General features: G+C 65.7%; 203 protein-coding genes and 1 riboswitch (2 of these 204 running past the window's edge). Of the genes, 112 read left to right on the top strand and 91 right to left on the bottom strand.

Annotated elements, in window-relative coordinates; all coding sequences use genetic code 11:
• Positions 1 to 214, top strand: the end of a protein-coding gene (locus tag QTN24_RS07585) for an HAD domain-containing protein (RefSeq protein ID WP_313836120.1). Its footprint begins 437 nt before the window's first position; 214 of the gene's 651 nt are visible here — the last part of the coding sequence; its start codon lies beyond the left edge, outside the window; its stop codon occupies positions 212 to 214.
• 95 nt (positions 215 to 309) lie between these two features.
• Here the strand turns inward: QTN24_RS07585 and QTN24_RS07580 are convergent, their stop codons facing one another.
• Complete coding sequence (locus QTN24_RS07580; protein ID WP_124686487.1) at positions 310 to 855, bottom strand: carboxymuconolactone decarboxylase family protein; 546 nt, start codon at positions 853 to 855, stop codon at positions 310 to 312.
• 129 nt (positions 856 to 984) lie between these two features.
• Between QTN24_RS07580 and QTN24_RS07575 the strand changes: the two genes are divergently transcribed.
• The gene (locus QTN24_RS07575; RefSeq protein WP_313836118.1) at positions 985 to 1,878 is read left to right on the top strand and encodes an AraC family transcriptional regulator; all 894 of its coding nucleotides are present in this window, start codon (positions 985 to 987) and stop codon (positions 1,876 to 1,878) included.
• Here QTN24_RS07575 and QTN24_RS07570 read toward each other — a convergent pair.
• The 4 genes from QTN24_RS07570 to QTN24_RS07555 form a co-directional block, all read right to left on the bottom strand.
• Positions 1,872 to 3,971, bottom strand: a complete 2,100-nt coding sequence (locus tag QTN24_RS07570) for a TonB-dependent siderophore receptor (protein WP_313836116.1) — start codon at positions 3,969 to 3,971, stop codon at positions 1,872 to 1,874. The genes QTN24_RS07575 and QTN24_RS07570 overlap by 7 nt on opposite strands.
• Before the next feature lie 220 nt (positions 3,972 to 4,191).
• Complete coding sequence (locus QTN24_RS07565) at positions 4,192 to 4,575, bottom strand: DUF3325 domain-containing protein (RefSeq protein WP_124686485.1); 384 nt, start codon at positions 4,573 to 4,575, stop codon at positions 4,192 to 4,194.
• Complete coding sequence (locus QTN24_RS07560) at positions 4,572 to 6,254, bottom strand: PepSY-associated TM helix domain-containing protein (protein ID WP_313836113.1); 1,683 nt, start codon at positions 6,252 to 6,254, stop codon at positions 4,572 to 4,574. Before QTN24_RS07560 ends, QTN24_RS07565 begins: the two co-directional genes overlap by 4 nt.
• On the bottom strand, positions 6,254 to 6,523 hold the full coding sequence (locus QTN24_RS07555; protein ID WP_313836112.1) for a DUF3649 domain-containing protein: 270 nt from the start codon (positions 6,521 to 6,523) through the stop codon (positions 6,254 to 6,256). The genes QTN24_RS07560 and QTN24_RS07555 overlap by 1 nt, the downstream gene beginning before the upstream one ends.
• Before the next feature lie 321 nt (positions 6,524 to 6,844).
• Between QTN24_RS07555 and QTN24_RS07550 the strand changes: the two genes are divergently transcribed.
• Positions 6,845 to 8,422 (top strand): class I adenylate-forming enzyme family protein, encoded by a 1,578-nt coding sequence (locus QTN24_RS07550; protein WP_313836111.1) that lies wholly within the window; start codon positions 6,845 to 6,847, stop codon positions 8,420 to 8,422.
• An 11-nt stretch (positions 8,423 to 8,433) separates the two neighbouring features.
• Positions 8,434 to 9,291 (top strand): IclR family transcriptional regulator, encoded by an 858-nt coding sequence (locus QTN24_RS07545; RefSeq protein WP_313836110.1) that lies wholly within the window; start codon positions 8,434 to 8,436, stop codon positions 9,289 to 9,291.
• Between the two features lie 18 nt (positions 9,292 to 9,309).
• Here the strand turns inward: QTN24_RS07545 and QTN24_RS07540 are convergent, their stop codons facing one another.
• Positions 9,310 to 9,849, bottom strand: coding sequence for an MgtC/SapB family protein (locus QTN24_RS07540; protein ID WP_313836108.1), 540 nt, complete (start codon positions 9,847 to 9,849; stop codon positions 9,310 to 9,312).
• 90 nt (positions 9,850 to 9,939) lie between these two features.
• Between QTN24_RS07540 and QTN24_RS07535 the strand changes: the two genes are divergently transcribed.
• The 3 genes from QTN24_RS07535 to QTN24_RS07525 all read left to right on the top strand — a co-directional run bounded on the left by QTN24_RS07535 (position 9,940) and on the right by QTN24_RS07525 (position 11,128).
• Entirely contained in the window at positions 9,940 to 10,308 is a 369-nt protein-coding gene (locus QTN24_RS07535) for a 5-carboxymethyl-2-hydroxymuconate Delta-isomerase (protein WP_313836106.1), read from the top strand.
• 86 nt (positions 10,309 to 10,394) lie between these two features.
• Positions 10,395 to 10,634, top strand: coding sequence for a DUF2789 domain-containing protein (locus QTN24_RS07530; RefSeq protein ID WP_124686479.1), 240 nt, complete (start codon positions 10,395 to 10,397; stop codon positions 10,632 to 10,634).
• Between the two features lie 125 nt (positions 10,635 to 10,759).
• Entirely contained in the window at positions 10,760 to 11,128 is a 369-nt protein-coding gene (locus QTN24_RS07525) for a hypothetical protein (protein ID WP_313836104.1), read from the top strand.
• Positions 11,129 to 11,258: 130 nt separating this feature from the next.
• Here the strand turns inward: QTN24_RS07525 and garD are convergent, their stop codons facing one another.
• Together garD and QTN24_RS07515 are read right to left on the bottom strand one after the other, a co-directional pair.
• Positions 11,259 to 12,848 (bottom strand): galactarate dehydratase, encoded by a 1,590-nt coding sequence (garD, locus tag QTN24_RS07520; protein ID WP_124686477.1) that lies wholly within the window; start codon positions 12,846 to 12,848, stop codon positions 11,259 to 11,261.
• Between the two features lie 14 nt (positions 12,849 to 12,862).
• Entirely contained in the window at positions 12,863 to 14,227 is a 1,365-nt protein-coding gene (locus QTN24_RS07515; protein WP_313836101.1) for an MFS transporter, read from the bottom strand.
• Between the two features lie 434 nt (positions 14,228 to 14,661).
• Between QTN24_RS07515 and kdgD the strand changes: the two genes are divergently transcribed.
• Positions 14,662 to 15,576, top strand: coding sequence for a 5-dehydro-4-deoxyglucarate dehydratase (gene kdgD / locus QTN24_RS07510; RefSeq protein WP_313836099.1), 915 nt, complete (start codon positions 14,662 to 14,664; stop codon positions 15,574 to 15,576).
• Between the two features lie 314 nt (positions 15,577 to 15,890).
• A complete protein-coding gene (locus QTN24_RS07505) occupies positions 15,891 to 16,883 on the top strand; it encodes an isopenicillin N synthase family dioxygenase (RefSeq protein WP_313836097.1) in 993 nt (330 codons plus the stop codon).
• 108 nt (positions 16,884 to 16,991) lie between these two features.
• On the opposite strand, the gene QTN24_RS07500 is transcribed toward QTN24_RS07505, so the two are convergent.
• Together QTN24_RS07500 and QTN24_RS07495 are read right to left on the bottom strand one after the other, a co-directional pair.
• A complete protein-coding gene (locus tag QTN24_RS07500; protein WP_124686473.1) occupies positions 16,992 to 17,453 on the bottom strand; it encodes an HU family DNA-binding protein in 462 nt (153 codons plus the stop codon).
• A gap of 271 nt (positions 17,454 to 17,724) precedes the next feature.
• Positions 17,725 to 18,222, bottom strand: coding sequence for a DUF962 domain-containing protein (locus QTN24_RS07495; RefSeq protein ID WP_313836094.1), 498 nt, complete (start codon positions 18,220 to 18,222; stop codon positions 17,725 to 17,727).
• A 189-nt stretch (positions 18,223 to 18,411) separates the two neighbouring features.
• Here QTN24_RS07495 and QTN24_RS07490 point away from each other — a divergent pair, with 189 nt between their 5' ends.
• From QTN24_RS07490 to QTN24_RS07480, 3 genes are all read left to right on the top strand, one after another.
• Positions 18,412 to 19,317, top strand: coding sequence for an arylamine N-acetyltransferase family protein (locus QTN24_RS07490; RefSeq protein WP_313836092.1), 906 nt, complete (start codon positions 18,412 to 18,414; stop codon positions 19,315 to 19,317).
• Between the two features lie 191 nt (positions 19,318 to 19,508).
• Positions 19,509 to 20,273 carry an SDR family oxidoreductase gene (locus QTN24_RS07485; protein WP_124686470.1) on the top strand — a complete coding sequence of 255 codons (765 nt, stop codon included), beginning with the start codon at positions 19,509 to 19,511 and terminating at the stop codon, positions 20,271 to 20,273.
• 24 nt (positions 20,274 to 20,297) lie between these two features.
• Complete coding sequence (locus tag QTN24_RS07480) at positions 20,298 to 22,070, top strand: class I adenylate-forming enzyme family protein (RefSeq protein ID WP_313836089.1); 1,773 nt, start codon at positions 20,298 to 20,300, stop codon at positions 22,068 to 22,070.
• A 20-nt stretch (positions 22,071 to 22,090) separates the two neighbouring features.
• On the opposite strand, the gene QTN24_RS07475 is transcribed toward QTN24_RS07480, so the two are convergent.
• The 3 genes from QTN24_RS07475 to QTN24_RS07465 all read right to left on the bottom strand — a co-directional run bounded on the left by QTN24_RS07475 (position 22,091) and on the right by QTN24_RS07465 (position 23,513).
• Positions 22,091 to 22,567: a CreA family protein gene (locus QTN24_RS07475; protein WP_313836087.1), complete on the bottom strand. Its 477-nt coding sequence runs from the start codon at positions 22,565 to 22,567 to the stop codon at positions 22,091 to 22,093.
• Positions 22,564 to 23,052 (bottom strand): acyl-CoA thioesterase, encoded by a 489-nt coding sequence (locus QTN24_RS07470; RefSeq protein WP_124686467.1) that lies wholly within the window; start codon positions 23,050 to 23,052, stop codon positions 22,564 to 22,566. The genes QTN24_RS07475 and QTN24_RS07470 overlap by 4 nt, the downstream gene beginning before the upstream one ends.
• A 179-nt stretch (positions 23,053 to 23,231) precedes the next feature.
• Entirely contained in the window at positions 23,232 to 23,513 is a 282-nt protein-coding gene (locus tag QTN24_RS07465; protein ID WP_008651272.1) for an HU family DNA-binding protein, read from the bottom strand.
• Between the two features lie 552 nt (positions 23,514 to 24,065).
• Here QTN24_RS07465 and QTN24_RS07460 point away from each other — a divergent pair.
• Complete coding sequence (locus tag QTN24_RS07460; protein ID WP_313836084.1) at positions 24,066 to 25,268, top strand: ammonium transporter; 1,203 nt, start codon at positions 24,066 to 24,068, stop codon at positions 25,266 to 25,268.
• 14 nt (positions 25,269 to 25,282) lie between these two features.
• Here the strand turns inward: QTN24_RS07460 and QTN24_RS07455 are convergent, their stop codons facing one another.
• Positions 25,283 to 25,495 (bottom strand): hypothetical protein, encoded by a 213-nt coding sequence (locus QTN24_RS07455; RefSeq protein WP_124686465.1) that lies wholly within the window; start codon positions 25,493 to 25,495, stop codon positions 25,283 to 25,285.
• On the opposite strand from QTN24_RS07455, the gene QTN24_RS07450 reads away from it, so the two are divergent.
• The gene (locus tag QTN24_RS07450) at positions 25,494 to 26,354 is read left to right on the top strand and encodes a mechanosensitive ion channel family protein (protein ID WP_313836081.1); all 861 of its coding nucleotides are present in this window, start codon (positions 25,494 to 25,496) and stop codon (positions 26,352 to 26,354) included. The genes QTN24_RS07455 and QTN24_RS07450 overlap by 2 nt on opposite strands.
• A gap of 9 nt (positions 26,355 to 26,363) precedes the next feature.
• Here QTN24_RS07450 and QTN24_RS07445 read toward each other — a convergent pair whose 3' ends face one another.
• Positions 26,364 to 27,578 carry a Bcr/CflA family multidrug efflux MFS transporter gene (locus QTN24_RS07445; protein ID WP_313836079.1) on the bottom strand — a complete coding sequence of 405 codons (1,215 nt, stop codon included), beginning with the start codon at positions 27,576 to 27,578 and terminating at the stop codon, positions 26,364 to 26,366.
• A 261-nt stretch (positions 27,579 to 27,839) separates the two neighbouring features.
• Between QTN24_RS07445 and QTN24_RS07440 the strand changes: the two genes are divergently transcribed.
• Positions 27,840 to 28,421 carry a hypothetical protein gene (locus tag QTN24_RS07440; protein WP_124686462.1) on the top strand — a complete coding sequence of 194 codons (582 nt, stop codon included), beginning with the start codon at positions 27,840 to 27,842 and terminating at the stop codon, positions 28,419 to 28,421.
• 97 nt (positions 28,422 to 28,518) lie between these two features.
• Here QTN24_RS07440 and mdoH read toward each other — a convergent pair whose 3' ends face one another.
• Together mdoH and QTN24_RS07430 are read right to left on the bottom strand one after the other, a co-directional pair.
• Positions 28,519 to 31,125 carry a glucans biosynthesis glucosyltransferase MdoH gene (mdoH, locus tag QTN24_RS07435; protein WP_313836075.1) on the bottom strand — a complete coding sequence of 869 codons (2,607 nt, stop codon included), beginning with the start codon at positions 31,123 to 31,125 and terminating at the stop codon, positions 28,519 to 28,521.
• Complete coding sequence (locus QTN24_RS07430; RefSeq protein ID WP_124686460.1) at positions 31,098 to 32,612, bottom strand: glucan biosynthesis protein G; 1,515 nt, start codon at positions 32,610 to 32,612, stop codon at positions 31,098 to 31,100. The genes mdoH and QTN24_RS07430 overlap by 28 nt, the downstream gene beginning before the upstream one ends.
• A gap of 562 nt (positions 32,613 to 33,174) precedes the next feature.
• On the opposite strand from QTN24_RS07430, the gene QTN24_RS07425 reads away from it, so the two are divergent.
• Positions 33,175 to 33,576: an RT0821/Lpp0805 family surface protein gene (locus tag QTN24_RS07425; RefSeq protein WP_313836072.1), complete on the top strand. Its 402-nt coding sequence runs from the start codon at positions 33,175 to 33,177 to the stop codon at positions 33,574 to 33,576.
• A 45-nt stretch (positions 33,577 to 33,621) separates the two neighbouring features.
• On the opposite strand, the gene QTN24_RS07420 is transcribed toward QTN24_RS07425, so the two are convergent.
• From QTN24_RS07420 to QTN24_RS07410, 3 genes are all read right to left on the bottom strand, one after another.
• Complete coding sequence (locus QTN24_RS07420) at positions 33,622 to 34,191, bottom strand: surface-adhesin E family protein (protein ID WP_313836070.1); 570 nt, start codon at positions 34,189 to 34,191, stop codon at positions 33,622 to 33,624.
• Positions 34,192 to 34,338: 147 nt separating this feature from the next.
• On the bottom strand, positions 34,339 to 35,025 hold the full coding sequence (gene ribB, locus QTN24_RS07415; RefSeq protein WP_313836069.1) for a 3,4-dihydroxy-2-butanone-4-phosphate synthase: 687 nt from the start codon (positions 35,023 to 35,025) through the stop codon (positions 34,339 to 34,341).
• Positions 35,026 to 35,150: 125 nt separating this feature from the next.
• Positions 35,151 to 35,310: riboswitch (FMN riboswitch) on the bottom strand.
• A 70-nt stretch (positions 35,311 to 35,380) separates the two neighbouring features.
• Positions 35,381 to 36,268, bottom strand: a complete 888-nt coding sequence (locus QTN24_RS07410; RefSeq protein WP_313836068.1) for a helix-turn-helix domain-containing protein — start codon at positions 36,266 to 36,268, stop codon at positions 35,381 to 35,383.
• Between the two features lie 173 nt (positions 36,269 to 36,441).
• Between QTN24_RS07410 and QTN24_RS07405 the strand changes: the two genes are divergently transcribed.
• The 4 genes from QTN24_RS07405 to QTN24_RS07390 all read left to right on the top strand — a co-directional run bounded on the left by QTN24_RS07405 (position 36,442) and on the right by QTN24_RS07390 (position 40,253).
• Positions 36,442 to 36,834, top strand: coding sequence for a HigA family addiction module antitoxin (locus tag QTN24_RS07405; RefSeq protein ID WP_313836067.1), 393 nt, complete (start codon positions 36,442 to 36,444; stop codon positions 36,832 to 36,834).
• Positions 36,835 to 36,922: 88 nt separating this feature from the next.
• On the top strand, positions 36,923 to 38,236 hold the full coding sequence (locus QTN24_RS07400; RefSeq protein WP_124686455.1) for a hemolysin family protein: 1,314 nt from the start codon (positions 36,923 to 36,925) through the stop codon (positions 38,234 to 38,236).
• 403 nt (positions 38,237 to 38,639) lie between these two features.
• On the top strand, positions 38,640 to 39,977 hold the full coding sequence (locus QTN24_RS07395) for a GGDEF domain-containing phosphodiesterase (RefSeq protein WP_313836066.1): 1,338 nt from the start codon (positions 38,640 to 38,642) through the stop codon (positions 39,975 to 39,977).
• Positions 39,978 to 40,121: 144 nt separating this feature from the next.
• Positions 40,122 to 40,253 carry an entericidin A/B family lipoprotein gene (locus QTN24_RS07390; RefSeq protein ID WP_124686453.1) on the top strand — a complete coding sequence of 44 codons (132 nt, stop codon included), beginning with the start codon at positions 40,122 to 40,124 and terminating at the stop codon, positions 40,251 to 40,253.
• A gap of 164 nt (positions 40,254 to 40,417) precedes the next feature.
• Here the strand turns inward: QTN24_RS07390 and QTN24_RS07385 are convergent, their stop codons facing one another.
• From QTN24_RS07385 to QTN24_RS07375, 3 genes are read right to left on the bottom strand one after another with little or no spacing between them, the layout of a single operon-like run.
• A complete protein-coding gene (locus QTN24_RS07385; RefSeq protein ID WP_124686452.1) occupies positions 40,418 to 41,059 on the bottom strand; it encodes a bifunctional 4-hydroxy-2-oxoglutarate aldolase/2-dehydro-3-deoxy-phosphogluconate aldolase in 642 nt (213 codons plus the stop codon).
• Between the two features lie 42 nt (positions 41,060 to 41,101).
• Positions 41,102 to 42,037 (bottom strand): sugar kinase, encoded by a 936-nt coding sequence (locus tag QTN24_RS07380; protein WP_313836063.1) that lies wholly within the window; start codon positions 42,035 to 42,037, stop codon positions 41,102 to 41,104.
• 21 nt (positions 42,038 to 42,058) lie between these two features.
• Entirely contained in the window at positions 42,059 to 43,327 is a 1,269-nt protein-coding gene (locus QTN24_RS07375; RefSeq protein WP_313836062.1) for an amino acid deaminase, read from the bottom strand.
• Between the two features lie 134 nt (positions 43,328 to 43,461).
• On the opposite strand from QTN24_RS07375, the gene QTN24_RS07370 reads away from it, so the two are divergent.
• The 7 genes from QTN24_RS07370 to QTN24_RS07340 all read left to right on the top strand — a co-directional run bounded on the left by QTN24_RS07370 (position 43,462) and on the right by QTN24_RS07340 (position 50,939).
• The gene (locus QTN24_RS07370; protein ID WP_313836383.1) at positions 43,462 to 44,367 is read left to right on the top strand and encodes a MurR/RpiR family transcriptional regulator; all 906 of its coding nucleotides are present in this window, start codon (positions 43,462 to 43,464) and stop codon (positions 44,365 to 44,367) included.
• 2 nt (positions 44,368 to 44,369) lie between these two features.
• On the top strand, positions 44,370 to 45,839 hold the full coding sequence (locus QTN24_RS07365; RefSeq protein ID WP_313836061.1) for a D-aminoacylase: 1,470 nt from the start codon (positions 44,370 to 44,372) through the stop codon (positions 45,837 to 45,839).
• 30 nt (positions 45,840 to 45,869) lie between these two features.
• The gene (locus QTN24_RS07360) at positions 45,870 to 46,256 is read left to right on the top strand and encodes a RidA family protein (RefSeq protein ID WP_124686447.1); all 387 of its coding nucleotides are present in this window, start codon (positions 45,870 to 45,872) and stop codon (positions 46,254 to 46,256) included.
• A gap of 156 nt (positions 46,257 to 46,412) precedes the next feature.
• Positions 46,413 to 47,771 (top strand): GntP family permease, encoded by a 1,359-nt coding sequence (locus QTN24_RS07355; RefSeq protein ID WP_124686446.1) that lies wholly within the window; start codon positions 46,413 to 46,415, stop codon positions 47,769 to 47,771.
• Between the two features lie 272 nt (positions 47,772 to 48,043).
• Complete coding sequence (locus QTN24_RS07350) at positions 48,044 to 49,225, top strand: ABC transporter substrate-binding protein (RefSeq protein WP_313836058.1); 1,182 nt, start codon at positions 48,044 to 48,046, stop codon at positions 49,223 to 49,225.
• Between the two features lie 149 nt (positions 49,226 to 49,374).
• Positions 49,375 to 50,613: a PQQ-dependent sugar dehydrogenase gene (locus tag QTN24_RS07345; RefSeq protein WP_253700375.1), complete on the top strand. Its 1,239-nt coding sequence runs from the start codon at positions 49,375 to 49,377 to the stop codon at positions 50,611 to 50,613.
• A complete protein-coding gene (locus tag QTN24_RS07340; protein WP_124686443.1) occupies positions 50,610 to 50,939 on the top strand; it encodes a c-type cytochrome in 330 nt (109 codons plus the stop codon). The genes QTN24_RS07345 and QTN24_RS07340 overlap by 4 nt, the downstream gene beginning before the upstream one ends.
• 12 nt (positions 50,940 to 50,951) lie before the next feature.
• Here the strand turns inward: QTN24_RS07340 and QTN24_RS07335 are convergent, their stop codons facing one another.
• From QTN24_RS07335 to QTN24_RS07320, 4 genes are read right to left on the bottom strand one after another with little or no spacing between them, the layout of a single operon-like run.
• Positions 50,952 to 51,659, bottom strand: coding sequence for an ABC transporter ATP-binding protein (locus QTN24_RS07335; protein ID WP_313836056.1), 708 nt, complete (start codon positions 51,657 to 51,659; stop codon positions 50,952 to 50,954).
• Entirely contained in the window at positions 51,652 to 52,404 is a 753-nt protein-coding gene (locus tag QTN24_RS07330; RefSeq protein WP_313836054.1) for an ABC transporter ATP-binding protein, read from the bottom strand. The genes QTN24_RS07335 and QTN24_RS07330 overlap by 8 nt, the downstream gene beginning before the upstream one ends.
• Positions 52,401 to 53,402, bottom strand: coding sequence for a branched-chain amino acid ABC transporter permease (locus QTN24_RS07325; RefSeq protein WP_124686440.1), 1,002 nt, complete (start codon positions 53,400 to 53,402; stop codon positions 52,401 to 52,403). Before QTN24_RS07325 ends, QTN24_RS07330 begins: the two co-directional genes overlap by 4 nt.
• Entirely contained in the window at positions 53,399 to 54,265 is an 867-nt protein-coding gene (locus QTN24_RS07320) for a branched-chain amino acid ABC transporter permease (RefSeq protein ID WP_409558990.1), read from the bottom strand. The genes QTN24_RS07325 and QTN24_RS07320 overlap by 4 nt, the downstream gene beginning before the upstream one ends.
• A 181-nt stretch (positions 54,266 to 54,446) precedes the next feature.
• On the opposite strand from QTN24_RS07320, the gene QTN24_RS07315 reads away from it, so the two are divergent.
• The 4 genes from QTN24_RS07315 (at position 54,447) to fghA (ending at position 58,808) form a co-directional block, all read left to right on the top strand.
• Positions 54,447 to 55,370, top strand: coding sequence for an aldo/keto reductase (locus tag QTN24_RS07315; protein WP_313836050.1), 924 nt, complete (start codon positions 54,447 to 54,449; stop codon positions 55,368 to 55,370).
• Between the two features lie 10 nt (positions 55,371 to 55,380).
• On the top strand, positions 55,381 to 56,745 hold the full coding sequence (locus QTN24_RS07310; RefSeq protein ID WP_313836048.1) for an NTP/NDP exchange transporter: 1,365 nt from the start codon (positions 55,381 to 55,383) through the stop codon (positions 56,743 to 56,745).
• 97 nt (positions 56,746 to 56,842) lie between these two features.
• Positions 56,843 to 57,949 (top strand): S-(hydroxymethyl)glutathione dehydrogenase/class III alcohol dehydrogenase, encoded by a 1,107-nt coding sequence (locus QTN24_RS07305; RefSeq protein ID WP_124686436.1) that lies wholly within the window; start codon positions 56,843 to 56,845, stop codon positions 57,947 to 57,949.
• Positions 57,950 to 57,959: 10 nt separating this feature from the next.
• On the top strand, positions 57,960 to 58,808 hold the full coding sequence (fghA, locus tag QTN24_RS07300; protein ID WP_313836044.1) for an S-formylglutathione hydrolase: 849 nt from the start codon (positions 57,960 to 57,962) through the stop codon (positions 58,806 to 58,808).
• Positions 58,809 to 58,823: 15 nt separating this feature from the next.
• Here the strand turns inward: fghA and QTN24_RS07295 are convergent, their stop codons facing one another.
• Positions 58,824 to 59,492, bottom strand: coding sequence for a nucleotidyl transferase AbiEii/AbiGii toxin family protein (locus QTN24_RS07295; protein ID WP_313836042.1), 669 nt, complete (start codon positions 59,490 to 59,492; stop codon positions 58,824 to 58,826).
• Positions 59,489 to 59,992, bottom strand: a complete 504-nt coding sequence (locus tag QTN24_RS07290) for a helix-turn-helix transcriptional regulator (RefSeq protein ID WP_313836040.1) — start codon at positions 59,990 to 59,992, stop codon at positions 59,489 to 59,491. The genes QTN24_RS07295 and QTN24_RS07290 overlap by 4 nt, the downstream gene beginning before the upstream one ends.
• Before the next feature lie 94 nt (positions 59,993 to 60,086).
• Between QTN24_RS07290 and QTN24_RS07285 the strand changes: the two genes are divergently transcribed.
• Positions 60,087 to 61,601 carry an amidase gene (locus QTN24_RS07285; RefSeq protein WP_409558988.1) on the top strand — a complete coding sequence of 505 codons (1,515 nt, stop codon included), beginning with the start codon at positions 60,087 to 60,089 and terminating at the stop codon, positions 61,599 to 61,601.
• 31 nt (positions 61,602 to 61,632) lie between these two features.
• Here QTN24_RS07285 and msuE read toward each other — a convergent pair whose 3' ends face one another.
• Both msuE and QTN24_RS07275 read right to left on the bottom strand, forming a co-directional pair.
• Positions 61,633 to 62,196: an FMN reductase gene (gene msuE / locus QTN24_RS07280; RefSeq protein ID WP_313836036.1), complete on the bottom strand. Its 564-nt coding sequence runs from the start codon at positions 62,194 to 62,196 to the stop codon at positions 61,633 to 61,635.
• A gap of 153 nt (positions 62,197 to 62,349) precedes the next feature.
• Entirely contained in the window at positions 62,350 to 63,162 is an 813-nt protein-coding gene (locus tag QTN24_RS07275; protein ID WP_313836034.1) for a MetQ/NlpA family ABC transporter substrate-binding protein, read from the bottom strand.
• 146 nt (positions 63,163 to 63,308) lie between these two features.
• Here QTN24_RS07275 and QTN24_RS07270 point away from each other — a divergent pair, with 146 nt between their 5' ends.
• From QTN24_RS07270 to QTN24_RS07255, 4 genes are read left to right on the top strand one after another with little or no spacing between them, the layout of a single operon-like run.
• Entirely contained in the window at positions 63,309 to 63,992 is a 684-nt protein-coding gene (locus tag QTN24_RS07270) for a DUF3348 domain-containing protein (protein WP_313836032.1), read from the top strand.
• Between the two features lie 9 nt (positions 63,993 to 64,001).
• Positions 64,002 to 66,395 carry a DUF802 domain-containing protein gene (locus tag QTN24_RS07265; protein WP_313836030.1) on the top strand — a complete coding sequence of 798 codons (2,394 nt, stop codon included), beginning with the start codon at positions 64,002 to 64,004 and terminating at the stop codon, positions 66,393 to 66,395.
• A complete protein-coding gene (locus QTN24_RS07260) occupies positions 66,392 to 67,039 on the top strand; it encodes an OmpA family protein (RefSeq protein WP_313836028.1) in 648 nt (215 codons plus the stop codon). Before QTN24_RS07265 ends, QTN24_RS07260 begins: the two co-directional genes overlap by 4 nt.
• Positions 67,032 to 67,700 carry a DUF2894 domain-containing protein gene (locus QTN24_RS07255; RefSeq protein WP_313836026.1) on the top strand — a complete coding sequence of 223 codons (669 nt, stop codon included), beginning with the start codon at positions 67,032 to 67,034 and terminating at the stop codon, positions 67,698 to 67,700. Before QTN24_RS07260 ends, QTN24_RS07255 begins: the two co-directional genes overlap by 8 nt.
• A 30-nt stretch (positions 67,701 to 67,730) precedes the next feature.
• Here QTN24_RS07255 and QTN24_RS07250 read toward each other — a convergent pair whose 3' ends face one another.
• The 4 genes from QTN24_RS07250 to QTN24_RS07235 all read right to left on the bottom strand — a co-directional run bounded on the left by QTN24_RS07250 (position 67,731) and on the right by QTN24_RS07235 (position 72,556).
• Positions 67,731 to 69,011: a cytochrome c gene (locus QTN24_RS07250; RefSeq protein ID WP_313836024.1), complete on the bottom strand. Its 1,281-nt coding sequence runs from the start codon at positions 69,009 to 69,011 to the stop codon at positions 67,731 to 67,733.
• 11 nt (positions 69,012 to 69,022) lie between these two features.
• Complete coding sequence (locus QTN24_RS07245) at positions 69,023 to 70,792, bottom strand: GMC family oxidoreductase (RefSeq protein WP_313836022.1); 1,770 nt, start codon at positions 70,790 to 70,792, stop codon at positions 69,023 to 69,025.
• Positions 70,793 to 70,917: 125 nt separating this feature from the next.
• Positions 70,918 to 71,625 carry a gluconate 2-dehydrogenase subunit 3 family protein gene (locus QTN24_RS07240; protein ID WP_313836020.1) on the bottom strand — a complete coding sequence of 236 codons (708 nt, stop codon included), beginning with the start codon at positions 71,623 to 71,625 and terminating at the stop codon, positions 70,918 to 70,920.
• Positions 71,626 to 71,824: 199 nt separating this feature from the next.
• Entirely contained in the window at positions 71,825 to 72,556 is a 732-nt protein-coding gene (locus tag QTN24_RS07235; RefSeq protein WP_313836018.1) for a GntR family transcriptional regulator, read from the bottom strand.
• Between the two features lie 192 nt (positions 72,557 to 72,748).
• Here QTN24_RS07235 and QTN24_RS07230 point away from each other — a divergent pair, with 192 nt between their 5' ends.
• From QTN24_RS07230 to QTN24_RS07215, 4 genes are all read left to right on the top strand, one after another.
• Positions 72,749 to 74,047: an MFS transporter gene (locus QTN24_RS07230; protein ID WP_313836016.1), complete on the top strand. Its 1,299-nt coding sequence runs from the start codon at positions 72,749 to 72,751 to the stop codon at positions 74,045 to 74,047.
• An 85-nt stretch (positions 74,048 to 74,132) separates the two neighbouring features.
• Positions 74,133 to 74,861 (top strand): aspartate/glutamate racemase family protein, encoded by a 729-nt coding sequence (locus QTN24_RS07225; protein ID WP_313836014.1) that lies wholly within the window; start codon positions 74,133 to 74,135, stop codon positions 74,859 to 74,861.
• Positions 74,862 to 74,887: 26 nt separating this feature from the next.
• Positions 74,888 to 76,306, top strand: a complete 1,419-nt coding sequence (gene hydA / locus QTN24_RS07220) for a dihydropyrimidinase (protein WP_313836382.1) — start codon at positions 74,888 to 74,890, stop codon at positions 76,304 to 76,306.
• Positions 76,307 to 76,324: 18 nt separating this feature from the next.
• The gene (locus QTN24_RS07215) at positions 76,325 to 77,062 is read left to right on the top strand and encodes an aspartate/glutamate racemase family protein (protein ID WP_313836012.1); all 738 of its coding nucleotides are present in this window, start codon (positions 76,325 to 76,327) and stop codon (positions 77,060 to 77,062) included.
• 23 nt (positions 77,063 to 77,085) lie between these two features.
• On the opposite strand, the gene QTN24_RS07210 is transcribed toward QTN24_RS07215, so the two are convergent.
• From QTN24_RS07210 to QTN24_RS07165, 10 genes are all read right to left on the bottom strand, one after another.
• The gene (locus tag QTN24_RS07210; protein WP_124686421.1) at positions 77,086 to 77,340 is read right to left on the bottom strand and encodes a translation initiation factor 1; all 255 of its coding nucleotides are present in this window, start codon (positions 77,338 to 77,340) and stop codon (positions 77,086 to 77,088) included.
• A gap of 28 nt (positions 77,341 to 77,368) precedes the next feature.
• Complete coding sequence (locus tag QTN24_RS07205) at positions 77,369 to 77,623, bottom strand: isochorismatase (RefSeq protein ID WP_253700211.1); 255 nt, start codon at positions 77,621 to 77,623, stop codon at positions 77,369 to 77,371.
• 421 nt (positions 77,624 to 78,044) lie between these two features.
• Positions 78,045 to 78,329 carry a hypothetical protein gene (locus tag QTN24_RS07200; protein ID WP_124686419.1) on the bottom strand — a complete coding sequence of 95 codons (285 nt, stop codon included), beginning with the start codon at positions 78,327 to 78,329 and terminating at the stop codon, positions 78,045 to 78,047.
• A 334-nt stretch (positions 78,330 to 78,663) separates the two neighbouring features.
• On the bottom strand, positions 78,664 to 81,102 hold the full coding sequence (locus QTN24_RS07195) for a transposase family protein (RefSeq protein ID WP_144198220.1): 2,439 nt from the start codon (positions 81,100 to 81,102) through the stop codon (positions 78,664 to 78,666).
• Complete coding sequence (locus tag QTN24_RS07190) at positions 81,092 to 81,829, bottom strand: hypothetical protein (protein WP_144198219.1); 738 nt, start codon at positions 81,827 to 81,829, stop codon at positions 81,092 to 81,094. The genes QTN24_RS07195 and QTN24_RS07190 overlap by 11 nt, the downstream gene beginning before the upstream one ends.
• A gap of 67 nt (positions 81,830 to 81,896) precedes the next feature.
• Positions 81,897 to 83,408: a TnsD family Tn7-like transposition protein gene (locus QTN24_RS07185; RefSeq protein WP_144198218.1), complete on the bottom strand. Its 1,512-nt coding sequence runs from the start codon at positions 83,406 to 83,408 to the stop codon at positions 81,897 to 81,899.
• Between the two features lie 39 nt (positions 83,409 to 83,447).
• Positions 83,448 to 84,950, bottom strand: coding sequence for a hypothetical protein (locus QTN24_RS07180; protein WP_144198217.1), 1,503 nt, complete (start codon positions 84,948 to 84,950; stop codon positions 83,448 to 83,450).
• A gap of 130 nt (positions 84,951 to 85,080) precedes the next feature.
• Positions 85,081 to 86,361, bottom strand: a complete 1,281-nt coding sequence (locus tag QTN24_RS07175; RefSeq protein ID WP_313836011.1) for a hypothetical protein — start codon at positions 86,359 to 86,361, stop codon at positions 85,081 to 85,083.
• Positions 86,362 to 86,473: 112 nt separating this feature from the next.
• A complete protein-coding gene (locus QTN24_RS07170; RefSeq protein WP_144198215.1) occupies positions 86,474 to 87,757 on the bottom strand; it encodes a hypothetical protein in 1,284 nt (427 codons plus the stop codon).
• A 668-nt stretch (positions 87,758 to 88,425) separates the two neighbouring features.
• Positions 88,426 to 90,549, bottom strand: coding sequence for a phage integrase family protein (locus QTN24_RS07165; RefSeq protein ID WP_160473960.1), 2,124 nt, complete (start codon positions 90,547 to 90,549; stop codon positions 88,426 to 88,428).
• Between the two features lie 564 nt (positions 90,550 to 91,113).
• On the opposite strand from QTN24_RS07165, the gene QTN24_RS07160 reads away from it, so the two are divergent.
• The 4 genes from QTN24_RS07160 to QTN24_RS07145 are packed head-to-tail and all read left to right on the top strand — an operon-like array spanning position 91,114 to position 95,693.
• Positions 91,114 to 92,289 (top strand): DNA adenine methylase, encoded by a 1,176-nt coding sequence (locus QTN24_RS07160; RefSeq protein WP_160473961.1) that lies wholly within the window; start codon positions 91,114 to 91,116, stop codon positions 92,287 to 92,289.
• On the top strand, positions 92,286 to 93,047 hold the full coding sequence (locus QTN24_RS07155) for a hypothetical protein (RefSeq protein WP_160473962.1): 762 nt from the start codon (positions 92,286 to 92,288) through the stop codon (positions 93,045 to 93,047). Before QTN24_RS07160 ends, QTN24_RS07155 begins: the two co-directional genes overlap by 4 nt.
• Positions 93,044 to 94,021: a beta-ribofuranosylaminobenzene 5'-phosphate synthase family protein gene (locus tag QTN24_RS07150; RefSeq protein ID WP_186296845.1), complete on the top strand. Its 978-nt coding sequence runs from the start codon at positions 93,044 to 93,046 to the stop codon at positions 94,019 to 94,021. Before QTN24_RS07155 ends, QTN24_RS07150 begins: the two co-directional genes overlap by 4 nt.
• Positions 94,014 to 95,693, top strand: coding sequence for a non-canonical purine NTP pyrophosphatase (locus QTN24_RS07145; RefSeq protein WP_160473964.1), 1,680 nt, complete (start codon positions 94,014 to 94,016; stop codon positions 95,691 to 95,693). The genes QTN24_RS07150 and QTN24_RS07145 overlap by 8 nt, the downstream gene beginning before the upstream one ends.
• A gap of 60 nt (positions 95,694 to 95,753) precedes the next feature.
• Here QTN24_RS07145 and QTN24_RS07140 read toward each other — a convergent pair whose 3' ends face one another.
• From QTN24_RS07140 to QTN24_RS07130, 3 genes are all read right to left on the bottom strand, one after another.
• Positions 95,754 to 97,175, bottom strand: a complete 1,422-nt coding sequence (locus QTN24_RS07140) for a hypothetical protein (RefSeq protein WP_144198210.1) — start codon at positions 97,173 to 97,175, stop codon at positions 95,754 to 95,756.
• Positions 97,172 to 97,879: a hypothetical protein gene (locus QTN24_RS07135; RefSeq protein WP_144198209.1), complete on the bottom strand. Its 708-nt coding sequence runs from the start codon at positions 97,877 to 97,879 to the stop codon at positions 97,172 to 97,174. Before QTN24_RS07135 ends, QTN24_RS07140 begins: the two co-directional genes overlap by 4 nt.
• 182 nt (positions 97,880 to 98,061) lie before the next feature.
• Positions 98,062 to 98,355 (bottom strand): helix-turn-helix domain-containing protein, encoded by a 294-nt coding sequence (locus tag QTN24_RS07130; protein WP_144198208.1) that lies wholly within the window; start codon positions 98,353 to 98,355, stop codon positions 98,062 to 98,064.
• A 207-nt stretch (positions 98,356 to 98,562) separates the two neighbouring features.
• Here QTN24_RS07130 and QTN24_RS07125 point away from each other — a divergent pair, with 207 nt between their 5' ends.
• The 7 genes from QTN24_RS07125 (at position 98,563) to QTN24_RS07100 (ending at position 102,753) form a co-directional block, all read left to right on the top strand.
• Complete coding sequence (locus QTN24_RS07125) at positions 98,563 to 99,057, top strand: hypothetical protein (protein WP_144198207.1); 495 nt, start codon at positions 98,563 to 98,565, stop codon at positions 99,055 to 99,057.
• A 36-nt stretch (positions 99,058 to 99,093) separates the two neighbouring features.
• Positions 99,094 to 100,038, top strand: a complete 945-nt coding sequence (locus QTN24_RS07120) for a hypothetical protein (protein WP_144198206.1) — start codon at positions 99,094 to 99,096, stop codon at positions 100,036 to 100,038.
• Positions 100,031 to 100,369: a hypothetical protein gene (locus QTN24_RS07115; RefSeq protein ID WP_144198205.1), complete on the top strand. Its 339-nt coding sequence runs from the start codon at positions 100,031 to 100,033 to the stop codon at positions 100,367 to 100,369. The genes QTN24_RS07120 and QTN24_RS07115 overlap by 8 nt, the downstream gene beginning before the upstream one ends.
• Positions 100,353 to 100,589, top strand: coding sequence for a DUF1778 domain-containing protein (locus QTN24_RS24895; RefSeq protein WP_144198204.1), 237 nt, complete (start codon positions 100,353 to 100,355; stop codon positions 100,587 to 100,589). Before QTN24_RS07115 ends, QTN24_RS24895 begins: the two co-directional genes overlap by 17 nt.
• Before the next feature lie 186 nt (positions 100,590 to 100,775).
• Positions 100,776 to 101,165 carry a putative phosphothreonine lyase domain-containg protein gene (locus tag QTN24_RS07110; RefSeq protein ID WP_186296844.1) on the top strand — a complete coding sequence of 130 codons (390 nt, stop codon included), beginning with the start codon at positions 100,776 to 100,778 and terminating at the stop codon, positions 101,163 to 101,165.
• A gap of 77 nt (positions 101,166 to 101,242) precedes the next feature.
• On the top strand, positions 101,243 to 101,926 hold the full coding sequence (locus QTN24_RS07105) for a DUF433 domain-containing protein (protein ID WP_144198202.1): 684 nt from the start codon (positions 101,243 to 101,245) through the stop codon (positions 101,924 to 101,926).
• Positions 101,927 to 102,471: 545 nt separating this feature from the next.
• Positions 102,472 to 102,753 carry an H-NS family nucleoid-associated regulatory protein gene (locus QTN24_RS07100; RefSeq protein ID WP_144198201.1) on the top strand — a complete coding sequence of 94 codons (282 nt, stop codon included), beginning with the start codon at positions 102,472 to 102,474 and terminating at the stop codon, positions 102,751 to 102,753.
• Positions 102,754 to 102,802: 49 nt separating this feature from the next.
• Here the strand turns inward: QTN24_RS07100 and QTN24_RS07095 are convergent, their stop codons facing one another.
• A complete protein-coding gene (locus QTN24_RS07095) occupies positions 102,803 to 104,050 on the bottom strand; it encodes an MFS transporter (protein WP_144198200.1) in 1,248 nt (415 codons plus the stop codon).
• A 314-nt stretch (positions 104,051 to 104,364) separates the two neighbouring features.
• On the opposite strand from QTN24_RS07095, the gene QTN24_RS07090 reads away from it, so the two are divergent.
• Together QTN24_RS07090 and QTN24_RS07085 are read left to right on the top strand one after the other, a co-directional pair.
• Positions 104,365 to 105,552, top strand: a complete 1,188-nt coding sequence (locus tag QTN24_RS07090; protein WP_144198199.1) for a M20 aminoacylase family protein — start codon at positions 104,365 to 104,367, stop codon at positions 105,550 to 105,552.
• Between the two features lie 103 nt (positions 105,553 to 105,655).
• Positions 105,656 to 105,964 carry an EthD family reductase gene (locus QTN24_RS07085; RefSeq protein WP_144198198.1) on the top strand — a complete coding sequence of 103 codons (309 nt, stop codon included), beginning with the start codon at positions 105,656 to 105,658 and terminating at the stop codon, positions 105,962 to 105,964.
• 69 nt (positions 105,965 to 106,033) lie between these two features.
• Here QTN24_RS07085 and QTN24_RS07080 read toward each other — a convergent pair whose 3' ends face one another.
• From QTN24_RS07080 to QTN24_RS07060, 5 genes are all read right to left on the bottom strand, one after another.
• Positions 106,034 to 106,396 carry a DUF779 domain-containing protein gene (locus QTN24_RS07080; protein ID WP_144198197.1) on the bottom strand — a complete coding sequence of 121 codons (363 nt, stop codon included), beginning with the start codon at positions 106,394 to 106,396 and terminating at the stop codon, positions 106,034 to 106,036.
• Positions 106,397 to 106,492: 96 nt separating this feature from the next.
• A complete protein-coding gene (locus QTN24_RS07075; protein ID WP_144198196.1) occupies positions 106,493 to 107,092 on the bottom strand; it encodes a thiamine pyrophosphate-dependent enzyme in 600 nt (199 codons plus the stop codon).
• An 18-nt stretch (positions 107,093 to 107,110) separates the two neighbouring features.
• On the bottom strand, positions 107,111 to 107,671 hold the full coding sequence (locus QTN24_RS07070; RefSeq protein WP_144198195.1) for a thiamine pyrophosphate-binding protein: 561 nt from the start codon (positions 107,669 to 107,671) through the stop codon (positions 107,111 to 107,113).
• Positions 107,672 to 107,688: 17 nt separating this feature from the next.
• Positions 107,689 to 109,038, bottom strand: coding sequence for an MFS transporter (locus QTN24_RS07065; protein ID WP_144198194.1), 1,350 nt, complete (start codon positions 109,036 to 109,038; stop codon positions 107,689 to 107,691).
• A gap of 80 nt (positions 109,039 to 109,118) precedes the next feature.
• A complete protein-coding gene (locus QTN24_RS07060; RefSeq protein WP_144198193.1) occupies positions 109,119 to 110,816 on the bottom strand; it encodes a GMC family oxidoreductase in 1,698 nt (565 codons plus the stop codon).
• A gap of 180 nt (positions 110,817 to 110,996) precedes the next feature.
• Here QTN24_RS07060 and QTN24_RS07055 point away from each other — a divergent pair, with 180 nt between their 5' ends.
• Positions 110,997 to 111,785, top strand: a complete 789-nt coding sequence (locus QTN24_RS07055) for an IclR family transcriptional regulator (RefSeq protein ID WP_144198192.1) — start codon at positions 110,997 to 110,999, stop codon at positions 111,783 to 111,785.
• Here QTN24_RS07055 and QTN24_RS07050 read toward each other — a convergent pair.
• Positions 111,758 to 113,581, bottom strand: a complete 1,824-nt coding sequence (locus QTN24_RS07050) for a SulP family inorganic anion transporter (protein ID WP_186296860.1) — start codon at positions 113,579 to 113,581, stop codon at positions 111,758 to 111,760. The two genes, QTN24_RS07055 and QTN24_RS07050, sit on opposite strands and share 28 nt — an antisense overlap.
• Before the next feature lie 270 nt (positions 113,582 to 113,851).
• Here QTN24_RS07050 and QTN24_RS07045 point away from each other — a divergent pair, with 270 nt between their 5' ends.
• The 14 genes from QTN24_RS07045 to QTN24_RS06980 all read left to right on the top strand — a co-directional run bounded on the left by QTN24_RS07045 (position 113,852) and on the right by QTN24_RS06980 (position 128,383).
• Complete coding sequence (locus tag QTN24_RS07045) at positions 113,852 to 114,637, top strand: GntR family transcriptional regulator (protein WP_144198191.1); 786 nt, start codon at positions 113,852 to 113,854, stop codon at positions 114,635 to 114,637.
• A gap of 66 nt (positions 114,638 to 114,703) precedes the next feature.
• The gene (locus QTN24_RS07040; RefSeq protein ID WP_144198190.1) at positions 114,704 to 115,687 is read left to right on the top strand and encodes a Bug family tripartite tricarboxylate transporter substrate binding protein; all 984 of its coding nucleotides are present in this window, start codon (positions 114,704 to 114,706) and stop codon (positions 115,685 to 115,687) included.
• Positions 115,688 to 115,691: 4 nt separating this feature from the next.
• Positions 115,692 to 116,921 (top strand): aconitase X catalytic domain-containing protein, encoded by a 1,230-nt coding sequence (locus tag QTN24_RS07035; RefSeq protein ID WP_144198189.1) that lies wholly within the window; start codon positions 115,692 to 115,694, stop codon positions 116,919 to 116,921.
• On the top strand, positions 116,918 to 117,391 hold the full coding sequence (locus QTN24_RS07030) for an aconitase X swivel domain-containing protein (protein WP_227460936.1): 474 nt from the start codon (positions 116,918 to 116,920) through the stop codon (positions 117,389 to 117,391). Before QTN24_RS07035 ends, QTN24_RS07030 begins: the two co-directional genes overlap by 4 nt.
• Before the next feature lie 184 nt (positions 117,392 to 117,575).
• Positions 117,576 to 119,045 (top strand): NAD-dependent succinate-semialdehyde dehydrogenase, encoded by a 1,470-nt coding sequence (locus QTN24_RS07025; RefSeq protein ID WP_144198187.1) that lies wholly within the window; start codon positions 117,576 to 117,578, stop codon positions 119,043 to 119,045.
• A 333-nt stretch (positions 119,046 to 119,378) separates the two neighbouring features.
• Positions 119,379 to 120,587, top strand: a complete 1,209-nt coding sequence (locus tag QTN24_RS07020) for a MalY/PatB family protein (RefSeq protein ID WP_144198186.1) — start codon at positions 119,379 to 119,381, stop codon at positions 120,585 to 120,587.
• A 2-nt stretch (positions 120,588 to 120,589) separates the two neighbouring features.
• Positions 120,590 to 121,777, top strand: coding sequence for an MFS transporter (locus tag QTN24_RS07015; RefSeq protein WP_144198185.1), 1,188 nt, complete (start codon positions 120,590 to 120,592; stop codon positions 121,775 to 121,777).
• Positions 121,778 to 122,035: 258 nt separating this feature from the next.
• Positions 122,036 to 122,380 (top strand): carboxymuconolactone decarboxylase family protein, encoded by a 345-nt coding sequence (locus QTN24_RS07010; protein ID WP_144198184.1) that lies wholly within the window; start codon positions 122,036 to 122,038, stop codon positions 122,378 to 122,380.
• Between the two features lie 597 nt (positions 122,381 to 122,977).
• Entirely contained in the window at positions 122,978 to 123,961 is a 984-nt protein-coding gene (locus QTN24_RS07005) for a LysR family transcriptional regulator (protein ID WP_144198183.1), read from the top strand.
• A 222-nt stretch (positions 123,962 to 124,183) separates the two neighbouring features.
• On the top strand, positions 124,184 to 125,071 hold the full coding sequence (locus QTN24_RS07000) for an amino acid ABC transporter substrate-binding protein (protein WP_144198182.1): 888 nt from the start codon (positions 124,184 to 124,186) through the stop codon (positions 125,069 to 125,071).
• 126 nt (positions 125,072 to 125,197) lie between these two features.
• A complete protein-coding gene (locus QTN24_RS06995) occupies positions 125,198 to 125,941 on the top strand; it encodes an amino acid ABC transporter permease (protein WP_144198181.1) in 744 nt (247 codons plus the stop codon).
• On the top strand, positions 125,938 to 126,606 hold the full coding sequence (locus QTN24_RS06990) for an amino acid ABC transporter permease (protein ID WP_144198180.1): 669 nt from the start codon (positions 125,938 to 125,940) through the stop codon (positions 126,604 to 126,606). Before QTN24_RS06995 ends, QTN24_RS06990 begins: the two co-directional genes overlap by 4 nt.
• A 12-nt stretch (positions 126,607 to 126,618) precedes the next feature.
• Entirely contained in the window at positions 126,619 to 127,353 is a 735-nt protein-coding gene (locus QTN24_RS06985; protein ID WP_144198179.1) for an amino acid ABC transporter ATP-binding protein, read from the top strand.
• 16 nt (positions 127,354 to 127,369) lie between these two features.
• Complete coding sequence (locus QTN24_RS06980) at positions 127,370 to 128,383, top strand: D-cysteine desulfhydrase (RefSeq protein WP_144198178.1); 1,014 nt, start codon at positions 127,370 to 127,372, stop codon at positions 128,381 to 128,383.
• A gap of 174 nt (positions 128,384 to 128,557) precedes the next feature.
• Here QTN24_RS06980 and dsbG (QTN24_RS06975) read toward each other — a convergent pair whose 3' ends face one another.
• Complete coding sequence (dsbG, locus tag QTN24_RS06975; protein WP_144198177.1) at positions 128,558 to 129,346, bottom strand: thiol:disulfide interchange protein DsbG; 789 nt, start codon at positions 129,344 to 129,346, stop codon at positions 128,558 to 128,560.
• 170 nt (positions 129,347 to 129,516) lie between these two features.
• On the opposite strand from dsbG (QTN24_RS06975), the gene QTN24_RS06970 reads away from it, so the two are divergent.
• The 4 genes from QTN24_RS06970 (at position 129,517) to dsbD (ending at position 134,568) form a co-directional block, all read left to right on the top strand.
• The gene (locus tag QTN24_RS06970; RefSeq protein ID WP_144198176.1) at positions 129,517 to 130,188 is read left to right on the top strand and encodes a response regulator transcription factor; all 672 of its coding nucleotides are present in this window, start codon (positions 129,517 to 129,519) and stop codon (positions 130,186 to 130,188) included.
• 14 nt (positions 130,189 to 130,202) lie between these two features.
• On the top strand, positions 130,203 to 131,543 hold the full coding sequence (locus QTN24_RS06965; protein WP_160473967.1) for an ATP-binding protein: 1,341 nt from the start codon (positions 130,203 to 130,205) through the stop codon (positions 131,541 to 131,543).
• A gap of 155 nt (positions 131,544 to 131,698) precedes the next feature.
• Positions 131,699 to 132,625 (top strand): thiol:disulfide interchange protein DsbG, encoded by a 927-nt coding sequence (gene dsbG / locus QTN24_RS06960; RefSeq protein WP_144198174.1) that lies wholly within the window; start codon positions 131,699 to 131,701, stop codon positions 132,623 to 132,625.
• On the top strand, positions 132,625 to 134,568 hold the full coding sequence (gene dsbD / locus QTN24_RS06955) for a protein-disulfide reductase DsbD (protein WP_144198173.1): 1,944 nt from the start codon (positions 132,625 to 132,627) through the stop codon (positions 134,566 to 134,568). Before dsbG (QTN24_RS06960) ends, dsbD begins: the two co-directional genes overlap by 1 nt.
• A gap of 86 nt (positions 134,569 to 134,654) precedes the next feature.
• On the opposite strand, the gene QTN24_RS06950 is transcribed toward dsbD, so the two are convergent.
• Complete coding sequence (locus QTN24_RS06950; protein WP_144198172.1) at positions 134,655 to 135,626, bottom strand: tripartite tricarboxylate transporter substrate binding protein; 972 nt, start codon at positions 135,624 to 135,626, stop codon at positions 134,655 to 134,657.
• A 400-nt stretch (positions 135,627 to 136,026) separates the two neighbouring features.
• On the opposite strand from QTN24_RS06950, the gene xsc reads away from it, so the two are divergent.
• The 5 genes from xsc (at position 136,027) to QTN24_RS06925 (ending at position 141,670) form a co-directional block, all read left to right on the top strand.
• Positions 136,027 to 137,871, top strand: coding sequence for a sulfoacetaldehyde acetyltransferase (gene xsc, locus QTN24_RS06945; RefSeq protein WP_186296843.1), 1,845 nt, complete (start codon positions 136,027 to 136,029; stop codon positions 137,869 to 137,871).
• Between the two features lie 21 nt (positions 137,872 to 137,892).
• The gene (gene pta, locus QTN24_RS06940) at positions 137,893 to 138,921 is read left to right on the top strand and encodes a phosphate acetyltransferase (protein ID WP_144198171.1); all 1,029 of its coding nucleotides are present in this window, start codon (positions 137,893 to 137,895) and stop codon (positions 138,919 to 138,921) included.
• Between the two features lie 67 nt (positions 138,922 to 138,988).
• Positions 138,989 to 140,056, top strand: coding sequence for a 2-aminoethylphosphonate aminotransferase (locus QTN24_RS06935; protein WP_144198170.1), 1,068 nt, complete (start codon positions 138,989 to 138,991; stop codon positions 140,054 to 140,056).
• A 14-nt stretch (positions 140,057 to 140,070) separates the two neighbouring features.
• Positions 140,071 to 140,904 carry an IclR family transcriptional regulator gene (locus QTN24_RS06930; protein WP_144198169.1) on the top strand — a complete coding sequence of 278 codons (834 nt, stop codon included), beginning with the start codon at positions 140,071 to 140,073 and terminating at the stop codon, positions 140,902 to 140,904.
• A 4-nt stretch (positions 140,905 to 140,908) separates the two neighbouring features.
• Positions 140,909 to 141,670 (top strand): sulfite exporter TauE/SafE family protein, encoded by a 762-nt coding sequence (locus QTN24_RS06925; protein WP_144198168.1) that lies wholly within the window; start codon positions 140,909 to 140,911, stop codon positions 141,668 to 141,670.
• A 108-nt stretch (positions 141,671 to 141,778) separates the two neighbouring features.
• Here the strand turns inward: QTN24_RS06925 and QTN24_RS06920 are convergent, their stop codons facing one another.
• The 9 genes from QTN24_RS06920 to QTN24_RS06885 form a co-directional block, all read right to left on the bottom strand.
• Positions 141,779 to 143,503 (bottom strand): cobaltochelatase CobT-related protein, encoded by a 1,725-nt coding sequence (locus QTN24_RS06920; RefSeq protein ID WP_144198167.1) that lies wholly within the window; start codon positions 143,501 to 143,503, stop codon positions 141,779 to 141,781.
• Positions 143,504 to 143,517: 14 nt separating this feature from the next.
• The gene (locus QTN24_RS06915) at positions 143,518 to 144,471 is read right to left on the bottom strand and encodes a MoxR family ATPase (RefSeq protein ID WP_144198166.1); all 954 of its coding nucleotides are present in this window, start codon (positions 144,469 to 144,471) and stop codon (positions 143,518 to 143,520) included.
• A gap of 33 nt (positions 144,472 to 144,504) precedes the next feature.
• Positions 144,505 to 144,822, bottom strand: coding sequence for a DUF202 domain-containing protein (locus tag QTN24_RS24890; protein ID WP_144198165.1), 318 nt, complete (start codon positions 144,820 to 144,822; stop codon positions 144,505 to 144,507).
• Entirely contained in the window at positions 144,819 to 145,181 is a 363-nt protein-coding gene (locus QTN24_RS06910) for a YidH family protein (RefSeq protein WP_144198164.1), read from the bottom strand. Before QTN24_RS06910 ends, QTN24_RS24890 begins: the two co-directional genes overlap by 4 nt.
• Positions 145,182 to 145,307: 126 nt before the next feature.
• Positions 145,308 to 145,652 carry a carboxymuconolactone decarboxylase family protein gene (locus QTN24_RS06905; protein ID WP_144198163.1) on the bottom strand — a complete coding sequence of 115 codons (345 nt, stop codon included), beginning with the start codon at positions 145,650 to 145,652 and terminating at the stop codon, positions 145,308 to 145,310.
• An 85-nt stretch (positions 145,653 to 145,737) separates the two neighbouring features.
• Positions 145,738 to 146,706 (bottom strand): Bug family tripartite tricarboxylate transporter substrate binding protein, encoded by a 969-nt coding sequence (locus QTN24_RS06900; RefSeq protein ID WP_144198162.1) that lies wholly within the window; start codon positions 146,704 to 146,706, stop codon positions 145,738 to 145,740.
• Positions 146,707 to 146,922: 216 nt separating this feature from the next.
• Positions 146,923 to 148,209 carry a tetratricopeptide repeat protein gene (locus QTN24_RS06895; RefSeq protein ID WP_144198161.1) on the bottom strand — a complete coding sequence of 429 codons (1,287 nt, stop codon included), beginning with the start codon at positions 148,207 to 148,209 and terminating at the stop codon, positions 146,923 to 146,925.
• Positions 148,210 to 148,281: 72 nt separating this feature from the next.
• Entirely contained in the window at positions 148,282 to 149,880 is a 1,599-nt protein-coding gene (betC, locus tag QTN24_RS06890) for a choline-sulfatase (protein ID WP_160473968.1), read from the bottom strand.
• A gap of 81 nt (positions 149,881 to 149,961) precedes the next feature.
• Positions 149,962 to 151,638 (bottom strand): GMC family oxidoreductase, encoded by a 1,677-nt coding sequence (locus QTN24_RS06885; protein WP_144198159.1) that lies wholly within the window; start codon positions 151,636 to 151,638, stop codon positions 149,962 to 149,964.
• Positions 151,639 to 152,123: 485 nt separating this feature from the next.
• Between QTN24_RS06885 and QTN24_RS06880 the strand changes: the two genes are divergently transcribed.
• Complete coding sequence (locus QTN24_RS06880; protein ID WP_144198158.1) at positions 152,124 to 152,552, top strand: nuclear transport factor 2 family protein; 429 nt, start codon at positions 152,124 to 152,126, stop codon at positions 152,550 to 152,552.
• Between the two features lie 237 nt (positions 152,553 to 152,789).
• Here QTN24_RS06880 and QTN24_RS06875 read toward each other — a convergent pair whose 3' ends face one another.
• Positions 152,790 to 153,881: a YeiH family protein gene (locus QTN24_RS06875; protein ID WP_144198157.1), complete on the bottom strand. Its 1,092-nt coding sequence runs from the start codon at positions 153,879 to 153,881 to the stop codon at positions 152,790 to 152,792.
• A gap of 263 nt (positions 153,882 to 154,144) precedes the next feature.
• On the opposite strand from QTN24_RS06875, the gene QTN24_RS06870 reads away from it, so the two are divergent.
• Positions 154,145 to 155,119 carry a Bug family tripartite tricarboxylate transporter substrate binding protein gene (locus tag QTN24_RS06870; RefSeq protein WP_160473969.1) on the top strand — a complete coding sequence of 325 codons (975 nt, stop codon included), beginning with the start codon at positions 154,145 to 154,147 and terminating at the stop codon, positions 155,117 to 155,119.
• Between the two features lie 57 nt (positions 155,120 to 155,176).
• Here the strand turns inward: QTN24_RS06870 and QTN24_RS06865 are convergent, their stop codons facing one another.
• Together QTN24_RS06865 and QTN24_RS06860 are read right to left on the bottom strand one after the other, a co-directional pair.
• The gene (locus tag QTN24_RS06865; protein WP_144198155.1) at positions 155,177 to 156,034 is read right to left on the bottom strand and encodes an IclR family transcriptional regulator; all 858 of its coding nucleotides are present in this window, start codon (positions 156,032 to 156,034) and stop codon (positions 155,177 to 155,179) included.
• 160 nt (positions 156,035 to 156,194) lie between these two features.
• Positions 156,195 to 156,995: an IclR family transcriptional regulator gene (locus QTN24_RS06860; protein WP_144198154.1), complete on the bottom strand. Its 801-nt coding sequence runs from the start codon at positions 156,993 to 156,995 to the stop codon at positions 156,195 to 156,197.
• Positions 156,996 to 157,585: 590 nt separating this feature from the next.
• Here QTN24_RS06860 and QTN24_RS06855 point away from each other — a divergent pair.
• From QTN24_RS06855 to lpdA, 3 genes are all read left to right on the top strand, one after another.
• Positions 157,586 to 158,839: an MFS transporter gene (locus tag QTN24_RS06855; RefSeq protein WP_144198375.1), complete on the top strand. Its 1,254-nt coding sequence runs from the start codon at positions 157,586 to 157,588 to the stop codon at positions 158,837 to 158,839.
• An 88-nt stretch (positions 158,840 to 158,927) separates the two neighbouring features.
• Positions 158,928 to 160,466, top strand: a complete 1,539-nt coding sequence (gene mmsA / locus QTN24_RS06850) for a CoA-acylating methylmalonate-semialdehyde dehydrogenase (RefSeq protein WP_144198153.1) — start codon at positions 158,928 to 158,930, stop codon at positions 160,464 to 160,466.
• 180 nt (positions 160,467 to 160,646) lie between these two features.
• Positions 160,647 to 162,440, top strand: coding sequence for a dihydrolipoyl dehydrogenase (gene lpdA / locus QTN24_RS06845; protein ID WP_144198152.1), 1,794 nt, complete (start codon positions 160,647 to 160,649; stop codon positions 162,438 to 162,440).
• Between the two features lie 314 nt (positions 162,441 to 162,754).
• Here the strand turns inward: lpdA and QTN24_RS06840 are convergent, their stop codons facing one another.
• The gene (locus tag QTN24_RS06840; protein WP_144198151.1) at positions 162,755 to 163,102 is read right to left on the bottom strand and encodes a hypothetical protein; all 348 of its coding nucleotides are present in this window, start codon (positions 163,100 to 163,102) and stop codon (positions 162,755 to 162,757) included.
• A gap of 559 nt (positions 163,103 to 163,661) precedes the next feature.
• Between QTN24_RS06840 and QTN24_RS06835 the strand changes: the two genes are divergently transcribed.
• The gene (locus QTN24_RS06835) at positions 163,662 to 165,440 is read left to right on the top strand and encodes an AAA family ATPase (protein ID WP_144198150.1); all 1,779 of its coding nucleotides are present in this window, start codon (positions 163,662 to 163,664) and stop codon (positions 165,438 to 165,440) included.
• A gap of 136 nt (positions 165,441 to 165,576) precedes the next feature.
• Here QTN24_RS06835 and QTN24_RS06830 read toward each other — a convergent pair whose 3' ends face one another.
• The 9 genes from QTN24_RS06830 to kbl all read right to left on the bottom strand — a co-directional run bounded on the left by QTN24_RS06830 (position 165,577) and on the right by kbl (position 174,396).
• A complete protein-coding gene (locus QTN24_RS06830) occupies positions 165,577 to 166,269 on the bottom strand; it encodes a helix-turn-helix transcriptional regulator (RefSeq protein ID WP_144198149.1) in 693 nt (230 codons plus the stop codon).
• Between the two features lie 220 nt (positions 166,270 to 166,489).
• Positions 166,490 to 166,696: a type II toxin-antitoxin system Phd/YefM family antitoxin gene (locus QTN24_RS06825; protein WP_144198148.1), complete on the bottom strand. Its 207-nt coding sequence runs from the start codon at positions 166,694 to 166,696 to the stop codon at positions 166,490 to 166,492.
• A gap of 357 nt (positions 166,697 to 167,053) precedes the next feature.
• Positions 167,054 to 168,502: a TolC family protein gene (locus QTN24_RS06820; protein ID WP_313836008.1), complete on the bottom strand. Its 1,449-nt coding sequence runs from the start codon at positions 168,500 to 168,502 to the stop codon at positions 167,054 to 167,056.
• Positions 168,499 to 169,470, bottom strand: coding sequence for an HlyD family secretion protein (locus QTN24_RS06815; protein ID WP_313836006.1), 972 nt, complete (start codon positions 169,468 to 169,470; stop codon positions 168,499 to 168,501). Before QTN24_RS06815 ends, QTN24_RS06820 begins: the two co-directional genes overlap by 4 nt.
• Positions 169,467 to 169,676: a DUF1656 domain-containing protein gene (locus QTN24_RS06810; protein WP_124686769.1), complete on the bottom strand. Its 210-nt coding sequence runs from the start codon at positions 169,674 to 169,676 to the stop codon at positions 169,467 to 169,469. Before QTN24_RS06810 ends, QTN24_RS06815 begins: the two co-directional genes overlap by 4 nt.
• The gene (locus tag QTN24_RS06805) at positions 169,676 to 171,652 is read right to left on the bottom strand and encodes an FUSC family protein (RefSeq protein ID WP_313836004.1); all 1,977 of its coding nucleotides are present in this window, start codon (positions 171,650 to 171,652) and stop codon (positions 169,676 to 169,678) included. The genes QTN24_RS06810 and QTN24_RS06805 overlap by 1 nt, the downstream gene beginning before the upstream one ends.
• 5 nt (positions 171,653 to 171,657) lie before the next feature.
• Positions 171,658 to 172,116 (bottom strand): MarR family winged helix-turn-helix transcriptional regulator, encoded by a 459-nt coding sequence (locus QTN24_RS06800; RefSeq protein ID WP_124686416.1) that lies wholly within the window; start codon positions 172,114 to 172,116, stop codon positions 171,658 to 171,660.
• Between the two features lie 91 nt (positions 172,117 to 172,207).
• Positions 172,208 to 173,197 carry an L-threonine 3-dehydrogenase gene (locus QTN24_RS06795; RefSeq protein ID WP_313836002.1) on the bottom strand — a complete coding sequence of 330 codons (990 nt, stop codon included), beginning with the start codon at positions 173,195 to 173,197 and terminating at the stop codon, positions 172,208 to 172,210.
• Entirely contained in the window at positions 173,194 to 174,396 is a 1,203-nt protein-coding gene (gene kbl, locus QTN24_RS06790; protein ID WP_124686414.1) for a glycine C-acetyltransferase, read from the bottom strand. Before kbl ends, QTN24_RS06795 begins: the two co-directional genes overlap by 4 nt.
• A 92-nt stretch (positions 174,397 to 174,488) precedes the next feature.
• On the opposite strand from kbl, the gene QTN24_RS06785 reads away from it, so the two are divergent.
• Positions 174,489 to 175,097 (top strand): XRE family transcriptional regulator, encoded by a 609-nt coding sequence (locus QTN24_RS06785; RefSeq protein WP_313835999.1) that lies wholly within the window; start codon positions 174,489 to 174,491, stop codon positions 175,095 to 175,097.
• A 3-nt stretch (positions 175,098 to 175,100) separates the two neighbouring features.
• Here QTN24_RS06785 and QTN24_RS06780 read toward each other — a convergent pair whose 3' ends face one another.
• The 3 genes from QTN24_RS06780 to QTN24_RS06770 are packed head-to-tail and all read right to left on the bottom strand — an operon-like array spanning position 175,101 to position 177,504.
• The gene (locus QTN24_RS06780) at positions 175,101 to 175,736 is read right to left on the bottom strand and encodes a flavin reductase family protein (protein WP_124686412.1); all 636 of its coding nucleotides are present in this window, start codon (positions 175,734 to 175,736) and stop codon (positions 175,101 to 175,103) included.
• Positions 175,737 to 175,745: 9 nt separating this feature from the next.
• Positions 175,746 to 176,492, bottom strand: coding sequence for a GntR family transcriptional regulator (locus tag QTN24_RS06775; RefSeq protein ID WP_313836381.1), 747 nt, complete (start codon positions 176,490 to 176,492; stop codon positions 175,746 to 175,748).
• Positions 176,493 to 176,523: 31 nt separating this feature from the next.
• A complete protein-coding gene (locus tag QTN24_RS06770) occupies positions 176,524 to 177,504 on the bottom strand; it encodes a polysaccharide deacetylase family protein (protein WP_313835998.1) in 981 nt (326 codons plus the stop codon).
• 236 nt (positions 177,505 to 177,740) lie between these two features.
• On the opposite strand from QTN24_RS06770, the gene QTN24_RS06765 reads away from it, so the two are divergent.
• From QTN24_RS06765 to QTN24_RS06730, 8 genes are all read left to right on the top strand, one after another.
• Positions 177,741 to 178,916, top strand: a complete 1,176-nt coding sequence (locus QTN24_RS06765; protein WP_313835997.1) for an ABC transporter substrate-binding protein — start codon at positions 177,741 to 177,743, stop codon at positions 178,914 to 178,916.
• A gap of 55 nt (positions 178,917 to 178,971) precedes the next feature.
• On the top strand, positions 178,972 to 179,850 hold the full coding sequence (locus tag QTN24_RS06760) for a branched-chain amino acid ABC transporter permease (protein WP_124686409.1): 879 nt from the start codon (positions 178,972 to 178,974) through the stop codon (positions 179,848 to 179,850).
• Positions 179,851 to 179,858: 8 nt separating this feature from the next.
• Positions 179,859 to 182,435, top strand: coding sequence for an ATP-binding cassette domain-containing protein (locus tag QTN24_RS06755; RefSeq protein ID WP_313835995.1), 2,577 nt, complete (start codon positions 179,859 to 179,861; stop codon positions 182,433 to 182,435).
• The gene (gene ggt / locus QTN24_RS06750; RefSeq protein WP_313835994.1) at positions 182,432 to 184,012 is read left to right on the top strand and encodes a gamma-glutamyltransferase; all 1,581 of its coding nucleotides are present in this window, start codon (positions 182,432 to 182,434) and stop codon (positions 184,010 to 184,012) included. The genes QTN24_RS06755 and ggt overlap by 4 nt, the downstream gene beginning before the upstream one ends.
• Before the next feature lie 294 nt (positions 184,013 to 184,306).
• Entirely contained in the window at positions 184,307 to 184,531 is a 225-nt protein-coding gene (locus QTN24_RS06745) for a hypothetical protein (RefSeq protein WP_313835993.1), read from the top strand.
• A gap of 275 nt (positions 184,532 to 184,806) precedes the next feature.
• Positions 184,807 to 186,237, top strand: a complete 1,431-nt coding sequence (locus tag QTN24_RS06740) for an MFS transporter (protein WP_313836379.1) — start codon at positions 184,807 to 184,809, stop codon at positions 186,235 to 186,237.
• 75 nt (positions 186,238 to 186,312) lie between these two features.
• The gene (locus QTN24_RS06735; protein WP_313835992.1) at positions 186,313 to 186,606 is read left to right on the top strand and encodes a helix-turn-helix transcriptional regulator; all 294 of its coding nucleotides are present in this window, start codon (positions 186,313 to 186,315) and stop codon (positions 186,604 to 186,606) included.
• Positions 186,603 to 187,910, top strand: coding sequence for a HipA domain-containing protein (locus QTN24_RS06730; RefSeq protein ID WP_313835990.1), 1,308 nt, complete (start codon positions 186,603 to 186,605; stop codon positions 187,908 to 187,910). The genes QTN24_RS06735 and QTN24_RS06730 overlap by 4 nt, the downstream gene beginning before the upstream one ends.
• 15 nt (positions 187,911 to 187,925) lie before the next feature.
• Here the strand turns inward: QTN24_RS06730 and QTN24_RS06725 are convergent, their stop codons facing one another.
• Positions 187,926 to 188,645 carry an SDR family oxidoreductase gene (locus tag QTN24_RS06725; RefSeq protein ID WP_313835989.1) on the bottom strand — a complete coding sequence of 240 codons (720 nt, stop codon included), beginning with the start codon at positions 188,643 to 188,645 and terminating at the stop codon, positions 187,926 to 187,928.
• Between the two features lie 178 nt (positions 188,646 to 188,823).
• Between QTN24_RS06725 and QTN24_RS06720 the strand changes: the two genes are divergently transcribed.
• Positions 188,824 to 189,690 carry an EamA family transporter gene (locus tag QTN24_RS06720; RefSeq protein ID WP_124686401.1) on the top strand — a complete coding sequence of 289 codons (867 nt, stop codon included), beginning with the start codon at positions 188,824 to 188,826 and terminating at the stop codon, positions 189,688 to 189,690.
• On the opposite strand, the gene QTN24_RS06715 is transcribed toward QTN24_RS06720, so the two are convergent.
• Positions 189,687 to 190,256, bottom strand: a complete 570-nt coding sequence (locus QTN24_RS06715; protein WP_313835985.1) for a GNAT family N-acetyltransferase — start codon at positions 190,254 to 190,256, stop codon at positions 189,687 to 189,689. The genes QTN24_RS06720 and QTN24_RS06715 overlap by 4 nt on opposite strands.
• A gap of 69 nt (positions 190,257 to 190,325) precedes the next feature.
• Between QTN24_RS06715 and QTN24_RS06710 the strand changes: the two genes are divergently transcribed.
• The 9 genes from QTN24_RS06710 to QTN24_RS06670 all read left to right on the top strand — a co-directional run bounded on the left by QTN24_RS06710 (position 190,326) and on the right by QTN24_RS06670 (position 202,271).
• Positions 190,326 to 190,808, top strand: coding sequence for a helix-turn-helix domain-containing protein (locus tag QTN24_RS06710; RefSeq protein WP_313835983.1), 483 nt, complete (start codon positions 190,326 to 190,328; stop codon positions 190,806 to 190,808).
• Between the two features lie 323 nt (positions 190,809 to 191,131).
• Complete coding sequence (locus tag QTN24_RS06705; protein WP_124686398.1) at positions 191,132 to 192,445, top strand: MFS transporter; 1,314 nt, start codon at positions 191,132 to 191,134, stop codon at positions 192,443 to 192,445.
• A 37-nt stretch (positions 192,446 to 192,482) separates the two neighbouring features.
• Entirely contained in the window at positions 192,483 to 195,044 is a 2,562-nt protein-coding gene (gene nirB / locus QTN24_RS06700) for a nitrite reductase large subunit NirB (protein WP_313835980.1), read from the top strand.
• Positions 195,045 to 195,059: 15 nt separating this feature from the next.
• Positions 195,060 to 195,458 (top strand): nitrite reductase small subunit NirD, encoded by a 399-nt coding sequence (nirD, locus tag QTN24_RS06695; RefSeq protein WP_124686396.1) that lies wholly within the window; start codon positions 195,060 to 195,062, stop codon positions 195,456 to 195,458.
• Between the two features lie 31 nt (positions 195,459 to 195,489).
• Positions 195,490 to 196,746, top strand: coding sequence for an NAD(P)/FAD-dependent oxidoreductase (locus tag QTN24_RS06690; RefSeq protein WP_313835979.1), 1,257 nt, complete (start codon positions 195,490 to 195,492; stop codon positions 196,744 to 196,746).
• Positions 196,747 to 196,779: 33 nt separating this feature from the next.
• Positions 196,780 to 199,527 (top strand): molybdopterin-dependent oxidoreductase, encoded by a 2,748-nt coding sequence (locus tag QTN24_RS06685; RefSeq protein ID WP_313835977.1) that lies wholly within the window; start codon positions 196,780 to 196,782, stop codon positions 199,525 to 199,527.
• 130 nt (positions 199,528 to 199,657) lie between these two features.
• Positions 199,658 to 200,284, top strand: coding sequence for a transcriptional regulator (locus QTN24_RS06680; RefSeq protein ID WP_124686393.1), 627 nt, complete (start codon positions 199,658 to 199,660; stop codon positions 200,282 to 200,284).
• Positions 200,274 to 201,266, top strand: a complete 993-nt coding sequence (locus QTN24_RS06675) for an ornithine cyclodeaminase family protein (RefSeq protein WP_313835975.1) — start codon at positions 200,274 to 200,276, stop codon at positions 201,264 to 201,266. The genes QTN24_RS06680 and QTN24_RS06675 overlap by 11 nt, the downstream gene beginning before the upstream one ends.
• A 36-nt stretch (positions 201,267 to 201,302) precedes the next feature.
• The gene (locus QTN24_RS06670; protein ID WP_313835973.1) at positions 201,303 to 202,271 is read left to right on the top strand and encodes a threo-3-hydroxy-L-aspartate ammonia-lyase; all 969 of its coding nucleotides are present in this window, start codon (positions 201,303 to 201,305) and stop codon (positions 202,269 to 202,271) included.
• A gap of 31 nt (positions 202,272 to 202,302) precedes the next feature.
• Here the strand turns inward: QTN24_RS06670 and mdtD are convergent, their stop codons facing one another.
• Positions 202,303 to 203,748, bottom strand: coding sequence for a multidrug transporter subunit MdtD (mdtD, locus tag QTN24_RS06665; RefSeq protein WP_124686390.1), 1,446 nt, complete (start codon positions 203,746 to 203,748; stop codon positions 202,303 to 202,305).
• A 101-nt stretch (positions 203,749 to 203,849) separates the two neighbouring features.
• Complete coding sequence (locus QTN24_RS06660; protein WP_313836378.1) at positions 203,850 to 205,898, bottom strand: TonB-dependent receptor; 2,049 nt, start codon at positions 205,896 to 205,898, stop codon at positions 203,850 to 203,852.
• Between the two features lie 308 nt (positions 205,899 to 206,206).
• On the opposite strand from QTN24_RS06660, the gene QTN24_RS06655 reads away from it, so the two are divergent.
• Genes QTN24_RS06655 through QTN24_RS06640 form a run of 4 tightly spaced genes read left to right on the top strand, consistent with a single transcriptional unit; the run spans position 206,207 to position 210,198 of the window.
• Positions 206,207 to 206,953, top strand: a complete 747-nt coding sequence (locus QTN24_RS06655; protein WP_124686388.1) for a response regulator — start codon at positions 206,207 to 206,209, stop codon at positions 206,951 to 206,953.
• Entirely contained in the window at positions 206,950 to 208,332 is a 1,383-nt protein-coding gene (locus QTN24_RS06650) for an ATP-binding protein (RefSeq protein ID WP_313835970.1), read from the top strand. Before QTN24_RS06655 ends, QTN24_RS06650 begins: the two co-directional genes overlap by 4 nt.
• Positions 208,329 to 209,519: a chromate efflux transporter gene (gene chrA / locus QTN24_RS06645; protein ID WP_313835968.1), complete on the top strand. Its 1,191-nt coding sequence runs from the start codon at positions 208,329 to 208,331 to the stop codon at positions 209,517 to 209,519. The genes QTN24_RS06650 and chrA overlap by 4 nt, the downstream gene beginning before the upstream one ends.
• Positions 209,520 to 209,532: 13 nt before the next feature.
• Entirely contained in the window at positions 209,533 to 210,198 is a 666-nt protein-coding gene (locus QTN24_RS06640; protein WP_313835967.1) for a DUF2459 domain-containing protein, read from the top strand.
• 54 nt (positions 210,199 to 210,252) lie between these two features.
• Here QTN24_RS06640 and katG read toward each other — a convergent pair whose 3' ends face one another.
• A complete protein-coding gene (gene katG / locus QTN24_RS06635) occupies positions 210,253 to 212,406 on the bottom strand; it encodes a catalase/peroxidase HPI (protein ID WP_313836376.1) in 2,154 nt (717 codons plus the stop codon).
• Positions 212,407 to 213,432: 1,026 nt separating this feature from the next.
• Between katG and QTN24_RS06630 the strand changes: the two genes are divergently transcribed.
• Complete coding sequence (locus QTN24_RS06630) at positions 213,433 to 213,747, top strand: hypothetical protein (protein WP_313835966.1); 315 nt, start codon at positions 213,433 to 213,435, stop codon at positions 213,745 to 213,747.
• A 120-nt stretch (positions 213,748 to 213,867) separates the two neighbouring features.
• Here QTN24_RS06630 and QTN24_RS06625 read toward each other — a convergent pair whose 3' ends face one another.
• Positions 213,868 to 214,944: a porin gene (locus QTN24_RS06625; protein WP_313835965.1), complete on the bottom strand. Its 1,077-nt coding sequence runs from the start codon at positions 214,942 to 214,944 to the stop codon at positions 213,868 to 213,870.
• A gap of 307 nt (positions 214,945 to 215,251) precedes the next feature.
• On the opposite strand from QTN24_RS06625, the gene QTN24_RS06620 reads away from it, so the two are divergent.
• Positions 215,252 to 217,783: a penicillin-binding protein 1A gene (locus tag QTN24_RS06620; protein WP_409558987.1), complete on the top strand. Its 2,532-nt coding sequence runs from the start codon at positions 215,252 to 215,254 to the stop codon at positions 217,781 to 217,783.
• 628 nt (positions 217,784 to 218,411) lie between these two features.
• Here the strand turns inward: QTN24_RS06620 and QTN24_RS06615 are convergent.
• The 3 genes from QTN24_RS06615 to QTN24_RS06605 all read right to left on the bottom strand — a co-directional run bounded on the left by QTN24_RS06615 (position 218,412) and on the right by QTN24_RS06605 (position 222,259).
• Positions 218,412 to 219,203, bottom strand: a complete 792-nt coding sequence (locus QTN24_RS06615; RefSeq protein WP_313835964.1) for an EAL domain-containing protein — start codon at positions 219,201 to 219,203, stop codon at positions 218,412 to 218,414.
• Positions 219,204 to 219,362: 159 nt separating this feature from the next.
• Positions 219,363 to 220,652: a DUF1501 domain-containing protein gene (locus QTN24_RS06610; protein WP_313835963.1), complete on the bottom strand. Its 1,290-nt coding sequence runs from the start codon at positions 220,650 to 220,652 to the stop codon at positions 219,363 to 219,365.
• Between the two features lie 26 nt (positions 220,653 to 220,678).
• Entirely contained in the window at positions 220,679 to 222,259 is a 1,581-nt protein-coding gene (locus QTN24_RS06605; protein ID WP_313835962.1) for a DUF1800 domain-containing protein, read from the bottom strand.
• A gap of 357 nt (positions 222,260 to 222,616) precedes the next feature.
• Between QTN24_RS06605 and QTN24_RS06600 the strand changes: the two genes are divergently transcribed.
• The 4 genes in view from QTN24_RS06600 to QTN24_RS06585 are tightly spaced (at most 46 nt apart) and all read left to right on the top strand, a layout consistent with a single transcriptional unit that may run on beyond the window.
• On the top strand, positions 222,617 to 223,705 hold the full coding sequence (locus QTN24_RS06600) for a substrate-binding domain-containing protein (protein WP_124686379.1): 1,089 nt from the start codon (positions 222,617 to 222,619) through the stop codon (positions 223,703 to 223,705).
• A gap of 46 nt (positions 223,706 to 223,751) precedes the next feature.
• Positions 223,752 to 224,774 (top strand): ABC transporter substrate-binding protein, encoded by a 1,023-nt coding sequence (locus QTN24_RS06595; RefSeq protein ID WP_313835959.1) that lies wholly within the window; start codon positions 223,752 to 223,754, stop codon positions 224,772 to 224,774.
• A gap of 14 nt (positions 224,775 to 224,788) precedes the next feature.
• A complete protein-coding gene (locus tag QTN24_RS06590; protein ID WP_124686377.1) occupies positions 224,789 to 225,607 on the top strand; it encodes an ABC transporter permease in 819 nt (272 codons plus the stop codon).
• Positions 225,608 to 225,617: 10 nt separating this feature from the next.
• Positions 225,618 to 226,428: the 5' portion of an ABC transporter permease subunit gene (locus QTN24_RS06585; RefSeq protein ID WP_313835956.1), read on the top strand. The gene runs 74 nt beyond the window's last position; 811 of the gene's 885 nt are visible here — the first part of the coding sequence; its start codon is at positions 225,618 to 225,620; the stop codon falls past the right edge of the window.

The raw sequence follows: 226,428 nt of genomic DNA, 5'->3' as shown, positions 1-226,428 counted from the left end.
CCTGGGCGTGGCCTGCCCGTCCACCGTCACGCCCGATTCGCGCGTCGAGCCGGGCCTGAAGGCCAAGCTGCGCCACCTGCAGCGGCTGGCCCGCGACGAGCCGGAGCGCTTCATGCCCGCCCCCGCCGCCGCCGAGGCGCGCGAGCAGGCCATGGCGGTGGCCGTGGCCAGCCTGACCGGCAAGCAGTTCGCGCCCGCCGCCATCCACGCCTGACCGGCGCCCGGCCTGCCGCCGGGTACCCATCACGGCATGATGCAATGCAAAAAGGCCGCCCATGTGGGCGGCCTTTGTCATGGCAAGGCGGCGAATCAGCGGGCGGTCAGCTTGACGGCCGGGAAGTCGACCGGCACGTTGAAAGCCACGTTCACGTAGTTCGTGAACAGGTTCAGCGCCACGTGTGCCAGGATTTCCACGATCTCGCCATCGTTGAAACCCACTTCGCGCAGGCGTGCCACGTCGGCATCGGATACCTGGCCGCGGCCTTCCACCAGTTGCAGCGCGAAAGCCAGCGCCGCAGCGGTTTTCGGATCGTCGGACTGGCCGGCTTGTGCGGATGCCATTTCCGCAGCCGACGCACCAGCCTTGCGGCCCAGCGCGGTGTGCGCGGCCAGGCAGTATTCGCAACGGTTGCGGTCGGCCACGGCGACGGCAATCTGCTCGCCCAGCCGAGCCGGGATGGCGCCACCGCCCAGCGCGCCGAACGCGCCCCACATCGACTGCAGCGCGGCCGGCGAATTCGAGACGGCGCGGAACATCTGTGGCACACCGCCAAAGGCGGCCTGGATCTGGTCGAGCGCGGGCTGGCTGGCAGCGGGAGCATGCGCGGGCTCCGGCACGGGGATACGTGCGGTCATGGTGGATCTCCTGTACGGTAGGTTCGTTTGGGTCAAGTCAGGACGTTGCCGTCCCTGGGTTCCACTATGGATGCCGACGACATACGATAGGATGCTGTTCGTCCACGAAAGCTACCCATTCGTCCAGCCGTGTCCAGCCACCCCGTTCCGTCCGGCATCGATCGCCTGTCCGCGCTGCTTGAGCGCTTTCGCATCCACGCCCACCTGTTCCACACCGGGCCGCTGTGCGGCATCTCGCGCTTTCACGAGCCCGAGCGCGGCTTCCTGCACGTCATGCGCGAAGGCGAGATGAGCGTGACCCATCACGCCAAGGGCCTGCCGCGCCGGCTGGACATCCGCGAGCCGTCGCTGCTGCTGTATCCACGCCCGGCGCTCCACACGTTCCACAACCCGCCCGAGGAAGGCTCGCAGTTCTCGTGCGCGACGCTGGAGTTCGCCGGCGGCGCGCGTAATCCGCTGGCGCGGGCGCTGCCGCCGCTGATCGTGCTGCCGCTGGCCGAGGTGCCCGGGCTGTCCCCGGCCCTGTCGCTGCTGTTCGCGGAGACCGAGCAGGTGCGCTGCGGCCAGCGGCTGCTGGCCGACCGGCTGTTCGAGGTGGTGGTGATCCAGCTGCTGCGCTGGATGCTCGACAATCCCGCGCGCGTCGGCGTCCAGCCGGGGCTGATCACCGGGCTGTCAGACCCACGGCTCGCGCGGGCGCTGGTGGCCATGCACGAGGCACCGGGTGAAAACTGGAATCTGGAAAGGCTGGCGGCCTGCGCGGGCATGTCGCGCAGCGCGTTCGCGTCGGCGTTCCGCGAGGTGGTGGGGCAGCCGCCGGCGGACTACCTGACCGACTGGCGCATCAGCCTGGCGCAGACGCGCCTGCGCGACGGCAAGCCGCTCAAGCTGCTGGCCGACGAACTGGGCTATGCCAATCCGTCGGCGCTGTCACGAGTGTTCCTGGCCCGGGTGGGCCAGTCTCCGCGCGACTGGCTGCGCGCGGAGCAGCGGCATCTGGCGATGCCGGCGCACGATCAGTAGTCGACCGTCATCGACACCTTGAAGGTGCGCGGATTGCCGATGGCCAGCGTGTTGGCCGACGTCGACACGGTTGCCCAGTAGTCCTTGTTGGCGACGTTCTCCACGGCGGCGCGCAGCGTGTAGCGCATCTGCGACGCCTTGAACGTGTAGCGGGCCCCCAGGTCGAAGCGGTTCCACGACGGCAGCGCAATGGTGTTGGTCGGGTTGGCGTACTGGCGGCCAGTCTGGATGAAGCGGCCCGACACCGTGGCGCCAGCCAGGAACGGCAGGTCGTACTCGCCGCTCAGCGTCAGCGTGTAGTTCGGCACGCCCACGCCCTTCTTGCCCTCGGTGGCCGCGTTGCCCGTGTCCTGGTACTGCGAGTCGATGTACGACACGCCGCCCAGCAGGCGCACGCCGCGCACCGGTTCGCCGAACACGCTCAGTTCCACGCCCCGGTTACGCAGTTCCTGCAGGCCGAACACGTTGTTGCTCTGCGTGGTGCCAATGGGCTGCTCGATCTGGAAGAACGCCAGCGTCGTGCCGACCGAGCCGGCGTCGTACTTCACGCCCGCCTCGTGCTGCTTGGTCTTGGTCGGCGGGAACACCTCGCCGCGGTTCACGGCCGTGTTGCCGGCCGTCGGCCCCTGCGCCAGGCCCTGGATGTAGTTGTAGTACACCGACAGGTTCTGCAGCGGCTTGACCACCAGGCCGAACATCGGCGACGTGGCCGAGTCGCTGTAGGTGGACGTTTGCGCGCCGGTACCCGTGGCATAGCCGCGCACGTTGATCACCTGCTGGCGCACGCCGGCCGTCAGCAGCACGCGGTCGTTCAGGAAGCCCAGCGTATCGGCCACCGACACGCCGTTCAGGTTCACGCGCTGCGTGACGTACGGATCGGCCATGTTGCCCGTGGCCGGCGCGGCCGGATACGGCACCACCGGCGCGTTGTACAGGTTCGTGGGGAAGGTGCCGGAGAACTCGAACGCCGTGGCCTTCTTCTGCTCCAGGCCCGACCAGCTCACGTTGACCGTGTGGTTGACGGGGCCGGTCACGAACCGGCCGCGCACGCCCACTTCACCGCTGAAGGTGTCCTGCTGGAACGGCACCGTCAGCCGCGTGGCGTTACCCACGCCGTTGTTGCCGACGCTGGCGCCGCTGTAGCTGCCGTATTCATCGGTGTGATGGCCGCCGAACGCCGCGTAGGCCGTCCAGTCCTTGGTGATGTCGTACTCGGCGCGGATCGTCCCGTAGATGTCTTCCAGCGACGAATTGGTCCACGGCTGCGCGAAGTTGGTGGTGGCCGACGGCACCGGCGGCAGCGCCGTGCCGGTCAGCGTCACCGTGCTGCGGCCCTGGTAGATGCGCTGCTTCTGGTAGCCGAAGTCGGCATTGACGCGGAAGGCGTCACCCTGGTAGTCCAGGCCCAGCGTGAACAGGCGCTGCTGGCGGCTTTCGTTGTCGATGGCCGTGTCGCCACCGCGCGCCATCGCGTTCACGCGGACGCCGAATTCCTTCTTGCTGCCGAAGCGGCGGCCCACGTCCACGTGGCCGCCGGCCTGGCCGTCGCTGGTGTAGTCGAGCGTGCCCTGCGTGATCGGCGCGGCCGTGGCGTACTTGGGCACCAGGTTGATCGAGCCGCCCACGGCGGTCCCGGCGGCGGACACGCCGGTCAGGAACGCGTTGGCGCCGCGGAACACTTCCACGCGCTCCAGGCCCTCGGTCGACGACAACTGGCGCGGCGCGATGCCGTAGAGGCCGTTGTAGCTCAGGTCATCGGACGCAAGCTGGAAGCCGCGCACCACGAACGTCTCGGCAAAGTTGCCAAAGCCGGAGCTGACGCGGATGGCCGGATCGTCGGCCAGCACCTGGCCCACGGTGCGGGCCTGCTGGTTCTGGATCTGCTCGGCCGTGTACGACGTGACGCTGAACGGCACGTCCATGAAATCCTGGTTGCCCAGCACGCCCACGCGGGCGCCGCGCGCCACCTGGCCGCCGGCATACGGGGCCGGCAACTGGTCGGCCGAGGCATCGGCCTTGACCGTCACGGTGGGCAGCGTCTGCTGCGGCGATGCCGGCGCGGCCTCCTGGGCCATGGCCAGCGACGGCAGCACGCCGGCCGCAGTCAGGGCCGTAACGAGGTGACGCAGTGGAATACGCGAGAAACGGACAGCGCGCGAGCGCGCGCGAGGTACGGCAAAAGACAAGATGACACTCCCAAAAGTAGAACGATTTCCCCAGCACCGCGTCCCGAACGCGGCGGACAGGCAACACCCGTGTCCGTGAATGTCGGCATCGCTCTGCTGGCGATGCTCGTGTTGCCCGATGGCCCGGCTAGTGCGCGAGCCAGGGCGAAAGCAGTGCGGCGGCGGCGCCTACCGTCACCGAAGCCTTGGCCAGGCGCGGCGTGGCCAGCGGCGCCCAAGAGAACGCCGCCACCACGGCCCATGCGCCGACGGTGAGCAGCCCGGCCCAGTAGACGACGCCATAGGCCCAGCCTTCCGCCACGACGCAGGCGGCCAGCGCCAGCGTCAGCGCGATCGTGCCCTGCCAGCGCAGGCGTTGCACGCGCGCGGGCGGGGGCACGCTGCCCCGGCCGAACAGGTCGGCATGATGGCGGTGCATCGCCTGGCCAAGCCAGGTAAAGCCGCCAATCGCAAAGCCCAGGCCGGCCACGCAGGCCGCCCAGACCGACACCAGCGCCACGCCGTCGCTCATTGCGTCACCTCGTGGGACACATTGCGCGACACGGCCTGCGGCGCGTGATGGGCCACGTGGTGCGCCTTGCCCGGCGATGCCTCGGCCGCCTGCCGGCGCGGTGCCTTGCCCCGCTTGCCAAGCATCCAGGCCGCCGCGCCCAGGCCGATGCCCAGCGCCAGCACGGTCAGGTCGAAGCCGGCGACCACGGCAGGGCCGTGGAACAGCGTCACGCCCAGGTGCGTCGGCGTGGTCAGCGCGTTGAGCAGCGGCAGTCCGGCAAACAGCGCCGCGCCGGCCCAAAGCTGCGCCCGCCACATCGCGCGGGTCGGGCGCCATTGCGCCAGCAATGCCGACAATGCCCAGGCCGCGAAGAATGCCTGAATCTCCGTGGCCTGACGTTGCGCCAGATCGACTGGCAGCAGCCGGTTGGCCCAGAAGTACACGGCGATGGCGATCGGCAGCCCGGCGATCGCACCAAGGTTCAGCGCGTCCACCAGCCGCAGGCCGAACGGCGTGCGGCCCGTGGCGGCAATCCGCTTGGCATGGTGCTGGCGCGTCTTCACCGCCCACAGCAGCGCACCCGTGGCCACCATCAGGCAGCCGGCCAGCCCGGACGCAAAGAACAGCGCGCGCAGCAGCCCCGGCGCGAAGTGGGCCACGTGCAGGCCGACCATCGTGAAGCGGGTGCTGCTGGCGGGCGCCATGTCGTCGCCGAGCTTGGTCTGCAGCGCGCCGGTGGCGCCGGCGAACACCACGGAAGGCGCCACCGTGCGGATGTTGCGGCCGTCCTCGCGCGTGACCGACACCGTGGCGTTGGCCCTGTTCGGCGCGTCCACGACGATCCGGCGCGGCGCGGCGCCGTTCCACTGCGCGGTGGCCTGGACGATCATCGGCGCGATCGGTGCCAGCGGCGCGGCGTCCTTCGACCCCTTGATGCGCGGCGCACGGGCCGCCACCTCGGCGTTGAACGCCTGCTCGTTGCCGTTGTAGACGGCCTGGATGCCCCACGGCATGTACATGAACAGCAGCGTCACCAAGCCCGTGTACGTGATCATCAGGTGGAACGGCAGCGCCAGCACGGCCATGGCGTTGTGCGCGTCCAGCCAGGAGCGCTGGCCCTTCTTCGCGCGGAAGGTGAAGAAATCGGCAAAGATGCGCCGGTGCGTGATCACGCCGCTGACGATGGCCACGAGCATGAACATCGTGCAGAAGCCGATGATCCAGCGCGCCCAGATGGCGGGCATGTAGTGCAGGTCGAAGTGCAGGCGGTAGAGGAAGTCGCCGCCGCGCGTGTCGCGGGCGCCGGGCACGGGCTCGCCGGTCATGGCGTCGAGCGTGCGGATCTCCAGGCGGGCACGCGCGGGCTTGCCGGCGTCGGCCGGCGTGGCCTTGCGCGTCCAGAACATCGAGATGGCCGGATTGCGTTCGTCCGGCAGCGAAATGAACCAGCGCTCGGCATCGGGCGCCTCGCGCTGCAGGTAGGCGTAGGCGCGCTGGGCGGCGTCCTCGGGCGATACCTTCTGGCCCAGCAGCCCGTGCAGTTCGGGCTTCATCCACACCGAAATCTCGTCCCGGTAGTAGCTGGCGGTGCCGCCCACGAAGACCAGGAACAGCACCCAGCAGACCGCCAGCCCGGACCACGTATGCAGCCAGGCCATCGACTGGCGCAGCCCCTGCCCTTTCTTGAGTTCAGTCATCACGCCCCCCGCAGGGCAAGCCAGCCCAGCCCCAGCACGGCGGCCGGCACGATCAGCCCGATCCACGCCCGCCAGGCGGAATCGGCCGCGAACACCCAGACCACGGCCAGCGCGAACCAGAGGAACGACAGCAGCGTCGACGTCACCACGGCCTCGGGCCGACTCATGCCGACCCACTGCGACAGCACGAGCGACAAGCATCCCGTCGCCAGCGCGGCCACGGCGTAGCCGCCCAGGATGGCGGCCATCGCGCGCGAGGCAATTGCCATGCGGTATCCGAGCGAAACGCCCTGCTTCATGTTCTTGTGTGGCATCAAAAAAATCCAATCGCCATGATAATCGTTCTCATCCGCATTGTCTGCAAAGATGTACAACCCGGCGAGGGTGTGTCGCGGTGGGTACAACGGAGGGACGGGGAAGCAAGTCGAGCCAAGTCGGCGTCCGATATTCGCACAGAGATTGAGGAGACGTTCCGCACGGCAGAATTCTCATTCCGCCGTGCGGTTGACACATTTCCGGCAACGATGGGACGATGCCTCACATCGAATACCGGCGAGTCCCAACGCCGGACAGCCTGACCCGGAGACAACATGAGCAGTACCCGCCAGACGTCGGCCCAGCCCGGGACCGCCGCTTCCGCTTCTTCCAGCCCGTCTTTCCAGCCCGCCTTCAGCCGCCTGCACCAGACCATGGGGCCTTGGGTGGCTGCCACGCCCGACCGCATCGCCATCCGCGATGCCCACCGCGCGCTCAGCTACGCCGAACTCGACACCGCCGTGCGCGACACGGCCCGCACGCTGGCCGATCTGGGCGTGCGCGGCGGCGACCGCGTGGTGCTGGTGACCGAGAACAGCGTCGGCTGCGCGGTGGTGCTGCTGGCGCTGAGCGCCATCGATGCGTGGTCGGTGCCGGTCAATGCGCGGCTGTCGCCGCGCGAGATTGCCAACATCGTCGAGCACGCCGGCGCCCGCGTGACGCTCTACCTCGACAACGATTTCCCCGAGGCCCGCGAGCACGGCGAGGCCCGTGGCGCGCAGTGGGCCGAGTGGCCGCACGTCGGCAAGCTGCTGGTCAGCGCCGTCGATGACAGCGTGGCCCAGGAGCCGGTCGAGGCGGACCCGCGCCAGCAGGTGGCGGCGATGATCTACACCACCGGCACCACGGGCGCGTCCAAGGCCGTGATGCTGACGCACGCCAACCTGATGTTCATCGGCCATTCCAACCGGCTGCAGTCGCGCGTGCAGCCGGGCGACCGCGTCTACGGCGTGCTGCCGATCTCGCACGTCTATGGGTTGTCGGTGCTGCTGGTGGGGCCGGTTTCCAACGGCGCGACGGTGTTCTACGAGCCGCGCTTCCGCCCGGACAAGCTGGTCCGCACGCTGGTCGACGACCAGTTGACCGTGCTGCACGGCGTGCCGGCCATGTACGCCAAGGTGATCGAATGGGGCCGCGCCAACGGCCAGTCGCTGCGCACGCCGTCGCTGCGCATCGCGCAGTCGGGCGGCGCGCCGCTGACGGCGTCGCTGAAGGCCGCCTTCGAGGAAGCGTTCGGCATCGTGCTGCACAACGGCTACGGCATGACCGAGACGTCGCCCACCGTGTCCCAGACCCGCGTGGAAAGCCCGCGCAGCGACTGCTCGGTGGGACTGGCCGTGCCCGACGTCGAGATCCGGCTTGGCAATCCGCTGCCCGATGGCAGCGGCGAGCTGCTGGTGCGCGGCCCGAACGTGATGAAGGGATACTACAGGCGCCCGGACCTGACCGCGCAGACCATCGACGCCGATGGCTGGCTGCACACCGGCGACCTTGCGCGCATCGACGACGACGGCGCCGTGTCCATCGTCGGCCGCTCGAAGGAAATCATCATCCATTCGGGCTTCAACGTGTATCCCGAGGAAGTCGAGCAGTCGCTCAATGCGTTCCCGGCCGTGCTGCAGTCGGCCGTGGTGGGCCGCGCCGTGGAAGGCAACGAGGAAGTCATCGCCTTCGTGGAGGTGCGCGGCGGCATGACGCTCGACGAGGCAGCGCTGCGCGCGTTCCTGCGCGAGCGCCTGTCGCCCTACAAGATCCCGGCCGAAATCCGCACGGTGGCGCAGTTGCCCGCCGCGCCGTCGGGCAAGATCCTCAAGGCCCGGTTGCGCGAGCAGCTGGCCGCCGGCAACGTTTGAGCAGCCGCCTCATGGAAACGACCTTCACCGAACACCCCGACGCGACCAACGCGGATATCCCGTTGGCCGCCGACGCGCCGCCCGTCCGCAAGGACAACCGCAAGGAAGACCGTCATTTCGTCACCGCGCTGGCGCGCGGGCTCGACGTGCTGGCCTGCTTCCGCGCCTTCGACGCCGAGCTTGGCAATGCCGAACTGGCGCAGCGCTGCGGCCTGCCCAAGTCGACGATTTCCCGCCTGACCCACACGCTGACCGAGCTGGGCTACCTGCAGGCGCTGACCGATCCGGTGCGCTACCGGCTGGGCAGTTCCGCGCTGGCGCTGGCGCCGGCCGGGCAGCAAGGCGCCGACGTGCTGGCCGTGGCCAAGCCGTTCATGCAGGAGCTGGCCGAGCTGTCGCAGGGCGTGGCGTCGCTGATCGTGCGCGACCGCGGCCGCATGCTGATCTACGAGAACTGCCAGTCGGAGAGCTACCTGACGCTGCGCGTGCCGGTGGGCAGCCGGGTCTCGGGCCTGTCCACGGCGGCCGGCCGCGCCTATCTGCTGGCGCTGCCGCCGGCCGAGCAGCGCCAGGCGCTGACGGCCTTCCGCGCCGACGACAAGCTCAGCGCCGCGCAGGCCGAGGGCATCCTGTCGAGCTGCCGCGACGAACAGCGCCGGCTGGGCTGCACCACGTCGTTCGGCGAATGGCTGCCGGACATCAACTCGATTGCGCTGGCGTTCCGCCCCGGCTCGGCGCTGCCGCCGATGACGCTCAGTTGCAGCGGGCCCAACGCGCTGGTGCCGCCGGCCCATCTGCTGGAAAAGGTGCGGCCGCAGTTGCAGCACCATATCCGCCGGATCGAGGCGGCGCTCGGCGTCGGCGCCTGACGGCGTCGGCCGCCGCCTTCAGCGCTGCGGCGGGTCCTGGTCCCCGGCCTTGTCGTCAGGCGGGGTCTTTTCCTTGTGGCCGGGCGCCGCGTCGTCATGATCCTTCGGCAACGGCTTGCTCAGCGTGCCGTCGAAGCGGGCGTGGAGCCTGTTTTCCAGATGGCCGCCCAGGCGCAGCAGCACAAGGCCCAGCCCCAGCGAGATCACCACGATGGCGTAGTAGCCGGCGCCGGCTGCCGCCCCGAGGATGGCCGCCATCCAGATGCCGGCCGCCGTGGTCAGCCCTTGCGGACGGTCGTGCACGCCATGCCGGGCGATCACCCCCACTCCCAGGAAGCCCACCCCGGTCAGCAGCCCCTGCAGCACGCGCGACATGGCGTCGGGCGGATGCCCGTTCAGCGTCACCACGCACACCGCCGCAGCCGCGCCCAGCGACACCAGCCCCAGCGTGCGCATGCCGGCCGCCTTGCCATGCAGGTTGCGGTCGAGCCCGATGATGGCGCCGGCGGCCAGCCCGCCCAGCAGGCGCCAGAACAGTTCCAGCGAGAATTGGTCCATGCCGGCAAGCTTAGCGCGACTCACGTCGACATGACAGCCGGGATTGCCGTACGATTCGGGTTCCCCCCGCTCTCCAACGGAAGCCGTTTCATGCCCCACCTCGTCATCGAAATCACCGAGAACACGCGCCTGACCTGCTCGCAGGAAGAACTGCTGGACGAAGCCAACGCGGCGCTGCTGTCGAGCGGCCAGTTCCAGGAGCCCGACATCAAGTCGCGCTGCGTGACGCTCGGCACGTTCCGCCAGGGCACCGAGCAGGCCGACCGCGCGTTCGTGCACGCCACGCTGCAGATCCTGGACGGCCGCGACCCGGCCGTGCGCAAGCAGCTAGGCGAACTGGTGGCGGGCGCAATTGCGGAAATGGTGCGGCCCGGCGCGGCTGGCCAGACCGTGCAGGTGACGGTCAACGTGGTCGAGATGGAACGCGCGACGTTCGCCAAGCAGATCGTCGGCGGCTGAAATCGGCCGCCCCTGGGCGCCGGATGACCTAAGCTGGAAGCCTGGGCCCCGCCGCCCCATCCCCCGACAACCACAAGACCCACGCCATGGACACCCCATTCCACCCGTTCTCGGACCTGTTCGCCCAGCTTGGCCTGCCCAACGACGAGGCCAGCATCCGCGCGTTCATCGCCAAGCACTCCCCGCTGCCGCAGGACAAGCAACTGTGGGAAGCGCCGTTCTGGACGCCGGCGCAGGCCGCGCTGCTGCGCGACGAATTCATCGAGGACGCCGACTGGGCCGAGGTGGTCGACCAGCTCAACCTGGCGCTGCGCGCGCCGGCCTGATCGTCGACGCCCGCGATGGACGCCCCGTCGGTACCGGGGCTACCATCGCTTCACTCGCCCGCCGGAGATAGCGGCCGCCACGCGCCGCGCCGCGCCGGGCATGCCGGTACGCTTTGGAGATAGCCATGCTGCTGCGCCGTCCCGTCGTCCAACTTGCCATCCTTGCCGCACTGCTGCCCGGCATCACGCCGCTGTTTCACGGGCACGCCCAGACACCCCAGCCATCGCCGGCCGACGCCGCGATCAACGATGCGATCTCCGACGCCGTGCGCCAGGGATCGATCCGCTTCCAGCCCACGCCGGCCCAGCCGCGCACGCTGGAGGAACAGTGCGACCAGCTGGCCCTGCAGATCGGCGAAACGCCGCGCCGCAGCTACCGCCCGTCAGGCGGCCCGCCGGTCGAGAACAGCCAGGGCACGGAAATCTCCACGGTCGAACGCGACCGCACGCGCCGGCAACTGCAGAAGGTGTATCAGGAGAAATGCATGCAGTAGACGACGGCCCGCTTTGCACGGGACCGGCTCCCCTCTCCCACCTGTGGGAGAGGGGTTGGGGGAGAGGGCGTTGAGCGTCTGCTTGCCGACTGGCCGCAATTTGCAGCTGTCGGCCCTCTTTCCCGCCCCCTCAGGTCACCGGCGCCGGGTTGAACAGGGCCAGCGAGTTGTGCAGGCCATGGTGTTCGGCCCAGGTCTTCTTGCGGCCGCTGGCCACGTCGATCATCAGGCGGAACAGCTCCCAGCCCACGTCCTCGATGGTTGCCTCGCCGGTGGCGATGCGGCCGGCGTTGACGTCCATCAGGTCATGCCAGCGGCGGGCCAGGTCGCTGCGGGTGGCCACCTTGATCACAGGCACCTCGGCCAGGCCGTACGGCGTGCCGCGGCCCGTGGTGAACACGTGCAGGTTCATGCCGGCGGCCAGTTGCAGCGTGCCGCAGATGAAGTCGCTGGCCGGCGTGGCGGCGTAGATCAGGCCCTTGGTCTTGACGCGCTCGCCCGGCGACACCACACCCGTGATCGGCGCGCTGCCCGACTTGACGATCGAGCCCATGGCCTTCTCGACGATGTTCGACAGCCCGCCCTTCTTGTTGCCCGGCGTGGTGTTGGCGCTGCGGTCCACGCGGCCGCGGTCCAGGTAGCGGTCGTACCAGTCCATCTCGCGGATCATCGCCTCGGCCACCTCGGGGGTGGCGGCGCGCGAGGTCAACTGGTCGATGCCGTCGCGCACCTCGGTCACCTCGGAGAACATCACCGTGGCGCCGGCGCGCACCAGCAGGTCGGTGGCAAAGCCGACGGCCGGGTTGGCCGTCACGCCCGAGAACGCATCGCTGCCGCCGCACTGCACGCCCACGACCAGCTCGGACACCGGCACGGTCTCGCGCTGGCGCGCGTTCAGCGCCTCCAGGTGCGGGATCGCCATCTCCACGATCGAGTCGATCATCGACCCGAAGCCCACGTGCTTGTCGTCCTGCAGGCAGACCACGCCCACCTGCACCTCCCCGGCGCCGGTCTGGATCGGGATCGTGCCGGGGGGCATCAGGCGGTCCGGCTGCAGCTTCTCGCAGCCCAGGCTCACCATCATGGCGGTGCCGCCGAAGTTCGGGTTCAGCGCGATGTTGCGCAGCGTGCGGATCGGCACCACGGCATCGGGCGCGTCGATGGCCACGCCGCAGCCGTAGGTGTGCTCCAGCCCGATCACGTCGTCCACGTTCGGGTACTTCGGCAGCAGTTCGGCCTTGATGCGCCGGACCGCGTGGTCCACCACGCCGGCCACGCACTGCACGGTCTGCGTGATCGCCAGGATGTTGCGGGTGCCCACCGAGCCGTCCGGGTTGCGGAAGCCCTCGAACGTATAGCCCTCCAGCGGCGGCAGCGGCGCGGGCAGGCGGGTGCCAACCGGCAGGTCGGTCAGGCCGGGCGCCACCGGCATCTCGATGGTGCGCTCGTTGACCCAGCTGCCGCGCGGCAGGTCCTGCAGCGCGTAGCCGATGGTCACGTCGTAGCGCGTCACCGCGTCGCCCTTCTTCAGGTCGACCAGCGCCACCTTGTGGCCCTGCGGCACGCGCTCCACGAGCGTCAGCCCGCACGGGAACACGGTGCCGGCCGGCAGGCCGCCGTCGTTGGCCACGATGGCGACGTTGTCGTTGGGATGGATGCGGATGTACAGCGGCGGACGCTGCTCCGCGGCCTGGGCGTTCTGTACCGACAGGTCCGACATGATGGGGATTCCTTTTATTGGGGGTGCTTCAGTTCGACGCGGCGGATGTCCTTGACGATCACCAGGTAGCTCAGCACGGTAACCAGGGCGTTGATGCCCACGAAGACCAGCGCGCCGTTGAACGAGCCCGTGGCGCTCAGGATATAGCCGATCACGATCGGCGTCACGATGCCGGCGATGTTGCCGAAGGTGTTGAAGATGCTGCCGGCCAGGCCGATCACTTCCTTGGGCGCCGTATCGGCCACCACGGCCCAGCCCAGCGCGCCGATGCCCTTGCCGAAGAACGCCAGCGCCATGATGCCGACCACCAGCCACTCGGCGTCCACGTAGTTGCAGGCCACCATCGACACCGACAGCAGCATGCCGGCCACGATCGGCACCTTGCGGGCCACGGTCAGCGAATGGCCGCGGCGCAGCAGCGTGTCCGAGATCACGCCGCCCAGCACGCCGCCCAGGAACCCGCAGATGGCCGGCAGCGACGCCACGAAGCCGGCCTTCAGGATCGACATGCCGCGCGCCTGCACCAGGTACACCGGGAACCACGTGAGGAAGAAGTACGTCAGCACGTTGATGCAGTACTGGCCCAGGTACACGCCGGCCAGCATGCGGTTGGTCAGCAGCTGCCGCGCGTAGAACCAGCCGGCCGGGTTGGCGGCCTTGCCGGCCTTGCTGGCCTCGTCGCCCTCGCCCATGTGAATCAGGCCGCCGCCCTGCGTGATGTGGTCGAGTTCGGCCTGGTTCACACCGGGGTGCGTGGCCGGGCTGCGCATGACCTTGAGCCAGACCAGCGCCAGCAGCATGCCCATGATGCCCATCCACAGGTAGACGTGGTGCCAGCCCCAGCTATGGACGATCCAGGCCATCAGCGGCGTAAAGACCACGGCGGCAAAGTACTGCGCGGCGTTGAAGATGGCCGATGCCGTGCCGCGCTCGGCGGTCGGGAACCAGCTTGCCACCACCTTGGCGTTGGCCGGGAACGCCGGCGATTCGGCCAGCCCCACGGCAAAGCGCAGCGCGAACAGCACGCTGATGGCCTGCCCGATGCTGGCAAACACGCCAATCCAGCCCTGCAGCAGCGTGAAGAACGACCACAGGAAGATGCTGAACGCGTAGATGCGGCGCGCGCCGAAGCGGTCGAGCAGCCAGCCGCCCGGGATCTGCGCCATCACATAGGCCCAGCTGAAGGCCGAGAAGATATAGCCCATCTGCACGGCCGAAAAGCCGAACTCCTCGCGCATGGCGGGGCCGGTGATGGACAGCGTGGCACGATCCGCGTAGTTGATCGTCGTCACGATGAAGATCAGGGCGAGAATCCAGTAGCGGACGTTGGTGCGGCGGGCGCCCGAGGCGGCGGCGCTGGTGGTGGGTGTTACGTTCATCTGGGTCTCCGCACAGCCGGCGGACCAGGATGCGGGAATGCGTCGGGACCGGCGTGTGATATGTCGTCGTACGACCAGAATTATAGAGACGCGGTTCCTTCCACCACAGTGCGCGTTTACCCTGACGTGGTGCACGGCGCCGTCTTCCGGTGCATCGGCCGAAGTGCCGACCTTTCAATCAGCTTGCGGGTTTGCGGGGATTTGATGCACACCACCGTCGCCCTGCCCGCCCGCGCCCAGACACCCGAAACGCCACCCGAATGTCTGCCAGGTACCGGGGTTTTCCCTTGGTTGGCGCCGTACCGCTTGCACGCCCCCAGGGTTAGTTGTACGATGACTTATCTCGAAACATCACAACGATGGAACGAGTACAGGCACCGGCCTTGTTCCACACCCAACCCACCATTCGCCATGTGGCGACCAGGAAGAGCGACATGACTACACCGCAAGAACTGAAGCAGATTATCTCGGAAGGCCTGCTCTCGTTTCCCATCACCGACTTTGACGCGCAAGGCAACTTCCGCGCCGACACCTACGCCGCCCGCCTGGAATGGCTGGCCCCGTACGGCGCCTCGGCCCTGTTCGCCGCTGGCGGCACCGGTGAATTCTTCTCGCTGACGCAGCAGGACTATTCGAACGTGATCCGCACTGCGGTGGAAACCTGCCGTGGCAAGGTGCCCATCCTGGCCGGCGCCGGCGGCCCGACCCGCGTGGCCATCGAGTACGCCAAGGAAGCCGAGCGCCTGGGCGCCCACGGCATCCTGCTGATGCCGCACTACCTGACCGAGGCCAGCGAAGACGGCATCGCCAACCACATCGAAGAGGTCTGCAAGGCCACCAAGTGCGGCGTGATCGTCTACAACCGTGCCAACTCGCGCATCGGCGCCGACCTGCTGGCCAAGGTTGTCGACAAGTGCCCGAACCTGATCGGCTTCAAGGACGGCGTGGGTGACATCGAGGCCATGGTCCGCGTGCGCCGCAAGCTCGGCGACCGCCTGGCCTACCTGGGCGGCCTGCCCACCGCCGAAGTCTACGCCGCTGCCTACAAGGCGCTGGGCGTGCCGGTGTACTCGTCGGCCGTGTTCAACTTCATCCCGAAGACCGCGATGGAGTTCTACCGTGCCGTGGCCGCCAACGACGAAGCCACGATCGGCCGCCTGATCGACGACTTCTTCCTGCCTTACCTGGACATCCGCAACCGCAAGCATGGCTACGCCGTGTCGATCGTCAAGGCCGGCGCCAAGCTGGTGGGCCACGATGCCGGCCCCGTGCGCGCGCCGCTGACCGACCTGACCGAGGAAGAAATGGGCAAGCTGGACGTCCTGATCAAGAAGCTCGGTTCGCAATAAGCCGGACTGCGCTACCGCCAAAAGCCGACCTTCGGGTCGGCTTTTTCATGCCCCGCCGCTGCGCGACCTGCCCCGCCAGCGGGCGCGCGTGCGCCATTCTGGCGCTTTGACGATACGTGCGGGCGTGTCCGGGCTGGCCCGAAACCTGCTGTACCCCGCACCGAAGAGTAGAAGCGTTCAACCGCCCCCTCCCTGGCCGGGCGGCAGGAAATTGCTCTTGATTGTCCGCGCCGAGTGCCGGAGATCGAGAGCCCTGCCGGGCCCTGCCTCCGCCGTCGGCCGGCCCGTTCACCTTTCCTGAACCCCGGAACGACATGATCGACACCACCCTCCCCCTCCACGAACTGGACCGCGAAGCGCGCATGGGCGCGCACGGCCACGAGACCGACGCGCGCGAGATCCGCCGCATCGACCTGTCCGACTTCGCGCGCCGCAAGGCGGTGATCGCCGACCAGCTCTGGCAGGCGGCCACCGACATCGGCTTCTTCCAGCTCGACAACCACGGCATCGACCTGGCCGCCGTGCGCGAGGCGTTTGCGATGACCGAGCGCTTCTTCGCGCTGCCGGAGCCCGTCAAGGCCAGGTATCCGCTGCAGAAGGCCAACAACGCCGGCTGGGAATCGCGCGCGCAGGTGCGGCCGTCCACGGGCACGCCGGACCAGAAGGAGTCGTACCAGGTCACGCGCCCGCACATGGCGGCGCTGTGGCCGTCTGAGGATGAACTGGCCGGCTTCCGGGCGACGATGCTGGCCTTCGAGCGACAGTGTTGGCACGTCGGCATGAAGGTGCTGTCCTGCTTTGCCGACCGGCTCGGCTTCGACAGCGAATTCTTCACGCGCGCCCACGACCCGGCCGCGCCCGACTACCAGAGCACGCTGCGGCTGCTGCACTACTACGCGATCCCGGCCGAAGCCCAGGACAAGCTCGACCTGTGGCGGGCGGGCGCCCATACCGATTTCGACTGCCTGACGCTGCTGTTCCAGCGCCAGGGCCAGGGCGGCCTGCAGGTGTGTCCGGGCAAGGAGATGGACGCGCAGGCGTGGACGCCGATCCCGCCCGACGAGGACGTGATCACCTGCAACATCGGCGACATGCTGATGCGCTGGAGCGACGACCAGCTACCGTCGAACTTCCACCGTGTGCGCAACCCAGCCCCGGGCGAGTACATGGGGCCGCGCTACAGCCTCGCGTTCTTCTGCCAGGCCAACCGCGACGCGCGGATCGAGGGGCCGGCGAAGCGGTATCCGCCCATCACGGCCGGCGATTTCCTGCGCCAGCGCGTGGCGGCCAACTTCAAGACGTACTGAGCCGCCCGGCCCAACAAAAAACCCCACGCTCTCGCGAACGTGGGGTTTCAAGCCACCCGGTACCGGCGGGCCGGTATCGGGCAGGCGACTTCCAAAGGGATCGGGCTATCAGGCCGCGGCGTCCTTCAGCTTCTTCAGCGGACGGACCTTGACCTTGACGCTGGCCGGCTTGGCCGGGAACCAACGCTCTTCACCGGTGAACGGGTCCTTGCCGAAGCGCTTCTTCTTGGCCGGCACTTGCTGGGCGGTCACCTTCAGCAGGCCCGGCAGCGTGAATTCGCCGGCGCCCTTCTTGTTCAGCGCGCTGACGATGGTGTTTTCGAGATGGGCCAGCACCGACTTCACGGCCTTGGCTTCGAGCTGGGTTTGCGCTACCAGGTGAGCGACCAGGCTCGACTTGTTGAAGGTGTCCTTCAGCGGCTTCATGGTCGGCGTGGCAGCCGGCGCAGCCTTCTTGGCCGGAGCGGCGGCCTTCTTAGCGGCAGCCTTCACGGGTGCCTTGGTTGCTGCGGCCTTCTTGGCAGCAGGCTTGGTTGCAGTCTTCGCGGTCGGTTTCGCTTTGGTCGCCATATCTGGATGTACGAGAGTTGAAGATTGAAGTCCCGGCCGATTCGCCCGCACGCTGCAAGCATCGCTGCATGGCGATTCGTGCTGGCCGGCACGCACTGAATCATAGCGGAAACCGCCAGAAGTAAAGGGGTTTTCTCACATGCGGCAGGTCAAACCAAGTGAAAACCCCGGGTTTTGTCGCTGGTTTGCGTCAGCACCAACGCTGCGAAGCGCCACGTCCCCCCACTTTCGCGCTTCGCCCACGCGCCGCACGCGTCCGGAACGGGCGTGTTCAGTGCGCGTGCGCGGCCACCGCATCGCGCGTGCCACGCGCCAGGCCCAGCGCGAAAGCGGTCTCCGCCACCAGGAAAAGCGGGCCCACGAGCAGGCCCATGATGTCGTCGACAAAGGCCGGCTTGCGTCCTTCGAAGTAGTGGCCGACGAACTGGATGACCCATCCGGCCACGAACAGGCCGATGCCCGTGGCCAGCCAGGGCGGCGTGGAAAACGCGGCAATGCAGGCCCCGGCCCAGACGAACACGGCCAGGATCGCGGCCATCGCCACGCCAAAGCCGAACGACAGCCGCAGGTAGAACAGGCACGCCAGCACGTACACGACGATGGCCGGCGTCACGAACAGCGCGCCGTCGCCCAACGGCATGACCGGCCGCCCGAGCAGCGCGGTAACCGCCAGCACGATCATCGGGATACCGATGAAATGGGTGAATACGTTGCGCGCATCGCGGTGGTACGCGGCGTACTGGGCAAGATGATCGATCAGGGTTTTCACGGGGACGTCTCCGGTGGATGGCCGGTGTTCCGGCCTGTTTTCCCAGGGCCGCCGCGCGATGCCGCGATGCCGCGAAACCACGCCGCCGACCCGGTTTTGATGTGGATTTATATTAGTGAGACACCGCGCGCTCGGGAAGAGGACTTCCCCGCCATTCGAGCCGCCCCACTAAATCACCCCAAAGCCGCCATGCGTGCCATCGACGAAATTCCCGCCCTCTCCGCCGACCAGCGCGATGCCTGGCTGCGGCGCATCGGCATCCACGCCGTGCCGCCGCCGACGCTGGCCACGCTGGACGCACTGATCGCCGCCCACCTGGCGCACCTGCCCTTCGAGAACCTGACGCCGCTGGTGGGCTGGCGCGTCGACATCGAGCCGCCCGCCGTGTTCGACAAGCTCGTGCGCCAAGGCCGCGGCGGCTACTGTTTCGAACTGAACACGCTGTTCTGCGCCGGGCTGAAGTCGCTGGGCTACACGGCCGTGCCGCTGGCGGCGCGCGTGCGCTGGAACGTGCCCGACGAACGGCCGACCGGGCTCTCGCACATGCTGCTGCGGGTGGAGGTGGCGCACGAGAGCTACGTGGCGGACGTCGGCTTTGGCGGGCCCACGCCGGACCGCGCACTGCCGCTGTCGCTGCCGATCCCGCCCGCGGCCGGCGTTGCGTCGCCGTACCGGCTGCGCCCGCCCCCGGCCGATGCCGCTGGCACCGGCTTTCATTGCTACGACCTTGCGGTGCGCGATCCGGACGCCGGAGACGCTGACGATGCAGACACGTGGCGTGTGCTGTACCGCTTCGACCTGACCCCGCAGCCCCGGATCGACTACGTGGCGCGCAACTGGTTCGTGTCGACGCATCCGGACAGCCACTTCACGCGCACGCTGATCGCCGCCCGCACGGAGGCGGACGGTACGCGGCTGGCCCTTGGCAACGCCACGCTGACCGAGCGCCCGCCCGGCGGCACGGTGCGCCGCACGGTGCTGGCCAGTGCCGGCGACGCCATCGACGTGCTGGCCGGCCGCTTCGGCATCCACCTGGACGACGCGCTGCGTGCCGCGCTGGCCGCCCGGCTGCCGGCGGTGCTGGCGGCACCCTGACGCCCGCCCGATTCCGCGCTGCGGCACGCGCCATGCATCGCGTGAATTGCCGGCAGAAAGTTTGCTGATACCGGCCCCGGCGGGCCGGCCCGGCTGTGGACTGAGGGGGTGCGGCTGCCCATAATGTCCCGGCCAATCCACGATTCCGGCCGGCGGCACGTACCGCCGGCCATCCTTTCAGGAGACATCCCATGTCGTTGTTCGATCTGTCGGGCAAGGTTGCCGTCATCACCGGATCCTCGCGCGGTATCGGCCGCGCCATCGCCGAGCAAATGGCCGTCCAGGGCGCCAAGGTCGTCATCTCGTCGCGCAAGATCGAGGCGTGCCAGGAAGTGGCCGATGCCATCAACGCGCAGCACGGCGCCGGCACCGCGCTGGCCGTGGCGGCCAACATCTCGTCGAAAGAGGCGCTCCAGCACCTGGTGGACGAGGCCAACCGCACCTTCGGCAAGGTGGACGTGCTGGTCTGCAATGCCGCGTCCAACCCCTACTACGGGCCGATGAGCGGCGTGTCGGACGAGCAGTTCCGCAAGGTGCTGGACAACAACGTGATCTCGAACCACTGGCTGATCCAGATGGTGGCGCCGCAGATGATCGAGCGCAAGGAGGGTTCGATCATCATCGTGTCGTCGATCGGCGGCCTGCGCGGGTCGCCCACGATTGGCGTCTACAACGTCTCCAAGGCCGCCGATTTCCAGCTGGCGCGCAACCTGGCCGTGGAGTTCGGGCCGCACAACGTGCGCGTGAACTGCATCGCCCCGGGGCTGATCAAGACCGACTTTGCCAAGGCGCTGTGGGACGACCCGGTGCGCTACAAGCAGTCCACCGAGAACGCGCCGCTGCGCCGCATCGGCGAGCCGGTGGAGATTGCCGGCGCGGCGTGCTTCCTGGCGTCTGCGGCCAGCACGTTCATGACCGGCCAGGCCATGGTGGTGGACGGCGGCGTCACGATCTAGTCCAATCTGCGCGGGAGGCCCTGCATGTCCCAGCAACCGCAGCATCCGCAGCAACCCTCGCCGGCCGGCCCGCAGTGGCCGGCCATGTCCCTGGCCGACGCGCACGCCCGGCTGACCGCCCCCGGCGCGCCGTTCGAGACCGAGACGCGCGTGATCCGCGGCATTCCCACCACGGTCTGGAAGAACGCGCCGCCCACGCTGCGCGACCTGTTCCTGGTGGCCGCGGCGTGGGGCGAGCGCACCTTCGTCGTCTACGAGGACGAGCGCGTGAGCTACCGCGCGTTCGCGCTGGCCGCCACCGAGCTGGCGCACCAGTTGGTGCGCGACGGCGTGCGCAAGGGCGACCGCGTGGCCGTGGCAATGCGCAACCTGCCCGAATGGCCCGTGGCGTTCTACGCGGGGCTGCTGACCGGCGCCATCGTCACCCCGCTCAATGCGTGGTGGACCGGCCCGGAACTGGAGTACGGGCTGACCGATTCGGGCAGCCGCGTCGCCATCGTCGACCATGAGCGGCTGGACCGCATCCTGCCGCACCTGCGCGACTGCCCGGCGCTGGCGCGCGTGTACGTGTCGCGCGCACCGGACGGCGCCACGTTCGACGACCCGCGCATCGTGGCGCTGTCCAGCGTAATCGGCGCGTCGCCGGACTGGACCGCGCTGCCGTCGCAATCGCTGCCGCAGGTGCCGCTGGACCCCGAGGACGACGCGACGATCTTCTACACGTCCGGCACCACGGGCAAGCCCAAGGGCGCCGTCGGCACCCATCGCAACGCCTGCACGGTGGCGGTCTGCGCCCAGTTCAGCCCGCTGCGCAACCTGCTGCGGCGCGGCGAGCCGGTGCCGGAGCCCAACCCCGACGCGCCGCAGAAGGCCGCGCTGCTGGCCGTGCCGTTCTTCCACGTCACCGGCTGCATGTCCGTGCTAAACGGCGCGCTGGCCAACGGCGGCAAGATCGTGCTGCAGTACCGCTGGGACACGCTGCGCGCCATGGCGCTGATCGAACGCGAACGCTGCACGTCGGCCGGCGGCGTGCCGACCATCGCGTGGCAGATCATCGAGCATCCACAGCGGGCCGAATTCGACCTGTCGTCGCTGGAAAACATGCATTACGGCGGCGCGCCCGCATCGCCGGAACTGGTCCGCCGCATCCACGAGACGTTCCCGCACGCGGCGCCCGGCATTGGCTGGGGCATGACCGAGACGTCGGCCACGTTCACGAGCCACAGCGCCGAGGAATACATCCACCGGCCCGACAGCAGCGGCCCGGCCCTGCCCATCGGCGAGATGAAGATCGACGATGGCTTTGGCAACGCGCTGCCGCCGGGCGAGATTGGCGAGCTGATGGTGCGCGGCGCCAACGTCGTGCACAGCTACTGGAACAAGCCGGAGGCCACGGCCAGGACATTCGTCGACGGCTGGCTGCACACGGGCGACGTGGCGCGGCTGGACGCGGAAGGCTTTCTCTACATCGTCGACCGCATGAAGGACATGCTGATCCGCGGCGGCGAGAACATCTATTGCATCGAGGTGGAAAGCGCGCTGTACGCGCACCCGGCCGTCATGGACGCGGCCGTGGTCGGCATTGCGCACCGCACGCTGGGCGAAGAGCCCGGCGCGGTGGTCAGCCTGAAGCCCGGCGCCACGGCCACCGAGGCCGAGCTGCAGGACTTCGTGCGCCAGCAGCTTGCCGCGTTCAAGGTGCCCGTGCGGATCATCGTCATGCAGGACATGCTGCCGCGCAATCCGAACGGCAAGATCCTGAAGTCGAACCTGCGCAAGCTGTTCGAGGCGGCCTGAGGGCCAGCAGACGCCGGCGCCTACTTGACCGGGATGGGCGTGGCGGCCGGCACCGGCACGGCGGTCACGGCGTTCTGGGGGCTGCCGCTGACGATCCGGTCCGAGTAGGTCAGGTAGACCAGCGTGTTGCGCTTGCGATCCACGGCACGCACCACGTGCAGCGTCTTGAAGAGCACCGACATGCGCTCGGAGAACACGTCCTCCTGCTGCTTCACCGGCCCCTTGAACGCGATGGGACCCACCTGGCGGCACGCAATCGACGCCTCGGCCGGGTCCTCGGCCATGCCGAGCGAGCCCTTGATGCCGCCGGTGCGCGCCCGCGACACGTAGCACGTCACGCCGTCCACGGCCGGGTCGTCGTAGGCTTCGATGACGACCTTGTCGGACCCCGTGACGCGGAAATGGGTCGACACGCTGCCGATTTCCTCGGCTGCGGCGGCCGTGGCCAGCGCGGCCAGGCCCAGGGCCAGCGCGAATCGCGATGCAGTGGACGTCATTCGGCCGTCGCCCCCTTGATCTCGTCGTGGCGGCGCTCCATTTCCTGGCGCAGCGCGCGGCGCTGACGGGCGGCCTCAAAGCGCTGGCGCTCCACCTCGTCGCGCGGCTGCAGCGGCGGCACCTCGGCCGGCGTGCCGTTGTCGTCCACCGCCACCATCGTGAAATAGCAGCTATTGGTATGGCGCACCACCTTGCTGCGGATGTTCTCGGTCACCACCTTGATGCCGATTTCCATCGAGCTGCGGCCGGTGAAGTTCACGGCCGCCAGGAACGTCACGAGTTCGCCCACGTGGATGGGCTGGCGGAAGACCACCTGGTCCACCGACAGCGTGACGACATACCGGCCGGCATAGCGGCTGGCGCAGGCGTACGCCACCATGTCGAGGTACTTGAGGATGGTGCCGCCGTGGACATTGCCGGAGAAATTGGCCATGTCCGGCGTCATCAGCACGGTCATGGACAGCTGGTGGGACAGATCATTCATCGCAAAAAATCCAGAATCGAGCCTGAGGCGCGGGCAGTGTAACCCGGTGGGCCGGGCAATGGCATACCCGCGCGCGGCGATTTCGGCGGTGCGACGAGAAAGGCGGGGAAAATGGTGGCCAACAAATAGAAAAGCGGCCGCGCAGGCCGCTTTCTGTGCTTCTCAGGAACGAGATGCGCTTACTTCTTCTTGTTCACGGCGTCCTTGAAGCCTTGGCCGGCGGAGAACTTTACCGTCTTGGCGGCCGGGATCTTGATCGTTTCGCCGGTGCGCGGGTTGCGACCGGTACGGGCTGCGCGCTTGCCCGAGCTGAAGCTGCCAAAACCCACCAGCGTGACGGAGTCACCCTTGGCCACTGCCTTCTTGATACTGTCCAGCGCAGCGTTCAGCGCGCGCTCGGCGGCGGCATTGCTGAGTTCTGCTTCCGCGGCGATGGCCGATACCAGTTCACCTTTATTCATGGCTGATTTCCCTTGTTTGGTCGTCGTCACCGGACTTATGCCAGTCGGCAAAAGTCCGATCGGCGCAGTCTAATCTGCCCTTTACGGCTTGAGCAATCCCCAGTGGCACCGATGCAACGGAAACTGCCGCAAATCGTTCTGCGACAAGACTTAGCGGGCGTTTTACCCCTCTGTTTCACGAATCGGCACGTCACTTTTCCGGAACAGGACGTATCGGACGGCGCACTTTGCGGACCGGACAGAATATTGCGCCCAAAGCGACGGCGGCGGCAATTTTCCTGCATTATCCCGACACGAATCACGCCCGCTTATTCATGCCCGATCCGGGTGCAAAACCCGCCGATGCACCACTTCGGAACCTGCGCTGCCAATCCGGCGCGTCGATATGGCGCATGCCGCCCCGTTAACGTGCACCACTCAATTTTGGCTGGCTGGCAGATAAACGCCGCGCCGGTGCGTTGCGCCCTGATTTGGCGCGGGATTCACCGTTCTGCGCCCTGAACTGGAACGCTAATTGCTTACTCGTGCTCCCATTTTGAGCATGGGGTAACGATGGACAACCTGAAGACAGGCACGGATGCCTTGTTCATCCTGCTGGGCGCGATCATGGTGCTGGCGATGCATGCAGGCTTCGCTTTCCTGGAATTGGGCACCGTCCGCAAGAAAAACCAGGTCAATGCGCTGGTGAAAATCCTCGTGGATTTCGCGGTTTCCACGCTGGCCTATTTTTTCATCGGTTATACGATCGCCTACGGGGTCCAGTTTTTCTCCGGCGCCGAGACGCTGGCCGAAAAGAACGGCCACGAACTCGTGAAATTCTTTTTTCTCGCCACCTTTGCCGCGGCCATCCCGGCGATTATCTCGGGCGGTATTGCCGAGCGGTCGCGTTTCAATCCGCAACTGATTGCCACGTTCGTGCTGGTGGGTTTCGTCTACCCGTTCTTCGAGGGCATCGTCTGGAACAACCGGCTGGGCGTGCAGGACTGGCTCACCGCCGTGGCCGGCGCGCCGTTCCACGACTTTGCCGGCTCGGTGGTCGTGCACGCCGTGGGCGGCTGGATTGCGCTGCCCGCCGTGCTGTTGCTGGGCGCCCGGCGCGGCCGCTATCAGAAGGACGGCCGCATCAGCGCCCATCCGCCGTCGAACATTCCGTTCCTGGCGCTGGGCGCCTGGGTGCTGGCGGTGGGCTGGTTCGGCTTCAACGTGATGAGCGCCCAGACCATCGACAAGATCAGCGGCCTCGTGGCGATCAACTCGCTGATGGCGATGGTCGGCGGCACGCTGGCCGCGTGGGCGGCCGGGCGCAACGATCCGGGCTTCTCGTACAACGGCCCGCTGGCCGGCCTGGTGGCGGTCTGCGCCGGCTCGGACATCATGCATCCGCTCGGCGCGCTGGTGACCGGCGCGGTGGCTGGCCTGCTGTTCGTCCATCTGTTTACGCTGGCACAGAACAAGTGGCACATCGACGACGTGCTGGGCGTCTGGCCGCTGCACGGCCTGTGCGGCGCCTGGGGCGGCATTGCCGCGGGCATCTTCGGCACGCGGATGCTGGGCGGCATGGGCGGCGTATCGCTGGGGGCGCAGGTGGCCGGCACGCTGCTGGGCATCGTGGTGGCGCTGGTCGGCGGCACGGTGGTCTACGGCGCGCTCAAGAAGCTGGTGGGCATCCGGCTGGATGCTGAAGAAGAGTTCAACGGCGCCGATCTGACGCTGCATCGTATTTCCGCCACGCCGGAACGCGAGACGAACTGGTAATCGACACATTCCCGTCATTTACCCGCAAGAAAGGCCGGAAAATCTCCGGCCTTTTTTACTTGGCGCCCAAAAAAGATTGTCTTGAACTTTCGAAGTGGCGCGCCCAATAATGCCCTTGGCTTTTTGCCGTTCGCCGACACCGGCAGGTGGTGCTGACTTGACCGACAGCGCGCGCCATATTGCTGTCCCTGGTTTTTCCTGCCCCGATCACCAAGGAGTGTGTCCATGGATACCACCTCGCTCGAAAGCATCCGCGACGTCATTTACGGCTACGCCACCATTTTCGGCGTGAAGGTCCTGGCCGCGCTGGCCTTCTGGGTGGTCGGCCGATGGCTGATCCACTTCGTGGTGCGCATGGTGCAGGGGTCGCTGGCCAAGCAGAGCGTGGACCCGACGCTGCTGCGCTACGTCGGCTCGATTGTCACCGTCACGCTGAACGTGGTGCTGGTCATCGGCATCCTCGGCTATTTCGGCATCCAGACCACCACGTTTGCCGCGCTGATTGCCGCGGCCGGCGTCGCCATCGGCATGGCGTGGTCCGGGCTGATGGCCAACTTTGCGGCCGGAGCCTTCCTGGTGGTACTGCGGCCGTTCAAGGTGGGCGATTTCGTGACCGTGGGCGGCGTGACCGGCACCGTGCGCGAGATCGGCCTGTTTGCCACCACGCTCGACACGCCGGACAACGTGCTGACCGTCATTGGCAACAACAAGATATTTGGCGACACCATCCAGAACTTCACCGCGAACCCGTTCCGGCGCGTGGAGCTGAAGGCCCAGCTGGCCGGCACCACCGATACGGCCGCCGCCGTGGCGCTGCTCAAGGAAAAAGTGGCCGCGATCCCGAACGTGCTGGCCGACCCGCCCGTCGACGTCGAGATCCTGGAATTCACGCTGGTGGGCCCGGTGCTGGCCGTCCGCCCGTACTGCCACAACGACCATTACTGGCAGGTCTACTTCGACACCAACCGCACGATCCGCGACAGCTTCGGCGCCGCCGGTTTTGCCGCGCCCATGCCGGCGCAGATGGTGGTCATGCAGAACGCGCCGGCCATGCCGCTGGCCCAGCCGGCCAACCAGGCCGCGTGACGCGGGCCGTCAGCCCGGCTGGCGCATGCCCGCGTGGCCGTACAGCCGCAGCAGCACCGCGCCGCTGCCGCAGATCGCCATCACCACGGCCAGCGGCAGCGCCGTGCCGTCGTGCCAGACGCTGACGGCGGCGCCGGCCAGCGTGCCAAAGCCGAACTGGAGCGTGCCCATCAGCGCGGACGCCGTGCCGGCGCGATGGCTCTGATGCGCCAGCGCCAGCGCCGACGCGTTGGGCGTGATGCAGCCCAGCCCGGCCAGGAACACGAAAAAGCAGCACAGCAGCACCGGTAGCGTGGCCACGCCCAGCAGCGTGGCCGCCGCCAGCGTCAGCCCGGCCACGCAGGGCGCCAGCAGCGCCACGCGCAGCACGTCGTCCAGCGCCCGGGCGCGCACCAGCCGCGCGTTGACCTGCGACATCGCGATCAGGCCAAAGGCGTTGGCACCGAACACAAAGCCGTAGTGGGAGGGATCGATGCCATGCAGTTCGATCAGCACGAACGGCGAGCCCGCGATGTAGGCGAACATGCCGCCCTGCACGCAACCCGCTGCCAGCGAATAGCCCAGGAACTCGCGGTCGCGCAGCAGTTCCCAGTAGCCGCGCAGCACGGTGCCCGGATGGAGCGTGCGGCGGCGCTGCGGGTCCAGCGATTCCTCCATGCGCGCGTGGATCAGCCACAGCAGCAACACGGCCGCGCCGCAGTGGATCCAGAAGATCGCGCGCCAGCCCGTGGCGGCCAGCACCGCGCCGCCGATCAGCGGCGCCAGGATCGGCGCCAGCCCCATCACCAGCATCAGCGAAGAGAACGCCCGCGCGGACTCGCGCGCCTCCAGCCGGTCGCGGATCACCGCGCGCGACACCACCAGCCCGGTGCACCCGCCAAGCGCCTGCAGGAAGCGCCAGAACATCAGCGACTCCACCGTCGACGCCAGCGCGCAACCCGCGGCCGCCACGCCATAGATCGTCAGGCCCGCATAGAGCGGCGCCTTGCGGCCGTACCGGTCGCTCACCGGGCCGTAGAACGCCTGCCCGATCGCCAGGCCCACCAGGAACGTGCCCAGCGTGAGCTGCACGCGCCCGATATCGGTATGGAGATCGGCCGCCAGCGCAGGAAAGCTGGGCAGGTACATGTCGATGGACAGCGGGGCGATGGCGGTCAGCGATGCGCAGATCAGCAGCCACAGCGGAAAGCGCGCATTGGCTTGCGCGCTGGCGGAGGACGTCATGAAGGGGTTCCGGTTGGCCAAGGCGCAATTGTTGCATAGCGCGCAAGCGCGTGGCGGCGCGCGCGTCAAGTCGCCGGAAGTAGCGTGGAAAATCCGCCGCAGACCGGCGCCCGGTGCGGCATTGCAGGTGGCGCGGCTTTCACGTGCACCAAGGTGGAGGGTACAATGCCTGCCTGTCGGGACAGATGTATTGCCGACCACGCAGTCAGACGCATCGCGGGAGACGGATCACGGGACCCGTCCCCGGCAACGTTATCCTGCATGACCATACGACAAACGCCGTTTATTGTTTCGCTGAGCCTGGCTGCACTGGCAGCCTTGCCGCCGCTGCCCGCAGGAGCCGCGCCCGGCAGGCCGTCCGCCATGGCTTCGGCACCGTCCTCCGCGCCCGTGGCGGTCGACGAAGCCGATGCCCTGTCACGCATGCTCAAGGGCGCCGCCACCGGCCAGAACACCGGCGGGGCCGGCGTGCCCGAGCTGCTGCGCAGCACCAACCGTCCGGACAGCGTACTGGCGCGCGCCTGCCGCCAGTTGAACGACGCCCTGCCCATCGAGATCGACGGCGAGACGCGCCTGCGCCGCTGCCAGTCCATCCCCGGCAAGCATGTCCTCTTCCAGCTCGAACTGACCAACTACCGCGGCCCGATGCTCGACCTCGCCAGCTTCGAGGTGAACTACGCCGCGCCGCTCCAGCGCAACATCTGCGCCAACCGCGACGTGGAAATCCTGACCAAGATCGGCGTCAGCATGATGTTCCGCTACATGACCCGCAACGACCGCGGCGAACGCCGCGTGGGCGACGTGTACATCAACGCCCCAATCTGCGTCTCGGCCCTGCGGTAGCGTTTAAAACGGGGCGATGACCGCCACGTGCGCCCCAGAACGAAGACAAAAAAAACGGCAGGCCCAAGGCCTGCCGTTTCTCATCCCGCCAACCGCTTCAAGCCGTCCGTGGCCGCAGCGGCAACACGTTGGGCGCGCGGCGCATCAGCACACGGGTTTCCTTCCAGGCCGCGTCCGCCAGCGGCGAGCCCCAGACTAGCTCGTGCAGCTTGGACAGCGCCAGCGGGTCGCCCAGCAGAATGTGCTTCTGCGCCGGCGACAGCGAGCCCGGGCCGTGGGTCAGCGCGTGCTGCACCAGCGAGGCGTGCTGCAGCCGCGCCGGCTCGGGCATGACCGTGCGGGCCGTGCCGGTGGCGCACATCAGCGCGTTGGTTACCGGGTCCACCACCGCGTCGACAAAGCGCGGCGTCTCCGGTGCGCTTTCCACGTGCTGCTGGGTCTCGACGATCTCGCGCGGCACCATCGTTTCCTCGGGGATCATGAACAGGCCGGCGCGACGCGCGGCGCGGCCCAGCGACACGCGCGACAGCATCACCGACAGCGGGATCGACAACGCCAGCGAGCCGACGATCGGCAGCAGCCACCAGATGAAGCCCGGGCTCAGCCAATACACGCCCGCGCCCCACACCAGCCCCAGCACCGTGTGCCAGCCGTGGCGGGCAAACGCCTCGCCCCAGGTGGTCTCGGCGTCCTCGCGCGGCGGCGATTTCCACGAGATGCCCCAGCCGCTGTAGGCCGCCAGCACGAACTTGGTATGGAACAGCATGCGCGTGGGCGCCAGCAGCGCCGACAGCGTCATCTCGATCAGCATGCTGAGGAACAGCCGCACCACGCCGCCATACTGCCTGGCGTCCTTGAGCAGCAGGATCACGCTGGCCAGCTTGGGCAGGAACAGCAGCGTGGCCGTGGCCGAGAACAGCGCCAGCGCCTTCTCCGGATGCCATTCGGGCCAGGTCGGGAACAACTGGTACGGCTTGGTGAAGTACTCGGGCGGCACCAGCGCATGCTTGGCCAGCGCGGCCGTGGACAGCAGCAGGAACAGGAACCAGAGCGGCGCCGACACGTAGGCCATGATGCCGGTCAGGAACACCGCGCGATGCACCGCGTGAAAGCCCTGCTTCATCCACAGCCGGAAGTTCATCAGGTTGCCCTGGCACCAGCGGCGGTCGCGCTTCACCTCGTCCAGCAGGTTCGGCGGCAGTTCCTCGAACGAGCCCGGCAGGTCATAGGCAATCCACACGCCCCACCCCGCCCGGCGCATCATCGCGGCCTCGACAAAGTCGTGCGACAGGATTTCGCCCGACAGCGGCCCCTTGCCCGGCAGCGGCGCCAGCCCGCAATGCTCCATGAACGGCTTGATGCGGATGATGGCGTTGTGGCCCCAGTAGTGCGACTCGCCAAGCTGCCAGTAGTGCAGCCCTGCCGTGAACAGCGGCCCGTAGACGCGCGTGGAAAACTGCTGCACGCGGGCGTAGAGCGTGTCGCGCCCCACGGCCAGCGGCGCGGTCTGGATGATGCCGGCGCCCGGGTTGGCTTCCATCAGCCGCGTCAGCGTGGCCAGGCAGTCGCCGCTCATCACGCTGTCGGCGTCCAGCACGATCATGTAGCGGTACTTGCTGCCCCAGCGGCGGCAGAAGTCGGCCACGTTGCCGGTCTTGCGCTTCACGCGGTGGCGGCGCCAGCGGTAGAAGATGCGGCCGAAGCCGCCCACGGCCCGGCACAGCTCGATCCAGGCGTCGTGCTCGGCCGTGCGCAGGTCGGGGTTGCCGCTGTCCGACAGCACGAAGAAGTCGAAATGCTGCAGTTCGCCGGCGCGCTCCAGCGATTCGTACGTGGCGCGCAGCCCGGCAAAGACGCGCGTCACGTCCTCGTTGCAGATCGGCATGATGATCGCGGTGCGCGCCGACGGATCGATCGGCGCGTCGGTGGCCGCGCTGCGCGAGATCAGGTGCTTGTCGCCGCCCTTGAACAGGACGAGGAAGCCCATCATGGCCGTCCAGAAGCCGGCCGACACCCACGAGAACAGGATCGCGAACAGCGACAGGATGGCCACTTCCAGCGGATCGGCGCCATGGTACGGCAGCACCTTGGCCATGAAATAGGTGGCCATGATGGTCTGCACGACCACCAGGAACAGCAGAAACCAGCGGCGGTGCGAGCCCGCCGGGTGCCACTTGCCCTCGGCGTCGGGGCCGTCGTGCACGGTGTCCCACGTCTCGGGCACGGGCGGGCGGCCCAGCATGCGGCGCCAGGCGTTGCGGATGCCGCCCCAGATGATGTGCGGCGGCCACTGGCGCGGCACCATCGACGCACGCTCGGGTTCCGGCCCCGTATGCACGCGCACCGTGCCGTCCTCGTGCCGCTTCAGCAACGGCTCGCCGTCCACCTGCGGATTGCCATAGGCCATCGCGAAGCGACGACCCACCGATGCGTAGGTTGCCCCGCCCGGGGCGTTGACGGCATTCAAATCGGTGGCTTCCTTGTCCTTCGGGTCGCGGCCAGCCAGGCGCGCCTGCAATTCGATCATGGCCGATGGCACCTCGATACCGTCGGCGGGCACGCTGGACATCAGCGGCTTCGGCGTATCGGCCAGCAGTTCGCTACGCAGTTCGGGCGAAGCCGGCAGGCGATCGACATAGCGCTGGCATGCTGCCGCCGCCTGGGCCGGGCGCTGCTTCAGCCTGGGGGTAAGATGTAGCTCCATGTCTCGGATAGGGTTGTATTGCCGTTGCGAAGATAGCCGCGCAACTCAACCGGCTTGTTCTCGTCCTTGCGCCGCATGAACATCGTCATGCGCCAGCCACCGGTGGCCTCGTTGCGCTGGACCGTCGTCTTGAGCAGTTCGCCGTTGGCGTCTGCCGATACCACCGGGTCCAGGCGCGCCTCCTCGGGCAGCTTCTTGAACACCGGCCCTTCGAAATCCACTACCAGCGAGAAGCTGGTGTCGTCGGGCTTGCGCGTCAGGCCCTGGCCGCGGCGCGTCTGCGTGATCCACGACAGCGGCGGCAGGTTCTCGCCGTCCTTCTGCCATTTCAGCCGGTACTCGTAGTCGAACGCCTGCCTGGGCTTGGGCGGGCTGTCCGGCACCCAGTACGCCACCACGTTGTCGTTGGTCTCGTCCGGCGTGGGAATCTGCACCAGTTCCACGCGGCCCGAGCCCCAGTTGCCCTTGGGCTCCACCCAGCCGCTCGGCCGGCGCTCGTACCAGCTACCGATTTCCTGGTAGTTGTCGAAGCTGCGGTCGCGCTGCATCAGGCCAAAGCCCTGCGGGTTGGTCGCCGCGAACGACGTGACCAGCAGCCGCTTGGGATTGACCAGCGGGCGCCAGATCCATTCGCCGGTGCCAAGCTGGACCGACAGGCCGTCGGAATCGTGAATCTCGGGGCGGAAGTCCGGGCTGCCCGACGGCTGGTTCTCGCCGAACAGGTACATGCTGGTCAGCGGCGCCAGGCCCAGCTTGGTCACGTGCTCGCGCAGGAACAGGCGCGACTTCACTTCCATCACCGTCTCGTTGCCGGGCTTGATGACGAAGCGGTAGGCGCCGCTCATGCGGCGCGAATCCATCAGCGCGTAGATCGTCAGTTGCTTGTCGTTGGCGGCCGGGCGCTCGATCCAGAATTCGGTGAAGCGCGGGAATTCCTCGCCCGAGTTCAGCGCCGTGTCCACGGCCAGGCCGCGCGCGGACAGGCCGTACCACTGGTCCTTGCCCACCGCGCGGAAGTAGCTGGCGCCCAGGAACGACGCCAGTTCGTCCTTGCGCTTGCCCTGGTTCAGCGGGTACATCAGCCGGAAGCCGGCGAATCCCAGCCCCTTGAGCTTGGCCGGATCCACGCGGTGCGAGCCGTAGTTGAACGCGGCGGGATCGAAGCGGAACTCGCGCACGCTGTTGTTGACCACCTCGTTGATCTTCACCGGCTGGTCGAACACCATGCCCTCGTGGAAGAACGAGATCTCGAACGGCAGCCGCGCGCCGCGCCAGGCAAAGCGCTCGGGCTTGTATTCGATCTCGCGGTAGCGTTCGTACGTCAGTTCCTTCAGCTCGCGCGGCAGTTCCTGCGCCTTGGGCGGCTTGTACGGCGACGCCGACAATTGCCGCGCGCGGGCGGCCACGGTCTCGAAATCGAACGCGTGGGCCGTCAGCGCCAGCACGGCCAGCATGCCGCCGCCGATCCATCGTCCCAGCCCGGACATCCTGCCGGATAAGCGACGCGGGGGCGCGGCGGTCGGGCATGGGAGCGGGCGGAACGACGTCGGATGTGCGGTCATGAAGGCCGTGAGAAGGGTTATTGGGGATGCAGGCGGCCGGACGAGGCAGCCGCCGCGGGATTCGTCAGGAAACTTCAACGGGTGAATACAGCAAAAGACGGACCAGCGTGCGGTGCATCAGACGCGGCGACCGGGTAGCGACCCCGGCGCATCGGCGCGTCGGCGCCGGACGTTAGTCAGGATTGTTGCAATGCGATGCGAAACCTTAACAATTCGAGACTTAAAAGTCACGTTTCGGCGCCGCAACGTTTGCAACAAAATGTCTCGCCAGTGGGCTGAAAGCCGCTCACCGTGTGCCCTGTACGGCTGAAGACAAGAATAGATCATGCCGGCGGACCAGCGAGACGATGGTGAACGTCGAGGGCCAGCCCAGTTGGAACGCGCGCCGGGCCGCCCCGTCCGCAGACGCACTCCGATGCACCGGAACGCACACCGCGCGCTTACAATCGCTCCCGTGTTCGACGTTTCCCACCCGAGAGGATCTGACATGCGCACTTCGCGACAAACCCGCATGACGGTAGCGGCCGGCCTTGGCTGCGCACTGCTGATGGGCACGATGCAGCCCGCGTTCGCCTATTTCGAGACGTACCTGTCCGGCAGCATCGTCGGCACGCTGACCAAGAAGGAAGCGGCGTCGCTGCAGAAATCGGTGCGCACGGCGCTGAACGATACGGAAGACAACAAGACCGTGACCTGGCACTACCCGGCAGAGAACCGCCGCCAGGCCGTCGACGGCACGATCGAGCCGGTCGCCACGAAGACCGACGCAGGCCGCACCTGCCGCCGTCTCAAGTCGGAACTTAAGCGCGGCAGCGCCACCGAGGCGTGGTCGGGCTGGTTCTGCAAGCAGCCGAACGGCACCTGGAAGGCCGCCCACGTGGCCGAGTAAGGCCGGGCGATGCGCCGCTGGCCGCCGGTCAGCGGCCTGCCACGCTCAGTGGCACAGGCGGGACACGAGATCGCCCGCCAGCGTACCCGACGCCGCCGGTTGCGGCATCCCGGCCTGCGGGCCGCGGATCGTATAGAGCGACTCGCCGCGCGCGTAGCGCTTGGCATAGAGCGTCTGCTCGACCACCGCGTACATCGACGTCGCGCAGTTCAGCACCATCCGCTTCAGCGACGAGCGGATCATCTCCCCGCTGGTCGTCTTGATCACGCCCGGCGGCGCGTTGTGGACCAGTGCCACGCCCACCTCGCTGCCGCGCCGGCGAATCGACGACTGGTCCAGATAGGAAATCACCCCGTTCGGCCCCATTAGCGGCAACCAGCGCTGCGGGTCCGGCGCGCCGGGATCGGGCGATGCCACGAGCGTGCAACCTTCGCGCGGCGTCGCGCGGAACACGGTGCCGCCATTTGGCCCCTGGCACTGGTACAGCGCGCTGGCTGCGGCCGGACGGACGCTGGCGTTATTGAAGGGCGGCGCACCGTTCGATTCGGCGTGCGCCGCGAGACTGAGACACGCGCCGGCGAACAGGGCCGTGCGTGCGAGCATGCGGAAAAACATCGGGAGAACCCTCGTAAGGACGGGAAGAGCCCGCGCATTCTCGCACAGCCCGCAGCCATCGCGACAGCCCGGCACACGTGAAAAAGCGCGCCCGGGCCGTACCGCATGGCCTCAAGGCGCGCTTAATCACGCAGACGTTGCGCAGGATCAGCCTTGCGACTCGCGCCACGCGACGAGGTCGGCAATCGTCAGCACCGGCAACTGGTACATCTCGGCGAAGGCCAGCGCCTCGGGCCGGCGCGCCATCGTGCCATCGGGATTCATCAGCTCGCACAGCACCGCCGCCGGCGACAATCCGGCCATGCGCGCCAGCTCCACCGAGCCCTCGGTATGCCCGCGGCGAGCCAGCACACCCCCATCGACGGCCACCAGCGGGAACACGTGCCCCGGGCTGACCACGGCGTCGGTGCCGGCATCGTCGGCGATGGCGGCGCGGATCGTCGTGATGCGGTCGGCGGCGCTGACGCCGGTGGTCACGCCCTCGCGTGCCTCGATCGACACCGTAAACGCGGTGCCGTACTGGCTGCGGTTGTGCTCGACCATCGGGCGCAGGCCCAGTTGGCGCACCTTGTCGGCGGTCAGGCACAGGCAGACGATGCCGCTGCATTCGCGGATCATCATCGCCATGTTGGCCTGCGTGAGCCGCTCGGCGGCCAGGATCAGGTCGGCCTCGTTCTCGCGGTCGTCGTCGTCCAGCAGCACGACGGGCCGCCCGTCGCGCATGGCGTCCAGCGCCTGGGCGATGCGCACGGCAAGCGGACGCGGGTCGGCATCGGCCACGGCAAGCTCGTCTGCGGCCGGTTCGGGGGTATGGCTGGGGTTGAGGGTCAGCATGAGTGAAACGCTCCGAATCAAGTTTCCATGGGCGTTTCAGGGGAACGATTGGCGGCCCCGCGCCATGCTGGCGCCCGCGCGAACGGCCAGCGCCGCCTCGCGCGTGGGCCTGCCACGCGGTTGCCGCCCATCTTCTTTCATCCGGACTATGACCGTCGGCCCTGGCTTCTCACCAGGTCTGCTGACCCCGCACGATGTGCGGGCGCTCGCGGGCTCGCGGCACCCTGTTCTGCACAGTGGCCGCATACCGCCGGTGGGGACTTTCACCCCGCCCTGAAGACGTAACGATGCCGCCGCGGCATTGGGCGCCGCGACGGCCGGGCGATGGTAGCACGACTGTGCTTTTCTAGCGGAACTACGACGCCGAAGGGGTTTTCGTGTCGGCCGGACCGGCTGCCAGCGCCTCGAACAACTGTCGGGTCGCATCGTCGGCCGGATAGAAACACTCGATCCGCAGCTCCTGGAGCGTGATGTCCTGCGGGTTGCCGAGCGTGGTCAGCGTGGAGAACAGCGAGGCCCGGAAATCGCCCGAGCGCACCACCACGGGCAGCACCGGCGGCAGCGGACCTTCGGCCGGATCGTCGTCGCCGATCACCAGGCCGCCGGCGTCGACCATGTCCGGATGCCAGGCGGCGATGCGGCCCAGGATATCCCGCGCGGTCTGGTCGTGCGCCTGCACCTGCAGTTCCTGCCAGACGCGCCGCAGCAGGTAGTGGCCCACCTGCCGGGCGTTCTCGATCATCGGCCAGAGTCCGTCCGGGTCGAACACGGCCAGCATCAGATTGAGCCGCGCGCCCTCCTCGCCCCCCGCCGCCGGCTCGGGGCTGCCGAGCAGTTGGGCCAGCATGCGCCGGTAGGCATCGTTCGCGTCGACGAGGTGCCAGAAGCGGTCCAGCACCACGGCCGGATACGGTTCCTGCTTGGCCAGGATCAGCGAGATGGCCTGCCGCACCATCTGCATCGCGGGCGCCGCCAACGTGTTTTCGCTGTAAGCGGGCGCATAGCCGCTGGCCAGCAGCAGCCGGTTGCGCTGCCGCAGCGGCACGCCCAGCCGCTCGGCCAGCGCCAGCACCATCTCGCGGCTCGGCCGCGCCCGCCCCGATTCCAGGAAGCTGATATGGCGCTGGGAGACCCCCGCCGCCAGCGACAGCGCCAGCTGGCTATAGCCGCGCCTGGCGCGCCAGTAGCGCAGGAGTCCGGGAAAGTCGATGGCGGCTTCGGAGCCGGGCGTCAGGGTGTCCATGCGGTGCATTACAGCACAGCGGCCGCGCCGCCACGACTACCTCGCAGGTAATGACAGCCATTCCCGACCATCGCTGCGCCATGGCGCCAGTTTCAGATTCGTCGCATTTCCGACCCAGTCCGCCACGCCTAAGCTGGGGTCATTCCCAACCCACCAGCGAGCCAGTGCCAGCCATGACCGAAAACCTGCCCGATCCATCCTGCCACGTTCCACAAGAGACGGCGCCGCGCGCCATGGCCGACCCGCCCCCGGCCCCCGGCGACGTCCTACTGTACGAGTTCATGGTGCCCGCCGCGCTGTCCACCAGCGCGCTGGCGCTGGCCCTGCGTGTACCGGTGACACGCATCGAAGGCATCCTGTGGCAAAAGCGCGCGATGTCGCCCGAGACCGCGATCCGGCTGGCGCGCTATTTCGGCACGTCGGCCGAGTACTGGATGGAGCTGGAAGCCGCCTATGCGCTGCACGCCGCCCGGGACGCGGCCGGGCCGGCCATCGCGCGGGACGTGCAGCCCCGGCCCGGGCAAAACGCCGACGCCGGCACGGATCGTGCACCCCGCAACAGGTGACGCCAACGTCACCACATGGCAGGCGGCGTCACATGCGGATGGTATGCTCTGACTTTTCAATTCCCGCGCGCACAGGGCGCGCACCCTGATGGAAATAGCCATACTGCTGGCGCTGATCCTGTTGAACGGCCTGTTCGCCATGTCCGAAATCGCGCTGGTCACGGCCCGCAAGGCCCGGCTCCAGCGCCAGATCGAAGCGGGCGACCGCGGCGCCATGGAAGCGGTAAAACTCGGCGAAGACCCGACGCGCTTCCTGTCCACGGTACAGATCGGCATCACGTCGATCGGCGTGCTGAACGGTGTGGTCGGCGAATCGACGCTGGCGTCACCGCTGGCCGTCTGGCTCCAGGGCTTTGGCATTTCGGCGACGACGGCCGGCTACATGGCCACCGCCATCGTCGTGGCCGGCCTGACCTATTTCTCGATCGTGCTCGGCGAGCTGGTGCCCAAGCGGCTGGGGCAACTGGCGCCGGAAACCATCGCCCGCCTGGTGGCGCGCCCGATTTCCATCCTGGCCACCGCGTCCAAGCCCTTCGTCAAGCTGCTGTCCGGTTCCACGCAACTGGTGCTGCGCCTGCTGGGCGTGAAGTCCGACCGTGGCCCCGCCGTGACCGAGGAAGAAATCCACGCGCTGCTGGTGGAAGGCTCCGAGGCCGGCGTGATCGAGCGCCACGAGCACACGATGGTCCGCAACGTGTTCCGGCTGGACGACCGCCAGCTTGCTTCGCTGATGGTGCCGCGCGGCGACGTGGCCTACCTGGACGTCGAACTGACCGAGGAAGAAAACCTGCGCCGCATCGAGGAATCCGATCACTCGCGGTTCCCGGTCGTGCGCGGCGGCATGCACGACATCCTGGGCGTGGTCAGCGCCCGCCAGTTGCTGGCGCGCCGGCTGCGCGGCGAGAAGGCCGACCTGACGGCCGTGCTGCAGGCGGCCGTGTTCGTGCCGGAAAGCGTGACCGGCATGGAACTGCTGGAGAACTTCCGGGCCTCGGGCGGCCAGATCGCCTTTGTCATCGACGAATACGGCGAAGTGCTGGGCCTGGTGACGCTGCAGGACCTGATCGAGGCCATCACGGGCGAGTTCAAGACCGAGACGGCTGGCGAGGAGTGGGCCGTCCAGCGCGACGACGGCTCGTGGCTGCTCGACGGCCTGATCCCGATCCCCGAACTCAAGGACCGCACCGGCCTGCGCGCCGTGCCCGAGGAAGACAAGGAGCGCTACCACACGCTGTCCGGCATGCTGCTGCTGTTGCTGGGCCGGCTGCCGCAGACGGCCGACACCGTGCAGTGGGCCGACTGGAAGTTCGAGATCATCGACATGGACGGCAAGCGGATCGACAAGGTGCTGGCGTCGCGCGTGCCGCCGGATGACGGCCCGGAGGCCGAGACCACGGGCTGACCCCCCGGCACGCTGGCCGGGCAACCGGCTGGACCCGGCAGGACCCCAGGAACGGGCGCCCCAGGCGCCCGTTTTCTATTGGGCAGGCGGACGGCAAAACCTGGCGCGTTTATCGCTGATTCGGTGCCAAGGTCAAGACGTTGGCGGGCCGACCTGCACCACCGTTGTTTGCCATCAAAAAGCGAGCGACGAGGACGCCACGCAGGCATAGTCGTTTGACGAATTCTGCGCAGGCTGCCGTATGATCTGACCTATACGCACCAAGGCTACGTAGTACTACGTAGTAGCGTCGCAACAGCCGAATCGCGCCAGCAGAGCGCGTCGGCATACGTATGAACGGGAATGCAGTCCGGGTATCGCGGGCGGCCATTGCACATGAATTTGCTGCCAGCACGGGTAATTGATGGATCCTGACACCAACGGCACGCCACCTCCTGGCGTCGGTGGCAGTGGGTCGCCTGCCGACGCGCCTTCCGCCGCGCTCCAGCCGGTGGCGTTTCTGGCCGCCCTGGAAGAACACCGCGCGCACTTCAGCCCGGCCCACCTGCTGGCCGTGCTCGTCATCCGGCTCGACCGCTTCTCGCACGCCTGCGACACCATCGGCCCGGCCCGCGCGCAACTGCTGCGCGCCGAGGTCAAGCGGCGCGCCACCTCGGTGGCATCGATGCCGGTGGCCGTGCAATGGCTGGGGCCAGCCGATCTGGGCGTGGCCTGCGTGCTGTCAGAAGGGTCCGACGACGCCCGCGCGCTCAGCGAGGCCATTTCCCAGGCGCTTGCCGGGCCGTTCCTCGTCGACAAGTTCGAACTGTTCCTGTCCAGCAGCATCGGCAGCGCCGTCGACCAGCCCGACACCGGGACGGAGCGACTGCTGCAACAGGCGTTCGACGCGATGCTGCAGGTCAACCGGCGCGGCGGCGCCGGCATCGGCTCGGCCAGCCGGCCCCCGGCGCCGCGCATGGCAACGCTGCTGGCCGCCCTGCCCAGCGCCATCGACCGTGGCGAACTAAGCCTGCAACTCCAGCCGCGCGCCTGCCTGGGCACCGGCACGATCACGGCCTATACGGTCCGGCTGCGCTGGCAGCATCCGGTGCTGGGCCGCGTGGCGCCGCAAGACTTCCTGCCCGCCGCCGAAGCGCTCGGGATGATGAACGCCATCGGTGGCTGGACGCTCCAGCACGTGCTGCCACTGCTGCGCGACGCCAGCGCGCTGGGGCCGCTGCAATTCACGCTGCTGGCCACCAGTTCGCAGATGCAGGCCGACGACACGATCGCCATGCTGCGCCGCGCCATCGCGTCGCTGGACGTGGCGCCCGGCCAGCTTTGCGTGGAAGTGCCGGTCGACATCGTGCCCGACAGCGCGGAGGCCACCGACAAGGCCGCGCGCCTGCGCGACGGCGGCGTGGGCATCGCGCTGGCCGACTTTACCGATTCGCCCGCCAGCCACGCCGCGCTGGCCCGCGTCCAGCCCGACATGGTCACGCTGGACGCCCGTCACCTCGGCCACGCCGCCCAGCCGGCCGGCATGGCCGCCAATCTGCAACGCGCGTGCGCATACGCCAAGGCCCGGGGCGTGGCCGTCTGCGCCAAGGGCGTGGAGACCGCCGCGCAACTCGACGTGGTGCGCGCCTGGGGCTGCGACACCGTGCAGGGTTTCCTCCTGGCCCAGCCCTTCCCTGCCGCCTGGCTCCAACAGACCCATCCGGCCATCGCGGCACGGGCGCGCCAGCTGCTCAAACGGTGAAGCGGCCGGGGTTCAACACCGGGCCATCGGACGCCGTCTGTCAGACACTTTCCTAATTACAAATTGGCACACATCCTGCATCAACGGCCGTCAGGGCGACGATAAAATGTGCCCACTTCCTACTATCCCTGAAAGGAGCCGCTGATGAAAAAAGGATGGATCTGGTGTGTACTGGTTGCCTCGCTGCTGGCTGGCTGCAACACGATGTCCGGTCTCGGACAGGACGTCCAGAAGGGCGGACAGAAGCTGGAGAACACCGCCGAGAAGTCGAAGTAAGGCGGAAGCAGGAAGAACGATTTGCGTCGCCCGGGGGCATTCCAGCCCCGGCGGCAACAGGAAAGGGCGCCTCGCGGCGCCCTTTTTTCATCTGGCGGGCTTTCCATCCGGCGTGTCATTCGGACCGCCGTTGTAAGTCTTACCGCCCTACCCTGTTCTGCTTGTCAGGACTTGCCAAGTTGCGCGGCCTGCTGGGCCAGCGTGCGGATGCGCGCCCAGTCCTTGGCGGCCACGGCGTCCTTGGGCACCACCCACGAGCCGCCGACACAGACCACGTTGGGCAGCGCCAGGTACGTGGCCGCCTTGGCCAGGTCGATGCCGCCGGTGGGGCAGAACTTCAGCTGCGACAAAGGTCCGTGCAGCGACTTCAGCATCGGCACGCCGCCGGCCGCCTCGGCCGGGAAGAACTTCAGGAACGAGAACCCGCATTCCAGCGCGAACATCGCCTCGCTGGCCGTGGCCACGCCCGGCAGCAGCGCGATGCCGGCGCCCTGGGCGCCATCGGCCAGCGTCTGCGTCAGGCCCGGCGACACGGCGAACTGCGCGCCGGCGTCGCGCACGGCGTGAAGCTGGTCCACGCTCAGCACCGTGCCGGCGCCGACCACCGCCTGCGGCAGCGCCTTGGCCACGGCTTCCATGGCCTGCAGCGCCACCGGCGTGCGCAGCGTGATTTCCAGCATCGGCAGGCCGCCTTCGACCAGCGCCTCGCTGATATGCAGCGCGTCGTCGACCGAGTGGTATTCGAGCACCGGAATCACCGGCACGTGGGTCAGGCGTTCGATCAGCGGGGAAGGTTGGATTTGCATGACAGTATTCGGTAGGTTCATGGTGCTGTGTGACGGCCGGTCTCAGGCGATGACCGACACGCCGCGCTCCAGCCGGGCCAGCACGGCCTCGGCCGAGGGAATCGGCGCCACGGCGCCGTAGCCCGTGGTGGACAGCGCCGCCGCCACGTTGGCATAGCGGGCCGCCTCGAACGGGTCGTCGCCGGCCGCCAGCCGGGCGATGAAGCTGCCGCCAAAGCAATCGCCCGCGCCCGTGGCATCGAGCGGCCGCACCGGGTACGGCGCCACCAGCGAGCGCGCCTCGGGCGTGGCCACGTAGCTGCCCTCCTCGCCCAGCTTCAGCGCGACGATCTTCACGCCGCAAGCCAGCAGGTGGTCGACGATGGCGTCGCGGTCGTCCAGGCCGGTCAGCACGGTGATGTCGTCCCAGCTCGGCAGGCAGACGTCGGTCAGCGAGAACGCCTCGCGCATGATGCCGCGCGCCCGCGCCAGCGACCACAGCCGCAGCCGCAGGTTGGTGTCCAGCGACACCTGCACGCCCGCCTTGCGCGCGTGTTCCATCGCCGCCAGCCCGGCGTCGCAGGCCGATGTGCTGATGGCCAGGCTGATGCCCGACAGGTGCAGGTAGCGCGCCTGCGCGATGGCCGCCAGCGGCAGTTGCTCGTGGTGGTAGCGGCTGGCCGCAGAGCCCGCGCGCAGGTAGTCGAAGCGGTGGCCGTGGCTGTCGTGGGACACGAAGTAGACGCCCGTGGGCGCCGCCGCGTTCACGCTGACGTGGCGCGTATCCACGCGCTCCTGGGTCCAGAGCGCCAGCAGGCGCTCGCCGAAGCTGTCGGCCCCAACCGCGCCGATGTAGCCGGCGCTCGCGCCCTGGCGGGCCGCCGCGATCGCAAAGTTGGACGTGTCGCCGCCAAAGCCCTGCAGGTAGCGGCTGGGGTCGTCGGGTTGCTGGTTGAACTCCACCAGCGGCTCGCCGTAGGCAAGGATGTCGATACTCATGAAGGCGTGCCTCTCTGTGGGTCAGAAGAAGGTCTGCACGATGTCGATGACGCGCAACTGGCTGTCCAGCACGGGGATGTGGCGCCACTTGTCGAACGTCAGGCAGGGATGCGAGATATCGAAGGCAATCATATCGCCGACACGAATATCATCGCCAGCGCCGATTTCTAGGTACGCGTGCTGGTCCATCATGCCGGTCACCTGCCAGGCCGTCGGCACCGGCACCGGGGCGGCCGTACCGGGGCGATAGATCTGCGCCGGCAGCGGCATGCCCGCGTCGAACGCGGCGTCGCGCTTGCCCATGCCGATGATGGCGCGCCGCGGCTCCGGGATCGACTGCACGTAGGCCCAGAGCTGCAGCGCCGGCAACAGCCCCTCGCGCATCTTCTGTGCCACCGGGTTGCTGGCCAGGATGCGCTCCTGGGCGGCGCGGTAGATGCCCACGTCGTGGGTCAGGTAGCAGCCGGGGCGCAGCACGATGTCGATGGGCACGCCGATGTCGGTTCGCGCGAACTCCTCGGCCACCACGTCGTACCACGCCGACCCCGCGCCGGACATCACCACGGGGCTGCGCCCGAAGCGGCCGGCCGCCGCCAGTTCACGCGTGACGGCCACGGTGCGCTGCAGGAAGCGACGGATATCGGCCTCCTGCTGCAGCACGCCCTCGTAGACCTCCACACCGGCCAGCGACAGCGCGTCGGGCCAGCGCGACAGCGCCGCCAGCACCTCGGCCTGCTGCGCCGCGTCGCGCACGCCGGTGCGGCCGCCTTCCACGCCCAGTTCCAGCAACACTTGCAGAGACTGACCGCGCGCCTGGAAGAAGGCGCCCAGCTGGTCGACCAGCGCGGCCGAATCGACCAGCGTGAAGAACTCGAAGCCGGGGTCGCGCAGCAGATCGGCCACGATTTCCATGTTGCGGCGGCCCACCAGCTGGTTGGCCATCAGCACCCGCTTGACGCCGTGCGCGGCGGCGGCGGCCGTCTGCTGGGCCGTTGCCAGCGTGATGCCCCACGCGCCCTCGGCCAGCTGGCGCGCGAACAGCTTGGGCGCCATCGTCGTCTTGCCATGCGGCGCAAGCTGCACGTCATAGGCGCCCATGAACTTCCGCATCCACTGAAGGTTGTGAACGAGCTTGTCTTCGTAGAGCACGGCGGCCGGCAGGCTCAATTCTTCCTGCAGCAGTTGCCAGCCGGTCTGGCCGGCCTCGGCGGGAGTCAGCGGCGCGTCCAGACGGCCCAGAGCCTTGTTCAGCGGATCGATCATTCCGGTCTGGTACTTTGTTTCACGCATGGCTGACATCACCCTGTAAAAATTCGATTGACGTAATCATAGCCTTGAAACTACGATATTTCATCCTTGTTAGAAAGTAACATGCAGTGCCGGACGGAGTGCCGTTCCGGCCCGCCAGCCTGCCCACGCCCGCCATGACCGCGCCGTTCGACATCCTGACCCGCATCGCCGAGCGCGGCCCGTCGCTGCGCCTGGCCGAGCAGAAGGTGGCGCAGGTGATTCTTGAGGATCTGGCCGGTGCGGCGGCCGCCAGCATCAACGAACTGGCGCGCAAGGCGGCCGTGAGCGAAGCCAGCGTCACCCGCTTTGCCAAGGCCATCGGCTGCCGCGACGTGCGCGACCTGAAGCTGCGCCTGGCCCAGGCCACGGCGGTCGGCACCCGCTTTCTCCAGCCCGTGCCGGCCCCGGCCGATGCCGACTCGCCCGCGGCGCTGGCCGAACGCATCCATACCGACGTACTGACCACGCTGGAAGTCAACCGCAAGCTGATCGACCCCGAGCGCATCGCCCAGGCGGCCCGGCTGTTGGTCGACGCACGCATGGTCTACGCTTTTGGCATGGGCGGCGGCTCGACGTTCATGGCGGACGAGGCGCGCTACCGGCTGGCGCGGCTTGGCGCGCCCGTGGCGACCTATCACGACGCCGTGCTGCAGAAGATGGTGGCGGCCACGCTGTCGCGCGACGACGTGGTGCTGGCGTTTTCCACCAGCGGCAACGTGCCCGAGATGCTGGCGAGCTGCGACATCGCACGCGAGTACGGAGCCCGGCTGATCGCCGTGACCGCGCTGGGGTCGCCGCTGGCGGCCCGCGCCGACGTGCTGCTGCCCGTGCGCACGCTGGAAACCGATTTCATCTTCAAGCCGTCGGCGTCGCGCTACGCGATGCTGCTGGTGGTGGACGTGCTCGCCACGCAGTGCGCCATGCTCCAGCAGGACCAGAGCAAGGAAAAGCTGCGCCGCCTGAAATACGTGCTCGACGCCCATCGCGGCGTCAGCCAGGACAGCGACGGCCCGGACAGCCGCCAGCCGCTGGGAGACTGACCATGCCACACCTGTTCGATACCCTGATCCGCGCCGTGATGCTGCTCGACGGCTCGGGCGCCGCGGCCCGCATGGCCGACGTCGGCATCCGCGACGGCCGCATCGCCCGCATCGACGACGCCGGCACCATCGACCCCGACACCGCGTCGCACGTGGTGGAAGGCCACGGCCTGGTGCTTTCGCCCGGCTTTATCGACGTGCACACCCACGACGACACCAACGTCGTGCGCGACCCGGCCATGACGCCGAAGATCTCGCAGGGCGTGACCACGGTGATCGTCGGCAACTGTGGCATCAGCGCCGCGCCGGTGACGCTGGCCGGCGACCCGCCCGACCCGATGAACCTGCTGGGCCGCGCCGACGCCTTCCGCTACCCCGATTTCCGCAGCTACGCCGACGCCGTGAACGCGGCGCAGCCATCGGTCAACGTGGCCGCGCTGGTGGGCCACACGGCGCTGCGCAGCAACCACATGGACCGCTTCGACCGCGCCGCCACGGCCGACGAGATTGCCGCCATGCGCACCCAGCTGGAAGAAGCGCTCGCGCACGGCGCGCTGGGGCTGTCCACCGGGCTGGCCTACGCCAACGCCTTCAGCGCCCCCACCGAGGAAGTGCTGGCGCTGGCCGAGCCGCTGGCCGATGCCGGCGCGCTCTACGCCACCCACTTGCGCAGCGAATTTGCCGAGATTCTCGATGCGATGGACGAGGCGTACCGCATCGGCCGCCATGCCCGCGTGCCCGTGGTCATCTCGCACCTGAAATGCGCCGGCGTGCCCAACTGGGGCCGCAGCGGCGAGGTACTGCAATCGCTCGAAGCCGCGCAGCGCTGGCAGCCCGTGGGCTGCGACTGCTATCCGTACACGGCCAGTTCGTCGACGCTGGACCTGAAGCAGGTGACCAGCGATTTCGACATCCAGGTGACGTGGTCTGAACCGCATCCCGCCATGGGCGGCCGGCTGCTGGCCGACATCGCCGCCGAATGGCAGGTGGACATGATGGAAGCGGCGCGGCGCCTGCAGCCGGCCGGGGCGGTCTACCACTGCATGGAAGACGCCGACGTGGACCGCATCCTGAGCCATCCGGCCACCGTGGTGGGGTCCGACGGCCTGCCCAACGACCCCCTGCCCCATCCGCGCCTGTGGGGCGCGTTTCCGCGCGTGTTGGGCCACTACGCCCGCGACCGCGAGCTGTTTCCGCTGGCGGTGGCCATCAACAAGATGACGGGCCTGTCGGCCGAGCGCTTCGGCCTGCGCGAGCGCGGCTTTGTGCGCGAAGGCTACTGGGCAGACCTCGTGCTGTTCGACGCGGCCACCATCCGCGACGCGGCCAGCTTCACGGACCCGATGCAGCCGGCCGAAGGCATTGCCGCGGTCTGGGTCAACGGCGAGCTGACCTGGCAGCAGCGCGCCGCCACCGGCGTGCGCGCCGGACGGTTCCTGCCGCGCGGCGGCGCGGCCGCGTCCCATCCCTAATTCCCAAGCATCCGAGAAACAGGAGTTTTCATGGACATCAAGCGATTTGGCGTCGAAGGCGGCACGGGCCAGGGTGGCTCGCACATGCCCTTCGCGCGCGCCGTGCAGGCCGACGGCTGGCTCTACGTGTCGGGCCAGGTGCCGATGGTCGACGGCGAGGTGGTCGAGGGCAACATCGTCACCCAGACCCACCAGGCCATCCGCAACGTGCTGGCCATCCTGGCCGAAGCCGGCTACGGCCCCGAACACGTGGTGCGCTGCGGCGTCTGGCTGGACGACGCCCGCGACTTCCCGTCGTTCAACAAGATCTTCAAGGAATACTTCGGCGCCAACCCGCCCGCCCGTGCCTGCGTGCAGTCGAGCATGGTGGTGGACTGCAAGGTCGAGGTGGACTGCATCGCCTACAAGCGCCCCTGAGCGCCGCGTAGCCCCCCCGCGCCACCGAGCGCGCCGCCGGCGAGCCAGCCGGCCACATCACGATTTCATTCACCCGCCGCGTACGCAGATTGCGGCTTTTTTCATAGCGGAAGCGGACCGTCCGTCAGGCCGGCGCCCGCCACAAGGAGACGAGACATGGGTGCCGTAACCGGAACCACGCTCTTGATTTACGCGCTGATCGCCGTGATCGCGCTGGTGATCCTGATCGCCAAGTACAAACTGAATCCGTTCATCACGCTGGTGGTGGTCTCGGTGGCCCTGGGCTTTGCCGTGGGCATGCCGATGGGCGACATCGTGAAGTCGTTCGAGGCCGGCGTGGGCGGCACGCTGGGCCATATCGCGCTGGTCATCGGGCTGGGCACGATGCTCGGCAAGATGATGGCCGAATCGGGCGGCGCCGAGCGCATCGCGCTCACGCTGATCAACTTCTTCGGCGAAAAGAACGTGCACTGGGCCATGGTGGTCATCGCGTTCATCGTCGGCCTGCCGGTGTTCTTCGAGGTCGGCTTCGTGCTGCTGATCCCCATCGCGTTCAACGTCGCCAAGCGCACGAACACGTCGATGATCCTGGTGGGCATCCCCATGGTGTGCGGCCTGTCCGTCGTGCACGGCCTGATCCCGCCGCACCCGGCCGCGCTGCTGGCCGTGCAGGCGTACGGCGCCGACATGGGCCGCACCATCCTGTACGCGCTGATCGTGGGCATTCCCACGGCCGTCATCGCCGGCCCGCTGTTCGCCAAGCTGATCGACCGGCACGTGAAGCTGCCGGCCGTGAACCCGCTGGCCGAGCAACTGACCGAGGAAGCCGATTCGGCCAAGTCGGGCAACCTGCCGGGCTTCGGCATCACGGTGCTCACCATCCTGCTGCCGGTGTTCCTGATGCTGATCGGCAGCTGGGCGGACCTGATCACCACGCCCAAGACGTTCGCCAACGACTTCCTGAAGCTGATCGGCAACTCGGTGATGGCGCTGCTGATTGCCACGCTGTTCAGCTTCTACACGTTCGGCAAGGCGCGCGGCTTCAACCGCGACATGATCCTGAAGTTCACCAACGAGTGCGTGGCGCCGACCGCGATCATCACGCTGGTGGTGGGCGCCGGCGGCGGCTTTGGCCGCATCCTGCGCGACTCGGGCATCTCCACGGCCATCGTCGACGTGGCCACGCACGCCAACGTGTCGGTGCTGGTGCTGGGCTGGCTCGTGGCCGTGATGATCCGCATCGCCACCGGATCGGCCACGGTTGCCATGACCACGGCCGCCGGCATCGTCGCCCCGATCGCCGCCAGCGTGCCGGGCACCCGCCCCGAACTGCTGGTGCTGACCACGGGCGCCGGCTCGCTGATCCTGTCCCACGTCAACGACGGCGGCTTCTGGCTGGTCAAGGAATACTTCAACATGACCGTCGCCCAGACGTTCAAGACGTGGTCCGTGGCGGAGACGATCATCTCCGTGGTGGCCCTGCTGTTCACGCTGGCCCTGGCGACGGTGGTCTGAAGCAACGCACCTTAGCTCCCCTCTCCCGCCCGCGGGACAGGAGCTGGGGGTGAGGGCCGGCGTCCCAAGATGCGACTGTCGGCAATTTGAACCTCAACGCCCTCACCCCCGACCCCTCTCCCGCAATGCCGGAGAGGGGAGCCAACCATCCCGGTCGGCGTAGCGGCACCCACCGCCGTACAACATTCCCCGACTGGCACAAAACCGCCCGCGCCTCTACACTCCCTGATCGATGCAGCCGCCCGATGCTGCACTTTCACGGGAGACCTTCCATGACGTTCAGTCTGCTGCGGCGCGCCATGCTGGCGTGCGGCGCCCTTGCCGTCCTTGCGCATGTCCCGCTGTCCCACGCCGCCGACCCGGTCAAGATCGGCCTGATCGCGCCGTTCTCGGGCAGCTTTGCCGACTACGGCAAGCAGATGGAAGGCGGCATCAAGGCGTGGCAGAAGCTCCACGGCGACACGGTGGCGGGCCGCAAGCTCCAGATCATCGTCAAGGACACCACAGGCCCGGTGCCCGAGGTAGCCAAGCGGCTGGCGCAGGAACTGGTGGTGCGCGACAAGGTGGACATCCTGGCCGGCTTCGGCCTGACGCCCGAGGCGCTGGCCGTGGCGCCGATTGCCGAGCAGGCCAGGAAGCCGATGGTGATCTTCAACGCGGCCTCGTCGGTCATCACGACCAAGTCCAGCTACATCGCCCGCGTGTCGATGACGCTGCCGCAGATCTCGGCGCCGATGGCCACCTGGGCGGTGCGCAACAACATCCGCAAGGTGGTGACGCTGGTGGCCGACTACGCGCCCGGCATCGACGCCGAGACCGCGTTCAAGACCAATTTCCTGGGCGGTGGCGGCCAGATCGTGGAATCGATCCGGGTGCCGCTGCGCAACCCCGAGTTCGCGCCATTCATCCAGCGCATCAAGGACGCCCGTCCAGAAGCGGTGTTTCTGTTTCTGCCCGCCGGCGAGCAGGGCGTGGCATTCATGAAGGGCTTCCGCGAACGCGGGCTGGCCGACGCCGGCATCCGCGTGATTGCCACCGGCGACCTGACCGACGACCACGTGCTGCCGGCCATGGGCGACGCCACGCTGGGCGTGATCACGTCGTTCCACTATTCGGCCGCGCATGATTCGAAGGAGAACAAGGCGTTCCTGAAGGCGTTTGCCGAGGCCAACCCGGGCGCCGGGCGGCCCAACTTCATGGCCGTGGCCGCCTACGACGGCATGGCCGCCATTGCCGAGGCGCTGAAGAAGACCGGCGGCGCCACCGACGGCGACAAGTTCCTGGGCGCGCTCAAGGGCATGAAGCTGCAGAGCCCGCGCGGGGCCATCACGATCGACCCGGCCACGCGCGATGTGATCCAGACCGTCTATATCCGCAAGGTCGAAAAGGTCAACGGCGAGCTGTTCAACGTCGAGTTCGACAAGTTCGCGGACGTGAAGGATTCCGGCAAGTAGCCGCCCGGCCATCGAAATCTTTCATCGCGATCTCGGGATTGTGCATTTCCCTTGGCGCAAAAGCTGTCCTACCCTTGTCTGGCGGCGCCTGCCCTGGGCCGCCACACAAGAACTCCGGAGACATCACGATGAAGAGCTCAGCCATCGCCATGGCCGCGTCGTTGGTCGTGGCCGCTTCACCCCTCCTCGCAGCCCCTGCCGACAACCTGCAGAAGCTCCAGAACTTCAAGCAGACCGGGGCCGCGCCCGCCGAGAAGATCGCCCAGGACGGCAAAAAGGCCGACGCCCTGCGCGAGAACCTGAAGACCATCAAGCTGCCGCAAGGCTTCAAGATCGAACTGTTCGCCGTGGTGCCCGAGGCGCGCCACATGGCCGTCGAGCCATCCACCGGCGTGGTGTTCGTCGGCACCCGCAAGAACCGCGTCTGGCAGGTGACGGACCGCACCAAGCGCCGCGTGGCCGACGACGTGGTCCAGTTTGCCAGTGCCATCACGTTCAAGGTGCCCAACGGCGTGTGCTTCTCGCCCGACGGCATCCTCTACGTCGTCGAGCAAAACCGTGTGCTCGGCTTTCCGGCCGCGCAGTTCTTTGGCGAAGGCGGCCCGGACGTGGCCGCCGCCGTGGTGGTGCCGCAGGGCAAGCTGATCCCGGCCGAATTCGAGAGCTTCAACCACGGCGCGCGGGCGTGCCGCGTGGGCCCCGACGGCAAGATCTATATCGCGCTGGGCCAGCCCTGGAACGTCCCGCCGAAGGACAAGCTGGCCGCGCTGAACAAGAACGGCATCGCCGGCATCATCCGGGTGGGCCAGGACGGCAAGAACCGCGAGAACTACGCGCTGGGCGTGCGCAATTCCGTGGGGCTCGACTTCAATCCGGCCGACAAGACCCTGTGGTTCACCGACAACCAGGTGGACGGCATGGGCGACGACCAGCCGCCCGGCGAGCTGAACCGCGCCACCAAGGCCGGCCAGAACTTCGGCTTCCCGTGGTACGGCGGCGGCAAGGTCCGCACCGTCGAGTACAAGGACCAGGAGCCGCCCAAGGACGCGGTCTTCCCGGTGGTGGAATACGCCGCCCACGCGGCCGACCTGGGCATGTCGTTCTATACCGGCAAGATGTTCCCGGCCAAGTACCAGGGCGGCGTGTTCGCGGCCGAGCACGGGTCGTGGAACCGCACCAAGCCCATCGGCGCGCGCATCGTCTACACGGCCGTCAAGCCCGATGGCAGCGCCGGCGAGACCGAGGTCTTTGCCGAAGGCTGGCTGACGCCGAACGGCGAGTACATCGGCCGCCCCGTGGACGTGCAGCAGCTGCAGGACGGCTCGCTGCTGGTGTCGGACGACTACGCCGGCGCCATCTACCGCATCTCGTACTCGGGCGCGAAATGACCGGTCCGCTCGTCAGGCACCCCACCTTGCGCGCCGCCGCGCTCCTGCTGCTGGCGGCGGCGTTGTGCCCGCCCGCGCTGGCCGCCGACGCCAAGGCCGGCCGGGCCAAGGCCATGCAGTGCCAGGCGTGCCATGGCCTGGACGGCAAGTCCAAGCTGCCCGAGGCACCCCATCTGGCCGGCCAGGTCGAGGCCTACCTGGCCAAGGCGCTCAAGGACTACAAGACCGGCGCGCGCAAGGACGAGATGATGACGATGATGGCCAAGCCGCTGTCGGACGCCGACATCGCCAACCTTGCGGCCTTCTACAGCAGCCTGCCGCCCTAGCGCGCCACCGCCCTACCCCTGCCGCACCGTCACCAGCCGGTCCAGCAGCGCCCGGTCGGCCAGCAGGCTGGCGCTGTCGGACCGGTGCACCACGCGGCCGCGATCCAGCACCAGCGCCTGCCTGGTCATCGCCAGCGCCATCCGGGCATGCTGCTCCACGACGATCACGGCCATGCCGCCGTCGCCGATCAGCGTGGCAATCGTCCGCTGCAGCTCCTGGACGATGATCGGCGCCAGCCCCTCCAACGGCTCGTCCAGCAGCAGCAGCGCGGGGTTGGTCATCAGCGCCCGGGCGATGGCCAGCATCTGCTGCTCGCCGCCGGACAACTGGTTGCCAAGGTTGCGCCGACGCTCTTCCAGCCTGGGAAAGGCCCGGTAGACGCGCGGGATGTCCCACGGCCCCGGCCGGGCCACGGCGGCCAGATGCTCCTCGACCGTCAGCGACGGAAACACCCAGCGCTCCTGCGGCACCCAGCCGATGCCGGCCTGCGCGCGCCGGTGCGGCGGCGTGCGGCCCAGTTCGCGGCCCTGCCAGAACACCTTGCCGCCGCGCACGCGCGTGAACCCCATCAGCGTGGCCAGCAGCGTGCTCTTGCCCACGCCGTTGCGGCCCAGCAGCGCCAGGCTGTCGCCGGCGGCCAGCGAGAGGTCCACCTGTTCCAGCACCACGGCGTCGCCGTAGCCGGCGCGGATGCCCTCCACGCGCAGCAGTTCAGCCATGGGCGGCCTCCCCCAGGTAGACCTCGCGCACACGCGGATCGGCGGCAATCTCGGCCGGGGTGCCTTCGGTCAGCACGCGGCCGCCCACCAGCACCGTGATCCGCTCGGCAAAGCGAAAAACCAGGTCCATGTCGTGCTCGATGAACAGGATCGTGATGTCGCGCGGCAGCGCGGCGATCACCGCGAACAGTTCGGCGCTCTCGCCGGCCGGGATGCCGGCGGCGGGCTCGTCGAGCAGCAGGATCGACGGCCGCGTGGCCAGCGCCAGCGCCATCTCCAGCAGCCGCTGCTTGCCGTACGGGAGCTGGCGGGTCTCGGTATCGGCATCGCGGTCCAGGCGCAGCAGCGCCAGCAGCGCCATGGCCTCGTCGACCAGGGCGGCCTGCGACGCCACCGTGCGGGCCCAGATCCGCGCCGCGCCGGTGCGCTCGGCCACGGCCAGCACCACTGATTCGAGCACCGTCAGCCCGGGGAACAGCGTGTTGATCTGGAACGTGCGCGTCATGCCCAGCCCCACGCGCGCGTGCTGCGGCAGGCCCGTGATATCGCGGTCGCCCAGCCAGATGCGGCCGGCCGTGGGCGGCAAGGCGCCGGTCAGCAGGTTGATGAACGTGGTCTTGCCGGCCCCGTTCGGGCCGATCAGCGCATGGCGCGCGCCCGGCGCGAAATGCAGCGAGATATCGGTATTGGCGGCAAAGCCGCCCCAGGACTTGCACAGCCCCTCGGTGCGCAGCGCGGCGGTCATGCATCGGCCTCCTGTTCCAGCGCGGCCCGTGCACGGCGGCGCGACGTCCACGCGTCCACCGCCCCCATCACGCCGCCCCGCGCGAACAGCACGATCAGCACCAGCAGCAGCCCGATCCAGAATTGCCAGTACACCGGATTGATGCCGGCCAGCACGTCCTGCGCGATCATGAACAGCGCGGCGCCCACCAACGCGCCGTAGAGCCGGCCCGTGCCGCCCAGCACCAGCATCACCAGCAGTTCGGCCGAGCGCGGAAAGCCCAGCACGTCCATGCCGACGAACTGCGTGGTCTGCGCCAGCAGCCCGCCCGCCACGCCCGCGATGGCCGCCGACACCGTGAACACCGCGCGCAGCCGCTGCGGCACGTTGGCGCCCAGCGCCGGCATCCGCCGCGCGCCTTCGCGCACGCCGCGCAGCGACAGCCCGAACGGCGACGCCACGATGCGCCGCACCAGCACGAACAGCAGGAACAACACCACCAGGCTGTACACGTAGGCGGTCTTGCCGAACAGGTCGAATTCGAACAGCCCCAGCAGCGGCTGCATCGTCACGCCCGACAGCCCGTCCACGCCGCCGGTCACGAACGCCGCCTTGTTGGCGGCCTCGAACAGCATCAGGCCGATGCCGAGTGTCACCATCAGGCGCGTAAGGTCGCCGCCGCGCACCACCAGGAAGCTGCACAGCCAGCCCGCGAACGCCGCCACGCCAGCGGCGGCCAGCAGCCCGGACACCGGCTCGCCCCAGCCATGCGCGCCGAGCAGGCCGGCCGTGTAGGCGCCCAGCCCGAAGAACGCCGCATGGCCCAGCGAGACGATGCCCGCGTAGCCGAGGATCAGATCCAGCGACAGCGCGAACAGGCCGACAATCAGGATCTGGCTGCCCAGGATCAGGTAGCCCGGCAGCGCGAAGAACGCGGCCACCGGCACCAGCCAGAACACGATCTCGGCCGCATGCCAGCGGGCGTCGGGCAGGCGATGGGAAGACGTCACGCGCGTCATGCCGGGCGCCTCCCGTACAGGCCGGCCGGAAACGCCACCAGCAGCAGCACCATCATCGCGTAGATCACGAACGCGCCCACGGCGGGCACGTAGTATTTGCCAGCCACGTCGGCCACGCCCAGCACCATCGCCGCCACCAGCGATCCGCGGATGCTGCCCGCACCGCCCACGGCCACCACCAGCAGGAAGTACACCATGTACTTGAGCGGGAACGTGGGGTCCAGCCCCAGCACGTCGATGCCAAGCCCGCCGCCCAGCCCGGCCAGCCCGGACCCCAGCGCGAAGGTCAGGCTGAACACGCGGTCCACGTCGATGCCCAGCCCGCTGGCGGCCTGCTGGTTGTCCACGGCCGCCCGCACCTGCGCGCCAAAGCGCGTGCGGGCCACCAGCCAGCCCAGCGCCAGCGTGATGACCACGACCACGGCCAGCAGGAACAGCCGGTAGGCGCCCAGGTCGAGCCCGGCCACCCGCACCTGGCCGATCAGGAACGCCGGCAGCGTCACGGGCTGCTGGCCGGGGCCGAACAGCCACGTCGCGCCGGCCATCGCCATGAACGTCAGGCCGATGGAAAACAGCACCTGGTCGAGATGGCTGGCGCGGTAGAGCCGGCGGTAGAGCGTGCGCTCCAGCAGCCAGCCGGCCAGCGCGGCGGCCACGAACGCCACCGGCAGCGCGGCCAGGAACGGCACGCCCGCGCGGTTCATCGCCACCACGGACACGTAGCCGCCCAGCATGGCAAACGCGCCGTGGGCAAGGTTGACGAAGTTCATCAGGCCCATCGTCACCGACAGGCCGATGCTGATCAGGAACAGCAGGCTGCCGTATGTCACGCCGTCGAACAGCACGCCGGGCAAGCTCGATATCACGATCGGTTCCTCTCCATGGGTGGGTGGCCGCCGCCGATTGTTCAGTGGGCGCCGCTTTTTTGCAATCGGGCCGGACCCGCGCGGCGGCCCCACGCGGCGCTGCGGCCCCGTACGGTCCGGTTTACATCGCCCCGCGCTCGCGCTAAGGTCCTCTGGACCCGACCGCCGAAGGATTGCCATGCCGATCGACCGCCGCACCTTTCTGGGGATCACCGCCACGCTTGCCGCGTGCCCGGCCGGCCAGGCCCTGGCCGCCAGCGCCCACGCCGCCACCGTGGACGCGCCAATGCGCCGCAAGATCCCGGGCACCACCGAGCAGTTGCCGGTGATCGGCATGGGCACGGCGGACACGTTCAACGTGGGCAAGGGTAGCGACGACCGCGCGCCATTGACGGAGGTCATGACCATGCTGCTGCAGCGCATTCCGCGCGCCGTGGTGGATACCGCGCCCAGCTACGGCAACGCCGAGACCGTGACCGGCGACCTGCTCCAGGCCGCCAACGCGCGCGGCAAGGTGTTCCTGGCGACCAAGGTGTCGTCGAGCGCGTCCGGCACCGTGGCCCAGTTCACGGAATCGCGCGTGGACCTGCGCTCGGACAGCGTGGATTTGCTGCAGGTGCACAACCTGATCGACTGGCGCGACAACCTGCGCATCCTGCGGCAGCTCAAGGAACAGGGCAAGACGCGCTATATCGGCATCACCCACTACCGCGACGACGCCCACGACCAGCTCGCGCAGATCCTGCGCAGCGAGAAGATCGACTTCCTGCAGGTCAACTACTCGCTGGCCGAGCGCAACGCCGAGAAGACGCTGCTGCCGCTGTGCGAGGAACGCGGCGTGGCCGTGCTGGTCAACCGCCCGTTCCAGGACGGCCGGCTGTTCGCGGCCGTGCGCGGCAAGCCCGTGCCCGACTGGGCCGGCGAGATCGACTGCAACTCGTGGGGCCAGCTCTTCCTGAAGTTCATCGTCAGCCATCCCGCCGTCACGGCCGCCATCCCGGCCACGTCGAAGCCGAAGAACATGGCCGACAACCTGGGCGCCGCGTTCGGCCGCATGCCGGACACGCGCGAGCGCGCGCGCATTGCCGCCGCCCTGGCGTAGCGGGCCGCCGATGGACGCCCACGACCCGCTGCCCGACGCCCCGCGCACCGGCCGCCTGCTGGGCGTGCGCGCGGGCGAGATGCCGGCCGTGGCGGGCGCCTTCCTGTTCTTCTTCTGCCTGTTCGCCAGCTATTTCATGCTGCGCCCCGTGCGCGAGACGATGGGCATCGCCGGCGGCGTGAAGAACCTGCAGTGGCTGTTCACGGCCACCTTCGTGGTCATGCTGGTGGCCATCCCGTTCTACGGCGCCTGCTGCAAATGGCTGCCACGGCGGCGCTTCGTGCCGTGGGTCTACGCGTTCTTCATCGCCAACCTGCTGGCGTTCGCCCTTGCCACGCGCGCCATGCCGGACAGCGTGTGGCTGGCGCGCGTGTTCTACGTCTGGCTGTCGGTGTTCAACCTGTTCGTGGTCTCGGTGGCGTGGAGCCTGATGGCCGACGTGTTCCGGCCCGAGCAGGCGCGGCGGCTGTTCGCGCTGATCGCGGCCGGCGCCAGCGCGGGCGGGCTGGCGGGGCCGGTACTGGGCGGATGGCTGGTCGCCAGCATCGGGCTGACCGGGCTGATGCTGCTGTCGGCGGCGCTGCTGGCCGCCACGCTGCCCGGCGCGGGTTTCCTGTTCCGCTGGCGCAGGCGGCACGGCGCCGGCGCCCCCGGTGCGCATGGCGCCAGCAACGCCGCGCCGGGACCCGACCCTTCCCAGCCCGTGGGCGGCGGGCTCTGGGCGGGGCTGGTGCTGGTGGCACGGTCGCGCTATCTACTCGGCATCGGCCTGTTCGTGATCCTGCTGGCCACGGCCAGCACGTTCCTGTATTTCGAGCAGGCGCGGCTGGTGGCCGAGGCGTTCCCGTCGCGCCAGCAGCAGACGCAGGTGTTCAGCGCGCTGGACGCCACTGTGCAGGCGCTGACCATCCTCGTGCAGGTGTTCTTCTCGGGCCGCGTGGCGCGGCGCCACGGCGTGGCGGCGCTGCTGACGCTGGTGCCGCTGGCCGTGGCCGGGGGCTTCGTGCTGCTGGCGATCTGGCCGACGTTCGGCGTGCTGGCCGGCGTGATGATCCTGCGCCGCGTGGGCGAATACGCGATGCTGCGGCCGGGCCGCGAGATGCTGTTCACCGTGGTCGACCCCGAGACCAAGTACAAGGCCAAGAACGTGATCGACACCGCCGTCTACCGCGCCGGCGATGCGGTCAGCGCGTGGGTCAAGACGGCCATCGACGCGCTCTCCGGCCACCCGGCCACCGTGGCGCTGGCCGGCGCGCTGCTGGCGCTGGGCTGGGCCGCGCTGGGCTGGTGGCTCGGGCGCCGGCACGCGGGCCAGCTTTCCGCTGCCGCGCCAGCCCCGGCGGGACTCGCCCGCCAGTCGACGGGCAGCCGATAATCGCTCACCTGTCTGGCCGCAGCGTGCCGATGGCCGTATAGTCTTGGCCTGTCGGCGCGCCGCTGGCCGCCCCATCCATCTGCACAGGAGTTGCCCCATGAAGACCAAAGCCGCCATCGCCTGGAAAGCCGGCGCCCCGCTGACCATCGAGGAAGTGGATCTCGACGGCCCGCGCGCCGGCGAGGTACTCGTCGAGATCAAGGCCACGGGCATCTGCCATACCGACTACTACACGCTGTCCGGCGCCGATCCGGAAGGCATCTTCCCGGCCATCCTGGGCCACGAGGGCGCGGGCATCGTCACCGATGTGGGCCCGGGCGTGACGTCGCTGAAGCCGGGCGACCACGTGATTCCGCTCTACACGCCCGAATGCCGCCAGTGCAAGTTCTGCCTGTCGCGCAAGACCAACCTGTGCCAGGCCATCCGCGCCACGCAGGGCAAGGGCCTGATGCCGGACGGCACGTCGCGCTTCTCGATCGACGGCAAGCCGGTCTTCCACTACATGGGCACGTCCACGTTCGCCAACCACATCGTGGTGCCGGAGATCGCGCTGGCCAAGATCCGCCCGGACGCTCCGTTCGACAAGGTCTGCTACATCGGCTGCGGCGTGACCACGGGCGTGGGCGCGGTGCTGTTCACGGCCAAGGTGGAGGCCGGCGCCAACGTGGTGGTGTTCGGGCTGGGCGGCATCGGCCTGAACGTGATCCAGGCCGCGAAGATGGTGGGCGCCGACAAGATCATCGGCGTGGACATCAACCCGGGCCGCGAGGCCATGGCGCGCAAGTTCGGCATGACGCATTTCGTGAACCCGAAGGACGTGGGCAACGTGGTGGACCACATCGTGCAGCTTACCGATGGCGGCGCCGACTACTCGTTCGAATGCATCGGCAACACGCAGGTCATGCGCCAGGCGCTGGAGTGCTGCCACAAGGGCTGGGGCAAGTCGATCATCATCGGCGTGGCCGAGGCCGGCGCGGAGATCTCCACGCGCCCGTTCCAGCTTGTCACGGGCCGCGAGTGGAAGGGCTCCGCGTTCGGCGGCGCGCGCGGCCGCACCGACGTGCCGAAGATCGTCGACTGGTACATGGAAGGCAAGCTCAACATCGACGACCTGATTACCCACACGCTGCCGCTGGACCGCATCAACGAGGGCTTCGACCTGATGAAGCGCGGCGAGTCCATCCGCTCCGTGGTGCTGTACTGAGGACGGGCCCATGGAACTGCTGAGCGAACATGGCTGCCACGGAGGCGTGCAGCGCTTCTACCAGCACCAGTCGGCGGCCATCGGGCTGCCGATGCGGTTCTCGGTCTACCTGCCGCCGCAGGCGCTGGCCGCCGATGCCGGCCGCCTGCCGGCGCTGTTCTACCTGGCGGGGCTGACCTGCACCGAGGAAACGTTCGCGATCAAGGCCGGCGCCCAGCGCCACGCCGCCGAGCACGGCCTGATCCTGGTGGCACCGGACACCAGCCCGCGCGGCGCCCACGTGCCGGGCGAGGCCGACGCGTGGGACTTCGGCGTCGGGGCCGGCTTCTACGTCGATGCGGTGGAAGCACCGTGGCGCATGCACTGGCGCATGGAAAGCTACGTGGCCGACGAGCTGTTCCACCTGGTCACCAGCGACCTGCCGGCCGACCCTGCCCGCGTGGGCATCTTCGGCCATTCAATGGGCGGCCACGGGGCGCTGACGCTGGCGCAGCGCTACCCGCAACGCTTCCGCTCGGTCTCGGCCTTCGCGCCAATCGCGGCGCCGTCGCAATGCCCGTGGGGCGTCAAGGCATTCACCGGCTACCTGGGCGAAGACCGCACCCGCTGGGCCCAGCACGACGCCACCGCACTGATGGCCGCCCAGCCCTCGGCCCCGTTCCCGTCCGGCATCCTCATCGACCAGGGCCTGGCCGACAAATTCCTGGCCGAGCAACTCTACCCCGAAGCCTTCGAGGCCGCCTGCGCCAGCGTGGGCCAACCCCTGACCCTGCGCCGCCACGCGGGCTACGACCACGGGTACTACTTCATCAGCACGTTCATCGCCGACCATGTGCGGCATCATGTTGAGCGGCTTTGAGAAAGCCGCCGGGATTCAAGGCTTTGCAAGCTGGCCCAGGAATGCCTCGGCCATCTGCAGGCAGTCATCGTAGTCCCGCCAGAACTCCCGGCGGCGGATCTGGCTGAACTGTTCGCGCATCAGGTCGGGACGGGCCTTCAGGCGGGCAAGGAACGTTTCCGCATGGCGCAGCAGGAACGGTGCGGCTGCGCGCAGCGCGTCGGGCTCGGCGTCAATCACGGCCGCGAGGTCGAACAGGTCGCGGGCCTGCCCGCTGTAGCCACGGTGATAGAGCTTCTTGGCGACGATCTCCGCCGCGGTTTCCACCCGCACCTGCCGCCCCATGATTTCCCAAAGCTCGAATGGCTCGTCGGTGAGGTTGACGGCGGCGACGACATCGATCTCGCCGGCATCCAGCACCAGCCGGACATAGTTGGCCTGCTCGACGTAGTCGCCGGTAATGGCCTCGGCCACGGCACTGAGCCGAGGCGTCATGAAGCCGAGGTACTGCGGATCGGGGACGAACAGGTCAATGTCGAACGAAAGCCGATGGTCGTAGCGGAGCATCAGCACCGTGCCCCCGCCGAACGTCCAGAACGGCTCGACGCCGCCGTGGACCTTCACCTCGTTCATGAGCGCAAAGGCATGCGGGAACAGCCCCTCCCAGACCTCGCCGGTCAGCGCCTGGACGCGCGTCACAGTCATGTCCACAGCCCGTCGCGGGTAGCAGTGGTGGCCCGCGCCAGACTACGTACGTTCTTCCAGATCTCCGCCGGTTTCCGACCATGCTTGCGGGCGACTTCGGCCACCGCCCGGACCAGCAGTTGCAGCGGCGCTTCATCCAGCACCTGTGCAATGTGGGCGATATACCCGTCCGGCACGACGCCCGTGGCCAGGGCCTGGTCCAGTTGCGCGGGGGTGAAGTTGCCGGCATAGCTGACATTGGCGCCGCGGGCCGCCATCCATAGCGCGCGGTCGGGGCGTGCGGCCGACTTGGCAACGGGGGCCGGTTCGGATATCGAGATAGACAGGCCGAGGATGTCGAGCAACCTGCAGAGGTTATCCAGTGTCACGTTGACCGTGCCGCGTTCGATCCCGTTGAGCGATTGGCGGGACAGCCCTGCCATCGCGGCAAGCTGCTGCTGCGTCAGGCCGAGTGCCTTGCGCTGGCGTTGGAGCGGAAGCATCAATTGTCTGGTGTCCATGAGCGGGGGCGGCTTGCTGGATTTGTGTCAAGTATAGTTGACGTTTACGGAGTCGACCAGGCTTGCAGCCGCACCGCTCGTCGGCACGGAGCGTATGATTTCCGCTCCGCCCACCCCCCTTCCCACCATGACCGCCCCCGCCGCCACCCCCTCCCCCATCGTCATGCTGTCCGCCCGGCAGCTTTCCCAGTCCATTCACGCGCGGCAGGTGTCGTGCGAGGAGGTGATGCGGGCCTATCTGGCGCATATTGCGGCCGTGAATCCGGGGGCGAATGCCATTGTCGCGTTGCAGGACGAGGCGGGACTGCTGGCCGAGGCCCGCGCGGCCGATGCGGCGCTGGCGCGCGGGGAATCGGCGGGATGGATGCACGGCATGCCGCAGGCGCCGAAGGATCTGGCGATGACGCGCGGCATCCGTACGACCTATGGGTCGCCGATCTTCCGCGACAACGTGCCGGCCACCGATTCCGTCGTGGTGGAGCGCGTGCGGCAGGCCGGCGCGATCCTGATCGGCAAGACCAACACGCCCGAGTTCGGGCTGGGGTCGCACACGTTCAACCCGGTCTATGGGCCGACGCGCAACCCCTACGATCCGACGCGCTCGGCCGGCGGCAGCAGTGGTGGCGCGGCGGCAGCGCTGGCGTTGCGGATGCTGCCGGTGGCCGACGGCAGCGACTTTGGCGGGTCGCTGCGCAATCCGGCCGGGTTCTGCAACGTATTCGGCTTCCGGCCGTCGATGGGTCGCGTGCCGTACGGCCCGACGCCCGAACTGTTCCTGCCGCAACTGGGCTGCGAGGGCCCGATGGCGCGCACGGTGGAGGACCTGGCGCTGCTGCTAGGCACCCAGTCCGGCCCCGACGACCGCACGCCGCAGGCCCTGCCGGCGGACCCGGTACTGGCGACGCTGTCGCCAGCCAACGTGCGCGCGGCGCTCGATGTCGACCTGACCGGCAAGCGGGTGGCGTGGCTGGGCGACTGGGCCGGCTACCTACCGATGGAAGACGGCATCCTGCAGCTCTGCGAACAGGCGCTGCGGTTCTTCCCCGATTTCGGCGTGCAGGTGGATGCCATCGCGCCGCCCTACCCGCCCGAGAAGATCTGGCAGACCTGGCTGGTGCATCGCCACTTCCTGACCGGCAACGCGCGCATGGCGCTCTACACGAACCCGGCCACGCGCGCGCAGCTCAAGCCGGAAGCGATCTGGGAGATCGAGGGCTCGCTGGGACAGACGGCCAGTGAGCTGTATGCGGCGAGCGTGCAGCGCAGTGCCTGGCACCAGGCGCTGCAGCGCATGTTCCAGCAGTTCGACTACATCGCCGTGCCAACCGCGCAGGTCTTTCCGTTCGACGTCACGCAGCACTGGCCCAGATCGATCGCCGGACGGCCGATGGATACCTACCACCGCTGGATGGAGGTGGTCGTGGCATGGACGCTGTCGGGCTGCCCCGTGATCAGCGTGCCGGTCGGCTTCAACGCCGACGGCCTGCCGATGGGCATGCAACTGATCGGCCGTCCCCGCGACGACCTGAGCGTGCTGCGGCTGGCGGCGGCTTATGAAAAGGTGCGGGATTGGGTGGGCAGCCGGCCGCCGGCGGCGGTGGCGGGGTAAGAATCCGCCGTGCGGGGTCGAAGAGCGCAGGTCAAGCCACCCGCCGCAACGGCCTGGCCGCGCCCGGAAACAACGGCGCGGCGCGTTCCGCTGCCAGCTTGATCCGTTCGGCCAGCGCGCCGTTGCCGATCTCGTGGCCGTCGAAGTCGCCGGTCGATGCGTAGACGCCGATCGGCAGCGTCAGCGCCTGCAGGAAGCTGAACAGCGGGCGCAACTGATGTTCCAGCACCAGCGCGTGGCGGTCGCTGCCGCCGGTGGCGGCCAGCAGCACCGGCTTGCTGGCCAGCGCATCCATGCCGACCAGGTCGAACAAATGCTTGAAGTGGCCAGGGAACGAGCCGCGATAGACCGGCGCGGCCGCGATCAGTAGGTCGGCCGATTCGATGGCCACCAGTTGGGCCTCGATGTCGGCGGGCAGCTCCTGGCGCGTCAGCGCGCCACCGAGCGGGCGGGCAATCTCGCTGAGGTCCACAACCTGGGTATCGAGCACAAGCCGCTGCGACAGCTCGGCCAGCAGCGCCTGCACCAGCACCAGCGTGCGCGAGGGTCGATGGGCGCTGCCGTTGACGGCGACGACTTTCAGGGGCGTGGACACGGGCGATTCTCCGATGCGCAAGGGGCGATCGGCATACCTTAGCGCCGCCGTCCGCCGGCGGGAACGAACCAATTCAACTATCCATAGATGCAAAAACGGCAGCGCCGGCCGAAGCCGGGGCTGCCGCGTCGCGGGGCGGGCGTGAAACGTCGCTCAGAACGACGGCACCATCGCGCCCTTGAACTGCGTCTTCATGAACTGGCGTACTTCCTCGGACTGGTAGGCGGCCACGAGCTTCTTGACCCACGGCTTGTCCTTGTCCTGCGTGCGCACGACGATGACGTTGGCGTACGGGCTGCGGATGTCTTCCAGCGCGATGGCGTTCGTCGTCGGCTGCAGGCCGGCGGCCAGCGCGTAGTTCGTGTTGATCACGGCGGCGGCCACGTCCGGCAGCGCGCGGGCCAGCTGGGCAGCGTCGAGTTCGACGATCTTGATCTTCTTGGGGTTCTCGGCGATGTCGAGCGGCGTGGCGTTCACGCCATTCGTGCCGACGCCGGGCTTGAGCTTGATGACGCCCTGGGCGGCCAGCAGCAGCAGCGCGCGGTTTTCGTTCGACGGATCGTTCGGCACGGCAACCTTGGCGCCCGGCTGCAGGTCCTTGGGCGACTTCAGGCTCTTCGAGTAGACGCCCAGCGGCGAGATGTACGTGTAGCCGACGCTGACCATCTTGTAGCCGCGCTGCTTGATCTGGCTGTCGAGGTACGGCTGGTGCTGGAAGCTGTTGGCGTCCAGGTCGCCGGCGTCCAGCGCGGCGTTCGGCTGCACGTAATCGTTGAATTCGACGATCTTGACGTTCAGGCCGTTTTTCTTGGCCACCTTCTGCACCACCTGCCAGACTTCGGCGTCGGGGCCGCTGACGGTGCCAAGGCGCACCGTCTGTTCCTGGGCCGCCGCGTTGCCGGCAGCCATCACACCCAGCGCCACGGTAGCGGCGGCCAGGGTCTTCGTGATCGAGAGCATCTTCATAGGTCTTGTTTTTTCCTGGGAATCGAGGAGCGGCGCACCGGGTAGGTGCGGCCGAGGCGCAAGCTTACCGCAATGTTCCGGGTGCCGAGGGGGCGCCAGAGGGCCCGCAACCGTGTAAACTCCCCGCTTTTTCCGATTCTGGCGACATGACGCAAGTGCCACAGCGCACGGGCCTCAGCGGCCCGAAACTGGTGCGCCTGCTGGCGCGCCTGACCGACGCCGGGACCCCCGGCGCCGCGCCGTCGCTGTCCGCGGAGATCAGCCGCTGGCTGGGCTGGACCGATGCCATCGCGCTGTCCGCCGCGCTGAACGGCAGCCCGCCCGAAGTGGCGTCCGGAGCGCCCGCCGCGCGCGGCCTGGCGGGCGAGGCGGCCGGCCGGCACGTACGCGCGACGCTGACCGCCGCCATCACGGGGCAAGGCGCCGCGTCGGACAGCCGCCGCAGGATGCCGGCGCGCCTGGCGGCGCCTGACGCGGCCGAATCCGACTTTGCCGACCATCGCCAGCGCTACGTGGCGCTGCAGCAGCAGATGGAGCGCGAGATCGGCGGGCTGCGGGCGCGGCTGCGCACGTCGCTGGCCGCGCGTACGCCGCAGGCGGGCCGGCTGGCGCTGCTCGACACCGTCATGGAACAGGTGCTGGGCGCGCGCGAGCAAGCCGTGCTTGCCGCCGTGCCGGGGCTGCTGGAACCGCATTTCACAAGGCTGCGCGCCGCGGAGGGCGCGTGGCTCAACGTATTTCGTACGGACATGCAGAGCGTGCTGCTGGCCGAGCTGGAAATTCGGTTCCAGCCGGTGGAAGCGCTGCTCGCGGCCCTGCGCGATACCTGACCGACCGACATGAACAGACACCTCACCTCCCTCGCCGCCCCCGTCGTCTTTCTGGCCGGCCTTGCCGTCGTCGGCTGGGTTGGCGCCGGCTACGCGGGCACGAATGCGCTGGCGCTGGCCGTCACGCTGCTGATCGGCGGCTTCTATGTCGGCGGCGCGCTGGAACTGCATCGCTACCGGCAGGCCACGCCGACGCTGACGGCCGCCATCGCCGCGCTCTCGACGCCGCCGGCCAGCCTTGGGGCATGGCTGGACCGCCTGCACCCGAGCCTGCGCAACGCGGTGCGCCTGCGCGTGGAAGGCGAGCGCGTGGCGCTGCCCGGCCCGGCCATGACGCCTTACCTGGTCGGGCTGCTGGTGCTGCTGGGCATGCTCGGCACGTTCCTCGGCATGGTCGGTACGCTGCGCAGCACCGGCGTGGCGCTCGAAGGCGCCGCCGACCTGCAGGCCATCCGCGCGTCGCTGGCGGCGCCGGTCAAGGGGCTGGGCTTTGCGTTCGGCACGTCGGTGGCGGGCGTGGCCACGTCGGCCATGCTCGGGCTGCTGTCGACGATGGCGCGCCGCGAGCGCGTGCAGGCGGCGCAACTGCTCGACGAACAGCTTGTCACCACGCTGCGCGGGTTCTCGCGCCATCACCAGCACGACGCGGTGTTCGCGCTGCTGCAACGGCAGGCCGAGCTGATGCCGGCCCTGGTCGACCGGCTCGACACGATGGCGACCACGCTGGCCAGCCAGCACGCGGCGCTGGGCCAGCGGCTGGCGGACGGCCAGGACGCGTTCCACGCCCGCACCGACGCCGCCTACGCGCGGCTGGCCGAGACCGTCGGCGCGTCGCTCAAGGACGGCATTGCCGACAGCGCACGGGCAGCCAGCGCCGCGATCCAGCCCGCCGTCGATACGACCATGGCCGGCCTCGCCCGCGAGGCATCCGCGCTGCGCGACGCGATCACGCAGACCGTGCAGCAGCATCTGGACGGCACCGCCGCCCGCTTCGAATCCACCACGGCCGCCGTGGCCGATACCTGGCGCGCGTCCCTGGCCGACCATCGGCAGGCCAATGGCGCGCTCGCGGCCGACCTGCGCGCGACGCTGGACGGCTTCGGCGAGACCTTCGCGCAGCGCTCGGCGGCGCTGGTCGATGGCATCGGCGCCCGCCTGGACACGGCCACGGCCGACGCGGCGCGCACCTGGGATGCGGCGCTGTCGCGGCTGGCCGATACCGGCACCTCGCTGGCCAGCGCCAACCGCGCGGCCATGACCGACGCATCGGCGGCGTTCTCGCAGCACGCCGCCGCCTTTGCCGCGCAGGCCACCGACTTCGCGGGCACGGTTCGCCAGTCCCATGCCGACCTCCACGCGCAACTGGCCGCGCAAGAGACGGCTCGCCAGTCGACGCTGGACAGCCGCGACGCGGCCCGTCTTGCGGCGTGGCAAGAGACGCTGGCCGCCATGGCGAGCACGATGCGCGAGCAATGGCAGGCCGCCAGCGCGCAATCGGCCGCCGACCAGCAGGCCGTGCGCGACGCGCTGTCGCAAAGCGCCCGCGACATCGCCACGCACGCGCAGGCCCATGCCACGGGCACGCTGGCCGAGATCGACCGCCTGCTGCAGGCTGCCGCATCGCTGCAGGCCGATCTGGCCGCGCGCGATGCCCAGCGCCTGACGGCCTGGCAGGACACGCTGGCCACCATGGCCGCCACGATGCGCGACGAATGGCAGGCCGCGAGCACGGCGTCGGCCGGGCAGCAGCGCGCGCTCCATGACGCGCTGGCCGACACCGCGCGCGAAATCGCCACGCAGACGCAGCAGCAGGCCAGCGACACGATTGCCGAGGTCGCCCGCCTGGCGCAGATCGCCACCGAAGCGCCCAAGGCGGCCGCCGAGGTCATCGCCGAACTGCGCCAGAAACTGACCGACGGCATGGCGCGCGACAACGCCATGCTGGAAGAACGCGGCCGGCTGCTGGAAACGCTCGGCACGCTGCTGGACGCCGTGAACCATGCGTCGACCGAGCAGCGCGCGGCGGTGGACGGGCTGGTCACCACCACGGCCGACCTGCTGGACCGGGTGGGCACGCGCTTCACCGAGCAGGTGGCGCAGGAAACCGGCAAGCTCGACGGCATCGCCGCCCGCATCACGGGCAGCGCGGTGGAAGTGGCAAGCCTGGGCGAAGCCTTCGGCATGGCGGTGCAGATGTTCAGCGCGTCGAACGACAAGCTGGCCGAGCACCTGGCGCGCATCGAGGCCGCGCTCGACAAGTCGATGGCGCGCAGCGACGAGCAACTGGCCTACTACGTGGCCCAGGCGCGCGAGGTGGTGGACCTGAGCATGCTGTCGCAGAAGCAGATCCTGGAAAACCTGCAGCAGTTCGCCGCCCGGCAGGCTGGCGCCGAAGCCGCATGACGGACGATCACGACGCCGGCGTGGAGACCACCGTCCCGGCCTGGGCGGTGTTTGGCGACCTGATGTCGGTCATGCTCGGCGCCTTCGTACTGGTGCTGCTGGGCGTGATTGGCGTGCAGATGGAGCTGTCGGCCCGGCTGGAAAAGGAAGTGAAGCAGCGGCAGGAAGAACTGCAGCGGCGCCAGACGCTGGAGCAGGCGCTGGCCGGGCCGCTGGCGGCGGGCCGCGTCACGCTCAAGGACGGCCGGATCGGCATCAGCGGCAACGTGCTGTTCGCGGTGAACTCCGACCAGTTGCAGCCAGAGGGCCAGGCGCTGCTCAAAAGCCTGGCGGCGCCGCTGTCGGCCTACCTAGGTGCGCGCGATGAAATTCTGATGGTCAGCGGCTTTACCGACGACCGGCAGGTGCGCGAAGGCAACCGCCGCTTTGCCGACAACCTGGAGCTGTCGGCGCAGCGCGCGCTGACCGTGACGCGCGCGCTGATCGATGCGGGCGTGCCGCCGGCGTCGATCTTCTCCGCCGCGTTTGGGGCGCAGCAGCCGGTGGCGCCCAATGCCACCGAAGAAAGCCGCGCCAAGAATCGGCGCGTGGAAATCGCGCCGGTGCCGCGCGTGTCGGCCGGGGGCCAGAAGCCGCATGCATGAGGACGCCCAGCCCGATCCGCGCGCCCGGCTGGACGCCTGGCGGCTGTCCGGCGCCGACCGCGCGGACCCGGTGCGCTTCTGCCTGATCGACGCCATGGCGCGACGCGCGGCTGGCTTCGACGGCGAAGCACGGCGGTTGCTCGACGCGCGGCTGGCGGCGCTGGTGGCGGCTTACGCGGAGGCGATCGAGCGCGACGCGGCCGGCGAAGCTTCCGTATGCGAGGCATCGCCCTCGCCCGCGGGCGCGCTGGCGGACCTCGCGGCGCTGACGGCGCGGCTGGCGCGCGGCGCGGATGTCGACGCCTGCCCGCCCGCTGCATCGCCAACGGCGCCTACGTCGCCGACCCCGTCGAACACCCTCCCCCGCCGCGCGGCCGCAGAGCCGGCGCTGGCCGACTACTTCCGCGACACCTGGGCGCGTGTCAGCGTCGAGCGGCAACTGCGCCAGTCGCAGGCGCACGTGCCCGACAACGCCGGGCCGCTGAACACCAACCATCTGGTGCACCGCGCGCTGTCGCTGATGCGCGAGGTCTCGCCCGGCTATCTCGAACAGTTCCTGTCGTACGTCGATGCGCTGTCCTGGCTGGAAGGCATGCATGCCATCCCGCTGGTGCCCGAGCGCAAGGCCCGGACCCGGGGCGGCAAGGCCGGCAACGGCTGAACGCGCCGCCGGCCTGCGCTGGCCGGGCGCTCAGTGCGCCGGCGTCAGCGACGTGCGCACGGCCTTCACATTGCGCTCGGTGACGGGCGCCGCGTGGTTGCTCCATCCCTGCCGCAGGAACGTGGCCAGCTCGGCCACTTCGGCATCGTTCATCCGATGGGCAAAACCCGGCATCACCAGGATCGACGGCGCCTTGGCCGTGGACGGCGTGCGCGCGCCGGCCAGGATCACGTTGACGAGCGCGGTCGGACTGTCGGCGTTGACGACGGTGGCGCCGTCCACGCGCGGGAACACGCGCTCGGCGCCCTTGCCCGTCACGAAGTGGCAGGCCGCGCAGTTGTCGAGATACAGCCGCTCGCCCAGCGTCAGGTTCCTGGCCGCGGTCAGCTTGCGGATCGTGGCGTCGGCGCCCTGCGGCTTCACGGCGGCGGACGCGGCCGGCACCGGCGGCAGGCTCTTCAGGTAGGCCGCAATCGCGGACAGGTCCGCCGGACGCATGTGCGACGTGCTGTGCTCGACCACGGCCGTCATCTCGCCCGCCACGGCCGCCGTGCGGTTGCGGCCGGTCAGCAGGTAGTCGACGATGTCCTGGTCGGTCCAGTGCGGCATGCCGCGCAGCGACGGCACGGGCCATCCGTTCAGATCGCCGCCGGCCAGGTACTGCGCGTCAGCGCTGGAATCGGCCTTCTCGTTCATGGCGATACCGCGCGGCGTGTGGCAACTGCTGCAGTGGCCCAGCCCTTCCACCAGGTAGGCGCCGAGCTTGACCTGGTCGGTCCAGGCCGGGCGCGGCTGGAACGGCTTGTCCGACGTGAACACGTAGTTCCACACCGCCATGCCCCAGCGCAGGTTGAACGGAAAGTCCATGCTGGTCTGGGGCGGCTGCGCGCTGCTGGGCGCCACGCCTTCCATGAAGAATGCGTAGAGCGCGTGGATGTCCGCGTCCGTCACCTTGCGGTAGTTCGGGTACGGCATGGCCGGGTACAGGTGCTGGCCATCGGCGCGCACGCCCTTGCGCACCGCATCGGCAAACTGCTTCTCGGTGTACTGGCCGATGCCATGCTGGCGGTCGGGCGTGATGTTGGTGGCGTAGATGATGCCGTGGCCGCTGTCGATGGGCAGGCCGCCGCTGTACGCGGGCTTGCCCGGCGCGCTGTGGCAGGCCATGCAGTCGCCCACGCGGGCCAGGTAGGCGCCGCGCTGGATCAGGGCCGGGTCCGAGGCGGCCAGCGCCGACGACGCCGCGCCTAACGTGGCGGCCATGGCCGCGGCGGTCGCGGCGGCATTGAAGAGGGTACGGAAAAGGGTCATGGTCGTCTCGGTCAGGCTTGCACCAGCGGTCCCGGGTTCTTGAGGTACTGCTTCTTGATGGCGTCCGCGGCCATCAGCGTGATAGCGCCGATCGTGGCGGTGGGATTGGCCTGGAAGTTCTGCGGGAACGCGTTGCCGCCGGGCACGAAGACGTTGTGGACGTCCCACGACTGCAGGTAGCGGTTCAGCGCCGAGTCGCGCGGTGACGTGCCCATGATCGCGCCGCCCACGTTGTGGGTCGACACGTACTTGGTGATGTCCCAGTGCGAATCCAGCGCCAGGAAGCTCTCCGACATCACGTCGGGCTTCATCTCCTTTGCAATCTTCAGCACGATCTCGCGCAGGTAGCGCTGGAGCTTCAGCTCGTTCTCGCGCCAGTCGAACGTCATGCGCAGCAGCGGCTGGCCCCACGGGTCCTTGTAGCGCGGGTCCAGGTCCAGGTAGTGGCCGCGGTACGACATGCACGTGGTCGTGATGCTGATCTTCATCGAGCGGCCGTACCAGTCCACCATGCCCTCCTTCCAGCCCTTGCCCCAGCCTGGCGTGCCGGGCGGCAGCGCGGTGCCGATGGGCGCGCCGGTGGCCTGCGAGCTATGGATCTTGGCGCCGCCGATGAAGCCCAGCGACGGGCCGTCGAAGTTGCCGGGCGAGATGTCGTTGAACATCTCGCCCGTGGCGCCGGCCGTGGCGAACGGGTTGAAGTGCTTGTCCTTGAAGAACAGCGTGGCGCCGCCGTTGCTCAGGAACGCGTAGTTGCGGCCCACCGTGCCGGTTTCGGACACCGGGTCGTACGGCTTGCCGATGCCCGACAGCAGCATCAGCCGCACGTTGGCGAACTGGAAGCTCGACAGCACGACGATCTTTGCCGGCTGGAACACCTCCTTGCCGTGCTCGTCGATGTAGGTCACGCCGCGCGCGGTCTTGCGGTCCTTGTGCAGGTCCACGCGGATCACGTTGGCGTTCACGCGGTACGAGAAGTTCGGCATGCGCTTGACCACATCCAGCACGGTGGTCTGCGGCGACGCCTTCGAGTAGTTCAGGCACGGGTACTTGCTGCAGTAGCCGCAGTAGTTGCACGGCGCGAGCTGGGCGCCGTACGGGTTGGTCCAGGCCCGCGACACGTTGGCCGACGGATTCGGGAACGGGTGGTAGCCCAGCTTGCGCGCCGTCTCCGCGAACATCGAACAGTTCAGCGTGTCTTCCAGCGCGGGCAGCGGATACGGGTTCGAGCGCGGGCCTTCGAACGGGTCGCCGCCGGGCTGGATCTGGCCGCGCAGGTTGCCGGTGTTGCCGGACAGGCCGCAGACCTTGTCGAAGAAGTCGTAGTACGGCTCGATCTCGTCCCACGTGAACGGAAAGTCCTTGATGCGCATGTCGGCGTCGAGCGTGCCGCGCCGGTACGCCTGGTCGGCGTAGGTCTTGAGCTTGATGTCGGTGGGCGTCGGGCGGATCAGCACGCCGGTCCAGTGCAGGCCCGACCCGCCCACGCCGGTGCCGGGCGCGAAGGCGCCCCACTTGCGCGTGGGCAGCGCGGTCTCGTCCTGCTTGTAGCGCACGGTCAGCGCGGCATCTCGCGGCGTGGCAAAGACCTTGTTGCGCGTGGCGTAGCCGTACTGGTCGGCGGGCTTCGGGTAGGCAAAGTCCTCCGGTGGCCGGTCCGGGCCGCGCTCTAGCGCGCGCACCTTGAGGCCGGCCTGGGCCAGTTCGATGGCCATCAGCGAACCGGCCCATCCAAGGCCGACGATGACGACGTCGACGTCGTCGTTGGTGATCTGGGGCATATGACGTGCTTGTGCTGGGCGTGAAGCGGGCCACGGCGCGGCCGGGCGCGCTTCACGCGGAAATTGGGAAAGACAGTGGCCGAGCGGCCGGACGGACGGCTGGCGCGCTCAGGTGGCTCAGGCGCTCAGGCCCGCTTGCCGCTCAGGCTGACGGGGCCCAGCGGATAGGGGACGTTGTGCTGGTCCACCCATTCGATGTACTGGGCGCGCGCGCCGGGGAAGCCAATGGCGACCCAGGCCTTCATGTCCTTGTTGCCGCCGTACATCGGATCGGCCAGGTAGCCGTTCTTGGTATCGCCAAGCAGTTGCGAGAAGAACTGCGACGCCTTGAGGCTGCTCTCGCCCAGCGCGGTGAAGTCGATGGTGTCTTTCTGCAGCGCGGTCAGCAGCGCGTCCTGGTCGGCGCTCGACAGGCGGTGGAACGGCTGGCCGTGGCGAGCCGTGGCCGCCTGCTGCACCAGCGCGATGCCGCGCCGGTAGACGTCCTGCGGCGCGTACGGCAGCTGGAAGCCCAGCGTTTTGGGCGCGGCCACGTTGTGCGGGCCCTGCAGGTAGATGTCGTCGCCCAGGCCGCCCTTGAGCTGCTGGTCGATGAAGACGGGGACATTGGTTTCCAGCGCGCCCGGCCCCTTCCCTTCGGCCGGGATCAGGCGGTCGCAGGCGGCCAGGATGAACTGCCACTCGGGCGCGCTGAAGAAGACGGGCTGGTAGTGCTGCAGATGCACGTCCTCCAGGCCCTTGGCGCGGAGATCGTGAAGCGGAATGGTGGCGACCGGCACGGCAACCGCGGTCGCCTTCAGGAAGGCACGACGTGAGAACGGGGGCGTAGACATGTGAGGTCCGAGGTTATCAGGCGTTGTCCCCACGCGGATCTCTGTTTGGCGCCGCTACCGACGCCCCGGACCCGTCTCACGCTGGAAAAGGTCGGTCATCGTACATCCAAATTGTTATGGAATGCAATGATTTGATTACTAATGAATTGTGCAAGGGACGGGACAATGGCGGCTGCCTCGTCCGACGGACCTCGGACCGTCAGGATTCCCGGCCGTGGCGCACGTGGGTGGCGCGTCCGCCGGGCTCGGCCAGGCTCTGTTCGACCACGCGCAGCACTTCCCTTGCGGTGTTTTCCGAATGCGCGCGGAGGATGGATGCCAGACGCGGCCGCCCCGGCTCGCGTAGCGCCGCCATGATGGCGTCGTGCTCTTCGTGAGACTCCTGCCACCGCAACTGGTCGGCGTTGGCGGCACCACGGGCGCGGTGCACCTTGCTCATCAGCGTTGCATAGATCCCCGACAGCACGGCGTTGCCGACGCTGTCGACGATCATCTGGTGGATTTCCTGGTTGATGCGGAAGTAGTCGGTACGCTTGCCGGCCGCATGGGCGTCGATCATGGCCTGGTGCTTGCGCTCGATTCTTGCCAGCGCAGCATCGCCCAGCCGATTGGCGACCAGTTCGCCCGCATGCGCCTCCAGGCCGTGCAGCGTTTCGAAGGTCTGCCGCAGTTCGTCCAGGTCCAGCGGCGCCACGCGATAGCCGATGTACTGCCGGTGCAGCACCAGCCCTTCGGCCACCAGCACCTTCAGCGCCTCGCGCAATGGCGTCTTCGAAACGTCGAAGGCGTCGCACAGCGATTTCTCGTCGATGCGGGCCCCGGGAGGCAACTCGCCCTCCTGGATCATCGTGCGCAGACGCGCCGCAATCTCGGCGGCCATGCCCAGCGTGCGCAGGCGGGCGGTTTTGGGTAACGCTTGTGTCACGGACATCACCAGAACGGGGAATCTGCACCAGACGGAAGACTATCACACCGAATTGGTGCTTACCCTATATCTATATTTTTCAACAAGTTAGCAGCGTTGTAATTACCGATTACGTATCCTATACTCGCTCCAGTTGCGCGACACCCTGACACGAAACATTCAGACAACACAGTACCCAGGAGCAAGGAGACCCCCGTCATGCCACCCACCAGTCAGGCCGCCACGATGACCCCTGCACGCAGCGGCGTCCGTTGGAAGATCTTCCTGATGATGCTGTTCCTCATCGCCATCAACTACATCGACCGCGCGTCGCTGTCCGTGGCCATGCCACTGATCGCCAAGGAGTTCGACCTCAGCCCCGCGATGCAGGGGCTGATCCTGAGTTCGTTCTTCTGGACCTATGCCCTCATGCAGGTGCCGGGGGGCATGCTGGCCGACAAATACAAGCCGCGCATCGTGATTGCGTCCGCCACGGTGTTCTGGGGCGCGTTCCAGGCGCTGGCCGCGGTGTGCACCAATGCCACGTCCCTGCTGCTGACCCGCCTGGGCCTGGGCGCCGCCGAAGCGCCGATCTACCCGGCGGGCGGCAAGCTCAATGCCATCTGGATGACCCAGAACGAACGCGGCCGCGGCGCGACGCTGCTGGACGGCGGCGCCCCGTTGGGCGCGGCACTGGGCGCCATCATCATTACGTGGCTGATTGCCGCACTCGGGTCGTGGCGCCTGGCCTTCGTGGTGGCCGGCGTGGGTACCGTCATCGCCGGAGCCATGGCATGGTGGTACATCCGCAACTCGCCGCGCGAGCATGCGGGCGTCAACGAGCTGGAAGCGCGCTACATCGAGGAAGCCCAGGCCAATGAAAACCGTGCCGAGCCGGCAAACCTGTCGGGCCGCTCGCTCGATTTCTTCAAGTACCGCTCGGTCTGGTGCATGGCCATCGGCTGGATGTGCTTCAACACCGTGTTCTACGGGCTGCTGACCTGGATGCCGAACTACCTGAACAAGGTGCATGGCTTCGATATCAAGGCCATGGGCGGCGCCAGCTTCATCATCTTCTTCTGCGGCTTCATCGGCGAGCTGATTGGCGGCTGGATTGCCGACAAGTGGAAGGAAGCGGGCGGGCGGCCGAACGTGGTGATGCGCACGCTGTTCGGCATTGCCGCCGTGGTCGCCACGGTCTCGATCTTCTCCGTGGCCTATGTGACGAACCCTGTCGTAGTGGTGGCCCTGCTCTCCTCCACGCTGTTCTTCCTGCGCTGGTGCGGCCTGTTCTGGTGCATCCCGTCGATCCTGGGCACCCGCAACAAGATCGGCTTCCTGGGCGGCGTGATGAACCTGGGCGGCAACATCGGCGGCATCACCGTGCCGATCATCGTCGGGATGATCGTGCAGTTCACGGGCTCGTACTTCCTCGCCCTGATGTTCTTTGCTGCCGCTGGCGTGGGGCTGCTGCTGGCATCCACGGCCATCGACTACGAGAAGAAGCTTCCGGTCTGATTCAGCGACCACCCCGAACAACAAGACCCACACCAACTTGAGGCACTGCGCCCAGACAGTGCCCGACAACTCCTGAGAACCCACCATGAGCAAGAAAACCCGTCTCGGCATGCTGACGCCGTCGTCCAACACCGCGCTGGAGCCCATTACCAGTGCGATGGTCAGCGGCCTGCCCGGCGTCAGCGCGCATTTCTCGCGCTTCACGGTCACCGAGATTTCGCTGAGCAACCAGGCACTGGGCCAGTTCGACCTGGAGAAGATCCTGGCGGCGGCCCGGCTGCTGGCCGACGCCCGCGTCGATGTCATCGCCTGGAACGGCACCTCGTCGGGCTGGCTCGGCTTCGATCGAGACCAGGCGCTGTGCCGGCAGATCACGGAAGCCACGGGCATCCCGGCCACCACCTCGGTGCTGGCGCTCAACGAGATCCTGGAGATCACGGGCGCGCGCCGCTTCGGGCTGGCCACGCCGTACCTGGCCGACGTGCAGGAACGCATCGTGGCCAACTACCAGCGCAGCGGCTTCGATTGTTCGGCCGAACGCCACCTGGGGCTCCAGGTGAACTACAGCTTTGCCGAAGTCGAGGAAGACACCATTCGCCGGATGGTGCGCGAACTTGCCGCGGAAAACGTGCAGGCCATCACCACGTTCTGCACGAACCTGCACGCGGCCCACCTGGCCGAGGAGCTGGAGGCCGAGACCGGCATCCCGCTCTACGACACGATCTCCACGGTCGTCTGGAGCTCGCTGCGCCTGGCCGGTGTCGACACCCGCGACGTGAAGGGCTGGGGCCGCCTGTTCCAGGAAGTCCAGTAAGCGCGAAGCACCGGAGAGTGATGACCATGACTGCAGACAACAATCTCGACCTCGTGATCCGCAATGCGGACGTGGTCACCGCTTCCGATCGCTTCCGCTGCGACATCGGCGTACGCGGCGGCAAGATCGTTTCACTTGGCCACGGCTTGCCCGCCGCGCGGCAGGAAGTCGACGCCACCGGCCTGCTGGCCCTGCCCGGCGGCGTTGACGGCCACTGCCACCTGGACCAGCCCATGCCCGAAGGCATGCGCATGGCCGACGACTTTTTCACCGGCACCCGGGCGGCCGTGTGCGGGGGGACGACCACCGTCATCCCTTTCGCGGCGCAGGAAAAGGGACAGTCCCTGAAAGCCGCGGTGGCCGATTACCACCATCGCGCGGAAGGCCGCGCCGTGATCGACTACGCGTTTCACCTGATCGTCGCCGACGCCACGCCCACGGTACTGCGCGAGGAATTGCCCGCGCTCATCCGCCAGGGCTACAGCTCGTTCAAGGTGTACATGACCTACGACGACCTGAAGCTGTCCGACCGTGAAATGCTGGAAGTCCTGGCCGTGGCCCGCGAGAATCAGGCGCTGGTGATGGTGCATGCCGAGAACGCCGACTGCATCTCGTGGCTGACCGACAAGCTGACCGGCGAAGGCCGGCTGGCCCCGCGCTTCCACGGGCTTGCACGGCCGGCCGTGGTGGAACGCGAAGCCACCCATCGTGCCATCTCGTTCGCCGAGCTGGTCGACGTGCCGATCCTGATCGTCCATGTGTCGGGAAAGGAAGCCATCGAGCAGATTCGCTGGGCGCAGGGCCGGGGACTGAAGATTCTGGCGGAGACCTGCCCGCAATACCTTTATCTCACTGCCGAGGACATGGGCCTGCCCGGTGACGATGGCTACGAAGGTGCCAAGTGCGTGTGCAGCCCGCCGCCGCGCGATCCCGAGAACCAGGCCGCCGTCTGGCGCGCGCTGGCAAACGGCGTGTTCAGCGTGTTCTCGTCGGATCACGCGCCCTTCAACTATGACGATCCGCAAGGCAAGAAGCTTGGCGGCGGCCCGCAACCGTTCGACCACATCCCCAACGGTGTGCCCGGCATCGAGACGCGGCTGCCGCTGCTGTTCGATGGCGTCCAGCGCGGCAAGCTGTCCCTGCACCAGTTCGTGGAGTTCACGTCATACCGGCCGGCAAGAATCTATGGCCTCTACCCGCGCAAGGGGACTATCGCCATCGGCGCCGACGCGGACATCGTGTTGTGGGATCCCGAGCGCAAAGTGCGCATCACCAACCGCAATCTGCACCATGCCGTCGACTACACGCCCTATGAAGGCACGGAAGTCACGGGCTGGCCCATGACCACGTTCTCGCGCGGCGAGATGATCGTGCGGGATGGCGAGTACCTGGAGCCCACCGCCGGACGCGGGCGGTTCCTGGAAGCAGGACAACCCGAGCTTTGACGCATGACAGTGGCAGCCATGAATATCCTGATCGTCAATCCCAATATCAGCGAATCCGTCAGCGACCTCATCTACGCGGAGGCAAAGCGCACGGCGTCGCCCGACACGCACCTGGCCATGGCCACTGCCAGCTTTGGCGTGGCCTATATCGAAACCCGATTCGAAGCCCTGGTGGGCGGCTACGCCACGGCGTGCGCAGCCGCCGAGCGCGCGGGCACCTTCGATGGGCTCATCGTCGCGGCATTTGGTGATCCGGGTCTTGCCGGCATCAAGGAACTGTTCGACGTGCCGGTCGTGGGCATGACCGAGGCCGCATTGGCCAGCGCCTGCCTGCTCGGCCAGCGCTTTTCCATCATCGCAATCTCCCATCGCATCGAGGCGTGGTACAGGGAGTGCGTGGCGGCCAACGGGCTCGCCTCCCGGCTGGCGAGCATCCGATCGTTGCAATCGCCGCTGCGCGACATCGGGAGTGTCCAGCAGGACCACACGCGTGCGCTCGAAGACATGAGCCTGCGGGCAGTCCGCGAAGATGGTGCCGACGTCATTATTGTCGCCGGTGCGCCGCTTGCGGGGCTGGCGCGCGCCCTGCAGGGCAAGATACCCGTGCCGGTGGTGGACGGGGTCAGCAGCGCGGTGCGCCATTGCGAATCGCTGCTGGCATTGCGCGCCGGTCACAGCCAGGAAGGCAGCTTTGCCAGGCCGCCAAGGAAGCCCAACAGCGGACTTCCTGCCGCGCTGGCGTCATTGCTGGCCTGACGGCGCGCGTGGCGCCAAGGCACCTAGATACTGAACTCCGGGCTGCCGAAGCGCGCCAGCAGCGACTCGATGAGCGCCATGTCCTGCGTGGTCGGCGTGCGGTCTTCCACGGCGCGCGACGGGCCGCAGTAGGTGGCCGTCACGTGGCGGCGCACCGTCAGCACGCCGGTTTCCGGCGGCGCCACGTCGACTCCGGGCCACGGGGTGCGGCGGTAGCTGCCGGCGATCCATCCGCCCGGGGTCAGGTGCAGTTCTTCCCATTCTTCGTTGTTCGACATGGCTGGTTCTCCTGTGGTGTTCGGGTGGTCAGGCAAGGCGGCCTGGCTCGGTGACGCGATGGTGTTGCTGCCGCATGCGCACGGCCACGCGCTCGCCGGCCTGGCGGGCCGCCTGCTTGGCTTTGGTTTCGGAGCGGTGCGTGGCGTGCCGCATCGACACGTTGGCGACGACATGCTCGGCGCCGTTGCGGTACTCCGAGATCATGTAGTTGGCAAACCAGACGCCCGGGGCTTGCTGGATGGGGTACACCGAAACGGTGAACGGGGTGATACCTGGATTCAAATTGTTCCTGTCTCTTTGGGGCACGCGATCGGGTGGCGTCATCGGGCACCACGCGGTTCGTGCGTGTGCGCTGGACGGCCGTCGGGAGCCATTGGAAAAAATCAGTGCCGCTCGCGCGCGTTGGCGGAGACGGAAGACTGGCGTGAGAGGGACCTGGCTTTCGCTGCCCGACGGCCAGAAATGGGCGCGTCAGTCGCGGAGCGGGCGTTGCCGCAGGTCAGATAGGGTTGTGGGCACTGTCACGGCGAAACAGCCGTGTGCCAGCCCGAGAGGCCGCGCATGCGCTTTTTCAGGACGATGTCTGGCGGCCGCACCTTGGCGCCGAGCGATATCGGCGCGTTGCAAGGCCGTGCATGATACCACCTATCGCGGTGCACGGCCGGCGGGCGCCCGTGGCGCCGCGCCCCGCCACGTGGCGCGATCACAATCCGCTGATCGACTTCCCGGGCACCAGGCCGGCCACGATGTCCTCGCCATGGCGCACGGCTGCACGCTTGGCCTGGCCCAGATCGTCCCATTGGATGTCGGGCACGGCGAAGACGCGGCCGTTCTCGGCGCCGGGCACTTCGCCCTCGCGGCAGATCACCACGGAAGCGCTGTAGGACCGGTCCGGCCGGCGCTCGTTCCATTCGCGCGGCGGGTCGTACTTGTACACCAGCGGGTAGATGTCGAAGCCGTTGATGTTTCCAGAAGGACGGGCGTCCATGGCAAATCTCCCGATGGGTGTGTAGTCGCCCCACTCTACGCCTGATTGCGGAGATACGGGGAGATATTCGCGCCAGTCGGGCAGATCGGGGGCAGAACCGGCCAGAAACCGACCGATGCGCCCCATTCCGGCCGCTACGGCCTACTGCGTCACCACCGCAATTGTGGCAATACAACAAAGATTGAGAAATTCGTACAACATAGATGGAGAATTCAAAAATACTCTGTGGATCAGCAACTTAGCGCACGATTGCTGCCCTCACCCACCGGATGTGCGTCGCATGTCGCTTTGGGCCCGATGACAATAATGTTTGAGAAAATGTCTAACATAGCCCTCAATCGTCGTCTGCGAGGTAGTCCTTAAGCGAACGACCCTTCGTCCGCCAAGTATTCTGTTCGGCGGGCACCGTCAACAGGGGCGAAGTGTCTGGAACGCCTGCGGCTGCGCTAGCGGCCTCATGGCGTCTTTGCTTCTCGTCCTGTTGCAAGGCCTTCCGGGCATCTCTATCGACCGGCGCCGGCCCGTGCCATGCCGCGAGCTGCGCATCCCTGATCTTCTCGAGCTCGTCCACCATCTCTGCGGGCAACTTTTTTGCCGGCTTCGGCTTCTGGCTGATTAGCTCTTTCAGTGCCTTCAGCCTGGCCGCCTCCTCGTCCCGGTTCCAGCCAGACTCGAATGCCTGAATCTCAATCCAATCTCGATTCGGGTTGCAGTGCTCGGCCGACTCCACAGTCGGCGCGAGACGCAACCAGTCCCCTTCGCCCCGCCGCCACCAGACTACATTCTTGTAGGGCTTGACATAGACCTCGATCTTGGCCGTTTTCGCGTCGATGCCGCGAGCGGCGAGGGACCCACCGTATTGCAGCAAGGCGCGGGCCCCTTCGTCCCCTTCTGGCACGCTGGAAGGACTCCCATAGGACAATTTTCCAACCGTAATCTTGCCGCCTTCCACGGTGCAATACCGGGGCTCGATGATCGACGCGAGCAGGTCGACGGGCCGTCGGACCAGCGCCGCATTGCCCCGACGCAGCATTTGATGTTCCGCCAGCAAGCGCGCCGGGATCGGCTCGACATGGGCCAAAAACATCCGCTCGTCCAGAACTGTCGGCTTCCGGCTCCGCTTCAGGTTCAACTTGTTGATCACCTCGATCACGACAATCTCAAGCGCTTTCGGCGTAATCAGGAGTATTTCTTTCGAGTCGCGCTTGCGCTGTTTGCGTTGTGCCGCCTGTTGGATGGACTTCACCGTGGCCACCCCGGGAGGCAGCGCCTTCAGTCGCTCCAGAATTTTGGCACGCAACAGCTCTCCCATGGGCCCGGCGGCACGCAAGGTTCCGTCGCTGCGCATCGCCTGCTTCACTCGCCCGATGCCCCCTTCGATGCCGCCCTTGTCCTGCGGGGCTCCAGCCCGGGTCAGACGTACATCGATCTTGATACCATCGACGGTCCAGTCCAGCATCTTGTGCGAAGCGCCAGGACCGCGGTCCATCACGATCTGGTCGAACTGCCCGTTGACAATGCCAGGATAGTCGGCGGGATCCAGCCCGAGCTGTCGCAGCCGCTCGTCATGCGGAGTCAGGATGTTGTACATCAAATATTGATAGTGCTCCCTGCTCTCCTCCCCGGCAGTGACTAGCCACCCCGCGTAAGCATTGCTCTTGCGGCAGATGCCAAGCATGATGGTCGCCGGCCCACAGTACCGGCAGTTTTCGGGCGTGACATCGTGTCTGTCATCATCGGCCACGACAAGACACGCCTCGGGGAGCAGCGTACCATCCAGATCCGCGGTGTCCAACACTCCAAAGGTGAGGGCTTTGCCGCTGCCGCCTCGGGCACCGTTCAGCGCACCAACGAGCGGCTTTAGGGTGGGATACTCGAGGAGGAGCAAGTCCCGGTGATAGATAAGCGCGCGTGGGCTGGGAATGGTCGCCTCATCAACGGGAATGCGGGTCCCATCTTCTAATTCTGTCAAATAGCAACAGTTCACATAGAAGTAATTCAGAAAGAAGCCCCGGTCGCGAACCCGTTTAGCTGCTTCGGCGTCGTACTCCTTGACGATCCCGTCAATCGCCTCCCGCAAACGCTTGATCCAGAAGGCATCGGCACGATTGGTGCGAGGACAGTTCGCGCGTCCCCGAAGAATCGGATCTTTATAAGGTCGTCCGGACTTCATTGCCTCCGCAAGCTGCCATTTTGGAAAGCCTCGCTTGCCACAGGCTTGTGTCCTCGGTCGCAACGCGTCGTAGGTTCCCCCGAAGCGGAGGTAGATCCCCAACACGCGTTCGACCTCATAGCGCTTCGTCTCTGAGTCCGCGATAAGCAGGTCAATCAGCTCATGTCGCCACAGGGGGTCGACATATAGGTCACCAAACCCGTGATCGCCAAGCAGCGACCAGTCAATATGTTCGCGCGACACCAGGCCCTTTATCTTTTTCCAGCGGGTCACCCAGTCGCCCTCCCTTTTCGGCGCCTTCTTTTTTTTCTGGCGAATCGCCGCCTGCGTCTTGGCGTCGTCGGTCAGCTCAATCGTTATCGGGGGAAATGGATCCGGTACGATTGCCACAGCCTCGTCGGGCAACCGTTGTAGCTCTTCATAGGTCTTGACCAGGAGTTGTTTGCCTAGGGAAAAACCCTTGTCGTCGAGGTCGAAAAATGCCATGATTTTTTTGTCCGGATCGGCGTGCACGAAGCGATAGCAGCGTGCCCCCGCGCCGGTCAGATCGCAGCGCACGGTGGACTTGAACGACTCGAAGGGAAAGGGTTCAAGCTTCATGATGCGGCACCTCCAGAATCAGGGATCGATACGGGTGCAGTTCATGCGCCGGATCGACACGCAGGTAGCCATACGCATGGGCCGTGCAAAACAGATTGGCAGCGTCGATAGCTGTGCAGCGAGCCACCTTTTCCATTTTTTCCAGGCACTGGTCCAGGGTCAGTTCTTCCTCCTGCCACGACGCGTAGTTCTCCAGCAGCAAGCCGGCGAACGCCTGGGCGGCCGCACGCAACGCCCGGATGTCGAGCCCGAGCAGCGTCTGGTAGCAGCGTGCGGCATTTTTCAGCGCGAGCGCCGATACCGATCGGTCCGCCACCAGTTCCACCGTGACGCCGCGCGACAGAAGCTGTGTCTGAACCCTTGTCATACGCGTTTCGTTGACAAAAACCGCATGCAGATGCGGCTGGCCCCGATTGGCGAGCAATTCGACCGTCAGCATGCAGTCCACCAACGGCGGGAGCGCACGCCCCAACTTTGCGAACGGGTTGACAACCGCGTAGTTGCCACGCGCCTCGACAAGATAGGGGTTGAGCTTCAGAAGCTGGTCAAGGGCCGTCAGCGAGACACCGGGCGACACATGTCGCTGCGTACCTGTCAGACTATTCGTGATCGCGACCGTCGAGAATCGACGCTTCCGGATATTGACGAACCGCCCGGGTACATATCGTGATCCCGTCAGATTGCCCAGCGCGTCGCGCTCGGGCATGATCAACTGCGGATCGGGCACGCAGTACTGCGGAAACAGTTCAAGACATAGACCTTCCACTTTGTCGACTCCGAGGGCGACTACACGATCATGCGTCTCCTTCGAGCGCGCGCTTGATGGCGGTGGCGATCAGAGGCGACGCCGAGCGCCAGCGCTCGAGCAAGTAAGGCGTGACCCCAAGCGCGCGGCACAGCCCCGCTTTCGAGCAGCGTCCCGTCCGAGAAGCCGCCGACAGCGTCCGGCCAGCCTGGCGCACCTGCTCGGCGATGGTTGCTGCGCTGCCGGCTGTAGGCAGAAGCGCCCGCCGCCACCCTTTTGCCGCCTCGGTCTTCTGGTGTTGCTGCAGCAGCCACGCCTTGTCGTTGGTGACAAGCCACCCATAGGCGCGCGGCTCGAGCTTGCGGATGGCACGTTGGGAGCCGCCGGGATGGCGCTGGCAAGCGCTCTGCCAGGCACGACGCGCTGCGGCGCGTCGCTCGGCGAAACGCGTCGCTACCGCGAGCGGCCGCAGTCCTGCATCAGCAATAAACTGGTGCACGGCCCGCGGCCTCATCCGGCAGAGCGTCGCGATTTGCAGATAGGTGCAGTGAGCGCGTAGCAGGCGTTCGATATCCGCCTTGCCATAGTGTTTGCGGCCGTCCACAGACAATGGCGTCACGCTGTAGCGCCCGGCCCACCCGCTTGTCTCTCGTTTAATGATCCGACCACGTCGCGGGTGTGCCGGCGCAGGCAACGGGCTGACCGCAGTCGAGCGCGCCGCCAGACGCAGCCAGCCCAGCAGCAGCACGAGCAGCAACGGCGCAATATAGCGTTCCCCGCTGCAGCGGACCCAGTGGAGGACGTTCTGTCCGAACAACGGGCGGTCGAACACGCCCTGCAGTGCCGGGGCATCGAGCGCGTGTTTGCAGAACGTGCGGAAGCTGCGACAGAACTGAGCCGTGGCATAGGTGCCGTTTTCCCGCAGGACGCCAGCCGCGGCGAGTTGTGCCTCGAACCCTATCGCCGCTTGTCCGCAATCCGCCCCGAGCTGGCACAGCATTACCGTGTCCCGCGCGAATTGCGATTGCGCCGGGCCGGCCTCGCGCACGCACTCGGCCGGATAGTTGGGTTCGGGGCCAGAGGCCATCGGGACGAGTTGAACGCCATGACGCCAGCAGGCCCGCACCATCGGTGCACGATGCGGCCAGAAGATGGCGCGCGTGCCATACTCATGCCATGCTGCGGGCTCGCACACGGGGCAAACCAGATTGCCCGGATAGGTCGCGATCATCCACGGCGCGCGACCCGATGGTCGGATAACGCCCTGTCCCGTCTTAACGCGCTGCCGGAACGCCTCGCGCATTGGCGGCATCATTTGGAACGTGCAATAGTTGGTGAGCGTACGCTGCGCCAAAATGTCGTCGGCAGTCCCGAAGAATCCGGACGCGAAGGCGGCCAATTGTGCCAACGCAACGGTGACGGTGCCATAGGCGAGATCGGCATCTCGTTCGAATCCTCCATATCGGATATACGGCAGGCTGCCTATTACATGCGTGGCGAGGCTCGATGCGGCTTCGAAGGGATCATGGGGCAAAGCAACACCAATACTGTCCAATAGCACGGCAGTTCTCCTTCGCGTCCGGCGCTTAGCCCTCGGCCCTTATAGCGACAAGAACCGAGCCTCCAACGAGGGCGGCACGAGGATGTTATTCGCATGGAACAAAGGACGGACCGCCCTTGCAAATTCTGGACTAGAGAGAATCCAAAAACGACAAAAAGCATTCGACATTCCCGCTTCGTCGAGGACCGCTTGATACCGGAGCGGTAAGACTTGACCTGCACCGGCCAGCACCTCCACGGCGCGTTTTAGACGGGCGACAACGCGGCGTTGTTGTTCAGGCAGGCGGTAGACGCCGCGCAGTCTAGTCTTTCTCGGGGCATAGAAAGAGTTCGACAACAGCCAGTCTCGGTCATGCGCCATGAGCCAGACATACGCGCGCGGTTCCGCCGATGCCACAATGCCCACCGCCACTCTGCCATGCTTCAGGTAAGCACTTTTCCATGCCGCGCGTGCAGTACGCCGCAAGAACAGAACTCTAGCCCGACGCACCTCCGCTTGGCGCCCAGACTGGTAGACGCGCTGATTGACGGTACTGAGTTTCATCCCCTTGATCGCCCCCACCGCAGTTCCGCTATATCCCTTTAAGCGGAGTGCAACAGCATCAAGACACTCAGGTTGCTTCAGCGTCGGTTCGTCAAATGCACTCCAGGCGTGCGCCGGCGAGGATGGGCTTCTCGCGTAACTCGGATTCGGCAGGGACGCAACCGCCATCGGGCTTACTTGGCGCAGGAATCGGAGAAAGATCGCCAGCAAGACAGGTTGTATATAACCGTAGCACTGCGTCAGAAATCGTACGATGCGATGTATGGTATAAGGCCCCATACCGATTTGGTGCAGCATCGGGCTACGAACGTTCTTCCGCACATGGGCTTGAAAGCTTTCTATCAATTTCGCTCTGCAAAAACTACCATTTCCGTACTTGAAACCCGCATTGCGAACACGCTCGTTGATGTTGGCTATGGCGCATTCGATGTCCTGGCCCCATTCGCACAGTGCGACGATGTCGCACGCGAATTCGACCTCTTCTTTTGAAGCTATTTTCACGTTGCGCACTGCCATGCCGTAGTCAGTCGCACCATGAAACTCAGCGAGTAGCACCCCATGCTTCCAACAGGCGTCAACCAAGGCCGCTTGGTGTGGCCAAAGAAGTGCCACGGTGCCGAAGTCTTGCAGCGCTTCTTGTTCGCACAAGGGGCAAACCATCGGCGGACGATAGTCGCTAATAACCGTTCCGTCGCCTGTATGGCAACTGACAGTGCCATCGATAGCGCGACGCCTCAGGCGCTCGAACCGAACTGGCGCCATGGAAAATCGGCAATAGTTTAGAAGAGTACGCGTATTTACGAGTTCCCCGACATCACCATAGAAGCCATCGCCTAAGGCTGCGAGCTTGTTCAGCGGCCACGATATCGTTCCGTGCGCGAGCCTTGCACGGCGCTCGTTGTTTGCCAAAGGCGGAAGCATGCCGAACATCTCATTGGCAAGGCTGCTCGCCATCTCGAATGGATGGCGCGGCAGTAGTGGGGCAATCAATTCCAACATGATCGGCTCCTGGTCAAAAGTGAAATCGGCGCGTCGCAAGGGCGCGCGGCATCGGAAGACCTATCGGTTCCGGGTCAGCCGGCGGGCAGCCGCCGCAGCGACAACTGCCCATGACCGACATCCTCAACCGTCAGCGACCTGAGGCCGCCTGCTTCGGCACCCCCTGGGCCTGTCGCTCCGCCTTGGGCTTGACCGGTACGCGGTACGACAGCCAGTCCGCATAGCGCACGGACTCATGGAACTCCACTTCCGCTTTCGCATACAACCTGACGTACTTCAGCAACGCCGGGCATGCCTCCTCGAGCAGGTCGTCCAGGAGTTTTTCCGGGTTATAGCTGCGCTGCCGATGCAGGCGCCGGTTGATTTCGCAGAACATCAGCGGATAAGCCATGCGGTGCCCTCCGACCTGCTCCATAAGCGGGAGCAATGCATCGGGCATCGGCGCGCTGGTCGGAAGCTTGCCCCAGTAATACTGGGATAGCTCGACGTCGCTGTCGGCATGGGGGACGATCTCGTGCACCCTGCCCACCGACAGCAAGTCGAGCGCGTCGCGGGCGGTCCCCGGTCTCGCGAGTCCCGACGCCAGGAACACGACGACGCCGAAGCCGGCATCGGCAACGTTGCCAAGCGTCTGCACGAAATCGGCAAACTCCTGCACGCGTGCGGCATGCCGCGAGTCCAGACCAACGATCGCGATGGCACCCACATGCAGCGCGGACAAGGTGCGGATGATGACCTCCAGCGCCGGCATGTTCGACCTTCGGTAGGCCTGGGCGAGACCTTGGTGCAAGTAGGCATCCAAGCTGCGCAAGAGCGCCGGGACGAAGGCAGTCTCATTGAGCCGAATACTCACCCGGACGACCAGGAACGGCCAGTGGTACAGACGACCGGGCGTGACAATGGACTGGCCACGTTCGTCGAACTCGTCGACCCGGTCATATTGGCGACAGACACCGAAATGGGCCTGCACGGCATAAGCGAGCTTGGCGGCGTCCAGCGACAGGGGCGCCGCTACCATCAGCACGCGGCGCGCGCGCTCCGATGCCTCGCGCGAACACAGCTCCTGCATCCCGTAGCGGGCGTGGTAGATCGCCCGCGTGGTGTCCTGCCGGATCTGGACCAGGCTATCGCCCTTGGCCTGCGTCCGCGTCTCGACCATTTCGATGATGAGCTCCGCGATATCGAGCTCTTCTGAGGTCGGAAGAATGCCGCCCTCAATATCAAGTCGTCCCCGTGCCAGACGGGAACGGGCCTTGCCCCGCAGGGACGAATCCTCCAGGACATCGGCGTGACTGAGCGCCTCTAGCAGATCACTCTTCCTCAGTGGCGCTGGCAGGGCTTCCACCAGAAAACCGCGGCGGATCGCCAGGTGCACGCGCCGCGTCTGGCTGGCTCGAGCAGGTGTACGCATGGTTGTCTCCTTCGAAAACAGCGCCTCTGCGTCGGCAGAACGCTTGGGGGCGCGGACCGCGCCATGGCGGTCCCGCACCGCGTCTATTGCAAACAGGAGTGCAAACAGGAAGTCAGCCGCGCGGGCCGACGCGGGCAAAGACCATGTCGAGCACCTTCGCGATTCGGTCGAAGCTATCCGGCCCCGGGTGCGACGGGCTTGGCGCGGCGGGAATGCGCCAGCTCCGCACGACTTCGCGCCGCTCCAACGAGCCATTCGGGGTAGGCGTCAGGTGGATGCTGATCAGATGCAGCAGCAGCGTGCCGCTCGCCGGGTCATGGCTCGCGACGCAGTGGCCCACGCTCGCCACGGGTGCACCGCGTACCGCTTCGGTCGTGTCGCGGCGCGCCTCGCCGTTGCGGGAAGCGACGTCGACCGGCGCCCGCTCAAGCGTGCGGTCCCGGGGCGCAGTTCGGCCCTCTACCCAGCCCTTATGGCCGGCGCGGTTCGCGACCAGGACGACGTTCACCGGCGATGTGTCCCAGGGCACGTTGGCCGACTGGAGTTGTCGCTGGAGCCGCCGCATGCTTTTTTCGACCTCGGCCTTGCTGACCGGTGCATAGGACTCGCCCTCATCGGTCCGCGCATGCGCTGCGGGCTGGCGGGCATGCAGAGTCCGGCGACGGCGTGGCGCGTCATCCGCCGGCGGCTCTGCCGTCGGGGAAGTCGACGGCCGTTCGCCCGTGGCGGCCGGCCGCAGACCCGATCTGACACATAAGGCGTCCCAATACACCGCAGCGATTTGGCGTTCGACCTCGTCAGTCGAAAGTTCCGGCGCGGTCGGCCGCGAGGACGTCACATCGACCGCTTGTCCGGCTTGGCCCTGGCCATCCACAGGACGCAGCCAGTCATGCAGGATGGGCAGATCCTGCCGGGGTGTCGCTGACAGCCCGGACGCGACGATCTGGCGGCCGCGCAACGTCTCGACCCCGGACAGGTGGGCAAGATCTCCCAGCCTGCGCGCCATCCGCTCCCTATGGCGGCGCGAGGGGCGCGGGGAATGCGCATCGTCGGACGGCAGTGGCAGGTCGAGTCGCGGGTCAAATTGCCGGTCGCCAACGATGCGGGGGCGCCGATCGGTCACGACCTCGCCGTCCCCGATGCCCGGAAAGTCCTCGCTGCCGCGCGTCGGCGCCGGCGGCAGCGGATGCCCGGGCGCATTGGCCGGGGGCAGCGCGGCCGGGGCGAGACTGGGATCGAGCTTGTGGTCGGGATCGAGGTCCACGCGATCCCGATCCATGCAGTCGCGGTCTTTCCCGGTGCGAGTGCGGGTGCGGGCAGGCCGCGTGGTGTCGCGGGCCGTCGTGTGCGGTTCCGGCGATCCGGTCGCCGGCAATGCTTTGGTGCGTGTGGCCATGATGTGCTCCGAAATTCATTTTTCAGATTCCGGAGGCACAGGCGCGCAGCGTCCTTGATCTTTTGCGGGCTTTCGATCAATACTTTGGGCACCACACCGCCTGTATCGACCTTGAGACCGCGCGAGATCACTGGATGCGTCCTTGGCATTCCGGATCCTACGTGGGGGATGGGTTTCAGTTCTTCCTGGATTTCCTTTTCGATTACCCGCCAGCCGGGCGTAGAAAGGATATAGGAGAGAAACGGCCGCCTCGCAAGGGCGGCCGTTTTTTTATGGCCCACGATTTTCCATCACCCCTCGCTCCTGACGAGTCGGCTCCCCGCAGCAATTCCGCGCTGCGCATCGTCCTTCCCTGGCCTTCCATTTGCCATATTCATAGTAAAATCACCACGCTTTTTTCCTTTACAATCAGAGAATTACCACCGCTACTCTCCGAATATTTTTAAAGACGCTTTAAAATCGCCGCCCACACCCATCAAAGTGATTCATGTGCCTCACGAAATCGCGCCAAATACCCCCTTCACGCGATTCGCATAATCCTTCCTGGCGATTTTCCGGTATTTTTGTGGCGATTTTTGGTGCAGGATTTTTCCCGCCATCCCTTGATTGGACGGGGCGGGCGGGGGATTACCGCGTACCGATTATGTTGGCCGGCGTGCCGCACCGCATTACGCGGATGCGGGAGGCGATTGCCACAGCTTGTGCATCGCGGCAAGCCGCCGCGCGTCCTCCGTCCGCACATACGCCGTCGTGGTGTCCAGCGACGCGTGGCCCACATTCTGCTGGACGAGCTCCACGGGTAGCCCGCCGTCGAGGCTGTGATTGATACAGGTGTGCCGCAGCCAGTGCGCACTGGCCTGGCGCAGCCGGGCCGCCAGCGCCGGTTCCGACGCATCGAGACGCTGCGCCACGCCGGCGAAGAAGCGCTTCAGTTGGCCGTGTAGCGCGCTGCCCGTCACCCCGATATCGGCGGCGACGACGCCGCGCACCACGCCCAGGATCGGCACCTGCGCGGCCAGGCGCGGATCGCCGGGCAGGCCCCGCGCGACCAGGTAGCGCCCGAGCCGATCGATCCAGGCGTCCGGCACGGGCACCAGGCGCACCTTCTGCCCTTTGCCCACCGTGCGCAAGAGCCAGCCGGTAACCGGCGTGCCGTCGGCCTGTCGCAGGGTGACGTGCTCCAGATCGTCGGTGCGCGCCGCGACCAGCTCGGCCAGGCGCAACCCGCCGCCATACAGCAGGTGCAGGGCCACCTGCAGGCGCTGGCTCGCCAGGCCCGCCGGCAGCCGGTCGAGCGCGGCGGCCACGTGCGCCCAGAGTTCATGGCTTAAGCCTCGGCCGGGATCGGGGCCGCGCGGGATCCGCACCGGCACGCGCACCGCCCGGAACGGGTTGCCCACCAGGTAATTCTGGGTGACGAGGAAGGCAAACAGGTTCCCGAGCACGGAGGCCGCGTACCCCACGCTGCGCGCCGAAAGCGCGCCTTCAAGCGGCCGCCATCCAACGGCCCAACGGGGCACATTGCGCGGTCCACACCACGCGGGCGGCGGCGCCTGCAGGAAGGCGAGATAGGCCGCGCCATCCTCAGGGGTGAGCGAGGACAACGCGCGCCGGCGCTCGATCACGCACCAGAGCAAGAGCCGCTCCGCCTCCTTGCGGTAGGCCTCATAGGTATGGGAACGACGCGCCGGCGCACCCGGTGAACTGGCTTCCGGCGAACTGGGTTGCAGCGACGGCGCCCGGACCGCGAGCCAGCTCGCGATGGCCGCGCGATCGTCCGGCGCGTCGATCAAGCACAGTTCGCGCGGTGCCCGGAAGCGCCCTGTCCGCCCGTCCAACTCAGCAGGCAGCACCAGCCGCGTCATCGGCATCAGCGGCGACGGTGCGGGTAATTCAAATGCTGTCGCCGTGCCATCCGGCCGACCTGTTACCCCGCTTGCCGTTCCGCTGTCCGCCGCGGGCGGTGCCTGGCGCCCGGCCGGGGCCGACGCTGGCGCGCGCCCTGGCGCCGCTTCCGGCAAGCCCCCCAGGGTGGCCGTGTGCGCCGACAGGAACTGCCGGATCGCCCGCGCCTTGCCCGCGCCGATCCCGGCGACAGCACGCCACCAGCGCGGGTCCGCCGCCACGCGCGCGTGCAGCTCGGCCAGCGTGCGCAGGCCGTGGGCGGTCAGGCGGGCGGCGATCGCATCGGTGAACCACGCTTGCACGCCGTCGTCGAGCCCGACCGGTGCCGCCATGGTGGCTTCCAATTGGTGGATGGCGAGCAGTTGCCGGCGCAGCAGCGCGGTGCGACGTCGCTGCTGGTCGAGTGCCGTCCCGAATGCCATCTGGTATGCGGCGAGCTGTTCGCCTTCGCTGAACTCCTCGAGGCCCTGCGCTGCGGCGAACGCGGCCAGCGTCGGCAGCGCCGTCGCCCCGGGCGCCAGATCGAGGCGCAGCAGGGTCGCGCGGGCGAAGTTGCCACCGCGCGCGGCCGCCGCGCACAGCTCGGCGCGGATCCAGCCGGTCAGGCGGTGCACGGGCTGCAGGTCCGCCTCGTCACGGGCAGCAGCGGCACCGGCACCGGCACCGGCAGCGGCCGTGGCGTCGGCGGCCGAGGCCGCGTCGGGGTCTGCGGCTTCGGGGACGTACAGCGGGGCCGCGATGCGTGGGGCGACGCCCTGGAGCACGGCCCGGAGGTAGGCGAAGTGACCGCGGTGCAGCCGGCGTCGCGTGACCACGGGCAGGCGATGCAGCAGGCGGTCCAGCAGGGCCGATGGCTTGGGGGCGTCGCGACGTAGGGCCGGCGGCACAGCCGTTCCGACGGCGTCCGAAGGCGCTGGGTCCGGCCTGGCTTCGGCGGCAGGGTCTACAGGGACGGGAGGCATGCGCCCTCCTCGCATTGGGACACACACGGTGTCGGGCCGCTGGCTCGCCATGCCGGCGCGGGTGGGCCGAGGGAATGACGCACCTCGGCACACCGGGCGGCGCCAACGCCACGGGCGAGCCTCAAAAGCGTCCCGCGTGCCACCCACCGCCCGCGCGGCCGTCGCCGTGGATGGCGCAGAGCCCGTGGTGTCGGTCGTTTTAGGATAGCAAAATAAGGCGGGTTATTTTGCTATCCAGTTCCGCAAAACCGGCGACGGCATCACCCGTCTGCGCCGTCCTGCAACCTCCCGCGCAGCCATACGCGCCGCGCGCGGCGACCGCCCCGGTCCGGCTGTTGCCCGGCGCATACGCCCCCCTCGGCAGGGTCTTCGCCAGGTGTGACCTGTGCAATACTCTTGGTCCGAACCAATCCTCAGGAATCCATTGCCTCCCCGCGTCGTGCCCACGCCGATGGCCCGGCGGCAGGCGCATCCGGGAAGGCCATGCCAATGCAGACCGAACTAGCCGAACCATGGGAGGCCGAAGACCTCGCCCTCGACGACGAGGTGTCTTCCATCATCCCGGCGTCGAGCGTGCTATCGCGGCGCTCCCGCGATGACGCACGACTGCCGTCGCGGGAAGCCCCCACGACGTTCGGTCAGCCGAGTCCGTTTCCCACCACGCGGTACTACGGCAGCAAACGGCGGCAAATGGATTGGTTGCGCGAGGAGTTTGGGCGACTCGAGGGATGCACCGCGCTCGACGCCTTTGGCGGGACGGGCGCCGTCTCGCACCTGCTGTCCCAACTGGGCTGGGACGTCACCTACAACGACGTCTTCCAGTTCAATACGATTTCGGCGCGCGCCCTGTTCTCCTCGGCCACGGTGCAGCTCTCGGCCGCCGGCGTAGCGTCCATCCTGCGTGCGGTCCGACCGCGCCCCGGCTTCATCGCCGCCAACTTCGCCGGCCTCTACTTTACCGACGAGGAGAATGCCTGGCTCGACGGCTTCATGGCCACGCTCGCCCATGTCGAGCCGGCCTGCAAGGATCTGCTGCTCCATTGCCTGTTCCAGGCCTGCCTCAAGAAGCGTCCCTATAACCTGTTTCATCGCGCCAACCTCAAGTTGCGCCAGTCACGGGTCGCGGTGCAGTTCGGGAACCGCACCACCTGGGAGAAAAGCTTCGCCGAGCATATCCTGAGCACCTTCGAGGAAGTGCGGCGGATGCAGCGGGGGCTGGGCGGAAAGGTCAAAGTCTCCCCCGGCCAGTCTGCCGAAGCGATCCCCCCGGGCTACGACTTCGTCTACGTCGACCCCCCCTACTTCAAGCGCGCGCGAGCCGCCGACTCCTACCTGTCGCGCTATCACTTTCTCGAGGGCCTGGCCCGGTATGAGGAATGGCCCCGCCTGCTCGACGACGCTGACCGTCTGCGGCGGATCGACGCGTCGACGGTCAGTGAATGGACGGACAAGGCGGCCCTCACGCGCAATATCGCGGCACTGATCCAGACGCATCGCCAGGCCAAGTTCGCGCTGTCCTACGTCTCGGGCGAACATCCCTCCGAGGCGGAGTTGTTTGCCTTGTTCCGCGACAGCTTCAGCCGCGTGCGCCTGTCCCGTCGCGCCTATGGCCGCGCGTTGTCCAAGCAAAAATTCTTCGAACTGTTGCTGATCGGTGAGCCATGAGCCTCTACAACAAGAAGCTTTCCATCTCGATGCCCTGGGCCATCGTGGTCGTCACGGGCCTGCTGCTGGCGATTCTCGGCTGGCTAACCATCATTCTGGCCGACAAGCCCTTTCTGGCGAAAGAGGGGCCGTTGTGGGTCTTTGCGTCCGGTATGGCCTCAGGCCTGGTCGTCACGCTCGCCCAATTCTGTCTCAGTTGGGCCGATGCCCGCGCCATCGATCGCTTTCGGCGCATGGGCGTTGAAAACGTCCTGTCGAACCGCGACGAGGAAGCCTACTATGGCCGGCTCATTCAGTCCGCGCGAGCCAACATCGATGTTCTGGGCTCGACCGCGACACGCCTGATGCAGGACTTCGCCGATGCCGGCTCACCGAAGCCCGAGAAGCAGTCCCTGATCGAGGCCCTGAAACGCGGTGTGGCGGTCCGCATCCTCGTGGCCGCCCCCGCGCGCCTCGATGACCGTGAGCGTAACGAGAAATGTCCCATCGCCCGCAGACTCTTCGAGGCCATCGCGGAAAAATATCCGAGCCACTTCGAAGTCCGCTACTTCGATGCCACACCTCTCGCCTCGTTCGTACGTGCGGACAACGAGCTCGTGGTGGGCCCGCTGCTGCCGGGGGTGGAGAGCAAGCACACGCCAGCACTGCATGTGTTCAACCACAGTCCCTACGCGGCATCGTATTTGAACTACTTCGAAAAGACCTGGGCGACCGCCGCGCCGTTGGGCCCGATGCCGCCAGCGGGGCCCACGCCGTGATCGTTCGCGTGAGCGTCCCGTCACGCGTACACCTCACGCTGATCGACCTCGGGCGCGCAGGCTATCGCCGCAATGGCGGCGTGGGCTTCGGCATCGCCGCGCCGCGCTCGACCCTCGCCTTTGCGCCCCACCCCGGCGTCGATCTGCGCGCCCTGGCATCATGCAGCTATCTCCCCGCCGAAATCGCGTCGCTCACCGAACGCCTGGAACACCTCATGGGCCAGCGGCAGTTGACGCAGGGGCTGCGTCTCGTGGAAGTCCAGCTACCGGCACGACACGCCGGGTTCGGCACCGGCACCGCGGTGGCACTGGCCAGCCTGGAATCCCTCTTTCTGCTCAACGACGTGAGCGTGAGTCCGGCGTACCTGCGCGCCCACTGTGGGCGTGGCGGCGCGTCGGGCATCGGGCTGAGCAGCTACTTCCAGGGCGGCTTCATCTTCGATGCCGGGCGACGGTTCAATCCCGCGCCCATCGTCGGGTCAGACGCCACCGACGAGGTGCGTGAACCGCCCCTCGAGATGGCGCGCCTTGCCATGCCGGACTGGCCCATGGGGGTCCTGGTTCCGCCCGGCGCCTCGGCGATTTCTCTGGCGCAAGAGCAGGCGTTCTTTGCCCAGCGGCTACCGCTGCCGGACGCAGACGTCTTCGAGATTACGTATCACGCGCTGTTCGGCACGCTGGCGGCCATCCACGCCTGCGACTACGCGGCCTTCTGTGCCTCGATCAACGCCCTGCAACGCTGCGCATGGAAACGCGCGGAGATCGATCTCCACGGGCCGACTGTTCGCGCATGCGCCGCCCATCTCGCGTCGATCGGATGCGACGCCGTGGCGATGAGCAGTATCGGTCCGGCCCTGATATTCTGGGCGCGCGACTTTGACGCCGCGTTCGCCGCAGCCACACGCCAGTATGGACCGTCCGCGGTGTTCCGGACCCGCCCGGACAACACGGGCCGCATTCTCTCCCATGATTGAGATCGTCTTCTTTTCCACCAATCGATCGAAGCTCGCGCATTTCCGGTACCTGGGTGATAAGGCCGGCGTTCGCGTCAAGGGATTTCACGAGACCACCTATTACGCCAGCTACGACGAGCCGGAGATTGACGATCGAGAGGAGTTGCTCCGGCGCAGCTATGAAAGCGCGCTGGAGCAGTGGATGAAGCGCCAGGGCGCGAAGGATGATGGTCACAGCACGTTCTTCTTCGAAGACACGTCGGTCGTGGTCGAAGCCCTCAGCAAGCACGCGGAGGTACCCGGGGTCAACGTCAAGTATTGGATGCGCGAGATGACGTTCTCCAAGCTGGACGCCTTGCTGAAGCGCGCCGGTAACAACCGCAAGGTGGTGGTGCGTTCGGATATCGTGATGCACTTGCCGCAAAGTTGGCGGGCCTCGCTGGGCGAGAGCGCGCCGTATCTCTGGGTCTCGGGCGAAACCCACGGCGTGATTGCCAATCGCGAGCGCAAGATTCAGCCGAATCTGGTGTATCCCTGGCTCGACGACAAGACGTTCAATAAATGGTTCGTACCGACCGGGGCGAATGGCCCGATCAGTACGCTGGATATCGAACAGGCCAATCTCGCCGATTTCCGGGCCCGGGCCTTCGAGAAGATTGCGGAGAAACTGCGCAAACTGAGCCTTCTGTCTCCCCGTCAAGAGCACGGAGCGGACCAGTTGCAGCTTCCCAGTATCGCGACCTACCCGTCGATTTTCATCATCTGTGGACCAAGTTGTGCCGGCAAGACCACCACGGCAACCTGGATGCGTGAGGAATACAACCTCCTGCATATTGAAGCCAGTGACTTCATGCACAAGGCCTTCTGGGAACGTCACGGCCTTGGGACCACCGTACGCATCGGCGATTTTGCGGAGGCGGCCCTCCAGACCCAGCCCGGCATCGTGGCACAGCCAATTGCGCAGTTTCTCCAGGCCTCCAGCTCCCCCGCTGCGGTCGTGACAGGCTTCCGGTCGCCGCGGGAAATTGAAGTCTTCCTACGTACCGTGGGATCCCATACCGAGACCGCCGTCATGTACCTGACGGCGTCAGAATCGATCCGGCTCGCGCGCGCGATCGCGCGTGGCCGGGATGGCGTGACGCGCGACAAATTCAAGCAGCGCGAAGCGCAAGAGATCCGCATGGGCGTCGCCGATATCGCCCGGCTGCCCGAGGTCGCGCAACAGGCCAATGAGGGCAGTCTCGAAGACCTCCACGGGGCCCTCCACGACCGGTATCGCGATGCCCTGCAGGTCTACGCCTCTGGCAAGGCGCGCAACCCAAGCCGTCAGGACCAATCCAATCGCGATCAGCTCGAAGGCCTGATTCTTCGCACGCTACTGGCGGAGCAATGCACGGAGAAGTGGTTAACCACGACAGAAATCGCGGCGGCCTTGAACCAGCGCTTCAACGAGAAGAAAAACAAGAACAATGTCAGCCGCTATTTCAACCAGGGATTCCACCCTTACTACGAAGTGCGCTTCCGCGAACGCGATGGCAGAGGCCGGTCTTTGGAGTATCGGTTGTCGGCCACGGGGACCAGCCAGGCACAACAACTGGATGGCATCCCGGAGGTGCGACGCTCCCACAAACGGGGCCACGATCGCGTCGACGATGGCCAGTTGACGCTTCCATTGCGCCACCTGGAACCGTGACCCACTGACGACACGCCGCGACACCCCGCAGCGCCCCCGTCGGCCCGCATCCACCGCACATCAGCGAAGTTCGTCGAGGTCGTGCTGGGGCGGTCGCGTGGCTCTTACGCCGGCGCGGTACCAGCAAGCCTCCCGCGGGTCCGTCGGCACGGCCAGCGAGTCCCACGGTCGATGCGCACAAAGCGTTGGCTGCGTACGCCGCAGGTCGTACTCGCACGCATCATAAAAGGGGCATCGCTTGCGCTCCCCCCCGGCCGTCATCTGGTCGGTGGCGACAAATCCCTCGTCGTTGAGGTGCAGCGACAGGTAGTGGAGCGCGCCGTGTAGCATCTGCGCTCCAAACAAGGACGCCTCCGACATCGACGGCCAGCCGAAGCCGTAGATCCGATCCTTGCCGATGGTGTCCTCGGCGCGCTCTCGCTCGGCGAGTATGCGCGGACAGGAGTATTCGGCGAGCATCATTTCGAGCAAGTCGGCCCGATGGTCTTCGCAGGCAGCCGCCTTGAGTTCCTTGAGTGCCGTGAGCTCAAAGAATGGCACGTGCCGACGCAAAACCATTTTGCTGGAAATGAGGTCCAGCAGTTCCTTCACGGCAATCCCCATCGGCTCCTCGACGGGAAACAGCACCGCGGTCTTTTGAATCACGTCGGCGATCAACGGTTCGTAGTCGCACAACGAGGCCTTCGCCGAGGCCTCCAGCCACGCCATCCTGGCCGCCGGCGGCATGGATGGCATCTCACGCAGCATGCGCATCAACGCCAGCGCCGGATCGGCGGTCTGCAAGGCGGTGATGCCGGCCGCGACGACCAACTCGTCCGGGATATCGTCAACCATGTGACGAGCCACCAATTGAAGCAGTTTGTAAGGGGCGGTTCGCACGTTCTGCGCGAGCAGGCCCTGCGTCATCAGCAGCTTCTCCTCCAGCAGAAATGCCACGCCCTCGATGATCTCCACCGTGCCCACTTCAAACGAAACGGCCAACTGATCCGGCAGCGTCTGCGCCGCACCGACGATGACCGTCACCGGTTCGGGCTCATGGCCGGGCAACGCTGCCGGCAAGACTTCCGTCTGCTCGGCAACGGAAACGACGGTAACCCGTGCATCCGGATTCCGCAGTACGCTGCCCATATTGCGTTCGCGTCGCGCCGCATCCCTGCGATAGAGGTGGGTACGTTTGACCGACGCCGCGGCATAGTCCGTCAGCACATTGCCGACCACCGATTGCCCCCGGTGGTCCAGCTTGTGCCTGAAATTGGCCCACATGCTGATCATGCTGGCAAACGCGTACAGCCCGTTCAGCGTCGAGGTATTGTGAACGTAGTGAAGCCACTCGTGGAACAGATAGCCGTTGAGCCGCCAATGCGACAGATCGAGCGACACGTTACCGTCGGCGTCTTCAGGCAACAGGTCCTTCGCGATGAGCGCCGGCAGTTTGATGAAGAGCAGATCGGGCAGGTAAGACGGACTGTCTTTCGTCTTCATAGTGTTGCCGCAATCGCCTGCAATCGCTCGATGTAGATCACGACCCGGCGTTTCCCATTGACGGAGGACTTCAGGTACGCACCGATGTTATCGATCTTGTGGTTGCCTCGCGCCAAGGGGGCGTTGGGGCATCTTGGTCCCGTCGAAACGCTCGCGAGCAGAACATTCATCGCGGTCTTGGCGTTGACGCTGCCGTGGGCAATGAAATTCCGAATGGCGCGCGTCGTGTCGATGAGTCTGGCATCCGGATTGGACAGGGCCGCGACGCCCGTGCCGTTTGCCGCCGATACCCAGGCCACAAAGCGGGACTTCAGGTCCGCGGCCGACTTGAAGGTGAGGTTATACCCCGTGGGGTCGATCAGTTCCTCCAGCTCCTGAAGGTTGATGTGCTTGGCCACCTGGAACTGGGTCCTGGCAGCCGCGCCGGCCCCAAATTTGCTCGTCACCAGCCGCTCGATGTCGCCCTTTAGCGTCCCCTGGTATGCAGAGAAATCCCGGTTGATGTAGGCCAGCATCAGGTCGGAGAGAAAGACCTCGAACGCGACGTAGGTCGAATGCAAGGTCGTTTCGGCCAGGATACTGAGATCCCGCTTCTCGTGGGGCGACCCGGTCAGGGCCGCCTCAAGGCGGGCCAAATGGGTGAGACGTTCGGCAGCGAACGTCTGAAAGTCGGATCTGACGCCGGCGGGATCGGCTTTCCTCATGGGATATCAAGCTCATGGTCAATGCGCTGGGGGCGGTGGCTGGCGTGCCGGCCCGCGCCAGGGCGATGGTCCAACCTTCGCCCGGGATGCGGGCAGACTGTCGAACGCCAGGCCTGCCGACGTTGCCGACCGAGTCAGCCACCCATGCTATTTTGTGATTATAAATGCACAGACGGCGATCGTCATGGGGCCGGCTTCTTGCTGGGTGGACGCCCCGTGCGCGCCTTTTGTGGTCGGCTGCGCCCGCGATGCTGAGCCGCCTCGTCCTCGGCCTGACGTAGCACGTCAGAAGCCCGGACGCCCAAGGCATCGCACAGGTCGAAGAACGTCGAGATGCGCAGACCCTTGCGGTGGGTCTCGATGTTGCCAACGGATGCGGCCGACATCTTGGCAAGACCGGCGACGACGAGCTGCGTGAGCTCCTTGTCCTCTCTGATCCTTTTCAGCACGTGGCTGAGTGCCTCGGTCCGGTCCATGCATTCGCTCAAGTGATTTGGAGCGAATTTTCACGCCGCTGTTGCACTGAAACTCTGACTAAAGTTAGAGTTTCCCAACTTTATTTTTACGGCCTACGTGTGGTCTCGGCGCGTCTTAGCCATCATAAATGTCGCTTTTTGAGCAATTTGTGAGCTTCGTGCTGGTGGAGTACCACGTGGCAAGGCCGGAGCTTTCCGTCGTCCACCATGAGCGTCTTCCCCTGGCCCGTTTCCGACACGGTGCATTTGCAGCCCGGCAAATATCTATCAGTCGACCTGCGCCGACTCAGCCACAGCTTGGGGATCCATGTCCGCGTGTCCATATTGGGAGAAACGTATGCCGTCTCGCCCGCGCCAGTCGAAGGCGAGACGGGCTTGCGTGCGGATTACCTGCGCTACCACACCGACCGCATGCTGGCGCTGATGCGTGCCGTGGCCGGTGACGAAAGGCCGGCGCTGTTGGCCCACCAGCGGCGCCAACTCGAGGAAACGGATCTCACAGACGACGAAGTCGGCTTGATCTGCCATCTCGTCGAAACGCAGCTCCCGCAGTTGACGCCCACGCCGATGGACGACGATGACGGTCACGCCATCGCGGATCATCTGGATGTGCGCGGCGCGGTCCTACGCCGCCGGGTCCGCGACTTCTTTCGCGGTGCGGTCGTGCTCGGGGCACTTGAACCGTGCCACGTGGGGCCATAGATGGCCGCCCTCACCGCTTCCTTGCACTGTAATGGTATGACCGACTGGATTGAGCTCAATGATCAGGCGTCGCGCCAGTATGCCGATGCCACGATCGTGTTCGCGGAATGGGAGAAGGCCCGGGCACGCGTCCAGGAATGCAGCGGCGGGATGATCTGGCGCACCAGCAAGGGGCGCGAGTATCTGATCCAGACAGGCAAGGACAACCGCCAGCGCAGTCTCGGACCGCGATCTCCCCACACCGAGGCCATCTACACCGCGTTCATTTCGCGCAAGCGCCAGGCGCAGGAAACGCTGGGCCGGCTGCGTCACGAGATGGCGCTCGCCGACCGGCAGAACCGCGCCTTGCAGGTCGGCGATGCGCCAGCGTTGCTGGTGCGGATTCTCACGAACATGGAACGGATTGGGCTAAGAGACAGCACCTTAATCGCGGGCGACTGCGCGCTCCTCGCCTATGCGGCCCAGGCCAGGGTCAAATCGTGGCTTGCTGCTGGCCAGGTCCATGACTGCGAACCCATCCACGTGCAAATCCTGGCGGCCGATGCGCGGGCGAAAGATATGGCGCTTGCCGCCCTGCTCGCTGCGGACAAGACGTTCATCGCCTCGCAGGCCACAGAGGGTCGACTGAATCTGAAGAATGCGCAGGGCGCGACTGCGGAGATTCTCTATGACGGCCTGATCCAGATCCTGTTCAAGCCTGACATGCCCATGGCCGTCCGACCCTTCTCGGTACCGCTGGTGGCAACTTCCGGTCGGATGGCACGTATGACGGCGATTCCGCCGTCCATGTATGTCTTGCGTGCTCACGGACTAGCCGGTCGGACCGACATCTCCCCGGCGGAAGCGCTTCAGCACGCACAGCGCGCACTTGCCGTACGACGCTTGATCAAAAGCCACTTGCCAGACTGGAATGACGGATGGGCTATGCCGACGAAGTTTGGGAAAACCGGACCCGCAACCCAGGGGGCCGTCGATGATTGAGATCCCCGAGGACTTCCCACGGGACCCGTTTCCTACGGTTGTCGGCGGCACGCAACCGAAGCTGGCGGGACGACTCATCGATGGCCGGTTGGTCATCGGCTTGACTGCCGACGAGCGTGCACAGCGCTATGCCATGTGCCACGACCTGGTCGTCCAGCTTGTTGCCTACTGTCATCGCAAGCAGCCGCAATACCCAAAGTGGAGCGCAGACCGCCTGTTGACCTGGGTGGGTAACGGGGTCCGGGCAAAGCGAACCCAATGGGCCCTAGGCGAGGCCGAGGTGAACTGGATTCTGGACCAGGTCCGATCGCACTATGCCGCGCGCTCCTGACGCCTCGCGCCAGCGCGCCACGGCATGGATCGGGACGCATGGCGCGCCCACCCCGACGATCCGGCTCAACGCCACCGAAACGCAGCGCTTTTTGGCGCGGCTCGATGCGCCCGCAGGGCCGAACCACGCCTTAACACGGGCGATGGCGCGTTTCAGGATCGCGCGGATCGGCCCCTCGGATGCCGCCTTTGATGGCGTGCCGAGATCGACGAGGGGCTGAGGGATGCCAACGCAATACTTTTTTGAATGCCTTGCATCGGGCACGCGTGCTGACCCAGCGGCAGCGCAGTCCGCCTCGTACGTATGGCGCGCGACGCAACGACGGGTGCCGTGCCCGATTTTGCCCAGCGGGACGAGGCATTGGCAACCCGGCCAGCCAAATTCACAGCAAACTGACAAGACCTCTATGAGAGACGAGCGCCCTTCCACAAACGAACAAGACGTGTGGCTTAACACGGCAGCACCGTCGCTGACGTCCTTCGCATCCGATGAGCACACTGGAAAGTGGTGCATTTTCCGCGCTGAGCATGAGATCGACGAGTCCTGGACAACGATCAAAGCGCTTGCCGCTCAGGAGAAAATCCTCATTGCGAAAGTCTCGACGGCGATTGGCCGCCGTTACCACGACGGCCATGTCATTTGCATCTACACACGAAACTGGAACGACCGTGCGGACCTCATGACCGTACGTGACGTTCTGCGCGCGGCGGGCTTTACGGAGGAACTTGGCTACAAGCGGGATATCGACACCATGCGGCGCGTGTATGGGCCAGACGAATGGTATGTGCGGGCCTGAACATAGCGGCGCGCGCGCGAGTCCTGCGCCCTCTCTGTTATGAGTGACGTCGGCCCTAGCAACGAGTCTTGTTCCCCATGCCTACTATCCGAAACGCATGCACCGGCATCTCGATAACCGAAGTGGCGTTTTTTGCCGGCGTCACCGTCGAAGAAGCGATCCGCGCCGTGGAAGCACAGGTGCGGTCCCCAGGTCTCTTGAATCTTGATGAGGGCGAGCGATTTGCGCCGATCGTATGCGTCTTCGCCAGCTTTTACGAATCGACCAAGGACGAACTGAGCAAGACGGCGCGTCTCTGGATTATTGCCTCTGTATTGGACAGGGTGCTCCGCCGGCGGGACGCCGCCGACATCCTCTCGCTGCGTTTGGACCGCAGCCGACAAGACCACTTCGATTGGAAGGCTCCGGCGCCATTCAGTCATGTGCGCTTGCGGGAGATCGTTCAGGGTGTTGTGGAACGCATGGCCCGCCTGGCGCGCGCCACCGAATGCGTCTCTGTGAACCCGGAAGTCATGGGTGGCACGCCGGTCTTCGTGGGGACGCGTCTGCCTGTCGACACCGTGGCGGCCTCACGAGCCGCCGGTGCGACCAATGAAGAAATCATCCGCACGTATGCCTTTCTCACGCCAGAGCTGATTGAACACGCAGAGATCTATCAGAAAGCACATCCGCGCCACGGGCCGCCCCAAAGCCTGGGCGAACTGAATCCGACGTGGAAATTGCGCCGTTCACAGGCCGCCCCACCCACGCGGTCTGACTGACCCTCAAAATGAAGGCCGAGAGGAAGGCGACACGAAAACGCGCTTTCCCATATCGATGCCGCTCGTGAATTGGCCCGGCGACGACTTTGCCACCTGCCAGCAAGACGCAAGCCGATGGCGCGACGCCCTCCGCCCGGCTTGCTAGATCGTGGACATCATTGTCAAGCCCGGACGATATGGGGGTTCCACGCCTGTTCCGCCTTTCCCGGAAGCGAGTACCAGCCGTCGGGGCGCTCCGCGCTTAACCCGGTCAATTCGCCGCGACAACCGTATGGCACCCATCTCGCTGTCATGTTATGGAGTGCGGGGGAGCGGAAATACGTCGCCGAAATGGAAGATGAACGGAATGGCCGGAACCTCAAGATCCGTCGAAGTGGAACCAATTGCCTCAATGTCCGGCGACCAAGGAAGGGTAATCCCGGTACCTAGCGAAGTCGTTGTGGGCGGCGTTGCACGCTAGAATCTGCTCCGCGCGCAACGCGCTCTCCCTGGTCGCCCCGAGCGCCCCGTTCCATCTCTGCGATCCTACCCTGCCTTCGTCCTGCATGCGCCCTCCTCTTACTCCGGCATCCAATACCCAGTTATTGCGGGATCGCGCCGAGACGATCCTCTGGATCAAGACCCAGATGGCAAAGTTTGGCCTCCATGTTGTCGACTTGGAGAATGCAGGTTGTTTCACCACCCGCCCTGTCGCCGAAGCGCCCGGGCCGGTGCGCTTCCGGGACGCTCAAGGCCACGTCTGGGACGGGCGCGGGGCTCTGCCGGACTGGCTGCAGCGGGCCGTGCATGCCGGCCAGACGGTGGAGCATTTTCGGGTTGATGGATAGGCCACCCAACAGGTCGCATCGTTTCGCTATCCAAGCACCCTGACCATGGTTATCTCGCACCGTAGGCCCGCTCAGCGCTCGCCGTCCTGTTTCGCCGAGCCCCCAACACCAGTGCCGTCGAACTGATCAGAGCAGCGGCCATCACGTAGTAGCCGATAATCAGCTTGTTTCCGGTAAATCCGATCAGCGTCGCAACAATGGCCGGCGTAAATCCGCCAAAGAAGGTCACGCCAATGGAATAGGCCAGCCCAGTGCCCGTTGCCCGGAAATCCTCGGGAAAGATGCTAGCCAAGGCCAGGCCGGTACAGGCTCCATACAGGCTACTCATGATCGCAATGGCTACTCTCACCCCGATCAACGCATGCACTGTCGGGTTGGCATTCAAATATGCAATCAACGGATAAATGAACATCGCTGTGGCAACCGCCCCGATCAGCATGATCCGTCGATAACCGAATCGGTCAGCAATGATCCCCGAAATTGGGGTTGCAATCATCACCGTCAAACTGAATGCAATTTGACCAACGTACCCTTTAGCGAGGGGCATATGGAGTTCGTGGGTGGCATAGGTCGTGAAATAGTTCGCCACATATGCCGAAACCGTGGCGAAGATTTCAACCAACACACCATAGGCAACCAGCCCCTTGAACTTTCCAAGCTGTGAAAGCAAGCCCGTTTCGCGCCCGCGTGTGCCTGCATGGAACGTTTCCGGCAGCGATCTTCGGATGTAAAGACCGACTGGGACAATCAGCAATCCGACCACGAACACCAGGCGCCATGCCCAAGCATTGATCTGTGCATCGGTAAAGATCGACGACAGCGACAAGCCGACGAGCGCCGTCAACAGAACCCCTGCGCCTTGCGCCGCCTTCTGGATCGAGGATGCGAACGCCCTGCGATGCTTTGGGACACTTTCGATGGCAAATGTGATGGCACTTCCAATTTCACCACCCGCCGAAAAACCCTGTAGCAGACGGCCCATGAGAATAATGCACGGCGCAGCGAAGCCGATTGCCGCGTAGGAGGGGGTTGCCACCATGACGAGGGTCCCCAGTCCCATCATGTTGAGGGTGAGAGACAGTGCTTTCTTCCGCCCCACCCGATCCGCATAGCGGCCAATGACGAGCGCTCCGATCGGACGCGCGAGAAATCCGACGGCAAACGTCACCAGGGTGAGAATCAATGCAAAGAGATCGTTGCCGGCCGGGAAAAATGTCTTCGAAATGGGCACCGCGAAAATCCCGTATGCCACAAAGTCATAAATCTCCAATATGTTACCGAACATCGTGGCGAACATCGCTCGCCACTGCCCGTTTGTCGGCCGACTTTCAGACAATTCCACTCTACCCCCTTTAGATTGAAATCTAACAATCCTTTTTCATGCTATAGAATCACGTCGCCCCTTCCAAACCAGGGGTCGCCACCGCTGGTATTTTTATAATCAAAAACACCAAAGGATCAATTTCATCACAGCGCGATGACATCTAGTTTGTAGTTATACGAAAGCTAGCTTGCACTTTATTTCACAAGTGGATATGGCAGAATTTCAACCACTCTCCCAAATGCCACCGTCCAGTGCTTTCGGTCGCGTGGCCCTACCATCTCGACGCCATGACGAATCCCGCATCGACCTACATCGGCGATCCGCCCTCTCACGCAGAGCTCTCGGAATTGAAAGCGATTCGGCATCACCTCCACCAGCATCCGGAGCTTGGGTTCAAGGAAGTTTCCACGGCAGCAAAGGTCGCGGAACTGCTCGAATTGTGGGGTTATACGGTTACCAGAGAGGTGGGCTGCACAGGAATTGTCGGGACTCTCCGCAAGGGAACCAGTCAGCGCGCCATCATGTTGCGCGCCGACATGGACGCACTTCCAATGCAAGAGAACACCGGCCTGCCTTATGAAAGCGTGAACGCAGGAACCATGCATGCCTGCGGCCACGATGGGCATACCGCCATGCTGCTAGGCGGCGCCAGAGAAATAGCGCAAAAGGGCCAGTTTGATGGGACCGTACACGTGCTCTTCCAGCCCGCCGAGGAAGTTGGCGTCAATAGCGGGGCACAGCGGATGATCGCCGATGGCTTGTTCGATCGTTTCCCCTGCGATGCAATCTTCGGCATTCATAACCATCCGGGAATTCCGGTGGGTACGTTTGGCGTCCGCCCAGGGCCGTTCATGGCGTCCAGCGACGCATTCTTCGTCACCGTCCGGGGAAAGGGTGCACACGCCGCACGTCCAAATCAGTCGATTGACCCCGTCCTAACCGGATGCAGCATGGTGGTTGCTCTCCAAAGCATCGTCTCCCGGAATGTCGCCCCGACAGAATCTGCCGTCCTCACCGTCGGCGCCTTTCACGCCGGATCGGCGCCCAACATCATTCCGGAGACCAGCGAATTCAAGATCAGTGTCCGAACATTCTCGGAAGATGTCCGAAACCTGATGGTCCAACGGGTTAGAACGGTTCTGGAATCCCAGGCAGCCTGCTATGGCGCGGAAGTGGAGATCGTTCATCGCCCCGGGTATCCGGTACTGATCAACAGCCAATGCGAATCCGAACTGGTACTGGACGTGGCGGCGGAGACCATGGGCGCGGATCACATTATTCAGGATTTTCCGCAGGTAACCGGAAGCGAAGATTTTGCGTTCTATCTGAAGGAGCGCCCGGGTTGCTTCATTAGGCTGGGCAACGGCACCGAGAGCGCACCGCTTCACAATAACAAATACGATTTCAACGATGAGAATCTTTGGGTTGGCGCACTGTTCTGGACAAACTTGGTAAGACGCTTCCTGCCAACCTGAGCGTATCGGGGAGCACGTGCCGCACAAAGCCGCTCTACATCGGTGTCGCGCGGACAAACAAACAGTGCGCGCGTACAGTAGTGTTTCACAACAGGAGACGAAAATGGCAAAGCTGATGGCGCTGTACAAGAAACCTGCGGACAAGCAGGCCTTCGATTCCTATTACCTTGCTCATCACGTCCCGATCGCCAAGAAAATTCCGGGCTTGCGCAGCTATGAAATCAGCAGTGGGCCGGTAGCGAGTCCAACGGGTGAATCCCCCTTCCATTTGGTGGCCCTGTTAAGCTTTGATTCCCTGGCTGCCATCCAACAGGGGATGTCGTCGCCGGAAGGCGCTGCCGCTGCCGCAGATCTCGCAAATTTTGCCCAGGCCGGCGCCGACCTACTCATATTCGACACCAAGGAGGTCTAGAAGACGACTTCGGTGTGTGAAAGAAGTCGCCCGTGATCGAATGATGCGGGCACCCCCGGATGCGCTAAGCTACGCCGCCAGACCACGCGATGGCGCAACCCGGCGCAAGCGCGCAAAGAAGCGGACCCCCAACCGTCGTTCCAAGGCGAACAGTCCCCCGCTCCCCGGTCCCGCATCGACAACGATCTGCTTCGTCTTCAGATCGCCGAGGTCATCGTGGCGGATGTAGAACGCCGCGCCAGCAATTTCGGCGATCTTCAGTTCGTTCGCACCCGGTAGAAACTCCCGGATCGGAAAGCACGCCAGCCCCGTCCGACCAACACACCCTTTCGGTTGATACAGGACCAACGGGCCGTATTCATCCTGAAGCTTCTTAAGAAGGGCGGCGGCTGACTTCGTGGCAACGACCCGCTCTGATGCTGGAGCATTCATGGCTTTGTCTGTCGAAAAAAGGATGCGTCCGGCGGGACGGAGTTGCCGGACGCATCGACACACCGCAGAGGAGGCGGGCAAACTTTCCGGGGCAGGTCAGACGACGGCCAGTGCAGCGCGAATGCGCCGCAGCTCGTCTCCCATCCGCGTGAAGCGCGCATCGGTCATCTCCACCGCCGGGAAATCGGTGCCGAGCTTGGGTACTTCGGATTCGACCGCGAGTTCAATAAACGCCGGCGCCGGGCCGGCAAGAATGCCGGGAAGCTGCTGTGTCAGTTCGTCGACACTAGCGAAGCGCCAAGTCGAACGATATCCGGCGGCTTTGGCCATGGCCGGGAAATCGGCGACCGCGCTCCCAGGAGTCTCGAGATTGCCCAACCCGCTGAACTGAATGCTGTTGTTGAACACCACATGCAAAAAGTTCTCGGGAGCCGCCTGCGCGACGGTAACCAGACCTCCCAATTCCATTAACAGACTGGCGTCACCGTCGAGCACGAGCACCGTCTTGTCCGGCCTGGCCAATGCGATGCCGAGACCCAGGGACGCGGCACCGCCCATCAGCGGCACACAGGCTACGCTGAGCACATCAACCTCGAGCTTGTCCATGCCGTTCATGGCACCCATCGTCGTGACATAGATGGCGTCCGGCGCGGTCTGTTGGATGACCTCACAGGCCTCGATTGTCTTCATGTTCATCTTGATTCCCCTTCGCCCTTACGCCGACGCAATTTCACTGGGTTGCGACCATCCGACAAAATGCCCCGCGATGGCCACGGCGGGACCGCTGCGCGCCTGGGCGGCATCCCATGCTTTCGATACGCCACCAACATCCGCCGGGCCTTCCAACCGCCAGTAAGGAATGTCCAGCGTCTCCAGAAGTGGCTCCAGAATTCTTACCATGCGCCGTTTTGATTTCCTGGGGTCGTCGCCGAGATTCGAAAACTCCCGGCCGAACTGACCGACCAGCATCAGCAGCGGAATCTTCGAGTCCAGACCCAATGCGCGAATGCTGTTGATCGAGGCGAACAGGCCCTGGTTCTGCATCAGAACCACCGCCCGCTTGCCGCCCGCATAGAGACCCGAGGCGACTTCGATGGCCTGGTCCTCCGTCGTGGTTGGAATGACCGTAATGCCGCACGCCGGATCTTCCAGCAGCTTATGCAGCGCGATCTGCAGCATATCCGGCACCGTGACCACATGCGTGATACCACAGCGCTTGAATTCACCGAGAATCGATGCGGCCGTGACCGAGTATCGAGAATGTTGGATGTCCATTTGAATTCACCAATTCGTTACATGCTGATGGATTTTTTGAGCGCCGGACGTCCACTGCGGGCCCGTTCCTGCTCGAAGGTGTCGTGCGCCTTCTTCATGCGCCGGCCGATGGCGAACGCGCACAGCGAAGAGAGCAGTCCCGAGATCACGACATAGGCGCAGACGTACCACGGATCGCCGCCATTGATCGTGACTAGATAGGTGGCGATGATTGGCGTCATACCGCCTGCCGTAATGCTTGAAACTTGATAGACAAACGAGATCCCGGTGTAACGCACCCGTGCATCGAACAGATCGCACAGGAATACCGCTACCGTCCCATACACCGCGGCGTACAAGATGCCGTACGGCAGCGCAATGGCGGCCCACACCAGCGTGCGATCACCATTCGAATGGGTGAACGCCCAGAATGCGGGATATACCGACAGCGCCGTCAGAATGGCCGCGACCGCATACAGGCGCTGGCGTCCCAGTCGGTCCGACAGATAGCCGAAGATCGGGATGAAGATCGTCAGCACGAAGGCCCCGATGCCGACGCCGGTCAGCGCATCCTCGCGGGTCATGCCGATCTTGGACGTCAGGTAGCTGATCGTGAAGACGCTGAAGATGTTGAAGAACACCCCATCAATGTGCCGGGCGCCGAGGCCCAGTACCACGTTGCCAGGGAAACGCTTGAGCATGTCGACAAACGGCACGCGGGCCTCGCCGTGACTCTGCTTCATCTCGGCGAACTCCGGCGATTCCATCACGTTCAGCCGCACCCACATGCCGAACAGCACGAACAAGAATGAAATGCCGAATGCAACGCGCCAGCCCCAGGCCATGAACTGCGCGTCGGTCAGCGCGACCGACAGCGCGCCGATGATGCCGGCGGACAACAGCACCCCAATAGACAGACCAATCTGCGGCAGGCTGGCATAAAAGCCACGCTTCTCTTCCGGTGCACACTCGTACGCCATCAGCACGGCACCGCCCCACTCCCCGCCCAGTCCAATCCCCTGGAGCACACGCAGGAACAGCAGGATCCCTGGAGCCCAGTACCCGATCTGCGCATAGGTCGGCACCAGGCCGATGGCCACCGTGGACAGCCCCATGATCATAAGCGTGATGACCAGTACGCTCTTCCGGCCGACCTTGTCGCCAAAGTGGCCGAAGATGATGCCACCGAGCGGACGGGCCACGAAACCAACCGCGAAGGTCGCGTAGGCGAGCATGGTGGCCGTGGCCGGGTCGCTGTTGGGAAAGTACAGCTTGTTGAGCACAAGGCTCGCGACGACACCATAGAGAAAGAAGTCGTACCACTCGATGATGGCGCCGATGACGCTAGCAGTCGCGACACGGCGAAGTGCCTTGGGGTTGGTTTTCATGTTTGTCTCCTCGTCTGAAGGACGCGTGGTGTGTCCCACGCTATTCCTTCGGAATGAACTTGATCCTAACTACCTGACATTTACGAGCGAATGCTGGCGATGACCTCCTCCTTCACCGCATGCGCGGCCGACGATGTCTTCGCAAGCGTCTCAAGCGTGATGGCCCGATCGGCGTTCGCGGCCGCATCCAGGATGATGTCGGCGGCCTTCTCAGCGATCATGACCGTCGGGATGTTGGTGTTGCCAGAGATGAGGGTCGGCATGATGGAGCAGTCGATGACGCGCAGGCCGGACATCCCATGCACTTCCAGTCGATTGTTCACCACGGCACCTGGATCCTCCGCCAGGCCCATTTTGGCCGTCCCGGACGGATGGAAAATGGTGGTGGCGTACTCACGGCAGAACTGCAGGATCTCATCGTTGGTCACCACATCGGGACCCGGCCGATACTCCCGCTTCATATATGGCGCCATGGCGCTCGCGGCTGCGACCCGCCGCGCAAACTTCACGCCGGCAATCGTGGTGCGGCGGTCTGTCTCGGTGGTCAGGTAGTTCGCGACAATACTGGGGGCCTGGAAGGGATCCCGAGAATTGATGCGCACGTGCCCACGCGATTCCGGCCGGAGCTGGCAGATCGAGTAGGTGCAGCCGGGGAAGTCATGTACAGCGCCCGCGGTGCTGTCGGCCGAGAGATTGGCGAAGTGAAACTGGATGTCCGGCGTCGCATTCTCTTCCGGCAGCGCGCGACAGAACATCCCGCCCATGTTGATCCCGACAGCAAGCGGACCACTCCGGGTCAACAGCCACTGCAACCCCATCTTCGCCTTGCCCCATGGCGAACGCATCAGATCGTTCGTCGTAATCGGCTTGGTCACCTCGTACATCAAGCGCACCTGCAAATGATCCTGCAGGTTCTCCCCGACGCCTTCGAGGTAGTGGACCGGCTGGATGCCGAACTGCTCGAGCAACCCGCGGGGACCCACGCCGGAAAGCTGCAGAAGCTGGGGCGACTGAATGGCACCGGCGCACAGCAACACTTCCCGCCGAGCGCGTACCTCCTTGAACTGCCCCGCCTGGCGATACTTCACGCCAACCGCCCGCTTGTCCGCAAACAGGATCTGGGCGGCCTGCGCTTCGGTCTCGACATGCAGGTTGCTTCGCGGCATGGCCGGCTTGAGATAGCCCACCGCCGTCGAACAACGGAAGCCCTTGCGCGTGCTGAGCTGGAAGTAACCGACGCCCTCCTGGTCACCGGTATTGAAGTCATTCACGCGCCTGACGCCAAGCTGTTGCGACGCAGCGATGAAGGCGTCGACCAGTTCATTGCCAGGCGGCACGCTCGTCGCATGCATCGGCCCCGCATCCCCCCGCGTCTGCGAACCACCGAGGTCGTTGGTCTCGAGCTTGCGGAAGTACGGCAGACAGTCCGCCCACGACCAACCCGCGTTGCCGAGCGAGGCCCACTCGTCGTAGTCGCGCTGCTGACCCCGGATGTAGATCAGGCCGTTGATGGAACTGGAGCCGCCAAGCGTGCGGCCGCGCGGCTGATAAATCTGCCGGTTCCCGAGTTCCGGCTCGGGGTCGGTATAGAAACGCCAGTTGTACTCGTCGTGCTGCATCGTCTTGGCGTAGCCGATGGGTACATGGATCCACGGGTAGCTGTCTTTGGGACCGGCCTCGAGCAGGCACACTGTGTACCGACCGTTGGCGGTCAGGCGATTGGCAAGGACGCATCCGGCAGAACCGGCGCCGACGATGACGTAGTCGAATGTCCGCATGGCTGTTGTCTCCGTTATGATTTGCTTGCCTCTGAGACGCGTTGCGATGCAGAGGTGCTTGTCTTAGTATCTTTATCTTCCGCGGCGGCCGTCTCAAGAAGAACCACCCAAACTCGCAGAAACTGAGCCGAAAATCGCAATCACGGCTCGTATTCGCTTATCGCCCCCGAAAGCCAAGTCATGGACGACGACCAACAGATCTCCCCCGAACACAAGATGCTGCGGATCCTGCGCATGCTGGAATGTGTCGCCAGCGCGTCTGAGTCGGTAACCATCGGGCAAATAGCCATGCGACTGGACATCCCGAAGGCATCTGCCGGCCGCTTGGTGGATGTCCTTGTGGCCAACCGATTCCTGGTGCGGATGCCCGGCGAACGAGGCCTGATCCCTGGCCCCCGCAGTACGCAGTTGTCCACGGCTGTCCTGGGCAACAGCGCGTTCCGCAGGCTGTCTCGCAGCGTGCTGCGCGGCCTCGTGGATCGACTGGGCGAAACGTGTAACCTGTCCGCCTTCGACGGAGATCGGGTGCTGTATCTGGACCGTGTCGAAACCAGCCAGCCCCTGCGCATGCATCTGGAGCTCGGTTCCCGACATCCGTTGCACTGCACCGCCGGCGGCAAGCTGTTTCTGTCCCAGCTTCCGAAGCTCGAACGAGAAGCGCTGCTCGATCGCATTACGTTGAATCGCATGACACCGCAGACCTTTGTGAGTCGCCCCACCTTGACGGCCGAGCTCGACAAGCTGGCGGCGCAGCGTATCGGACTGGACGAGGAAGAGTTCGTTACGGGCATGGTGGGACTGGCCGTGCCGATCGCGCTTCCCGGCCAACGCTGCAATGTCGCACTGGTCTGCCACGCGGCGACCGCACGGACCACCCTCACGCAACTGCGGACGCAGTTGCCCCTGCTGCAGGAGGCCGCGCAGCGTCTCTACCCGCTTTTCTATGCGGAGGACGCCTCCCCCGTCTGACGCGTTTCACGCGGGGCCGGCGCCCCGCTGCATTCCTTGAAGACTCGTGCCTTGCACGTCGCACATATGTCGGGATTCAGCCGCGGCACAATATGCTGCAGTGCATCGTGCTTGGTTGCGAAGACGTTCTGCCTGCCCAGTCTGGCAAGGAAGCCACTGCGCATCCACGTCTCCATGACTTGCCGTCTGGGGCGGTGAAAATACAGGTCGCCGCCGGCAGCGCGCAGGTCTGTCAGTTCCTTGTCCCACATCTCAGCGGCCGCCAAGTCAACAAAGTTCATGCTCTTCACCATGGCGAGAACATGTCGACGCTGAGGCGCCTCATCCTTCTGCAACTTCTGCTTCACATGGGGCACGGCGCCAAAGAACAACGCACCCTCGATGCGTACAAGGCGAAGCTGGGGACATTGCAGCGCGGTATCGGGCAACTCATCGGTCGGCCGGAAATGTCGCGCCCCGCTCTCAGCGTCCGGGAGCAGATCGCGGACGGCCGGTCGGGATGTCTGGTACAGATAGGCGCCCAGCGACAGCGCCGTGCCCAGCAACACCGCCACCTCCAGGCGCAGTAGCAACGTGGCCAGCAGCGTGGCGATGGCAATACCGAACTCGATCCGGCTCAGACGCGAAATCTGCCGCAGTCTTGCGACATCGAAAAGGCTCCACGCGACGAGCAGCAGCATGGCCCCGATCGCGGCCAGTGGAATCTGCTCGAGCACTGCCGCGCTGACGGACACCAGCGCCACGAGCAAAATCGCGGCAAACACGCACGCCAAGGGCGTCTTCGCGCCCGCTTCATAGTTGGGCATCGAGCGATTGAGCGATCCGCACGACACGTAGGAGGAGAAGAACCCGCCGACGATGTTCGACAAGCCCTGACCAATGATCTCCCGGTTGCTGTCGATCTGCTGCCCGGACCGCAGCGCGACGGCCTTGGCAATGGAGATCGACTGCCCGATCGCCACGATGGTCAGGGCCGATGCCAACCCCAGCAGATCAGGCAGGGCTTGCCAGGAAAGCTGGGGAACCCGGAACGGCGGAATCGCCGAGGGAATCGGGCCGACAACGCCGACGTGCTGACTCCAGGACGCCGGCGAATGATTGAGCAGAAAGGCCACGCCAAATCCGGTCATCAGCCCGAGCAGCATGAACGGCATCCGCGGCATCAGCCGCTTGACCAGCAACGTCGCCAGCAATGTCCCCCCGGCGACGATGCTGGCACTCCAGTTGATGGTATCGACATGGGTCGCCAGGAATCGCAGCACCCCAAATGCGGAGGTGCCTGGCGGAAGCTGCAACCCGAAAATGTCCTTCAGTGCAAAGAGCGCAATCAGCATTGCCGCGCCGCATGTAAATCCGAGCAGCACCGAGGGCGAAATGAAGTTTGCGAGCGATCCCAGACGGAACAGGCCAATGCCAAGCTGAAGCGCACCGACCAGCACCGTGACGCCCAGTGCAAGCCCGACATATTCGGGACTGCCGGCCACCGCCAGCGGACTGATCATGGCGAAAAGTGCCAGCGAGTTGGCATTGGTTGGTCCGGATACGACATGCCGGCTCGATCCAAACAGCGCGGCCACCACACAGGGCACCACGGCGCTGTAGATGCCGTACTGCGGCGGCAATCCGGCCAGGGTGGCGAACGCCACCCCTTGGGGCAGTGCGAGCACGGCGCCAAGCAGCCCCGCAAGCAAATCGGCCCGGGCCGTCCCCACCGTCACGCCCTGCACCCATGCCGGCACCCATCGCCCCAGATTGGCGATCAATGAAGTGGTGTTTTGACTACTTATGACGCGCATGGGGGACCTATCTTGTATTAATACGATATAGGTCATGTTAGGCAACGCCGGCGTGCAAGGTCAAATCTCCAGGGCGGCAAAAATGAGCCAATTCTCCTTATTTCGTCTCATTTTTCTTGGTTGGCGATGACTTTTTGATAGTAAAAAGGCTAAATCACATCAAGAACCGGTGGACAGCGATGACTGCCGCACATTTCAGTTCTTGCTGTTTCGAGCATCTTGTATAGGATGTTATAGAACAACTCAATACAAGTTAGCCTCTACACGATCATGACCCTCAATACAGGTGACTTTCCGCACACGCCCTTGGAGCCCGACAGCTCGGAACCGCTGTACGTGCAGCTCGGCGGTCGGCTGGCCGCAGAGATTTCCAATGGGACGCTGGTTCCAGGCCAGCAGCTACCCACCGAAGCCGAGCTGATGTCGGCCTACGGCGTGAGCCGCGTGACCGTCCGGCAGGCGATCCAGATGCTTGCACGCACCGGTCAGGTCGTAGCCCGGCGCGGCAAAGGCACGTTTGTCGCCCGCGTAGGCGTGCAGCACGACCTCAATACCCTGCAAGGCTTTCAGGATGCGTTGCGCAGTCAGGGGATCGAGCCGGAGACAGAATTACTGGAATTCTCCGCCTCTGCCGGCCGGCTCGATCCCAATCTTCCCGCTGGGCTCGATCTTCCGGTGCGCCTGCGTCGCCGATACATCGTCGGCAGCGAACCCTTCGCACTGGTGGAGGCCTATCTGCCCGCGCAGGTCGGCGCACTCGGTGAAGAGCGCGTCCGTCAGCTCTCCGTCTACGACATCGTGCAGCACTATCTTGGGCTCCGGATCGGACGGGCCGACGTGGCCATCGAATGCCGGCAGCCGAGTCACCAGATCGCCAACGAGCTGGGCCTGCCCAAGCGCACCAATGTCCTGGTCATGCACCGCACGTCCTTCAGCGGCACGGGCCAGCCATGCGAGCACATGCGCATCCACATCATTCCTGACCGCTATTCATTCAAGTTGAGCCTGCCGGGGCCGCTCGAAATTGCCAGGGCCCTGCAGCCAACCACCGCCTAGCATTCCCCGCCAGACCACTGGCGGTCATAGAAAAGAACAACCACACAACCCACAGGAGACAGGCGTATGCACTCGCAGCAGCGGCGCCGCCAGATGGTTCTGTTCCCGATCGCCGCAGGGCTATCGGCGCTCGGAACCTCACTGGCAAGAGGCGCAGAGCGTTACCCTTCCAAGCCAATTCGGATGGTGGTGCCGTTTCCCGCGGGGGGCCCCACCGATATCGTGGCCCGCCCGTTCGGGTTGCTACTTGGCAATGCGCTCAAACAGTCCGTTGTGATCGACAATCGCGGCGGCGCGGGCGGCTCGATCGGTGCCGCAGCGGTTGCATCGGCAGCGCCGGATGGATACACCCTTTTGGTCGGCACCGTGGGGACGCAATCGATCAATCCCTATCTGTACAAGAAGCTCAGCTACAACCCGCAGAAGGACCTCACGCCCCTGGCGACGATCGCCAGTGCCCCGGTCGCGATCGTCGTCAATGCCGCGACCGGCATCGGATCCCTCGCCGACCTCGTCAGCCAGGCCAAGGCGAAGCCGGGCGCGATGAACTACGGTTCCGCAGGCAATGGCACACCCGGCCACCTGACGGCCGCCATGTTCTGTACCGCGGCGGGGATTCGCCTCGCCCATGTTCCCTACAAGGGTAGCGCCCCGGCGGTCACCGAGGTGATTGGCGGGCAGATTCCCGTGATGTTCGACCCGCTGCAATCGGTACTGCCCCACATCCAGTCGGGCAAGCTCAAGGCGCTTGCGGTCACCAGCCTGCAGCGCTCACCGGTCCTGCCCGATACACCCACCGTTGCAGAACTTGGCTACCCCGACTTCGAAGCCATCGCATGGTGGGCGCTGTATGGGCCCGCCGGCCTCCCCGACGCCGTGTCGAAGCAACTGGTCACGCAGACGCAGCGGATCGTCCAGTCCGCCGAGTTCAACAGCAAGATCAGTAGTCAGGGCCTGCATCCCTTGAGCGTCCCGCTCGCAAGTTTCCAGCAGTCTGAATCAACCAAATGGGGCACAGCCGTACGTGCCACCGGCATTACCATCGAGTGAAATCATGAGACTAAATGAGGAAGAGAAAGCCATGTTGGCCGGTGAAGCCGGCACCGTGGCAAAACTGGCCATCGAACACCAGATCAAGGTCGGCGAATTCTTTGGTGCCGAGGACTTTGTCCCTGTGACGCAAGCCCACATCATGGCGGATACCGAGAGCCTCGGGCAGGCGGGCGTCATGTGGCTAGAGCGCCTGGCGGATGCCAACGAGGGTGGCGTACGGATTCCGACCATTACCGATCCGCGCGGCACCGATTTCTCCAAGGCTTCCGATCTCGGTCAGGCCGAATGGATGGTCGAACTCGAGCGCCGTGCCATCGAAGCCTTTTCGCGGCTCGGCGTCAGCATGACGGACACCTGCATCAACTATCAGACGGTCCTCGCCGCAACACGAGGCGAGCATGTGGCGTTTGGTGATACGGGCGTCGTCATCTACTCGAACTCGGTCGGTGGCGCGCGTTCCAACTTCGAAGGCGGCCCGTCGGCGCTCTCTGCCGGGCTCACCGGTCGCACGCCGCGCTACGGCTATCACCTGGATGCCCAACGTCAGGCTACCCTCCGACTGCGCGCGGACTGGACGCCCCGTGACCTCAGCGAGTGGGGCGCGCTGGGCGGCGTCGTGGGCAAGCTGTCCGGCAATTACTGGCAGGTGCCGGTCATCGAAGGGCTGGACCGCGCGCCCACGTCCGATGAACTCAAACACTTCGGCGCGGCGATGGCAAGCTTCGGCTCCTCCGCCCTGTTTCATCTGATCGGCATCACACCCGAGGCCTCTCGTCTGGAAGATGTCGGCGGCGACAAGCTGCCGGTCGCTCAGCGTATCGGGCAGGCGGATCTGCGCGGCCTGCGTGACAGCTATGCCGTGGAGAAAGGGATCGATGTGGTGGTCTTCTCCGCTCCACAATTGAGCCTGTTCGAACTGCGTGAAATCGCCCGCCTGTGCAAAGGGCGCCGTCTGAAGAAGCCGCTCCTCGCCGTGACGAGCCCCCAGGTCAAACCGGACTGCGATCGTTTCGGATATACGAAAACCATTGAGGAAGCCGGCGGCACCGTACTGTCCGGCATGTGCTTCTACCAGTCCTACGCCCGCGAAATGAAGGAAGCCAAAGGCTGGACGCGCCTCGCCACCAACAGCGCCAAGCTCGTCAACATCCTCGGCGGTTACGGCTACGTGCCGATGCTCGCCACCATGGAGGAATGTGTCACTGCAGCCGAAACCGGAGAACTGAATTGAAAACCGATCCCTACATCGCGCGCCATGCCATGGGCAAGAAGGTCGTCGGCCAGGCCCTGGTTGCCCACGACGGGTTCTCGGCCCGCTATGACCTGAATCGACTGCAAGGGGTCTTCTCCCGTCCCGCGCATAAGCTCGCCGGACAGTCGTACGTCGATCGCATCCTGATCCTGGATACGGCCAAGGGTGGGGTCGCCACGGCTTGGATGCTGCACGAAATGCAATCGCGCAACATGGTACCCAAAGCCATTGTGTTCAACACCGTGAACACGATCCTGGTTCAGGGCGCTGCCCTCGGAGATGTCTCGATGATGGCCGGATTCGACGTCGACATCACGGCCGTGATCCCGCACGGCAGCTTTGTCGAAGTGGACCCCGCCACCAAGTCCATCCGGGTTCTGGATCCTTCCGAGGTGCCGGCCGCAACCGAGCTGGCACCCGGACAAGATCGCATCCATTTCCCCAAATAGCCGACAACACGCTCGGCAGCCATACTGGGCGGCGCACGATCGCGCCGCCCTTTCCATGCCCGCATCCCGGAGACCGGCCATTGGCTTGCCGCGAGGCAGCTTATTGTCTCCGGGAAACGCTCCTGGATTGACTGGCTGAGCGATTCGCCCCCACCTCATGGCGTTAGACCACCCCGCATCAACGATGACAACGACCCCCCATCAGACATCGCGTGAAGGCCTGCCTCCGTACCGCGAACTCTCCCTGTACATCGACGGCACATTTATCAGTGCTCAGGACCGGCAGACAATTGACGTCTTGAATCCGGCATCCTCCGAAGTCCTAGGCAAACTGCCGGTTGCGACCACAGCGGATCTGGACCATGCCCTCGCTTCCGCTGAGCGGGCATTTCAGAGCTGGCGCAAAAGTTCACCGCTGGACCGCTCAGCGATCCTGCGCAGAGTCGCCACGCTAGCAAGAGAACGGGCGCACGACATTGCCAGAGATCTCACGCGCGACCAGGGCAAGCCGCTAGAGGAGGCTCTGTCCGAGATCCTGCGTTGCGCCGAGCACGCGGAATGGCACGCGGAAGAATGTCGTCGCATCTACGGGCGCGTCATTCCCCCAAGAGAACCCGGCATTCGACAAATGGTGGTACGAGAGCCGGTCGGCGTCTGCGCGGCGTTCACACCATGGAATTTCCCCTTCAACCAGGCCATCCGAAAGATCTCTGCCGCCGTGGGCGCGGGTTGTGCGATGGTCCTGAAGGGGCCGGAAGATGCCCCCAGCGCCGTCGTTGCGCTCGCCCACCTGTTTCACGACGCCGGTCTTCCGCCCGGCGTGCTCAATGTGGTCTGGGGCGACCCGCCCACCATTTCCGCACATCTCATCGCGTCGCCTGTGGTGCGCAAAGTCTCCTTCACCGGTTCCGTGCCCGTGGGCAAGCAGCTCGCGGCGATGGCTGGAACGTACATGAAGCGGGTCTCCATGGAACTGGGCGGTCATTCGCCGGTCATCGTGTTTGACGACGCCGATGTTGCGCAGGCGGCCCAGACGCTGGCGAGGTTCAAGCTCCGCAATGCTGGCCAGGTCTGCATTGCACCGACACGCTTCTACGTGCATGCCAAAGTCTATGACCGCTTCGTGGCGCAGTTCACGGAGACGATGGCGTCCGTGCGCGTCGGCGATGGACTCGACCCCACCACGGAAATGGGGCCGCTTGCGCACGGCCGCCGTGTCGAAGCCATGGCGGACTTTCTCGACGACGCCCGCAAGCTGGGTGGCGAGGTCACGTTCGGTGGCAATCGCATCGGAACGGATGGTTTTTTCTTCGAACCGACGGTAGTCGCCGGATTGCCGGATACTGCACGCCTGATGGTCGAAGAGCCTTTTGGCCCGGTTGCCCCCATCGTTCGGTTCCACGCGACCGACGACGTCATCCAGCGTGCGAACAGCCTGCCCTACGGGTTGGCCGCCTATGTCTTCACCAATTCGCTTCAGACCGCCACAACGGTGGCGGATGCGCTGGAAGCCGGTATGGTGGCGATCAACCAGTTCGGGATCTCGCTTGCCGAAACGCCGTTCGGCGGGGTCAAGGACTCCGGGATGGGCAGTGAGGGTGGCGCTGAGACCTTCGATGGTTATCTGGTGACCAAGTTCATCACACAGCGTTAAATCCGCAGGGGCAAGCGGCTAGCTCCGGGGCGCGGTCCGCAGATGAACCCGTCGCGCCCCCCTTGCCCCGCATTGCTCCGCCCCCGAGAGCCGCTTCCGCGCATTGCGTCGCCACGACGGCGGCTTGCCAACGCGGCCCGGCCGTCGCGAGGCCTGCCGGTCAGATCCCACGGAACGCGCCGCCGGCGGACGGGATTGGCGACCTCCCCTCACGGTAACACGGGCCCGAATCCTCATCTTTGAACGACAGTCACAGGTCTTTGTAGGAAGTTGCGCTTCTGCTGCGCGGCGGACGTGCCCAAGATTGAAGCCAGTTCATCTTGAGCATCGCTTATGTACAACTTCGACCAGATTATTGACCGGACCAGCACGAATTCGATGAAATGGGACGGTATGAGGCACCGGCTGACACCGGCACAGCAAGCGAGCGATCCGCTCCCAATGTGGGTTGCGGACATGGATTTTCGTGTTGCACAACCTATTCTCGACGCGATACACCGCGAAGCGGAATTCGGTGTGTTCGGGTATGGTCAAACGTCGGAGAGCTATATTGAGGCGGCCGTTGACTGGCAACGCCGGCGCTTCAACTGGGCAGTGCGTTCCGAGTGGCTGGTCCCCTCTTCCGGCGTCGTCAATGCGCTGAACATGGCAATCCAGGCCTTCTCGCACCCCGGTGACTACGTCATGGTGCAACCCCCGGTGTACATCCACTTCCATCATGACATCGTCATCAACGGCCGACGGTTGCTGGAAGTCCCCCTCACGCGCACGGCCGACGGCTACCGATTTGATCCCGAGGCGTTTGAAGCCGCAATTCGGCCCGGCACGAAGCTCTTTATCCTGTGCAATCCCCATAATCCGACCGGGAACGTGTGGTCACGCGAAGACCTGATGGCAATGGCCGCGATCTGCCAGCGGCACGGCATCCTCGTCGTCTCCGATGAAATCCATGCGGATCTGATCTTTGACCGCAACCTGCAACATATACCGTTCGCCTCGCTGGATCCCGAGATTGCCAACCACTGCATCGTTTGCACGTCTCCCGGCAAGACGTTCAATACAGCAGGCCTGCAGTGCGCCAACATCTTTATCCCCAACCCACGACTCCGGGAAGCCTTCCGTTCGCAATGTGAACGCGGCGGCCTGAACCTGGTGAACACAGTGGGTGCCGCTGCCTGTGAGGCAGCCTATCGATTTGGCGAGTCGTGGGTGGACGCGATGATCGACTACGTTGGCGAAAACCAACGCCATTTCGCGGCTAGTGTTCGCGATCATGCGCTGCCAATTCACGTGGTACCGACTGGTGCACTTTACCTCGCCTGGATGGACTGTCGGGCACTCGGTCTCGCGCCCGCCGAGCTTCACGACTACATGCTTCGGCACGTAGGTCTCTGGCTCGACCCTGGCTCCAAATTCGGCGCCACGGCAGACGGCTACATGCGCATCAATCTCGCCTGCCCACGCAGCACCGTGGACGAAGCGATCCGACGACTGGCGACCGGTCTGCAGGTCGCCGCCTCAACCCCTGCACCCCAACGCTGACGATGCGCTCTCGCGGACTGAATGCCAGTGTCTTGCGCCTGGCCGCTGCCCAGGCACTCGCCGGTGCAAATTCCACGGTCGTGTACGCCACCGGCGCGATCATCGGCCATACATTGGCCCCGCGTCCCGAATTGGCTACGTTACCCATTTCAGTCTTTGTGACCGGCATGGCCCTGGCCACGCTTCCGGTCGGTGCCACCGCGAGGCGTTATGGTCGACCGACTGCCTTCCTTGTCGGCAATGCGTGCGGTGTCTTCACGGGCTTGCTAGCCGCACTGGCCATTGTCATCGGCTCCTTTGCGTTGTTTTGCTTGGCGATGTTGTTCGGCGGCGCATATGCGGCAGTGGTCCTGAGCTTCCGCTTTGCCGCCGCGGAATGTGTCACGCCCGAACTGCGATCTAAGGCCCTCTCAACGGTGCTGGCGGGTGGCGTTGCTGCGGGAGTCTTTGGGCCCCAGCTAGCCACGGCCACCATGACCCTTTGGGCACCGCATACATACGCCGCCACGTATTTGGCAGCCGCCGTGGCGGCGGCCCTCTCCGCCATCGTCCTTCGCGGCGTTCGCTTCGAGCACGCGATCGCAGAAGCGGCCACTGGCGGACGGCCATTGCGCATCATCCTGCGGCAGTCCCCCTTGTTCATCGCGGTGCTTTGCGGCGTCGTCAGCTACATGATGATGAACTTCGTGATGACATCAGCGCCCTTGGCAATGGACATATGCGGCATCCCTCGCGAGGCCGCCAACCTGGGCATTGAATGGCACGTGATCGCGATGTACGCTCCCAGCTTCTTCACCGGCCGGTTGATTGCAAGGTTTGGCACATCCCGCATCATTCTCACAGGCCTCGCCCTGCTTTGCTTGGCGGCGCTGACCGGCATGAGTGGGCTGACGATCAACCATTTCTGGCTATCGCTGGTTCTGCTCGGCATTGGCTGGAACTTCGGATTTCTCGGGGCCTCCGCGTTGGTACTCACCTGCCATTCAGCGGCAGAGCGAACACGTGTGCAGTCGCTGAATGACTTCGTCATTTTCGCCGCGATGGTCGTCGGGTCGTTTACCTCCGGCTCCTTGGTCACTACCCGAAGCTGGGCCACCGTGTGTCTGTATGTGTTGCCGCCCGTGGTGGTGGCCGCCATTGCCGTGGTGCTCCTGCATGCACGCCGGGAGCAGCAGGTGATTGAAGGATAGCCCCCCTCATTGGCATGCTGGCAAATCCAGCGCCGGGGATCGCGGCGGCATGGCGCGACATGCCGCCTCGGCACGTCATCCACCGAACCGCCGCTTTCCCGTCACCGCCTTGATCTTTGAATGCGATTCATAGGTGCTTGGACGAACTTGCGCTTTCGCTACCACGTGCTTGTGGCTAAGAATTGGGGGGCATTCCCGTACACGCACGCAGAAGCGCATGCATGACACGGCTTGTCGTCACCCAATGGAGATATATCAATGATCAAGGACTGGATCGAGCAACTCAAGAAGAACCGTGCCGCAGGCGCAGTATTCGCAAAGGCCTCGCCGAAGCTGATGGAAGGCTTCGTGGCGCTGAACACCAATCAGAATGGCAACGGTGCGCTCGACGCACGCACGCGCGAGTTGATCGCACTGGCCGTCGCGGTGACGACCCGCTGCGAGGGCTGCATCGCCTCCCATGCCAGCGCCGCGCGTCAGGCCGGTGTCACCGAAGCTGAATTGGCCGATGCGCTTGGCACGGCAATGGCCCTCAACGCCGGCGCTGCGTATGTCTATTCCGTACGCGCCTTTGAGGCATTCCAGCAATTCGAAGCAAAGTAAAGCAGCGCCCGGACTCGCCGTCAGGCTTGCTCGCTAGCACCTTCACGACCCGCTCCATGCGGGTCGCGCCGCCTGACACGGATGTTCGCGTGTTGCCGCCCCCCTGTAGCCCCCCTCCCCCTGACTGCCCGTACCGCCGCACGCGTGGGTTGCAGGCGACGTCCTGAGTACCCGCACCGGCTTGCCGACATCTTGGACCCCACGCGGCACCCAGCAATACTCCCCCATTTGCGTACGCGCCCTCGACTTCGGCGCACAGCGACATCGAGCCGTATCGCACTCCCTGCACGGTCGATCGGGCTGGCCATGTGACCTCCGAATCATTGCCCATTTCCCGGCATGGGATTTACCCGAATGGAACAAATAGTTCCATTTGCATACTATGTATTAGCGTCTCACGAGACGCAGAGCTGCCAGCCGCCCCTGCGCCATCCAGGCGACGGCTTTGCCTGCATTCGGGGCATGCGTGACGACGAGACGCTTTTTCGGTGCAGTTCGCCGTGGCGGAAGGTTCCGGGAAGGTCTTTAGCTTGGTCCGGGAATTGCTCTGAATCCGGATGCCAGCCAGACGATGGCCGCGATGAGATAGGGTATGAGATGAAGAGCTTTGCCACACTTACCCAAATGACGGTATTCGCAAGAATCGCCGAATCAGGAAGCCTGTCAGCCGCCGCGCGGGACCTCCACCTGTCTCCCTCTGCCGTGAGCAAAAGCCTGGCTCAGCTCGAAGAGCGCTTGGGCGTGCTGCTTGTCAAACGCACGACACGCAGCCTCACCCTTACCGAGGGAGGACGGCTATTCCTTGAGCGGGCAACATCGATCCTCTCCGATGTGGAGAACACCCTCGATACCGCGCGCCAGTTTGGGCACCCGCATGGAAATCTCAAGCTCAGCAGCTCTATCGCGTTCGGCACCAAGCAACTGACAAATATCGTCGGTAGATATCTCGAAGCGTACCCCGAGGTCAACGCCAACATCATTCTGGACGATCGCTACGTCAATCTCTCTGAGGAGAATTTCGACGTCGCGCTTCGTATCACCGCGGACACGCACTGGGGCTATGCCGCAAGAAAGCTGGCCTGCATCCGCTGGTTGTACTGCGCCTCACCCGAATATCTGGCCAATCACGCCGACATCGATCATCCCCAGGATCTCACGCGTCACGCTTGCTTGGTCTATCCTGCCATGACGCTCGACGGGGCTTGGACATTCCGGCGAGACGAACATACGCAACACATCAAAGTCACGCCGCGCATGACCTCCAACTCGAGTCTGGCACTACGAGAAGCCGCACTCGAGCATCGGGGCATTGCTTGCCTGCCAACCTATCTGGTGGCGGCCGACATCAGCAAAGGCCATCTCCGCGTCGTGGTGCCTCAATACCGGGCAGCGATTGTCCATACGCTGTACGCCATGTACTACCGCTCCAAATACGAAAATCCACTCATTAGAAGCTTTATCGATTTTCTGGCAAATGAATTTGGCGACACGCCACCTTGGGAGCGTGATGCCCTTGCAGCATCCGGTATGCCCTACGCCAAGGAATATCCTCGGGAACTCTATTCACTTGCAAGTGCTTAAGTTCCTCATATCAAACATCGCGTAGCCTCCATCGGCAATCCACAGGAGGATGGCCACGACATTTTGTCGTGGCTTTTGTCGTTGTATTTTGGAATTACCATATTGATTTTAGACAAGAACTCAAAAGTCTCATGAACATAATGCGCTTCTCGGTAAATTTCCAATTTGCTTTAATGAATCCAACAACGACCATGCACCGACCTCACCAGGAAGCCTACGACCATGAAATCCGCGCACCTTCTTATCGCTACGCTGACGCTCATCGCGTGCAACGCTTATGCATCTGATGCCGATACGCTCAGTCGTATCAAGAGCTCCGGTGCGATCACGCTCGGCTACCAGGAAACGGCCGTTCCTTTCTCGTATCTCGGGGACAATGCAGCGCCCACGGGCTTCACCTGGGAGATCTGCCAGAAGATCGTCGGGTCCGTAAAGAAGACCGTCGGGCGCAATGACATTGCCATCAAAAGCCAGCCAGTGACTGGCCAAAACCGAATCCCCCTGCTTGTAAACGGCACCATCGACCTGCAGTGCGGCTCCACTACCAACAATAAGGAACGCGCCAAGCAAGTCGCATTTGCCACGAACACCTTCTACACGGGAACCCGATTCCTTGTGAAGTCGGGCGCCGGCATCGGCTCCATCGCCGATCTGAAGGGGAAAACGGTCGTCTCGACCGTTGGCTCGTCGAATCTCCTGGTACTCCGTCGTGTCAATAAGGAGCGAAATCTGGGGATGGAGATCATCGCCGCCAAAGACAATGCCGAGGCGATGCTGCTCGTACAGTCCGGCCAGGCGGCTGCCTTCGGCATGGACGACATTCTCCTCTATGGCCAACGCGCCGGATCGCGCAACCCGGGCGATTACGCAATCATCGGCGATGCCATTCAGGTCGAACCCTTTGCCATCATGCTCCGCCGCGACGATCCTGAATTCAAGAAGCTCGTGGACGACACGATCTCCGGCCTCATGAAAAGCGGCGAGTTTGATGCGATGTATAAGAAGTGGTTCGAAACGCCGATCCCGCCCAAGGGCATTACGCTTAATGTCCCGATGAGTCAGCCGCTGCGCGACAACATGAAGACGCTCTCGGACAAGCCTGCGCTGTAGATTCTTCTCACCTCAGCGGAATAGGGGGACGACTCGAAACAGTCCCCCTTCTCTCAGTTTTTTCAAGAATGTTCTGCGAACCATGAATGAGCTTTCATCATTCAGCAATAGGTGTGGGGATTTGTTGTGAATCTATGGGACTGGCAGGTTTTCTGCACGGACACGATCAGTGGCGAGATCTCGCCACGATGCTTCGGTGAGAATGGCAGTATTACGTACCTGGATTGGATGCTTTCCGCCTGGGGGTGGACCCTCTCCGTTGCTGCTTGCGCCCTCGCGGTCGGCGTGATTATGGGAACGATCATCGGCGTGATTCGCACGTTCGATAACAAGCTCATCCTACGGGCAAGCAGCATCTGGATCGATCTGTTCCGGAACATCCCCTTGCTACTGCAGGTCTTTCTTTGGTATCACGTTGCGCCGCAGTTGATTCCCGGCTTGTCAGGCACGCCCCGATTCGTGCTTGTCGTCACCGCATTGGGACTGTTCACTTCCGCGCGGATAGCGGAGCAAGTTCGTACCGGCATTCAGGCGATCCCCAAAGGCCAGCGGGCTGCCGGCCAGGCGCTCGGTCTCACCCGGTGGCAAACGTATCGATTCATTCTGCTGCCCGTGGCGTTTCGCATCATCGCACCGCCGCTCACCAGCGAGGCAATGACGATAGTCAAGAACTCTTCCGTCGCCTTTGCGGTCAGCGTTTCCGAACTGACCATGTTCGCCATGCAGGCGCAGGAAGAGACGTCTCGGGGGATTGAAATCTATCTCGCGGTCACCCTTCTCTATTTCGCATCGACGTTCACGGTTAACCTGACCGCAAGACGCATCGAGAATCGATTCTGCATACCTGGCATGCTCGGATTCAAGAAATGAACACTCTCGATTTCTCTTTCTTCAACTGGGATACGTTCCTCGTTTTCATAAAGAAGGGACTTTTCTTCTCGGTCAAACTCACCTTGATCGCCATGTTGTGCGGTATTGCTCTGGGCACGGTATTGGCACTGATGCGGCTGTCGGGTCGACGCTGGTTGGAGCGCTCAGCCTCGGCGTACGTCAACACGCTGCGATCGATTCCCTTGGTGATGATCATTCTCTGGTTCTATCTGCTGATCCCACTCTTCGTTGGGCACCCGATCGGCGCCGAGCTATCGGCGATCATCACTTACATTGCATTTGAGGCGGCCTACTATTCCGAAATTATGCGCGCCGGCATACAAAGCGTCACCCGCGGGCAGATCAACGCCGGCTACGCCATGGGCATGACATATGGGCAATGCATGCGACTCGTCGTGCTTCCCCAAGCCTTCCGCGCAATGTTGCCACTGCTGTTGACGCAGACGATCGTCCTGTTTCAGGAAACGTCGCTGGTCTACGCCATCGGCGCCTATGACCTACTGAAGGGTTTCTCAATTGTTGGCGTCAACTTCAATCGGCCGGTTGAAACCTACCTGATCGCCAGCGTCACATATTTCTGCATTTGTTATTCACTCAGCTTGATGGTTAAGCGACTCCAGTTCCGCCTGGCCGTCGTTAGATAATAAGGTTGCGCCATGATCAGTATCGATAATGTTTCAAAGTGGTATGGTGACTTTCGGGTACTCACCGACTGTTCAACGCGTATCGCCAAGGGGGACGTCGTCGTTGTCTGCGGTCCCTCGGGATCTGGCAAGAGCACGCTCATCAAGACGGTCAACGCCCTGGAGCCAATCCAGAAGGGCGAGATTCATGTCGCGGAGACATCCGTCACCAACGCGCGCACGAATCTGTCCAAGTTGCGCAGCCGCGTCGGCATGGTCTTTCAGCACTTTGAACTCTTCCCGCATCTCTCCGTGACGGAAAACCTGACGCTTGCACAAATCAAGGTGCTGGGCCGGAGCAAGTCGGAGGCACACGCCCGAGGGCTCAAGATGCTCGACCGCGTTGGGCTGCTTGCGCACAAGGACAAATATCCTGGGCAACTTTCCGGTGGCCAGCAGCAGCGCGTGGCGATCGCCCGAGCCCTCAGCATGGACCCCATCGTCATGCTTTTTGACGAACCCACCTCGGCACTCGATCCGGAGATGGTCGGCGAAGTACTGGATGTCATGAGTCAATTGGCCAGCGAAGGGATGACCATGATGTGCGTGACCCATGAGATGGGATTCGCTCGTCGTGTCAGTAACCGCGTCGTGTTCATGGACGCCGGCCAAATTGTCGAGGATTGCGCGACGCACGAATTCTTCGACGGCGCGTCCGCGCGCTCCAGCCGTGCTGCAGACTTCCTGTCGAAGATTCTTACCCACTAGCCGAGGTCGCCCTGCCATGCATCATCTTGATCTGCAGCGATACCCGCGAATGTTCTTGGGGGGAACGCATACACCATTGGAGTACTTGCCCCGACTCACAAAGTTGCTCGGGGGACCCTCCTTGTTCATCAAGCGCGAGGACTGCTCCCGACTTGCCACGGGCGGAAACAAGACCCGAAAGCTTGAGTTTCTTCTCGGCGACGCGCAGCGGCAAGGCGCTGACACCATTGTCACAAGTGGTGCGACGCAATCCAATCACGCCAGGCAGACAGCGGCCGCCGCCGCAAAGATGGGATTCCAATGTACGGTCGTACTCGAAGCGCGTGTACCGTCCATGGACCCGCAATACAGTGCGTCGGGCAACGCGCTGCTGGATAAAGTGCTGGGCGCCTCGATTGTTTCTGTGCCGTCGGGCGCCGACATGCCCGCTTTGGTGGCAGACGTTGCGCAGCGCCTGCGCGATGCCGGCCGCTCGCCCTATGTGATTCCGGTTGGTGGATCAAACGTGATCGGGACACTGGGTTTCGTGGAGTGCGCGGCGGAGATTCTGGCCCAGACCGCCGAACTACAGGTTCCCGCGGATCACCTCGTCGTGGCCTCGGGCAGCGCAGGCACCCATGCGGGGCTCATCGTGGGCCTTGATGCCCTGGGGAGTTCCTGTACGGTGTCCGGTATCAGCGTGGGCGCACCGTCATCCGTCCAGGCGGAAAAGGTTGGACATCTGGCCGCTGCCGTCTGCCGCGAGCTCGAACTGCCCGCGGGGGACATTCCTGCCCGGGTACGGGTCGATGACGAATTCATTGGGCCGGGATACGGCCTGCCGACGCCCGCGGTCAGAGAGGCGATTGATCTCGTGGCACGCCATGAAGGCATTCTGCTGGACCCGGTCTACACGGGGAAGAGCATGGCCGCCCTGATTCACTACGTTCGATCGGGTCGCTATGCCAAGCATGAGAACGTCATCTTCGTCCATACGGGAGGCAGTGCCGCACTGTTTGGCTACGAGCTATTTTTAGGTCAGCCCCAATAGACAGGCGAGCAAGAAAACGGGCCGGTCGCTGGCTGCCTTCGCCACTTGGCGGGTCCGCGCCGTACCGGCGACTTCTCGAAAGACCGACCGATAGCCGCCCGTCCCTGGCAGTGCCGGCCGCGACCTTGCGCAGAACACTGCTTCGCGCCATGGCCGGCCGTGCGATCCTGGCCGTCATTGCTCGAAGATGCTCATGAGCGTGTCCTCGGGCACCCCGATCTGCTTTCTCAACTCACCGTGCTGGTCGATCCAGACGAGCGCAGGTAGCTGATTGAATCCGAACTGCCTCAGCACGCGCATGTTGCCATCCATCTGGTGCTGGACGACTTCGGTAGCGGAGGCTGTCGGCATCTCGCAACGGAACGCCCAGGGCAGATGCGGGTGGGCCGCCTTCATCGCGCATTCGTCCACTCGCTTGAGAAAGACGGAGGAAGGGTCAGCGGCGGTCAGGACTTCCGCGGCACGACCGGCACTTTCCGGCCCGCGCAACCCGACAAGGATATGCCGGAGTCGCACCTTACCGCTGTCGACCCAAGGTCGGGCGTCGAGCCAGAACTTGAAACACGATTCGCAATTCAGATCGGTAAATACGTAGACGATGCGTGGCGCATCGGCCCTGCCCTCGCCAATCCAGGTCGTGCTCGCCAACTGCTCCATCACGGCATTGGACAGGCTGACACGTACTGCCGCGACCACGTCCGATTTGCCAGCCTCCCGCCCGGCCATATCGAGCATCGTCCCGATCACAACGTGCTTCCTGTCTGGGGCCTGATAAATGGCGATCGGTCGCCCGTCGCTTTCCGCCGCCCAGGCGTTCAACCCGCCTTGCGCCGCAATGGGCCCCAGTACGGCCACGCCCTGCTTGCGAAGAACGTCGAAAAGTCGGGATTCCTCGGGCGTGGCGGCTGTAGCGGTCATCAGGGCGGAAAGGAGGATGGTGGGAAGGAACCCTTTGCGGGGCATGCTGTCGATGTCAGGTCCGTAATGAGGATGCCGCGCCTATGATGTATCCGAGCCCGGCGAAAGGCACCCGGGAGGTCTGCGGCGCGCGTCGAGATTGCATGACAAGCGTTAACAGACCGTTAACATCGAGACGGAAGAATCTGTCGCAGTTGAATTGGAAGTGAAGAAAAATGCATGTCTTGCTTGTCGAAGATGATCCGCTGGTATGCGACGGGGTCGCGACCGGCCTGCGCATGCATGGATTCGAGGTGACGCCCGTGGGTAACGCCAGCAGTGCCCAGAGCGTACGACGATCCACTCATTTTGATCTCTGCGTGCTCGACCTCGGATTGCCCGACACCGATGGGGTCCATCTCCTGCGGCAATGGCGCGCGGACGGTGTCAGTTTTCCGGTGATCGCGCTGACGGCGCGCGATTCCGTCAGGCACAAGATCACGGGTCTACAGGCCGGCGCCGATGATTACCTGACAAAGCCCTTTGACCTCAACGAGCTGGTCGCCAGGATGCAGAGCGTTCTCAGACGCTCGACGGGGACAATCGTCAATCGCTATCGTTGGGGGGCGATCACGCTTGCGCCCGACAGCGGGGAGGTACACCGCGATGGTATCTTGATCGAACTCACGCGCCGCGAGTTCAGACTCCTCCAGGCGTTTCTCCAGTACCCGCAGCAGATTCTGACGACCTCTCAGCTCCAGGACAGCATTTATGGGCTGGACACGAATGTGGAGAGCAACGCCGTCAACGTTCACATCCACCACCTGAGGCGAAAGCTCGGGCCAAGGACAATTGAAACCGTTCGCGGACTCGGCTTTCGGCTGGGACCAGTGGAAGCGTTCGCATGAGCCTTAGGATCCGATTGCTGATCATCATCGGCACCTCGCTTTCGCTGGTGTGGACTGCCGTTGGCTTATGGATGTACCGGGATTTCAACCGCGAGGTCCGATCGGTGCTGGACGCCCGATTGCAGGCATCGGCAAGGATGGTCTCCAGCCTGATGGACAGGCTTCCGACAGCCCATCCCGACGCGCCTTTTGCCCCGACGTTCCCCCTCGACAAAGACGCGTCTGGCGGCTTGGTCTGCGAGATCAGCCTTGCCCGAGCTACCGTGGTACCGACCTTGCTGGCGCGCACTACGGGAAGTCCCGGTCTGATGCATGCCCAGCCGGGGTATGGAACCTACGAGATCGGCGGGATGGCCTGGCGCGTCTACGTGCTGCAACGTGATGGGATACGGATCGCGACGGCCGAGCCGGAAAACGTCAGGCGTGGATTGCTGCGGGACTTTGCGATGTCCGGGGGCGTGCCATTTCTCGCCGCGGTGATGGGCAGTCTCGCGATCCTGTGGCTGGCCATTCACCGGGGACTTGCTCCACTCGAAGGCATACGACTGCTCCTCGCACAGCGCGTTCCGGGCGACACCAGCCCGCTTCCCGCCATCGCAGCACCTAGCGAACTCCGCCCGCTGATCAGCACGGTGCAGCATCTCTTAATTCGCGTTCAGGATGCGCTGCAGCGTGAGAGGCAGTTCTCGGACGATGCCGCGCATGAGTTGCGCACACCTCTGACGGCCATCAAGACTAACATCCAGGTGGCGTTGCTTGGTCTGCGCAATCACGCACCGCTTCCGCTAGTAGAGCGCTCGATGGCCAACGCCGAAGCGGGCGCGTCGCGCCTGCAAGCCACCCTGGAAAGCCTGTTGCTTCTCGCAAGGGTCGAGGCCGGGGACGACGATTCGGCCACACATATGACGGACGTTCTGGACACGCTTCGCCAGTCAGTGCGGGAACTGGGTTCGTCAATGGGCGCCATGGACCGCGTCGTCGTGACTCCACCGTCCGACTCCAGCTCAGCCAGTGTCAACGTCCCCCCAGCACTCCTCGCGTCGGCAATACGGAACCTGCTGGAAAATGCCTTGCGACATGCACCGTTCGATACCGTCGTAGATACGGGCATCGAGCTGACCGGCAGCCGAGGGGTCCGCCTATTCGTGGTGGACCGTGGACCAGGTCTCTCGCCCGATCAGATTAAGCACGCGACAGAGCGCTTCTGGCGCTGCAATCCGTCCGTCGAGGGAAGCGGACTCGGACTCGCCATCGTCCAGGCCATCGCGTCCGAGTACGGAGGAAAACTCACGCTGCAAAGCCCGTCGACCGGCTTGACCGTCTGGCTCGAATTCCCGATCGCCACTGACGGCTGATCAAGCGAGGAGCACTCGGACTTGGGGGCATCCCTCACAGCGTCGTCCGGGCTCCAGGCACGCACGTGGCGAGGCAGTCCATGCCTTAACTACGCCTTAATTATTGAATCCTAGCATCCGCCAGATCCGTGCAAGCCCACGGACTGTCTCTCATCGTGAACACCAGGCGCTTCTGTGCGACCTGCTGCGGCGATCCGAGTTCTGCCAATGAAACCTTTCCATTGCGGATGTCCAATCCAATCTTCCGAAAGCCAAAAATTGCCGTCCTCAGCGCCGCGTGTGCGGGCACACTGCTGACGTTCCTCTGCATCGCCGAACCCTCGATGGCAGGCGGCGCATCCGAATACCCTGGCGTCATCCAAGACGCCGTGAAAAACGGGATCATAATCGTAAAGAGCTTCCCTGCGGCCTCGGGCCTCACGGGCTGGGTACTCGAGCGAGACGGTGAGCACTCCATCGTTTACACGACCGGCGACCGTAAAACGATGCTCATTGGCAATCTTGTGACGGATAACGGGAAGATCCTCTCGGCCGAGTACGAAGATCGGTACATCCCGAAAGCCGATTTCTCCGGCCTGTATGCAGAACTGGAAAAGACGCCGCAAGTCGTAGAGGGAACGCAAGCCAATCCGAAGCGGGTGCTCTACATCTTTACCGACCCGGAATGTCCATACTGCCACCTCGCGTGGAAGGCGCTGCAACCCTATGAGGCGGCTGGCCTGCAGGTCAGATGGGTAATGGTTGCCGTCATCAAGCCATCTAGCCTGCCCAAGGCCGTCGAGATCTTGGGCTCGGCAGACAAAACTGCCACCTTCCGCTCGATGGAGTCGAATCACGGCAAGCCGTGGACCGCGACGCTGAAGATGGAACCTGGCAAGGCTGCCTCGATTCAGAAGGGGCTGGAAAGCAACGCCATCCTGATGGAGCGCTTCAAGTTTGGTGGAACACCCGGGTTCGTCTGGAAAGACGAAAAGGGGGAGGTGCATCTGCAAGCCGGCATGCCAAAGTTGAGCGAGCTCACGCGGATCACGGGGCTGCCGCGACAGAAAATCTCGGACCCCGAACTCGCGAGGTTTCAGTGATGACGCCGGCCATTGAGGTTGCAAGCAGGGTCGCTGCGCTGTCTCGGTCTGCACAGCTCTGGGCAAGCTGGATCGTTCGCCTGATGGGTCGCCTGCCCCTCCCCGGCACACGTCCGGGTCTGATTTGGGCATTGCTGTGCTTGGCCCCGCGGTTCGCCCTTGGCGCGGATTTCCTGCCGCCCGACCAGGCATTCCGATTCACAGCAGATCGCGTCGACGCTCACACTGTCGCTGTCCATTTCGATGTCGAAGACGGCTACTACATGTATCGCGAGCGCTTTGCCTTCTCCGCAAGCCCGGACAACGTCCGGCTGCTCGCGCCAGCGTATCCCGCTGCGGAACGGAAATTTGATGAGACGTTCGGCAAGGACGTCGACATCTATCGCAAGGGCGTCACTATTGAACTCCCCTTCGATGAAGGATCCGCGCCTGGTGCCTGGGTGCTGCAAGTCACGTCTCAGGGGTGTGCCGACGCCGGGATCTGCTATCCGCCGCAGCAGCATACCGTGCCGATGTCCGCGCTAACGGGTGAGCATGCTGCCCCTGTCATCAATCGCGGCGCTACAACGGTCGCGGAGCATACGCCGCAGATGGAAGATTCCGAACTGGCGTCTTCATCGCCGCCGGACGTCTCCGCGCGAATCGACCAGGCACTCTCCAGCCGCAGTCTGATGCTGGTCGTCTCGCTGTTTTTCGGATTGGGGGTCCTGCTGGCCCTAACGCCTTGCGTACTTCCAATGGTCCCGATTCTATCGGCCATCGTCGTAGGTGCCGAAGCGAGACGGTGGCGGTCGTTGGGATTGTCGGCCGCGTACGTGCTGGGCATGTCGGTCATCTATACCGGCGTGGGCGTCACGGCAGGCATCATCGGCGAGAGCCTGACCGCGTTTCTCCAGGCGCCATGGGTCCTCGCCAGCTTCGCCATGCTGCTGTCCGTCTTGGCACTCGCCATGTTCGGCGTCTATGAACTGCAACTTCCCCAGTCCTGGCTGTCTCGCCTGCAGGCTTCCTCTGGCAAGCTCCACGGTGGACAGTTCATCGGTGCAGCGCTCATGGGCGCAATGTCCGCCCTGATCGTTGGTCCTTGCGTGACCGCACCACTTGCTGGTGCCCTTGCCTACATCGCCCGGAGCGGGGATGCCATGATTGGCGGCAGCGCACTCTTTTCGATGGCTCTGGGAATGGGCACGCCGTTGCTTCTCGTCGGCGCGGGCGCCGGCGCATTGCTGCCTCGCACTGGCGGATGGATGGTACATACGAAGACGGCCTCTGGGTACATGCTCCTGGCGCTGGCGCTCTGGATGGCAAATCCAATTATGCCGTCTTGGATATTCATGCTCGCCGTGGCAACCCTGCTCCTGGCAGTAGGCGTCGCACTAGGAGCACTGGCTCCCATCCCGGTGTCCGCACCGCTCGCGCAGGTGAGGAAGGCGATTGGCCTTCTCGCCGTGACGCTCAGCGTGGTGCTGATCCTGGGGGTTAGCTCGGGCGGCCGGGACGTACTGCAACCCCTTAGTCAGTTCACCATCGTCTCAAGCGCCGCTGGGGATTCGGGTGCGATTGATCCGCATCGGGCTGATCTGCACTTCGAATCGGTTAGGAATGTTGACGAGCTGGATGCAAGGCTCGCGCAGGCTGCGCGCGACCAGCGTCCGGTCATGCTGGATTTCTACGCCGATTGGTGTACGAGTTGCAAGGAGATGGAACGTTTCACGTTCGCGGATGCCAGCGTGAAAGATAAACTGCAACGATTCGTACTGTTGCGAGCAGATGTAACGGCGAACTCGCAGGAGGATCGGGCACTGCTCCGACGGTTCGGAATTTTCGGCCCGCCGTCGACGATCTTCTATGGGGCGGATGGCAAGCTCAAGACGGAACGCGTCGTGGGCTACAAGCCCGCGCCAGCTTTCCTCTCCACCCTCCAACGTACCTACCCTTCCTGAACGCGGTCTCGAAATCTCCAAGCGTTGACAAAGAGCGGCGGCCCCTGAGGGGCCGCCGCTCACAGACAAGAAACTGACCGCCTATCCTATTCGATCGTAATGCCTGCGTCCTTGATCAACTTTGCGAAATAAGGAATCTCGGCCTGAATCTTCTGCTTCATCTCGTCAGGTGTGGACAGTACAAGTTCGGCGCCCTGCTTCCGGAATGATTCCTCCATCGCCGGTGACCGAAGGCCCGCCAGTGCACGATTGATCTTTGCGATGATCTCCGGCGGCGTCCCCGCCGGGGCCATCAGCCCATACCATGCGCCCGCTTCGTAGCCCGCCACACCGGACTCAGCGACTGTCGGTACATTTGGCATCGATGGCCAGCGTGTTGCCCCGCCGGTGGCCAGAACTCGGACCCTGCCGGCGTCGACTGCGCCGCGGACGGCGGCGTAGTTGGTGAACATCACAGGCACGTGACCTGCCATGACATCGGTGATGGCGGGCGAGGCTCCCTTGTACGCGATATTGCGTAGCTTGACCCCCGCCATGCGATTGAACTGCTCTGCGGCGAGGTGAGCGGGGCTACCGGGACCGGCCGATGCATACGCCACCTCCCCCGGCTTTTGCTTTGCGTAGGCAATCAGTTCGGAAACGTTCTTCGCGGGAAAATTGGTGTTCACTACCAGCCAGTTCGGCACGTTCGCAAGAATCGACACCGGCGCCAAGTCCTTCAGCGTGTCATACGTCATCTTGGGGAACAGCGTCATGTTGACGGAGTTGGTGGTACTGGCCAGCAGGAGCGTGTAGCCGTCCGGCGCAGCCTTCGCCACGTTCTCTGAACCAATATTGGTGCCGGCTCCAGGCTTGTTTTCCACGACGACGGGCTGACCAAGCTCCTGCGACATCACGTTAGCGGCCTGGCGGCCGAGGAAGTCGGAGACCGCCCCCGCAGGATAGGGAACGATCAGTTTGATCGGCTTCTGCGGCCATGCCTTTTCAGCGCAGACGGAAAAGCTGACCGGCAATGCACATGCTGCGGCCAGTACAGCAACCAGTTGACGTCGTGACATCGTTGTCTCCGTGTTCTGTAGGCGATCGCAAGCCGCCTATCGATGAACTCAAATTTAGTTGTAGTCCTTCCTCGCTCGCCCGGTGCCGCGCTTAACGCTCCTCGGCAGATCGGTAAATAACGTCCATATTTGCGACGTTAGACACATCATAGTTGAGACCAAACGTTCCGTTACTAGTGTTAACCGCAGTATTCCCAGGGGCACCGCGGTTGGAAATTGCGCCTAGTAACCGTCTTTCTGAACAATATGTCTCATTATTGAACTGCTTAATTTAGATTTCGAGCCGAAGGACTGCAATTTCTCGACATCGAGTGTTGACTTCTCGCAAGTTTCGTCCTAACTTTGCACAAACGGCTTTTTCGGAACGTGGTGTTCCGTTTTTCGAGACAGGAGACAAACGATGCGAGACTCAGAAAACACGATTGCCGCTGGCGACAAAGGTGGTGCCGCGGCTTCGACGGATACGGGCCCGCAGGCCATGACGCCGTCGGAAGCCTTCGTTGAGACCATGGCCGCGAACGGCGTCACCGACATGTTCGGCATCATGGGTTCCGCGTTCATGGATGCGATGGATATCTTCGCGCCGGCCGGCATTAGGCTCATCCCGGTGGTTCACGAACAGGGCGCTGGGCATATGGCCGACGGGTACTCCCGTGTCTCCGGTCGACATGGCGTCGTCATCGGCCAGAACGGCCCGGGCATCAGTAATTGTGTGACGGCGATTGCGGCGGCTTATTGGGCCCACAGCCCGGTGGTGATCGTGACACCCGAAGCCGGCACCATGGGCATCGGCCTCGGCGGGTTCCAGGAGGCCAAGCAGCTTCCGATGTTCCAGGAATTCACCAAGTATCAAGGCCACGTCACGCATCCGGCGCGCATGGCCGAGTTCACTGGACGCTGTTTCGATCGCGCCATGGCCGAAATGGGCCCCACCCAACTGAATATTCCGCGCGACTACTTCTACGGGCAGATCAAGGCGGAGATCCCCAAGCCGCAACGACTCGATCGCGGCCCCGGTGGAGAGCAAAGTCTGAATGAAGCGGCCGAACTGCTGGCCAATGCGAAGTTCCCGGTCATCATTTCGGGCGGTGGCGTAGTCATGGCGGATGGCGTCGAGGAATGCAAGGCCTTGGCGGAGCGTCTGGGCGCCCCGGTCGTCAACAGCTATCTGCACAACGATTCGTTCCCGGCGAGCCATCCGCTCTGGTGCGGCCCGCTTGGATACCAGGGCTCGAAGGCCGCCATGAAGCTGATCTCGCGCGCCGATGTGGTGGTCGCGCTTGGCTCCCGCCTGGGCCCCTTCGGCACCCTTCCGCAGCACGGTATGGACTACTGGCCGAAGACCGCAAAGATCATCCAGATCGACGCGGACCACAAGATGCTCGGCCTCGTCAAGAAAATCTCGGTCGGCATCTGCGGCGACGCCAAGGCCGCCGCCGTGGCGCTCACCCAGCGACTGGCGAATCGTGCGCTCGCCTGTGACAGTAGTCGCGATAGCCGGGCGGCCGAGATCGCTGCCGAAAAGGCTGCGTGGGAGAAGGAGCTCGATGAGTGGACGCACGAACGCGATCCCTACAGCCTCGACATGATCGAGGAGCAGCAACACGAGCGTACGCCGACAGGCGGCACTTACCTCCACCCGCGTCAGGTGCTGCGCGAGCTCGAACGCGCCATGCCGGCGGACGTGATGTTGTCCACTGACATCGGGAACATCAACTCGGTGGCAAACAGCTATCTGCGTTTCGAAAAGCCGAGAAGCTTCTTCGCAGCCATGAGCTGGGGCAACTGCGGCTACGCCTTCCCCACCATTATTGGCGCGAAGGTTGCGGCGCCGCATCGTCCGGCGATCTCCTACGCGGGCGACGGCGCATGGGGCATGAGCCTGATGGAGACCATGACATGCGTGCGCCACAACATTCCGGTGACCGCAGTGGTATTCCACAACCGCCAATGGGGCGCCGAGAAGAAGAATCAGGTGGACTTCTATAACCGCCGCTTCGTGGCCGGTGAATTGGACAACCAGAGCTTTGCCGGCATTGCCAAGGCAATGGGCGCCGAGGGCATTGTTGTCGATCGACTCGAAGATGTCGGCCCTGCGCTGAAGCGAGCAGTCGATCTGCAGATGAATCATGGCAAGACCACGATCATCGAGATCATGTGTACGCGCGAACTTGGCGATCCGTTCCGTCGGGATGCCCTGTCGAAGCCAGTGCGCCTGCTCGACAAGTACAAGGACTTCGTCTGATTCGGTTTTGGGGATTCCATCATGAAAGCGATTCACCGGATTATCGATCGTGCCCGTGCGGATCCCCAACGCATCGCGCTCTGCGAAGCGGAAGATCCCAGGGTTCTTCTTGCCGCGCAGCGCGCGATAGCCGAAGGCGTCGCCCATCCCATTCTGGTGGGCGATCGCCACAGGATTACCGCAAGCGCCGACGACGCCAGCGTCGACCTCCGCGGCATCACGCTCTTCGACCCGGAGGGCGCCGAGTTTGCCGAACCCTTCGCGGAGGAACTTTTCCGCCTGCGTGAGGCAAAAGGGATGTCGCGCGGCACCGCCGCGACGGAGGTCCGCAAGCCTCTATGCTTTGCCAACATGCTGGTGCGGATGGGGCATGCGGATGGCTCTGTTTCTGGTGCCGAGCACACCACGGCAGACGTCGTTCGCAGCGCCATTCAGTTGATCGGCCTCGACCCCGCGTGCAAGCTGGTTTCCAGCTTTTTCATCATGATGCTCTGCGAACCGTTTCATACGGTCAAAGGCGGCGTCATCTTTACCGATTGCGGTCTGGTGATCGACCCCGATGATTGTCAGCTCGCCGAAATCGCGATGGCTGGCGCAGATAGTGCGTCAACCCTGTTGCTGGAGGAGCCACGCGTGGCGATGCTCTCCTTCTCAACCAGCGGCAGCGCACATCACCCTGCCGTCGACAAGGTGGTCCGGGCGACCGAGATGGTCCGCCAACGGCGGCCAGCGCTGGCCATCGACGGCGACGTGCAGCTCGATGCAGCCATCGTCGCGGAGATCGCGGCGAAGAAGATTGCCCACTCCCAAGTTCAAGGCCATGCCAATGTCCTGGTCTTTCCCAGCCTCGAGGCCGGCAACATCGGCTACAAGCTCGCGGAACGCGTGGGCGGCGCGAAGGCCATCGGACCGCTACTCCAAGGCCTTCGCAAGCCAGCCAACGATCTGTCGCGCGGATGCAGTGCGGACGACGTGTTTCACGTCATTGCGGTGACCGTCGTCCAAGCACAGGCCGCAAAGCGCCTGGCATCCATCGAAGTGTCCCTTTGATCTTTCCGGCTGGCTTCTCCACAGGAAGAGGCCAGCTTTTCCAACCCGATCATTACCCGGATCACCCATGCTGCTTCTCAACCCCGGTCCCGTCACACTGTCCCAGCGTGTTCGCCGTAGTCTCCTGCAGCCGGATCTTTGCCACCGCGAGAGCGAGTTTTTCGACCTCCAGGATGAGGCCAGGCAGCGTATCGGCGGCGTGTACGGACTCCACAGCGATGAATGGGCCTCGGTGCTGCTGACGGGATCCGGCACGGCCGCCGTAGAAAGCATGATCGCCGGCCTTGTGCCGGCGGGCGGCAAGCTGTTGATCGTACAGAACGGTGTATACGGCGAACGCATCGCGCAGATTGCCGCGCAATACCAGATCCCGCACATTATTGTGAAACACGCCTGGATGGACGCGCCGGACATCGGACGCATTGAGGCTGCGCTCCATTCAGACAAGGGCATCACGCACGTGGCCGTGATCCATCACGAAACCACCACGGGCCGCCTGAACGACCTCCTGGCCATCGACAGCCTGTGTCAGGCGCATGGCGTGCGGCTTCTTGTCGATGCCGTCAGCAGCTTCGGCGCGGAGGCGATCGATTTCAGTGGCAGCATCGACGCCGTCGCCGCCACCGCCAATAAGTGCCTGCACGGCGTCCCGGGGATTGCCTTCGTCATTGCACGCCGAACGGCCCTCGCGAGCGCGACAAGCCGCACCTACTACCTCGACGTGTTGCGTCATGCCAAATTACAGGACCAGCGCAACACCCCTTTCACGCCGGCCGTGCACGCCCTTTACGCGCTGGTGGAAGCCCTCCGCGAGCACAGTGACGAAGGTGGATGGACGGCACGGCATCACCGTTATGGTGCGTTGGCGGGCCAGGTGCGCCGCGGCCTGACTGCCCTGGGCGTCCGAGAGCTGCTGCCACAGTCCATGAGCTCGGTGGTTCTACGTGCCTATGCACTTCCAATCGGTCTGGAATATGTCCACCTCCATCATGCACTGAAAGCGCGCGGTTTTGTGATCTATGCAGGCCAGGGCGATCTATCCAAGACGCTGTTCAGGATCTCAACCATGGGGGCCCTCGAAACCGGGGACGCCGATAGGCTAATCGCAGCATTCGAATCCACTTTGCTCAAATAGACCAGAAGCGCGCTATGACGGCGATAAATCTCCCCGAACCATCGCATCGACCGGGCAAGCAGGACCTGGCGTTCACCCCTCCTTCCCCGGAGCTTTCCTTTGAAAGGGAAACGCCAACATTGCGCGCGCTGTCACTGCTCGAATTTCTCGTAGCAGCCGATCGGCCGCTCAGTCCCGCGGAGATCCTCCAGGGTTTCGATGCCCCCAAGGCCTCCCTGCACCGGATGCTCTCTGCGTTGGTGGCAGGCGGTCTCGTGGTGCGCGAGCCCGGCCCGCGCAATATCTATACGGTCGGGCCGCGGCTGGCGCGACTCGGATTGGCGATCGTCACGCGATCAGGCCCCAAACAACTCCGCCACGCGGTGTTGACAAAGTTGGTCGAGGATATCGGGGAGACCGTCAACGTCACCGTGCTCCACGAGAGCTCGATCCTGTATCTTGACAGGATCGAGGCACCCTGGCCGTTGCGCCTGGACCTGCAACCGGGTTCCCGTGTGCCCTTGCATTGTTCGGCCAGCGGGAAATTACTGCTATCGGCGCTCCCCCGGAATCAACGCACCGCGCTCATGCAACAGTTGCGACTGGACCGCTTCACGGCCAATACCATCACGGACATGGGCCGCCTGGAGGCTGAACTCGAGCGCTGCGTCGAGCAGCAAATCGGCGTCGATGACGAAGAGTTCATCGCAGGCATATCCTGTGTCGCCGTCCCGATCTACGATGCAGATGGCCAAGTCCTTGCCGCCCTTGCCGTCCATGCCCCCGCCGTGCGATCTCCGCTATCACGATCCTTGTCGCTCGTGCCCCGATTGCAGCGTGCGGCCGCCGAGTTGGCGAATACGTTCTAGGACGATGACTTTAGAGGCAGCACTTCCCATCTTGGCGGTGATGGCGGCGGCGAGCTACTTCCAGACCATCACCGGATTCGGTTTGGGCATGATCGCTGTGGGCGCCGCCAGCGGTCTTCATCTTGCGCCGGTGGCCACCATCGCGATGCTGGCGAGCCTTGTGACACTCGCAAACAGCGCAATGGCTCTGCCCGGCAAACTGCACCACATTGATTGGCGCGCCGTGGCGTTTGCTACTATCGGCATCCTTCCATCCGTAGTCATAGGCGTGCTGGCACTGGAGTACTTGAGCCGTGCTGCCTCCGGAATGCTTCACTTTGTTCTGGGCGCCGTGGTCATGTATGGTGGAATAACGGCAGCGTTTCGTCCCGCGCCATTGCAAGAGAGATCAAGCAATGGAAGCTTCCTGATGAGCGGGGTCTTCGGCGGTGTACTGAGCGGAATGTTTGGTGTTTCGGGTCCGCCGCTGATCTTCCAGTTCTATCGCCAGCCGTTTCCGCTCGTCGGGATCCGCTGCGCGTTGATTTTCATCTTCACTGTCACCTCGTCGACCCGGACCGCGTTCAATGCATGGCAAGGTCAAATTTCCCGGGAGACTCTGACACTAGCATTGGTGGCGGTCCCCGTCGTCGCGCTCGCCACGCTGATTGCCCGCGCCTGGCCACCACCCTTGTCACTGAAGGCGTCGCGACGGCTCGCCTATGGCGTACTCATGCTCATTGGGGCCGACCTCATGCTTCCAACCGTCCTTTCGGTGTTCAACTGAACTTTCGATCGGCGTCCGAACGCGGCCGTGCGCGCAGGAACTCCATTCCTTGCCCTCCACAGGGGTAGCTTTTCCCCAAGCCAACGTGGCCGAACGCCGGCCGGCACCTTAGCCCAGCGCTCGTCCCATCCATTGCACAATCTCCTGCAACAGCTTCATGCCAGGCACCTCGGTCAGATCTACAGGAAGGTTATGTCGATAGTACGGGCCTAAATCCAGACCAACGCCAAGGGCCATGATGCGCACATCGCGCTTCTGTTCGTGCGCACTCACCACCGCCCTCAGATGATTGTCGAGGTAGTAGGCGTCATTCGCCTGCCCTGTGGCGCAATCCATCGGACTGCCGTCTGAGATGACCATTAGGAAACGCCTCGTTTCAGGCCGAGCCAGGAGCCGGCCGCACGCCCACTCCACCGCTTCCCCGTCCACGCCCTCCCGAAAAAGATCCGCCTTCATTAATGCCGCAATATCGCTTCGCGACCGCCTCCAGCCACTAGCCGCATCCTTGAAAACCAAGTGGCAAGTTTCGTTGAGTCGGCCAGGGTGCGACTGCCGGCCGGCCGCCATCCAGTCGCGACGCGCCTTACCTCCATTCCAGTCACCGGTTGTAAATCCTAGGACCTCATTGGTCACGCCCAATTGATCAAGTGTTCTGGAGAAGACATCAACCATGACGGCAACGTTCGCGCCATGCTGCTTCATCGAACCGGAGCAATCGACGAGGAAAGTCATTGCGCAATCTGGGCGCGGCACGTCCAGATCGCGCCGAAATACCCGGCGCTCCCCAGGAGAACAGACGATCTGGGGCAATCGACGTCCATCTATGCGCCCCGACTCTTCCCCATCTGACCATCCGTCCCGTCTCGGCGTCGAAAACAGGTGGAGCATCAGCCGCGACAGCTTGCCGACGTTGATGTGCTGGGATGCGATCTGATGATCGAGCCGCGCCCGCAACTCGGCTAGTAGTGGACGCCGTACCAGGGAGCCAGCGTTGACCTCCCGATCGTAAGCCCGGGTATAGATGCGATAGCCGTCGGCGGACGCATCGAATACCTTACTCAATCCAGTGTCCACGGTTTCGATCGGATTCAGGTTCTCGACGTCACTATCCGACTCGACGGCAAGAATGGCCCTCGCCGCAGCGTAGCTAGTAGTCTGATCGCTACCATCACGGTTTGCACTGCCACGAAACTCCTCCTCCATCATCCCAGCTACCGCCTCGGCGTACTGCTTGGCATGGATCGCAAACTGGGCCTGCGAAGCGCGGTGGCGCCGCATTGCAGCGAGCGAGCCACCAATGCGATGAGAGATGCCGGCGCGCGTTGCTTCGATCAGATCTTCCGATTCACAAGTAAGGGGATAGCCGAGAAGTCGTGACCAGGCGATCTGAACCGCCGTGTACACCAGGATCCCGAACTGACTGTCTGCAAGGTTCGACCTCACGACCTCGTTGGACCAGCACTCGAAGCGGAGTTGCAGATTCTGCCGGACCCCACGCAAGCTCATTGGGACGAGAGATTCGCATCGAATCTGTTCCAGGACTTCAAACAGCATTCTGGCGGTCGGATCAACGGGGCGAACTCTTCGGTGAAGGATTCTGTCCGAGGATTTTTCCCGAAGTGCAAGCGCATCCGCGTCGCCCCGTAGCACCGCGCGTTTCGCAGACGATGCGTCCTGGACCGTCAACGCATGCGCTGGCAACGCCGCATGCCCGCGAAAAAGGCGTCCGGAACGGTAATGCAATCTGCCGTCGCCGGTCAAAGCACGTACCGCTGCAGCACACAGTAATGTGCGTTGCTGCTCGATGCGAGTCGACTGCCGTTCTGACATCATATCGGTAGCCCGGGTCAGTCAACGACACCCGTATCCTCGAGCTCCACGCCAAAGCAACGCTGGTAATACTCGGCCACAATTGGCCGTTCGGCAGGATCGCATTTATTGAGAAAGCTCAAGCGGAAGGCCATCAGCGGGTCACGGAAGATCTCGCAGTTCTCAGCCCACGTAATGACAGTGCGAGGCGACATCAGCACCGCAATGTCTCCCGAGGCAAATCCCTTCCGGGTCAGCTCTGCCAACGCGACCATGGATTCGACAAGTTCGCGACCAGACTCTGTGGCGAACTGCGGCACGCGCGCCACAACAATATCGATCTCTTGTTGGCGCTCCAGGTAATCGAGCGTGGCGACAACACTCCATCGATCGAGCTGGGCATGGTTCAGTAGCTGCGTGCCCTGATACATGCCATTGAGGTTGCCGAGCCCGACTGTGTTACTCGTCGCAAACATCCGGAACAGCGGATGCGGCTGGATGACGCGGTTCTGATCCAGCAGCGTGAACTTCCCTTCTCGCTCAAGGATGCGCTGGATCACAAACATAACGTCCGGCCGGCCAGCATCGTACTCGTCGAAGATCAACGCCACCGGGCGCTGAAGCGCCCACGGAACTATGCCTTCCTGGAATTCGCTGACTTGCAGGCCGTCCCGCAACACGATCGTGTCTTTGCCGACCAGATCCAGTCGGCTGATGTGGCCGTCAAGGTTGACCCGCACGCAGGGCCAGTTCAACCGGGCTGCCACCTGCTCGATGTGCGTCGACTTGCCGGTACCGTGCAAGCCCTGGACCATGACTCGACGATTATTCGAAAATCCCGCCAGAATTGCGAGAGTGACCTCCGGATCGAAGCGATAGACCGGATCGATCTCCGGCACGTGATCGTCTCGCTCGCTAAAGGCCGGTACCGTAAGGCTCGATTCAATCCCGAACGTATCGCGCACTGAAAGCTTCAGATCCGGCCTTTCCATCAGTTTCTCCTTCGAGCGTACGACGCCCGAGCTCTACAAGGCGACCCGCGGCAGATGACTCACATATAGGGCAACGAATGCCGAGAGTAGCGTCAGCCACGCACTGATCCAGATCATGACCAACGGTCGTGGCCGAGCCCGCATACCCTTCGCTTTCAGTTCTCTTCCTCTGAATCCGCAAGCCAGCGCAACGGCAAGGCTTGCAACTCCGACCAGGATCGCCAGCGCCCGGAAGGTGCTCTGCCCACTTACAGCCGCCCGTGCACAGCCCACGGCTATGACGGCGCTCGCCCAGCCTGTTCGCCCCCAAGCGAGCGATGTCCGCTCTGGCTGCACTCCTGGATCCCTCATATGCTCAACAGCACCGTGACTGTCACGCTGACGCAAAAAATTGCCGTGCCGAGCAGCGACTGGAGAATGCTGGAAGGAAGACTTCGGGCATGGCGCATGGCAACTTCATTTGCCTTCCAACGGAAGTAACAGGCCCCACCGGCAATGCATGCAGTCAGTGACAACGCAACGCACAGCATCTTAAGGGGAGCCGGATTAACGGCGTGTGTGGCGATCTGCTCGATCACCACGACGGTAGCGAGAAGCGCCAGCACCGTGCGTACCCACGCCAGGAACGTACGTTCATTGGCAAGGGAGAACCGATAGTCTGGGTCTTGCCCCTCCCGATACCACGGCACGTTTTGATCATTGCGCTGCATTGATTTCCTACTAATGTAGTTCGCTTCGATAAGAGGAAGAGATCAACAGAGATTCACGAAAACGCGGCAATGAAGCCCGTCATGGCAACCTGGATACCCATGACAAGACCTATCGCCGCCCCTCAATCACTGCGCGGAAAATTGCTGATACGCCTCGAAAGCACGGACGGAGTAGACGTAAGCCGCGCCAGTGTTCAGCGCCATCGCCGTACCCAGTGCGTCTGCAATCTCCGCTTCGGTGACGCCGGCGTTCTTGGCGGCGTTGGCATGCGCGGCGATACACGCATCGCAACGCGTCGTCACAGCAACCGCGAGCGCGATCAATTCCCGCGTTTTCGGATCCAGAGCGCCGTTGCCGTTTTGGCTAGCGTTGAATCCTTGATACGCAGCCATCAGCTTCGGCGCGGCCTTGGCAAGGGCTGCGCCCGCCTGCTTGTTCTTCTTGAACGATTCGATCCAGTCTTGCAGCATTTGTCTACCTTCTATGGTTGGGGTAAAAACTCCACGATCGCACGTTGGAAACCGATGGAGGGGGTGCTCCGAGGAGCGTGTCGCGTTACTCGGCAGAGATTCCAGCCTGTCGGATAACCTTGCCGTAGTTGGCCACATCGGCCTTGAGGATCGCGCGCATTTGGTCGGGCGTGGAAACCGCCGGTTCCGCGCCCTGTTTTCGCGCGAACTCCAGGACGGCTGGTGCCTGCATGCCAGCGAGGGCCTGCTGAATACGCTCGATCACCTGTGGCGGCGTGCCGGCGGGCGCCATAAGCCCCATCCACGACGTGGATTCAAAACCCGTAACCCCTGACTCGGCCAACGTCGGCACATTCGGCAGCGACGGTACCCGCTTGGCGCTGCCTACCGCCAATACCCGAACCTTGCCCGACTCCACGGCAGGCTGGATGGCCGTCAGGTTCATGAATGCGACCGGCACGTGTCCCGCCATCACATCCGACATTGCAGGGGTGCCGCCCTGATAACCGACATGCCGCATCTTTATGCCGGTCATCCGTCCGAACTGCTCCCCGGCCAAGTGTGCCGGGCTACCCGGGCCAGGCGTTGCATAGGCAATGCCATCCGCTTGGGACTTGGCGTAACTAATGAACTCCGTCACGGTCTTAGCCGGGAATGCGTTGTTGACCACCAACGCATTGGGCACTGAAAACAGCACCGCCACCGGCGCCAAGTCCTTTTGAACGTCGTATGATATTTTGGGGAACAGCGTCATGTTGATGGCATTCGTGCTGCTCGCAAAGAGCAGCGTGTAGCCGTCCGGCTTGGACTTCGCGACCAAGTCCGCACCAATGTTCGATCCCGCGCCGGGCTTGTTCTCCACCACCACCGGCTGCCCGACGCTGGCCGAAATCACACGCGCCGCCTGCCTCCCGAGCACGTCCGCCACGCCACCAGGGGCCCACGGAACAATCATTCGGATTGGCTTTTCCGGCCATTTTGTTTGTGCCATGGCACCCGTACAGACGGCTGCCCCGCAGAACATCACTGCGGCAAGGGCGATTTTCTTGAGCATGTCTTGTCTCCGGTAAAGGCGCCTCTGTGGGCGCTCTTTCACATTCACGCTGGATGTCTACATAAGTCGATTCTGATGCGGCGCGAGTTCGCTGTCGGCGCGCCGAGCAATGACGTTTCGCTCACCAACCCGATGAAATAGGTTGGCAGGACTAGCGATAGTTGATGCACGTATCTAGCGAGGCGATGTCCCGATGAATCATCGCCTCGCGATGGACTACGACTGGGCGAGGCGGCTGTCGAAGTCTTGTTGGTTTGCCAGCCAGGCGAGGGTCCGTTGTGCATCCGAGCGTCTGGCTGCTTCGTTGGCATATTGCACAACGATGTCGCGCTGGGCGTGGCTTGCCCCCACCTCCTGCAGCAGCGGACGAAGCTTATGGATCAGGGAGAGGCACTTATCGAACTCCCCTTCCTCAAAAGCAAGAATGCCTTCGCATGCGTCCAAGCCTACACGTCGAATCGCTTGGGCAACATGCATATCGCTGTCGCTTGCATAGTCTTTCATCGACTGAATGTGGGCTCTGGCCGCGCCGAATCGCCGCTCCCGGGCAAGCGACATCACGGAATGCAGATCGGTGAAGACCAATGCATGGTCATCGCGATGCGCTTCTGCATAGTCTGCGAGGAGCTTCCAACGCGCGCCGACTTTGGCGCCCTTGAATTCGACGCGCGCCAGGAAAGACGCGGCATTCTGAATGTCCAGGTAGAAGTCCGAGTCGCCGGTGTAGATGGCCTTGTCGTAGAGCGCCAAGGCCGACTCGATATCGCCCGCCTCCAGCGTGAAGAGACCGAGATGCCACCAGAGATGACCGCGAAACGGATTGCGGTCGTCCCACTTGTCGAGGGGTACCGCGAACCATTCGCGCCCTTCCGCATGGCGGCCCTGCATCTCGAACACGTGCGCGACTGCATGCACGGCCCACAGGTCGTCCGGACAGCGCGCCACGGCATCTCGCCCGTATTCCTCCGCCATGGTGAAGTGACCGTTCTCCTGCAAACCGAAGGCCAACATGCCCAGGACGTTGCCGTAGTTGGGCATTTCCGGCGTCCATGCCGGAAGCGCTGCAGCCGGCACCGATTGAAGGACTTCGGTTCGCCCCATCCAAAAGCTCACGAAGTGGTGCAAACGCAGCGCGAGAATGTCATGCGGATGGTCGATCAGGATCTGCTGCCACTGCGCGCAGGCGGAATGCAGGTCTCCCAGCCGCCAGAATTCAAGCGCCCGGACGTGTCGCTGCTCCCGTAGCGACGCATTCTGAGCGCATCGCTTTGCATTCTCCAGCGCGACACTGGCGTTGTCGTACACGTTGAAGCTGCTGTACATCATCAGCATGTAGCCACGCAGACAATGGGCCATACAGAATGATGGTTCGATCTCCAACGCATGCTTGACGCTGGGCATGGCCGTCAGCCGATACTCCAGAAGGTCTGACATCGCCTGGTTGTAAGCGGCCAGGGCGGTGGAGTTCTCTACGGTGATTGCGAGGTCTTGATTGTCGAACATGGAAGTCACACTAATCTGTACCGAACTGTCGGCCGCGCCCGGCGCGGCCGACGCCCATCTGACGTCTATCGCCTAGCGCTTGGCATTAGGAATCAGGCTCGCCTCCTCGTCGGTGAGCGGCTTGGGCTCAGCCTGAACGACCGGCTCGTAGTAGGGGAAACGCGCGCGCCCCTTGACGGCGTTGGTTCCTTCCGCATCGCCACCACCCCGCACGTAGCGCGACTTGTCACCGTGGCGGAACTCGAACGACCAGTTGTCGCGCTTCTCGTTCTTCACCAGCGACCACAGCAGTTGTCGCGAGGCTTGACTGCGCAGCACGCGCTCGTTGAGGGCATCGGGACACCATCCTTCGAGCACCGTGTCATGCATACGGCGCTCGATTTCGGAAAATTCCGGATCGCCGCACAGGTTCTTCTGCTCGTTCGGATCCGATTCCAGATCGAAAAGCATGGATTCGTGCCCGTGCGTGTAGGTGTACTTGAAGCTCCCTTCGCGCACCATACGGCAAGGGGCGCAGACGCCCATGTCGCTGTACTCCGAGAAAGCCCGGTCGCTCCAGCCGGTTCCCGTGCCGGTCATCAGGCCAGTCATATCGCGGCCATCGATCTCGGTGACGGTGTCGACCTTTCCGTCGTCGGCAACCGACATCAGGGTCGGCATCAAGTCCACGAGCGAGACGTTCTTCTCGACTACCTTGGCCTTGGGCAGGCCGGGGCCGCCGATAATGAGAGGAATCCGGGTGGCGTTCTCAAAGAACGTCTGCTTGAACCACATGCCGCGCTCACCCATCATGTCGCCGTGATCGGCCGTGAACACGATGATGGTGTCTTCCAGAAGCTTCGTCTGCTTCAGAATCTTCATCATCTCGCCAAGCTTGTCGTCCACATAGCTGATCATGGCGTAGTACGCGTGACGAGCATTCTTCGTATGTTCATCCGTGACCTTGAGGCGATCGCGGCCATGCGAGTAGTAGAGCCACTTGCTATGCGTATCAAGCTGGTCGAGCGGAATGGGGCCGACTTTCGGCATATCGATCTCATCGTGATCGTAGCGGTCCCAGTGTTCCTGCGATGCGGTGAACGGCGAGTGGGGGTGTGTCAGAGACACCGTGAGGAAGAACGGCTTGTCACGGGATTGGCGCGCCAGATCATAGATCTTCTGATTCGCCATGAAGGTGGTTTCTTCATCGTAGTCGAGCTGCAGGCTGCGGAAGCAAGGTCCCGCCTCGACTACGGCACGCATGTTGATGCCGGTCGGTGCATTGCGGGGGCCGGCTTTCCAGTCCGGCACCCATGCAAAGTCAGCAGGATAGATATCCGTGACCAGCCGCTCCTGGTACCCATGGAGCTGATCCGGCCCGACGAAGTGCATCTTGCCGGAGAGGGTCGTCGCATAGCCGAGACGACGCAGGTAATGCAGCAGCGTCGGCGTGGACGCCGTCAACTCCGCAGCATTGTCGAATGCATCGATGCTCCACGGCAGACAACCGCTAAGCATGGCGTAACGCGACGGTGCGCAGATCGGCGAGTTGGTATACGCGTTCTTGAACGTGACACCCTGCTCGCTCAGCGCAGCAATATTCGGTGCCTTGACCACGTCGTTGCCATACGCCGTCAGCGCGTTGGCGGTCAATTGGTCGGCCATGAACAGAATAATATTCGGGCGGCGCATTCCAGTGTCTCCTTTCGTGGATAGCATGTTTTGGGTTTCGGATGTAGCAGGTTAATTCTGGACCTAATGGGGAGGGAACAACTACGAGACAATCTCCATGGTTTTCCCTGTATTGATGCTTCGGGACCGGCCCGTTCCCTTACCGCTATAGTCTTCGCGAATGATGTCGGCGGCCTTCTCCGCCACCATGATGGCTGGGGCATTCGTATTGCCGGACACAAGTGTCGGCATCACCGAACAGTCGACTACGCGCAGGCCCTGGACGCCGTGCACCCTCAGGCGTGAATCGACCACCGACATGTCGTCGGTTCCCATCTTTGCCGTGCCAATCGGATGAAAGATGGTCGCGCCGTGGTTCCTGCAGAACTCCAGCAGTTCCTCGTCAGAGTTGGTCTCCGGGCCAGGCTTGAACTCGCGCTTTACATACGGACGCATTGCCGCCGAATTGGCGATTTCCCGAGCGGCCCGGACGCCAGCAATGGTCGTCCGTTGATCGAGCTCCGTCGCAAGGTAGTACCCCTGCATTTCTGGCGCGGCCAACGGGTCCGGCGAAGAGATCCGCACGTAGCCCTTCGATTCGGGGCGCAGTTGGCAGATCGACAGTGTGAAGCCAGAGAACGGATGAACTTTCCCGCCGGCCATGTCAGCAGACAGTGTGGAGACGTGAAACTGGATGTCGGGTGTGGCAGCCACCGGCCGACCGTGCTCATCCTTGAGAGCACGCATAAAGCAACCGCCTTGGTTGATACCCACTGCCAGCGGACCGCTGCGATATAGCAGCCACTGCAGACCAATCTTGGCCTTGCCGATCCAGGAATTGAGTTCGTCGTTCGTGGTGATCGGCTTGGTGCATTCGTAGTAGAGCCGTACCTGCAGGTGATCCTGCAAGTTTTCGCCAACGCCCTTCAGATCCTGCACGACGGGAATCCCGAACTTTGCGAGCAGATCCTTCGGGCCAATACCCGACAATTGCAACAGTTGCGGTGACTGAATGGCACCCGCTGCCAGCAGCACCTCGGCGCGGCAGCGAGCCGAGCGCCTGACCCCGGCCTGCATATAGTTCACGCCAACGACCCGGCGTCCCTCATAGATCAGTCCAGTCGCCTGAGCTTCCGTTTCGACGCAAAGGTTCGGGCGGTTCCGTGCCGGCGTCAGAAAGGCGCGCGCCGTGCTGCAGCGGCGGCCACGATCGGTTGTGAGCTGATAGTACCCAGCGCCCTCTTGGGTCGCGCCGTTGAAGTCGTCGTTGCGCGGAACACCCGTCTGTTCTGCCCCCGCAATGAATGCCTCGATCAGTTCGTGCTTCTTGCCCACATCCGAAATCTTGAGCGGGCCTTCGCCACCGTGATACATGCTCGCGCCACGCTGGTTGCCTTCCGACTTCCGGAAGTACGGCAGAACTTCGTCGAAAGACCATCCCTCATTGCCGAGCGCCGACCACAGGTCGTAATCCTCGCGTTGCCCCCGGATATAGATCAGACCATTGATCGAGCTTGAACCACCGAGCGTCTTTCCGCGCGGCCAGTAGATCCGTCGGTTATTCATGCCCGGATCCGGCTCCGTTTCGAAGCGCCAGTTGACACGCGAATCCCACATCGTCTTGCCGTAACCGATCGGGAGATGAATCCACATCGACTTGTCTGGCGGACCCGCTTCCAGCAGAAGCACGCGCGTATTGGGGTTTTCAGTCAAACGCGCTGCGAGCGTGGCTCCCGCGGAGCCGGCTCCCACAATGATGAAATCGAATTCTTCAGACATGTCTCACTCGCCTGTCGTGTTGTGATCGTAGTGAAAGCATCTTAGACAATGTTTATTTGGAACGCAACGTTCCATTTCTAAATATCTACCCTCATGAAGCCGGAACAGTACAGGGGTTAACCCTCGAAGCCAGCATGCATCGGGCGGGAGAGTTCCAAAACGCACATCGTTGGGTGCCAAATGCGGACCACTCACCGCTCCCGGGATGTCGCTGCAATGCGCGCCGGCATTCAGTGGATCGCCGAACTGGCGGCACGGCGCGGATGAACTCAACCCTTTCCCAGGATCGCGCAACCCGGAGTGCCTAGCGCCTCCGCGGCGGGCAGGTATTGGTGCCGCGCACCGAAGCATTGACGACCCGTCGGAGCGTCGGCACTACCAACTCGTCCGGGTCAGCGCAAATGTGCGAGGCACAGTGGAATAAATCGGTTCGTGAAAAGGTTTACCGCTTTGCAGTCCATCGCAAACCTCTCATGGAGACCCATATGTTCAAGAGAATTTTCGTCGCATCGGCAATGGCATTCACGGCATTGAGCGCAGTCGCTGCGCCCGCGGCTTCCGACGCCCAGACCCACTTTCAAGCTATCGCTGCAGGAGATGTCGCAGCGGTGATGCACGGCTACGCAGACGCAGCGCACTTCGTCTGGGTCGGTGGGCCTTTGGACGGGACCTATACAGGCGTCGACGCCATTCGCCAAGTCTGGGAAAAATTCACCAAGTCTCAGGGCACCATGAAGGTCGCGGTGGACAAGGTCGAGGAAGCCTCGAATCCGAAGGGTTCTAGCGTGACGGCCAATGTCACGTTTCAGGGCAAGCAGCCTATTAAAGTCCGCTACGTGCTGACGTATCGCGACAACAAGATCGTCAGCGAAACGTGGCAAATCGACCCGAAGCTGGGTCCGGCCACGTACTGAAGATTCGGATGTAGCGAGGTGGCAGCGTTCTGCCACCTGCTCTCGGCGAGGCCGAGGCAAAGGGCTCGACGGCCTTGGGCGAGCCCTTTGCGTCTCGCCGACCGCCGCGTTCGAGGCGAACATGGCGCGCAATGCTGAGCGCCCCACGAAGCGTGGGGCGCTACACGAGACTGCATATCGTGAAGTGCGATGCCGGCTATCCCGCTGCCCAGTAGTCGTCTACTCCTTCAGGCAGGTTCAGACGAGGAGCATGCCGAGCGCCGCACCGGCCACCATAAGAAAGACGAACAGCAGACCCGCGAGTACCAATGGCGCTCGTCCCGCGCGGAGGAGATCACCAATGCGTGTTTGCAGCCCAATGGCCAGCATCGCACAGGCGAGCATCCAGTTGTCCAGCGCTGTCAGCCCGGGTTTCCAGGCCGACGGTACCAACTCAGCGGAATTCACACCCATCACGGCGACGAATGCGATCGCGAACCAGGGGACCGACTTAAGCAGGCCCCGCAGATTTCGCGAGTCGCTGGATTCCTGCGACCAACTGGTCTTCGGCCAGAGCGCCATGACTAGCAGCAGCGGCGCCAATGCCAGCACCCGGACCATCTTGGTGACGACAGCCGCATCGGCCGTGGCGTCGCTCACCATCTTGCCTGCCGCGATCACCTGGGCAACTTCATGCAGCGTTGCACCAGTAAAAATGCCGAAGCTCTTCTCGCTAATGGCCAGGTGCCAGTGCTGGGTCAGCAGTTCATACATCCAAGGGTAAAGGAACATTCCCGCAGTACCAAACAGCACGACCGTCGCGACCGCCACTGCGGTTTGCCGGTCATTGGTCCTCACGACGGACGACACCGCAATTGCTGCCGCTGCACCACACACCGCGCTCCCGGCGCTCACCAGTATGGCTTCACGCCGACTCAGACCCAACACGCTGGATCCTAGCCAGGTTCCGACAATCAGGGTTCCAACAAGCATCGCCAGTGGCAGGACCACACCACCGACCCCAAGGGCCGCAATCGCGCCAAACGTCAGGCGAAGCCCATAGAGGGCAACACCCCAGCGCAGCAGGTAGTGCCGGGCAAATTGCATCCCCGGCGCCAGTGGCATAAGCCACTCCTTGGGCATGGTGTTAGCTGCCACCATGCCCGCGCCAATGGCAAGCGTCAACGCCGAGAGACCGTATCCCGAAATGGTCGGATGGTTCGCCAACGATTGCGCGAGCCACGCGATTGCGGCCAACGGAATCAGCGTCAGGATGCGCTGCCGCCATAGGGTCAATCCCGACGGAGGGGCGATGGATGAAGCAGTGGAAGGGGCCGGCGCAGTCGACATAGGAGAGCTCAGAGAATGACAGTTGTGTTGTCAGCCTAAGCGCCGCCACTTGACCAGTAAAACTGGATATATCGCTAAGTCTTACCCAAAATCCCGATTTGACGTCATCGCACCACCATGTTATGGAACATATTGTACCTATTACTGGCTATGTTCATTTCTTTTTGGTCCTTTTCGTTCCACTTCATCCGAGATATGATCCTGTCCACGGACGAGCATTTGCCGGTACTCGCCCGCACAAACAAAAATGGAGACAAGGCATCATGAATCGACGACGCGCCATGCTGGCGATCGCAGGCAGCACCACGTGCGCACTTTTCCCCGAACTCGGAAACGCCCAGGCAGCTTGGCCCTCGAAGCCCATCAAGCTAGTTGTGCCCTACCCTGCGGGAGCCATTTCTGACTATTTGGGTCGCTACATTGGTCGCGTTCTGTCCACGGAGCTGGGCACACCCGTTGTCGTGGAAAACAAGCCGGGAGCTGGGACCAATATCGGGTCGGACTCTGTCGCCAAAGCAGCCCCGGACGGCTACACCTTGCTCTTGGCGAGTAGCACGAACGCCGTGAACGTCACGCTCTTTCCCAAGCTGACCTATAGCCCGACCCGCGATCTGACGCCAATCTCGATCATTGCCGACGTGCCGAACTGCCTGGTGGTCAATCGTGATTTCAAGGCGAATACCGTCGCCGATCTGATCAAAGCGGCCAAAAGCGATCCGGGCGGCTTGGCTTACGCCTCCGCAGGTCCAGGCAGCCCTGCGCACCTTGCCGCGGAAATGTTCAATCGCATGGCGGGTGTGCAGATCCGGAACATCTCCTATAAAGGCGCCAGTCCTGCGATGGCAGATGTGATCGCCGGACATGTTCCCATTGTGTTTTCCCACCTCGCCGCAGTGCGCGGTGCGTATGACGCCGGGAAGGTGAAAATCCTGGCCGTTGCAAGCAAGTCGCGGTGGCCGGTACTGCCCAACATTCCCACGATTGCGGAATCGGGCGTTGCCGGCTACGAAGCAGGGGCATGGTACGGACTCATGGCACCGGCTGGCACGCCGAAGCCCATCCTGGACCGACTGCAAGCCGCGTTGAGCAAGATGCGAACACCGGCTACCGCCGAAGCGATACGCCAACAGGGAGCAGATCTGCGGATTAGTGGCGCAGAAGATCTGAAGACGCGCCTTGACAGTGACATCAAGACTTACGCCGCGCTGATCAAGACAGCAGGCATCGTGGTCGAGTAGCGACAACCACGCATCGTGAAGACCGGTACCATTTGTGTGGTACCGGCGTCCTGGAATCTACAGAAGGCCTCGCATTCTTGCCGCGGCTTCGCGCAAGGCGGGCAGCTTACCAATTGCGGATTCGACGTTCATGCGTGCCGATGGCGCATGAACGGAGATTGCGGCCCTCGCGATCCCTTGTCCGTCAAGCACAGGTACGGCAATAGCCACCAAGCCAGGAATGAATTCCTCCTGATCCAATGCATACCCATTGACGGCGATCTTCTCGCACTCTGTGCGCAAAGCTTGCGTAGACGTGATGCTAGTCGGCGTAAGCGGTTCCAATGGCAACTGGGCCAACAGTGCCTCTCGCTGAGCCGGCGCCATCAACCCCAGGAACAACTTGCCGCTGGCGGTGCAGTGGAGAGGTACATGAGCTCCCGCATCAAGCGTCAGGCGCCAAGGCCACGGGGCTTCCACGCGATCCAGATACATCACGCTGGCGCCATCCAGCGTGGTGAAATTGCATGTCTCACCGACCTCTTGTACCAGAGAGGCGAGAACCTCGTGGCGAAGTCCTCGCAATCCGTCGTGGTTCAGGGTATCGAGTGCAAGCCGACGGAGCGTTGGGCCCACCACATAGAATCGCTCATCAACATCCCGCGCAAGGTATCCACTCGCGAGGAGCTGCGCACACAATCGATGGGTGGTCGCCTTCGGCAGGCCCAGCTCTGCGACAAGATCCGCCAAGGTCATCGCACGGCTGGCCCCCGCTACAGCATGCAGCAGCCTCAGCGTTCGGTCGGCCATGGCACCGCCAAGCGACGGTGCGCCCGATACGGCAGCGTCAGCCGCGGGCGTGTTCTTGGCGGGCGCCGAAACCCTCCCATTCAATTTCTTAGGTTTCGTGTTCCGACCGATTCGTTGAGTTTCCATGGCTTGGTCTTGGTGAACTGAGGGGGCAGGCCCATCCCGCCCGTCGAGTACCGTCCACTGGACCCGTGCGATGAAATCGTTCCATTTCAACGGGTCAGGACGCTCCAATGTTGAATAAATGGTATCACGGGCGGATTCGCTATCAACTATTACGCAGGGTTCACAGCAGATCCGCCATCTGTTTCGCGGCACGATGGAGCGCCGGCAATTTGGCCACAGCATCCGTGGCGGTCATGCGGACCGCGGGACCATGAACGGATATGGCCCCCCAGACCTTTCCTGCCGCGTCTAGGACTGGAACAGCAATCGCAACCAGGCCGGGGACAAACTCCTCACGATCCAGCGCATATCCGTATCCGGCGATCTCCGCACACTCACGTCGCAGTGCCTCGAGCGAGACGATGGTGGCCGGCGTGAGCGCGTCCATGCAGCTTTGCGCCATCAGTTGTTCACGCCGTCCATGCGGCATCAGGGCCAAAAAAAGCTTGCCGCTTGCCGTGCAATGCAATGGGACCTTTGCACCTGGCTCAAGAGTCAGGCGCCAAGGCCACGGCGCCTCCACGCGATCCAGGTAAAGCACACTTGCGCCGTCCAAGGTAGTGAAATTGCTGCTCTCCCCTACCTCAGCGACGAGTTCCATCAGAACGCTTTGTCGTTTGGCCCGGAGTTCCCGTCGATTGAGTGCATTCAGCGCCAGACGCCGAAGCGCCGGGCCCCGAACATAGTGGCCGTCCGCCAAGTCTCGCGCAAGGTAGCCCTGTGTCACGAGGCCACTACAGATTCGTTCAATGGTGGACTTCGACAGCGCGAGGTGGCTGGAAAGCTCTACGGCAGTGGCGCCGCGACTAGCACCTGCGACGAGACCCAGGATGCGCAGGGTGTAATCGGCGGAAGTCGCGTTTGGCACAAGACTTCCGTCTTGGGACGAGTTGCCATTCTCAGTTTGTTCGCAATAAGCCATAAAGATCCTGCGGGTTCGCGCGTTGCTAGGTCCCCCACCAGGGCGACCTCCGAGACGGTTCGTCGTGCGCCGCGGAATGCGAATCGTCGATAACCCACTGGATCGCGCAGGTTGCAGACGCGTGATAGATGAGCATTAACCAGTGCCGGGACGCCACCCTGAAGGCACCAAGCCGCCGCAGTACTTCCCGCCACCGACTGAAATGTCGAAGCATCGCTGGACCTCGCTTTTGGGGACAGAGTTTGCGCTTACGCGCCCACACACTCAAGCATAGTGGAACATTTCGTTCCATTCATTACCGTTTACCCGAACTTTCGCCACTAAAGCGGCGCAGAGTCCTCGTCAGGACACTCTGTGGTTGCCGTGAGCTCATTTATAAAGGGTAAACCCTAGAAATGAAACGTTGCGTTCCATTGTTTTGGCTTATAACATTCACAAAAAAGACCAATGGTCCCATTCACAAAGATGAACGGGCGACAGGACAGCACTGGAGACAACTCGTGGCAACTGGCAAGGCATCAGTCCCGGAATCACTCGAACAACGCCCCCCTCGGCAAGCATGGGTCGTCGTAGCCCTGCTTTCCGTTTTCATGATGATCAACTTCGCTGACAAGGCGATCATTGGCCTAGCCGCGGTGCCGATCATCAAGGAGCTCAATCTCACCCACGAGGAGTTTGGCCGCGTAGGCAGCTCTTTCTTTTTGCTCTTCTCCATTTCCGCCATCCTTGGTGGATTCATCGCCAATCGCGTGTCGAGCAAGGTGGTTATCGCCTCAATGGCCTTGCTTTGGGCCATTGTCCAGCTCCCGATGATCGGCGCGGTGACCCTGCCGATGCTTATCGCCAATCGGGTCATCCTCGGCGCGGGCGAAGGTCCAGCCTACCCAGTCGCGCTACACGCCGTATACAAGTGGTTCTCCGACAAGCAGCGGACTTTTCCTTCCGCACTAGTCGGTATCGGATCAGTCCTCGGCACAGGCATCTCGGCGCCGCTCCTGACGTGGATCATCGTCAGCTACGACTGGCACGCCGCCTTCGGTTTTCTCGGCGTGGTCGGCCTGGTCTGGCTCGTTTTCTGGCTGGTGTTCGGCAAGGAAGGCACAGGTTGTGGGACCCGCGCAGGTGGAGTGGGATGCAATGAACTTCCGCGAATCCCCTATCGCAAGCTCCTGACCTGTCGCACCGCTGTCGGCTCAATGCTGGGTTCGTTCTCTGCGTACTGGGCGCTCACACTGGCGGTGATTTGGCTACCGGTGTTTCTGGTAAAGGGCGTTGGATATTCGGCCACGCAGGCAGGCTGGATTGTGGCCCTGCCCTCCGTGGCGCAGATCTTCCTGGCGCCGTCTATAGGCTTTGCTTCACAGCGTCTCCTGGCACGTGGATGGAGCAGTCGGGCCGCCAGAGGCTTGCTCGGCGGTAGCTGCGTCATGGTCTCAGGCCTTTCCATGATTGGGCTTTCCCGTATCGATGGTGGCCTCTTGCAGATCCTGCTGATCATCGGGAGCTTCGCTACCGGCAGCGTCATGATCAACCTTGGCGCAGCGCTCATTGCAGAAATCAGCCCTTCCACGCAACGGGGTGCAATGCTCGGCATCAACAACGCCGTCTATACGTTGGCTGGCATCGGCGCACCGTGGGTCATGGGACACGCAGTGGATATTGGCGTGGACACGTATGCGGGTTTTCGCTCCGGCTTCGCCTTTGCCGGCACATTGATTCTCTTGGGCGGCCTCACAGCCATCTTCTTGATTCGCCCCAAGCAGGATATCGACAGGTTTCAGCAAGGTGCCCAGCGGTCCGACGTCATCGATCAAGGGCAACGATCGGCAGTTCGAATGGGGTAACCGCCAATCGTCTCCCGTCGGGCCGTCCAGCACCCGGTCCATTTTCCCCAGCAATTCATAGCCAGTTTTAGAACCAACCACACGAGGAATGAAAGTGAACTCTCAAGCCATCCGTATTCAGAACCATATCAATGGCGAGTGGGAAGACGAGGTCGGTGGACAGTATGTCCCGCTCCGTAACCCTTCCACCGGCCAGGTCATCGGTGAGGTGCCGATTTCCTCGCCCGAGACGTCCCGTCGCGCGGTTGCCGCGGCCGCGGCTGCGTTCCCCGCCTGGAAAGCCATGCCTCTGCCGAAGCGCATGAACTACATCCACCTCATGCATCAGGCCCTGAAGGACAATCTGGAAGCCCTTGCCCAGGCCGTTGCCGTCGACCAAGGTAAGCACATCGCTGAGGCGCGAGGTGAGGTCGGCCGTGTCATCGAGATCGTTCAGATGGCGTGCGCGATTCCTGCGCTGATTCAAGGTGAGACGATCCAGGGCATCGCAAACAACATCAATGGCCGCGTGATTAAGGCCCCGATCGGGGTTTTCTGTGGCGTTGCCCCGTTCAACTTCCCGGCGCTGGTCTTTGGCTGGTTTATCCCCTTCGCAATCGGCACCGGAAACACCTTCGTCTACAAGCCGTCCACGGAATCGCCGCTGTTCATGCAGAAGATGATGCAACTTCTCGTGGATATCGGCCTTCCGAAGGGTGTGGTCAACGTGGTGCACGGCGAGCGCGAGACCGTCGAAGCCTGGTATGACGACGACAATGTCTCCGGCGTTTGCCTGGTGGGCTCCACGCCAACCGCCCAAGCCATTGCCGCAGGCTGCGGCCGTAACGGCAAGAAGACCATGCTGCTCGGCGGCGCCAAGAACTTCCTGCTCGCAATGGAAGACGCGCCGATGGACCTTCTCATCGAGAACGTGCTGATGTCGGGCTACGGCTCGGCCGGCCAGCGCTGCCTGGCGGTGTCGAACATTGCCGTCGTTCCAGAAATCTACGACGAATTCGTTGAACGTCTTGTGGCCGCATCGAAGGGCGTCCGCGTAGGCGATGCGACCGATCCCGAGGTCTTTATGGGTCCGGTAATCTCCGCAAAGGCCAAGGAACGCATCGAACGGTACGTTGACATTGGCGTAGCCGAGGGCGCCACGCTGGCACTCGACGGCCGGAATCCGTCGGTTTCCGAAGGCAACAAGGAAGGCTATTTCGTTGGCCCCACGATCTTCACGAATGTTACGCCGTGCATGCAGATCGCTCGTGAAGAGATCTTCGGGCCGGTACTGAGCGTCATCAAGATCGGTTGCATCGATTCAGCTCTCGACGCCATCCGCAAGCATAAGCTGGGCAATGGCGCCTGCATCTTCACGCAGAACACCTATTACACCGAAAAGTTCATCTCCGAAGCTGACGTCGGCATGGTTGGCGTGAATGTTGGGATCTGTGCTCCGCACCCGTACTTGCCGTTCGGTGGCATCAAGGGTTCCCTGGTCGGCAACAACAAGGTTCAGGGCAAGGATGCGATCGACTTTTTCACGCAGAACAAGGTCGCAACTGTACGCATCGTCGAACCCGGAGCCAAGCCTGCCGCAGCGGGTAACGCAGGTAACGGTGCGGTTCGTAGCTGCGTTGCGAGCTAACTAGTCTCGTAAGCAGTAAGGAGGGGCGCTGCTTCTGCACCGCCCCTCTTTTTCCATACGCTGTCCTCTTGTGCGTCAGCGTACTTGACCGCACCGCCCTCACTCGCTGGCCCAGCACCGCGACGGAATCAGGTGTCGCGAAAGAGCTGCAATCAGCAACCGTAGGTCCAACTCTAAGCCATGACAACAATCGACGTAACTGTCCCAAACAACGGCGACCTCGACCAGGGCGCAACCCTGCTTAGCTGGAGAGTCAACGTCGGCGAGGAAGTCGCCCGTGATCAGATTCTCGTCGAAGTGGAGACTGAGAAGACCGTCATCGAGATCCTTTCCCCAACCGACGGCGTTTTGCTGAGCATCGATCGGGCAGCCGGTGATCTTGTTAGGCCCAACGAAGTGCTCGGCACCATGGCGTCGGCTGCGAACTCTATCGCCGCCGCCGATTCAATTTCTGAACGTGATTTCTCCAACGTTTCGTTGTTCCCAGTGAACATCGAAGAAGCCAGCGAAGGGAGATTTGATGTAATGGTGATCGGCGCCGGCCCCGGCGGCTACATCGCGGCTATTCGTGCCGCCCAACTGGGTCTAAACGTGGCCTGCCTGGAAGGCAACGCCTATGACGATCCCAAGGGCGAAGCCCGCCTGGGCGGCACCTGCCTGAACGTGGGCTGCATCCCGTCCAAGGCGCTGCTGGCTTCGTCCGAAGAGTTCGAAAACGCCTCGCACCACCTGGCCGACCACGGCATCACCGTGGGTGACGTCAAGGTCGACGTGGCCAAGATGCTCAAGCGCAAGGACGACATCGTCGGCAAGATGACGAAGGGCATCGAGTTCCTGTTCCGCAAGAACAAGGTGACCCTGTTCAAGGGCTACGGCAAGTTCGCCGGCAAGGCAGCCGAAGGCTTCCAGGTCGAAGTGAACGGCGAAACGCTGACCGCCAAGCAGGTCATCATCGCCACGGGCTCGAAGGCCCGCCACCTGCCGGGCATCGCCGTCGACAACAAGCTGATCAGCGACAACGAAGGCGCGCTGAAGTTTGAGACGGTGCCGAAGAAGCTGGGCGTGATCGGCGCCGGCGTGATCGGCCTGGAGCTCGGTTCGGTGTGGCGCCGCCTGGGCGCCGACGTGACCGTGCTCGAAGCGCTGCCCGCATTCCTGGGCGCCGCCGACGAAGGCGTGGCCAACGAAGCCCAGAAGCTGCTGACCAAGCAGGGCCTGAAGTTCAACCTGAGCGTCAAGGTCAACGAAGTCAAGACCGGCAAGGACAACGTCACCGTTGCCTACACCGACAAGGACGGCAAGGACCAGACGCTGGAAGTCGATCGGCTGATCGTGTCAGTCGGCCGCGTGCCGAACACCGACAACCTGGGCCTGGAAGCGGTTGGCCTGGGCGTGGATCAGCGCGGCGTCATCGAAGTCGACGACCACTGCCAGACCAAGGTGCCTGGCATCTGGGCAATCGGCGACGTGGTGCGTGGCCCGATGCTGGCCCACAAGGCCGAAGCCGAGGGTACCGCCGTTGCGGAGCGTATTGCAGGGAAGAAGCGCCTCGTCGATCTGAACGCAATCCCCTCAGTAATCTATACCAGCCCCGAGATTGCGTGGGTCGGCAAGACAGAGGCAGAGCTCATCGATCAAAAGCGCGACTATACAACCGGCTCAGTGCTGTTGAAGACGAACGGCCGCGCGCAGGGCATCGGCTCTACCGATGGTTTCGTGAGTGTTTATGCCGACGCGAGGACTGGGGAGATCCTGGGTGTACACATCGTGGCACCAAATGCGTCTGATCTGATTGCAGAAGCAGCGCTCGCCATGGAACTGCAGGCCACTGCCGAAGAATTGGCGCACGCCGTCCATCCTCACCCGTCTCTGTCCGAATGCCTCAAGGAAGCGGCAACCTTGGCGCTCGATGGAGTAAAGGGTGCAAACGCCTCCACACCCATACCGATCGATGATCGCAAAATTGTGAGTTAGCGCGTCAATAGCTCACGCCGGTGCATACTGGCTATGCACCGGCGTGGCAACCGGGAACTCGCCAATCAACGTGAGTTTCTGTCAGCCAGCGGCCCTGAAGGCTCCGGAAGCACTGCAGCCCGTGCAGCGACTTCTGGATTGCCACACACGGTCGCTCCTCGTTCGTCTTGTCGCGGAATCGCACGTCACACTGTTCCTCCGTGCTGTCCGTTGGAATGGACAGTCTTGTCCACGCCGCATTGTCGCACCAGCGCGACGTCCGTCACACGGCAAGGCCCGCCCCTTCCGGAGCGGACCTTGTGTCGGCATTCAAGCTATTTGCTTTTCTTGCCACCTAAGCGCTTTAATATCTTTTCCCACCACATGAGTTTCTCGTAGGGGGGATCGTACTCATCCTTGTCTATCCAGTGACGGTGCACCTCGGTGGGCGTAATTTCGCCAGTGTTGGCATTCACATGCAGCCCAATTCTGCCGGTAGGGAACCATGACGACACTTTTGGGCAGGGAAGCCGGAAGCCACAGCGCCATAGCTGAAGGTAGATGGAAGCTTTCGTTGGCCACCAGGCAGGGAAAAACCAGCCGGCCACGTTCGAGTGAACTTGAATCCTCATCTTCCTGAGGTCCACACCATCCGCGACTAGCTTGGTTGCGATGTCCTTCAAACTGGACTCTGGCATATCACAGTGCCAGAGGAAGCCTGCCCCGCCACCGTCAACCGTTCCTGCCACGCCTGTGCAGGGACCAATGTTCTCGGTAAAAGCTCTCGCTCTTCGTCGCGAGCCAGTAATACCTTAGAGTCCCGCTGTTGTACTTTTTTGACCATTCAACTCCTTTTTATGCTTTGTTGTTCCCAACAACACGTACGGTTTCGCGGACAGCGCTGTGAGGTTGAATTACGGCTTCCGTTCGCAAAACTGAACCGTGGACAGTTAGGGGCATAAAGGGAGGTCCCGAGATTTGCCACTCGCTTTTGGAGCGAATCGACATGCTTCCCCATGCATGGTCCAGACACCTTTTACGGACATCTTTCGGTGGGTCGTCTAAAACGTTCCATAGGCATGTGCTTCCGCCCCTCGACAGGGGGGGGCGACACTCGACCAGCTAAGCTAACATAGCGCGGTCATCCGTAAATCAGAGCTTCGCCCCATTTCCACCATTGGCGGCCTGGCAATGCCAGTCGCTGAGAGCTGGTGTTCAATATAAAATAATTGCGAGTGAATTATGGCTTTATTGAGAGTCGTCTCTGTAAAATTTACTCATTACAAAGCATTTAAAAATTTTTCCATAAATCTTCAAGAATTCAATGTTTTGGCCGGACCTAACAATTCCGGGAAATCTACAATTGTCGGAGCCTTCCGGATTCTGCATGAAGGCTTACGGAAGGCTCGCGCCAAGAATCCAGAACGAGTCACTGTCGATGGCATCGCCATGCAGGGCTACAAGATTAATATTGATGGATTGCCGGTCGCATCGGAGAACATATTCCATGACTATGACGACAGTCGCACTGCGACAATAGTCTTCCGTCTATCCAATGAAAATATTTTGTATTTGCATTTTCCCGAGCGTGGTCTTTGTGTTTTGGTGGCCGAGCCAAAAAATGGCGCTATTCGAAGTCCCAGTCAATTTCGAAATGCTTACGACATTGATATTGGATTTGTCCCGATTCTCGGCCCTGTGGAGCAGCACGAACCTCGGTATCAAAAAGAAGCCGCACGAAAGGCCTTACTCGCAAGCGGGGCGTCTCGTAATTTTCGAAATATTTGGTATTACTACCCAGAAGACTTTTCCCGATTTCGTGAATTAGTGCAATCAACTTGGCCAGGGATGGACATCGAACGGCCGGAATTGAGCGATGACGGTAAATTTCTGTTAATGTTTTGCCCCGAGGAACGATTTCCTCGCGAAATCTGCTGGTCTGGCTACGGCTTCCAAGTTTGGTGCCAAATGTTGACTTTTATCGTCAAATCATCCTCGGCCAGCCTCTTGGTCATTGATGAACCGGACATCTACCTCCACTCAGATCTTCAAAGACAGTTGGTCTCCTTGTTGCGGGAACTGGGCCCAGATATTGTCTTAGCAACTCACTCTACAGAGATTATCGCAGAATGCGAACCAACTAGTCTCTTAAACATCAACAAGCGAAAGAGTTCGGCTAGCCGAGTTCGAGATGTTTCTCAATTAAAGCGGGTTTTTTCAGCCCTAGGGTCGAACCTCAACCCGACCTTAACGCAGCTTGCAAAAACTCGGCGTGCCGTTTTCGTGGAAGGATTGGATTTTCAGATTCTTGCGCCATTAGCTCGAACGCTGGGAATGCAAAAACTCGCAAACCGCAGTGATTTTGCGGTGATCCAGACAGAAGGTTTCAATCCTCGAAGGGCAATTGATCTCGCTGCTGGCATCGAGAAGACAGTCGGAGGGAAGATTCTGCGGTCGGTAATTCTCGATCGCGACTATCGGTGCGACGAAGAAATATCCGAAATCGAGAGAGAGCTTAAAGAGAACGGATTTTACGTACACATACACAAGCGCAAAGAAATCGAAAACTACTTACTCACAGTCAAACCACTTACTCTAGCCCTTCAAGCTCGCCTGCGAGAGAGGGAGCGAAGAACGGGTAAATTTGTTGGCATGCTTCCGAATATTGAAGCTCTACTTAATGCGAATATGGAAGATGTACGCCACGAGGTTTTTGCGCAACTACTTGCTCGCTATTCTGACTTCAAGAAACGTACCGCAGGCAATCTAGATTCAGCGACCGTTAACGCAAAGCTATCTAGGGAATTTGAAGCTAGGTGGTCGCAGGTCGAGGGGCGCGAAGCCATGGTGCCTGGAAAGGAGATTCTTGCCAATCTTAACCGCCAATTGCAAGAATCCTGTGGGGTGACACTGAGCGATGGAGTTATCGCCAATCAATTCTCGCGAGAGACGATTCCCGAAGATTTGCTGCATTTACTCGATTTTCTAAATCAGTTCGGTCAAATGACGGCCCCAGATTAATAAGGATTTCATTGTCGGCTACCGCTCTGCCCTGCCAGGAGCGGACGACTGTCGAAATAGTCCGAGCCGTAGCGGATCTTATACTCGTCCCAAATATTTCCAGACGCGCGAATGATGTGATCCAAGTCCTCGCGCTTCATCGCGCCCCCTCAGCCGATAGGGCTTCGGCAACATCCCCAAGAACGCCCCCCTTTTTAAGCGCTCTAACCTGAAAGATGACGCGTTGCCGCACATCGTCCGGTAGCACCGTCGGTAGCGGCGACGCCTGCCTCAGCTCCTGAGCCCGCTTGGTACGCCCAAGCGCCTTCCGCCACATGTTATGGGCAATGATGTTCTCCCATTCCCTCCACAAGCTTTCGGAGCGACTCGGTCCATTGGCCAGCCACTTAGCCAGCGTCGCCCTTACCCGATCTACAAGCTCTGGGTTGGTGCGTAGCAACCGCACCGCTTCCTCATGTAGTGCCAGGCTTTGCAGATCTTGAGCTTGATGCCGATCCGGATCAGAGCGAACGAAGACCTGAACCTGCGGGGTAGCGCGCCGAGTGTTCGCGCTGGCTGAGCCCGGCGGTGCGGGCTGAAACGTATCCGACACCAACATCGCGAGATCCCCAGCGACGCCCAGTACCGACATCACGCGCAGGTAGGTTCCGATCGATGGAGTCGGATCTCCAGCTTCGACTGAAGTGAGCGTCGTCCGCGACACCCCCACTCGTCGAGCCATCTCGATGGTCGTCAGGCCTTTCGCCTTGCGCAGGCGTTTGATTCGATCACCCAACTGCAGAAGCAATTGGCGCTCGAGAACGGGGGTTGTGCTGCGTAACGTCTCCATATGTCCAGTATCCTAGGCACATTCCAACATTTTGCCCAGTTTGCTGAACAGATGAGGCTAAAGACGTGGTCCCTCGCACGTCACACGGACTATAGAAAGCTTCGAGAGGGCGGGTTGCTTGGCAGGTTTTCTCCGGTGCAGTGATTGCCGCACTTTGCTTTTCGACTTCCGAAAAACTGGGCCCAGTTGCCGATGCCCTCGCCGGCGAGAATTACTCGCATCAACTCCCCTCGAACGAAGCCAGCACGTCGTCCGGCAACGCCGCATCGAAATCGTCCGCGATCTTGATCTCTCCCCTCAGGTCTCCAAACCGTTGCACCTTTACAGCAGCCTTAGTTGGTACCAGCGCCGCCGCCGGCTTACCCGCCTTGGCGATAACTATTTCTTCCCCACCGGCAGCGGCGTCGACGAGTCGAGAGAAGTTCATCTTCTAAAAATGAATAGTTTTCATTCCCACCCCTTATCGACTTAGTCCAGTCTAGCCAAATCGCACAGTGAGTCGATTGCGGTCGAGGTGGTCATGGTATGCCGGAGGGAGAGTGGAGAGTGTCTTGACTGCCTAGTCTTGCTCTCTGGGTCACAGAGACGGAAGCGGTTCAGGTGAGCGCTGCACCGAAAAGACGGCCAATAGGCATGAGAAGCGGACAGCACGCAGAAGACAGTCACGATTGGCCGTGATGTGTCGATTGCGCCGACAAAAAAACCGTAGAGCCTGTAACGATGCGGCTTTCCCACCGATTGCTTTACCGGATTCTCAAACTTTATTGGCAAGATTTCTCAATCTTTATTGTCCCCCTACAGCAATCGCCGGCGCGTTCTGCCAGCCGCCACCCAGCGCCAGGAACAGGTTGATCTGGTCCATCGCCACCTGGGCGTCGGACGCGGCCAGCGCGGCGTCGGTGTTGGCCAGCGTGCGGTCGGCGTCCAGGCTCTGCAGGTACGGCGAGCGGCCGGCCTGCCACAGCATGCGGTTCTGGCGCGCGGCCTCGTCGGCCTTGTCGCGGGCGGCGCGCAGCGATGCGTTGCGCTCCAGCTCGTGGGTGTAGGCCGACAGCGCGCCCTGCGTCTCGCGCAGCGCCTTGAGCACCACGCCGTCGAAATGGGCGAGCGCCCCTTCCGCGCCAAACTCCATGTTGTGGATGCGCGCGCGCGTGCCGCTGGTTGGAATCGTCCACGAGATCGCCGGGCCCCAGCCCCAGTGGGCCGTCGGCGCCTGGCCCAGGTGGTCCAGGATGCCGGTGAAGCCCGCCGACGCGCCGATGCGGATCTGCGGGTACAGGTCGGCCGTCGCCACGCCGATCTTCGCGGTGGCCGATGCCAGCTCGCGTTCGGCCTGCCGCACGTCCGGGCGCCGCTTGAGCAGTGCCGTGCCGTCGCCCACGGGCAGCGGCTGCTTCAGCGCGGGCACGTGCTCGCAGGCCACGCTCTTGACGTCCAGCGCCATCGGCGGCTTGCCCAGCATCACGGCCAGCCGGTAGGCCGCGCCCTCCTGCTCGGCGCGATACCGGGGCAGCACGGCGCGCAGCGTGTCGGCCTGGGCCTGGGCGCGCAGCAGGTCGGTCGGCTGGCCGCGTCCGGCGTCGACCAGCTTCTGCGCCAGCTTCACGCTGCGTTCCTGCAGATCGAGCTGATGCTGGGCCACGTGCAACTCGTGTGTGGCCGTGCAACCCTGCACGTAGGCGCGCACCGTCTCGGCCACCACGCCCACGCGCGCCTGGTCCAGCGCGGCATGGCTGGCCTGCGCGGCCGCCAGCGCGGCCTCGTCGGCGCGCTTGAGCTTGCCCCAGAAGTCGATCAGGTACGACACCTCGAAGCCGATGTCGCCGAAGTTCATCGCCGGGATCTTCTCCTCGTGCAGCAGCGGCTCGCCGGCAATCTGGCCGCGCTCGGCGCTGGCGCGGAACTTCGCTTCGGGCAGGTTCTCGGCTTCCACCTCGTGGTAGACGGCAATCGACCGCTTCAGGTTGGCCGCCGCCACGCGCAGGTCCGTGTTGGCGACCAGCGCCTGCTGCACGAGTGCGTCGATGCGGGGGTCGTCGTAGAGGCGCCACCAGTCGTTGGGCACGTCGGCAATTGACACCGCGTCGCTGTCGGCATGAGCGAACGGGCCGTTGGCCGCGGCCGACTTGACGGCCGCCGCGTCCGGCACCTTGTGGTCGAGGCCGACGGTCATGCAGGCGGCCAGCGCCAGCGGCATCATGGCCGCCAGCGTGGCACGGGCAAGGCGATTCACTGCAGCACTCCGGTTGCGGGCGCGCCCTTGCCGGCCAGCGCGACCTTGTCTTCAGGGGCATGGCGTGCCGCGGCCGGCGCGGCAGGCTTGTCGGCCGTCTGGCCGCCGTCCTTGACGGACACCGTCGCGGTGCGGCCCGCCACCAGGCGCACGTCCGCCGGCATCTGGTCGAAGTGGATGCGCACCGGCACGCGTTGCGCCAGACGCACCCAGTTGAATGTCGGGTTCACGTTGGGCAGCAGGTTCGAGCCATTGGTGCGGTCGCGATCCTCGATACCGGCCGCGATGCTCTGCACATGGCCATGCAGCACGCGCTTCTCGCCCATGATGCGGATGTCCACCGGGCTGCCGATATGGATGCCATGCAGCTTGGTTTCCTCGAAATAGCCTTCCACGTGGAACGACCGGGCGTCGACCATCGACAGCACCGGCTTGCCGGTCACCACGTAGTCGCCCAGGCGCGGCAGCCGGTCGTTGACGTAGCCTTCCACCGGGCTCAGCACCCTGGTGCGCGCCAGGTTCAGCTTCGCCACGCCGATGGCGGCATCGGCCTGCGCCAGCTGGGCCTCGCCCTGCTGCACCTTGGCCAGCCCTTCCTCGATGATTTCCTTGGACACCACCTCGGACAGCTTCTGGCTGCGCGATGCCTCGCGCCGCGCCTGGGCCAGATTGGCGCGCACGGCCGCGGCGGTGGCCTCGGCCTGGCGCAGCGCCAGCGCGTAGCGTTCGTGGTCGATCTCGAACAGCACGTCGCCGGCCTTCACATACTGGTTGTCCTTGACGGCGATGTGCGTGACCAGCCCCGAGACGTCGGGCGCCACCTGCACCACGTCGGCGCGGATATGCCCGTCACGGGTCCACGGGGCCACCGTGTAGTAGTCCCACAGGTGCTTGACGACAACCGCGCCAGCGGCGGTGACGGCCAGCGTCAGCACGACCGGCCCGAGCGAAGAGAGTCTGAGTTTCATGATTGCAGCGAAGGAACCAGCGCCACCACGCCACCGAGGACGATGGCGTACAGCGCCAGATTGAAGAGGGACCGATGCCAGACAAGCCGGTAGAACCCCACGCGCGACAGCACCGCGCGGGCCCCGCTCGTGATGACGAACGCGACGAGCATCCACACCAGCAGGCTGGGGATGAACACGCCATAGAGACTGATTTCACCGGGCATCATGCTTTTCCGGAAACGGTTGCCGGCACCGCCGGCGGAAACAGGGCCACCTGCATGTCGACCAGCGCGGCCAGCGCCACGGGCGACTGCACCTTCTGCCGGGCGTTGTCCAGCCGAGTGCGCAGCGCGGGCGGCGGCGCGTCGGCCGTGCCATCGAGCCGCGCCTTGTAGTAGCCGGCAATGCTGCGCAGCACGCGCCGCACCGCGTGGCGGGCATCGTCAGGCATGGCCGGCATCTCGCGTTGCAGCGCCAGCGCGGTCAGTTCCACGCGCACCTCGCTGAAGCCGTCGGACGACACCTCGCTGGCGCTGGCGGCCAGCCGCGGCACCAGTTGCGCCAGGCGGTCGAGCATCCGGGCGCGCAGCCGCGTATGCGAGCCGGGGTCGCTGCCCAGCGCGTTCTCGGCGATGTCGCTCCACCCCGCCCGCACCAGCCGGCGCGTGGCGGCGCGGGTGCCGAACGGCCGCACCACCAGCGTCCACGCCAGCGCGAACGCGATGCCGGCGATGCCCGCCACGTTGCTGTTCAGGAACGACTGGAAGTTGGCGCTGTAGGCGCCCTGGATGCCGATGTCGTTGGCGGTGACCACGGCCAGCGGCATGCCGATCATCGCCAGGCGCGGCTGCGCCACCAGCAGGCCGATGATCAGGTACGGCACCGCGAACATCAGCACCAGCATCTCGAAGTCGTGCGCCACCGGCAGCACCGCGAACAGCATCACCAGCGAGATCAGCAGGCAGACCAGGTTCCAGTTGAAGAACGACTGGATCATCGGCGCCGGTTCGTCCAGCGCGGCAAAGAAGCAGCACGAGATGGCGCCCAGCGCCACGGCACCGGCGCCATCGGCCCAGCCCGTGTGGATCCAGACCATGCCCATCGCGTAGATCGCCAGCGCCACGGTGACCACCGAGAACAGCAGCATGCCGTGGTCGTAGTGGCGCGCGCGGCCCACTTCCCAGCGCAGGAATTCGGGCACCCACTGGCCCTCGATGTGCTTGTCGCCCAGGCGGCGGCACAGCGTCACGCAGTCGTGCCAGAGCGCCAGCATCTGCTGCAGCCGGTCTTCGGCGGCGGCAACCAGCGCCGCGTCCCAGCCCGGCTGGAGTGGCGTGGGCGACAGAACCGGCCGCGCACCATCGGCCGCGCCGGCCTGGATCCAGTCGCGCACGGCCCGCATCTGCGCGGCCAGCGGCGCCGACACGCCACCGGCGGCCTGCAGCGATTCGACGATCGTGGCCAGCGACGACAGCACCGGCAGCAGCATCGTCATGCGGCCGCGCAGTTCGCGGGCGGCACGCACCCGTGCGGCGCTTTCGGCGTCGTAGCCAAGCTGGCTGATCAGTTGGTCGAGGGCAAGGATGTCGGCCGCCAGGCGGTGGCGGCTGTGGTGGCGCGACACGGCCGCGCCGGGCGTCGGCGACAGCATGTCCCCGGCCCACAGCGCCGCGTCGGCCATCCACTGGCGCGACTTGTCACGCAGCACGTTGGCGACGCTGGCCGGAAACACCACCGCGCCCACCACGGCCGCGCACAGGATGCCCAGGCAGATTTCCTCGGCACGGGCCACGGCAAGGTCGAACACGGCGCCGGGGTTGTCCACGGAAGGCAGCGCGATCAGCGGCAGCGTGTAGGCGGCCAGCATGAAGACGTAGCTGCGCGGCGTGCGGTGCATCAGCGCCACATACAGCAGGCAGGCCACCCAGACGGCCACGGCGGCCGTCAGCAGCGGCGGCGAGTTCACCAGCGGCGGCACCATGGCCACGCCGGCGGCGGCGCCGATCAGCGTGCCCAGCACGCGGTACAGCGCCTTGGAGCGCGTGGCGCCGGTGAGCGGATGGGCGACGATGTAGACCGACCCCATCGCCCAGTACGGACGCGGCAGCCCCAGATACATCGCGATCCAGAGCGCCAGCATGGCGGCGGCGAACGCCTTGAAGGAAAAGACCCAGTCCCGGGCCGACGGCCAGCTCATCATGGCGGTCAGGACTCCTGCTTGCCGCCCGCCGATGCGGCCGCCCGCGACAGTGCATCGAGCACGCGCAGCGCGGCGGCCATGTCGGCCTCGCTGATCTCGGCGAACACTTCGGCCCGCAACTGCTTGAGTTCCACCTCGATGCACTCGGCCATGCGCTCGCCGGACTCTGTCAGCGACAGCACGTTGGCGCGCCGGTCGCTCGGGTCCACCTCGCGGCGCACCAGGCCGGCCGCGCAAAGCTGGTCCACCAGCCGCACCAGCGTGGCACCTTCCACGCCCACGTAGTCGGCCAGCGTCACCTGGCGCACGCCGCCGCCGAGGCGACGGATAAACAGCAAAGGGGCGGCCGCCGCGGCGGAGATGCCGTGGGCGGTCACTGCGGCTTGGCTGATCTGTCGCCATTGGCGCCCGGACAGCATGAGCTGGCCGGTGAAGGCGAAACGGAGGGCGTCTATCGGAGGCATGGGCCGAATGATAGACGTGAATTAATTAGGATGCAAATGATTTCTTTGCGAATTGTTTCACGTACACCATCCGCCACATTGAGACAGCAACTCAGCCAGATGTGCTGGAAACGACAGGCGGCGCGGCGGTGCGCAGGTTTGTCAGCATGTCGTCGACCATCTCGGCCAGGCCGAATTGCGGCTGCCAGCCCCAATCCCGCCGGGCGGCGCTGTCGTCGATGGAATCGGGCCAGCCCTGCGCGATGGCCTGGCGGTAGTCCGGCGCGTAGCGGATCTCGAAGCCGGGCACGCGCTGGCGGATCGCGTCGGCAATCTCCTGCGGCGTAAAGCTCATGCCGGCCAGGTTGTAGCTGCCGCGCTCGCGCACGGCGTCGCGCGGCGCCTCCATCAGTTCCAGCGTGGCGCGGATGGCGTCGGGCATGTACATCATCGGCAGCCGTTCGCCGGCGTTCAGAAAGCAGGTGTAGGGCTCGCCGCGCACCGCGTAGTGAAAGATGTCGACGGCATAGTCCGTGGTGCCGCCGCCGGGCGGCGTCTTGTGCGAGATCAGGCCCGGGTAGCGCACGCTGCGCACATCCACGCCATGATTCTCGAAGTACCAGCGGCACCAGCCCTCCCCGGCCTGCTTGGAAATGCCGTAGACCGTGGTCGGCTCCATGACGGTCTTCTGCGGCGTGTCCACGCGCGGCGTGGTGGGGCCGAACGCGGCGATCGAACTGGGCCAGAACACGCGCGTGATGCCGTGATGCCGGGCAGCCTCCAGCACGTTGAGCAGGCCGGTCATGTTCAGGTTCCAGGCCCACTGCGGCGCCTTCTCGCCGGTAGCGGACAGCGCAGCAGCCAGCAGGTAGATCTGGTTGATGCCGTGCCGCTCGATCACCGTCGCCAGCTCGCCGCGGTCGGTCACATTGAGCATTTCGTGGGCGATGTGGACATGGCGGCCGGTGGGCACCACGTCGGACGTCACCACCTGCCCGCGGCCGTAGCGCTCGGCCAGCGCCAGGGCCAGTTCGGAACCGAGTTGCCCGTTGGCGCCGATGATCAGGATCTTCGGCACGGGGGATTCGCCGGCGCTGCTCATCGGATCAGCCCCAGTTCGCGGCCGGCCTGCGCAAAGGCGTCCAGCGCGGTTTGCAGCGTGGCCTCGTCGTGGATCGCGCTCATCTGCACGCGGATCCGCGCCTGCCCCTTCGGCACCACGGGATAGAAGAAGCCCACGACGTAGACGCCCAGCGCCAGCAGCCGGTCGGCCAGTTGCTGCGCTTTCTCGGCGTCGTACACCATGATCGGCACGATCGGATGGTCGCCGGGCTTGATGTCGAAGCCCAGCCGCACGATGCCTTCGCGGAAGAACCGCGTGTTCTGTTCGAGCTTGTCGCGCAATGCGGTGCTGGCTTCGAGCAGGTCCAGCACCTCGATGCTGGCCCCCACGATCACCGGCGCCACCGTGTTCGAGAACAGGTAGGGACGCGAGCGCTGGCGCAGCAGGTCGATCACTTCCTTGCGGCCCGACGTGAATCCGCCCGACGCCCCGCCCAGCGCCTTGCCCAGCGTGCCCGTGATGATGTCGATCTTGCCGAAGACGCCGCGCGCCTCGTGCGTGCCGCGCCCGCGCGGGCCCATGAAGCCCGTGGCATGGCATTCGTCGATGCCCAGCAGCGCGCCGTGTTCGTCGCAGATGGCGCGGATCTCGTCCAGCCGCGCCACGGTGCCGTCCATCGAGAACACGCCGTCGGTGAACACGAGCTTGTACCGCGCGCCGTCGGCGTCGGCCTGGCGCAACTGGGCGCGCAGGTCGTCCAGGTCGTTGTGCTGGTAGCGATAGCGGCGCGCCTTGCTCAGGCGGATGCCGTCGATGATCGACGCATGGTTCAGCGCGTCGCTGATCACGGCGTCCTCGGCGCCCAGCAGCGTCTCGAACAGCCCGCCGTTGGCATCGAACGCCGAGCCGTAGAGGATGGTGTCCTCGGTGCCCAGAAAGCGCGCCAGGCGCCCTTCCAGCGTCTTGTGCAGGTCCTGCGTGCCGCAGATGAAGCGCACCGACGACATGCCGTAGCCGTGCGTGCGCAGCGTGGCATGGGCCGCTTCGAGCACCCTGGGATGCGACGACAGGCCCAGATAATTGTTGGCGCAGAGGTTGATCACCTCGCGCCCGTCCGCGGTGCGCACGGTCGCGCCCTGCGGCGTGGCGATGATGCGCTCGCGCTTGTACAGCCCCGCGTCGCGGATGGCATCGAGCTCAGCGCGGAGCGATGCATAAAACGCCTCGGCACTCGACATGGCCAGACTCCCGGTGTAGTGTCTCGGATCGCTCGATTCGATAAATCGAACGTGTTCTATATAACGAACGTGCCGTGCACTATAACGAACACATGACGACCACGCAACCCTCTTCCGCCAAGTTGCCGGCCGCCCCCGACGGGCCGCCAGCCGTTGGCAGTGCGCTGCAGGCGCTGCGGCAAAGCCAGCAGTTGTCGCTGGACGACCTGTCGCGCCGCGCCGGTGTCTCCAAGTCTATGCTGTCGCAGATCGAACGGAACCTGGCCAATCCGACGGTGGCCGTGCTCTGGCGGCTGGCCAACGCGCTCGGCGTCAGCCTGGCGGACTTCCTGGCCCAGGGCCCGGGCGCCGCGCCGGCGCCGGCCATTGCCGTGGTGCAGGCGCACGCCATCCCCGCGCTGAAGAGCCCGGACGGGCGCTGCGAGCTGCGCATCCTCGGCCCGATCGACCTGGCGGGACGCTTTGAATGGTATGAATTGACGATCCAGCCAGGCGGGGTGCTGGCGTCGGAGCCCCACGAGGCCGGCACCCAGGAACACCTGTCGGTGCTCGGCGGCGCGATGACCGTACGGTCGGCCGGGGACGAGAGAAAGCTGAAGCATGGGGAAACCGCCCGCTACGGCGCGGACGTGGCCCATGCGATTGCCAATCCGGGCAAAAGCGTCGCCACGGCGCTGCTGGTGGTGGTCCACCCGGCCTGACGATCACATCTCGTCGATCGCGGTCGAGGCCGTGACCACGCCGGCGTCCCGCTCCAGCGAAAACCGGTCGCGCGTGGTCACGTAGAAGCTAGCGCCGAAGCGGCCCACCGGAAAGTAGTCCTGCAGCCGCACGCGCCAGCGCTCGGTGTCGATTAGCCCGTCACGCGCGTGCAGCCGCAGCACCCGGCCGATGAATATCTGGCGGCTGTCGGTTTCCAGCGTCTCCCAGAGCCGGCACTCGAACGCAACGGGCGCCTCGGCAATGCGCGGCGGCGCCACCTCGGTACACGGCGCGGCGGTCAGCCCCACGTGCGCCAGTTCGCTCATGTGCGGCGGCAGCCGCTCGCCGCAGCGGTGCATCTTCTCCGCCATCGCCTCGTCGCTCAGGTGCACCACGAACTCGCCGGTGCGCACGATATTGGCCGCCGTGTCCTTGAGCGCGCCGTCGCCCAGCCGGTTGACGCTGATCATCACGATCGGCGGCTCCTCGCCCAGCATGTTGAACATCGAGAACGGGGCCGCGTTGGCGGTGCCGTCCGGGCCCAGCGTGGTGACCAGCGCAATCGGGCGCGGCACGATCAGGCTGGCCATGAGCTTGTAGCGCTGATACTCGGTGATCGCGCTGAAATCGATTTCCATGGGGTGTCCTCAGGGGTTGCGGCCGGGCTGCTGCGGCAGCCCCAGCATCTGCGCCAGGCTCTTTTCGCCCTGCATGCGCGAGGTCTCGATGCGCTGTTCCAGTTCGCGCAGATGGGCTTCCATCAGCGCCACCGCACCGGCCGCGTCGCGGGCCTCGATGCAGGCGACGATGGCCGCGTGCTCGTCGTGCTCGCATGGCGCGTGGCCCGGCGGCTCGTACAGGCCGACGATCAGCGAGCAGCGCGACACCAGTTCAGTCAGGTAGCGCTGCAGCACCGGGTTGCGCGCCAGCGCGGCAATGCGCAGGTGGAAGCCGCTGGCCAGCCGCGCCCACGACGGCTGGTCGAAGCGGTGCATCGCGTCGTGCTCGTCGGCCAGCTGGCGGCGCAGGTCGCGGATGTCGTCGCGCGTGGCCCGCTCCACGGCCAGCTCCACCAGCACGCGCTCCATCGCGCGGCGGGCTTCGAAGATCTGGCTGGTCTCCTCAGGCGTGGGTTCGGCGATCACGGCGCCCTTGTTCGGCCGCAGCGCAACGATGCCGTCGTGCGCGAGCTTTTCCAGCACGCGCCGCACCACGGCCCGGCCCACGCCGAACAGGTTGCAGAGCTCGGGTTCCGGCAGCTTCGTGCCCGGTGTCAGGCGGTGGTTGAGCACCCCGTCGAAGATCGCCTGGTAGATGCGGCTGTCGGCATCGGCGGGCTCGGGGGTTTCCGGCGCGGCCTCGGCGGGGGCTTTCCTTGCGGCTTTGGTGGACATGACGTCGGTCAGGGAAACAATGGCCATGATGTTAGCGCGGTGTGCCGGCGGTCGCCGCCGGGCGGTCCATGGCGTCCCACGCCGCGCAGATCGCGCCCGGCGTGGTCATCCAGACGTCGCCCGTGGCGCGGTGCGCGGCGATGTGCGCCAGCGCGCGGCGCAGGTGGCGCAGGCGGTAGGGCTGGCCCACCAGGTACGGATGCAGCGCGATGCCCATCACCAGCGGCTGCGGGTGGCGCGCGTGGTTGGCCTGCGCCAGCATCTCATCGAACTGGTCGACGATCATGTCGGCAAACGCGGCCCCGTCGAGCTGCCGCGCGATGATCATCGGGATGTCGTTCAGCTCCTGCGGGTACGGGATCGACAGCAGCGTGCCGCCGTCGCGCGTCTGCATGCGCACGGGACGGTCGTCGTGCGCCCAGTTCAGCGTGTAGCGGTAGCCGGCCTCGGCCAGCAGGTCCGGCGTGACCAGCGTCTCCGATATCCACGGCGACAGCCAGCCGCCGGGCGCCTGCCCGCAATGGGCCTGGATGCGGTCGCGGCAGTGGACGATCAGCGCGCGCTCGCCGGCTTCGTCGAACTCGCTCTGGCGGTGCGCGTTGGTGTGGCCGTGGCCGATCAGCTCGTCGCCGCGCGCCAAACAAGCGTCCAGCACCTCGGGGCAATGGTCGTAGAGCGCCGTGTTCAGCAGCACGCCGGCCGGCATCTGCAGGTCGTCGAACAGGTCCAGGCAGCGCCACACGCCCACCCGGTTGCCGTATTCGCGCCAGCTGTAGTTGAGCACGTCCGGCTGCGGCGATACGGGCCCCAGGTTGGCGCCCAGCCCCTCGCCAAACGCGAAATGCTCGATGTTGAAGCCCAGGTAGACGGCCAGGTGCGCGCCGCCGGGCCAGCGCGCGTCGGCGGCGTCGGTGATCGGCCGGTACGGAAAGCGGCCGTGGTGGCGCAGCGGACCGAACGTCGGCGCGGCCGCGGCTTGCGCGGCGGCCAGCGGGCTCGGGTTGAAGGTCATGGACGGTTGCCTTTCTTCGGGTTGGTGCATCCGGCGCCGGGCACCGCACTGGCTTCGTGCGTGATGCCCCGTTCCGGATCGTATGCATGGATGCACCCGGATCGTTCGCAATATCCGGACCATATCGTCAGCACGTTGGAAACTGGCGTGTCGCGGAAGCTGGCGTGGATTCGTCAACGCGATGGCACGGCTCTTGCGAGCCACGGCCCCGACATCCACCCATCCGGAGATCTGCCATGTTTCGTCCCCAACGCCGTGCATTGATCGCTGCCGCCGCGGCCGCCTGCGCGATGACCGCCCTGCCCGCGCACGCCGCCGACACCATCAAGATCGGCCTGATCACGGCGCTCTCCGGCCAGTCGGCCCGGGCCGGCGAATCGCTGACGCGCGGCATGACCATCGCCATCGACGAGATCAACGCCAAGGGCGGCCTGCTGGGCGGGCGCAAGCTGGAACTGGTACGCCGCGACGACGAAGGCAACCCCGCCAAGGGCGTGCTGGCCGCGCGCGAGCTGATCTACAAGGAAAAGGTGGCCGTGCTGTTCGGCGGGCTGGACACGCCGGTCTCGATGGCCATCGTGCCCATCGCCAACCAGGAAAAGGTGCCGTTCATGGGCCCGTGGGCGGCCGGCACGCCAATCACGCACAACGGCGCCAACCCCAACTTCGCGTTCCGCGTGTCGGCCGTGGACGAGGTGGTCGACAAGGCCATGCTCCAGTACGCGCAGAAGGCGTTCAAGGCCACGCGGCCGGGCCTGATCCTGGTGAACAACCCGTGGGGCGAATCGAACGAGAAAGGCATCGTCGCCGCGATGGCCGCCAAGGGCGGCAAGCCGGTGGGCGTGGAAAAGTTCGAGGCCAACGACGTGGACCTGGTGCCGCAACTGGGCCGCCTCAAGGCCGCCGGCGCCGACGTGCTGCTGATGGTGGGCAATGTCGGGCCGTCCGCGCAGGTCGTGAAGTCGCTGGACCGCATGGGCTGGAAGGTGCCGGTGGTCTCGCACTGGGGGCCGGCCGGCGGCCGCTTCACCGAACTGGCCGGGCCGAACGCCCGGAACGTCCATTTCGTGCAGACGTACAGCTTCTTCGGCACGCCCACGCCGGTCAGCACGCGCGTGGTCAATGATCTGAAGGCCAAGTACAGCGACGTGAAGGGCCCGGACGACATCACGCCGGCCGTGGGCGTGGCCAACGCCTACGACGCCACGCAGCTCGCCGCGCTGGCCATCGCCAAGGCCGGCAGCACCAGGGGCGACGCCGTGCGCGAGGGCTTCTACAAGATCGACCGCTACGAGGGCCTGATCAAGACCTACGTGAAGCCGTTCTCGCCGCAGCAGCACGACGCGCTGACCGAGAACGACTACGTCTGGGCCCAGTTCATCGACAACCGCATCGTGCCGGTGAAGCAGTAACGCCGCCTCGCCCGCCTGCGGCGGGCGGCAGCACAACGACAGACAAGGACTCACCATGTTATGGATTTCCGCCCTCATCAGCGGGCTGGGCCTGGGCAGCATGTACGGGCTCATGGCGCTGGGGTTTCACATCACCTACGCGGTGTCGGCCACCGTCAACTTCGCGCAGGGCAGTTCGATGATGCTGGGCGCCGTGCTCACGTACACGTTCGCGCAGACGCTGGGCTGGCCCATGCCGCTGGCGGTGCTGCTGGCGCTGGCGCTGTGCGCGCTGTACGGGCTGGCCGTGGAATTCCTGGCCGTGCGGCCGTTTGCCAGCCGGGGGTCGAACGCGTGGCTGATGGCCACCGTGGCGCTGGGCATCGTGCTCGATAACGTGGTGATGCTCTGGTTCGGCACCGAGCCGCGCAGCCTGCCGTCGCCGCTGGCCACGCAGTCGGTGCAGCTGGGCAGCGCCGGCGTGGGCGTCTATCCGCTGCAACTGGTGATTCCGGTGGTCGGCCTGGCGCTGGCCGCGCTGCTGCACTGGGTGCTGCGCAAGTCCCGCTGGGGCGTGGCGATGCTGGCCGTGGTGCAGAACCGCGACGCCGCGCGCCTGATGGGCATCCCCATCCGCCGCACCATCGCCGGCGCGTTCGCACTGTCTACGCTGCTGGCCGGCATCGCCGGGGTGCTGATCGCGCCGTTGTTCAACGTGCAGGCCGACATGGGCACCGTGTTCGGGCTCAAGGCGTTTGCCGTGGCGATCCTGGGCGGGCTGTCCAGCGCCTGGGGCGTGATGGTGGCCGGGCTCATCTTCGGCGTGGCCGAAGCGCTGGTGACCGCGTCGCTGGGTTCCAGCTACACGCAGATCATCACGTTCGCGCTGGTGATCGCGCTGCTGGCGCTGCGCCCCGATGGGCTGTTCGGCCGTGCGGAGGTACGAAAGGTATGAGCAAGACAATGACGACCGCCCTGCCCGCCGCCGCGACCGGCGCGGCCCCGCTGGCGCCGGCCCCCTGGCTGGGTCTGGGCACGCCGCTGCAGATCGTGGCCATGGTGGCCGCGCTGCTGGCCGCCGCCGCGCTGACGCTGACGCTGAACGGCTACTTCGTGTTCGTGATTGCCGGCGTCGCCATGCTGGCGATCTGCGGCGTGGGCCTGAACCTGCTGCTGGGGCTGACCGGCCAGGTGTCATTCGGCCACGTGGGCTTCTATGCGATTGGCGCCTACGCGGTGGCCATCCTGACCGGCCAGGCCGGCTGGAGCTTCTGGGCCGCCTGGCCCGTGGGCGCGCTGGTGGCCGCCCTGCTGGGCGCGCTGCTGGCGCTGCCCGCGCTGCGGGTCAAGGGGCCGGGCCTGGCGATGGTGACCATCGCGTTCGGCTTTATCGTCGAGCACGGTGCCGTGGAATGGCGCGCGCTGACCGGGGGGCAGAACGGCCTGATGGGCATCGCCCAGCCGTCGCTGCCCGGTGTCGATAGCGGCGAGCGCGCGCTGGCGCTGATTGCCATTGCCGTGCTGGGCGTGGCCGTGGCGGCCTATGCGCGGATCGCGCGCGGAAGCTGGGGCGCGGCCATGCGTGCCGTGCGCGACAGCGAGACCGCCGCGGCGTCGATCGGCGTGAACCCGCTGGTCGTCAAGACCGTCGGCTTTGCGTTCTCGGCGGCGCTGGCCGGCCTGGCCGGCGGGCTGTTTGCGCCGCTGCAGGGCATGGTCACGCCGGGCATGTTCTCGTTCCTGCAGTCGATCCTGTTCGTGCTGGTGGTGATGATCGGCGGCGCCGGCACCGTGGCGGGCCCGCTGGCCGGGGCCGTGATCGTCGGCCTGCTGCCCGAGATCCTGTCCAGCCTGGAAAACCTGCGGCTGCTCTGCTTTGGCGTGCTGCTGCTGGTGGTGCTGTGGGTGGCCCCCACCGGCATCGTCGGCGTGGTCACGGCGGCATTCCGCCGGTTGCATCCGGCCGTGCCAGCCAGCCACGCGCCGGTGGCCGGCGCCGCGCTGCCCATGCGTGAACCGGCGCAGCGGCGTGGGCTGTCGGCGCTGGGCCTGTCGATGGTGTTCGGCGGCGTGCGCGCCGTGGACGACCTGTCGTTCGACCTGCCGCCCGGCCAGGTGACGAGCCTGATCGGCCCGAATGGCGCGGGCAAGTCCACCGTGCTCAACATGCTGTCCGGCTATTACCGCCCGCGCGCCGGGGGCCGCCGGCTGGGCGCCGATGCGCTGCCCGCGCGCGGCGCCTGCCACAGCGCCCGGCACGGCATCTCGCGCACGTACCAGACCACGCAGCTTTTCACCGGCATGAGCGCGGCCGACAACGTCGCCATCGCGCTCACGCGCGGCAAGCTCGGCACGCTGCTTGGCATTGCCGGCTTCACGGCCCCCGCCGTGCGCGCCGAAGCCTGCGCGCTGCTGGCCGCGTGCGGCTACACCGGCCATCCCGATACCAGCGCCGCCGACCTTGCGCACGTGGATCGCCGGCTCGTGGAGATTGCCCGCGCGCTGGCCACGCGGCCGGCCGTGCTGCTGCTGGATGAACCGGCCGCCGGCCTGTCGCGCGAGGACAAAGCGATGCTCGGCCGCCTGCTGCGCCGGATTGCCGATAGCGGCGTGGCCGTGGGGCTGGTCGAGCACGACATGTCGCTGGTGATGGACGTGTCCGACAACATCGTCGTCATCGACGCCGGCCAGCATCTGGCACGCGGCACGCCCGATGCGGTACGCGCCGATCCGGCCGTGCGGCGTGCCTACCTGGGCGAGGCGTCGGGCACGGTCACGCGCCGCCGTGCCCGCACCGGCACCGACGCCACGCCGCCCGAAGTGCTGGGCGTCAGCGCGCTGCGCGCCGGCTACGGCGCGGCGCCCGTGCTGCACGACGTCGACCTGCAGGTGCGCGAAGGCGAAATGGTGGCGCTGCTGGGCGCCAACGGCGCCGGCAAGTCCACGCTGATGCGCGCGCTGTCGGGCCTGCACCGGCCGGTGCGCGGCGGCATCACGTTCGACGGCATCGACCTGGCCCGGCTCGACGCGGCCCGCATTGCCGAACTGGGCGTGGTGCTGGTGCCCGAAGGCCGCCAGGTGTTTCCGGAACTGTCGGTGCTGGACAACCTGCGGCTCGGCGCGTTTCCGTCCGGCCGCCTGCCGCGCGCCGAGATGACGCGCCGCATCGAGTCGATGTTCGCGCGCTGGCCCCGGCTGCGCGAGCGCCAGCACCAGCGCGCCGGCCTGCTGTCGGGCGGCGAGCAGCAGATGCTGGCCGTGGCGCGCGGGCTGATGTCGAACCCGAGCGTGCTGCTGCTGGACGAGCCGTCGCTGGGCCTGGCGCCGAAGGTCATCGACGAACTGTTTGCGTCGCTCGATACGCTGCGCGACGCGTCGATCACGATCCTGCTGGTCGACCAGATGGCCGCGCTGGCGCTGGCGCTGGCCGACCGCGCGTACGTGCTGGAAGAGGGCCGCGTGGTGGCCAGCGGCGATGCCGAGTCGCTGGCGCGTGACCCGGCGCTGGTGCAGGCGTACCTGGGCGGGCAACACGGATGAGCGCGCTGGCCACTTCCCGGACCGGCATGGTCACGAGCCCGCACCGGCTGGCGAGCGAGGCCGGGCTGGACATCCTGCGCGCGGGCGGCAACGCCATCGAGGCGGCCATTGCCGTCGGCGCCACGCTGGCCGTCACCTATCCCCACTTCACCGGCCTGGGCGGCGACGCGTTCTGGATCGTCGGCGACCGGCATGGCAACGCGCGCGCGCTGTCCGGCATCGGGCAGGCCGCTGCAGCGCTGCCCGACTATGGCGATGCGATACCCACGCGCGGGCCGGCGTCGGCGCTGACCTCGGCGGCCACGGTCGACACCTGGGACCGCGCCTTCGCCATCAGCCGCGACCAATGGGGCGGGCGGCTGGGCTGGAGCCGGCTGTTCGAGCGTGCCATCGCGCTGGCCGAGGACGGCTTTCCGGTCACGCCGTCGCAGCGCTTCTGGCAGGCATTCCGCGCCGCCGAGCTGGCCGACTGGCCCGGCTTTGCCGACGTCTTCCTGCCCGATGGCCGCCTGCCCGAAGCCGGCGACCGCCTGCGGCAGCCGGCGCTGGCCCGCAGCCTGGAGCGCATCGCCCGCTTCGGCGCGCGCGAGTTCTACGAAGGCGAACTGGCCGCGCGCATCGCCGCGGGCCTGCAGGCAGCCGGATCGCCGCTCACCCGCGACGACCTGGCGCGCACCGCCGCGCGCGACGAGGCGCCGCTGCGCGTGCCCTATCGCGGCGGCGAGCTGCTGAGCCTGGCGCCGCCCACGCAGGGCGTGACCACGCTGCAGATCCTCGGCATCCTGGACCGGTTCGACGTCGCCGCCATCCCTGAAGGCAGCGCGGACTACTACCACCTGCTCGTGGAAGCCGTGAAACAGGCGTTTATCGAGCGCAACCGCCATGTGGCGGACCCCGAGTTCGCGGCCGTCCCGGTCGACGCCATGCTGGCCCCCGACCGGCTGGGCACGCTGGCCGCGCGGATCGATCCGCAACGCGCCCAGCCCTGGCCGCACGTCTACCAGCACGGCGACACCGTGTACCTGAGCGCGGTGGACGCCGAGGGCCGCTGCGTGAGCGTGCTGCAGACCGTGTACTTCGACTGGGGCAGCGGCGTGGTGGCCGGCGACACCGGCATTCTCTGGCACAACCGAGGCGCGGCGTTCTCCACCGATCCCACCCATCACAACGCGATACAACCGCGCAAGCGGCCGTTCCATACGCTCAATCCAGGCATGTACCTGCGCGACGGCAAACCCCGGCTGATGTATGGCACGCAGGGCGCCGACGGCCAGCCGCAGACGCTGGCGGCAGTGCTGACGCGGCTGATCGACTACGGGATGAACCCGCTGCAGGCGCTGGCGCGGCCGCGCTTCCTGCTGGGCCGCACGTTCTCGGACAGCCGCGACAGCCTGAAGATCGAGGCAGACGCGGGTGCCGATGTGATCGCGGCGCTGTCGACCCGCGGTCACGAAGTGAGCCCCATCGACGCGCAGAGCCCGCTGGCCGGCCATCCGGGCGCCATCGCGTTGTACGACGACGGCACGATCGCCGGCGCGCACGACCCACGCAGCGACGGCATCGCCATGGGGCTGTAAGGGGCATGGCACCCGGCGCGGCCGCGCTGGGGCATCATGCTGGAAAACCGGCACCGCCGCGCATGACGCAGGCATGACAGCCCTGCAACGTGTAGCGGTTTTGTATCGGACAGGAACCCGTGCAGGGGATGCCCGTCCAATGCCCATGACTGTCGACTCGCCATCACGATGCGATGCAGCGTGCAAGCGCCGGGGCGATGGTCCACAATTCCGCCGGAGGGGCGCACCGCTGCATACGGTTCACGCGCTCCCCATGTCCCCAGCAACCGCTCCCCTCTCGCCAAGGAGAACACCGTGCTGAGCCCACATGAACTTGCCACGCTGATGTTGATCGGCAATGGCCCGCATACCCGCGACGATACGTCGACCATCCCCGCGCGCGAAATCGATCCCGTCGATCTCGACGCGCTGATCTCCAAGGAAATGGTGATCCTGCAGTCCGAACAGGGCCAACGCCCCTGTCCGCAGATCACCGCGCACGGCCGCTCGATGCTGGCCGCCGTGGGCCGCCTGGGCTAGCTGCCCGGGCCTTGCCCACAGCCTCTCTCGCTATCGACCCCGTGACCCGATGCCGGGTGGCTATCGCGTGACGGTAGCGGTCGGTCAGCGGCTGCCATCGCAGCCATCCCCCAGCCATACGGGGCGTCCATGTCGACGCCCCGTTTTTCGTTCCCGCCCGTGCCCGGCGTCGGCCATGCGCCGACAGGCAGCGGCGGATGCAATCGCTATAGTCTGCTGAGCACCCGTAGGCGGCGCCGCGCGGCCCGCCCTGCCCCCCGTTACAGGAGCCCGCCATCGCCGCCTGGCAATCGGACATCCCCGCCCGCCTGGACCGCCTGCCGTGGTCGCGCTGGCACTGGCGCGTGGCCATCGCGCTGGGCATCGCCTGGGTGCTGGACGGGCTCGAAGTCACGCTGGTCGGGTCGGTGGGCGCCGTACTGGAGCGCCCGGACACGCTCGGCCTGAGCGCCGCGCAGGTGGGCTGGACCGGATCGCTCTATATCCTCGGCGCCGTGCTGGGCGCGCTGGTGTTCGGCCGGCTGGCCGACCGGCTGGGCCGCAAGCGGCTGTTCCTAGCCACGCTGGCCGTCTACATGGCCGCCACGCTGGCCACCGCGTTCTCGCCGAATTTTGCGTTCTTCGCGCTGTGCCGCTTTGTGACCGGGCTGGGTATTGGCGGCGAATACGCGGCCATCAACTCGGCCATCGACGAACTGATACCGGCCCGCGTGCGCGGCCGCGTCAACCTTGCGATCAACGGCAGCTTCTGGCTGGGCGCCGCGCTTGGGGCGGGCCTGAGCCTGTTGCTGCTGGACCCGCGCGTGTTCGGGCCGGTCTGGGGCTGGCGCGCCTGCTTTGCGCTGGGCGCGGTGCTGGCCGTGGCAATCGTGCTGATCCGCCGGCACGTGCCCGAAAGCCCCCGCTGGCTGACCACGCACGGCCGGCACGACGAGGCCGCGCGCGTGATCGCCGCCATTGAGGCCGAGGTGACGGCGCGGCATGGGGCGCTGCCCGCCCCCGACGCGGCGACCCACGTGGCCTATGCCGGCAAGCCGATTCCGTCGCTGCGCGAGATCGTGCGGCTGCTGGTGCATCGCTACCGGACGCGCAGCGTGGTCACGCTTGCGCTGATGGTGGCGCAGGCGTTCTTCTACAACGCCATCTTCTTTACCTACTCGCTGGTGCTGACCAAGTTCCAGGGCGTGCCCGAGGAGCGCGTGGCGCTCTATATCTTCCCGTTCGCGCTCGGCAACGCGCTGGGGCCGCTGGTGCTGGGGCCGCTGTTCGACCGTATCGGCCGGCGCAAGATGATTGCCGTGACCTATGTGCTGTCCGGCATCGGCCTGGCGGCCACGGGCTGGGCGTTCCGGGAAGGCTGGCTGGACGCGCGCTCGCAGGCGCTGTGCTGGTCGGCCGTGTTCTTCCTGGCGTCGGCCGCGGCCAGTTCGGCCTACCTGACCGCCAGCGAGGTGTTTCCGCTCGAAATGCGCGCGCTGGCCATCTCGGTGTTCTACGCGGTAGGCACCGGCACGGGCGGCTTTATCGCGCCGGTGCTGTTCGGCATGCTGATCGAAACCGGCAGCCGGGGCGCGGTGGCGGTGGGCTATGCCATCGGCGCGGCGCTGGTCATCGTGGCCGGGCTGCTGGCGCTGCGGTTCGGCGTGGATGCGGAGCGCCGCGCGCTGGAGGACATCGCCCCGCCGCTGGGCGCCGAGCGCGACTGACGGCGAAAAATATTCTTTCTCATACTTTTCCGGCGTATGTTATGTTATTCCATAACATTTCTACCGGATTCCGAGATGCCAACGCTCCACACCCAACTGCGCGCACTCCGCAAGCTGCGGGGCGTGACGCTGGGCGACGTCGGCCGCACTATCGGCATGGCGGCGTCTAACCTGTCCCAGGCCATCAGCGGCAAACAGGATGTGCGCGGCTCGACACTCGTCGCCATCGCCGCCGCCATGGATGCCGAATGGGTGCTGGTGCCGCGCGAGCACCTGGACGACGTCCGGCAACTGTTGGCCGGCAAGACGGCCGGCCCTGACCGCGCCGCGCCCACCTCGGTCGACCTGCTGCTCGGGGACCAGACATGAGCGACGACCTGCGCCCGCGCTACCTGTCCGTCCACCTGCACGGCGTGCTCTGCGGCTACCTGTGCGAAGCGGGCCGCACCACGCGCTTCGTGCCCGGCGAGCAGTTCCGTGGCGATCCGGGGCGGCCCACGCTGAGCCTGTCGCTGTCCGTGCCCGGCAACGAGGCGGCCACCGCCACGGTGCTGTCCAACCCTTTCCATCCCGCGCTCTACAACACCGGCGGCGAGCTGCCGCCCTATTTTGCCGGCCTGCTGCCCGAGGGCGAGCTGCGCAAGCGGCTGGAAGCCACGCGCCATCACCCCGACGACCGCGACGACTTTGGCGTGCTGGCCGCCGCCGGCGAGGACCTGCCCGGCGCGCTGACGATCCGCCCGGCCGACCTCGACGCGCTGCCGGACTACGTGCGCACCGTGGGCGTCACCGGCGGGGCCGACAACCTTGAAATCGCCGTGGTCGAAGGCGCCACCGAGGGCGCCGCGTCGGTGTCCGGCGTGCAGAACAAGCTGGCGCTGTCCACGGCCCACGCGGGCCGGCGCTACACGATGCCCACGCACGGCCGCCTGTCGGACCTGATCGCCAAGCTGCCGGCCCGCAACGACGACAGCCAGATCTTCAACGAATACGTGTCGATGCAGCTGGCGCAGGCGGCCGGCGTGGCGGTGGCCGTCTGCCGCCCCCAGCCGCTGGCCGCGATCGACGTGCCGGGGCTGGCCGAGGCGCTGGGGCCGGACCTGCATTTCCTGGCCGTCGACCGTTTCGACCGCGAACCGGGCGGGCGCGTGCATGCCGAGGACGGCTGCCAGATCCTGACCCGCATGCCGGCGCGCAAGTACGCCGGCAGCGACGCCTACGTGGCCATCGTCCGGCTGCTGGACCGGCTCAGCGTGCGCGGCATCGAGGACGTGCGGCAGTTCTTCATGCGCCAGGCCGTGCATACGCTGCTGGGTAACAGCGACGCCCATCTCAAGAATTTCTCGTTCCTGTACCGCAATGGCACGATGCCCGAGCTGTCGCCGGCGTACGACATCGTCAGCGTGGCCGCGCTGCCCGGCTTTGCCGCGTTCGGCCAGAACGTGGCGATCGACGCCCTGCAGCGCCAGCAGACGCTGGAGACGTACCGCCAGTTCGCCCGGGATGCGCGGATCGCCGACCGCATTGCCGTGGCGGCGGTCAAGGACGCCGTGACGATGGCGCAGGCGCGCTGGCCCGAATTGCTCGACACGCTGCCCACGCCGCCGGCCATGCGGACCATTGTGCTGGACCGCCTGCGCACGCTGCCGCTGGCACGGCTGGCGCGCCGCTAGCGGACGGCAGGCGGCTCAGCTCAGCCCGTCGAGCACCATGTGCTGGCCGTGGATGGCATCGGCCGCGTCGGAGGCCAGGAAGGCCACGGCCCGTGCCGCGGCACCCGTGGAGACCCAGTGCGACGGCTCCGCCGACGGCATGGCGCGGCGGTTGGCCGGGGTATCGAGGATGCTCGGGGCGATGCTGTTGACGTTGATGCCGGCGCCGCGCACCTCGTGCGACAGGCTTTCCACCAGGCGCTGCAACGCGCTCTTGGACGCCGCGTAGGCGCCCATCGTCGCCGCCCCGGCCGCCGCGCTCCGGGCGGACACGGCCACCACCTTGCCGTGCCGCTGGAACATCATCGACGGGATGAAATGGCCGGTGACGGCCACGAACGACCACGCATTCAGGTCCATCATGCGCAGCCACGACTCGCGGCTCATGGCATGGGTCGGGTCGCCCATCTCGAAGCCGCCCGCCACGTGCACCAGCACGTCGACCGTGCCGAAGGCGTCGAGAATGGCCGCCGCCACGCCCGCCATCGCCGTATCGGACGTGACGTCGGCCGCGTGCAGCAGCGTGCCGCCATGGTCGGGCTCGGGGTGGGCAAAGACGCTCTGCAGGTGCTGCAGGTTGTGGTCGATCAAGGCCAGCCGCGCGTGTTCGGCGGCAAAGCGGCTGGCCACGGCGCGCCCGAGGGCGCCGGCCGCGCCGGTGATCACGACATGACGACGGGGGGCCTTCGCATCCATGGCTGGCTCCGGAACAGGGGTCCTTCCACCATAGTGCGTGGGTCCGGACTCCGCCAGCGGCCGGGCGGCGCCAACTGTACAGCACGTGGCACCGGCATCTGTGCATGGCCGCGCGGTCGATGTTGGTGCAAGATGCGGCACCGCCCGCCCCTCGGGCTTTTCGTACCAGGATGCAGACGTGCCCCTTTCCCGCCTCAGGCAGAGCGAAACCCTGCTGGCCGTTGCCGCGCTGGTCGGCTCGATGGCGTCGCTGTGCATCGGCACGTCGTTTGCCAAGAGCCTGTTCGGCGCCGTGGGCGCGCAAGGCACCGTGGCGTTGCGGGTGGGGTTTGCCGCGCTGATCCTGATCGCGGTGTGGCGGCCGTGGCGGTTCCGGCTGTCGGGCACCCATGCGCGGGCCATCGCGCTGTACGGCGCGGCGCTGGGCGCGACCAACCTGCTGTTCTATATGTCGCTGCGGACCATCCCGCTCGGGCTGGCCATCGCCATCGAGTTCACGGGCCCGCTGACCGTGGCGGTGCTGTCGTCGCGCCGCGCCATCGACTTCCTGTGGATCGCCTGCGCCGTGGCCGGGCTGGTGCTGCTGCTGCCGCTGGGCGATGCCGCCACGCACCTCGACCCCGTCGGCATCGGCTTTGCGCTGGCGGCCGGCGTGGGCTGGGCGCTCTATATCGTCTTCGGGCAGATGGCCGGCAACGCGCACGGCGGCCAGGCCACGTCGCTGGGCATGACCATGGCGGCGCTGGTGGCGCTGCCGTTCGGGCTGGCCCATGCGGGCCCGGCGCTTTTCAGCCCGGCGGTGCTGCTGGCCGGGCTAGCGGTGGGGCTGATGTCGAGCGCGATTCCGTATTCGCTGGAGATGGTGGCGCTGAAGCGGCTGCCGCGGCGGACCTTCGGCATCCTGCTGAGCCTGGAGCCCGCCATGGGCGCGCTGGCCGGGCTGGCCTTCCTGCACGAGCAGTTGACGCTGATCCAGTGGGTGGCGATTGCCGCCATCATCACCGCGTCGATCGGCTGCACGGCCACGTCGCGCGGCAAGAGCTAGTTGCCGGCGAACCAGTCGTGCGGCAGCCAGTGGTCGCGGCGCGGCCGGGTGGTGTCTGCCAGCGACAGGCTGACTTCGTGCAAGTAGCTGTCCTCGGGGTTGCGGCGCGTGGCAAAGCCGCAGTCGCGCATGATGGCCAGCATGCGGCGGTTTTCGCTCAGCACGTCGCCGCGCATGCCGCGTAGCCGGCCGGCCCGCGCCACCTGCTGCAGCCGCTGGATCAGCCGCCGCCCCAGGCCCTGGCCCTGCCAGTCATCGGCCACCACCACGGCCAGTTCGGCCACGTCATCGGCATTCACCACGTATTCGGCATTGGCGACGATGGTTTCCTCGCCCGATGCGGCGGGCGCCGTCACCACCATCGCCACGTCGCGTCCCGGGCGATGCCCGACAAAGCCCTGGATGGTCTCGTCAGCTACCCGGCCGCCGGTCAGAAAGCGGTAGTAGCGGCTTTCGCGCGACAGGCTGTCGACGAAGGCCCGCAGCGCGTCGCGATCCACTGTTCCGCGCCCGCCTCTTCTTGCTGTGTTCCGGTATCGCCACGCATCGCCCACCCCTGACTTCATTTCCTGTAGGCAGGACTATAGTCGAAACCCTGACTTTTGCAAATGAAGTTAGAGTGCTATCCTGAATTCATGCCGACCACAGTTCCGCCCCTCTCGCCCGACGACTTCGCCCAGTGCTCGATTGCGGCCACGCTTGGCCTGATCGGCGAAAAGTGGACGATCCTTATCCTGCGCGACGTGTTCTCCGGCGTCCGCCGGTTCGACGACTTCCTGGCCCGTCTGCAGTGCTCGCCGGCCGTGCTGTCCGCGCGGCTCAAGACGCTGACCGAGGCCGGCCTGCTGCGCAAGGTCGGCTACAAGGAGCCCGGCGAGCGCGAGCGCTTTGCCTACCATCCCACCAAGTCCGCCGTGGACCTGCTGCCGGTCATCGTCGGCCTGATGCAATGGGGCGATGCCCACATGAAGCCGTGCGGCCAGGGGCCGGCCGAGATCCGCTCGCGGGTCAACGGGCTCAAGGTGCGCGCGGCCCTGATCGACGAGGAAAACCAGCTCGTCTCCCCCTCGGACATGCAGCTCATCTCGCTGCTCGATCCCGCCACGTCACCCCGCTGACCGGACCGGGCGCGCACCGGCGCCGCACATTGCACTGCACCATAGCCGTGCGGCCGCCCTAGTCTGGCGCCGCACCACGATGCGTTAATGTGCCTGATGCGCCGCTTCAAAGCGGTTTTTCAGCCTCCCAGGCATCCCAGTCGCCACCTTCATCCCCTGGCACACCGCTTGCGATAGGTAGTGCGGGCCGGTCAACGGCGATCCGCCCACCCCACACAAGCGCGGCCGCCTTCTTCAAGGCGACCGGGCAGGACAACGGCGTCCCCAGAACTGGCCCCCATTGGCCAGGATCTCGGGACGCCATTTGTTTTTGGAGCCCAAGGATGAACGGCAAAGCCACCCGGATCGACCTGCTGAGTCTGAAGACCCCGCAGATGCGCGCCTTCCACCTGACCTGGATGGCGTTCTTCGTCTGCTTCTTCGCCTGGTTTGCCTGCGCGCCGCTGATGCCGGTGCTCAAGGGCGAATTCGGGCTCACGCCGGGCCAGATCGCCAACATCAACATCGCCGCCGTGGCCGTCACGATCATCGTGCGGCTGATCATCGGGCCGATGTGCGACCGCTTTGGCCCGCGCAAGACCTATACGGGCCTGCTGGCCATCGGCGCGATCCCGGTCATCGGCGTGGCCTTTGCCCAGAACTACGAGACGTTTCTGTTCTTCCGCCTGCTGATCGGCGCGGTGGGCGCGAGCTTTGTCATCACGCAGTACCACACGTCGGTGATGTTCGCGCCCAACGTGGTGGGCACCGCCAACGCCGCGTCGGCCGGCTGGGGCAACGCCGGCGGCGGTGCCGCCCAGGGCGCCATGCCGCTGCTGCTGGCCGCCGTGCTGTTCCTGGGCGTGGACCACGCCATGGGCTGGCGCGTGGCGCTGATCGTGCCGGGCGTGCTGATGCTGGTGATGGCCGTGGTCTACTGGCGCTTCACGCAGGACTGCCCGGAAGGCAATTTCTCGGACCTGCGCGCCCAGGGCATCGCCGTGAGCGGCGGCAAGGGCGGCGGCGGCTGGGCCAGCTTCCGCGCCGCCAGCACCAACTACCGCGTCTGGATGCTGTTCATCACCTACGGCGCCTGCTTTGGCGTGGAGATCTTCATCCACAACGTGGCCGCCACGTTCTACGTGGACCGCTTTGGCCTGTCGCTGTCCGCCGCCGGCATGGCCGCCGCCAGCTTCGGCCTGCTGGCCCTGTTTGCCCGGGCGCTGGGCGGCTACCTGTCCGACAGGGTGGCCCGCCGCCGCGGCCTGGATGCGCGCTCGATCGTGCTGTTCGTCTTCATCCTGGGCGAAGGGCTGGGCCTGCTGGCCTTTGCCCACGCCTCGGGCGTGGTCACCGCCGTGGCCGCGATGCTGGTGTTCGGCCTGTTCACGCACATGGCCTGCGGCGCCACCTACGCGCTGGTGCCGTTCATCGACCGCAAGGCGCTGGGCGGCGTGGCCGGGATCATCGGCGCGGGCGGCAACGTCGGCGCGGTGGCGGCCGGCTTCCTGATGAAGGGCCTGGGCGACCTGCAGCTCACGCTGACGTACCTGGGCGTGGCCGCCACGCTGGCCGCGCTGTGCGCCATCGCCGTGCGCTTCAGCGCCGAGCACAAGGCCCGCGAGCAGGCGCTGTACGACAGCGCGCTCGCCAACTGATCGCCTCATACAAGATACCCCGCACAAGGAAAGCATCATGAAGATCATCATCGTCGGGCACGGCATGGTCGGCCACAAGTTCCTGGAATGCCTGGCCGATGCCGGCGCGCAGGACCTGGAAGTGACGGTGCTCTGCGAGGAGCCGCGCCCCGCCTACGACCGCGTCCACCTCTCGGAATTCTTCGCCGGCAAGTCGGCCGATGACCTGTCGCTGGTGCCGGCGGGCTTCTTCGACCAGCACAACAACATGCTGCTGCGCCTGAATGCCAGGGCCACTGCCATCGACACGGCGGCGAAGACCGTCACCACGTCCACCGGCGAGACGCTGCCCTACGACAAGCTGGTGCTGGCCACCGGCTCGTACCCGTTCGTGCCGCCGCTGCCTGGCAAGGACCGCAAGGACACCTTCGTCTACCGCACCATCGAAGACCTGGAAGCCATGCTCGAATGCGGCCGGCGCGCCCGCACGGGCGTGGTCATCGGCGGCGGGCTGCTGGGCCTGGAATGCGCCAAGGCGCTGCGCGACATGGGGCTGGAAACCCACGTGGTGGAGTTTGCCCCGCGCCTGATGGCCGTGCAGGTGGACGACGGCGGCGGCCGCATGCTGCGCCAGAAGATCCAGGACCTTGGCGTGACGGCCCACACGGGCAAGAACACGGTGGAGATCGTCGATGGCGTGGACGGCACGCACCGCATGAACTTTGCCGACGGCACGCACCTGGACACCGACATGATCGTGTTCTCGGCCGGTATCCGCCCGCGCGACGAACTGGCGCACCAGGCCGGCTTGGCCGTGGGCCCGCGCGGCGGCATCACCATCGACAACAACTGCCTGACCTCGGACCCGCACGTCTACGCCATCGGCGAATGCGCGCTCTGGGACGGCAAGATCTACGGGCTGGTGGCCCCCGGCTACGACATGGCCCGCGTGGCCGCCCGCCACCTGCGCGGCGAGGCCGCCGAGTTTGCCGGCGCCGACATGAGCACCAAGCTCAAGCTGATGGGCGTGGACGTGGCCAGCATCGGCGACCCGCACGGCAACGCGCCGGGCAGCCGGTCGTACCAGTTCACCGACGAGCGCAAGCAGGTCTACAAGAAGCTCGTGGTGTCCGATTGCGGCAAGTACCTGCTCGGCGGCGTGCTGGTGGGCGATGCGGCCGAGTACGGCACGCTGCTGCAGATGATGCTGAACCGCATCGAGCTGCCGGAATCGCCCGAATTCCTGATCCTGCCATCGTCGGACGGCCAGGCCAAGCCTGCGCTGGGCGCCGACGCGCTGCCCGACACCGCCCAGATCTGCTCGTGCAACAACGTCAGCAAGGGCCAGATCTGCGCGGCCGTGACCGACGGCGCCACCAGCATCGGCGCGCTGAAGACCTGCACCAAGGCCGGCACCGCGTGCGGCGGCTGCGTGCCGCTGGTCACGCAGATCATGAAGGCCGAGATGAAGAAGCAGGGCATGGCCGTCAACAACCACCTCTGCGAGCACTTTCCGTACTCGCGCCAGGAGCTGTACCACCTGGTGCGGGTGGGCAAGTTCAAGGCGTTCGACGACCTGCTGGCCGCACACGGCAAGGGCCTGGGCTGCGACATCTGCAAGCCCACGGTGGGCAGCATCCTGGCCTCGTGCTGGAACGAGTTCGTGCTCAAGGAAGAGCACGCCAGCCTGCAGGATTCCAACGACTACTTCCTGGCCAACATCCAGAAGGACGGCACGTACTCGGTGGTGCCGCGCATGCCGGGCGGCGAGGTCACGCCTGACGGCCTGATCGCCGTGGGCCAGGTGGCCAAGAAGTACGGCCTCTATACCAAGATCACCGGCGGCGCGCGCGTGGACATGTTCGGCGCCCGGCTGGAGGAACTGCCGCTGATCTGGGAAGAACTGGTGGCCGCCGGCTTCGAATCGGGCCACGCCTACGGCAAGTCGCTGCGCACGGTGAAGTCGTGCGTCGGGTCGACGTGGTGCCGCTACGGCGTGGACGACTCCGTGGGCCTGGCGATCGACATCGAGAACCGCTACAAGGGCCTGCGCGCGCCGCACAAGATCAAGTTCGGCGTGTCGGGCTGCACGCGCGAGTGCGCCGAGGCGCAGGGCAAGGACGTGGGCATCATCGCCACCGAGCGCGGCTGGAACCTCTACGTCTGCGGCAACGGCGGCATGAAGCCGCGCCACGCCGAACTGCTGGCCGGCGACCTGGACCGCGAGACGCTGGTGCGCTACATCGACCGCTTCCTGATGTTCTACGTGCGCACGGCCGACCGCCTGCAGCGCACCAGCACCTGGCGCGACAACCTGGAAGGCGGCCTGGACTACCTGAAGGCCGTGGTCATCGACGACAAGCTCGGCATCGGCGCCGACCTGGAAGCCGAGATGCAGCACGTGGTGGACACCTACGAGGACGAGTGGAAGAAGGCCATCACCGACCCCGAGACCCGCAAGCGCTTCCGCCACTTCGTCAACAGCGACCTGCGCGACGACAACCTCGTCTTCCTGGAAGAGCGCGGCCAGATCCGCCCGGCCACGCCGGAGGAACGGAACTTGCAGCGCAACCGCCTGAGCCACATTCCCGTGGTTGCCGTGCCCGCCAAAGCTGCCTGAAACAAGGAGAACGTGATGAGCCAAGCCCACCATCCCGAAACCTGGACCGCAATCTGCACCTTGCGCGACATCGTGCCCAATACTGGTGTCTGCGCGCTGGTGGACCGGCAGCAGGTGGCCGTGTTCCGCATTGGCCGGGGAGAAGAGGTCTACGCGATCGCCAATTTCGATCCGAACTCGCAGGCCAACGTGCTGTCGCGCGGCCTGGTTGGCAGCCTGGGCGACCGCATCGTGGTGGCCTCGCCGATCTACAAGCACCACTTCGACCTGCGCACCGGCGAATGCCTGGAGGCGCCCGAGCACTCGGTCACGGCCTACGCGGCCCGCGTCTACGACGGCAAGGTCTGGGTGGCCGCATCGGCCACCACGGGCGCCGCCACGCCGGCCGGGGTCGAGGAAGAACTCGCCGCCTGACCCCCCTGCCCCCTCCACGCGCCCCACGATCATGCTCACGACGTCAAACGCCTCATCTCCCGCCGCGTCGGCCCGGCCGCGCCTGGTCGTCGTCGGCAACGGCATGGCCGGCATGCGCACGGTGGAAGAACTGCTCAAGCTCGCGCCGGACCTGTACGACATCACGGTGTTCGGCGCCGAGCCCCACGGCAACTACAACCGCATCCTGCTGAGCCCGGTGCTCGCCGGCGAGAAGACCGTCGACGACATCATGCTCAACACGCGCGACTGGTACACCCAGCACGGCATCGAGCTGCTGGCTGGCGACCCCGTGGTGGCCATCGACCGGCCGCGCCGCATCGTGCGCTCGGCCTCGGGCCGCGAGGTGCGCTACGACCGGCTGCTGCTGGCCACGGGCTCCAAGCCGTTCATCATCCCGGTGCCTGGCCACGCGCTGGACGGCGTGATCGCGTTCCGCGACATCCAGGACGTGGAGACGATGCTCCACGCCGCGCGCAACCACCGCCACGCCGTGGTCATCGGCGGCGGCCTGCTGGGGCTGGAAGCCGCCAACGGGCTGATGCGCCAGGGCATGGACGTCACCGTGGTACACCTGGCCGACAGCCTGATGGAGCGCCAGCTCGACAAGCCCGCCGCCGAACTGCTGAAGGCCGCGCTGGAGCGCAAGGGCCTGCGCTTCCTGCTGAAGGCGCAGACCGCGGCCATCCTGGGCGACGACCGCGTCACCGGCGTGCGCTTCCAGGACGGCTCGCAGGTGCCGGCGGACCTGGTGGTGATGACCGCCGGCGTGCGCCCGAACATCGAACTGGCGGCCGGCGCCGGGCTGCACTGCGAGCGCGCCATCGTCGTCGACGACACGCTGCAGACGTTCGACCCGCGCATCTACGCCGTGGGCGAATGCGTGCAGCACCGCAACGCCACGTTTGGCCTGGTGGCGCCGATCTGGGACCAGGCCCGCGTCTGCGCGGCGCACCTGGCCGGCGCGGGCCATCGGCGCTACATCCAGCAGGCCACGGCCACCAAGCTCAAGGTGACCGGCGTGGACCTGTACTCGGCCGGCGACTTCATCGGCGCCGAAGGCAGCGAGGACCTGGTGCTGCGCGATACGCGCCGCGGCGTGTACAAGCGGCTGGTGCTGCAGGATGGCCGGCTCGTCGGCGCCGTGCTGTACGGCGACGTCAAGGACGGCCCGTGGTATTTCGACCTGATCCAGAGCGGCAAGCCCGTGGCCGCGCTGCGGCAGCGCCTGCTGTTCGGCCAGGCGCAGTGCGAGTCCCTGGCGGCCTGACGCCGGCCGCCGCCGACCTTAGAGATTGATACCGTGAACCTGTCCGATATTGCGGTGGTCGCCACCACCGCCACCAAGACTGTCTCCACCACCTGCCCGTACTGCGGCGTGGGGTGCGGGGTGCGCGCCACGCTGCGCGCCGACGGCCAGGTTGAAGTCCAGGGCGATGCCGACCATCCGTCGAACTTCGGCCGCCTGTGCGTGAAGGGGTCGGCGCTGGGCGACACCGTCGGCCTGGACGGCCGGCTGCTGCACCCGCAACTGCGCCAGCCCGACGGATCGCTGCGCCGCGTGAGCTGGGACACCGCGCTGGACAAGGTGGCCAGCGGCTTTGCCGACATCGTGGCGCGGCACGGCCCGGACGCCGTGGCGCTCTACGTGTCCGGCCAGATCCTGACCGAGGACTACTACATCGCCAACAAGCTGATGAAGGGTTTCATCGGCTCGGCCAATATCGACACCAATTCGCGCCTGTGCATGTCGTCGGCCGTGGCCGGCCACAAGCGCGCGTTCGGCGAGGACCTGGTGCCGTGCAGCTACGACGACCTGGAACAGGCCGACCTGGTGGTGCTGGTGGGCTCCAACACGGCGTGGTGCCACCCGATCCTGTTCCAGCGCCTGACGCGCGCCAAGGAAGCGCGGCCCGGCATGAAGATCGTGGCCATCGACCCGCGCCGCACCGCCACGTGCGAGCTGGCCGACCTGCACCTGCCGCTGCGCGCCGGCACCGACGTGCGGCTGTTCAACGGCCTGCTCGGCTACCTGGCGCGCCAGGGCCATGCCGATGCCGCGTTCGTCGACGCCCATACCAGCGGACTGGACGCCGCGCTGGCGGCCGCCGATGCCGACGGCACCGACCTCGACGCGCTGGCCCGCGCGTGCAAGCTCGACCCGCAGGACGTGCGCACGTTCTTCGAACTGTTTGCCGGCACCGGCAAGGTCATCACGGCGTTCTCGATGGGCGTGAACCAGTCGTCGTCGGGCACGGACAAGGTCAACGCGATCATCAACTGCCACCTGCTGACCGGCCGCATCGGCCGCCCCGGCATGGGCCCGTTCTCGCTGACCGGCCAGCCCAACGCGATGGGCGGGCGCGAGGTGGGCGGCCTGGCCAACATGCTGGCCGCGCACATGGAGCTGGCCAACCCGGTCCACCGGGACATCGTGCAGGATTTCTGGCAGTCGCCGCGCATGGCCGACCAGCCGGGCCTGAAGGCCGTGGACCTGTTCCGCGCCATCGAGGCCGGCCAGGTCAAGGCCGTCTGGGTCATCGCCACCAATCCCGTGGTCAGCCTGCCCGATGCCGACCAGGCGCGCCGCGCGCTGGCAAAGTGCGAACTGGTGGTCACGTCCGACGTGGTCACGCATACCGACACCAACGACGCCGCCCACGTGCTGCTGCCCGCGCTGGGCTGGGGCGAGAAAGACGGCACGGTGACCAACTCCGAGCGCCGCATCTCGCGCCAGCGGGCGTTCCTGCCCGTGCCCGGCGAGGCGCGCGCGGACTGGGACATCCTGTGCGACGTGGCCCGCCGCATGGGCTTTGCCGGCTTCGACTACGCCAGCCAGCACGAGATCTTCGACGAGCACGCGCGGCTGTCGGCCTGGCGCAATGGCGACGCCGACGCCAGCGAGGCGCCCCGCATGTTCGACATCGGCGGGCTGGCCGGCCTGGCCCGGCGCGACTACGACGATTTCGTGCCCGTGCAGTGGCCGGTGCCAGGCGCCACGGCCGCCGGCACCAGCCGGCTGTTCGAGGATGGCCGCTACGCGTTCCCCGATGGCCGGGCGCGGTTCGTGCCGACGGCGTCGCGCGCGCCGGCGCATGCCGCCGACGACGAATTTCCGCTGATCCTGAACACCGGCCGCGTGCGCGACCAGTGGCACACCATGACGCGCACCGGCAAGGCCGCCCGGCTGGCCGACCACCTGCCCGAGCCGTTCGTCGACATGCACCCGCAGGACGCGCTGCTGTGCGGCGTGGGCGAAGGCAAGCTGGCGCGCGTGACCAGCCGCTGGGGCGCCATGGTGGCCCGCGTGCGCTTTGGCGGCGGCATTCCGCGCGGCAGCGTGTTCGTGCCGATCCACTGGAACGACCAGTTCAGTTCCGACGCGCGCGTGGGCGCCGTGGTCAATCCGGTGGTCGACCCGGTCTCGGGCGAGCCCGAGTTCAAGCACACGCCGGTGCGCGTGGAGGAATTCCGCGTGTCGTGGCACGGCTTTGTGCTGAGCCGCCGCGCGCTGCCCGCCGAGGCGCTGACGTACTGGACGCGCGTGCAGGGCCGCCAGTTCCAGCGCTATGAATTCGCCGGGCGCGAGCACGTGGCCGACCGCGCGGCCTGGGCCCGCGCGCTGCTGGGCGTGCAGGACCCGGATGCCGACTGGCTGGAATACGAGGACCGCACCGCCGGGGTCTATCACGCCGGCTACGTGGTCGACGACCGGCTGGAGGCATGCGTGTACGTGTCCACCCGCGCCGAGCTGCCGTCGCGCGCGTGGCTGTCGCAGCTCTTCGGCCAGGACCGGCTGGAAGACGGCGACCGCATCGGCCTGCTGCTGGGCCAGCCGCTGGAAAAGACCGCCGATGCCGGCCCCACCGTCTGCTCGTGCTTCGGCGTGGGCCGCAATACGATCTGCGACGCCGTGCGCCAGCACGACCTGAAGTCCACGGCCGAGATCACGGCCTGCGTGAAGGCCGGCGGCAACTGCGGATCGTGCGTGCCGGAGTTGCGCAAGCTCCTGGCCGAGATCCGCATTGTCGAGGCCGCCGAAGCGGCCTGACATCGGCAGCGGACGCACATGGCGCGGCAGCCAGGCGGCTGCCGCGCCATTTTTCCGTCGATTTCTTGACAATTCGTCCAGTGTTATACAAACTGTCCAGCATCGTTTTTCATCGCCGATGCGGCCCGCCATGCCAGAACGGACCCCGGAGCAGCGCCTGCTGCTCGAACAAGTGAAGCAGATAGCCGACGGGCTGGGCCAGACGCTGGCGCCGTTCTGCGAGGTCGTGCTGCACGACCTGCTGGAGCCGGGCCAGTCGATCCTGGCGATCCACAACAACCTGTCCGGCCGCGCCGTGGGCGACCCCACCACCGAGCTGGGCGAGGCCCGCATCACCGATCCCGGCTATCCGCAGATCCTGGCCAACTATCCGAACCAGTTTGCCGATGGCCGGCAGGCCAAGAGCACGTCGATCGGCATCAAGGACAGCACCGGCCGCTACGTGGCCGCGCTGTGCATGAACGTGGACCTGACGCTGTTCCGCAGCCTGCAGATGGCGATGGGCCAGTTCGTGCAGACCACCGCCGAGGGCCCCGAGGAAACGCTGGACCCGGCCAGCACCGAGGCGCTGCGCGCCCGCATCGACGCCTTTGCCGCGCGGCTGGCCACCACGCCGCGCGCGCTGAAGATCGAGGACCGGCGCGCGCTGCTGGCCGAACTGAAGGCCGGCGGGCTGCTGGAAGTGCGCCGGGCCATGGAAACCATCGCGGCCCACCTGGGGGTGTCGCGTGCCACCGTCTACACCTATGCCCGCTGACCGCGCCGCCGCGCAGCTTCTGCTGCTCGACAAACATGCCGTGGAAGCGGCGCTGATTCCCGACGACGTCGTGGCCGCCGTGCGCGAGGCGTTCGTGCTGCACAGCCACCGCGAAGGCCGCGTCTTTCCGCTGATCCGCGAAACGCTGCACACCGGCGGCGTGTTCGGCATCAAGGCCGGCGACGTGGGCCGGCAGAACCTGCTGGGCTTCAAGGCCGCCGGGTTCTGGCCCGGCAACCGCGAGCGCGGCGGCGAGCCGCACCAGGCGACCATCATGCTGGTCGACCCGGACACGGGCCGGCCGCTCTGCATCCTCGACGGCAACGCGATCACCACGGCCCGCACCGGCGCGGCCGGCGGCATCGGCCTGCAACGGCTGGCCCGGCCGGACAGCCGCCGCGTCTGCGTGTTCGGCACCGGCGTGCAGGCGCGCGTGCAGCTGGCGTACGCGCTGGCGTTGCTGCCGTCGCTCGCCGAGGTCAGCTACGTGACCGCCAGCGGCGCGCCAGACGCCGGCTTCGAGGCCGAGTTTGCGGCCAGCCTGGGCGGCCGTGGCCGCATCGCCCACGCGCCGGACCGCAATGGCGCCGTGGCCCAGGCCGATGTGGTCATCACGGCCACGCCGGGCGGCGGCGCGCTGTTCGACGCCGGCGCCGTGCAGCCGGGCACCCACCTGACCTGCGTGGGCGCCGACACCACCGGCAAGCGCGAGCTGCCGGACGGCGTGCTGGCGCGGGCCACGGTGATTGCCGACGACCTGGACCAGGCGCGCCGCATCGGCGAATGCCAGTGGGCGCCGGACCTGCACTGCATCGAACTGGGCGACCTGCTGACCGGCGCCGCCACGTTCGCGCGCCAGCCCGACGACATCACCGTGTTCGACATGACGGGCCTGGCGCTGCAAGACCTGACCGTCGCGCGCTTCCTGCACGAACGGGCCCTGGCCGACGGCGCCGGCACGCGCCTGGCCTGGCCCTGGTAACCGATTTCCTCCCGCGTCCATCCGCTCCCGACCATCATGACGACCCTGCCCCTGCCCACCTACGCCGACGTCGAAGCCGCCGCCGAACGCATTGCCGGCTACGCCAACCGCACGCCGGTCCACACGTCGCGCACGCTCAACGACCGGCTTGGCGCCGAAGTGTTCTTCAAGTGCGAGAACTTCCAGCGCATGGGCGCGTTCAAGTTCCGCGGCGCCTTCAACGCGCTGTCGAAGTTCACGCCCGCGCAGCGCCAGGGCGGCGTGGTGGCGTTCTCGTCCGGCAACCACGCCCAGGGCATCGCGCTGTCGGCCCGGCTGCTGGGCATGCCGGCCACGATCGTGATGCCGGCCGACGCCCCGGCGCTCAAGATCGCCGCCACCAAGGGCTACGGCGCCAACGTGGTGATCTACGACCGCTACACGGAAGACCGCGAAGCCATCGGCCGCGACCTGGCGGAAAAGCACGGCATGACGCTGATTCCGCCCTACGACCATCCGGACGTGATGGCCGGCCAGGGCACGGCCGCCAGGGAACTGTTCGAGGAAGTGGGCACGCTTGACGCGCTGTTCGCGCCGCTGGGCGGCGGCGGGCTGCTGTCGGGCACGGCGCTCGCCACGCGCGCGCTGGCGCCGCAATGCGAGCTCTACGGCGTGGAGCCGGAAGCCGGCAACGACGGCCAGCAGTCGTTCCGCAGCGGCAGCATCGTCCACATCGACACGCCCAAGACCATCGCCGACGGCGCCCAGACGCAGCACCTGGGCCAGCACACGTTCCCGATCATCCAGCGCGACGTCAACGACATCCTGACCGCCACCGACGCGCAACTGGTCGACGCCATGCGCTTCTTTGCCGAGCGCATGAAGATGATCGTCGAGCCGACCGGCGCCCTGGGCCTGGCCGCCGCGCTGCAGCAGGCGGACGCGCTCAAGGGCAAGCGCGTCGGCATCGTCATCAGCGGCGGCAACGTCGATATCGCGTGGTTTTGTGCGTTGATGAAGCGGTAGGATTACCGCCCCGCCAGCCTGGGGGGCTCCCCTACACCTCTTCCGACGGCTGCGCCCTGGCCACCGCCACGATCGGCTCGCGGTCGAGCTGCATGAAGATCCAGGCCGACGCCGACGTGATCAGGCCCACGCAGATGAACGTCGCGTGGAAAGCCGGCAGCACGTCGAAGTGGTGAGAGCCGATGCCGCCCTGGAACGTCGCCAGCAGCGCGCCGGCGGACGTTACCGCCAGGCTCATCGACAGCATCTGCACCATCGACAGCATGCTGTTGCCGCTGCTGGCCGTCACGCCGCTCAGGTCCTTCAGCGTCACCGTGTTCATGGCCGTGAACTGGATGGAGTTCACGGCGCCGAAGATCGCCATCATGACGATCACCAGCGGCAGCGGGCGCTCGGGCGAGATCAGCGCGAACGACGCCATCACCAGCCCCACCACGAACGTGTTGGTCACCAGCACCTTGCGGTAGCCAAAGCGTTCGATCAGGTGCGTGGCCAGCCGCTTGGACGCCATGCCGGCCACGGTCACCGGCACCATCATCAGCCCGGCGTTGAACGGCGAGTAGCCCAGGCTCAACTGCAGCGTCAGCGGAATCAGGAACGGCATGGCGCCGTTGCCGATCCGCGCGAACAGGTTGCCCAGCAGCCCCACGCTGAACGCGTGGATGCCGAACAGCTGCAGCGGAAACAGCGGCGCCGCGCTGCGCCGGGCGTGGAACACGTAGGCGGTCAGCGCGGCCATGCTGGCAATCAGCAGCATCAGCACCGTGGCGTGCTGGAAGCCCATGCCGGCCAGCCCGTCGAGCGAGAACGACAGCGTCACCATGGCGATGGCCAGGAACGCATAGCCGGCGATGTCAAAGCGCCCGATGCCGGGCAGCCGCGCGTTGGGCATGTAGCGCACCGTGGCCACCGCGCCAATCAGCCCTACCGGCACGTTGATCAGGAAGATCCAGTGCCAGGAGAACGTCTGCGTGATCCAGCCGCCCAGCGTCGGCCCGATCAGCGGCCCGATCATGCCCGGGATGGCCACGAAGCTCAGCGCCTGCAGATACTGCTCGCGCGGGAACGTGCGCAGCACCGACAGCCGCCCCACCGGCAGCAGCATCGCCCCGCCCGCGCCCTGCACCACGCGCGCCGCCGCCAGCAGCGGCAGCGTGGGCGCCCAGGCGCACAGCAGCGACCCCAGCACGAACAGGCCGATGGCGGTCTGGAAGATCGTGCGCGTGCCAAAGCGGTCGGCCAGCCAGCCCGACGCCGGGATGATGACGGCCATCGTCAGCGAATACGCGATGACCACCGACTGCATGCGCAGCGGGCTCTCGCCCAGGCTGCGCGCCATCGACGGCAACGCGGTGTTGACGATGGTGGAGTCCAGCGTCTGCATGAAGAAGCCCACGGCCACCACCCACAGCATGATGCGCAGCTTGGGGTCCTGGGGCGTGGAGACGGTATCGACGGGGGGCGGGGCTAACGGCATGGAGGCGCGCGGAAGGCGGCTAAAACCGCAACCTTAGGCGGGCGATGGCCGCATGGCAAGCGCGCGGCACGATCATCGCCCATTCGCGGCTCCCGGCCCGGTCACATCGACGCCCGCAGCCCGACGAAGAAGCGCCGCCCCGGCGCCGGCTCGTAGTATCTGCCATTGGCTTCATTGACGATGACCGAGCCGATGTAGTGCCGGTCGGCCACGTTGTCGATCCGGCCGAACACGTAGAGCTGCGTGGCGCCCACCTTGAACGTGTAGCCGGTCTTCAGGTTGACGGTGAGGTAGCCGGGCGCGGCCTGCGTGTTCAGGTCGTCGGCGTAGACCTTGCTGTCCGCGCGGGCCTCCACGCCCACCATCCACTGGCCCCACGGCCGGTACGTGACCTCGGCGCCCAGGCTGTGCCGCGCGGTGCCCGGCAGCCGGTTGCCGGCCGCCACGGTGGCGCCCTGCGCGTTGACGAACGATTCGCCGAAATAGGCCGACAGGTAGGTGTAGCCCAGCCCGGCCGCCAGCCGCTCGCCCGGGCCGAACGCGCCGCGCCAGCCCAGTTCCAGCCCGCGCCGGCGCACGCCGTCCACGTTCTGGTAGACCGTGCGGCCGGCATCGTTGGCCAGCGGCACCACCTCGGCGTGGCTGTCGGCATCGAACAGCGCGGCCTCCAGCCGCTGGCTGCCCGACTGCCATTTCACGCCGATCTCGCCCTGCCGGCTCGTGGACGCCTGCAGCCCCAGGTTGGCCCCGACGCCGCCCGGGCCGTAGGCCACCTCGGTCAGCGTGGGCGTCTCGAAGCCGCGCCCCAGGTTGGCGTAGACGTTGAGCGACTCCATCGCATGCCAGACCACGCCCAGCACCGGGCTGACGTTGTGGTACGTGGACGTGCCACTGTCGTCGGGGCTGGCGGCGGTCACGAAATGGTCGTCGATGCGCAGCCGCACTCTGCTGGCCCGCACCCCGCCCACCAGTTCCCAGGCCGGATGCACGGTCCAGTTGAATTGCGCGAAGGCACCGTAGTCGGCCGCCTCATCGGTCTCGTCGCGGCGCAGCGCGCCCTGCTGGCCGTTGTCGTTGACGTAGCCGTGGCGCCCGTCGCGCATGGCGTTGGTCTCGATGCCGGCAGTCCATTGCAGCGGCAGGCCGTTGGCCGTGGTCTTGCGCGTCCACGTCAGCGCGCCGCCGCCGTAGGTGCGGTCCAGGTCGACGATGCCGCCCGCCGACGTGGGCGCCGCGCCGCTGAAGCCCAGCCGCTGCGTGAGTTGCCGGCCGCCGCCGTAGAGCCGGAAGTTCAGGCTGTCGCGCTCGGTCAACTGGTGCTCCACGACCACCCCGGCCTGGGTCTGCTCCACGTCCTTGCCGGTGTTGAACTGGGTGGCGGCCGGCACCGACTGGCGCGGATTGGCCTCGGCCTGCGCGCGCGTCAGCCCCAGCGGGTCTTCAGCCAGCGGCTGGTTGAAGTAGTTGAACTGGCCCGTGACCCTGGTGCCCGAGGCGGGCCGGGCCACGATCTTGGCGTTGAGCTGGTAGCGCCGCGCGGCGCTGTGGTCGCGGTAGCCGTCGGTCTGGTAGGTCCAGGCATCGAGCGTGCCGCCCAGGCGGTCGTTGCCGCCGCCCAGCGTCACGCCGGCCTGCCACTGGCCGTCCGACCCGAAGCCGGTGGACGCGCGCCCGGCAAACCCCTGCGTGGGCGGGTCGGGCGTGAAGACCTGCACCACGCCGCCCGACGCATTGCCGTACATCTGGGCAAACGGCCCGCGCAGGATTTCCACGCGGCTGGCGTTGGCCAGGTCGAACGTCGACGACTGGCCCTGCCCGTCCGGCATCGTCGCCGGAATGCCGTCGACAAACAGCCGCACGCCGCGCACGCCGAACGTCGACCGGCTGCCAAAGCCGCGCACCGCGATCTGCAGGTCTTGCGAATAGTTCTGGCGGTCGCGCACGGCGATGCCGGGGCTGGTCAGCGTCAGCTCGGACAGGTTGACCAGCGGCGACGTGGCCGTGAACGGGTCCACGGCGATGCTGTCGATGGCGGCCGGCGCGTCGAAGCGCCGCTGCTCGTTGCGGCTGGCGCTGACCACCACGTCGGGCAGCGCCGCCTCTTGCGCGCTGGCCGGCACGGCCGGGGTCATGGCCAGCGGCACCGCCATCCAGGCGGCCGGCCGGCGCCCGAGCGCGGCCAGCAGTGCGGTACGCAGTGCGGAAGTCTGGGTCCTGCCGGCAGCGTGCATGGGGGCGCGTCCCGAAGATAGACACCTCGCACGCGCGGATTGCGCGTGGCGCCTAGTCTACTCCCGGCCACCGGGCCCGCGCCGTCGGGCGCACGCTGACAGCGCGGCGGCGTGGCGCCCGGGCGTCAGATTGATGATGCGCCGTGGCCGGCGCAATGCTACCCTCTGGTGCCGCCGCACGCTGTCTGGCGCGGCCGGCGCAAACCTTCGGCCCCCATCCCTGCCAGATGAGAATCCTTATCGTTGAAGACGACCCCATGCTCGGCGATGGCCTGCATCGCGGACTGAAGCTGATGGGGCATGCCGCGGACTGGTTCCGCACGGCGGCCGAGGCCGACCGCGCCATCGCCGCCATGCATTACGACGCCGTGCTGCTGGACCTGGGCCTGCCCGACGAGGACGGCGTGACGATGCTGCTGCGCTGGCGCAACCAGGGGCGGCATACGCCGGTGGTCATCCTGACCGCGCGCGACGCCGTGCAGGACCGCATCGGGGGGCTCGACGCCGGCGCCGACGACTACCTGATCAAGCCGGTCGACCTCGACGAACTGGCCGCGCGGCTGCGCGCCGTGTCGCGCCGGGCGGCGGGCATGCTGGAGCCGGTCTGGCGCCACGGCCCGCTCGAATACCATCCGGCCGCGCGGCTGGCGGTCTGGCACGGCAAGTCCGTGGACCTGACCAGCCGCGAGTCGATGCTGCTGGAACTGCTGCTGACCCATCCCAACCGCGTGCTGACGCGCGAATTCCTGCGCGACAAGCTCTACGAATGGGAGAAAGGCTCGGAGAGCAACACGCTCGAAGTCCATATCCATCATCTGCGCCGCAAGCTCCATCCCGGCATCGTCCGCACGCTGCGCGGCGCCGGCTATACGCTGGGCACGGTGGATGCGCTGGCGGCACCGGCCCCGGACGCTGGCGAAGCGGGTGACAGTGGCGACCATGGCGACGGTGGCGCCGGCGGGGCGCCCGCATGACGCTGCAACGGCGGCTGATCCTGGTCGTCCTGCTGACCGTCTTCCTTGCCTGGGTGGTAACCAGCGTGCTGGTCTTCCGCAACGCGCGGATGGAAGTCAACGAACTCTACGACACCGCGATGGTGCGCATGGCCCAGCAGATGCAGGCCGTGCTGCCGCTGGTGCAGCCGGGTGCCATCCACCAGCCGCCCCCGGGCGGCTACGGCACCGGCAATGCCGAGGTGGGCGATCTTGGCGCGGCCGGCCTGGGCGACCTGGCGATTGCCGCGTGGCGCGCAAACGGCGAGCCGCTGCACATCGACCCCGACGGCGACCGCCTGCCCCGCCTGCCGCAGGTGGCCGGCTTTACCGACCGCACGCTCGACGCCCGCGCATGGCGGCTGTACTACCTGGAAGACCCCGTGGACGGCTGGCGCGTCTGCGTCGGCCAGTTGATGGCCGAGCGCGAGGAACTGGTGGTGGCCTACCTGCAGGCGCAGGTGCTGCCGTGGGCGCTGGGCCTGCCGCTGCTGACCATGCTGCTGATCCTGGGCATCCGCCGCATGCTGCGGCCGCTCACCGACATCTCGCAGGCCATCGCCACGCGCGCGCCGGGCGATCCCACGCCGATTGCCGCGCATGGCGTGCCGCGCGAGCTGATGCCGCTGGTCCAGGCGATGAACCGGCTGCTGGACCGCGTGTCGGCCCTGCTCGAACATGAACGCCGCCTGACCGCCGATGCCGCGCACGAGATGCGCACCCCGCTGGCCGCGCTCAAGGCGCAATGGGACGTGGCGCGCCGCTCGGCCGATGCGGACGAACGCGCGCAAGCCGCCGTCAAGGTCGAGGCCGGCATCGACCGCCTGAGCCACCTGGTGTCGCAACTGCTGACGCTGAGCCGGCTGGAGGATGACACCACGTCGCCCGCCCGCGCGCCGGTGGACTGGCGCGAGGTATCGCGGCAGGTGCTGTCCGATTGCCTGCTGCTGTCCGAGCGCCGGCAGGTCGACATGGAAGTGCTCTGGCCGGCGGACGGCCGCCCGCCGCTGGACGTCTGCGGCGACGGCACGCTGCTCGGCACCCTGCTGCGCAACCTGATGGACAACGCGCTGCGCTACGGCCCGGCCGGCTCGGTCGTCACGCTGGCGTTCGAGCCGGACCGCATCGTCGTGGCCGACCGCGGGCCCGGCGTCGACCCCGCGCATATGGAACGGCTGGGCCGGCGCTTCTTTCGCGGCGGGGGCCAGCAGGAACAAGGCACGGGGCTGGGAATTTCGATTGCGCGGCGCATTGCCGAGCTGCATGGCCTGACCATCGACCTTGCCAACCGCCCGGCTGCCGACGGCACAGGACTGGTGGCAACGATCCGGCCCGCCACCATGGGGAGAAACAAGCGTTGAGCGCCGTCTGGGAAGTGTTCGCCGTGTTCCTGCGCCTGGGCCTGACCTCGTTCGGGGGGCCGGTGGCGCATCTGGGATATTTCCGTACCGCGTTCGTGGCGCGGCGGGGCTGGCTCAGCGAGGCGGCGTATGCCGATATCGTCGCGCTGTGCCAGTTCCTGCCCGGGCCGGCCAGCAGCCAGGTCGGCATGGCCGTGGGGCTGTCGCGCGCGGGCTATGCGGGCGCGCTGGCGGCGTGGATCGGCTTCACGCTGCCGTCAGCCGTGGCGCTGATCCTGTTTGCCTATGGGCTGTCGCACTTCGGGCAGGCCGTGCCGGCCGGTGCGCTGCACGGGCTCAAGGTGGCGGCGGTGGCGGTGGTGGCGCAGGCCGTGTGGGGCATGGCGCGGTCGCTCTGCCCCGACGCACCGCGCCTGACGATGATGACGCTGACGGCGATCGTGGTCGCCATCGCGCCCTCGCCGGCCTGGCAGGTCGGTGCGATGGTCGTGGCCGGGCTGGTGGGCGCGCGGCTGTTTCGCACCGCCCAGGCCGCGCCGCACGAGCCGTTGTCGGTGCCGGTCAGCCACGGCTTTGCGGTGCTGTGCCTGGCCGTGTTCGCGGTGCTGCTGGTGGGCCTGCCGTTCGCGGCACGCGAATCGGGCAGCCATGCGCTGGCGCTGGTCGACGCGTTCTACCGCGCCGGCGCGCTGGTGTTCGGCGGCGGCCACGTGGTGCTGCCGCTGCTGCAGGCCGCCGTGGTGCCGCCGGGCTGGGTCGACAACGACACGTTCCTGGCCGGCTACGGCGCCGCGCAGGCGGTGCCCGGCCCGCTGTTCACGTTCGCGGCCTTCCTGGGCGCGGCCAACACGCTGGCACCGAACGGCTGGGCTGGCGGGGCGCTCTGCGTGCTGGCCATCTTCGCCCCGTCGTTCCTGCTGGTGTTCGGCGCGCTGCCGTTCTGGGAACGGCTGCGCCGCCAGCCGGCCACGCGCGCGGCGCTGGCCGGTGTCAACGCGGCCGTGGTGGGTCTGCTGCTGGCCGCGCTCTACCAGCCGGTCTGGACCAGCGCTGTGCAGGGCCCGGCCGATTTCGCGCTGGCGCTGCTGGCGCTGACCGCGCTGACGGCGTGGCGTGTGCCGCCGTGGGCGGTGGTGGCGGGCTGCGCGCTGGCCGGGTGGGGATGGCAGGCGGCGGGGTTCGCCTAGCCGGCAGCCAACGATGCGCGGCGTGCGCCGGTTCATCCTCGCAGCGGGCACGGGCGTGGCGATCACGCTGGCGGTGGCCGGGTGCGGCGTGGCGCCGGCCGCGATGGCGTCGCCACCGGCCGCCCGCATCGCGGTGGTCGAGCAGGACTGGCACACCGACGTCTGCCTGCGCACGGCCGACGCCGACGCCCCGCTGCAACGCCTGGCGGCCGGCTATCGCGACCCGATGTTCCTGTGCTTCGGCTTTGGCGACCGCCAGTACTTATTGGACACCGCACGCGGCCCGCTGACGCTGCTGTCGGCCCTGCTGCCCGGCGACGGCGCGATCCTGCTGACGCTGCTGCGGGACACCCCGGCCGCCGCGTTCGGCGCCGACAAGGTCGTGGAACTCGACATCGACGCGCCGGGCCTGGACCGGCTGCGCGCGTTCCTGACCGACGCCGTGCGCACCGACGATGCCGGCGCGCCACGGATGCTCGGCGACGGCCCGTATCCAGGCGGCCGCTACTTTGCCGCGACGGCGCGCTACAACGGCTTCTACACCTGCAATACCTGGACGGCCGACGCGCTGCGCGCGGCCGGCATTCCGATGCAAGGGCCGGTGCTGTTCGCGGGCGGCGTCATGCGGCAGGTGCGGGCGGTGCGGGCAACACAGACGGGAAGCGAAACGGCCCCCTGACAGGGGGCCGGCGAAAGCCCGATCCGGGTGGATCGGGCAGGCGGGACAGGCAGATCAGCTGCGATCGAAGCGGTCGAGGTTCATGACCTTGACCCAGGCGTTGACGAAGTCCTGGACGAACTTCTCCTTGCTGTCGTTCGAGCCGTAGACCTCGGCCACCGCGCGCAGCTCGGCGTTCGAGCCGAACACGAGGTCGACCGGCGTGGCCTGCCAGCGGACCTTGCCCGTGGCGCGGTCCTGGCCTTCATACAGGCCCGGCTGCTTTGCCGACTTCGACCACTTGGTCGACTGGTCGAGCAGGTTCACGAAGAAGTCGTTGCTCAGCGTGCCGGGACGATTCGTGAACACGCCGTGCTTCGACCCGCCGGCATTGGCGTCCAGCGCGCGCAGGCCGCCCACCAGCACCGTCATCTCGGGCACCCGCAGGTTCAGGTAGCTGGCGCGTTCCACCAGCATCTCGGTGGGCGCGCGGTGGCTCTGCTTGCCGTAGTAGTTGCGGAAGCCGTCAGCCACCGGCTCCAGCACCGAGAACGACTGCACGCTGGTCTGTGCCGCCGAGGCGTCCATCCGGCCCGGCGTGAACGGCACCTTGACCTTGTGGCCGCCCTTGCTGGCCGCTTCCTCCACGGCCGCCGAGCCACCCAGCACGATCAGGTCCGCCAGCGACACCTTCTTGCCGCTGGCCTGCTGCGCCGTGTTGAAGTCCGTCTGGATCGCCTCCAGGCGCTTGAGCACCTTGGCCAGTTCCGCCGGGTCGTTCACGGCCCAGTCCTTCTGCGGGGCCAGCCGGATCCGCGCGCCATTGGCTCCGCCGCGCATGTCGGTCACGCGGAAGGTGGCGGCCGACGCCCACGCGGTGCGCACCAGTTCCGGAATCGTCAGGCCCGACGCCAGGATCGTGGTCTTGAGCTTGGCCACGTCGTTGTCATCGACGAGCTTGTGGTCGACCTTGGGGATCGGGTCCTGCCAGATCAGGTCTTCCTTGGGCACCTCGGCGCCCAGGTAGCGCGACTTCGGCCCGAGGTCGCGGTGCATCAGCTTGAACCACGCGCGGGCGAAGGCGTCCTCGAACTCCTTGGGGTTCTCCAGGAAGCGCTTCGAGATCTTGCGGTACTCGGGGTCCATCTTCAGCGCGATGTCGGTCGTGAACATCATCAGCTTGTGGCGCTTCTTGGGGTCGTGGGCGTCCGGCACGAAATTGGCGCTCGCGTTGTTCTTCGGCACCCACTGGATCGCGCCGCCCGGGCCGCGCGTGGTTTCCCACTCGAAGCTGTAGAGCCAGGTCAGGAATTCGTGGGTCCAGCGCGTCGGGTTGGTCGACCAGGCGCCTTCCAGGCCGCTGCTGACCGTATCCACGCCCTTGCCCGTGCCGCACTTGCCGGTCCAGCCCAGGCCCTGCTCTTCCAGCCCGGCGGCGGCGGGCTCCTTGCCCACGCAGCCGGCCGGCTTGTACGCGCCGTGTGCCTTGCCGAAGGTGTGGCCGCCGGCGATCAGCGCGACGGTGTCCACGTCATCCATGCTCATGCGGCCAAAGGTCTCGCGGATTTCCTTGGCCGATGCCAGCGGATCGGGCTTGCCGCCCGGGCCTTCCGGGTTCACGTAGATCAGACCCATCTCGCTGGCCGCCAGCGGCTTTTGCAGCGCGCCCTTGGCGTCGGTGCGCTTGTGGGCCAGCATCTTCTTCTCCGGGCCCCAGTTCACCATCTCGGCTTCCCAGTCATCGACCCGGCCGCCGGCGTAGCCGAACGTCTTGAAGCCCATTTCTTCCAGCGCGACGTTGCCGGCCAGCACCATCAGGTCGCCCCACGAGATCTTCTTGCCGTACTTCTGCTTGATCGGCCACAGCAGGCGGCGGGCCTTGTCCAGGCCAACGTTGTCGGGCCAGCTGTTGAGCGGCTCGAAGCGCTGCTGGGCGCCGTTGGCGCCACCCCGGCCGTCGAACGTCCGGTAGACGCCCGCGCCGTGCCAGGCCATGCGGATGAAGAACGGGCCATAGTTGCCGAAGTCGGCCGGCCACCAGTCCTGCGATGTCTTCATCAGCACCGCGATGTCACGCTTCACCGCCTGCAGGTCGAGCGACTTAAACTCTTCGGCGTAGATGAACGCCTTGCCCATCGGGTCCGACTCGGCCGAATTGAAGCGCAGCGGGCTCAGGTCCAGTTGTTCGGGCCACCAGAAGCTGTTGGGCGTCACGTCGGTCTTGGCCATCAGCGGCGTGGTGGCCAGCGCGGCAGACACCGCCACGGCGAGCATAGAAACTCTTAATGTTTTTCCGATGTTCATTGAGGAAATGACTCCTTGTAGTGGGTTGCAATTGCCGCTGCCGCCACGCAAATGAATCCATATGCGACGGCGATGCCCTGCGATCAGCGCGGGATATATCGTTGATTTCCTATTCGACTTCTGCAGATACCGGATCTGAAATGGGAGAAGCCAAGGCGACCGAACGGAAATGTTCTCGCACTCTACGAGGGCCCACGAATTGGAGCCATTCAATGATTTCAATGAAGCAAATTACCCAAATCAATTGGAAAGAGACGCGACAAATCGATGCGGTCTTGTGGTATTGCCCGCCAACCCAATGGATACAAGGGTTTAAGGCCAGATAACCGCCTTATCCTCGGCTGAATAGGGACGCCATTTCTCCCTCGTTATCCCCAGATCGACCGATTTCCGACAAATAATCCGAACATGATTATTGACGGTTATCAATTGCAACGTTTTGGTGAGAAGTTTCTGATGCGCCAGATACACAGTTCCTAAATGCTATCGGAAATGCAAGCGCAAACAGCCGGCCGGAGAGACCGGTTATGGCAAATGGAGAACGGGATTTTCCGGCGGACCCGCCGAAGGAATGGGCTACGAATGCGACGCCCGAAGGGCAAGGCGGAAAAACAAGTAGAGCCGTCCTGACAGACGGCCCTACGTCCCCGCGTACTTTGCTGCAATTCGCCGCCTGCCCACCCTGGTGCCTCTGTGGGCGGCCATGGGCGATGTCTGGCAGGCTGGCGAGTCGGCCCGGCGGCAACCCCTCCGGTCGCTTTCTGTTCCCGACTTGTTCAGCGGGGCCGACGAGATGACATTCTGACGATGAAATATTTCGGAAATAAGAAGCGCGAAGGCACGTTACCGCACAAATGTCCGCAATCACAGACAAAGGCAACTTTCGCGGCGTCATTCAATCACTAGAATGAATCGGTCGATTCAGTCCAGTCACCCCTCACCGGAGCCGCGATGAAGCGCCAAACCCATGTCGTAACCGAGACCACGGCCGACGGCCTGGCCGCCCTGATCTACCACATCGCCCACGGCGCCAGCCAGGGCCAGCTCGACCCGGAGTTCGTGCGCAAACTGTGCAAGCGCGTGGACAAGGAAATCGAGGCCATGGAAGATGCCGACAAGCTGACGGCGCCCGACCGCGAGCGGCTGCAGCACGCCGTGTCGACGCTGCGCAATACCGCCGATGCCGAGGAAGGCGCGTTGCTGACGCGCGCGCTGGAACGGCTGCGCTCGGTAGACGGGCAGGCCGCACGGTCCGCCCCAGCCTGACGCCGGGCCAGATCCAGCCCCCCAAAGCAGAACGCCCCTCCTCCCGCCAAGTCGGGTGAGGGGCGCTTTGTTATCCGGCAGGGGCGGGGGGAAAGGCCCCGTCTGCCGGTGTCTCCCTGCTTAGAAGCGGTGACGGATACCGACGACGGCGCCGGTCTGGTTCGAACCCGGAACGACCGGGGCCGAGCTGCTCATCGACAGTGCCGACGTGCCCTTGTTCTTCGTGTAGCCAACGTTCAGGTAGGCGTCCGTGCGCTTCGAGAACGCGTAGTCGGCCGACAGCACGAACAGCCACGGGTCGTTGCCGCTGTTGTGGGTGTCCGTGTAGTAGGCGGCGCCCGTCAGCGACAGGGCCTGCGTCACGCGGTACAGGCCGCCCAGCCAGTAGACGTTGTTGCGCACCGAGGCGGTCGTGGCCGAGGCCACGCCGTCATCACGCATCCAGCGGTAGCCGGCGAACACCTTGGCCACGCCCAGGTCGTACGAACCGCCAACGGCCCAGCGCTTGACGGCGCGGTCGTCGGTGGCAACCGTGTTGCCCTGGTACTGGTCGTAGGCGGTGCCGATCGAGAACGGGCCGGCGTTGTAGGCCAGGCCGGCGCCGAAGTTGCGGCCAACCTTGTAGTTGCCCGGCACTTCGGTGCTGTTGGCGACGGTCGAATCGCGGCCCGTGCTGTAGAAGGCCGTGGCGGTCAGGCCGCCGAACTTGCCGGTGTACTTCAGCGCGTTGTCGGCGCGGCCGTTGAAGGCCGAGTCAACCGAGTTCAGCGAGTACTTCGGGCCCACGCCCATCGGGTCGTAGGCGCCGAACAGGTCGTACAGCGAGTTCTGCTGGCGACCCAGGGTCACCGAGCCGAACGTGCCTTGCAGGCCCACGAAAGCCTGGCGGCCGAACAGGCGGCTGCCCTGGCCCGACGTGCCGGTATCGATGTCAAAGCCCGACTCCAGCGTGAAGATGGCCTTCAGGCCGCCGCCGAGGTCTTCGGCGCCGCGCAGACCCCAGCGCGAACCGGACATGTTGCCCGAGCTGACCATGGCCTTGCTGCCATTGGCCGCGGCGGTACCCGAGTGGTTGGCGAATTCGATACCGGCATCGGCGATACCGTACAGCGTCACGGAGGTGGAGGACTGTGCCGACGCCACGCCGGAGAGTGCGCAGGTACCCGCGGCCGCCAGGGCAAATAGTGCTTTCTTCACTGTGAGTTCTCGTATTTGTTAAGACATTGAGATGCTTCCCGCCCACCAGCGTCAGAATCTGACCTGCGCGAACGCGCTGCCGGATTTCGAAACGATGGCCTCTGGGTGCGGGCGAATTGTTTCAGGGAATTATGAAAGCCATGTGTCTGTTGCGTCTCAGCAACGGTGGCCGATGCCCCACGTTGGGGGGAAGCGGGCGCGGCGGCCCTGCAGAATTCGGGTTTTCCCGACCCGCCTTTTGGTAGGATGCACACTTTTCTTGAACGGCATTTGACAGGTCCGTGACGGTGCGCGCGCCGGACCTGCCATGCCCGCGTCAATGTCCCTGCCCGACTACACGACCCACATCGCCCCCCGGCTGGCCCGGCTGCGGCAGCATCTGCGCCGCCCGAGCCGGCGCACCGTGCTGCTGGCCCTGGCCGGGCTGCCCGCCCTGCTCCTGCTCTATGTCCTGCTGCTGGTGCCGTTCACGCCAGGCATCAGCGACATCCGCAAGGCCAAGTCCGAGCAGCCGGCGCAGGTGCTGTCGGCGGACGGCAAGGAACTGGCGGTCTACCGCTGGGCCAACCGCGACTGGGTCAAGCTGGCCGATATCTCGCCCAATGTGGTCAATGCGCTGATCGCCACCGAAGACCACCGCTTCTACCAGCATTTCGGGCTCGACTGGCGCCGCACGGCATCGGCGGCGCTGCACACGTTCTCGGGCGACCGCCAGGGCGGGTCGACGATCACCCAGCAGCTTGCGCGCAACCGCTATCCGGACGACATCGGCCGGGCGCCCACGCTGACGCGCAAGCTCAAGGAGGCGATCACGGCGCTGAAGATCGAGGCGCTCTATTCGAAGGACGAGATCCTTGAGACGTACCTGAACACGGTGCCATTCCTGTACAACGCGTTCGGCATCGAGATGGCCGCCCGGACCTACTTCGACAAGCCGGCGGACAAGCTGGACGTGCTGGAGGCCGCCACGCTGATCGGCATGCTCAAGGGCAACAGCTACTACAACCCCGTGCTGAACCCGCAGCGCGCGCTGGAGCGCCGCAATATCGTGCTGGCGCAGATGGTCAAGCGCGGCAAGCTCGACGCCGCCCGCTACGATCAGCTCAAGAAGCGCCCGCTGCGGATCGACTTCGAGCGCCAGGTGGAGGAACCGGGCCCGGCCGCCCACTTCGCGCAGCAACTGCGCAAATGGCTGATCGCCTGGGCTGACCGCAACGACTACAACCTCTACACCGACGGGCTGGTGGTCCACACGACCATCGATTCGCGGCTGCAGGCCATGGCCAACCTGGCCGTGGCGCGCCAGGGCAACCAGCTCCAGTCGATTGCCAACGCGGCCTGGGCGCCGCGCGCCGGCTGGGCCGAGAGCCGCGCGCTGGTGCAGCAGTTCGTGCGCGAGACCCCGGAATTCCGCGCCGCCGTGGCCGGCGGCCAGCCCGAGGCCGACGCGCTGCAGCACCTGATGCGCGACAACACGTTCATGCAGGCACTGCGCCAGAGCAAGACGCGCGTGCAGGCCGGTTTTCTGGCGATGGACCCCGTCACCGGCGAAGTCCGCGCCTGGGTAGGCAGCCGCGATTTCACCGTGGACGCCTTCGACCACGTGGCGCAGGCGCGCCGCCAGCCCGGCTCCACGTTCAAGCCGTTCGTCTACGGCGCCGCCTTCGCCAACGGCCAGAGCCCCGACGAGACGATCATCGACCAGCCCGTCGAGCTGAAGCTGGCCGGCGGCGAGATCTGGCGCCCCACCGACGAATCGCCCGCCACGGGCCGCGCCATGAGCCTGCGCGACGGCCTGGTGTATTCCAAGAACACGATTACCGCGCAACTGGTGCAGACCGTCGGCGCCGACCGCGTGGCCCGCCTGGCCCGCGCGATGGGCGTGCGCGAGAGCAAGCTGGACGAGGTGCCGTCCCTGGCGCTGGGCACGAGCCCGGTGTCGCTGAAGGAGATGGTCAGCGCCTACGGCTCCATCGCCAACGGCGGCCAGTACCTGGCGCCGACCATGATCACCAGCATCGCCGACCGCGACGGCAACGTGCTGGCCCGCTTCCACCCGGCATCGCCCGAGCGCGCGCTGTCGCCGGCCGCCAACGCCACGCTGCTCGACGTAATGCGCGACGTGGTGGACCGGGGCACCGGCACGGCCATCCGCACGCGCTACGGCATCCGCGCCGACGTGGCCGGCAAGACCGGCACCACGCAGGACAACGCCGACGGCTGGTTCATCCTGATGCACCCGCAGCTGGTGGCAGGCGCATGGGTCGGCTTCAATGACAGCCGCGTGACACTGCGCAGCGACTACTGGGGCCAGGGCGCCCACAGCGCGCTGCCGATGGTCGGCGACTTCTACCAGCGCGCCCTGCGCGGCCGCATCATCGACGCCCGGGCCCGCTTTGCCGAAGTCGACCAGCGCACGTGGTACTCGGGCCTGACCGATTCGGTACGCGGCTGGTACCAGAAGCTGTTCGCATCCGACACGCCCGACGAAACGGTCCCGACGCCACGCCCGGCGCCCCGCCGCCCCGTGCTGCCCGCCACCGACGCCGACGCCATGCCCCCGGCATCGGCACCGCCCGCCACGACCGACAACGGCATGGCGCTCGATCCAGGCGAAGTCGTGGAAGCCGCGCCTCTAGCGGGTCAGGATGGTGCGGGGAATGGCGAGGCATCAGCGGTGCCAGCCGAGCCGGCGCCGGCGGAGATGGGGGTTGGTGGTGGTGGCGCTGGTGGTGGTGGTGGTGGTGGTGGTGGTGGTGGTGGTGGTGGTGGTGCTGGTGCCGGTGCTGGTGCTGGGGCCCCGCCGTCGTCCGGCGCATCAGCGCCCGCACCACTCTGATCGGCTCGCAGCCTCAGCCATCACCGCCGGTTAGCTCCCCTCTCCCGCGCGCGGGAGAGGGGCTGGGGGTGAGGGCGTTGCGTGTCTGCTTGCCGATCAACGTCGCATTTTGATCCGCCGACCCTCACCCCCGACCCCTCTCCCGCAGGCGGGAGAGGGGAGAAAGACAGGGCTCGCGGCTTCAGCCATCACCGCCGGTGTGGCTCCCCTCTCCCGCAACGCGGGAGAGGGGTTGGGGGTGAGGGCGTTGCGTGTCTGCTTGCCGATCAACGTCGCATTTTGATCCGCCAGCCCTCTCCCCCGCCCCCTCTCCCGCAGGCGGGAGAGGGGAGAAAGACAAGAACCATCAGCCTCAGCCATCACCGCCGGTGTGGCTCCCCTCTCCCGCGCGCGGGAGAGGGGTTGGGGGTGAGGGTGTTGAGTGTCTGCTTGCCGATCAACGTGGCACTTTGAACCGCCGGCCCTCTCCCCCGACCCCTCTCCCGCAAGCGGGAGAGGGGAGAAAGACAAGAACCATCAGCCTCAGCCATCACCGCCGGTGTGGCCCCCCCTCTCCCGCAACGCGCGAGAGGGCGGAAAACAAAACCCGCACCAGCATCCATCACTGACGTATCCCCCGCCGCCGCCCCTACTTCGCCACCCGCAATCGCCCCCGATGCAGCGCGCGCAGCGCCGCATCGGACAGCGTGAGCGGGGGCTCTGGCGATGGGCGGGCCAGCAGGTAGCCCTGGGCGAAGTCGATGCCGAGGTCGCGGCAGACCACGAGGTCGTCTTCCTGTTCGATGCCTTCGGCGATCAGGCGCGTGCCGGACGTGCGCGCGAGCTTGCATAGCGCCTGCAGCGCCTCGCGCTGGAATGGCGACGCGGCCACGCCGTCGATGATGACGCGGGCGATCTTCACGTAGTCGGGTTTCAGCGCGATCCACTGGCCCAGGCTGGCATGGCCGGTGCCGTAGTCGTCCAGCGCGAACTGCGCGCCGCGGCTGCGGATCGAGAACACGGCCTTGGCCAGCGATTCCAGCGGCCCCAGCGGGGCCTGTTCGGTCAGCTCCAGCACGATGCGGTCCGACGGCAGCCCCTGCGTCTGCAGGAACGTCCGCACCTCGTCGCGCGTGTCCTCGATGTCGCGCAGCGAATCGGCGCTGTAGTTCAAGAACAGCTTGCCGGGCAGCCGCGACGCCATGAACACGCCGATCGACACGCGCGCGGCTATCCGCTCCAGTTCGACGTGGCAGCCGGCGCGGGCGGCCTCGGCGAACAGCGCCACGGGGCTTTCCAGCGCGGTGCCGGCCGGGCCACGGATCAGCGCCTCATATCCGAAGATGTCGCCCGTCACGAGCGAGCCAATCGGCTGGAAAACCGGCCGCAGCAATCGGTGTTCGAGGCAATCGGCAATGGATGGCGTCAGGGGTCGCGACAAGGCTTGCACTCAAACTGGCTGGGAATCGTGTTGTACGAATCAGGCTATGGGCAGATGCCACTCCCACTGCAGGAGTATCGGCATTGCCCGCACCGACTTGAGTGCAACCGCGTACTGCTTTGGGAGGGTGCCCCGCCCCTGCCGCCCCCGGCCAGCCCCTCAGACCAGCCCCAGATCGCGCGGCCGGCTGCCCGGAAACACGCGCGTCAGACGCGCCTCGTCCAGCCCGTACAGCCGCGCGAACAGGCCGCCCAGCACGGCCCGGTAGTCGTTGAGCACCGGGTAGTCGCGCCCCTGGTTGAGCGTCGATGGCGCCACGGCCGCCTGCTCGCCCACCAGCCGTCCGCCGCGCACGTTGCCGCCGGCCACCCAGTAGACCGTGCCGTGGCCGTGGTCGGTGCCGCGCGTGCCGTTCTCGCGGAAGGTGCGGCCGAATTCGGAGATCGCCACCACCGTGGTCTGGCGCCACGCCGGGCCCATTTCCTCGGCAAACCCGGCGATGCCCCGGCCCAGGTTGTCCAGCAGGCCGGCCAGCTGGCCCTGCGCGCCGCCCTGGTTGACGTGGGTGTCCCAGCCGCCGACGTCGATAAAGCCCAGGTTGAAGCGGTCGCGCATCAGCCCGGCCATGCGGCGCGCTTCCTGCTCGAAGCCCCGGGCGCTCAGCGCGCGCCGGCTGGCCGCCTGCATTTCCTGCATCCGTCCGGCCATGGTGTCGCCGCCAGCGCGCATGGCCGCGTCATGGCGCCGCATGGCCTCGGCCTGCTCGGCCACGGTCTGGCGCAGCTCGAAGCCTTCGGCAATCAGTGACTCGAAGCGCGTGCCCGCGTACATGCGGGCGATGGCCTGCGTCTGCCGCGCATCCAGCGGCGCGCGGCCGTTGCCCTTGAGCGAGACGTTGGGCACGTTGACGGCGCCGGACAGCACCATCGGCAGCCCATCGGTGAACGCCACCGGCGCGGCCTGCCCGCCCATGGCCTGCGTCAGCCGGTTCAGGAAGCCGCTGCCCTGCGGCACGCCGCCGCCGTGGCCATCGCCGCCCTGCCCGGCCTCGATGCTGTCCTGGGTCTCGAAATGGCTGCGCGACAGGTCGGCGGTGCCCGCGAACGGCACGGCGGCCAGTTGCTGGCGCTGCCACATCGGCAACAGCGTAGCCCCCAGCGCGGGATGCAGCGCCCAGCCGTCCACGCCCAGCGGCAGCGCCGCCGACGGGTCGGGCGCAGCACCGGGCGGCACCGGCGGGCGGATGGCGATGGTCGGCCGCGACGCCTGGTAGAAATCGTTGCCGGCCGGCACCAGCACGTTGGCGGCGTCGTAGCCGCCGCGCAGGAATACCAGCAGAAAGCGGGCGTCGGCCTGCGCCGGCAGCGCGAACACGCGCGATGTCACGGCCGGCAGCGCCAGCGCGATGCCCGCGTGGCCCATGGCCTGGAGCCAATGGCGTCGATTCATGGTCATGTCTCCTGTCGTGCCGTGCGCTACCGCTGCATCCATTCCGGCGAACTGAGCAGCACCGCGTTCCATTCGGGCTGCGATCCGGCCTGCGACAGCGCCTGCCGCGTGGCCGGCCCCAGCGTGCCCTCGACCAGCGTGTAGAACACGCGGTTGTTCGGCATCGGGAAACCGCGCTGTGCCGACGGCTGGCCGCTTTCGTCCTGGAACAGCCCCGCCGGCCCGCTGCCGATGGCGCGCGCGATCTCGAAGCGCTTCACGAGCTGGCCCGAACTGGCCCACGCGCTCTCCGTGAGCGGATAGCCGTCGGGCGCCACGTGGCCGTACAGCGGCTCGCCAAGCTGGTTGAGCCAGTTGATCACCGGGCGCAGGTTGGTCACGGGGCGGCCGTCGTACGCCAGCCGCATCGACGACACCACGAACACCATCGGGTCCTTGAACTTGCGCGCGCCATCGGCCGCCGCGCGGTCGAACCAGCTCGATCGGAACATTGTGCGCAGCACGGCGGCGATGTCGCCGTCGGTGCGGGTGAAGGTATCGGCCATCTGCCCCACAAGCTGCGGCGGCGGGTTGTCGGCCACGAAATAGGTGGCCAGCCGGGTCGAGATGAAGCGGGCCGTGGCCGGGTCGCGCGCCAGGATCGCCACCGCCTGCTCCACCTCGGCAAAGCCGGCCGGCGCGATGGCATGGCCCAGCAGCGTCTTGGGCCCGAAATCGTGCCGGTTCGGATTGAACTCGAACAGGCCGTCCGCGCGGTACAGCGCCGCGCGCGCCGGCGCCAGCCGGGGCGGCTCGCCCCGTGCGTTGATGCCGAGCCCGGTCAGCACGCGCGCCAGCTCCTGCACGTCCTGCTGCGTATAGCGCGACCCGCTGGGCCCGCCCGCCACGCCCAGCGTATGCAGCTCCATCAGCTCGCGCGCGTAGTTCTCGTTGATGCGGTTGGCGCTGCTCTGGGCGTTGTCGAGGTATTCGAGCATGGCCGGCGCGGTCACCGTGGCCATCAGCAGGTCGCGGAACTTGCCCAGCGCGTGCGGCCGGATGGCCCGCGCCTCGAAGTCGGCCAGCGCGTAGCGGACCTGCCCCTTGCCCGCGTAGACGTTGAAATGGTTCATCCAGAACCACGTCATCTGCTCGCGCAACTGCGCCGGCGAATACAGCGCGCGCAGCAGGTGCCGGCGCGCGGTGTCCACCACCAGCTCGCGGCCCTGCCGGTTCAGCGCCTCGCGCGCCTGCTGCTTCGCGTCATCGTCGGGCAGCGTCTGGATGCGCTGGCGCTCGGCGCGCAGCGCCTGCGTCCGCTGCAGCGCGTCGCCCCCGCTGACCGGCAGCGCGGCGATGGCGGCCGCCAGCGGCGGCGGATCGGCAAGCGGCATCGCAAGCTGTTCGTCGAGATAGCGCTGGCGGCCGATGGCCTGCAGATGCGCGGCGCTGGCCTGGTCGGCGCCGAAGCTGACGGTGTTCAACCAGCGCAGGTCCGCCGCGGTCAGCGGGCCCCCGCCGCCCGCCTGATCGCCGGTGGCGCACGCGGCCAGCAGGCAGGCCGACACCGCCAGCAGCGCCAGGCGGCCCGTGGCGCGGGCGCGCCAGCCAGATCGTCGGTCAGTCATGAGCGTCCTTGTCTCGTTGCCGCATCGTCGGCATCCCGGTTTGACGTTCGCCACGCCGGATGGTTGACCGCGCCCCGCCCCGACTCTGTTACGAAAGCTTTCCCATCCGGGTAGCGGCCGCGCGCGCATCCGCCAACAAGACCTTCAGCGCCGCCCCCAAGACCGCGACATAGCCGGCGCCGGGCCTGTCATCGGCCCGTCACAGAGCGGCCCGACAATGCGCGGCATGACACAGGCGCGGGAGCGCTGCGGCGCCGGATTGCGGCGGTGCAGCAGATTTATTCCTTGACGCCTGATTTTTCGGCGCTTCAATGAAAACGTTTTCATCCGAAGTGCGCTATCCGAAAAGAGGAATGGATGCCCGCAACCCGTCGCGCCGCACTGCCGCCCCGCCTGGCGTCCGCCGAACCCGGCCAGGGGGTCACGCTGGCCGACGTGGCGCTGGCCGCCAAGGTGTCGCTGGCCACCGCGTCGCGCGTGTTCAGCCACCCCCAGCTTGTACGCGAGGCCACGGCGCAGCGCGTGCATGAAGCCGCGCAGCGGCTGTCGTTCCGCCCCAACCTGCTTGGCGCCAAGCTGCGCGCCCAGCGCACGCGGATCATCGGCGTGATGCTGCCCACGCTGGACAACGCGGTGTTCGCCGAATGCTGGCGCGGCATCGAGGAATCGGCCATGGCGGCAGGCTACTCGCTGATGCTGGTCACCAGCAACTACGACCCAGCCCGCGAGACCGAGCGCGTGGAATACCTGCTGCGCCACCGCGTGGACGGCATGGTCCTGACCGTGGCCGACGCCAGCGACAGCACCGTGCTGGACCAGCTGGACCGCGAATCGGTGCCCTACGTGCTGGCCTACAACCAGGTGCCGGCGGAAGGCGCCGTGGCCGGCCGGCATTCGGTCTCCGTCGACAACCGCACCAGCGCCTGCGAGGGCGTCAACGCGCTGATCGCCGCCGGCCACCGCCGCATCGCGGTCATTTCGGGCGCGTTCACCGCGTCGGACCGCGCGCGCCAGCGCTTTGCCGGCTATGCCGACGCCATGCGCGCGCACGGCCTGCCGGTGCTCGATCCAGTCAACCTGCCGTCCCACACCGCCAGCAACGCCGCACAGATCCGCGCGCTGATGGATGGCGGCCAGGCGCCCACCGCGTTCTTCTGCACCAACGACCTGCTGGCGATCGGCGTGATTTCAGACCTGAAGCGCCTGGGCCTGCGCGTGCCGCGCGACGTGTCGGTGCTGGGCTACGACGGCATCGCGCTGGGCGCGCTCGTGGAGCCGCCGCTGGCCACCGTGGTGCAGCCCAACGCCGACATCGGCGCGCACGCCATCGGCGAGCTGCTGCAGCGGCTGGAAGCCGTGCCGCCCGCCGCCAACGGCCACGCCACGCTGCTGCCGCATGCGATACGAATCGAGGGCACCGTCAGTGCGCCCGCAATGCCTGCCTGATCCAACCACCGGTCCGACTCGACCGACCTCTACCAGGGAGCCTCACATGCCGAAGCAATCCTTCTGGCGCCGTCCGCTGCGCTGGCTGGCCGTCACCGCCACGTTTGCCGCCTTCAGCCAGGGCGTGGCCGCGCAGACCGCCATCTGCTACAACTGCCCGCCCGAATGGGCCGACTGGGCCGCGCAGATCCGCGCGATCAAGGAAAAGACCGGCGTCACCGTGCCGTTCGACAACAAGAACTCGGGCCAGTCGCTGGCGCAGCTTGTGGCGGAAAAAGCCGCCCCGGTGGCCGACGTGACCTACCTGGGCGTGACGTTCGGCATCCAGGCCAAGGCCGATGGCGTGACGCAGCCGTACAAGCCCGCTCACTGGGCCGACATCCCCGACGGCCTGAAGGACCCGCAAGGCAACTGGTTCGCCATCCACTCGGGCACGCTGGGCTTCATGGTCAATGTCGATGCGCTGCGCGGCAAGCCCGTGCCGCAGTCGTGGGCAGACCTGCTCAAGCCCGAGTACAAGGGCCTGATCGGCTACCTGGACCCGGCCAGCGCGTTCGTCGGCTACGTAGGCGCCGTGGCTGTGAACCAGGCCATGGGCGGCACGCTCGACAACTTCGGCCCGGCCTTCAAGTTCTTCCGCGACCTGCAGAAGAACCAGCCGATCGTGCCCAAACAGACCGCCTACGCGCGCGTGCTGTCCGGCGAGATCCCGATCCTGCTCGACTACGACTTCAACGCGTACCGCGCCAAGTACAAGGACCGCGCCAACGTGGCCTTCGTGATCCCGAAGGAAGGCTCGCTGGTGGTGCCGTACGTGATGAGCCTGGTCAACAACGCCCCGCACGCGGCCGAGGGCCGCAAGGTGCTGGACTTCGTGCTGTCGGACCAGGGCCAGGCGCTGTGGGCCAACGCCTACCTGCGCCCGGTGCGCAACGTGCCGATGCCGGCCGAGGTGCAGGCCCGCTTCCTGCCCGCCGCCGACTACGCGCGCGCCCGGCCCGTGGACTTCGGCAAGATGGCCCAGGTGCAGAAGGCGTTCAGCGACCAGTACCTGAAGGAAGTCCGCTAGCCGCGGCACCCGCGATGACCCGCCGATCCCCCGCCCTGTTCCTGTTCGCGCTGCCCGCGCTGGTCGTGTTCCTGGCCTTCTTCTGCCTGCCGATGGCGCGGCTGATCGAGGTCAGCCTGACGGGCAAGGACGGCGCGGGCGTCTACGTGACCGTGCTGACCAGCGCGCGCTACCTGCACAGCCTGATGGTGACGGTGGTGCTGTCCGCGCTGGTGACGCTGGCCACGCTGGTGATCGCGGGCATCGCCGGCACCTTCCTGCAGCGCCACCGCGTGCCGGGCAAGCCGGTGCTGGTGGCCATGCTGACCTTTCCGCTGGCGTTCCCCGGCGTGGTGATCGGCTTCATGGTCATCATGCTGGGCGGCCGCAACGGGCTGCTGGCCACCATTGGCGACGCGCTGGCCGGCGAGCGCTGGACCTTTGCCTACGGGCTGGCCGGGCTGTTCGTCGGCTACCTGTATTTTTCGATTCCGCGCGTGATCCTGACCGTGATGGCCGCCGTGGAAAAGCTCGACCCCTCGCTGGAGGAAGCGGCCCGCTCGCTGGGCGCCGGCCCGTGGCGCGTGGTGCGCGACGTGATGCTGCCCGCGCTGATGCCGGCCATGCTGTCCAGCGGGGCGATCTGCTTTGCCACCAGCATGGGCGCGTTCGGCACGGCGTTCACGCTGGCCACGCAGCTCGACGTGCTGCCGCTGACCATCTACAACGAATTCACCAACTACGCCAACTTTGGCATGGCCGCCGCGCTCTCGATCCTGCTGGGCGCGGTCACGTGGGCCCTGCTGGCGCTGGCGCGCTGGTACTCCGGCGATGCCGTCGCCGCCACGGCTTGAGGACCGCCGCATGCGCCCATCCCTGCTCCCCCGCCGCACCGGCTACTGGCTGCAGCTTGCGCTGACGCTGCTGGTCTGCGCGTTCATGACCGTGCCGGTGGTGCTGTCGGTGCTGGCCGGCCTGACCAACAACATCTTCGTGGGCGTGTCCAGTGGCCTGACCACGCGCTGGCTGGCCGAGGTCTGGGCGCTCTATCGCAACACGATCTTCCTGTCGCTGGGCATTGCGCTGGCCTGCCTGGCCTGCACGCTCGTGATCGGCGTGCCCGCCGCCTACTACATGGCGCTGCGGCGCAACCGCGTGACGCGGCTGATCGAGGAGCTGCTGATGCTGCCCGTGGCGCTGCCGGGGCTGGCCACGGCGCTGGGGCTGATCCTGCTCTACGGCAGCTTCCAGGGGCTGCGCACCAGTTGGGTGTTCATCCTGATCGGCCACGTGGTGTTCACGCTGCCGTTCATGGTGCGGGCGGTGCTGGCCATCCTGGCGGCCATCGACATCCGCACGCTCGAAGACGCCGCCGCCAGCCTGGGCGCCACGCGGCTGCAGCGCTTTTTCACGGTGGTGCTGCCCAACTGCCGCCAGGGCATCCTGGCCGGCGCGCTGATGGTGGTCACGCTGTCGGTGGGCGAATTCAACCTGACGTGGATGCTGCACACGCCCACCACGCAGACGCTGCCCGTGGGGCTGGCCGACAGCTATGCGTCGATGCGGCTGGAGATTGGCTCCGCGTACACCATCGTCTTCTTTGTCATGATCATCCCGCTGCTGGTGTTCATGCAGGCCCTGAGCGCGCTGGGCGCCCGCACCCGCCGCCATGCCG

Origin of the sequence: Cupriavidus sp. SZY C1 (assembly GCF_032190535.1) — a bacterium.
Lineage (GTDB): Bacteria > Pseudomonadota > Gammaproteobacteria > Burkholderiales > Burkholderiaceae > Cupriavidus > Cupriavidus pauculus_C.
The sequence above is the reverse complement of the archived record's forward strand: the minus strand, read 5'-3'. Positions and strand labels throughout refer to the sequence as shown.

What these genes read in the sequence shown, in the direction of transcription:
- QTN24_RS07580 (WP_124686487.1), bottom strand. Translation starts at nt 855, where the DNA reads ATGACCGCACGTATCCCCGTGCCGGAGCCCGCGCATGCTCCCGCTGCC.
- QTN24_RS07565 (WP_124686485.1), bottom strand. Translation starts at nt 4,575, where the DNA reads ATGAGCGACGGCGTGGCGCTGGTGTCGGTCTGGGCGGCCTGCGTGGCC.
- QTN24_RS07560 (WP_313836113.1), bottom strand. Translation starts at nt 6,254, where the DNA reads ATGACTGAACTCAAGAAAGGGCAGGGGCTGCGCCAGTCGATGGCCTGG.
- QTN24_RS07555 (WP_313836112.1), bottom strand. Translation starts at nt 6,523, where the DNA reads ATGGCAATTGCCTCGCGCGCGATGGCCGCCATCCTGGGCGGCTACGCC.
- QTN24_RS07550 (WP_313836111.1), top strand. Translation starts at nt 6,845, where the DNA reads ATGAGCAGTACCCGCCAGACGTCGGCCCAGCCCGGGACCGCCGCTTCC.
- QTN24_RS07545 (WP_313836110.1), top strand. Translation starts at nt 8,434, where the DNA reads ATGGAAACGACCTTCACCGAACACCCCGACGCGACCAACGCGGATATC.
- QTN24_RS07540 (WP_313836108.1), bottom strand. Translation starts at nt 9,849, where the DNA reads ATGGACCAATTCTCGCTGGAACTGTTCTGGCGCCTGCTGGGCGGGCTG.
- QTN24_RS07535 (WP_313836106.1), top strand. Translation starts at nt 9,940, where the DNA reads ATGCCCCACCTCGTCATCGAAATCACCGAGAACACGCGCCTGACCTGC.
- QTN24_RS07530 (WP_124686479.1), top strand. Translation starts at nt 10,395, where the DNA reads ATGGACACCCCATTCCACCCGTTCTCGGACCTGTTCGCCCAGCTTGGC.
- QTN24_RS07525 (WP_313836104.1), top strand. Translation starts at nt 10,760, where the DNA reads ATGCTGCTGCGCCGTCCCGTCGTCCAACTTGCCATCCTTGCCGCACTG.
- garD (WP_124686477.1), bottom strand. Translation starts at nt 12,848, where the DNA reads ATGTCGGACCTGTCGGTACAGAACGCCCAGGCCGCGGAGCAGCGTCCG.
- QTN24_RS07515 (WP_313836101.1), bottom strand. Translation starts at nt 14,227, where the DNA reads ATGAACGTAACACCCACCACCAGCGCCGCCGCCTCGGGCGCCCGCCGC.
- kdgD (WP_313836099.1), top strand. Translation starts at nt 14,662, where the DNA reads ATGACTACACCGCAAGAACTGAAGCAGATTATCTCGGAAGGCCTGCTC.
- QTN24_RS07505 (WP_313836097.1), top strand. Translation starts at nt 15,891, where the DNA reads ATGATCGACACCACCCTCCCCCTCCACGAACTGGACCGCGAAGCGCGC.
- QTN24_RS07500 (WP_124686473.1), bottom strand. Translation starts at nt 17,453, where the DNA reads ATGGCGACCAAAGCGAAACCGACCGCGAAGACTGCAACCAAGCCTGCT.
- QTN24_RS07490 (WP_313836092.1), top strand. Translation starts at nt 18,412, where the DNA reads ATGCGTGCCATCGACGAAATTCCCGCCCTCTCCGCCGACCAGCGCGAT.
- QTN24_RS07485 (WP_124686470.1), top strand. Translation starts at nt 19,509, where the DNA reads ATGTCGTTGTTCGATCTGTCGGGCAAGGTTGCCGTCATCACCGGATCC.
- QTN24_RS07480 (WP_313836089.1), top strand. Translation starts at nt 20,298, where the DNA reads ATGTCCCAGCAACCGCAGCATCCGCAGCAACCCTCGCCGGCCGGCCCG.
- QTN24_RS07475 (WP_313836087.1), bottom strand. Translation starts at nt 22,567, where the DNA reads ATGACGTCCACTGCATCGCGATTCGCGCTGGCCCTGGGCCTGGCCGCG.
- QTN24_RS07470 (WP_124686467.1), bottom strand. Translation starts at nt 23,052, where the DNA reads ATGAATGATCTGTCCCACCAGCTGTCCATGACCGTGCTGATGACGCCG.
- QTN24_RS07465 (WP_008651272.1), bottom strand. Translation starts at nt 23,513, where the DNA reads ATGAATAAAGGTGAACTGGTATCGGCCATCGCCGCGGAAGCAGAACTC.
- QTN24_RS07460 (WP_313836084.1), top strand. Translation starts at nt 24,066, where the DNA reads ATGGACAACCTGAAGACAGGCACGGATGCCTTGTTCATCCTGCTGGGC.
- QTN24_RS07450 (WP_313836081.1), top strand. Translation starts at nt 25,494, where the DNA reads ATGGATACCACCTCGCTCGAAAGCATCCGCGACGTCATTTACGGCTAC.
- QTN24_RS07455 (WP_124686465.1), bottom strand. Translation starts at nt 25,495, where the DNA reads ATGGACACACTCCTTGGTGATCGGGGCAGGAAAAACCAGGGACAGCAA.
- QTN24_RS07445 (WP_313836079.1), bottom strand. Translation starts at nt 27,578, where the DNA reads ATGACGTCCTCCGCCAGCGCGCAAGCCAATGCGCGCTTTCCGCTGTGG.
- QTN24_RS07440 (WP_124686462.1), top strand. Translation starts at nt 27,840, where the DNA reads ATGACCATACGACAAACGCCGTTTATTGTTTCGCTGAGCCTGGCTGCA.
- mdoH (WP_313836075.1), bottom strand. Translation starts at nt 31,125, where the DNA reads ATGGAGCTACATCTTACCCCCAGGCTGAAGCAGCGCCCGGCCCAGGCG.
- QTN24_RS07430 (WP_124686460.1), bottom strand. Translation starts at nt 32,612, where the DNA reads ATGTCCGGGCTGGGACGATGGATCGGCGGCGGCATGCTGGCCGTGCTG.
- QTN24_RS07425 (WP_313836072.1), top strand. Translation starts at nt 33,175, where the DNA reads ATGCGCACTTCGCGACAAACCCGCATGACGGTAGCGGCCGGCCTTGGC.
- QTN24_RS07420 (WP_313836070.1), bottom strand. Translation starts at nt 34,191, where the DNA reads ATGTTTTTCCGCATGCTCGCACGCACGGCCCTGTTCGCCGGCGCGTGT.
- ribB (WP_313836069.1), bottom strand. Translation starts at nt 35,025, where the DNA reads ATGCTGACCCTCAACCCCAGCCATACCCCCGAACCGGCCGCAGACGAG.
- QTN24_RS07410 (WP_313836068.1), bottom strand. Translation starts at nt 36,268, where the DNA reads ATGGACACCCTGACGCCCGGCTCCGAAGCCGCCATCGACTTTCCCGGA.
- QTN24_RS07405 (WP_313836067.1), top strand. Translation starts at nt 36,442, where the DNA reads ATGACCGAAAACCTGCCCGATCCATCCTGCCACGTTCCACAAGAGACG.
- QTN24_RS07400 (WP_124686455.1), top strand. Translation starts at nt 36,923, where the DNA reads ATGGAAATAGCCATACTGCTGGCGCTGATCCTGTTGAACGGCCTGTTC.
- QTN24_RS07395 (WP_313836066.1), top strand. Translation starts at nt 38,640, where the DNA reads ATGGATCCTGACACCAACGGCACGCCACCTCCTGGCGTCGGTGGCAGT.
- QTN24_RS07390 (WP_124686453.1), top strand. Translation starts at nt 40,122, where the DNA reads ATGAAAAAAGGATGGATCTGGTGTGTACTGGTTGCCTCGCTGCTGGCT.
- QTN24_RS07385 (WP_124686452.1), bottom strand. Translation starts at nt 41,059, where the DNA reads ATGCAAATCCAACCTTCCCCGCTGATCGAACGCCTGACCCACGTGCCG.
- QTN24_RS07380 (WP_313836063.1), bottom strand. Translation starts at nt 42,037, where the DNA reads ATGAGTATCGACATCCTTGCCTACGGCGAGCCGCTGGTGGAGTTCAAC.
- QTN24_RS07375 (WP_313836062.1), bottom strand. Translation starts at nt 43,327, where the DNA reads ATGCGTGAAACAAAGTACCAGACCGGAATGATCGATCCGCTGAACAAG.
- QTN24_RS07370 (WP_313836383.1), top strand. Translation starts at nt 43,462, where the DNA reads ATGACCGCGCCGTTCGACATCCTGACCCGCATCGCCGAGCGCGGCCCG.
- QTN24_RS07365 (WP_313836061.1), top strand. Translation starts at nt 44,370, where the DNA reads ATGCCACACCTGTTCGATACCCTGATCCGCGCCGTGATGCTGCTCGAC.
- QTN24_RS07360 (WP_124686447.1), top strand. Translation starts at nt 45,870, where the DNA reads ATGGACATCAAGCGATTTGGCGTCGAAGGCGGCACGGGCCAGGGTGGC.
- QTN24_RS07355 (WP_124686446.1), top strand. Translation starts at nt 46,413, where the DNA reads ATGGGTGCCGTAACCGGAACCACGCTCTTGATTTACGCGCTGATCGCC.
- QTN24_RS07350 (WP_313836058.1), top strand. Translation starts at nt 48,044, where the DNA reads ATGACGTTCAGTCTGCTGCGGCGCGCCATGCTGGCGTGCGGCGCCCTT.
- QTN24_RS07345 (WP_253700375.1), top strand. Translation starts at nt 49,375, where the DNA reads ATGGCCGCGTCGTTGGTCGTGGCCGCTTCACCCCTCCTCGCAGCCCCT.
- QTN24_RS07340 (WP_124686443.1), top strand. Translation starts at nt 50,610, where the DNA reads ATGACCGGTCCGCTCGTCAGGCACCCCACCTTGCGCGCCGCCGCGCTC.
- QTN24_RS07335 (WP_313836056.1), bottom strand. Translation starts at nt 51,659, where the DNA reads ATGGCTGAACTGCTGCGCGTGGAGGGCATCCGCGCCGGCTACGGCGAC.
- QTN24_RS07330 (WP_313836054.1), bottom strand. Translation starts at nt 52,404, where the DNA reads ATGACCGCCGCGCTGCGCACCGAGGGGCTGTGCAAGTCCTGGGGCGGC.
- QTN24_RS07325 (WP_124686440.1), bottom strand. Translation starts at nt 53,402, where the DNA reads ATGACGCGCGTGACGTCTTCCCATCGCCTGCCCGACGCCCGCTGGCAT.
- QTN24_RS07315 (WP_313836050.1), top strand. Translation starts at nt 54,447, where the DNA reads ATGCCGATCGACCGCCGCACCTTTCTGGGGATCACCGCCACGCTTGCC.
- QTN24_RS07310 (WP_313836048.1), top strand. Translation starts at nt 55,381, where the DNA reads ATGGACGCCCACGACCCGCTGCCCGACGCCCCGCGCACCGGCCGCCTG.
- QTN24_RS07305 (WP_124686436.1), top strand. Translation starts at nt 56,843, where the DNA reads ATGAAGACCAAAGCCGCCATCGCCTGGAAAGCCGGCGCCCCGCTGACC.
- fghA (WP_313836044.1), top strand. Translation starts at nt 57,960, where the DNA reads ATGGAACTGCTGAGCGAACATGGCTGCCACGGAGGCGTGCAGCGCTTC.
- QTN24_RS07295 (WP_313836042.1), bottom strand. Translation starts at nt 59,492, where the DNA reads ATGACTGTGACGCGCGTCCAGGCGCTGACCGGCGAGGTCTGGGAGGGG.
- QTN24_RS07290 (WP_313836040.1), bottom strand. Translation starts at nt 59,992, where the DNA reads ATGGACACCAGACAATTGATGCTTCCGCTCCAACGCCAGCGCAAGGCA.
- QTN24_RS07285 (WP_409558988.1), top strand. Translation starts at nt 60,087, where the DNA reads ATGATTTCCGCTCCGCCCACCCCCCTTCCCACCATGACCGCCCCCGCC.
- QTN24_RS07275 (WP_313836034.1), bottom strand. Translation starts at nt 63,162, where the DNA reads ATGAAGATGCTCTCGATCACGAAGACCCTGGCCGCCGCTACCGTGGCG.
- QTN24_RS07270 (WP_313836032.1), top strand. Translation starts at nt 63,309, where the DNA reads ATGACGCAAGTGCCACAGCGCACGGGCCTCAGCGGCCCGAAACTGGTG.
- QTN24_RS07265 (WP_313836030.1), top strand. Translation starts at nt 64,002, where the DNA reads ATGAACAGACACCTCACCTCCCTCGCCGCCCCCGTCGTCTTTCTGGCC.
- QTN24_RS07260 (WP_313836028.1), top strand. Translation starts at nt 66,392, where the DNA reads ATGACGGACGATCACGACGCCGGCGTGGAGACCACCGTCCCGGCCTGG.
- QTN24_RS07255 (WP_313836026.1), top strand. Translation starts at nt 67,032, where the DNA reads ATGCATGAGGACGCCCAGCCCGATCCGCGCGCCCGGCTGGACGCCTGG.
- QTN24_RS07250 (WP_313836024.1), bottom strand. Translation starts at nt 69,011, where the DNA reads ATGACCCTTTTCCGTACCCTCTTCAATGCCGCCGCGACCGCCGCGGCC.
- QTN24_RS07245 (WP_313836022.1), bottom strand. Translation starts at nt 70,792, where the DNA reads ATGCCCCAGATCACCAACGACGACGTCGACGTCGTCATCGTCGGCCTT.
- QTN24_RS07240 (WP_313836020.1), bottom strand. Translation starts at nt 71,625, where the DNA reads ATGTCTACGCCCCCGTTCTCACGTCGTGCCTTCCTGAAGGCGACCGCG.
- QTN24_RS07235 (WP_313836018.1), bottom strand. Translation starts at nt 72,556, where the DNA reads ATGTCCGTGACACAAGCGTTACCCAAAACCGCCCGCCTGCGCACGCTG.
- QTN24_RS07230 (WP_313836016.1), top strand. Translation starts at nt 72,749, where the DNA reads ATGCCACCCACCAGTCAGGCCGCCACGATGACCCCTGCACGCAGCGGC.
- QTN24_RS07225 (WP_313836014.1), top strand. Translation starts at nt 74,133, where the DNA reads ATGAGCAAGAAAACCCGTCTCGGCATGCTGACGCCGTCGTCCAACACC.
- hydA (WP_313836382.1), top strand. Translation starts at nt 74,888, where the DNA reads ATGACTGCAGACAACAATCTCGACCTCGTGATCCGCAATGCGGACGTG.
- QTN24_RS07215 (WP_313836012.1), top strand. Translation starts at nt 76,325, where the DNA reads ATGAATATCCTGATCGTCAATCCCAATATCAGCGAATCCGTCAGCGAC.
- QTN24_RS07210 (WP_124686421.1), bottom strand. Translation starts at nt 77,340, where the DNA reads ATGTCGAACAACGAAGAATGGGAAGAACTGCACCTGACCCCGGGCGGA.
- QTN24_RS07200 (WP_124686419.1), bottom strand. Translation starts at nt 78,329, where the DNA reads ATGGACGCCCGTCCTTCTGGAAACATCAACGGCTTCGACATCTACCCG.
- QTN24_RS07195 (WP_144198220.1), bottom strand. Translation starts at nt 81,102, where the DNA reads ATGAAGCTTGAACCCTTTCCCTTCGAGTCGTTCAAGTCCACCGTGCGC.
- QTN24_RS07180 (WP_144198217.1), bottom strand. Translation starts at nt 84,950, where the DNA reads ATGTTGGAATTGATTGCCCCACTACTGCCGCGCCATCCATTCGAGATG.
- QTN24_RS07175 (WP_313836011.1), bottom strand. Translation starts at nt 86,361, where the DNA reads ATGCGTACACCTGCTCGAGCCAGCCAGACGCGGCGCGTGCACCTGGCG.
- QTN24_RS07170 (WP_144198215.1), bottom strand. Translation starts at nt 87,757, where the DNA reads ATGGCCACACGCACCAAAGCATTGCCGGCGACCGGATCGCCGGAACCG.
- QTN24_RS07160 (WP_160473961.1), top strand. Translation starts at nt 91,114, where the DNA reads ATGCAGACCGAACTAGCCGAACCATGGGAGGCCGAAGACCTCGCCCTC.
- QTN24_RS07155 (WP_160473962.1), top strand. Translation starts at nt 92,286, where the DNA reads ATGAGCCTCTACAACAAGAAGCTTTCCATCTCGATGCCCTGGGCCATC.
- QTN24_RS07145 (WP_160473964.1), top strand. Translation starts at nt 94,014, where the DNA reads ATGATTGAGATCGTCTTCTTTTCCACCAATCGATCGAAGCTCGCGCAT.
- QTN24_RS07140 (WP_144198210.1), bottom strand. Translation starts at nt 97,175, where the DNA reads ATGAAGACGAAAGACAGTCCGTCTTACCTGCCCGATCTGCTCTTCATC.
- QTN24_RS07135 (WP_144198209.1), bottom strand. Translation starts at nt 97,879, where the DNA reads ATGAGGAAAGCCGATCCCGCCGGCGTCAGATCCGACTTTCAGACGTTC.
- QTN24_RS07130 (WP_144198208.1), bottom strand. Translation starts at nt 98,355, where the DNA reads ATGGACCGGACCGAGGCACTCAGCCACGTGCTGAAAAGGATCAGAGAG.
- QTN24_RS07125 (WP_144198207.1), top strand. Translation starts at nt 98,563, where the DNA reads ATGAGCGTCTTCCCCTGGCCCGTTTCCGACACGGTGCATTTGCAGCCC.
- QTN24_RS07120 (WP_144198206.1), top strand. Translation starts at nt 99,094, where the DNA reads ATGACCGACTGGATTGAGCTCAATGATCAGGCGTCGCGCCAGTATGCC.
- QTN24_RS07115 (WP_144198205.1), top strand. Translation starts at nt 100,031, where the DNA reads ATGATTGAGATCCCCGAGGACTTCCCACGGGACCCGTTTCCTACGGTT.
- QTN24_RS24895 (WP_144198204.1), top strand. Translation starts at nt 100,353, where the DNA reads ATGCCGCGCGCTCCTGACGCCTCGCGCCAGCGCGCCACGGCATGGATC.
- QTN24_RS07110 (WP_186296844.1), top strand. Translation starts at nt 100,776, where the DNA reads ATGAGAGACGAGCGCCCTTCCACAAACGAACAAGACGTGTGGCTTAAC.
- QTN24_RS07105 (WP_144198202.1), top strand. Translation starts at nt 101,243, where the DNA reads ATGCCTACTATCCGAAACGCATGCACCGGCATCTCGATAACCGAAGTG.
- QTN24_RS07100 (WP_144198201.1), top strand. Translation starts at nt 102,472, where the DNA reads ATGCGCCCTCCTCTTACTCCGGCATCCAATACCCAGTTATTGCGGGAT.
- QTN24_RS07095 (WP_144198200.1), bottom strand. Translation starts at nt 104,050, where the DNA reads ATGTTCGCCACGATGTTCGGTAACATATTGGAGATTTATGACTTTGTG.
- QTN24_RS07090 (WP_144198199.1), top strand. Translation starts at nt 104,365, where the DNA reads ATGACGAATCCCGCATCGACCTACATCGGCGATCCGCCCTCTCACGCA.
- QTN24_RS07085 (WP_144198198.1), top strand. Translation starts at nt 105,656, where the DNA reads ATGGCAAAGCTGATGGCGCTGTACAAGAAACCTGCGGACAAGCAGGCC.
- QTN24_RS07080 (WP_144198197.1), bottom strand. Translation starts at nt 106,396, where the DNA reads ATGAATGCTCCAGCATCAGAGCGGGTCGTTGCCACGAAGTCAGCCGCC.
- QTN24_RS07075 (WP_144198196.1), bottom strand. Translation starts at nt 107,092, where the DNA reads ATGAACATGAAGACAATCGAGGCCTGTGAGGTCATCCAACAGACCGCG.
- QTN24_RS07070 (WP_144198195.1), bottom strand. Translation starts at nt 107,671, where the DNA reads ATGGACATCCAACATTCTCGATACTCGGTCACGGCCGCATCGATTCTC.
- QTN24_RS07065 (WP_144198194.1), bottom strand. Translation starts at nt 109,038, where the DNA reads ATGAAAACCAACCCCAAGGCACTTCGCCGTGTCGCGACTGCTAGCGTC.
- QTN24_RS07060 (WP_144198193.1), bottom strand. Translation starts at nt 110,816, where the DNA reads ATGCGGACATTCGACTACGTCATCGTCGGCGCCGGTTCTGCCGGATGC.
- QTN24_RS07055 (WP_144198192.1), top strand. Translation starts at nt 110,997, where the DNA reads ATGGACGACGACCAACAGATCTCCCCCGAACACAAGATGCTGCGGATC.
- QTN24_RS07050 (WP_186296860.1), bottom strand. Translation starts at nt 113,581, where the DNA reads ATGCGCGTCATAAGTAGTCAAAACACCACTTCATTGATCGCCAATCTG.
- QTN24_RS07045 (WP_144198191.1), top strand. Translation starts at nt 113,852, where the DNA reads ATGACCCTCAATACAGGTGACTTTCCGCACACGCCCTTGGAGCCCGAC.
- QTN24_RS07040 (WP_144198190.1), top strand. Translation starts at nt 114,704, where the DNA reads ATGCACTCGCAGCAGCGGCGCCGCCAGATGGTTCTGTTCCCGATCGCC.
- QTN24_RS07035 (WP_144198189.1), top strand. Translation starts at nt 115,692, where the DNA reads ATGAGACTAAATGAGGAAGAGAAAGCCATGTTGGCCGGTGAAGCCGGC.
- QTN24_RS07025 (WP_144198187.1), top strand. Translation starts at nt 117,576, where the DNA reads ATGACAACGACCCCCCATCAGACATCGCGTGAAGGCCTGCCTCCGTAC.
- QTN24_RS07020 (WP_144198186.1), top strand. Translation starts at nt 119,379, where the DNA reads ATGTACAACTTCGACCAGATTATTGACCGGACCAGCACGAATTCGATG.
- QTN24_RS07015 (WP_144198185.1), top strand. Translation starts at nt 120,590, where the DNA reads ATGCGCTCTCGCGGACTGAATGCCAGTGTCTTGCGCCTGGCCGCTGCC.
- QTN24_RS07010 (WP_144198184.1), top strand. Translation starts at nt 122,036, where the DNA reads ATGATCAAGGACTGGATCGAGCAACTCAAGAAGAACCGTGCCGCAGGC.
- QTN24_RS07005 (WP_144198183.1), top strand. Translation starts at nt 122,978, where the DNA reads ATGAAGAGCTTTGCCACACTTACCCAAATGACGGTATTCGCAAGAATC.
- QTN24_RS07000 (WP_144198182.1), top strand. Translation starts at nt 124,184, where the DNA reads ATGAAATCCGCGCACCTTCTTATCGCTACGCTGACGCTCATCGCGTGC.
- QTN24_RS06990 (WP_144198180.1), top strand. Translation starts at nt 125,938, where the DNA reads ATGAACACTCTCGATTTCTCTTTCTTCAACTGGGATACGTTCCTCGTT.
- QTN24_RS06985 (WP_144198179.1), top strand. Translation starts at nt 126,619, where the DNA reads ATGATCAGTATCGATAATGTTTCAAAGTGGTATGGTGACTTTCGGGTA.
- QTN24_RS06980 (WP_144198178.1), top strand. Translation starts at nt 127,370, where the DNA reads ATGCATCATCTTGATCTGCAGCGATACCCGCGAATGTTCTTGGGGGGA.
- dsbG (WP_144198177.1), bottom strand. Translation starts at nt 129,346, where the DNA reads ATGCCCCGCAAAGGGTTCCTTCCCACCATCCTCCTTTCCGCCCTGATG.
- QTN24_RS06970 (WP_144198176.1), top strand. Translation starts at nt 129,517, where the DNA reads ATGCATGTCTTGCTTGTCGAAGATGATCCGCTGGTATGCGACGGGGTC.
- dsbD (WP_144198173.1), top strand. Translation starts at nt 132,625, where the DNA reads ATGACGCCGGCCATTGAGGTTGCAAGCAGGGTCGCTGCGCTGTCTCGG.
- QTN24_RS06950 (WP_144198172.1), bottom strand. Translation starts at nt 135,626, where the DNA reads ATGTCACGACGTCAACTGGTTGCTGTACTGGCCGCAGCATGTGCATTG.
- xsc (WP_186296843.1), top strand. Translation starts at nt 136,027, where the DNA reads ATGCGAGACTCAGAAAACACGATTGCCGCTGGCGACAAAGGTGGTGCC.
- pta (WP_144198171.1), top strand. Translation starts at nt 137,893, where the DNA reads ATGAAAGCGATTCACCGGATTATCGATCGTGCCCGTGCGGATCCCCAA.
- QTN24_RS06935 (WP_144198170.1), top strand. Translation starts at nt 138,989, where the DNA reads ATGCTGCTTCTCAACCCCGGTCCCGTCACACTGTCCCAGCGTGTTCGC.
- QTN24_RS06930 (WP_144198169.1), top strand. Translation starts at nt 140,071, where the DNA reads ATGACGGCGATAAATCTCCCCGAACCATCGCATCGACCGGGCAAGCAG.
- QTN24_RS06925 (WP_144198168.1), top strand. Translation starts at nt 140,909, where the DNA reads ATGACTTTAGAGGCAGCACTTCCCATCTTGGCGGTGATGGCGGCGGCG.
- QTN24_RS06920 (WP_144198167.1), bottom strand. Translation starts at nt 143,503, where the DNA reads ATGATGTCAGAACGGCAGTCGACTCGCATCGAGCAGCAACGCACATTA.
- QTN24_RS06915 (WP_144198166.1), bottom strand. Translation starts at nt 144,471, where the DNA reads ATGGAAAGGCCGGATCTGAAGCTTTCAGTGCGCGATACGTTCGGGATT.
- QTN24_RS24890 (WP_144198165.1), bottom strand. Translation starts at nt 144,822, where the DNA reads ATGAGGGATCCAGGAGTGCAGCCAGAGCGGACATCGCTCGCTTGGGGG.
- QTN24_RS06910 (WP_144198164.1), bottom strand. Translation starts at nt 145,181, where the DNA reads ATGCAGCGCAATGATCAAAACGTGCCGTGGTATCGGGAGGGGCAAGAC.
- QTN24_RS06905 (WP_144198163.1), bottom strand. Translation starts at nt 145,652, where the DNA reads ATGCTGCAAGACTGGATCGAATCGTTCAAGAAGAACAAGCAGGCGGGC.
- QTN24_RS06900 (WP_144198162.1), bottom strand. Translation starts at nt 146,706, where the DNA reads ATGCTCAAGAAAATCGCCCTTGCCGCAGTGATGTTCTGCGGGGCAGCC.
- QTN24_RS06895 (WP_144198161.1), bottom strand. Translation starts at nt 148,209, where the DNA reads ATGTTCGACAATCAAGACCTCGCAATCACCGTAGAGAACTCCACCGCC.
- betC (WP_160473968.1), bottom strand. Translation starts at nt 149,880, where the DNA reads ATGCGCCGCCCGAATATTATTCTGTTCATGGCCGACCAATTGACCGCC.
- QTN24_RS06885 (WP_144198159.1), bottom strand. Translation starts at nt 151,638, where the DNA reads ATGTCTGAAGAATTCGATTTCATCATTGTGGGAGCCGGCTCCGCGGGA.
- QTN24_RS06880 (WP_144198158.1), top strand. Translation starts at nt 152,124, where the DNA reads ATGTTCAAGAGAATTTTCGTCGCATCGGCAATGGCATTCACGGCATTG.
- QTN24_RS06875 (WP_144198157.1), bottom strand. Translation starts at nt 153,881, where the DNA reads ATGTCGACTGCGCCGGCCCCTTCCACTGCTTCATCCATCGCCCCTCCG.
- QTN24_RS06870 (WP_160473969.1), top strand. Translation starts at nt 154,145, where the DNA reads ATGAATCGACGACGCGCCATGCTGGCGATCGCAGGCAGCACCACGTGC.
- QTN24_RS06865 (WP_144198155.1), bottom strand. Translation starts at nt 156,034, where the DNA reads ATGGAAACTCAACGAATCGGTCGGAACACGAAACCTAAGAAATTGAAT.
- QTN24_RS06860 (WP_144198154.1), bottom strand. Translation starts at nt 156,995, where the DNA reads ATGGCTTATTGCGAACAAACTGAGAATGGCAACTCGTCCCAAGACGGA.
- QTN24_RS06855 (WP_144198375.1), top strand. Translation starts at nt 157,586, where the DNA reads ATGATGATCAACTTCGCTGACAAGGCGATCATTGGCCTAGCCGCGGTG.
- mmsA (WP_144198153.1), top strand. Translation starts at nt 158,928, where the DNA reads ATGAAAGTGAACTCTCAAGCCATCCGTATTCAGAACCATATCAATGGC.
- lpdA (WP_144198152.1), top strand. Translation starts at nt 160,647, where the DNA reads ATGACAACAATCGACGTAACTGTCCCAAACAACGGCGACCTCGACCAG.
- QTN24_RS06835 (WP_144198150.1), top strand. Translation starts at nt 163,662, where the DNA reads ATGGCTTTATTGAGAGTCGTCTCTGTAAAATTTACTCATTACAAAGCA.
- QTN24_RS06830 (WP_144198149.1), bottom strand. Translation starts at nt 166,269, where the DNA reads ATGGAGACGTTACGCAGCACAACCCCCGTTCTCGAGCGCCAATTGCTT.
- QTN24_RS06825 (WP_144198148.1), bottom strand. Translation starts at nt 166,696, where the DNA reads ATGAACTTCTCTCGACTCGTCGACGCCGCTGCCGGTGGGGAAGAAATA.
- QTN24_RS06815 (WP_313836006.1), bottom strand. Translation starts at nt 169,470, where the DNA reads ATGAAACTCAGACTCTCTTCGCTCGGGCCGGTCGTGCTGACGCTGGCC.
- QTN24_RS06810 (WP_124686769.1), bottom strand. Translation starts at nt 169,676, where the DNA reads ATGCCCGGTGAAATCAGTCTCTATGGCGTGTTCATCCCCAGCCTGCTG.
- QTN24_RS06805 (WP_313836004.1), bottom strand. Translation starts at nt 171,652, where the DNA reads ATGATGAGCTGGCCGTCGGCCCGGGACTGGGTCTTTTCCTTCAAGGCG.
- QTN24_RS06800 (WP_124686416.1), bottom strand. Translation starts at nt 172,116, where the DNA reads ATGCCTCCGATAGACGCCCTCCGTTTCGCCTTCACCGGCCAGCTCATG.
- QTN24_RS06795 (WP_313836002.1), bottom strand. Translation starts at nt 173,197, where the DNA reads ATGAGCAGCGCCGGCGAATCCCCCGTGCCGAAGATCCTGATCATCGGC.
- kbl (WP_124686414.1), bottom strand. Translation starts at nt 174,396, where the DNA reads ATGTCGAGTGCCGAGGCGTTTTATGCATCGCTCCGCGCTGAGCTCGAT.
- QTN24_RS06785 (WP_313835999.1), top strand. Translation starts at nt 174,489, where the DNA reads ATGACGACCACGCAACCCTCTTCCGCCAAGTTGCCGGCCGCCCCCGAC.
- QTN24_RS06780 (WP_124686412.1), bottom strand. Translation starts at nt 175,736, where the DNA reads ATGGAAATCGATTTCAGCGCGATCACCGAGTATCAGCGCTACAAGCTC.
- QTN24_RS06775 (WP_313836381.1), bottom strand. Translation starts at nt 176,492, where the DNA reads ATGTCCACCAAAGCCGCAAGGAAAGCCCCCGCCGAGGCCGCGCCGGAA.
- QTN24_RS06770 (WP_313835998.1), bottom strand. Translation starts at nt 177,504, where the DNA reads ATGACCTTCAACCCGAGCCCGCTGGCCGCCGCGCAAGCCGCGGCCGCG.
- QTN24_RS06765 (WP_313835997.1), top strand. Translation starts at nt 177,741, where the DNA reads ATGTTTCGTCCCCAACGCCGTGCATTGATCGCTGCCGCCGCGGCCGCC.
- QTN24_RS06760 (WP_124686409.1), top strand. Translation starts at nt 178,972, where the DNA reads ATGTTATGGATTTCCGCCCTCATCAGCGGGCTGGGCCTGGGCAGCATG.
- QTN24_RS06755 (WP_313835995.1), top strand. Translation starts at nt 179,859, where the DNA reads ATGACGACCGCCCTGCCCGCCGCCGCGACCGGCGCGGCCCCGCTGGCG.
- ggt (WP_313835994.1), top strand. Translation starts at nt 182,432, where the DNA reads ATGAGCGCGCTGGCCACTTCCCGGACCGGCATGGTCACGAGCCCGCAC.
- QTN24_RS06735 (WP_313835992.1), top strand. Translation starts at nt 186,313, where the DNA reads ATGCCAACGCTCCACACCCAACTGCGCGCACTCCGCAAGCTGCGGGGC.
- QTN24_RS06730 (WP_313835990.1), top strand. Translation starts at nt 186,603, where the DNA reads ATGAGCGACGACCTGCGCCCGCGCTACCTGTCCGTCCACCTGCACGGC.
- QTN24_RS06725 (WP_313835989.1), bottom strand. Translation starts at nt 188,645, where the DNA reads ATGGATGCGAAGGCCCCCCGTCGTCATGTCGTGATCACCGGCGCGGCC.
- QTN24_RS06715 (WP_313835985.1), bottom strand. Translation starts at nt 190,256, where the DNA reads ATGAAGTCAGGGGTGGGCGATGCGTGGCGATACCGGAACACAGCAAGA.
- QTN24_RS06710 (WP_313835983.1), top strand. Translation starts at nt 190,326, where the DNA reads ATGCCGACCACAGTTCCGCCCCTCTCGCCCGACGACTTCGCCCAGTGC.
- QTN24_RS06705 (WP_124686398.1), top strand. Translation starts at nt 191,132, where the DNA reads ATGAACGGCAAAGCCACCCGGATCGACCTGCTGAGTCTGAAGACCCCG.
- nirB (WP_313835980.1), top strand. Translation starts at nt 192,483, where the DNA reads ATGAAGATCATCATCGTCGGGCACGGCATGGTCGGCCACAAGTTCCTG.
- nirD (WP_124686396.1), top strand. Translation starts at nt 195,060, where the DNA reads ATGAGCCAAGCCCACCATCCCGAAACCTGGACCGCAATCTGCACCTTG.
- QTN24_RS06690 (WP_313835979.1), top strand. Translation starts at nt 195,490, where the DNA reads ATGCTCACGACGTCAAACGCCTCATCTCCCGCCGCGTCGGCCCGGCCG.
- QTN24_RS06680 (WP_124686393.1), top strand. Translation starts at nt 199,658, where the DNA reads ATGCCAGAACGGACCCCGGAGCAGCGCCTGCTGCTCGAACAAGTGAAG.
- QTN24_RS06675 (WP_313835975.1), top strand. Translation starts at nt 200,274, where the DNA reads ATGCCCGCTGACCGCGCCGCCGCGCAGCTTCTGCTGCTCGACAAACAT.
- QTN24_RS06670 (WP_313835973.1), top strand. Translation starts at nt 201,303, where the DNA reads ATGACGACCCTGCCCCTGCCCACCTACGCCGACGTCGAAGCCGCCGCC.
- mdtD (WP_124686390.1), bottom strand. Translation starts at nt 203,748, where the DNA reads ATGCCGTTAGCCCCGCCCCCCGTCGATACCGTCTCCACGCCCCAGGAC.
- QTN24_RS06660 (WP_313836378.1), bottom strand. Translation starts at nt 205,898, where the DNA reads ATGGCGGTGCCGCTGGCCATGACCCCGGCCGTGCCGGCCAGCGCGCAA.
- QTN24_RS06655 (WP_124686388.1), top strand. Translation starts at nt 206,207, where the DNA reads ATGAGAATCCTTATCGTTGAAGACGACCCCATGCTCGGCGATGGCCTG.
- QTN24_RS06650 (WP_313835970.1), top strand. Translation starts at nt 206,950, where the DNA reads ATGACGCTGCAACGGCGGCTGATCCTGGTCGTCCTGCTGACCGTCTTC.
- QTN24_RS06640 (WP_313835967.1), top strand. Translation starts at nt 209,533, where the DNA reads ATGCGCGGCGTGCGCCGGTTCATCCTCGCAGCGGGCACGGGCGTGGCG.
- katG (WP_313836376.1), bottom strand. Translation starts at nt 212,406, where the DNA reads ATGGCCAAGACCGACGTGACGCCCAACAGCTTCTGGTGGCCCGAACAA.
- QTN24_RS06630 (WP_313835966.1), top strand. Translation starts at nt 213,433, where the DNA reads ATGAAGCGCCAAACCCATGTCGTAACCGAGACCACGGCCGACGGCCTG.
- QTN24_RS06620 (WP_409558987.1), top strand. Translation starts at nt 215,252, where the DNA reads ATGCCCGCGTCAATGTCCCTGCCCGACTACACGACCCACATCGCCCCC.
- QTN24_RS06610 (WP_313835963.1), bottom strand. Translation starts at nt 220,652, where the DNA reads ATGAATCGACGCCATTGGCTCCAGGCCATGGGCCACGCGGGCATCGCG.
- QTN24_RS06605 (WP_313835962.1), bottom strand. Translation starts at nt 222,259, where the DNA reads ATGACTGACCGACGATCTGGCTGGCGCGCCCGCGCCACGGGCCGCCTG.
- QTN24_RS06600 (WP_124686379.1), top strand. Translation starts at nt 222,617, where the DNA reads ATGCCCGCAACCCGTCGCGCCGCACTGCCGCCCCGCCTGGCGTCCGCC.
- QTN24_RS06595 (WP_313835959.1), top strand. Translation starts at nt 223,752, where the DNA reads ATGCCGAAGCAATCCTTCTGGCGCCGTCCGCTGCGCTGGCTGGCCGTC.
- QTN24_RS06590 (WP_124686377.1), top strand. Translation starts at nt 224,789, where the DNA reads ATGACCCGCCGATCCCCCGCCCTGTTCCTGTTCGCGCTGCCCGCGCTG.